This is a genomic window from Mesomycoplasma molare, from assembly GCF_024918955.1.
GTDB classification, from domain to species: domain Bacteria; phylum Bacillota_I; class Bacilli_A; order Mycoplasmatales; family Metamycoplasmataceae; genus Mesomycoplasma_A; species Mesomycoplasma_A molare.
The window spans coordinates 1-230686 of sequence record NZ_CP103423.1; the positions used below are offsets into that span (position 1 = coordinate 1).

A 230686-nucleotide genomic window follows, 5' to 3' on the forward strand; every position below is an offset into this window, starting at 1 on the left:
ATTATTTAATAACTATGAATCTAAAAGTTGAAAATAATGTTAGTAATTTAAAGAAAGAAACTAAAAAAATATTAAAAAATATTGAAAAAAAAGTTCAAGATTTTATTATTTTTTCCACTTTTTTTTCACAGTTAAAAATTAATAAAATATCTAATACAGAAATTGTATTTTTAGTAGAAAATTCTTATATTAAACAAGAAATTAATGATAAATTTATAGAAATATTAGAAAATTCTGTTTTAAATACTTTTAAACAAAAACTCAAAATTGAGTTAATAACATTAGAAGAAAGCCTAGAAAACGACAACGAACAAGAAAATAAAAAAGTTGTTAATAAAATTGTCAAAAAAAATGATGGCATAATAAACTTTAGCGACAATCTAATTAAAAATTTAACATTTGATAAATTTGTTTCAGGAAAATTTAATCAAGATTTAATAAAGATTTCTTCTTCTTTGATTAATAATAAAACATCCGAATTTAATCCTATTTTTATTCACTCTAATTCCGGGATGGGAAAAACTTTATTTTTAAATGCATTAGGAAACGAATTAAAAAAAATTAGCTTAACTTCTTATTTTTTAAATCCCGACAATTTCACTAACGAAATATCTTTAATTTTAAAAAATAAAGACATCGAAGAAATTAATAAATTTTCAAATATATTAGAGAATGTAGATGTTCTTTTAATAGATGACGTTCAAATGTTAGGAAATAGAACAAAAACTTTGGAATTCTTATTTAACATAATAAATAATTTAACAAACAAAAATAAGCAAATAATAATTTGCGCTGATAAAAGACCCGAATTTTTAGGGGGATTTGAAGAACGTTTTATAACTAGATTTCAAAGTGGTTTAGTATTAGAAATAAAAAGACCTAATAATGAAGATTTGTTAAAAATTATTAAATTTAAATTAGAAGACAAAGGTTTCGACCTTTCAAAATGAGAAAAAAGTGCTTTAAATTTTTTAACTAGAAACTTTTATAAATCAATCAGAGAATTAGAGGGAGCTTTAAATACAATAAAGTTTTCTGTAAGCAACTCTTCAAAGGAAATTGTTTTTAACGAAAATTTAATGAAAAACATTTTTCAAAATACTGCTTATCAAGAAAAAGAAATAACTTCTGATAGAATAATTGAAACTGTTTGTTCTTACTACAAAATTAAAATTAATGAAGTTATAAGTAAATCAAGAAAAAAAGAAATTGTAGTAGCTCGTTCTATGTGTATTTATTTAATGAGAACCTTAATGTCTTTAAGTTATGAAAAAATAGGAATTATTTTGGGAGGTAAGGATCATTCATCAATTTTATTATCTTATAAGAAAATGTTAAATGATTTAGAAAAAGCTCCTGAAATTAAAAATGCTATTTTAAACATAACAACTAAAGTTACAAAAGTTATTTAAATTATTAACCTATTTTTACCCTATTTTTAGGTAAAAAAATAATTTACTCAATAAATTAACAAAACTAATATAAATAATTAGAAAGAAGTAAAAATGAATTTTAAAATAAATAAAAATAAAATAGAAAAAGCAATTGAAAGAGTATCTGTAGCTATTAATCCTATAAATATAGTTTCTTTTTTAAGATATATGAAATTAGATTTTAGACCTGAAGGTTTATATTTAATAGGAAGTGATGGAGAAATCTCTATCTCTCATTTTATAGAAAAGAATGAATTTGAATTTTATGAAGGAATTACTGATTTTTTACTAAGTCACTCTTTATTTAAAAATGTATTAAAAAAAATTAATGGATTAATAGAAATTACTTTGGAAGGAAATTTACTTTCTATCAAAAATAATGAAGACGTTTATAATATAAACACGATTGAATCTGATGATTTTCCGCTTATAAATTTTTCTTTTGATACAAAAAGTATAAAAATAGACTCTACTTCTTTTAGAAGAATTGTAAAAGACACCAGTTTTGCTGCGTTAACAGAAGGAACAGAAATAATTTTAGAATGTATGAATTTACAAGCTGAAAAAGGTCACTTAAAATTTGCTGCTACAGACCGTTATAGAATTGCAACAGAAACAATCCCTATATCAAATGATATAGAATTTAATATTTCGATAGTTGCAAAGAATTTAAAAAATTTCATTCCAATTGATTACAATGGGCAAATAGAAATTTTTATCGATGATAACAAAATAGAAACTCAAGTAGAAAATACAAAAATTCAATGCAAAGTTATTGATTACCCTTATAAAGATATTTCAAGTGCGTTTCCTAAATTAGAAGATTTAGTTTATAAAATAGAAATAGAAAAAAAAGAACTATCAGATTTAATTTCGAAGGCAACAATACTATCTAACGATTCTTTTTTTAAATTAAATATAAAAGTTAATAAAAATAAAATTAAGTTATACAGTTCTAAAGAAGAAACAGGAAATATTTCTGTAAGTTCAAATAACGTTAAATATGATAGTGCAATAGAAGAATTGGGTTTTTCTATAAATCATAAATATTTAAAAGAGGCTATATCTGTCTTTGATGGGACTTTAATAATTTTTTTAGATAAAGAAGTTAGAAAAGTTTACATAGTTTCTACTTCAAATAGAAACAACAAACAACTAATAGGAACAACGTAGAAAGGAAAAAATGCTTGTAAAAATAAAAGGTGACTTTATTAAAGTTAGTCAATTATTAAAAAAAATGAAGATAGTTGATTCTGGGGGTCAAACGAAAGAATTTTTAGCAACTAATCAAGTCATTATTAATGACAAAAAATGCGAAAGCAGAGGAACAAAGGTTTTTATTAATGATGTAGTTTGAATTAATGATGAGTTATATAAAATAGTTTCTGAAGATACAGGAGAGGAAAAATAAAATAAAATGAAAATATATGACGCTGTAGTTATAGGTGGAGGCCACGCAGGGATTGAAGCAACATATGCATTAGCTAAGCAAAATTTCAAAGTTTTATTAGTTACTTTAGATAAAAACAAATTAGCTTCTATGCCTTGCAATCCTTCGATCGGAGGTCCTGCAAAAGGGATAATTACCAGGGAAATAGATGCGCTTGGTGGAGTGCAAGGAATTTTTGCTGATAAAGCAATGATTCAGATCAAAATGTTAAATGAGTCAAAAGGTCCTGCTGTTAGAGCTATTAGAGCGCAAATAGATAAAGATAAATATTCTGAATTAATTTTAGAAGATATTTTGTTAAATAAAAATATAACAATTTTAGAAGATATAGTAACAGAATTAATAGTGGATAATGATCAAGTTAATGGGGTTATTACCGAAAAAGGAGAAAAAATATTTTCAGGTGCAGTTGTTTTAACAACAGGTACCTATATGGATTCTAGAATTTTAAGAGGAGAAGAAATTCAACAAAGCGGACCTGATGGTCAAAAAACAAGTAATAAATTATCTTTATTTTTAAAGTCAAAAGGCTTTGATTTATTAAGACTTAAAACAGGAACTCCTCCTCGTATATGAACAAATTCAATAGACTTTTCTAAAGTTGAAGAAGAAATCTTAGAAAATAAAAGATTAAATTTTAGTTTTAAAAGTCAAGAAATATTAGAAAAGCAAATTAGTTGTTATCTAACATATACAACCCCCAAAACTCATGAAATTATTTTAAATAATTTAAATAGATCTAGTATGTATTCAGGAGCAATAAACGGTATCGGGCCTAGATATTGTCCATCAGTAGAAGATAAAATAGTTCGATTTAGAGACAAAGAAAGACATCAAATCTTTTTTGAACCAGAAACCAAAAAAGGTGATTTAATGTATATAAATGGACTTTCTACTTCAATGCCTATTGAAGTGCAAAAAGAGATGATAAAATCAATACCCGGTCTTGAAAATGCTGAAGTAGCCAAATGAGCCTATGCCATTGAATATGATGCTATAAATCCTTTACAATTAAAAAAATCACTAGAAAGTAAAATTTTAAAAGGCTTATTTTTGGGTGGACAAATAAACGGAACAAGTGGCTATGAAGAAGCTGCTGCTCAAGGATTAATAGCAGGAATTAATGCGGCTCAGTTTTTAAAAAAAGAAGAACCGATTGAAATTTTAAGAAGTGACGGTTATATAGGTGTACTTATTGATGATTTAGTAACTAAAGGTACAAAAGAACCTTATAGAATGCTTACTTCAAGAGCAGAGTATAGATTGTTATTAAGAAATGATAATGCCGATTTTAGAATGATGAATTACGCATTAAAATCAAACATGATTACAAAAGAAGAATTTAAGTTTATTGAAGAAAAATATTTAAAAATAAATAACAAAATCGAAGAACTAAAAAATACTTTTATATCTGCTAAAAGCGATTTAGCTATTAAATATAATGCAACTAATGGGCAATCAATGTTGCAATTAATTTCTAGACCAGAAGTTAATTATGAAGAGATATTACCGGATTTTGAATATGCATATGAACTGGTTGTTCTAGCTCGTTTAGAAGGTTATATTCAAAAACAAATTAATGATGCTAAAAAAATGATAAGACTAGAAAAGTTAAAACTACCAGAAGATATTGACTATTCTAAAGTTGAAAATTTAGCAAACGAAGCAAGAGATAAATTAACTAAAATAAGACCAACAACAATTGGTCAAGCCTCTAGAATAAGTGGTATAAATCCTGCGGATATTCAAATGCTTATGTTTTATTTAAATTTAAGAAAAAAATAAAATGAAAATTACAATAATAGCTGTAGGAAAATTACAAACTAAATTTCAAGATATTTTTAATGAATATAAAAAGAAAATTGAGTTTTTTAGTAAATTAGAAGTAATAGAAGTAAAAGAATTAAATGAAGAAAATATAACACTAAAAAAACAAAAAGAAACAGAAAAAATACTAGAACTAATCCCTAAAAATAGTGATATTTATTTATGTTCACTAAAAGGAAAAAGTTATGATTCTACTGAATTTTCTAAAACTTTAGAGAGAAGTAATATTACATTTATAATCGGTGGATCTAATGGTTTAATCGAAGAATTAATACTTTCTAAAAAAATAAAATTTTCTAATTTAACTTTTCCGCATCAACTTTTCAGAATAATGTTAATAGAACAAATATATAGAGGTTTCTCTATTTTAAATAATATTAAATACCATAAATAAAGGAGAAAAATGTCAAATAAAAAAATAAAAAATGACTTTTATGAATATGTTAATGAAGATTGATTAAAAAAAGCCACTATTCCTTCAGATAGATCTTCTATCAGTTCTTTTGGTGAATTAGATCTAAGTTTAGAAAAACTTTTAAAATCTTTAATCGAAAAATGAACACAAGATAGATCTTCTATTCCTAACGATCCATATATGAAAGAATATGTAAAATATTATTCAATGATTTTAGATACCAAAAAAAGAGATGAATTAGGTTGAGAGCCTTTAAGGTCTTTTTTGAACAAAATAGAAAATTTAACAAGCTTTAAAGATATGTTTGTATATGATAAAGAATTATGATTGAATTATTCTTACTTACCTTTAGAAATAAGTATTTACGAAGATTTTGTTGATAATAAAAAAAGAATATTTTGATTAGGTGATAATCCAACTATTTTGCCAAATAAAGATATTTATTCTAACGAAGAAGAAAAAAATAAACTTTTAAAGGCATGAAGTTCTATGGTTTATGATTTACTTATTGATTATGGTAAAAATGATTTAGAAGCCAAAGAAATGATAAAAAAAGCAATAAAATTTGACAACCTTTACAAAGATTATGTTTTATCTTCTGTAGAACAAGCTGATTATATAGCTTTATATAACCCAACACAAAAAGAAGAATTTGAAAAAATAACAAATCAAATATCTGTTTCAAAATTATTAAAAACTTTTGTAAATACAGAAATTGATTTTATATCAATTACAAACAAAAAAGTTTATAATGAATTTGACAAAATTTATTCAAAAGAAAATTTTGAAGATTTTAAAGCTTTATTTTTTATTAAAAATTTATTAGCTAACACCAGTTATTTAAGCGAAAAAATAAGAATAAAAAGTACAGAATATTCTAGAGTTGTTTACTCAGTTGATGAATATAGAAGTTTAGAAAATTTTGCCTTTGATAAAACAAATAGTTATTTTGGAATGCCTTTAGGTATGTATTATGCAAAAGAATATTTTGGCGAAAAATCAAAAGCAAATATAGAAAATATGGTCCAAAAAATGATTGGAGTTTATAAAAATAGACTTTTAAACAACGAATGATTAAGTAAAACAACCATAGAAAAAGCGCTTTTAAAACTTTCTACAATTAAAGTAATGATAGGATATCCTGAAATTATTAGACCTTACTATAAAGAGTTTAGTGTAAAAACTTATGAAGAAGGCGGCGATATCTTTAGCAACTCTAAAAATTTTGATAATTTAATTAAGGAATATTCTTTATCTTTATATGGTAAAACAGAAGATGAAAGATACTGAGGAATGTCTCCTGCTACTGTTAATGCATACTATAATCCTTTAAAAAATCAAATTGTTTTTCCGGCAGCAATATTATCAGATCCGTTTTATAAATTCGGAAGAGTATCTTCTGCAAATTATGGATCTATAGGAGCAGTTATTGCTCATGAAATCTCTCATGGATTTGATAATCATGGTGCTCAGTTTGACGAAAATGGAAAATTAAATAATTGATGAACTGAAGAAGATAAAAAAGAATTTGAAAAAAGAACAAAAGCGGTTATTGATTTGTATGATAAAAGAGAAACCCCTTTTGGTCAAGTTAATGGAGAATTAACAGTTTCAGAAAACATAGCAGATTTAGGTGGTTTTGATTGTGCATTAGAAGCAGCAAAATTAGAAGAAGATTTTGACAAAGAAGAATTTTTTAAAAGTTGAGCAAGAAGTTGAAGATCTATTTATAAAGAAGGAACTGCAAAAAGGTTATTAGAATCAGACGTACATGCTCCTGCTAAAATAAGAGCGAATGTTATTTTAGCTAATAGTGATTTATTTGCGCAAACCTATTCAATTGAAAAAGAAGATGGTATGTATGTTGCTCCTGAAAAAAGAGTAAAAATTTGATAAATAAAATAGGAAAGCTTTTTTATAAAGCTTTTTTATTTTTAAAAATCTAAATCAAAAAAAGAAGTGGTTTTTTCTAATAAAAAAACCACTAAACACAACACTTCTCGATGTGGCTGCTACATTTCTGTCCTGACCAAGTTACAAGGTTATTGTTTTAATGGCGTATAAATTATATAATAATTTAATATATATTTTTTAAATATAGTTATAATTATTATATTTTATATCCAAAAAAGGAGAGTTATGAATTTTTTTAGTTGAAGAAGAAATGTTGCTACATTCGAGGAATCTAAATCCCTTTTTTATGTGATTTGTTTTCTTTTGATTTCTATAACATTTTTTTTATGAATATATAAATCTAAAATAAAAGAATATTTCAATCAAAACAAAAAATTTTTATTTCATACCTTTGATAAAGATACTTTATTTTCTGTTATTGGGTATATAGTTTTGTTTTTTAATGTTATTAGAATAATAATTTTGTTGCTTACAGATTATCCTTGAAAATGAGAATTATTTCCCATTCATTTATGTAGATTTTTCACTTTTTATATAGCTTTTGTGCTTATTTTTAAAAAAGCAAAATTAATTGAGTATATTGCTATATTAGCTATTTTGGGCGGATTGGCAGGAATCCTTTTTGCTAATCTTGGAGAAGTAAAAGAATTTATTGATCAAGATAGAATTTATAACTCTTTTAAAGAAGGAACAATAGAATGAGAAAGAGCCGGTCTAAATTTAGGATATGATAGTTATTTATATTGGGATTTTATTTTAGCACATACATTTGTTATAGTTATGCCTGTATTTTTAAGTTTGGCATACAGCGAAACTATAAAGATTAATATTAGGAGTCAAGTTCAAGGATATATTTATTTAGTAATTATAGGGATTTTTACTTTTTTATTAGCTTGAATATTAAATAGCATAGGAGAAAAAAGTGATAATCCAAAAATAAAAATTATTTTAGATGCTAATTGATTATATTTAGGTAAAACAGGTATTAATACACTAGGATCTTTATCACAATGACCTTTTGCAATTATTTCTTTTTCAATAATTGTACCTATTCTATGAAGCTTAAGCTATTTTGTATATTTATTATTATCTTGTATCGAATTTGAAATAAGTGAAAAATTATTGATTAAAAAAATAAGATTTTTAAATTTAAAAAAACAATTTAAAAATTCTCAAGAAAATTATATTTTTAAAAAGAAAAAACGGGACTAATTATAGTCTCGTTTTTAATAAACTTTATTTTTGCAATCACCACTTGTTAAAAATTCATTTAAGTTATCAAAAGATTGTTCAACCATGTTTGCGACAGCTTCATCAGTGTATGAACCAATATGCGGTGTTGCTACAAATCTTGGATAAAAACTCATTAATTTTTGAATGGTATTATTTGGTAAATCTAATTCGTGCTTTTTAAAAAATATTTCAGTTTCATTATTAAAAACATCAGTAGCAATAGCGCTTAATTTATTTGATTCTAAAGCTCACAATAAAGCTTCTTCGTCTTGAATTTGACCACGCGCAGTGTTGATTAATATTGCATTATCCTTCATTTTAGAAATAAATTCTTTATTAATCATTTTATCATTTTGACCTTTTATATAAGGTATATGGAATGATATTAAATCAGATTTTTGTAATAATTCATCTAATGAAGTATATTCTAATACTTCTTTTGCTTTTTCATTAGGAAATGGATCAAAACCATAAACTTTTGCTCCTATAGAACGGAAAAAATGAGCTGTTCAATAACCTATTTTCCCTGTTCCAATAATCCCGACTGTAGAATTTTTAAATTCTTTAGCAAAACCAAAAGGATCAACGGTAAAGTCTTTATTATTTCCTTTGTGGGCAAAGTGTAAAGACTTTCTATTTAACATTACTCCTAATGAGAATGCCAATTCTGCAATAGCGGTTGGAGAATAAGAAGGAACTCTTGCGGATTTAATACCAAGTTCTTTCATTTTGTTTAAATCCATGTGATCTGTTCCAACAATTCTAGCTAAGATGTATTTGATTCCGAAAGAATGAATTTTTTCTACAACTGTTGCATTAACTTTATCACTAGCTCTAGTTATTATCGCATCAAAACCCTTAACTGAATCTACCGTTTGTTCATTTAAAGAATCTGAACGTAATTCTAATTCATAATTATATTTATTAAATTTATGAAAAATAGGTTCTTCTACTTTTCTAACACCGAAGCAAATAACTTTAATTTTTTTCATTTTAGAAAATTACACCTAATAAAATAATTCATAACGGCATTAAAACTATAGCCGCTAATGTTGATAATGCAGAACATTGCGCTGAATAAACTTCATTCATTTTGTATCTACTTGAGTAAGCAATAACAACAGTTGAAGGAGGAACGGCTGCGAATACAACCATTGATGATGCAACTTCTTTTGTTATAACTCCTGTTTTTGCTAAAGGTAACATCATTAATAAAACTATTATTGGAATTAAAACTAATTTCATTACAACAAAAATTCATACTCATTTATCTGTTACAGCTTTTTTAAGTGGCACAGTAGCTAATGTCATACCTATAGTAATTCATATTAAAGGTGAAGCTAAAGATCTTAAAACTGCAAATATTCTTTCTATTGCAGGGAATGTTTTTGAAAGTTCGAATCAACCATATGTTTTCTTTTGTACTTCAACTTGTAAACCCGGAATAAGTTGTGATAGTCAGAAAATTAAACCTAAAAATGTCGCTATAACAATAGGGTTTAATAAAGCTGTTCTTAAAGATTTTGAAAAATTAGCTTTATTAAATTTTAATCCAGACATTAACATAAAACATAAAGAATATAAGAAAATTCTATATGGTATATTTCAAATGTTAGCTGCTAAAACACCAGTAGAACCGTATACTGCTTCAATGATTGGTAATCCAAAGAAAGTAGTAGAACCAAAAATTAACATCATTCAAATAACTAATGCTTTTGATTCGCTAACTGATTCTCCTCCTAAAGTTTTAGCTATTTTTGTATTTGATAGTTTTCTATCAAATTTCACAAATTTCACTCATAGAAGCGAAATAGCGCAAAGCACTATATAAAAAGCAAAAGCAGAAGCTAATATAACTGCTTGCTCAATAAGCGCTTTTATTGTTATGGTTTTCATAAAACCAGAAAACGCTAAAGCTGGTAAAGAAATTACTAAAACAACTTGGTTAATAACTCCTTTTCCTTCTTGCTTTAGAATTTTAAATTTTGCCAATAAAAAACCAATTAAAATTACCCCAACAGAAGCAATGATTGCTCCTCATAATTTTTGGTTAGATATTGTATTTAAAAATTGTTCCATTTTAAAAAAAATCTCCTATTTTGAGTTATAAACTCATTAATATTTTACCATTTTGACTCAATAAATAAGATATAATATTTATATGAAAGAGAAAACAAAAAATGTTGATATAGAATTATTAGAATATATCAAAGAAAAAAAGAAAAAAATTTTTAAAGAATCAAAAATTTCTTCAGTTTTAGATAATCTGATTAAATGAACAACCATTATTTTAAATTTAGCAATAATTGCTATTGCTTTAGCGGTTATAGTTATAGAAAGCAATAGATATAATTCTATACCTGTAGAAACTAGAAAGCCTTTTTTAGAAGAATTAGGTCTTACTATAGTGTTAGCGTCATTTATAGTTTTAACATTTATTTTAACTTTATTTTTATCTGTTTATAAAGAGGTTATGAAATTCAAAGATTATAAAATAGCAATGAGAAAAATAACTTATATTTCTTATAAATCGAGAGAAAGTCAAAGTTATACAAAAGAACAATTTGATAAAGAGTTTAATCAAATTCAAAATGAATATTTATCTAAAAAGCGAGTTTCTAAAATGGAATTAATTAAAAAATTTATTTTAGGAGGAGCAAAATAATGAATTTAAAATTATTTAATTCTACAAAAGAATTTATTAATTATATTTCAAAGAAAACCGCTCTAAAAGCAGGAATATATAAAACTCTTTTTTGATTAACTAGTTTATTTTCTTTATTATTCGGATTTTTTTCAGCACTAATGGGTGTTGCTAAATTAGCATCTTCAAGATTAGTTGAATTTAGAGGATTTGCTACTTTATTTGTGTCTGAAATAGATGGTAAACAAGTAGATCAATGACCAATTTTTACATTATGAATTGGGATAGCTATGGCAATTTTAAATGGACTTATTGCTTTATTTGTAGTTAGAAAAAAATGATTAAGAAATCAAAAAGTAAATAACTTAATTAGTTTAGAAAAAATATTATATGAAACAAATCAAGGAAAATATAAAGATAATGAAAATGATGATTTATTATTCTTTGAAGTGGTTTCAAAAATATTAGGAATGGAATATTCTTTAGAAACTAAAGAAGAGGAAGTGGTTGTCTAATGAATCAATTTGAATTAGAAATAAATAAAGCTAAACAAAAAATAGCAGAATTAAACAAAAAATACATAAAATCTAAATGAACATTTTTAATAGTAAGTATTGCTTTACTATTAATGAGTGCTTTTAATGGTTTATTATCAGCTTATGCGATTGCTAAAAACCCTAATTTAACAGCGGTTTGATTATTTGTAAGCATTTCCTTTATAACAGCGATTATGGCTTTTTTAACTGCTTCTTCTACATTATTTGCATTTTCTAAAAGAAGAGCTAATACTAAAAGCAAATTAGAATATTTAGAAAAAATAGAAAAAGAATTACAAACTAATACACTATCAATTTCAAGAGATGAATTAGTTGTCGAATTGGCGCAAATTGATCTAGATGAATAAAAATAAGAATTATTACAATTATTAAAATAATAAAATCGAGCTTTAAAATTAAGAGTAAAAATTTACCTTAATTAGCTCGATTTTTTATTAAATTAAAATATAAAAAAATACCTTTATTATGGTATTTATAAATTAAGAAATTTTATAATTTAGCAAGAATGTTCATGATTCTAACTACTTCGTCTCAGTCACCGTTTTCTTTTAGTAGTTCATCAAGAGGTTTTGTATACTTATCGATATTGTTTGCATATTCTTGTAATGTTATTTTTCTATTTTCATTTTTCATTTTAAAACTCCTTCGCAACATCTATTAAAATATTTTGTATTATTCAATTCTTGATGTTTTTCTTTACCTTTTCTTGTCTTTCTTTAACAGTGCAGTTTTTATCATTTTCTTGTATTAAATTATAGCACCATTTATAAATATTATTCTTTTCATTTTCTAACTCTAATTCTTTATCATTAAGTGCTTCGATAAAATCGCTATATTCTCTATTTGATAATCTAGAAACGAAACAAAACATTTCTCTTTCTTGTAATTGTTGATAACTGTTTTTCTCTTTTAAATTAGAAGATCATTTGAAATAAAATCCAAAGTCTTTTAACAAATTAATTAAAAAGAAAAAACAAAATCTTTTATTACCGTTTTTTAATTTATGGGAACTTATTATTTGTATAAAAATATTAGAAAATAAATCAAAAATATCATTTATTTCGCTGTAATATAAAACACGCATAATGATTTCATTAAATCTATCATTTTCATCTACATATTGATAATCATTGGAACTTTCATTAACAAAATTGTCTTTTACTAATTTAAAAGTTTTTTCTAAAGATCCATCGATAATTTGCATAATTGCTCTTAAATCTTCAACATTTAATAAATTTACTATAAGAGGTTGAATATCTATTTCTTGCTCATATTCGGTCTTATAATTTAAGTAATATTTACCATTTCTTTCTACAACTTTTGAACTTTTATATTTATTTATAAATTCTTTAAAATTTTGATACTCTTTTGCTGTTATAACTATTTTTTTATTTATCACTTTACTTCACCTTCAATTATTATAATTATACTTTTTTTGATAGTGTTGTTAACTTAATAAATTGATTAAGCTTATTTATGAATAGAATTATTTTCCCTTATAATCTAATATATAAACTATTTATGTAAGGAGTATAATGACATTATTAGAAAAATATAAAAAAGATATTGAAGAAATATCTTCAAAAGAATTAAATCAAGATCAAAAAGACTTAGCATTTAAAATTTTAGAAAAGTTTCAAGACAACGAATTAGAGTATGTATTTCAGTTTATTGCACAAAGAATTAAAACTGGTTTTAGATTCGATGTTGCACCTGAAAACGATTCTCAAACCATTGCACTACTAAAAAAAGATGCACAAAGAAGCTTTGTTTTAGATGAAAACAAAAGCAAGGAAAATACACTTATCATAGGAGAAAACTATGATGCATTAAAGAATCTTCTTCTCATAGAGAGAGAGAGAGAGCAGGGCAAGAGTATAACTACGATTTAATCTACATTGACCCTCCTTACAACACCGAAGCAACCAAAAACGACGGTAATAGCGTTGCAAACGATAAAGAAAACATCAATTCCAATAAATTTATCTACCGTGATAAATATTCACGAAACGGTTGATTGAATTTCATGAACGAAAGACTAAGATTAGCCAAAAAACTTCTAAAAGATGATGGAGTAATTTTTGTTTCAATCGACGATTCAGAACAAGCATATCTTAAGGTATTAATGGACGAAATATTTGGTGAAGAGAATTTTGTGGCGAGTATGCCTAGAAAAACAACTTCACATATTAGACTAAATTCAGCAAGTGAATTACAAAAATTACACGACTATATATTGGTTTATTTTAATTTAAAAGCATCTTCTTCTTTTAAAAAAGTAAATAAAGGGAAAATTACTTTTAATAATAAAGATGAAAATGGAGAATTTTTATTAAAACCTTTCCAAAATAGCGGAGCAAATGGGCTTAGAGAGCGAAGACCTAATTTGTTTTATCCTATATATATAAATAAAAATAATTCTGAATTTTCAATTGATGAAAAAAACAAAAATAATGATGATTGAATAGAAGTTTTTCCTAAAAAAGTTAAAAATAACGATGGGTGTTGACTTTGAAAAAAAGAAACTTTTGAATCTAAAAAAGATAAGATTGTTTATAAAAACGGAACATTTTTTAGAAAAATATATAAAGAGGAATTAACAACATTATTTAAATTGGATCATTATAAAACGTGATTAGATACTTTTGAAAATAGATATGGTTCAAAATTAATAGCTGATTTAGGATTCTCTGGTATGTTTGACTATCCCAAACCAGTTGAAGTTATAAAATTTTGTATTAATTTAAAAGATAACGATGATGCAAGAATTCTAGATTTTTTCTCTGGTTCAGGAACAACTGCTCAAGCTGTTTTAGATTTAAATCGCGAAGACTATGGAAATAGAACCTTTACGCTTGTTACAAATAACGAAAACAACATCGGAATTGATGTAAATTATGAAAGATTATACAGAATAAACCATGGTTTTGGAACTAATAATGAAAGTTTTGAATGAAGCAAGAAAAACGAACCATATAAAGCTAATTTAAATGTTTATAGTATGGATTATATTGATATTTCACCTTTTAGCAATGTCGATACTAAAGAGATCATCAAAGAACTTATCAAAGTTCTAAATGACTTTGGTGTTAATAATCTTAATCAAGAAAATGATTTTGATATCAAAGAATTATTAAATTCACTTTTATCTTTAAAACCACAAGTTAAAGAGCAAAGTGAATAATCGTTTTTGTCTTATAATCTAATATATAAACTATTTATGTAAGGAGCATAATGACATTATTAGAAAAATATAAAAAAGATATCGAAGAAATATCTTCAAAAGAATTAAATCAAGATCAAAAAGATTTAGCATTTAAAATCTTAGAAAAGTTTCAAGACAACGAATTAGAGTATGTATTTCAGTTTATTGCACAAAGAATTAAAACTGGTTTTAGATTCGATGTTGCACCTGAAAACGATTCTCAGACCATTGCATTACTAAAAAAAGATGCACAAAGAAGCTTTGTTTTAGACAAAAACAAAAGCAAGGAAAATACACTCATCATAGGAGAAAACTATGATGCATTAAAGAATCTTCTTCTCATAGAGAGAGAGAGAGAGCAGGGCAAGAGTATAACTACGATTTAATCTACATTGACCCTCCTTACAACACTGAAGCAACCAAAAACGACGGTAATAGCGTTGCAAACGATAAAGAAAACATCAATTCCAATAAATTTATCTACCGTGATAAATATTCACGAAACGGTTGATTAAATTTCATGAATGAAAGATTAAGATTAGCTAAAAAACTTCTAAAAGATGATGGAGTAATTTTTGTTTCAATCGACGATTCAGAACAAGCATATCTTAAAGTATTAATGGATGAAATATTTGGTGAAGAGAATTTTGTGGCTAATTTAAATTGAGTTAAAAAACACGGACCCGGTGGAAACACCTCATTTAACTATTCTATTGTTAAAAATACAGAATACATTCTAGTTTATTCAAAAAATATAGAGAAAAAAGTATTTAATTATAATAAACATAACGACAAAGACCTTAAAAAATTAGGTTACACAAATAAAGATGAATATTTTAACGAAAGAGGATATTATAAATTAACAGATCTGCATCACCCTTCATCTACGGGTAGTTTTCAATATATTGAATCTTTGGATTATTTAATAGAAGCTCCAGACAAAACCAAATTTAAAATATATCAAAACATTATAAAACCTAAATCGGCCCGTTATACATGAGGATACGATACTTATCTAGAAGGTAAAAAACTTGGATTCATTGAGGTTTTAAAAAACAATGAAGGATTTTGAGTTGCTAAAAGAAAACAATATGAAAAAGTTAAATTCGATCCTAAAATAAAAAATATTGTAAAAATAGATGCAGGCCAACCTTTCGAAAATATTATTGACAATTTTTATTCTTCAGAAGGGGGATCAGAAATAAAAAACATTTTTAGTGATAAAAATAAATTTGATTTTCCCAAACCATCTAATTTAATAAAATATATAACAAATTTAGCTTCTCAAAACAAAAATATACGTATCCTTGACTTTTTCGCCGGCTCCGGAACAACGGGGCATGCTGTTTTAGAACTTAATAAAGAAGATGGTGGAAATAGAACCTTTACCCTTGTTACAAATAACGAAAACAACATCGGAATTGATGTAAATTATGAAAGATTATATAGAATAAACCATGGTTTTGGAACTAATAATGAAAGTTTTGAATGAAGCAAGAAAAACGAACCATATAAAGCTAATTTAAATGTTTATAGTATGGATTACATCGACATTTCACCCTTTAGCAACGTTGATACTAAAGAAATAATTAAAGAACTTATCAAAGTTCTAAATGACTTTGGTGTTAATAACCTTAATCAAGAAAATGATTTTGATATCAAAGAATTATTAAATTCACTTTTATCTTTAAAACCACAAGTTAAAGAGCAAAGGGAATAATCGTTTTTGTCTTATAATCTAATATATAAACTATTTATGTAAGGAGTATAATGACATTATTAGAAAAATATAAAAAAGATATCGAAGAAATATCTTCAAAAGAATTAAATCAAGATCAAAAAGATTTAGCATTTAAAATCTTAGAAAAGTTTCAAGACAATGAATTAGAGTATGTATTTCAGTTTATTGCACAAAGAATTAAAACTGGTTTTAGGTTCGACGTTGCGCCTGAAAATGATTCACAAACCATTGCACTATTAAAAAAAGATGCACAAAGAAGCTTTGTTTTAGATGAAAACAAAAGCAAAGAAAATACACTTATCATAGGAGAAAACTATGATGCACTAAAGAATCTTCTTCTCATAGAGAGAGAGAGAGAGAGCAGGGCAAGAGTATAATTACGATTTAATCTATATTGACCCTCCTTACAACACCGAAGCAACCAAAAACGACGGCAATAGCGTTGCAAACGATAAAGAAAACATCAATTCCAATAAATTTATCTACCGTGATAAATATTCGCGAAACGGTTGACTAAATTTCATGAATGAAAGACTAAGATTAGCCAAAAAACTTCTAAAAGATGACGGAGTAATTTTTGTTTCAATCGATGATTCAGAACAAGCATATCTTAAAGTATTAATGGATGAAATATTTGGTGAAGAGAATTTTGTTAATAATTTTATGTGAATGCACGGTTTAGGAAAAAAAGATAAATTTTCAAGAACATTACAAGAATATGTATTGTGTTATTGTAAAAATAAGACTTTTTTAAAAAGTTGGAGATACGACAAAATAATAGAATATGATAATTTATCTAATCCAGATAATGATTCTAGAGGAGAATGATTTTCGGGAAGCATTTCATTTAGCGAGGAGAGAAGTAATAAAAATCATCCTAATTACTTTACCATTTATTCACCATCGGGAATTAGTTGAACTAGACAATGACAATGCAATGAAGAAGAGATGAAAGAACTATTGCAAAATAATCTTATTTATTTTGGAACTCCTCCTGAATATAATAATGTTCCTAGATATAAAAAATTTAATGGAGAAACCACCGAAATTATTCCAACTAATTTTTTTGATAATCACGGAACAACTAAAAGCGCTAAAACTGAACTTTACAAAATAATTAAAAAACCTAGTGATATTAAAAAAGAACATACGCCAAAACCAACATTATTAATTAAAGATATTGTAAAACTTATAAGTGATGAAAAACCAAGAATTTTAGACTTTTTTGCAGGCACTGGAACAACAGGTCATGCTGTTTTAGAACTTAACAAAGAAGACGGCGGAAATAGAATCTTTACCCTTGTTACCAATAATGAAAACAACATCGGAATCGATGTAAATTATGAAAGGTTATACAGAATAAACCATGGTTTTGGAACTAAAAATGAAAGTTTTGACTGAAGCAAGAAAAACGAACCATATAAAACTAATTTAAATGTTTATAGTATGGATTACATTGACATTTCACCTTTTAGTAACGTCGATACTAAAGAAATCATCAAAGAACTTATCAAAGTTCTAAATGACTTTGGTGTTAATAACCTTGATCAAGAAAATGATTTTGATATCAAAGAACTATTAAATTCACTTTTATCTTTAAAACCACAAGTTAAAGAGCAAAGTGAATAATCGTTTTTGTCTTATAATCTAATATATAAACTATTTATGTAAGGAGTATAATGACATTATTAGAAAAATACAAAAAAGATATTGAAGAAATATCTTCAAAAGAATTAAATCAAGATCAAAAAGACTTAGCATTTAAAATCTTAGAAAAGTTTCAAGACAACGAACTAGAATATGTATTTCAGTTCATTGCACAAAGAATTAAAACTGGTTTTAGATTCGATGTTGCACCTGAAAACGATTCTCAAACCATTGCACTATTAAAAAAAGATGCACAAAGAAGCTTTGTTTTAGATGAAAACAAAAGCAAAGAAAACACACTCATCATAGGAGAAAACTATGATGCACTAAAGAATCTTCTTCTCATAGAGAGAGAGAGAGAGAGCAGGGCAAGAGTATAATTACGATCTAATCTATATTGACCCTCCTTACAACACCGAAGCAACAAAAAACGATGGTAATAGTGTTGCAAATGATAAAGAAAACATCAATTCCAATAAATTTATCTACCGTGATAAATATTCACGAAACGGTTGACTAAATTTCATGAACGAAAGACTAAGATTAGCCAAAAAACTTCTAAAAGATGATGGAGTAATTTTTGTTTCAATCGATGATTCAGAACAGGCATATCTTAAAGTATTAATGGACGAAATATTTGGTGAAGAGAATTTTGTTGCAAATTCAATATGATTCTCTATAAGTAGTGTATTAAAACAGTCCAAACTAATAAGAAAAGAGCACGAGTATATTTGCGTTTATGCAAAAAATATAAGTCTACTAGAATTTAATAAACAAGAAAATACAGCAGTTTTTTTAAATCCAGATAATGATCCAAATGGAGAGTGACTAAGTAGCAATGCAGCTTCTCCAAATCAAAAATCAAACAAAAATAAATTTCAAATTAAACTTCCTAATGGAAATTATTGTGAAAGAAATTGAAAGTTTACATTTGATGATTATATAAATAATAAAATACCGCTATATTTTAAAGGCAATAATGTTCCTAGGTTAAAAATTTATAAAAAAGATTATGAATTATTTAGTAAAGTACAATCAAGCATTTTTAAAGATAAAGGTTCAATCACAAGTGCTAAAAAAGAAATAATATCTATAATAGAAAAAGACATTTTTAGCACCCCAAAACCACTTCCATTATTAAAAAGTATAATTTCTTTTTTAACTAAAAACGCTAGAATCCTTGATTTCTTTGCCGGCTCCGGAACAACAGGGCATGCCGTTTTAGAACTTAATAAAGAAGATGGCGGAAACAGAACCTTTACTCTTGTTACTAATAATGAAAACAACATCGGAATCGATGTAAATTACGAAAGATTATACAGAATCAATTACGGTGTTGGAACTAATAATGAAAGTTTTGACTGAAGCAAGAAAAACGAACCATATAAATCCAATTTAAATGTTTATAGTATGGATTATATTGATATTTCACCTTTTAGTAACGTTGATACTAAAGAAATAATTAAAGAACTTATCAAAGTTCTAAATGACTTTGGTGTTAATAACCTTGATCAAGAAAATGATTTTGATATCAAAGAATTATTAAATTTACTTTTATCTTTAAAACCACAAGTTAAAGAATAAAAAAGAAAGGAAAAAATGGAATTAATTAGATCTCAAAGAGAGGCGATAGAAAGACTTCTAGATAAAGCTAGAAAAAGTATTGATTCTGAACAAAAAGATACTGTTTATTTTAAAGCTCCGACAGGATCGGGTAAAACTTTTATGATGATTAATTTTATTGATGAACTAATTGAATGATCTAAAAGTAATATTGAGCATAAACTTATTTTTGTTGTTACAACTCTTTCTAGTGCTGAACTTCCTAAGCAATTAGAAGAAAACTTCAATGAATATAAACATTATATTCAAAATAAAAATTTAAAAGTAGAAAGAATTGAATCCCCTTCTAATGCAAAAACCAGCTCAAAAATAGAGAAAAATTATGAATTTTTTGCAGAACCTAATAAAGTATTTATTATAGGTGGTGCTTCTTTTAGAAAAAATACTATTTTAAGAGAACAAGGCTCTATCGAAGCTCTTTTAGGAGAAATAAAATTAAATAATTATAAGTTAGTATATATAAGAGACGAAGCGCATATTGGAGCAGATACTAAGAAAAGTAAAAAAGAAGAAGTTACTTTTGAAGAAAATATGCAAAACAATGCTCATTTTATAATAAAAATGACAGCTACTCCTTCTTCTAATCATGATCTTATAGAATTAACAGAAAAAGATTTAAAAACTGATGATGTAAAGCTATTAAAATTGCATAAAAAATATAATGAAGGACTAGAAAAAGAAAGTTTTCTTTTAGATAATGAAAAAATTCTAAAAGAAGCATGTTTAAAATTTAAAGAAATTAAAAAGGCCTATAATGATCATATCAGCGAACCAGATTTAGTTGGTATTAATGCTGCTATGTTAATTCAAGTTGATAACAATAGCGCAAGTAATCCTGAAAAACAAAAGGAATTTGAAGAAAATTTAGAACTTATAATTAAAACTTTAGATGAACATAATTTGAAATGAGTTAAATATTTTGATCAAAATGATAAAAGCAGTAATCAAAGATTAAAAGAAAATTATAGTTTAAGAGATATTTCTAAAAATAATTCAGCAATTGATGTAATAATTTTTAAAATTGGTCCAGCTACAGGATGAAATATTCCTAGAGCTTGTATGTTAGTTCAATTAAGGAATGTTTCTTCTAATAATTTAAGTATTCAAACAATAGGAATAATCAAAAGAAATCCCGTCCCTAAAGCTTCGTTAAAAGAAAATAGTATTGCTAGAAATTATTATATTTATAGCAATCTAGATAGAGAAGAAAATAAGCAAAAAGTATTAGTATTAAAAGATCATTTTAAAGAAGAAAAATTTGCAATTGGTAAGTTAGAAAACCTTAATTCTAAAACAATTTTTAATAGTGAAAAATATGAAAATAAAGCTTTAGATTTAATTAATTCTTTTGATGCTGAAAACTTTTTAACAAATTGTAAAATGCTACAGGAAGAATTTAAAGAAAAAGGATTTATTGTAGCGGAAAAGAAAAGATATGGTTCTAATGAAATAATTTCTTGAAAAATCTTAAATAAAATTGAAATGGAAATTTTTAATCACAGAGAACTATTAAAAAATAAAAAATATTTAACTTCTAAAATTAACGATAAATTAAAAGTATTTTATGATGCTTCTTTAAAAGATAAAATTAATACAACGGTGTTTTGATACTTATTTATTAAAGATAAATTATCATTTTTAGTTAATGAATATAATTCCGAAATTGAAAAACAAATAGATAAAAATGAAATTAATTTTATTTTAAAAGAAGAAAAAATACTCCCTGAAAACTATTTTGACAGTGAAAGTGATAAACCAGTAATAGTATCTGAAAAATATGCATATAAAGAAATTAATAGTGAAGATACTAATTTAAATCCAGAATCAAGCGCTGAAAAAGATTTTGTTAAAACTTTAAACAACATTATTATTTATAATTCAGAAACCAAAGCAAATTTAAAAGTTTGAACAAAAAATCCAACACATTCAGGAATTAATTTTGAATACTTTAATAATGAATTTGAAATCGCTAATAGTTATCCAGACTTTTTAATTAAATATAAAGATCATTATTTATATTTCGAAGTAAAAAAATATAAAAATGATATTGATAAAGAAAAAACATTAAGTTTATTTAAAACATATAAAGAATATATAAATAAAAATAAAGAATCCAAAATCAAATTAAGCTTAATAATTGCTCTAGTTAATAGAGAAAATGAGATATACTTTGCAGGCGCAAGTACAATTGATTCTTTAAACGCTAAACTAGAAAATAGAAATATTGAATCAGAAGAAGTACATGAACAAATAAGATCACAAGATGTAAATCTTAACTTAATTAGTATACTAAATAGCTAATTAACAAATATTAAATAATGTTAAAAAGTCACTATCAAATTAAACCAAAATAAAAAATATTTTCCTTTGCATTTATTATATTTGTCTACACTAATTTTTCTATTTTTACTAATAAAAATGAATTATTAAATACAACTTTTTAAGTGCAAACAACAATCAAAAAAGGAGTTTTTTAATTCCGTTCTAATGATTTACAAAAAGATAAAATACATTTATGAAGAAGTGTAATTCAATTTTGATAAAGAATTTTTAACAAAGGAAAAGGATAAATCAATTAAATTTTATTTATTAAAAAATTCAAGTATAACACAAAACTAAAGTGATATACTTGAATTTTTTATGGTTTAATTAATTTACCTTCTTTATCTTTCATTAGTCCTGCAACGGCAAAAACAAAATCTATCAAAGCTCAAATACCAAAACCTCCTAAGGTAAGTAATTTAGCAATACCAATACCTATTCTTCCGACGTAAAATCTATCTACTCCTAAACCGCCGAAGAAAAACGAAAGTAAAATAAGAACTACATAATTTTTTTCTGATTTCATTAAATCTCCTATTTATAAATTTTTTGAAATTTTTTGTAACTATCAATAAAATTTTAAATCGCTTCTAAAAAAAAAAAAAAAAGTGAAAAAGGGCAAAATAGCCCATTTTTTTATATAAAATTAAATTTTTCAAATTTGTAAATAGGTTAATTAATGTGTTATTATTCAACATTTTTTTATCTTTAATATTGTAAATTTATGTTAAAAAAGTAAACACTAAATAAAATGATGCGTTTTATTCATCCATATCTTCATCATCGAGATTTTTTTCTAGTTCATTATTTTCTTCTTCTTGGTTATTTTTGAATTCTTTTAAAGGATCTTTTTTGTCATCTGCAAATAAAAAGGTAGAAATAATTATAGGATTTCTTCTTTTTTCTTTGTAAAAATAAGGAATTAACCTATCTTTAATTAATTGTTTAAGTTCAGGTATTGTTCAGTCTGCTTTGTTTTTAATAGTAAATAAAACTGCTCCATGTACTAGTCTTTTTAATTCTTCAACAAATTCAGTTGAGGTTTTTACATAAAAACTACCTCTAGAAACTATTCTAGGTCTACCTACAATTATATTTTTAACTCTATCTATAGCAATAGAAACATAAACAAAACCATTTTCACCTAAAGCTAGTCTTTCTTTCATTAAATTAATATTAACTTTAGAAACAACATCTCCGTCAATAAATATAGGTCCTGGATTAATAAATTCTTTTGTTTTAACTAGTTTTTTGTTAATAAGATGTAAAACTTCACCTATTTTTGGAACTATTACATTATTCGGATTTACTCCATTTTCTATTGCTGTTTGACCATGAATTACAGACATTCTAAATTCTCCATGATAAGGAACAAAATAAGTTGGTTTAGTTATTCTAAATATTTTTTCATGCTCTTCTTTATAAGCATGACCTGAAGTATGTAAATAACCATCAACTCCATTCTCTTTAATTATGGCACCAGTTTTATAAAGTTTATTAACTAGAAGTTCGATTTTAATTCTATTTCCTGGAATAGGAGAAGAAGAAAATATAATCATATCTCCTTTTTTTAATGTTACTTGCGGATGTTTTCCCTGACTCATTCTAGTAAGAGCTGCCATTTGTTCACCCTGTGAACCGGTTGTTAAAATAACTAGTTCATTGTCTTGATATTGAGAAATATTCTTTTTGTCAATAAAAACATCATTAGGAACATTTATATAACCCATTTTTCTTCCAATTTGCACTCCGCTAACCATTGATCTACCAAATGTGACAACTTTTTTTCCTAATTTAGCTGCTAGTTCAATAATTACTTTTACCCTTGTTAAGTTAGAAGCAAAAGCAGTTATAATTATTTTTTTCTTAGCATCTAACATGTGTGATTCAATATCTTTTAAAATATCTTTTTCACTAGGTGAGTGAAAAGGACGCATAGCGTTTGTAGAATCAGATAATAAAACTGATAAATCTTCTTTTCCAATTTGTTCTAATTTACTAAAATCAGTTAAATTTCCAATGGGGGTATAATCAAATCTAAAATCTCCAGTACACATTATAGAACCGTTAGGCGAAGAAACTCTAATTCCAAATGCATCAGGTATAGAGTGTTGAGCAGTTCAAAAATCTACTTTTAATGTATTAAACTCATGAATAGCATCTCTTTCGATTTCAACATAATTTATTTTTTTTCTAATTCCTCTATCTTCAAATTTAGCTTTTAAATATTGAATAGCAATTCTGGGAGCATATATTGTAGGTATATTTACTTCTTGTAATAAATAAGTAACACCTCCAATATGATCTTCATGTCCGTGGGTAATAAATAATCCCTTAATCTTACTTTCATTTTCTTTTAAATATGAATAATCAGGAATAATTCCTTTAATTCCTGTTGTGAAAGTATCAGCAAATTTAATTCCAGCATCTATTACCACTATGTCGTTTTCGTGTTCAATAACTAAAGTAGATTTTCCGATTTCTTGCATTCCGCCCAATGCAAATAATTTTGTTGGTTTCATTAATTCTCCTAAATTAAAAATATGAATTTATTTGTTGTATAAAATATTATTTTAATTTTACAAAAAAAATATTTTTTTACAAAGAATATTTGCTCTATTTTTGAAAAAATATAATATAACAAAACAATATAGAATTGAATAAAATGTTCTTTGAAAAAATTATGTTTCTAATTCAAAATGTTATAATTTAAATTAATTATGGAAATAGGGGATTTAGTAACTGGCAAAGTTAAAAAAATAGTAAAAAATTATTTTTGAGTTGATTTGCCAAAGGGTTATCAAGGAGTTGTTTTTATAAAAGAGGTTAGCGACTATTATATAAAAGATTTAACTGAAATGTTTGTAATAGGAGATGAAATAAAGTTAAAAATTTTAGATATTAATCATGAAAATAAGAAAGTTTCTTTATCTTTTAAAGCAATAAGACCAAAATATTTGAAAATACCTTTTACTTATAAGCTTTGCGAAACTAAAAGTGGATTTAAAAATTTATTTTTACACACAAAAAGAGAGGTTGAAAAATGAAAAAAATAACATTAAATTTAAAAAATGCAGTCAAAGAAGAAGAAATTTTAAAATTTCAAGAACAAGTAACAAAAATAAACAATTCTATGGAAGATTTTTCTGCTATAGGATCGGACTTTTTAGGTTGAAAAGATTTACCTGAAAATAGTAATTGAAAAGAAATAAATCAAATTAAAAAATCAGCTAGTGAATTACATTCTAAAAAAATAGAAGTTTTAGTTGTTATTGGTATAGGTGGTTCTTATTTAGGAGCAAAAGCTGCTCTTGATGTGATTCAAGGTTTACGTCCTGGTAAAGAAAGAAAAATGGAAGTAATATTTGCGGGTACTTCAATAAGTTCTAATGATTTATATCAATTATTAAAATATGTAGAAAACAAGAGATTCGCTATAAATGTTATTTCTAAATCAGGAACAACTACTGAACCAGCAATAGCTTTTAGATTCTTTAAATCACTATTAGAAAGTAAAGTAGGAGTTGAAGAAGCGCAAAAATTAATTTTTGCTACAACTGATGCAAATAAAGGGACTTTATTTGAATTAGCAAAAATAAAAAATTACCAAAAATTTGTTATTTTAGATAATATAGGTGGAAGATTTAGTGTTTTATCACCAGTAGGTCTTTTCCCTCTAGCTTGTGCGGGAATTGATATTGATGAGATTTTAAAAGGAGCAGCAGAAGCTAATGAAATTTATAAACAAGATTCTTTAGCAACTAATGATGCTTATAGATATGCAGTTTCTAGATTTATATTAGGACAACAATATAAATCCGAAATGTTAGTTTCTTATGAACCAAATTTTGCTTTTTTCAACGAATGATGAAAACAATTGTTCGGAGAAAGTGAAGGTAAAAATGAAAAAGGATTATTACCTACATCAGCTATCTTTTCAACAGATTTACACTCATTAGGTCAATATATTCAAGAAGGTTCAAAAGTTCTATTTGAAACAGTTATTACCTTAAAAAATCCAACACACGATTTATTAATAACTGAAGATGAAGAGAATTTAGATAAGTTAAATTATTTAATGGACAAAACTGTTCATTTTGTAAATAATGCAGCTTTTGAAGCTACAATGGATGCTCATGTTAATGTTGGTAAAGTGCCTAACATACATTTATTATTAGAAGATTCGCTAGAAAAATCATTTGGTTGATTGGTAATGTTTTTTGAAAGAGCTTGTGCAATATCTGCATATCTATTAGGAGTAAATCCATTTAACCAACCAGGTGTAGAAGTATACAAATCTAATATGTTTAAAATATTAGGTAAAAAATAGGGATTATGTATACTTAAATTAATAATAAAAAATTAAGGAGTGAAAAAATGAAAAAAATTTTTCTTTCTGAACCATTTTATGCTATAAACAGTTTAGCTAATGTAGTTACACATTCTCAACCTATGGAAAATAAGGCTAATTTTAATACAAATGTAAATAATAATCAAATACTTTCTAAAATTTCAGAAAACGAAGTTGTAAATCAAATAGCTTCTGACTTATTAAACACTAAAAAGAGTGCAACAAAAATAACTTCAGAAATTGATTTTGAACAATTTAAATCTCTATATTCACAAATTTTAGATGTAGCAGAAATTCAAAACACAAAATTAAGTGAAGAACAAAAAAAATCTATATTAGATAAAATTTCTTTAAAAGAATTTAAAAAATTCAAACAAGAAATAAAAAAAACGCTTGTAAGTTTTAGAAAACAAGAAAAAAACAAAGCACTTTCTGAAGAATTTAAGAGTAGTTTAAAAGAATTAGTAACAGATAAAGAAAAAAATTATAAAGTTAATATTATTGAAGGAGAAGAAAATTCTAAACAAGCATTATTTACTTTAGAAAAATTAGATAAATTATTAAAAGAAAGTAAAGAAGTAAAAGATGTATTGGTTAAAGAATTAAAAGATACTGAAATTCTATTGTCACTTTTATTAAGAAATTCCTTAGTTTTGAGTGTAAATTCTATTATATATTCAATAATGTCACTTACTAATCCAGGTTTTGGTTTTTTATTATTCACAAATACATTTGTATCTGTTGGTTACTGAATTTGATATAAAAATGTTTCTGATAAGAGAGATAAATTACTAAATAGAATTAAAAACTATGATAAAATTTTTGGCCATAATTCTAGTTCAGGTTTATATAATGCTTTTGAAGCGTTTAAAAATATAATATCAGCAGGCCATTCTGTAAGAGCTTGAGCGCAAACGCCCGCTATAAGTAAAATAACTAATATAATTTCTGTTGCTACATCTGCAGTGCTAGAGTCAATTAATATTTATTTTACACAGAAAGAGTTAGAAGAATCAAATGCAAGAATAGATAAAATTAATTTATTTGAAAAAGAATTACAAAATTTGGTATCTAACTGAGAAAAAGAATATAAAGACATTCAAAATTTTAATTGAGTAGTTATTAACGAAACTAAACAAACAGATTATTATTATAACGGTGGAACTGGTGGTAAAAATTTAGTTTTTAAAAATCTAAAAACAAATGAAATAAAAACCATAAGTGAAATGTTAAGTTTAGATGAAATAACTTTATATAATATGGGGTTGATGAAGGTTTATAATTCTAAGTTAGAAGAATGATATATTAAAAAATTACCAAACAAAACTAAGAAAGACAATTTAGGTTAATATGATTTATCTTAGTATTGTATTACTTTTAATTCCTTTTGTTACTGAAATGTTAATAACGCATTTATTTTTAATAGCTCTTGAAAACAAAAGATTCATTTTGTTTTTGCCATCTATTAATAAAAAAATAAAAATTTTAAGTAAACAAAAAAAACCTGTATATGTAAACGGAATGTTTAGAGAAGGTTTAAAAATATGAGACAAAAAAATTTCTAAATTACAATTTATTCCATATGTTTTAATAATAATTTTTATCTCATGTGTTCCGCTTGGTTTATTTCTTGGTAAAGAGGTTTTTATAAAAGAAGATTTACTTTCTAATGTTATTGTATTATTTATCTTTTCAATAAATTTATACCTTATTTTTTATATTTCTTATTTCATTGTAGTACCTAAATTGCAATTTAAAAAAGTATACAAATTATTAGATAATTGACACTTTTCAAAAGAAAAATTGTTTTTTGATAGAGAATATAATTACAGTGACGAAGAAATTTATGGTGATTTAAAAGCAAGAGTTCAACAAGGTTTTGTCCCTACTTCTTTTAAAAAACTCAGTAAATCTTTTGCAAAAGAAAAAGATATTTCTTGATTTTATACCCTAATTTGAGGAGTTCATTTACCAGAATTAAAAAAAACAATACAATCTCCAAAATACGAATATCTATACCAAGAATTTACTAATTTATTAAACAAACCACAATAACAATTTAAATATACCAATCACATTTTTGTATATTGTATATTGTTTTATTACTTATTACACAACGTTTAAAAATAGAAAATAATTTAAAAAACTAAACTATTATGGAAGGTAATTTAATTTATAAAAATAAAAGGACATTTTAGATGAAAGATTATGAAAAAGTTATATATATGTTAGCAGGTTTATTAATTTTACAAACCCTATTTTATTTTTTATTTTTAGAATGCGGAAAAGGAGAAAAAATACGATATTGATTATTTGTCTATAGAAAAATAAAAAAGATTAATAAGCAAAAAAATCCTGTATATGTAAACGAAATGTTTAAGAAAGGTTTAAAAATTTGAGAAACAGAAGTTTCAAAATTTCAATTTCTTTCTTATATTGTATCTATTATTTTTATAATTTATGTAACCATTACTATTGTTATAAACTGAAACTATTTATTGATAGATAAACACAAAAATAGGTGGTTGTTAATATTACTTTTATGTTAAGTTTTTTATTAATTCATTTACTATTTTTATTATTTCTATATTACCAAAAAAACTATTTAAAAAAGCTCACAAATTATTAGAAAATTGACACTTTTCAAAAGAAAAATTGTTTTTTGATAAAGAATATATAAAAAACAATGAAAAAGTAACTGGAGATTTTTGTAATGTTGGCAGATGAAATACTTATACTTCTTATTCTGAAATGAGAAAAAAATTTAACAGCAAAGATATTTCTTGATATTATGTACTAATTTGAGGACTACATTTTCCTGAAGTTGAAAAAATAATATATTCACCCAATCATAAAGATGTATACCAAGAATTTGTTAATTTATTACATGAACTTTAAATATGAATATTTATACGAAAAATTTACTAATTTATGAAAAATGAAAGGAGATTTTAGATGTCAGATTATGCAAAAGTGTTATATATATTAGCAGCTTTTTCTATATTAGAATCAACGCTTTGAATTTCATATATTTTTTCAAGTAAAGGTGAAATAATAAGATATTTATTTATTACTAACAAAAAAATACAAAAGATTAATAAGCAAAAAAATCCTGTATATGTAAACGAAATCTTTAAAAAAGGATTAGAAACTTGAAAAAAAGAAGTTTTTAAATCAACATTTATTTCTTATATTATCATATTCTTTTTTTTAATTTCTATAATAGTTAATATGTCGGTAAACTTAAAATATTTATTTATAGAAAAAAATTCTAAGTCAAATTTAATATTTCCTTTTACTTTTCATTCTTTATTTTCTTTAGTTATTTTCTTTACATTAATATCTCCAAAACTGATATTGAAAAAAATATATAAATCAGTAGAAAATTGACATTTTTCAAAAGAACAATTGTTTTTTGATAGAGAATATACATACACCAACGAAAAAGTAACAGGTTATTTTAAAATAGCAGACGATCGATACTATAATGAAGCTTCCTATTCTGAAATGAGAAAAAAATTTAACAGCAAAGATATTTCTTGATATTATGTACTAATTTGAGGACTACATTTTTCTGAAGTTGAAAAAATAATATATTCACCCAATCATAAAGATGTATACCAAGAATTTGTTAATTTATTACATGAACAAAATAACCAATAGTTTAAATATACAATGTGGCAAAATTTATATTGCTATGTTGTATATTTTTTATAAAAAATAAATAAAATACATTTTTAAAAGATATAAAAATTTTATATAATTAAAAATAAATAAACATATATATTTTACAAACAATTAATTAAAGAAGGGTAATATGGCAAAAATAGGTATTTTTGGTCTTGGAGGACTGGATGAAAATGGAAAAAATTCATATGTAATTGAAGTTAATGATTCTATTTTTTTAGTAAATGCAGGTGTAAAAGTTCCAATTAGCTCAACTAATGGTATTGATACTTTAATACCGGATTTTTCTTATTTAGAAAACAACAAAGAAAAAATAAAAGGAATTTTTATTACTGATGGTAAAAATGAATCTTTTTCAGCATTACCTTGATTATTAATGAAAATTAAAGGACTAAAAATTTATTGTTCTCCTTTTACCAAATTTTTAGTAGCTGATAGGATTTCTAAATATAAAATAGGACATAATGATTTTGAAATTATTTCTATAGCAAAAGAGGAACTGGATTTTAAAGATGCAAAAGTAAAAAGTATTCCTTTAGCAGGTTCTATGCCGGGTGTATATGGTTATAATTTTGAAACTGAAGATGGTGCTATTTTAATTATGTTAAATTTTATAGTAGGATCTTTAAATATTTATGGAACAACTAATCTAGAACAAATAAAAGCTAATATCAAATCTCCTAAAGGAATACATACACTATTGATAGATTCTGGTAGAGCAAACTATAAAGGAAAAGCTATTGATAAAATAGATATTACACCATCAATTGAAAATGTTTTTTATAAAACTGATCAGAATTCAAGAATTATTGTTGGTTCTTTTGATGAAGAAATGGCTCTTTTACAAGAGGTATTAGATTTAGCTAAAAAATATCAAAGACCAGTAGCAGTATACGGAAGAACATATGGTCAACTTGTAGATTTAATAAAGAAAATTAAATACGAAGGAAAATATTTAGAATTACCAGAATTTATTGACTATAAAGAAGCTAATAAACATAAAAATGCTGTAGTTTTAATTACTTCAACAAGCGAAAGACTATATCAAAGATTTTTAAGAATTACAGAAAATAACGATGTTTTCTTTAAATTATTACCAACAGATACAGTGATAATGGTAGCACCACCTCTTAATGGACTAGAAGTTCTTTATGCTATGACTTTAGACGAAATTGCAAGAATAACACCTAAAGTAGTTGATATAACAGAAAATGAGTATTATAGAATAAGACCGGCAAGAGAGGACATATTTTTAGCAGCTAAAATATTACAACCTAAATTTTTTATTCCTTTACAAGGATTATATAGATATTTAGTAGTTTCTTCTGAAATAGCTCACTTAGCAGGGGTGGATAAAAATAACACCATAGTTTTACAAAACGGAAAAATAGCATTATTTTCTGATGGAGATTTAGTATCGCAAAAAGGTACAATAAAGCAAGTTGGTGAAGTTATTATAGATGGTTTTGGTATAGGGGATATTTCATCAGAAGTTATTAGAGAAAGAGAAAATTTAGCTAGAGATGGAGTTATAACAATAACGAACTTAGTGGACTATAAAACTAAAAAGTTAATTGGTGATTTGCAAATTAATTCATCAGGAATAATTTCTAAAGAAAATAAAAGTAAAATAACAGAAATTATAACATCAGCTGTATATCAAACATTTTTAGAAACTGAAAAGATTGTTTTAAAAGAAGCACAAGAAAAAATCAAGAAAATAATTAAGAAAAAAATATTTAAAATTTATGATAAAGAGCCAGTTTTAGTGGTGATATTTTATGAAATATAAAAAGGGCAAAATAGAATTTTTAATACAATCTAAAATTTTTTGAGCATTAATATTATTAACAAATATGTTACTTTTAGTATTTAGCTTTTTAAATATTAAAGGCTTAACAACAATCTATTCTTATACTATAGGTTTTTTATTTGGTAGTTTATCTTATTCGTATTTTTTATTTATTTTAATTTTATGTTTAACAAAAATTATTTCACCTAAAATATTAGAAACAAAAAAGATAAAAGTAGATTTATATTTAATATCTTTATTCTTTATATTTATAAATATGTTTGTTATTTTTATAATTGAAGATGTTATAAAAATGAAAGGACAAAATATTTTAGATATAGGATTTAAAAACTTTAAAAATTTAAAAAATATTTATTGAATTGAACTAATTAACAAAACTAATGATCCCTTATTATTAGACCTTTCACACTTAGGTTTTTTAAATATATTTATTTATATAACATTAAAATCATTTACTAGTTCTTTAGGTTCTTTTATGATTCCATTATTGTTATTTTTAATTTATCTAATTTGAAAAATCCTATTTTTTGAAAAAAATCAGTTAATTAGACCTAAAAATAAAATAAAAAAAGAAAAAATATTAGAATTTAAAAAAAATAAAATAAAGGAGAATAAAAAGGAACTTGTCCAAAATATAGTTACTAATTTTGACTTAGAAGATAAAGGTAATATAGTTACTAAAGATTTAAAAAAACCAGTTGACTTAGAAATAAAAACATTTATTGAAGAAGAAAATACTGAAAATAAAAGTATAGAAGAAACATTACCTTTTGACAATCCTTTTGATTAAAATGGAACTTAAAAAATTAACTTGAGAAGAAGCACAAAAAGAAATTAATGATGGAGTTGTTTATTTAGAGTTTACAACAACTTGATGTGGCGATTGTAAAATGATGAGTCCAATTGTAAAACAAGTAGAAAATCATTTTAAAGATGAACCTAGATTAAAAATGATTAATGTTAATGCGGAAGAAGCGCAACTATTTAGAAAAGAAGGAACAAAATTCGAAGTATTAAGAGTTCCTACACACATTGTTTTAAAAGATGGAGAAATTTTAAATAAAGGCTTTGAATATTTTCCAAAAGATATCATTATTGAGTGAATAGAATCAGCGCTAAAAAAATAATTTTATACCTCAAAATCAAACATTACTTTTTAATAGTGTTTGATTTTTTTTATTAATTTTAGATAGTAATTATGAACGAAAATAGCATAAACTCTTAAAAAAGTTTTATAATTTTAATTATGAAATTTTTTGAAAAATTAAAAAAACGTTTATTTGGTTCTAAAGAAGAAAATTTAGAAAAGAAAAAAGAAAAATTAGAAAAAAAGATAGAAAAAGAAATAGAAAAGAAAATAGTTGAAGAAGATAAGGTTTATAAGTATGTAGAAGGGTTAAAAAAATCCAATGTTTCACTTAGCGAAAAAATATTAAATTTACAGAATTCCAGAAAAAAAATTGATGATGATTTATTTGATGAATTAGAAGAAATTTTAATAATGTCAGATATTTCTTACTCTTTAGTAGAAGTTATAATTTATGAAATTAAAAAGGAAGTAAAAAAGGAAAATATTGATGATCCAAAATTAATTGGTGAAATTATTGCTGATAAAATTTATACTATTTATGCTAATAATTCAATTATTAATACTCAATTAAATTACAAAGATGGAAGATTAAATGTATTTTTAATGGTTGGTGTAAACGGTTCTGGAAAAACTACTTCTATCTCTAAAATTGCTAAAAAATATGTTGACCTAGGTAAAAAAGTATTAATTGCAGCAGGAGATACATTTAGAGCTGCTGCTGTAGAACAGTTAGAAATATGATCAAAAAGAGCGGGAGCTGATATTATTTCGCCTAATGTAAATGAAACAGATCCATCTTCTATAGTTTATCGCTCTTTAGAAAAAGCTATTAATGATAAATATGATCTTTTAATTATAGATACTGCAGGTAGGTTACAAAATAAAGTTAATTTAATGAACGAATTAGCTAAAATGAATAATATTATTAAAAAGAAAATAGAAGATGCCCCTCATGAGTCTCTTTTGGTAATAGATGCAACAACAGGTCAAAATGGAGTTTCACAAGCTGAGCATTTTAAAGAAGTAACGTCTATTAGTGGAATTGTATTAACTAAAATGGATGGAACTAGTAAGGGAGGAATTGTTTTATCTATAAAAGATAAACTCAATTTAGACGTCAAATTATTAGGATTAGGTGAAAAAATGGAAGATTTACAAGAATTTGACTTAGATGCTTTCATTTACGCTTTAACAAAAGATTTATCGGAGAGTAAACATTAAAATGGATAATTTGGAAAATAGAGAATTGTTAATAAATTTGTTTGAAAAATATTCATCATTTTTAACTCAAAATCAAAGACAAATTTTTCAACTTTATTTTTTTGAAGATTTATCATATGCAGAAATTTCTCAAATTACAGCAACAACTAGAAGTGCTATTTTTGACGCTTTAAAAAAAACAAAAATAAAATTAATGAAATTTTATGATGAATTAGAAAGGAAATAAAATGGCGGTAAAACCTAATAAAAAAATAGTTGCTTACATGGAAAATAAAATCAAATCATTAAAAAGAATTTCTAAAATTTATTTTTGACTAAATAATGTTTTTTCCTTTATTATTATAGCAATAAATATATATTCTATCATATTAGCTATATTATATTTAGATTATGCAACAGTAGAATTAATAAAAGATAATTCTGAAATAGGAAAACATATTACTTCTAGAGAACAATGACCAGAAGTTTTAAAAATTTTATCTTATACAGCTTTTTTTGTTATATTTTTAATAACAAATTTCTTTTTAAGTTTATTTTTAGCAATTTTTAGATCTACATTTCATTATAATAATTACAAACAAGTTAGAAGAGAATTGTACTTCTTATATATAAAATATTTTTCAACGGAAAGAAAAGAATATTCTTTAGAAGAATTTAAACAAGATCTAATAAAAGTTGAACCTATTTTGATAAATAAATATAAGAAAAATTGAAAAAAAGAAATAAAAAGTACATTATTAAAAAAGGTGAGCTAATGAATAAAACAAAAGAAAAAACCATTTTTCCTAAACATTTTAAGTATATTTATAATTACACTTTAACTAAAGTATTTATGTTAAGAATATTATTTATAAGTTTAACATTTGCGACATTTTTATTAGTTTTTGTAAGTGCGCTTTTAACTTCTTATTTTTTAGCAGGTATAAAAGAAAAATATAGATTAGTTTTACCGGAAGAATATACAAATGAAACTTTTAGAACAAATTATGTAATCATAATCGCTTGACTGTCTGCAACAGGTTCTTTTATTACTTCAATCATTGCTTTTTTTTCCATGAATAATAAATATAAAAAAAATCGCAAAGTTTTAACTACATTGCGTTTAGAAAAAGCGCTTTTTGAATCTAATTTAGGAATTTACAAAAAACAAAAAACAAAAGAGACAGTTTTATTATATAGAACAATGTCTATTGTAGGTTGAGATTATCTGACTAAAAATCCTTATTTAGAAGAATTTCAAAAACCAAAAAACAATTATTCTTTAAAAAATATTGAAAATTTATCCGAAGAAGAATTATTATTAAAAGTTAATAAAGTAAGAAGGAAATATACAAGAAAATTCTTTATTTCTTATTTAGTTTTTCTTATTTTAAATATTATAGCTATAATTTTATCCTCATTAATGATAGTATTTAACTTATATTCTTTAAGATTTAATCAATTCCCTGATATTCAAGGCACAGAAAAGTCTATATTGTTTTTAATCGATATTTCTTTAGGATCTGCTTTTATAACTTTATTAACTTCTATTTCTTCTTTCTTTTCTTTTTCAGAAAGAAAATACAAAGTTGATAATGATATACAAGAATTAGAAGCTAAATTAGAAGAATTTAAGACTGTACCAATAGAAGACTTAAATAGTTGAGTAGAAAACATTTCAAATTATGGAGAAATATTTTAATTTTTTAATATAATTTAAATATGTGATTTCCTATAGTTCAAATAATAATATTTTTCTTATGAAATATAGCTTCTAGTTTGATCTTGTATTGAAGAATAAGAAAACCATATAAAACCTTTAGAAAAACTCATGTTTGAGGAAAGATTGAAAAATTTAATTTACTTACATATAATACATATGCTTTCGCATCTTTGGGCGGACTAGTTAATGTAATTTATCAACTATTTGATAAAGAATTTGAATATTCTACAGCATTATTATTATCTATTTTAGCAACTTTAATGTACGTTTTATCAGTATCTTTTTATACATTAGAAATTTTCGTTTATTTTAAAGTTAAACAAAATCCTTTATGGTTATATAAAGAAAAATAATTCTTTTAAAATTTAAAAAACCGAGCAAATGCACGGTTTTTTGTTTATTTTCTTTTTAAAATAAATTTTTTAACTAAAAGCAAAACTATAATAGGTATAACTAGCAAAACAAGGATTGTTAATACAAATAGTTTTAAATATCCTTTATTCATTTTTATTTTTATAGCATCTATTTCTGTGTCTTTAACTATTTGATAACCAAAGTAATCTTGAATATCATTAAGTCTTTTTTTACGGGAAATAGTTAATAAAGTTCAAATAACTAAGTTTCCTAATAGTGAAAGACCTAAAATAATAGATAAAAATTCAGGATTAGGCGTCATTAATTGTATTCATTTTTCAAAATTTAAAAGTCCATTTAGATAAACTTTATCACTAAAATATCAAACAGCTAAGGCGAATAAACCTATATAGAAAAAAGTAAATATTAAAAATCAATTATGATGTATTTGTTGCTTTGTTAATCTTTTATAAAGGTTAGCGATGCTTGTTGGTAATGCTTGAGGATTAATAGTTAATTCATTTCTATACAATTTTTCTGATTTTTTCATAGAAGAAAAATCTAAAAATTTTATAATGAATTTAAAAATAGAATAAGAAGCAATTAAAATAGGTATTATTAATCAACTTCATTCAAAATCAGTTTTAACAAAACCAATTGTTTTTAAAGTATTTGTATAAATTAAAGCAATTAAGGAAGCAGAAACTAAAAATATAAATAGATAAAATATTAAAAATATTTTTAGTATTTTAGATTCGCGAGCAAAAATTTTGTAAACTCCGGTTGGTATAATTTGTTCAGGATCTTTATAAACTTTTGCACTATTTATATCTTGTAAATTAATTTGCTCTTTTTTTATATTTGCAAAATTTACCGTATCTGTATTATTTAAAGGTTTTCATTTCATAGTTTATCCTATTTCTTTCTTTCTATATCTGTTTTAAGTATAGCTAAGAAAGCTTCTTGAGGCACTTCTACAGACCCTATTGCCTTCATTCTTTTCTTACCTTCTTTTTGTTTTTTTAGAAGTTTTTGTCTACGTGTAGGATCACCTCCATACAATTTTGCGGTAACATCTTTTCTGTAAGCCTTTATTGTTTCTCTAGCTATTACTTTAGAACCAATAACAGCCTGTACAGGAACTTCAAAAGATTGTCTGGGTATAACTTCTTTTAATTTTTCTGTTAATTCTCTACCTTTTGAGTAGGCAAAATCTTTGTGAACTATCATTGATAAAGCATCCACCTTATCTCCGTTTAATAAAATATCTAATTTTACAAGGTTAGATTCTTTATAGCCAATTATGTCATATTCAAATGAAGCATATCCTTTAGAAATAGATTTGAGTCTATCAAAAAAATCAAATATAATCTCTACTAATGGAAGTTCATAAACAACTTTTCTTCTTGTTGAATCGATGAATTCTATATCAATAAATGTACCTCTTTTATTTTGACATAATTCCATAATAGAACCAACATAGTCTTCAGGTACTATTACAAAAGCTTTTATATAAGGCTCTTCAATTCTTTTTATAAATGTGGGATCTGGTAAATTAGAAGGATTAGAAATAATTTCTAAACTTTCATCAGTTTTGTATACATGAAATTCAACAGAAGGAGCAGTGGCAATTAAATCAATATTAAATTCTCTTTCTAATCTTTCTTGAAGAATTTCCATATGTAGCATTCCTAAGAATCCTATTCTATATCCAAAACCTAAAGCTTTAGATGATTCAGGTTCAAATGTTATTGAAGAATCTGATAAAGAAATTTTTTCTAAGGATTCTTTAAGTAAATCATAATCTTTACTATCAATTGGATAAAATCCTGTATAAACTACAGGTTTTAGTTTTTTGTAACCAGGTAAAGCTTCTTTTGCAGGGTTATTTGTTAATGTAATTGTATCCCCAACAGAAATATCCTTAGCATCTCTAATTGAAGCCGAAATTCAACCTACTTCTCCAGATACTAACTCATCTTTTTTTAATTCATTTGGAGTTCTAACCCCTAATTCCACAACATGAAATCTTTTATTAGAAGACATTAGTGTGAAAGTATCTCCAACTTTAATCTTACCTTCTACTACTCTTATAAGTAGTACAACTCCTTTATAAGAATCAAAATATGAATCAAAAATTAAAGCTCTTAAAGGTTTATTATCATCAGCATTTTTGGGTGCAGGAATTCTAGAAACAATAGCTTCTAAAACATTTTCAATATTTAATCCGGTTTTAGCAGAAATTAACACACTATCATCGGCAGGAATACCAATTATATTTTCAATTTCTCGTTTTACTTTTTCAGGGTCTGCAGAAGGAAGATCTATTTTATTAATTATAGGAATTATTTCTAGATTATTATCGATAGCTAGATAAACATTAGCTAAAGTTTGTGCTTCAATTCCTTGAGTTGCATCTACTAGAAGCAAAGCCCCCTCTGTTGCTGCTAAAGATCTAGATACTTCATATGTAAAATCTACGTGCCCGGGAGTATCGATTAGGTGAAAAATATAATCTTTATATTTTAATTGAACAGCATTAAGTTTTATGGTAATTCCTCTTTCTTGTTCTAATTCCATAGAATCTAAGTGTTGAGTTTTTAGTTCTCTTTTAGAAACTGCTCCTGTAAATTCTAAAATTCTATCAGCTAAAGTGGATTTACCGTGATCAATATGAGCTATAATACAAAAATTTCTAATATTTTCTTTTTTCATATTATTAAATTTTACATTATTTCTTTTAAAAAAAAGAATAAAAAAAGAACTTTAAAGTTCTTTAAATTATTGAGAATCGGAACTTGGTTTAGTTGCTTCGTCTTTATCGTTTTTAATACTATTTGTAATCTCTACAGAAGGGTTTTTTGAATTAGTTTTAACGTAGTATTGGTAAATGAAAAAAATACCTCCGGCAGTTAAAGCAGCACTAGAAAAACCCAAGAATAATCCTAATAATCATCTATTAGTTCTTCCTGCAGAAGTTTTAGCTTTTCTTCAAGAATTATCTTTTTTTACTTTTTGTTTTGCTTTTTTTGGTTCTACTTCTAATTTTTGTTCTTCTGCAACTTTATTTTCTGTCATAATACTCCTAATATACTTAATTTGCATAAATTATACCATTTATAATTATTTTTTCTTTATAAAATTAGCAATTATTATATAATTTAAAAAACAATAAATTAATTATCGAAGACGAAGACACGTTCAAAGTTTGACAGAAATAAGAGAATTAACGGTTGGTGAAAGTTAATCTGGATGCTTTAGAATATCACTTCTGAGACCTATCAAGGCGGTTAATTCACGAAAAGAATTTAAAACGAAGAATCTGATCTAAGGTGGTACGTTAGTCCTTGGATACAGATTTTTATTTTTCTTTTAAAATAGGAGTAATATATGGAAAAACAATATAAAGATACTTTAAATATGCCTAAAACAGATTTTGAAATGAAGGCAAATTTAGTAGAAAAAGAAGAAAAATACAGAGATTATTGATTAAAAAACGAAATTTATCAAAAATTAATAAATAAAAACAAAGGGAAAAAGCAATATGTTCTACATGATGGTCCACCATATGCAAATGGTAATATTCATTTAGGACATGCACTAAATAAAGTTATTAAAGATATAATAGTTAGATTTAAAAATATGAGTGGTTTTTATTCACCTATGGTAAATGGTTGAGATACACATGGCTTACCTATTGAATTAAAAATGTTACAAAACTTAAATAAAAATCACAAAGATTTTTCAATTTTAGAATTAAGAAAAGAATCGTATAAATATGCTTTATCTCAAATTGAAAATCAAAAAGAACAATTAAAAAAATTACAATTAGTTAGTGATTTTAAAGAAATATATAAAACTTTAACACCATATTTTGAAGCTAAACAAATAGAACTATTAAAAAAAATGGCTTTAAATGGACTTTTAAGAAAGGGACTAAAACCGGTCTATTGATCTCCTTCAAGTCAAACAGCTTTGGCAGAAGCTGAAGTAGAATATGCAGAACATAGATCTCCTTCGATTTATGTAACTTTTAAAGTTTCTAAAGGTAATTCGTTTTTACAAAGCGGAGATAATCTTGTAATATGAACAACTACTCCATGAACATTAATTGCTAACTCTGGAGTTGCTGTTGGAGAAAAAATAGAATATTCTAGAGTTAAAGTTAATAACCAAATATATGTGGTAGCTAAAGAACTTTTAGAATCACTTACAACTTTATTCCAATGAGAAAATGTAGAAATTTTAGAAGTTAAAACAGGTGAACATTTAATAAATTCAGAATACATAAGACCAATAAAAAAAGATAAAATAGGAAAAGTTGTTTTAGGACACCACGTAGAAATAGGGACAGGTACAGGACTTGTACATATGGCTCCATTATTTGGGGAAGATGACTTTTTAATTGGTAAAAAAGAAAAATTAGACTTTATAATGCATGTAAACGATGATGGAACTTTAAACAAAGAAGCAGATAAATTCGAGGGATTATTTTATGAGGATTCTAATAAAGAAATAGGGTTATTTTTAGATTCACAAAAAGAACTTTTAAAACTTCAATTTATAAAACACTCATATCCACACGACTGAAGGACAAAAAAACCTATTATTTTTAGAGGTACCCCACAATGATTTGTTTCTATTGATAAAATTAAAAAAGATATTTTAAAAGCCATCGAAGGTGTTAAATTTCATCATGATTGAGCTAAAAAACGTTTAATTAAAATGATAGAAAATAGAGAAGAGTGAACCATCTCTAGACAAAGAGCTTGGGGTGTGCCAATAACTATTTTTTATGATGAAAATAATGAACCTGTCATTAAAGAAGAATTATTTAATCATGTTATTAATTTGATTGAAAAATTTGGTAGTGACATTTGATTTGAAAAAGAAACAGATGAATTATTGCCTGAAAAATATAGAAATAAAGGTTGAACAAGAGAAAAAGACATAATGGACGTTTGATTTGATTCAGGTTCTACTTCAATTGGTGTTGAAATAGAGGGTGTGGAAAAACCTTTTGATCTTTATTTTGAAGGATCAGATCAATATAGAGGGTGATTTAATTCTTCATTAATTAACTCTGTTGCATATAGAGGAGTAGCTCCTTATAAAGAATTGTTATCACATGGATTTATAGTTGATGAAAAAGGTCAAAAAATGTCGAAATCTTTAGGAAATGGTGTAGAACCAATTGAACTAATAGAGAAACATGGAGCGGATGTTTTAAGACTTTGAATAGCTAATAGTGAATATTCAGACGATATTTCCTACTCTAAAAAAATATTTGATCAAAATATAGAAATATATAGAAAAATTAGAAATACATTAAGATTTCTGTTAGGTAATATTTCTGATTTTAATTCTTCACAAAAAATAGCCCTAACAGGTGTACACGCTTTTATGGCAGAAGAAATTAAAAAATTAAATAACAATATAATAAAAAACTATAATAATCACAAATTTATTTCAGTTGTTAAAGAAATTAATAATTTTATTATTGAATTCTCAAGCTTTTATTTATCAATCACAAAGGATTCTTTATATGCTGATAGTAAGACTTCTCTAGAAAGATTAATGATTCAAACAAATCTTTATAATTTGGCAAATTTATTGTTAATTGCTCTAGCGCCTATTATTCCAACAACTACAGAAGAAGCCTATTCTTTCATAAACAAAGAAAACAAACAAATTTCCGTTCATTTAGAAGACTTTTTAAAAGAAGAAGAATATAATGAATCATTAATTAATGAATGAAAAGAATTTTTTGAATTAAAAGATCAAGTTTATAAATTAATTGAAGATGAAATTAAATCTGGAAAAATAAAAAGACAAAATGAAGCAAAACTTTATTTAAAAACAGAAAGTAATTTCATAAAAAGCTTAAATTTAGTAAAACTATTGATGGTAGGATCTGTAGAATTTTCTGACGTTACAAAAGTCGAAGTTTTTGATTCTATTAAATGTCAAAGATGCTGAAATCATTTTGAAAACAAAGATATAAAAGGAGAGCTTTGTTTAAGATGTGATGAGGTATTAAAAAATGAATGAAGTTAAAAAACATTTTTTTCAGTGACTAAATCATTTAAAAAACTTTCCGAAAAAGAAATTATTGTTAAATAGTATTATTTCTTTTTCTTTAATTTTAACTTTTGTTTTAATAGATCAATTAACAAAAAATTTAATTTTTGATCATAAAGAATTTACTGTATTTTCCAATTGAAAAGAAAGAAATGTTATATTAGATTTTAAAATTATAGGTTTTCGCCCCCTATTACATATTGGAGTTACTTCGGGTATAAATAAATATATTGGTTTTTTCTTTATTCATCTATTTAGTTTAATAATTGTTCTTGTATTACCTTATTTTATGATTTTTTCTAAAAGAAAATTAACTATAATTATCTTAGCCTTTTTATGGTCTGGAACATTCGGGAATATGTTAGATCGTTTTCTTTACGAAAACGGAGTAAAAGATGTTTTTTATATACCTTGATATGATAATGGAACATTTAATTTTGCTGATGTTTTAATAGTTCTAGGATCTATAGGAGGGGCTTTAATCATCTTATATACAAGCTTTATAGAAAGTTATATTTTAAAAAAGAAAAATAACAAAGAACACAAAGAATAGGATTATTTTTTCATAATCTTATTTTTTATTTTTTTGATTATTTTTTATTAAAAAAAACATTTTAGAATATAATTTTTTTATGGATCATAATAGCGCCAAAAAGAAATCTTATTTAAAGCACATAATTGAAAGTTATATTGAAAATGGAGAACCTATTGGTTCTGAAGCGTTAAAGGAAAAATATAATTTACAAGTCTCTTCTTCTACTATTAGAAGCATAATGGCAGAGCTAGAAAAAGACGGTTTTTTAGAAAAATCGCACGTTTCTAGTGGAAGAATTCCTACTTTAAAAGCATATGAGTATTATGCAAGTTATTTAGTAGATACAACCGACAATGATCTAGAAGCAAAAATGAATGACATTTTCGCTAAAAGAAGAATTTCTATTGATAAAACAATAGAAGAAGCAGCTAAATTAATTTCAGAAGTTGCTGGAATTACGGTAGTTACATCAGATTTAAGAAGTGCAGAAAAATTAAGATCAATTCAATTCACTATAATAGATAATTATTCTGGTGTAATTGTATTAGTTACTTCTTTAGGTAGAGTAGAAAATAAAATAGTTTCTTTTTCTAATGAGGTAGAAAAAGAAGATATTAAAGTAGCGATAAGAATTTTTAAAGAAAGATTAATTAATGTTGCGTTAAACGAAATCCAAAAAATAGTAGAAATTTTAGTTCCGATTTTAGCAAAAGAAATAAAAAATTTAGATAATGTTTTAAAAACATTTATGCAAAATATTTTTAATTTTAAAACCAACTATGAATCAAAAATATATAATAAAAATAATTTGATTTTATCTAGAGAAATATCAAGAGAAAAACTTAGTCAAATTTTAGATTTAATTGAAAAAAAATCTATTTGAGAAACTATTGAAAATAAATTAGATGAAGATAAAAATATAAAAATAAAAATAGAGTCGGATGAAGCTGTTTTTATTTCTAAAAAAGTTGAAAATCAAAATATTAGCAAAGAAATAAGTGTAGTTGGAGCAACAACTAGACTAGATTATTCAAAAGTTTTAAGTGCTTTAGATCTATTGGAAAAATTTCTTAAACAAGAAAAATAGTAAAGGAGATTTTAAATGGAAGAAAAAAATAATAATAACAACAGCAATAATAGTACTGAAAATCAAAATAAAGAAACTAATAAACCTAAAAATAATAATTTTAAAAATAAAAAAAATAAAAGAAATATTAATAAAAAAAACAATAAAAAAGAGGAAAACGTTTCTCTTTCAGAAAAACAAAAAATTAAAATTACATTATTAGAGCTAGAAATAGCAAAACTAAAAATGGAAATTGAAAAAAATAATGAAGAATTAAGAACCAAAGCTTTAGAATTACAAAATAAAGCTAAAGAAGAAATTCAAAAGCATAAAGATGAAACTTCTTCAAAATTTGAATTGGAATTAACAAATATAAAAAAATATGGAATCCAAAAGTTTTTTGAATCTTTCTTAATACCTTTAAAAAATTTAGAATTAGCTATTCAAGCGGGAGAAAAACAAGATAATTCAGCCGTGCAAAACTATGTAAAAGGTTTTAGTATGTTATTAAAACAAATGGAATTAATATTTTCCGATTTTGGAATCCAAAAAATAGAACCTTTTGTTGGAGAAAACTATAATCCAGAACTTCATGAAGTATTTGAAACAGAAGAAAATAGTCAATTAAAAGACAAAATAGTTTCTATTAAAAGTAATGGTTATAAATTATATGATAGAGTTGTAAAACCAGCTTCGGTTATAGTGGGAAAATAGCATGCAAAATAAAATTATAGAAGCATTAGAAGAAGTACTGAAAGAATTAAAAGTTTCTAAAAATGTAGTATTAACTAAATCGAAAGATTTTGGTGACTATTCTACAAATTTAGCTATGACTCTTAAAAAAGAATTAAACTTAACTCCTATGGAAATAGCTGAATTAATAGTTAATAAAATAGATAAAGAAAAATATTTTATATCTAATATAGTTATAGCTAAACCTGGATTTATTAATTTTTTCGTTAAAAATACTTTTTTTGTTGATGAAACAAATAAGATTTTAAATCTTGAAAATAAATATGGACAACTTGAACAAAATCAAAAAATAAACTTAGAATTTGTTTCAGTAAATCCTACAGGTTTTTTACATTTAGGACACGCCAGAGGAGCAGCTTTAGGAGCTACATTAGCTAATATTCTTTCTTTTGCTGGTAATAAAGTAATAAAAGAATATTATGTAAATGATGCAGGTAATCAAATTGATATATTGGCAGAATCAGTTTTTGCAAGATATCAGCAACATTTTGGTAAAAAATATCCAATGCCGGAAAATTCTTACGTAGGAGCAGATGTTAAGTGAGCTGCCCATGTAATAATTAAATTATTTAAAGATAAATTTGTAAACTCTGATTTAAATGATAAAAAAGTAAAAGATTTTTTCAAAAAAGCTTCAGTATCTATTATGTTAGGACAAATAAAAAGAGATTTGTCTTTATTTGGAATAACTTTTGACAAATTCTTTAGTGAAAAAACGTTATACAAAAATAAAAAAATCGATAATGCTTTATTAAAGTTAAAAAATACTTATAACAAAGATGGTGCTCTTTGATTAAAAACTAGTGATTATGGTGATGATAAGGATAGGGTTTTAATAAAAAAAGATGGTAGCTATACTTATTTTTTACCAGATATTGCTTATCATAATGAAAAAATGTTAGCAGATAATGGTGTGGACAAATTAATAAATGTTTGGGGTGCAGACCACATTGGGTATATTAAAAGAATGGAAATCGCAATAGATCAGTTAGGTTTTGATTCGAAAAAACAATTTAAGGTTTTAACTTGTCAGATAGTTCGTCTAATGAAAGATGGAACTGAGTTAAAAATGTCAAAAAGAAAAGGTGTAACTTTTACAGCTAGAGAATTAATCGAATTAGTCGGAAAAGATGCAGCCAGATTTTTCATGATAGATAGAAGTGAAAATTCAGGATTAGACTTCGATGTAAAATTAGCGTTAGAATCAAGCCAAAAAAATCCAGTATTTATGATTCAATATGCTTATGCTAGAGCGAATCAATTGCTAGCAAAAACCCATTTTAAAACATTTAGTGCTAAAAGTTTTATTAATGAAAATGAAACAAAATTAGTAAATACACTAAAAGATTTTCCTGAATTAATAAAAAAAATAAGTGTAAATTATAAAATTCATTTATTGCCCGAATACTTAATAAGATTAGCAAAAGACTTTAATTCTTTTTATTCTAACTCTAAAATAATAGGAGAAGAAAGAGAAGAAAGTTTAATCGCTTTAGTGAAAGCAACTAAAATAGTATTAAAAAATGGATTAGATTTAATTGGGGTTTCTGCTCCAGAAAGGATGTAAAATGAAAACAATGATTGTATTAGCAAAAGAAATACTCGAAAAAGAAAGAGAAATGGAGTTTGAAAAAATATTTTCTCACATTCAAGAGAAACTTCAAGAAAAATGAAATGTTTCTCTAAATGCAAATGAAGAAAATGCTATAGAAAATCTATTAGTTAAAAAAAGAGGAGAACTTTATAGACTTTTAACAGTAGATAGCAACTTCAAAAGACTTAACGACGGAAGATGAACATTAAAAAAATACTAAAAATTAAATGTGGATTTGATATTGATTAATTAATTTGAATGGAAAATCAAGTATAGCACTGTAAAATAAGAACAAAGAGTGATATACTTGATTTTTTAAATAAAATTTTTCTATAAAATAATATAGGTTACTGTTTAGGTACTATAGGATATTTTGTATAAATTATCTTTTTTCTAACATAAAATGTTAGAAATTTGAGAATAAAAACACAAATTTCACTAAATTCTAATAAAAAACAGATTTTATTCGGCTTTTTGTTTGGAATATATATATATATATAATATACATAAAATTATTAAATTTTTAAAAAAAAGAAAGAAAGTAGAAAAATCAAATGTTAGAATACAAAATTGAAAATACTAGAAGTTTACTAGAACAAAAAGAAATCGAAGTTTATACATCTTTTGGTTGAATTTTAAAGGATAGAGTTCAAAGAGGAGAAGATTTAGTTAGTTTATCATTTCAAAGAGATACAAATATAAAAAAATATCAAGAAATAAAACAAATAGAAGCTAAATATAGAAGTATAAAATTAGAAGATGAAAAAGAATTACCTGTTCTTAATTTAATTAAGTTCCCTCTTATTTTAGCTATTCTTTTATTTCCTATTTTAATTTTTGTTTATATTTTTACTCTAATAAATTACAAGAATAAGAAAAAACAAATTCAAAAGCAAAACGAAGAGATAAGAAAAGAAAATAATAAAAAAATAGACTTACAATTAGCATATATTACGGAAGCTAAAGATCTTACTTTTGAAGCTTTTACCGAATAATTTTATAAGTATTAAATTTAATTCAGATACTTTTTAATAATAAATATATATGGAAAATAAAAAGAAATTAAAAAATATTAGTTTATATTGTTTTAACTTTTTTATTAACATGTTTGGTATTTTGTAATTTATTTGTCTATTTAATAGAAAAAGAAAGTTATTGATATCTTCTTTTTCTATTTTTTAATAAATAATAAAAAAGCAAACACACTCACATTATATAAGAAACTACTTTGTATTTAATTATGCTGTGTGTTTGTTTTTTTTGTTATAATTTAACTATTATATTGGTGTTGTTATTCTCAAATTTCTAACATTTTATGTTAGCAAAAAGATAATTTACACAAAATATCCTATAGCGGCCTATAGGTTTTATTATTTATTTTTTTTAATAAATTCTTCTAAATTATACTCGTGTTCATATCTTTTAGCAGCTTCTTTGTCTTTACGAATTATAACTTCGCTAAGATTTATATTGTTTATACTAGCTAAAGCAACAGTGTAATGAATAATGTCTGCTAATTCTTCTTCTAATGAAACATTTTGCTTATTCTGTTTTCAGCCTTCTTTAATAGCAATAGCTTCAGCTACTTCTCCTACTTCTTCTGTTAATTTAGTTAGCATTCTTACATTATTTGCTTTATTTTTATAAATTTCATATAAATATTCTTGCAATTGTTTTATTGTTAATTCTTTTTTCATCTTTTCCTTTATTAAAAATAAAAAACAGGCGAACCTGTTTAAAACATTATTTTTTAAGATTTTTAGCGAAAGCAGCCATTCTATTAAATCTTTCAATTCTTCCGGTTGCTCTTGCCATAGATTTATCACCTGTGTAAAATGAATGGCATCCTGAACAAACATCAACAGAAAATTTTGAAACAGTAGAACCAAATGTAAATTCTGTTGAACAAGTTGAACAAACAGATTTAACAGTTTGGTATTCTGGATGAATATCTTTTTTCATTTTTTCCTTTCACATGGATTAATTATAATTCCATATTTTTATCTATTTTAATTAAATAATAATTAATTAGTAATATAATATTATCATATTTTGTTTTTTTAAAATCAAAATTAAATAAAAAAGAGGAGAAATGCACGATTATAAAAGTAACTTTACTAATGCTTTAGATTATGGCTATCAAAAAACAAAACTAATTTGATGAAAAATATTTTTAATGGGTATGTTAGCTTCAATTTATGTTGCAATAGCTTATGTAGCATATATTTATATTTTATCTTGATATGGTAATGATGAACTATTAAGAACAGGAGAATTTCATTTAACAGGTAGTGCTCTTTTTGTTGCGTCTTTAATTTTCCCTGTGGGGTTAATGATGATAACTATTCTAGGAGGTTCATTATTTACCTCTGATACTTTAGCAATGCTTGCTGTATTTGATAAAAAAGCTCGTTTATATAAAGTTTTTAGAAATCTAGGAATAGTTTTTTTAGGAAACTTAGTAGGAGCATTAATAGCTGCTGCGGTTTTAAGAGGAGCTAGTGCTTTTAAGGGAGAACAATTAAGAGTTATTGAATATTTAATAACTAAAAAAGTTTCTAGTTATTGATATGAAATTTTATTTTCTTCAATGTTTTCTAATTTAATTGTAGCGGGAACTGTTTGATCAACACTAGCAACAAGAGGCGCTATTGGGAAAATTTTTATAATTTTCTTTTTCATTTGATTATTTACTGTAACAGGATTCCATCATGTTATAGCTAATTTAATAATTTTTGCCTTTGGTTGATTATTTGCAGATGTAGAATATATTCAATATTTTAAAACACATGAAGAAATAATTTCTTGATCACAACAAGCAATTGATGGAGGAATTATAACTTCAGATTATTTAGAATCAAGAATTATAGATTTTACTAAAGCATCTAAACCTACATTTGAAAGTATGTCATTCGGATATAAAGATTCTTTATATAATATTATTAACATCAATTCATCACATAAATTACCTGCTTACTCATTTGATTGAACATTGAAAGCATTTTTTGTTAATGCATTACCTGCTTTAGTGGGTAATTGATTTTCTGGCGCTATAGTTCTGCCTGTATCTTATTGAGCTGTTGTTAAATTTAAAGTAGATAAATACGGAACTATTGATTCTGAAATAATAATGGAAAATGAAATAAAAGAAGTAATTCAAAATACACATGTAGATGATATACATGAAGCAGAAAAAATAGCATATATAAACCTAAAACAAAAACAAAGAGAAGAAATTAAAAAAGAACTTAAAAAAGAATTATGATTCGATAAAATAATTAGTAAAATTAAAAATAAAAATAAAAAATAAGTTATTGAACTATAAAATCCCACTTCAAGTTGTTTAAATACAACAAACAAAATGAAGTGGGATTTATTATTCTAAAAAAAATAAAATGGTAAAATTTAAATATGAAAAAAATCAACGCAAAAACCATATCTTTTGTTGCTGTATTTATGTCTATTTCTACAATAATGCTCTTATTGGGAATTAGATTTTTTCCTTTAGCTATATTACCTAATCTAAGATTTTCCATTATAGGTTTACCAATAAAAATAACCGGTTTTATATTTGGACCCATAATAGGTTTTTTAACAGGATTTTTGTCTGATTTAATTTCATTCCAATTTGTTCCAAGTACATATTCAATTTATTACACAATAGCTTTATCAATAACAGGATTTATTCCGGGCGTTATATCGTGAATTTTTTTCAATTTTATTAAAGTTCAATTAAATGATAACTATATTCAAAAGAAAATAAAAATTAAATTAGAAGAGTATAGTTTACAACTAGAAAAATTTATTTTATCTTTAGAATCTCTTTCGGCTACAGACAATAAAAGAAAAAAAATTGATAAAAAAATTAAATTTATATCATGAAAAATTAATAGATTAAATAAAGAAACAAGAGAAAAAACCTTATTAACTTCTATGTTGATTTTTTGTTGAATAGTTATTATACTTGTAGCTACTATAGTTTGTACAATAGTGTTTTTATCTCCTGATGAAACTTTTAAAAATTCTAAATTTATTAAAAATAAAATTTCTTTTTTAATTTTAATGCTTTCAGGAAATGGAACAATGCTTATTTTTATTACAGTAGCAAGATTTTTAAAATTCTTTAAAGAAAAAGAGCGTTTTGTAACGATGGTTCCAATTATAGCTTTTTCAGCAATTTTAGAACCTGTAGCTAGTGTAATTTTATCTTTAGGTGATGTTCAATCTGCAACATTCCCCACTTTTGAAGTAGCCCTAATTTCACACTTTTTAATCTCTCCAATTAAGATATGAATTAATTTATTTGTTATATATTTAACTAGTTTGGTTATATTACCAATAGTTAAAAATAAAAATAAAAATCACTACTAGGAAAATATATGGAAAAAAATAAAATACTTTCTTTGTTGGACGTTAATTTTAAAAATAAATTAAAAAACATTTCTTTAGACATTAATAGAGGAGAAGATGTTTTGATTTTTTCTTCTGATCCTGAATTACATTTTACTTTCGTTGATTTACTAATTTTTAAAAATAAAAAATATTCTGGGGTTATTAAAATAGGTAAAAGTTTTTTAAAGAAAAAAAATTCTGATTTTTGGATACCTGAAAAGGTGTTAAATATTTTTTCTAATAAAAATAAAAAATATTATTTTGAAAAACCTCTTTTTGAAGTAATGAAAAGGTCTTTGGAAACAAATGAATTCAATTATAAATTAATGAATGATTTTAGAAAAGATTGAAAAGAAGTGAGTGAAGAATATCATTTTTATATAAAAGAAGAAGAGGAAAAGTTTTCAACTAAGTTATATGAACATCAAATATTAATATTTCAAAATTTTTTTAATAGCATTAACTATGAAAAATTATATTCAGAATTTAATAAGAATAAAATTCAAATTGAACTAATAGATGATTATATTGATAAAAGAATAAAAATGTTAAACTTAAGTTTAAATAACATAACATTTTATGAAATAGAAAAATATAAAGTTTATTTAAAATACCAGGAAAAATTCAGAAAACAAGAAGGACAACTGCAAAATTTAAAAAAAGAATTAGAAATAGCTGAAAATGAAGTTAAGAATTTTGAAAATACTTCTGAGTTTAACTTACACCTAGAAACTATTAAAAAAGAATATAAAAACCTCTCTCAACAATTAAATGAAAAAGAAAAATTATTTAAATATGGTTTTTGAAAAGACGGCTTTTATACTTTAGTTTGTAAATCTTTAAAACTAAAAATAAAAGAAGTAAAAAAAGAATTAAAAATCGCTTTTAAATCTAAAAATAAAGACAACGTTTTAAAAGCTAAAATACTCTTATGAATAAGAAAAAAAACTTATTCTTTATTTAAAAAAAATAAAAAAGATTTTAAATATCTTACATTCAGCTATATAAAAGGTTTTTATCAAACAATAAAAGATTTTGAAACAGAATTTTTCAATGATGTTTTTTTTGACTTCAAAAGAAATAAAAAAATACAATGAAATAATCAATTATTAAAAATTGAACAATTCCACGAGAAAAAATTTACTTTGAATAAGTTAAGAATTCTAAATGAAAAAAGAAAAAAGGAAATTCAAGAAGAAATATTAATATTAAAAGCTGAATTAGCAGAAAAACAAAAAACTAAAATAGAAGGATCAAAGTCATTAGATGAGGTAGATAAGCATAAAAAAATAGATATTTATTGAGAAAAACAAGCAAACTATATATGAGAAAAAGATAAGAACATAAAATCATTAACAGAAATTATTGATTTAAAAACTCAGAATAATAATAAATTAGAAGAAATAATAATACAAAATATTATTAAAGTAACTCGACTTGATAAATTTATTTTTAAGCTATTAAAAAAGAAATATGCTAAAAAATTTAAAATCACCAAAGAAAAACAAAATAAAATTAAAAGTTTGATGCTCTTAGCCAGACATGCTTATGCTATTTATCATCCACTTTCTTTTGTGTATACTAAAAATTTTGAAGACAATAAAATAATACAAAATGTGATCATTAAAAATGAATTATTTAATTTTTTAAAAAATATTAAAATAGATGTCAATAAACTTTGAATTCCATTTTCTGATTTAAAAGAAAGTGATAAAATAAAAATAGATATTGGAAAATTAAAGTTATATTCTCCTGAAATTGTTTTGGTTAATTTAAATAAAACCATATTTGGAAGCGAATATATTGATGAATTAGTTAGAAACAAAGATAAAAATACCAGTTTATTAATTTTTTCAAATAATCATTTAGAAAGTCAAGAGATAAACAATTTTATTTTTATAGAAAAAGGTAAAATTATTGAATCTACTTTTGGTAATAAAAATAGAGAATTTGAAAGTTTATATGCTCAAAACTTTATGGAATCTAAAAGTTTTAATTTGAGTCTTTTAGATAAAATTTCGCCATTTGAATATGAAGAAATATATTTTTCTAGAAAAAATACAAAAATAAACCATTCTGATGTTTATATTTATGATTCTGATTTAAAACTGTCTGAAGTAATAAATTCTAGAAAAAATAATCAAAAAACACAAAAAGAATACAACTATAACATAGATCTAGAAGACACCGTTATTATTGATTTAACTGATGAATTTAATATAAAATAGATATTTTTATATAAAATTAATAAAAGATAAGGAAAAAATGGATAAGAATTTTAATCATAAAGAGATAGAAAAAAATAGAAATAAAAAGTGAATAAAAAAAGGTTTTTTTTCTTCACACGATAATAATAAAAAGCCATTCACCATTATTTTGCCACCGCCAAATGTTACAGGTAAATTACATTTAGGACATGCATGAGATGGTTATATTCAGGACACTGTTATTAGATATAAAAAACTAAAAGGATATGATGTTTTATTTTTACCAGCAGTAGATCATGCTGGAATTGCTACTCAAACTAAAGTAGAAGAACTTTTAAGAAAACAAAATCAAACTAGACACACTTTAGGTAGAGAAAAATTCTTAAAAGAAGTTTGAAAATGAAAAGATGAATATTATTCTATTATCAAAAAGCAATGAGATAAATTAGGATTAGCTTTAGACTATACTAATGAACGATTTACCTTAGACAAAAAAGCAAATGAAGCTGTATTGAAAATATTTGTCGATTTTTACAATAGAGGACTAATTTATAAAGGATACAAAGCAATAAATTGAGATCCTAAACAACAAACAGCTTTATCTAATATTGAAATAATTAATAAACCCACACAACAAAAAATGTATTATTTAAAATACTATTTTGAAAACCAAAAAGATTTTTTAATAGTTGCAACCACTAGAATCGAAACAATAGCATCAGATGTTGCTTTAGCAGTACACCCTAATGATAAAAGATATCAAAATATTATAGGAAAGCATGTAATCCACCCTTTTACTAAAGAGAAATTACCTATAATAACCGATTCTTATATTGATAAAAAATTTGGTTCTGGAGTTATGAAAGTTTCCGCACATGCCATGGCGGATATAGACATTATTCAAAAAAATAATTTAGAAATTAAAGAATCAATAAATTTAAACGGGACTATGAATGAATTGGCTTTAGAATTTAAAGGTTTAAACCGTTTTGAAGCTAGAGAAAAAATAGCGGAAAAACTTTTAAAAGAAGATTTAATTTTTAAAATAGAAGACATAGTTTCTAATGTAGGATATTCAGAAAGAAGTAACGAAGTTGTTGAAATAATTATGTCTAAACAATGATTTGTTAAAATGGATGATTTATCGAAATTATTATTAGATCATTTAAAAACAAAAGATGCAGTAAAATTTTATCCTAGTCGTTTTAACAAAGTTATAAAAAGATGAATAGAAAATGTATATGATTGAACTATATCAAGGCAACTTTGATGAGGACATAGAATTCCTGCTTGATATAAAGATGGAGAAATGAAGGTTCAAATCGATTCTCCCGGTGCTGGTTGAACACAAGATGAAGATGTTTTAGATACATGGTTCTCTTCAGGTCTGGCTCCTTTTGTTTTTTTAGGATGACCACAATCAGAAGAAAAAATTCAAAAATATTTCCCAACTTCTTTATTAGTAACTGGATGAGATATTATTTTCTTTTGAGTAGCTAGAATGTATTTTTTCAGTTTAGACATAATGAAAGACAAGCCTTTTGATCAGGTATTACTTCATGGTTTAATAAGAGATGAAAAAGGGCAAAAAATGTCTAAATCATTAGGTAATGGTATAGACCCAATGGATGTAATTGAAACTCATGGTACAGATATTTTAAGAGAAGCTTTAATTTTTAATTCTACGCCAGGGCAAGATATTAAATTTTCTAATGATAAGTTAGATTCTGCTTGAATTTTAAATAATAAATTATGAAATATAATTAAATATATTTACGAATTAGAAAATGTTCAAAAAACAAAAATAAGTGATAAAGATAAGTGAATATCTAATAAGCTATATGTATTGAACAAAAACATAGATAAATTTATGAAAAAATATGATTTTACTTTAATATATAAATCTATTCATAAATTTATTTTTGAAGATTTATCTTCATGATACATAGAATTATCAAAAACAGAACCTAATAAAACTTTTGCTTTAGAGCTTATTAAAAAACTTTTAGTTATACTACATCCATTTATCCCGTTCTTAACAGATTATTTATTTGAAAAATTATTTAACAGTGAACTATTAGAAAATGATAATATAAAAATAAAAAAATATAAAGATATTGATTATATTGATAATGTTATTGAAGTAGTAAAAAACATAAGACAATACAGAGAAAAATATAATATTTCTAAAAAAGAAATAATTGGTTATTACATATCTAATTCTAATTTTGATGAAAAATCAATTTCTATGATAAATAATATGTGTAATGCAAAAGTTGAAGAAAACAATGTTTCATTATTAAAAACAGATAATTTTGAAATATATATTAATTTATCAATAGAGCATCAAAACAAAGAAAAAGAAAGAATTAGAAACGAAATTAAAACAATTGAATTTGAAATTCAAAGAGCAGAAAATATGCTAAAAAACCAAAATTTTATTTCTAAAGCGCCAAAAGAAAAAGTTGAAAATGAAGAAAAAAAATTAAAATTATATAAAGAGAAATTAAAATTATATAAAGAGAAATTAAACTAAAGGAGTTATGATGATAAAATACGTAGTAAATCACAACGAAGGTTGAGCTGTCAAAAACGCAAACGCTGAAAGAGCAACAAAAATTTTTAAAACACAAAAAGAAGCTATTGATTATGCTAAAAAATTAAAAGAAACAACTTCAGTTATGATTCAAGGGAAAGATGGAAAATTCAGAAAAGGATAATTACCTTTTCTTTTTTATTAAAAATGAAAGAAAAAAACAAATACAAAATATTAAGTGGTATAGAAGCTTCTAAACACTATTCTGAATTACTAAAAAATCTCTTTATTAGTTTAAATGAACCTACTATTTTTAAAATTATTCAAGTGGGAGACCTTGCAGCTTCTAATAAGTATATTAATAATAAAATTAAAAAAGCAAAAGAATTAGGTATAGAAGCTATATTAGTTAAATTAGATGCTTCTATATCTCAAGAAGATTTAAAAACAATAGTCCAAAATGAAGCTCTTTCTTGTGATGGAATTATAGTGCAATTACCCTTACCAGAGCACATAAATAGTCAAGAAATTTTAAATATAGTTCCTATTGAAAAAGATATTGACGGCCTTTCAGAACTTAACCAATTTAATTTCTACAATTTTAAAGAAGAAAGTGCTTTTTCTCCTGCAACTGCTAGAGGAATTATTATGCTTTTGGATTATTATAATATTCCAATTGCTAATAAAAAAACTTTTGTTATAGGTGAATCAAATTTAGTAGGCAAACCTACAAAATTTTTATTAAATAAAAAAGGCGGAATTGTAAAAAGTTTTAATAAAAACACAGGAATCTTTGGTTCAAACGAAGCGGATGTTTTAGTAGTGGCAGCGGGAGAGGCTAATTTAGTTAAAACTAAAGATGTAAAAGAAAATGCAACAATAATAGATGTCGGAATCAATTCGTTAACCAATAATAAAATAACAGGTGATGTAGATTTTGAAAGTGTTAAACATAAAGTATCAGCTATTTCTCCGGTACCTGGAGGAGTTGGCCCGATGACTGTTATAGCTTTATTTTATAATTTATACGATGCAAAAATTAGAACAAAAAAAACGATCAGTTAGATCGTTTCCTAAAATGCAAATTGAAGTGCACCAGTAGTTTTTATTATAAAAACATTGTACTACAATTTATAATATTTTATACCCCTACTTACTATTAAGGGGGTGAAGGGGGGATATCCCCTTCTTTTAATTCCGCTTGTAAAGCGGTTTTTATTAATGAAGTTAATAAAAATTATGGGGCGAAATTTTTCGACCCTTTCATTATTTTCTTGTAATAATCTCGTAATTTTTAATAGTTTTAATTAATATTTGTTTAATTTTTCTATTTCTTCTTCATATACGTCAAAAGCGCATTTTCCTTCTAGTATGTCTCTATTCATAAAATTTATTCTTTTTCAAGATTTAATATTTCTTCTCTAGAAACTTTATTAAAGTCAGTTCCTTTCTTATAAACCCTTCTTACAATTCCGTTAAAATTTTCATTGGTTCCTCTTTGAAAAGAAGCGTATTTATCGGCTTTATAAATTTTAATTCCTAATTTTTTCGCTAATATTCCAACCGCATTAAATTCAATTCCATTATCAAAAGTAATACTTTCAACAGGTAATTCTAGTGTATTTATTCTTTCATAAAGCACTTTATTAATGTAAAAGGATTTTTACTTGATACTTTCACAATTATTCCTAATCTGCTTTTCTCTCAACTAAAGTTAAAAGACTAGAATGCCCTGCGGATTTTTACCTATAACTAAATCACCCTCTCAATGCCCAAATGTTTCTCTTAAATCAATATGTTTTGGTCTAGCTCAAATAGGAAAAACATAATTTGATTGTACAAGTCTTTCAATAACATTATTTTTTCTTTTTCCGCCTTTTGTATAGTGCTTTCTTAATCTATCTTTATTAGTTAATACTCATTTTCCTGTATTAATCCAATTAAAAACAGTCCTTAGTGAAGGGATTTTAATGTTTTTGACTCCTTCTTTTATTAAGTTGTAAGTCATTTTTATTCCGCATGTTGCTTTGTTAAAATTGTCTTTAATAAGTTTACTAAATTCTTTATAATCATCCATTTGAGAAAAGAAAAACAATCTTTTATGTTTATGTCTTATTTTAGCTTTTTCATTTGCTATCAAATGATCGTAAAATCCGTAAAAATTTGAATTTCTTTTCAATTCTCTTGACACTGTTGAATGATTGATATTAAGAAAATTAGCAATTTGTCTAATTGAATATTTTTTATAAAACAATTTCTCTATTAAAAATCTTTTTCAGCATTTAAATGGGAATAATGCTTTGTTGTATTATAATTCATATGGTCCTTTCAATAAAAAGTATGTTGTCTTAAATTTTTATAGAGTAGTTTTTTTATTTAAAAAATCAAGTGCAACCACTTTTTAATTTTACATTATAGTGGTGCACTTGATTTTGCATTCAGGGAAACGATCAGTTAGATCGTTTTTATTATTTTATATTTTCAATTTCTAATGCCATATCGTCTAATATATTTCTCTTGAAAACAAGTTTTTCCAAGTAGAAATTTGCAAAAACAATACCAATACAGAAGGAAAGAAGTAGTGAATACATAAAGAAAGATACTCAATTATAAATTTCTTTACCATCAGAATAAAATAATCCTCATGAAGTAGAGAAATTACTATTAGATAAGTCTTCGATAATTAAATATAAATAAACTACTTCACTGACGATGATTCCTAAAATTGATATTATTGCGGCTCCATAAAATAAAATGCTATTAATTTTCTTTGTTTCTTTAAAATCTTTTCTTTTTAGGGCATATGCTCCAATTACATAAGCATAAACTACAAAAAAGAATAAGGTAGGAAAATTTGTCACTCCATCAATTACTGAATCACTATTGTAATAAATCGCTGGAACTAAAATTAATATAGCTCAAAATGCAAAGAATATAAAGGTGTAGATTAATTCTGTTTTAAACTTACCAAATTTATTAACTAAAGCTTTAGAACCAAAGTAAATTTTTAAATCAACGGAATTTCCAATCTCTTGTATAAACCCAACACTTAAACCATTTATTATTCCTAATGTTGATATTAAAATGAAAAACACAACTATTGGAACGATATAACTAGAAGTAGATTTAGGTAAAGAATCCTGTAATAAATTTCATACTAATCCTGCTTGGTGTAAAATAGATGATACAGCTATTAAAGTGTATAGAATAACAATTGAAGCCATACCTACTAATATTACTAAAGGTAAATTCTTAGAAGGATTTTTCATCTTGTTTCTTATAGAGCCAGAAACCAGAAAAGCATCATATGAAAATAATACCGCAGGTAATGCAATAATAATACCTTTAAACCCAAATGGAGATTTTTCTAAGTATTCAAAAGCATTTCTTCCACCATTATTGTGAGTTCCGATTGCAAAAATACCGGCTACAACTGCAACAATTAATGGTAAAAATTTTACTATTGTTACAAAAGTTTGTAAATAACCACTAACTTTTAGAGAAATGTGATTTAAAACAAAAAAGAGAATAGATACTATTAAACCAACAACAACTATTACTCAAAACGGAATGTCTGTTAATTTAAAATTAGCAACTTGGCTTAAAAAGAAGAAAAATATTTCTGAACCAAATATCCCTAATACACTAACTAAAATTCCATAATAAAAGAATGAATAAAGTAAAGAAACTGAATATCCGGCTTTAATTCCGTTTACTTTATAAGCTCAACTAGATAAACCAGCTAATCTAGTTTTATTAAAACTACCAATTTCTGCAAAACTTAAAGCAGCACCAATAGAAATAAGTCCTCCTATTATTCATGCTAATAATCACGCAATTCCGTTGTTGTTAGTAGCCTTTGCAATTGAACTATTTTTAAAGAAAATTCCAATTCCAACAACAGAACCAACTAAAATCATTAAAGAAACAAAAAAACCTATTTTTTTAATTTTTCTCTCCGACATAGTCCTCCTTTTTAGTTATATAAAATAAAAACTCTTACTTTTATTGATAAAAAAAGTAAGAGTTCAAGAGTTTATATATGCAAAAATATTTACTTTTCCTCTACTTAAGTTAAATTATGAAAAATCATTGTTAAAAAAACAATTCTGTTTCTTCTAAACATTGAAAAAATATTTTTATTATTTTTCATAATTTCTCCTAACTTAAGTTTTATATAACTGCCAATATTATATAATATTTTTATAAATAAGTTATAAAACTATTTTGGCTAATCTATTTTTTTGTATTTTTCTATTAATTTATTTAGTTTGATTGATCAATGATTAAGCCCGCTTTTAGTCTTAATAATTTGATATTTATCTTTTAAAATATCAGATATTTCATTTAAATTTAATAAAGGATCTTTTGTTCTAATTTCAAAAAAAGTTATTTGATCTTCATTCAATTTATCTAACAAATTATTTGCTTTTAAAAAACTAAAATTTGCGATATCTCTTTGTGCGGCTTCTACTAATCTTTGTTGATTGTGTATATCTAAATTAGCTAAACGATTTGCATTGTTTTCAATATCTCTAATATTTTTTTGATCAAAAAAAAGAGTAAAACTTTTAAGAGCACCTATAGCATTAAGAAAATTTAAAATATTTTCCCCCTTTTTTTCATAAAGAAAATATTTATCGTTTCTTTTAATTTGAGAAAAAGAAAAATGAACATTTAATTTTTCTAAAAGAAGTTCACCTACTTCTTTTTCAAAAAAACTTATTTGCAAATTATATGAAGTTGAATTAATGTCTGAAATAGTTCCGCCACCCACAAAAGAACCAGCAAAAAAATGAATAGGATCTTCTATTTGAAAACTTAAATCAATACTGTTTTTGAGAATTACTATTCAATTTTTATTTTTAGGAGAACGATAATATTTAATATTAAATTTACTAAGTTTTTCTTTTATGTTTAAAGAAATGTCTTCTTTATTAATTTTTATTATTAATTCTTCTTTTTTTTCATTAATTTTACAATTACAAAAAACTAAGCCCTTTATAAAGTTTAAAAACTGCTTTTCTTTTCTTTTTTTATTTAATATTTCTAATTTTACATCATGACTAAATGACATTTATTCTCCTTTATTTTTAAAAAAAAGCATAAAAAAAGCAGCAACTCCCTATTTTCCCATCTCTGGTATCTTCGGCGTAAAAGGTCTTAACTACTGAGTTCGGAATGGTATCAGGTGATCCCCTTTGCTATGGTCGCTTGTATATATATTACCATAAAATTTAAAAATGTAAAATATTTTTTTTTAAAAAAATAGTTATATAATTAAGAAATATTAAATTAATAAAAATAATATTTATAGAAAGGGTATAAATGCAATTTTTAAAAAGAAAAAATTTAGTAGTATTTTTAATATTTTTACTTGTTGGTTTACTTGTTTGAATACTTTGGTCAAATATAGGTAATCAAGTAAAAATTATTAGTTTAAGTGATTTTGAAAAAAAATTAGCAGAATACTATATTAATGAATCTGATAATAAATTTATTTCCAAGTTTACGATTAGTGAAACTGAATGAGTTTTAAGATTTCAAGAAATTGATAAAAATGCAAGAGGAGGATTTTTTGTTCAAAATTATTTAGTTAATATTTCTCCTACTATAGCAAATAAAATTAATGGGGGGATAGCACTATTTCCTGAAAGTCAATTAACCTATTTTGAAGTTATAAAAAAGGCGATGATTACTGATGATTCTGAAATTTTAAATTTTATTAAAAATAACAGAATAGAAACAGGATATGAAAGTGCTGGTATACCACAACCAAGTTTATTTTCAAGAATATTTGGGTTTATTCCTTTATTAGTTTCTGTTGGATTTCCATTATTATTGCTTTATTTCCTTTATAGAAGTACAAGAGGATCAGGAAATGGTGGAGGAATATTTGGCGGTCCTAATTTAAATAGTCAAGCAACTAAAATTACTTCAGATAAAAAATTCAGTGATATAGCTGGTAATAGAGAAGTTAAAGAAGAAGTAATGGAATTAGTTGATTATTTAAAAGATCCTAAACGTTATGAAGCGGCAGGAGCTAGAATACCTAAAGGAATCCTTTTAGGAGGTCCTCCAGGAACAGGAAAAACTTTAATTGCTAAAGCTACTGCTGGTGAAGCTAATGTTCCTTTCTTCTTTATTTCAGCTTCTAATTTTGTTGAATTATATGTTGGTATGGGGGCCAAAAGAGTAAGAGAGCTTTTTAAAGAAGCTAGAAAAGAAGCTCCGGCTATCATATTTATTGATGAATTAGATGCTGTAGGTCGTTCTAGAGGATCTGGTATTGGTGGTGGAAACGACGAAAGAGAACAAACATTAAATCAACTATTAGTAGAAATGGATGGAATAGTTGACAACAGTGGTATCTTAGTTATTGCAGCAACAAATAGAACTGATGTATTAGATCCTGCACTTCAAAGACCAGGTCGTTTTGATAGAACTATTACAGTAGGTTATCCTGATGTTAGAGAAAGAGAAGAAATTCTTAGACTACACGCTAGAGGGAAAAGAGTACAAAGTTCAATTGATTTTAAAAATATAGCAAAAAGAACTCCTGGTTTTTCAGGAGCTCAATTAGAAAATGTTATTAATGAAGCTTCTATTCTTTCTGTTAGAGAAAAAACTGAAGTCATTACTTCAGTACAAATTGATGAAGCTATTGATAGAGTTATGAGCGGTCCAGCTAAAAAGCATAGAACTATAACAGAAGAAGAAAGAATTATGGTTGCATACCATGAAGCGGGACATGCTGTAGTTGGTATAAAAATACCTGGTGGAAATAAAGTTCAAAAAATTACAATTATTCCTAGAGGTAATGCAGGCGGATATAATTTAATGCTACCTGAACAAGAAAAATATAATGCAACTAAATCAGAATTATTAGCAACTATCGCCTCATTTATGGGAGGGAGAGTTGCTGAAGAATTAATTTATGGAGAAAAAGAAATTTCTACAGGTGCTGCAAACGATATAGAAAAAGCAACCAAAATTGCTAGAAGAATGGTTACAGAATTCGGTATGTCAAGTTTAGGACCTATTCAATATGAAGAAAATACAGGCTCTCCTTTCTTAGGAAGAGATTATGCAAAAAATATGTCATTCTCTCACAAAGTTGGACATGAAATAGATCTAGAAGTAAGAAAAATTATTTCTGAAGCTTATGAGCAAGCTAAAAATGTAATTTCTAACAATAAAGAATTATTAGAATTAATAAAAGAATCATTATTGGAAAACGAAACAATAGTTGCGGAAGAAATTGAATATATTGCTAAACATATGAAATTACCAGTTAGAAAAGAAAATGAAGAAATTGTTAATTCTAAAGAAATTGATATTAATAAATTAATAGAAGAAGAAGTTGCAGAAACTAAAGACAGTTTAGAAAAATAATCATACATAAAAACACTATGAAGTTTATATTCGTGGTGTTTTTTATTTTATTAAATTTCTTTTATCACGGCACTAGTTTAAGCAAATACTTGTTTTTTTTGATAAAGTTAAAAAAAGAAAAAAGGAAAAAACCATGAAAAATAAATGATTATATAAAATAGCACTACCCACAGTAGCATCAACAGTGATAGCACCAATGATAGTATCTTGTTCTGTAGAAAAACAAAAAGTAGAGACAGCAGAAGAAAAAGAAAAAAGGTTAGAACATCAAATGTCTATGGAAATAGCACCTAATTTAACTAAGTTTTTAGATGATTATTATGATGAAGAAAAATATTATAGAGAAGGAAGAGATACAAGTGAAATGAAAGAAATTAGAAGTGTTAAACAATTTAAAGAACTAACTTCTAATATAAACCACTTAAATGATTTTGAAAAATCATATTTAGATTTATATGAAGACATCCAAAATTTCTTTGATAATTCTATTCATAGGTATACACCTGAAAATTTAAGTTTTGAATATTTTGAAAATGTTAATGATGATGAAGATGATAAGCAATATTATCCTTTCTTAAAGTTAGAAGAACACACTTTAAAACAAGAGCAAATGTTTTACCATAAAATATTCCAAATAATGAAGCAATATGGTATTGGTTATTCAGGTGATTTTTATTCAAATGGAAAGCAAAATAAAAATGCAACTAGGGAAACTTCAGAAGGAATAAGAATATTAGAAGATGGTTTAAGTCCAATTATTAATGAAAAAATTGAAGAATTTAGCAAAAAACATAAAGATTTCCAATTTCAAAACCCTAAATTAACTTTTAGAGAAGTAAAAGGAGATATTGTAATAGAAGTAGCATTAGAAGTAGAGTATCAAAATCAAAAATTACCAGAACAAATAGTTCTTCCTTTAACTTTTGATATTAATATTAAAACTTATGTTAATTATGCTGTTAAATTAGAAAAAGATATAATAGAAGACCAAAAAAAATATAAAGAAAATCCTAATCTAACAATGAAGAAAGTTAAAACCTTTGCTGAAATGGACAATATTTTAAAAAGTAAAGATAATGACTATAACAGAAGCAAATTAAAATGGATTAAAGAAGAGTATGATGATACAATAAAAGATAAAGAAGCAGAAATGTAATTATGCTTTTTTGTGATATAATTTGTTTATAAATAGAAAAGAAAATAACTACCACTAGGTAGTTTTTTTAATAACAATTAATAACTTTTTGATCTAATTAAGTGTTAATCTTAAAACGCTAAATATTATTTAGTTTAATTAAAAAAACAGAATAAATTTAATTAAAAATAAGTTTATTCTGTTCCTAAAATGAAAATTGAAGTGCACCAGTAGTTTTTATTATAAAAACATTGTACTACAATTTACAATATTTTATACCCCTATTTACTATTAAGGGGTGAAGGGGATATCCCCTTCTTTTAATTCCGCTTGTAAAGCGGTTTTTATTAATGAAGTTAATAAAAATTATGGGGCAAAATTTTTCGACCCTTTCATTATTTTCTTGTAATAATCTTGTAATTTTTAATAGTTTTAATTAATATTTATTTAATCTTTCTATTTCTTCTTCATATATGTCAAAAGCGCATTTTCCTTCTAGTATGTCTCTATTCATAAAATTTATTCTTTTTCAAGATTTAATATTTCTTCTCGAGAGACTTTATTAAAATCAGTCCCTTTTTATAAACTCTTCTTATAAGTCCGTTAAAATTTTCATTAGTTCCTCTTTGAAAAGAAGCGTATTTATCGGTTTTATAAATTTTAATTCCTAATTTTTTGCTAATATTCCAACCGCATTAAATTCAATTCCATTATCAAAAGTAATACTTTCAACGGGTAATTCTAGTGTATTTATTCTTTCATAAAGAACTTTATTAATGTAAAAGGGTTTTTACTTGAAACTTTTACAATTATTCCCAACCTACTTTTTCTTTCCACTAAAGTTAAAAGACTAGAATGCCCTGCGGATTTTTTACCTATAACTAAATCACCCTCTCAATGCCCAAATGTTTCTCTTAAATCAATATGTTTTGGTCTAGCTCAAATAGGAAATACATAATTTGACTGCACAAGTCTTTCAATAACGTTATTTTTTCTTTTTCCGCCTTTTGTATAGTGCTTTCTTAATCTATCTTTATTAGTTAATACTCATTTTCCTGTATTAATCCAATTAAAAACAGTCCTTAGCGAAGGGATTTTAATGTTTTTGACTCCTTCTTTTATTAGGTTGTAAGTCATTTTTATTCCACATGTTGCTTTGTTAAAATTGTCTTTAATAAGTTTGCTAAATTCTTTATAATCATCCATTTGAGAAAAGAAAAACAATCTTTTATGTTTATGTCTTATTTTAGCTTTTTCATTTGCTATTAAATGATCATAAAATCCGTAAAAATTTGAATTTCTTTTAATTCTCTTGACACTGTTGAGTGATTGACATTAAGAAAATTAGCAATTTGTCTAATTGAATATTTTTATAAAACAATTTCTCTATTAAAAATCTTTTTCAGCATTTAAATGCGAATAATGCTTTGTTGTATTATAATTCATATGATCCTTTCAATAAAAAGTATGTTGTCTTAAATTTTTATAGAGTGTTTTTTTATTTAAAAAATCAAGTGCAACCACTTTTTAATTTTACATTATAGTGGTGCACTTGATTTTGCATTCAGGGAACAGAATAAATTTAATTAAAAATAAGTTTATTCTGTTTTTTTATTAAAAATACATCATCCTTAAGTTTAAAAGAAGAAGTTCTATTTTTGGAAAATAAAAAGGTTTTAATAGATAATAACTTTTGTTTACTTAAATTTATGTCTAAAAATTTTTGATTAATAAGATTATAAATTACATTTAATATAAATTTTTCATTTTTGTGTTTCAAATAGTTTATATTAAAATCTTTTTTTTCTCATTTGTATAAAAAATTACTCGTTTTTTTGTTTTTAAAAATAAAAAATAGATTCTTAAACCTATAAAAATAAAAAATAAATGCTTTTTGAATTTTGTTATTTTTATATTTTAATCTTACCTTATTTCTTTCATAAATAGAAAGGTTATTGGTATAGTCAATAGCAAAATTAACACCGTTTTTAAAATTTAGTTTTTCAATCTGCTTTTTTCACAATTTGAAAATAAAAGGACGAAACACTTTCATGTTATATAAAGTGGTCTCTTTTTTTATTCCTCAGTAATTAACTATTTTGTTTTGTTGTTTTTGTAATATAACATTTTCAAAAAAATCATCTTTATTATGTGCAATATACAAAAAATCACAATGATTTTCTGTATATATTTTTTTAAAAAAATTGTATCTTATTTCTCTGGCGTATGACTGAAAATTATTTATTTTGTCTTCGTATTTTTGAATTGATAAATTAAAGAAAGGAATATTGTTTTTTTTACAAAATTCTGAGACGATATTCTCATCTTTTCAGCTATCTTCTCTTTTATTGTAATTAACGTGTGCAACTATAATATTATGTTTTCTATATTTATTTAACATAAACATAGAATCAGGACCACCACTAACTGCTAATAGTAGTTTTAGCTTTTTTATTTTTTGCATTAAATCTTTCTATAACAATTCTTATATCGTTGGAAATAAAGTCAATACATGCTAAAGCTGCCTCTTGAACAACTTTATCTATAATTTTCTTTTGTTCAGGTTGAAAGGGCGTTAAAACATAGTCTCTAACTTGCTCTTTTATTTTTGGTCTATCAATTCCAATTTTCATTCTTTTGATTTTATCACTACCTAATTGTTCTATAATGCTTTTAATACCATTATGCCCAGCTGCTGAACCGTGATTTCTGATAGCTGCTTGCCCTATTTTAAAATCCATGTCATCATATACTATTAAAATATCATCGATAGCAATTTTGTAAAAATTAACAATTTCTTTTACAAAAAATCCCGAATTATTCATAAAGGTATAAGGTTTTGCTAAAATATAATCTTCATTTTTAGTATGAAGACCATTAAATTTATTTTTATCAAATTTTAAATTTAATTCTTCAGCTATTTTGTCTAAAACTCAAAAACCGACATTATGCTTTGTTTTTTTATATTCATCTCCAGGATTTCCTAAACCAACAATTAATTTCATAAGTTAAATTATAAAACATTTTATTTTTTTGCTAAAAATTTGATGTTTGTCTTCCTTTCTTTGTCTAAATTATTTGTTGCATATTCCAAAGCTTCTTTTTCGCCGATTATTTTTATTTCATCTTTGGCTCTCGTAACACCTGTATAAAATAGTTTTTTAGTTAAAAGATAACTATTTTGTTTAAATAGTACAAATAGGGCAATAGGCACTTCTGAACCTTGAAACTTGTGCACAGATACAGAATAAGAAAGAGTTATTTGTTCTAAAAATTGTTCTCTATTGTATTTAATAAGCTTATTATTGAAATTAACAACTACAAAATCCAATTTTTTATTAAATTCTCTAAAAGTTTCTATGTAACCAATTTCACCATTAGAAATATCTTCATTATAGTCATTTTTTAGTTGCATTACCTTATCATTCTCGAAAAAAACTTTTTCTCCACTTTTCGTTTCAATTATAAAGTGCTTATTTTTTTCTCTATCAAAAAGTTTATTTTGTATAAAATTATTAATTTTATTTATCCCAACTTCTCCTTCGTAAATAGGAGCCATTATTATCCAATCATTAATAGTATATTCTTTTAATAAGATATTTAATTCAGAATCTAAAATTTGAAAAAAATCTTGTATTGAAGTTTCTATTAAAAAAACATTTTGATTTTTTATTGAAGGTACAATACCTTTGTTAATTGACTGTGAAAAAGTAATAATTTCTTGCTTATCTTTTTGCCTATAATTATTTTTTAAAATGTTAATTTTAAACATTGGTATTTCTAGAAAATCAGCTAGTAAATTTCCGTACTCAATAGAAGGTAGTTGATCTTTATCACCTATTATTATAATTTTTTTTACATAGGCCAGGTCAATATTTTTAAGTAAGTTAAAAAATAAATGTTGAGATACCATTGAAAATTCATCGATAATTAAAACGTTTATTTTTTTAGGCTCTGATTCTAAAAAAATAAATTCTTCACCTTTTTTAGAAACATCAAGAAAGGAATGAATTGTTTTTGCATCTAAACCGCTTTTTTCTTTAATTAAATAAGCAGCTCTACCAGTAGGTGTTAAAATCACCATTTTATCTTTGTCATATATTTTTGCTAAAGATAAATATATTTCCTTTAAAATTTCTGTTTTACCTGTACCTGGTCCACCGGTAATAATGACAAGGTTATTTAAAAAAACAGATTCTATTGCTTCCTTTTGTATATTATCAAATTTATCTTGAACTTTGGGTATTTGAAAACTATTATTTTCTTTTTTATTATAAATTGACTCAAAAGTTTCTAAAATAAACTTTTCCTCATCTAAAAAAATAGAAATTGTATAGTGATTTTCCGAGATTAAAACTATTTTGTTTTTATTTATTAGTTTTTTAATTATTTCGAAAAAATGTTGAGGTTCAATATTTTCTTCTTTATTTACTAAAGATCAAATAGCTTTAAATTCATTTTTTTCTAATACTGTATTACTATTTTTTAAAAGATATAATTTAATTTTATATAAAATCAAATATTCCAATCTATTTTTATCATCATCAAAACCTAGCTTTTTAGCCATTAAGTCTACATCATAAAAATTAAAATCATTATCAGATTCTAAAAGTATGAAAGGATCTTCTTTTAATATTTTTCAAAAAGAAGGCATTTTATAATTTTCCTTTATTTTAAAATATAAGTTCATTAAATTATTGCTAATAAAAAATTCATATATTTCATCTTCTAAACTAAAAGAATTTAATTTATTAAATATAATTTTAGCTTTAGATTCGGGAATATTATTATTAGATTCTAAAATTAATTCAGGATTTGACTTTAGAATCTTTATTGTATTATCTCCTCAAATTTCATAAATCTTAGTAGCTATTTTCTTTCCTATACCCGGAAATGTTTTTGAAGAAAAAAAATTAATTATTGTATTTTTTTCTTCTTTTATTATTTGTTCAAATTTGTTTATTTCATAGCTATCTTGATATTTACTATTAGTTAATTTAGTAGCAGAAATTTTATATTTCTTTTTTAATTCCAAAGGTATATAAGAAATAAGATTCATTATTTTATTATCAGCATTTTTAGCTTTATAAACAAAATAAGTTTTATTTGTATTACTAAAAATTAAAAAGCTAATTTCTACTATGAATTCTTGCATAAAAAGAATTATAAACTATAAAATTATATTATAATTATTTTTATGCTTAATATTAAATATCTATTAAATAATAAAGAAGAAATAATAAAAAAATTAGAAACAAGAAATTTTGATATTTCTGTTTTAAATACAATATTTGACTTAGGAGAAAAACGTAGCAAAATAATGACTGAATTACAACAACTAGAAAGTCAAAGAAATGAAAAATCAGCATTAATTGGGAAATTAGTTAGAGAAAAAAAAGATGTTTCAAAGATTAAAGAAGAAATGTCAGAATTGAAAAACATTATAGAAAAGCTTTCTAATACAAATCAAGAAATAAATGTAAAAATAGAAGAATTATTATCTGCTGTTCCTAATTTACCTTTAGATAGTACTCCTATAGGAAAAGATGAAAATGACAATGTTATTGTTGAAGTAAAAAGTGAAATTGGAAGAGGTCTTGTAAAAGCTTTAAAACCGCATTATGAAATAGGTTTAGATTTAGATATATTAGATTTTTCTAGAGCTGTAAAAATGTCAGGATCTAGATTTGCTATTTTTAAAAACGAAGGGGCAAAACTAGTTAGAGCTTTAATTTCCTTTATGTTAGATACACACACAGAAAATGGTTATAATGAATTAATTACACCAACCTTAGTTTCTAGTAAAATGATGTATGGAACAGGTCAATTGCCAAAATTTACAGAAGATATTTATAAATTAGAAAATAACGATTTATGATTAATCCCTACTGCTGAAGTAACTTTAACCAATTATAATAATGATGAAATTTTAGATTTAAAAGAAGCTAAAAAATATGTAGGTTATACCAAATGTTATAGATCAGAATCTGGAAGCGGAGGAAGAGATACTAAAGGTTTAATTCGTTCTCATGAATTTCACAAGGTAGAACTAGTTAAAATAACAAACTCAGAACAAGCTTTAGAAGAATTTTCAAAAACTATAAATGATGCTGCAAGCATTTTAGAAAAATTAGAAATACCTTATCAAAAAGTGTTGCTTTCTACAGGTGATATAGGATTTGGTTCTAGACAAACATATGATTTAGAATTATGATTGCCTTCAGAGCAAAGATTTAGGGAAGTATCTTCCATTTCTTATTTCGGTGATTTCCAAGCAAGAAGAGCGCAAATAAGGTATAGAAATGAAAATAATAAAGTAGAATACGCTCATACAATAAATGGTTCAGGAATAGCTATTGATAGAGTTTTTGCGGCTATAATAGAACAATATCAAAACGAAGATGGTTCAATAGATGTTCCTAAAGTTTTAATCCCTTATATGAATGGTTTAACAAAAATAAGTAAAAAATAAAATCAAGCTTTTGTAATTATAAGCTTGATTTTTTTATGACTTAAAAAACTCTTTTATTAAATCAACTTTATTTGTTTTTTCTCAAGGAAGATCTAAGTCATTTCTTCCGAAGTGCCCAAAGGTTGCAGTTTGTAAATAAATTGGTTGTTTTAAATTTAAATCATTGATTATTCCACTTGGTGATAAATCAAAAAATTTATCAATAGCTTTTAGAATTTCTTCATCTTTAAATTTAGAGGTATTGAAAGTATTTATGTGAATAGAAATAGGTTTTACAACACCGATGGCATAAGATAATTGAATTTCTACTTTTTTAGCTACTTTCGCAGCTACAAGATTTTTAGCAACTCATCTAGCTGCATAAGCGCCGCTTCTATCTACTTTTGTATAGTCCTTACCACTAAAGGCTCCACCACCGTGACGAGCAGCTCCTCCATACGTATCAACTATTATTTTTCTTCCAGTTAATCCTGCATCTCCAATAGGGCCTCCAATGGTGAATTTTCCAGTAGGATTTATAAGTATTTTAAAGTCTTCATTTAAATTATATTTTTTAGCAATATAGAGCATAATTTCCTTTTTTATAAAGGATTTAAACAGGTTTTCGTCGTAATTTTCATCATGTTGTATTGACATTAAAATTGTGTCAATCTTTACATTATTTTCATCACTATAATCAATAGTTACTTGGCTTTTCATATCGGCTTTAGCTCATTTAAATTTATGACTAGATCTTAACTCTTCCGCTCTCTTTACAAGAGCGTGAGCTAAAGTTATAGCTAAAGGCATTAACTCTGGAGTTTCATCGGTTGCGTAACCGAACATTATTCCTTGATCCCCCGCTCCTATTTGACCATCTGTTCTATCAACACCTTGATTAATATCTGGACTTTGTTTATTAACGTTAGATACTATTGTAAAATCACTTTCATTGTAACCGATTCTTTTTAAAATGCTTCAAGCAACTTTAACAACATCTACATAAGTTTTAGTTGTTATTTCACCACCTATGATAATTAATCTATTAGATGCCATTACCTCACAGGCAACTCTAGCCTCTGGATCTTTTTTTAAAATGGAGTCTAAAACACCATCACTAATTTGGTCACAAATTTTATCAGGGTGACCCTTTCCAACACTTTCACTAGTAAATAATTTTTTATACATTTTTCTCCTTTTTTGAAAAATAAAAATCTCTTTTAAAGAGATCATAAAAAAATAAAGGACTTTAATTTTTACATGCTAGACATTTTTAGTATCCCTAGGTATTCCACCTTGCATTAAGCAGGTTGGCACACTTCTTAGCTTCCTTAGCTCCATGACTCTTTATGTATTATTTTTCATTAAAATCTTAACTTAATTTTGAAAAAAAATAAAAAAAATATTTTTTTTTGGCAAAAAGTGAAAAAAATGGTAAAATTTTAATGAAAAATGCACTTTTTGGCAAAAAATAGTAGATTTAATTTGAAAATCTTGAATAAAAAATATTATTTTTAAAAATTAGTTATATTTTTCAAAATTTCCTTTGTTTTTCTGTATTTTTTATAGGAAAACAAAGAAAAAAACAAAAATAAAAGTAATTATGATATTCGCATAAATTTATTAGTTAAATTAATAAATTATTCACTGATTTCTTGGTAAGGAAATCAGTTTTTTATTATCGTTTTTTTATGTTAATTAAAAAAAAGAAAATAAAAAAGTTAGTAAAAAACTAACTCGTTTATAAAATTCTATTTTAGAATTGCATTAATTTTACCTTCGAATTTAGAGACTGATTCAATTTTAATTTTTACTCATTGTCCTACTTTAAAGACATTATCTTTGTTTTTTAAAAATATTTCATTTTCATCCATTTCATAATCTATTCCTGGTAAAGTAGAAACATGCACTAATGCACTAGAACCATTTTTCATTTCTACAAAAAAACCAAATTTTTTTATAGAAACTATTTGAGCATCGAATTCTTCATTTATTTTATCTTCGTAAAATTCTGCAATTTTAATTCCTAAAACTTCTCTTTCTAGAGATATAGCACTTTGCTCACTTAAAGAATTTTTTAAAGATATTTCTTCAAGTTCATTTTTAAAATAATCAATATTTTCTTTTTTATTTTCAAAAATAAATTCTCTTAAAAGACGGTGAACTATTAAATCAGGGTATCTTCTTATAGGGCTAGTGAAGTGTGTATAAAATTTAGATGCTAAACCAAAATGTCCTATATTTTTATCAGAGTAAATAGCTTTTTGCATCGTTCTTAATAAATTAATTTTAATAAAATTATCAAAGTTAATATCTTTTATTTTTTCCATAACATTTGCAAAAATTATAGGACTATCTGTATAAGGGATTTTGACATCAATATTTAATGATTTTAAAATATGGTTAAAACTATCAATTTTTTCAGCTTCTGGAACGGGATGAATTCTATATATAAATGGCAATCCCTTTTTAGACATAAATTCGGCAATGTTTTCATTAGCTCTAACCATAAAATCTTCGATCATATTTTCACTAGTATTTCTATCTCTAATTACAATATCAATTGTTTTTCCATTTTCATCTAAAATTACTTTTGATTCCTCAAACTCAAAATCAATAAAACCTTGTCCTTTTTTATATTTTCTTATAATTTCAGCAAGTTCTTTAGCATTATTTAAAAGGGTATTTATATTTTCATCAAAATCTATTTTTCCTTCATAAAAATCATTAACTTGATTATAGGTAAGTCTTTTATAAGAATTAATAATAGAAGGATAAAATTTAACCCAAGTATTTTCGCCTTTAGAATTAATTTGACACTCCATCGTAATTGTAAAACGATCAACTTTCGGATTTAAAGAACATATACCTGTTGAAAGCTCAAAAGGAAGCATAGGAATAACTCTATCAGCTAAGTAAACGGATGTTCCTCTTTTTCTTGCTTCTAAGTCAACATCATCATTTTCTTTTACGTAGTAACTTACATCAGCGATATGAACTGATAAAATGAATTCACCATTTTCAGTTTTTTTAATACTAATTGCATCATCAAAATCTTTAGTATCTTCACCATCGATTGTTACAATAACTTCATTTCGTAGATCTACTCTATTTTCTATATTTTCATTTTTTATATCTTGAGGGATTTGTTTAGCTTTTTCTAAAACTTCTTTAGAAAAAATGTGATTTACTTCGCTTTTTTCTATAGCTAATTCTATATCTTTAAAAGGTGAATTAAGATCACCGAATCTATCTACTAAATCAATGATGATGTAATTATTTTTAATTTCTATAATTTTAACTTTAACAACTTCGTGTGGAAAAAAACTGTATTTTTTAAATCACCTAAAACGCGATTGAATTTTAGAATCAAATGGTGTAAAATCAAAAAAACCGTTGTTGACTTTAATATATCCAAAATATTGTTTATCAGATCTTTCTAATATTTTATTAATAGCACAAAATAATCCTTCTTTATTTTCTTCTTGAAAACAAGTTGCTTCAACGATGTCACCATCTAAAGAGTTTAAAGTGTAAAATTTAGGCACAAAATAAGATTCTTCATTCTCTGTTTTTATAAAACCAAAACCTCTATTATTTAAAGAAAATTCTCCTTTTATTTTAATAGCTTCTTTTTTGTAAAAGTAAAAATCATTCTTACAAAAAAGAAGATTTTTCTTTAGCATTTCATTTAAAAAAATAGAAAACTCTTTATTGAATTTTCTATCTATGTTTAGTTTTTTAACTAAGGATAAATAATTAATCTCATTTTTTTGTGCTAAGGTTTGTATTTCTTTAATATTAAAATTTTTCATGCTTAAAATAATCTAAATAGTAGTGCAAATAATAACAAAAAAGATCCCAGTCCAAACATTGTTCATTTTAAAATTTTCTTAAAACCTCTTTCTTTTGAGACTTTAAATAAATCTAAATCAGAAGAACCAACTAAAGCACCAGAAAAACCATTAGAATCAGGGGACATTAATAAAGAAACAATCATTATTCCTAATGAAATAATAATTAAAATAGTCATTATTACTACTTTCATGTATCTCCTTTTATTATAAAATATAATTAATTATAACATTTAGAAATAAAATAAGAATGAAAAGGATTAAAATGAAAATAGTATTAGCGGGAACTCCTGAATTTAGTGTACCTATTTTTGAAGAAATAATTAATAATTTAAATGTTGTTGCAATTATTTCGCAACCAGATAAACCAGCTAATAGGGGTTATAAAGTAATACCAACACCTGTAAAAGAATTAGCGCAAAAATATAATATTAAACTATTTCAACCAAATAAAATATCAGAAATAAAAGAAGAATTAGAAAAGTTAGAATACGACATTTTAGTTACAGCCGCATTTGGTCAGTGAATTCCGGATTCAGTTTTAAAAATAGCAAAAATAGCTTCTGTAAATATACATGGATCAATTTTACCTAAATACAGAGGAGCTGCTCCTATACAACATTCTTTATTAAATGGAGACAAAGAAACGGGCATAACTTTAATTTATATGGTAAAAGAAATGGATGCTGGAGATATGCTAGCTAAAGCATATTTAAAAATCGAAGAAGAAGACACTTCAAAGGAATTGTTTGAAAAATTATCAAATTTAGCTAAGGAAAATATAGTTGATTGATTAAAAAAATTATACAATAATCAACTATCTATAACTCAACAACAACATTCAGAAGCCACTTTAGCACCAAAAATCGAAAAAAGCTTTTCTCAGGTGTTTTTAACCGATGATTACTTAGAAGTATATAAAAAAATAAAAGCTCTTAATGAAAATCCGGGAGCATTTATTCTTACTAAAGAAAATAAGAGATTAAAATTATTTAGAGCATCTTTGAATTTTGTTAAAAGTTCCATAAAATTGAATTTTAAAAATGGTGATTTATATATATATGAATACCAATATGAAGGTAAAAAGAAAATAAATGTTAAAAGTCAATAAAAAAAGAATATAAAAAAACTAGAGAAAATAACTCTAGTTTTTATTTTCTGTTGAGCATTTACATACACCACAAGAACATTCTCTACTACATGAGCATTCTTTGCAAAAGCATTCAGTATTCATATTTTCTCCTTATTAAAAATAAATAATAACTTTTTTTATTTTAAAAGAAAAAATAAAAAAAGTGTCTTAAATCTAAAAAAATCCAAAATTATAGTAATTTTATTCCTTTTTTAGCTAAAGATTCTTTATATTTTTCTGGTCAAAAACTAGATTGAACTTCTCCAATATGTTTTTTTTCTAATAAAAGCATACTTACTCTACTTTGCCCTATACCGCCACCAATTGTGTAAGGTAATAATTCATTAATTATTTTATAGTGATATGGTGAAATTTTTTCTATTTCTTTTGAGCTTTTATTTGCTTGTTCGCAGATTGCCTTTTTATCAACTCTTATCCCCATGGAAGAAATTTCTAAAGCTTTATCTATTTCCGGAGCATATATAATTAAATCTCCATTTAAATTTCAATCATCATAATCAAAAGCTCTAGAAGAATGTTTAATTCCTGAATTTAATTTATAACCAATTTGATAAATAAAAACAGAACCATATTTTTTCGCTATTAAATTTTCTCTTTCTTCAATAGAAAAGTTAGGGTATAAATTTTCTAAGTCTTGACTAGAAATAAAGAAAACTTTAGGAGATAACTCGTTTTTTAGTATAGGAAATTCTTTTTGTATTTCTTCTTTAGTAGCTAAAAGAGCTTTATATATATTTACAACAGTTTCTTTTAGAAAGTCCAAATTTCTTTGTTTTTTTAAAATAATTTTTTCTCAATCTCATTGATCGACGTAAAAAGAATGAGTTTCGTCTAGATCCTCTTCTTTTCTAATAGCGTTCATGTCTGTATAAATTCCTTCATCAGGAAGATATTCATATTCTTTTAAAGCTTCTCTTTTTCATTTAGCTAAAGAATGAACAATTTCTAGGTTAATTTCTGAATCTTTAGGTTTGAATGTAACTGGATTTTCCCCATTTAAACCATCGTTTAAACCAGAGTCACTACGAACAAAAAGAGGAGCAGTTGCTCTAGTTAAATTTAGTCTTTTTTGTAATTCTCTTTGAAATATTTTTTTTAGATTTTGAATAGCTAATTGTGTTTCTTTTACAGATAATTTTGATTTATACATATTAATCCTCTTTTATAAATTTTTCTATAATTTCAAAATATTTTTCTAAATTTTCAAAATAAATCATGTGTCCACATTTTGAAAAAATTTCAATTTCAATATTTTTGACATTATCTTGAAAATATTGAACACATTTTTCTTTATCTATAACGGCATCTTTTTCACCTAAAATAAGTAAACTAGGGATCGTTATTGATTTTAAACCTTCTTCAATTTTATTCATTAACTCAATATTTGGTAAACTATTCCCTAATTTTAAAATAGTGGGGTTATTATATAAAAAATAGTCGAAATTTTCTCTTTCTTTTTCCACTCATTTTTCATTATTTAATAATAAACTAGAATCATAATAAAGGGCACTTAAAAAAACCTTAAATTCTTCAAAATTTTTAGGAAAATAAGTATTAAAGAAATCGTCTTTTTTTATTAACGAAGATTTATTCATTGGAGCGACAAAAATCATTTTTTTAAATAGTGAAGGTTCTTGTTTGTATGCAAGAGAAATAATGCCTCCACCCATCGAATGACCTATTAATATAACATTTTCTAAATTATTATTTTTTATAAAATTAATCAATAATTTAGAAAAAGATTCAACACTAACTTCATCACTATTTTTTGGTTCCAACAAATCATTTCCCGGAAAGGAAATGGCATAATAATCGCAATAAGTTCATTTATCCATAAAAACATTATGCCTTGTGTGATTAGAATTAAATCCATGAACAAAAATTATATTATATTTAGAGTTATTATTATTTTTATAAGAAAAAGGATAATCATATTTTATTCTCATAATTTTACCTACTTGTTTTTTAACATAATAAATTTTATAATAAATAAAATATGTTAGTTAAAAATTAATTTAAAAATAATTACTTTATTCCCTTTATAAAAACTAAAAATAATTTGTATTTTGATATTTATTTATTTAATTTTTAAAAAATTAAATTATAATTTTTATATAAAAATAATAAGGAGAGAAATGAGTTTAGTAAATGCAAAATTAATGATGAAAGATGCATATAAGAAAAAATATGCAATCCCTCACATTAATATAAATAATTTAGAATGAGCAAAAACAGTTTTATTAGCAGCGCAAGAGATGAAATCACCTTTAATTTTAGCTACTTCAGAAGGTGCTGTAAAATACATGGGTGGTTATAAAACAGTTTATGGAATGGTTTCAGGTCTTATGGAAGATTTAAAAATAACTATTCCAGTTGCATTACATTTAGATCACGGTTCATTTGATGCTTGTGTAAAAGCTATTAAATCAGGTTATACATCTGTTATGTATGATGGTTCACACGAAACATTTAAAGTAAACTACAACAATACAAAAAAATTAACTAAACTAGCATTAGTTAATGGTGTATCGGTGGAAGCTGAAGTAGGAACTATCGGTGGAGAAGAAGATGGAATTGTAGGTAATGGAGATATAGCAAATCCAGATGAAGCTAAAAAAATGTCTTCATTAGGTATTGATATGTTAGCAGCAGGAATAGGTAATATTCATGGTCCATACCCAGAAAGTTGAAAATCATTAAATTTTGAAGCTTTACAACAAATATCAGCGAAAGCTAAAATAGGATTAGTATTACACGGTGGATCAGGTATACCTAAAGAACAAATCCAAAAAGCAATATCGTTAGGTATTTCTAAAATCAATGTTAATACAGAATTACAACAATCAAATGCTAAAGCTATATGAGCTTATGTAGAATCTGGAGAAGCTAAAAAAGGTAAAAACTTTGATCCTAGAAAATTATACGCTCCAGGAACAGCGGCAATGAGAGAAACAGTTATAGAAAAAATTAAAGAATTTGGTTCAGAAAATAGAGCATAGTCTCTATTTTTTTATGCGAACTTTTTTAGGAAAAATCCTTTTAATTTTTCAACTTTTTTTCTCGTTATTACTGATATCTTGTAGAGAAAATAATAATTTTCAAAAAAATACACAAATGGTATCGTCAGTTTACGACGGAGATACCTTTACATCAAAAGGTATAAGATATAGACTATTTGGTATAGATGCCCCAGAAATTAAAGACAAAAATGGAAATTTTACAAAAAATAATAAACATTTATTTGCTTTGAAAGCTAGAAATTTCTTAAAAGAAAATATTTTAAAAAAAGAAATAGAAATTATAGAAATTTCTAAAGATAAATACAATAGAAAAGTAGCCAAAATATCTTATAAAAATAAGGACTTTTCTAAGGAATTATTAAGAAATGGTTTAGCTATTATAAGGTATATATCTTTGGATGTTAAATCACCTTTTTATACAAAAGATAAAGAATATTATGAAGAATTATTAAATGAAGTTTATCATGCTAAAAAATGAAAAAAAGGTTTTTGAAAAATATATAATTCAGATTCAGAAGTTGAAAAAAATCTCTATTAGAACTTTTTTATTTTTATTGCAAGAAATTTAGTGCATTTAAAATGACTATAATGAAGATATTTCTATAAAATGCTTGTCTTTTTTTTTTTTTTTGTAAAATGATTTTGGATTTAATAATCTAAAAAGGCAATATGCATGAAATAAGAAAAGATAATTCTGAAGAAAAGGAAATTCTTAGAATTGAATTTAAAAGTGAAATTATGTTTATATTGGGATTCATTTTTTTCTTTTTTTTGGCAATTTTTTCAATTATTGGTATAAATAGTGATGACGGTACTTTCAAAACCATTAGTATAATTTCTTTTATAATTTCTATATTATTAGTAATATCATACATTTTTCTACATATAAAATTTGGTAAAAAGCAAAATGTAATTATTACAAGCAAAAAAATAAAAGGCACAATATATAAATTCATTAATGGAAAATCTACCGGAATTTTATACAACTTTTCAATGAGAATTGACCAAATAGATGAAATTTATTCTACCGGATCTAATTTACATATAGTTTTTGTTTCTGGTTCAAACAATTCTAGAGAAAAAGAAATTATTTTAACAAAATTAAAAAATATTCAAGAAGTTCAAGAACGATTAGAAGAGTTAATGAGTGAATCCAAAAATAGTACAGATTTACAATTTGAAATAGAAGCGAAAAAATTAGATTTAGAAAAAGAAAAAATAGAAGCATTAAAAAATTTAAAAAATTAGATAAATTATAAAAATAAAGTGACAATAAATATAATAATTATTTATAATTTAAATTCCTTAACTCTCTTAAAATATTTAGGGAGTTTTTTTAATATATTACAAATGTACACAAAATTATTTGATTTTTATGTTTTAGAGATAAATTAAATAATTTTAAATTAAGAAAAAGTATTTTTACTTAATCTTTATATATATTATTTTGCTTATTTATTATATTTAATTATTTTTTTAAATTTATATTTAAAATAAAAAATGTTAAAATTTAAAATTACAATGGATAAAACAAAAATATTTTTAAAAAATAATGTAAGAATAATAATTTCTGATTTAACTAATACATCTCAAGAAGCTATAAAATTACAAAAAACAAATCCTTTTCCTTCTTTTGTTTTAGCTAAAGCAATTTCAGTTTTAGGACCTTTAGCTTCCATTTTAAGCCTAAAAGAAGGGAAAGTTTCTTCTTTTATAAAAAGTAATAATGGAACTATTAAAAGTTTAATTGTTGAATCTAATTCAAAAGGAGAAATAAGAGCCCTAATAGACAACCATCTTTTAGAAACAGAAAAAGATGAGGCAGATTTTGAAACCATACCTTTATTTTTAGCGCTTGGAAATGAAGGTCTTATGAGAATAGTAAGAACCATAAATGGTCAACAATTTGGCGGAGAAGTAAAGTTGGTAAAATCTGATATAGTAACAGATTTAGCATATTATTTTAATGTTTCAGAACAAATTTATACAGCAATAATTTCTAGTGTTAAATTTAAGGATAAGTATAACTTAGAAAGAGTTTACTCTGCAGTTTTTCAACTTTTACCAGGACATAATTCTAATGATATTGAGTGAATAGAAAACTTTATTAAAGATTATAAATTAGAAGAATATTCTTTAAATGATTATATAAAACTATTAAATGCAGAGTTTAGAGGGGAACAAGAATATAAGTGAAGTTGTGACTTTAAAAAAGCAAAAGCTTTAGAATCGTTAAAAATGTTAGATAAAAAAGAAATAGAAAAAATATTAGAAGAAGATAAAAAAATAGAAGTAGAATGTCACTTTTGTAAAGAACTGTTTGTTTTCAAAAAAGAGGATTTTTAATATGAATAAAATAATATCTTTAAAAAATATTAAAAAAATATATGGTAATAAAGTAGTATTGGATAATTTCAATTTAGATATTTATAAAGGTGAAAGAATTGCTTTTTTAGGTGGTAATGGTTCTGGAAAAAGTACAACTGTAGAATTGATAGCTAAAATTAAGCAACCTACTTCTGGAGAAGTTTGATGATCTGATGATGTTAAAATTGGCATTCAGTTTCAATAATCTAAATATCCACTAGGAATAACAACAAAAATGTTAATCGATTTTTACTTAGATAGTTATGGTAGAGAAAATGTAGATGATAAATATATTGAAAAAATGATCAATATGTTTAGATTAAAAGAATTAGAAAATAAACAAATTTATGAATTATCCGGCGGACAGCAACAAAGAATAAATATTTTATTATCATTAATTCATAAGCCAAATTTTTTAATATTAGATGAATTATCTACGGGTTTAGATATACAAATAAGAAGAGAAATTAGACAATATGTTTTAGATTATTTAGATGAAAATCCTGAATGTTCACTAATTTTGATTACACATAATGTTTCTGAAGCTCTAAAAATGTGTAATAAAATCATAATATTAAATAAAGGTGAGATTTTTATTAACGATAAAATAGATAATTTAATTCAAAAACATGGAGATTTAAATAATTTTATAGATGATTTTTTCAAGAAAATTTATTTTGAAAAGCAAAGTGAAACTACAATAAAAGAGAAAAAATGATCATTTTTTAAAAGGAAGGATAAAAAAAATGAAAGCAGTTTTTAAGTTAATAAATGCTTATTATTGAAAAGGTTTTTTTGGTCCTTTTTTTACTTTATTTTGGCCTTTTCTAATTTTTTTTCTTTTAGGTAATGTAACATATTCTAATGCATTAACATCTTTAGAAAAAAATAATTTATCCAGCGAAATAATAGAAAAAAACATTTTAAATCTAGCTAAATCTATAATTGTAGGAGTTTTAATATCTACAATTATTTCAAATGGTTTGATTGGTTTTTCTACAATTATTGTTGATTTTAAAAAATCTACTTTAATAAAAAGAATAGGATCTGCAAATATTCAAAAAAGTCATTTTATGCTAGCTTCGTTATTTTATCAATTTGTTTGAACACTTTTTGTAATAATTTGAGTTCCTTTGGTAGGTACATTAGTTTTAGGGTTTAATAAATATTTAAATTTTTCAATCGGTTTTAATTTGGGGCTTATTTACATATTGCCTTGAATAATGCTTCTCTTTTTAGTTTCTGTTTCTATGGGATTGTTAATTATTTCGTTAGTTAATAGTACAATTGGTGCTTCTACTATAGCTAATTTAGTATTTTTTCCTATTTCTTTTCTATCGGGAGGATTTGGAAATGGAAAACCTAATTTAAACTACGCTCCATTAATTCATTTTTTTACTTATATAATTCCGACTAAGTACGTATCTGATCCACTATTTGTGGTTTTTGAAGAAGAAAAATATTCTTCTCTCTATTCAATAATGGGGTGACAAAGTTATGGTTTCCCTATACTGAGCATAGTTTTATCTTTGATTTTTATATTTATATCTATTAAAAAATTTAAATGGGGAGAATAGTGAAAAATAAAACATTTGCTTCAATTGAATCTTTTACTGGAGGAGCATTTTCTTATAAAATTGTCTCTCAGCCAGGGGCATCTAAATATTTTAAAGGTAGTATTGTAACTTATTGAAATGAAATAAAAGAAAAAATAGGTGTTAACACTTCTAATGGAGTGATAAGTGCAGAAACAGCATTAGAAATGGCGAAAAGAGGAAGAGAATTTTTTGATGTTGATTATTGTTTTGCTTTTACAGGTAATGCAGGACCTATTCCTATGGAAAAAAATGATATAGGTGAAACATATATTGCAATTAACGAAGAAGTGTTTCGATTAGAACTAAAAGGAAATAGAGAAGAAATAATTTCCCAGGCGGTTGAATTCGCGTATAAAAAATTTAAAGCTTTAAATGAATAAACAAAATTTCCCTTTTTTGTTTATTTTTATTATTAAAAAATAAAATTTTTTTATTTTATATATGGAGGAATCAAAATGGAAAATAATAAAATTTTAAAAGAAGCTTTAAATGAAATAGAGAAGAAATTTGGTAAAGAATCCATAATGTTATTAGGAGAGAAACCGTCTGTTGATACAGAAACATTTTCTTCAGGATCAATCGCTATTGATCATGCGTTAGGAATCAATGGTTTTCCTAAAGGAAGAATAATAGAAATATTTGGCCCTGAATCTTCAGGAAAAACAACAATAACATTGCATGCTATTGCAGAAATTCAAAAAAGAGGTGGAATAGCTGCTTTTATAGATGCTGAGCACTCAATTGATCCTACATATGCTAAAAATTTAGGCATTGATATTAATAATTTAATTTTATCGCAACCAGATTCTGGTGAGCAAGCTCTTGAAATAGTTGATACTTTGGTTAAAACAGGAGCAATAGATTTAATTGTTGTAGATTCTGTAGCTGCTTTAGTTCCTGAAGCGGAATTAAATGGAGAAATGAAGGATCAAACAATTGGAGCACAAGCTAGGTTGATGTCTAAAGCATTAAGAAAAATTACAGCATCACTTAATAAAAATGGAACGACTGTTATTTTTATTAATCAAATCAGGGAAAAAGTGGGTGTTATATTTGGTAACCCCGAAACCACTCCAGGAGGAAGAGCTTTAAAATTTTATTCTTCTATTAGAATGGAAGTAAGAAAATCAACCCAACTAACAACGGGAAATGATGTTACAGGAAATTTAGTTAAAATAAAGGTTGTTAAAAATAAATTATCAATTCCTTTTAAAACTGCTCATGTGGAAATAATATTTTCACAAGGTATTTCTAGATATGCAGAAATTGCACAGTTAGCAGAAGATTTTGGGATTTTAATTAAAAAAGGTGCATGATATTCTTATGAAGGAGAAAATATAGCTCAAGGAAAAACGAATTTAAGACTTTATTTAGAAAATTCTCAGTCTTTTTTTGAAGAAATTAAAGAAAAAGTTTTACTAAAATTAGAAGAAAATTAAAATAAATATTAAAATATAATCATAATGGAAAAAGAGCTACGTGTTTTATTTATTGGAGATGTTTTTGGTGTAAGTGGAATTCAAGCAATTGAAAAACACTTGGATTATTTAAAAGAAAAATATAAAGTTGATTTAGTAATAGCTCAAGCTGAAAATGTTTCAGGAAGAAAAGGAATGAATGTAGTTGATTATACTAAATTGAAAGACATAGGAATTGACATTTTCACCTTAGGTAATCATGTATGAGCAAACCAAGAAATACATAATATTATAGATAATAATGATATAGTACGTCCTTATAATGTAGAAAAAGGGGTTTATCCAGGATCAGGAAGTAATGTTTTTAATGTTAAAAACTTTAAAATAAGAATAACTTCTTTATTAGGTAAAACATTTAATAAACTTAATAATCCTTGAAAACAAGAAGAAGCAAATTCTTTTTTTGACTCAATAGATGAAATTTTGGAAGTTGATAATAATAGTTCTGATTTTCATATTATTGATTTCCACGCGGAAACAACTTCAGAAAAAAATGTTTTTGGATTATATGTTGATGGTAAGGTTGATGCTATTTTAGGAACGCATACCCATGTACAAACTAATGATGATAAAATCCTACCAGAAGGAACTTTATATATTACCGACGTTGGTATGACAGGCCCTAAGGATTCTGCTATAGGGGCAAATTTTTTAGAAGTATATGAAAAAATGAGATATAACCAGAAATCTAGATTTAAAGCTTCTGATAATAAAGCTCAATTCAATGCGGTATTTTTAATATTAAGTAAAGATAGAACAAAAAGGAAAATAGAAAAAGTTTTCTTATTAGATTAAAATTTTAATTTGCATTTTTAAAAATGCATTTTTTTATTTTGATAATTAAAAATATAGTATATAATGTATTAGCAAAAAGCATTGAAACTTCAATTTTTAATAAGTAGAAATAAAAAATAAAAATTATTTTCACTTTAGTAAAAAACATGTTATAATACTTTTTGCGTTGTTATTTGCGAATAATAACAACACTTGAATTTTAGATCTTTCAAAACTAAGTGCAAAAACCATAATTACACACAAATCAATTTCAAGAGTTTGATCCTGGCTCAGGATGAACGCTGGCTGTGTGCCTAATACATGCATGTTGAACGAAGCAGTGCTTGCACTGACTTAGTAGCGAATGGGTGAGTAACACGTACCTAACCTACCTTTAAGATTGGGATAACTATTGGAAACAGTAGCTAATACCAAATACGGTTTATTATCGCATGATGATAAATTAAAAGAAGCCTTAAAGCTTCACTTAGAAATGGGGGTGCGGAACATTAGCTAGTTGGTAGGGTAAAGGCCTACCAAGGCGATGATGTTTAGCCGGGCCGAGAGGCTGTACGGCCACACTGGGACTGAGATACGGCCCAGACTCCTACGGGAGGCAGCAGTAGGGAATTTTCCACAATGAGCGAAAGCTTGATGGAGCGACACAGCGTGCAGGATGAAGGCCTTCGGGTTGTAAACTGCTGTTGCAAGGGAAGAAAAATTTAAGGAGGAAATGCCTTAAAACTGACGGTACCTTGTTAGAAAGCGATGGCAAACTATGTGCCAGCAGCCGCGGTAATACATAGGTCGCGAGCGTTATCCGGAATTATTGGGCGTAAAGAGTTCGTAGGTTGTTTGTTAAGTCTGAAGTTAAATACTGGAGCTCAACTCCAGCCCGCTTTGGATACTGGCAAACTGGAATTACAAAGAGGTTAGCGGAATTCCTAGTGAAGCGGTGGAATGCGTAGATATTAGGAAGAACACCAATAGGCGAAGGCAGCTAACTGGTTGTATATTGACACTGAGGAACGAAAGCGTGGGGAGCAAACAGGATTAGATACCCTGGTAGTCCACGCCGTAAACGTTGATCATTAGTTGGTAGAGAATTTACCGATGCAGCTAACGCATTAAATGATCCGCCTGAGTAGTATGCTCGCAAGAGTGAAACTTAAAGGAATTGACGGGGACCCGCACAAGCGGAGGAGCATGTGGTTTAATTTGAAGATACGCGTAGAACCTTACCCACTCTTGACATCCCTTGCAATGCTATAGAGATATAGCGGAGGTTAACAAGGTGACAGATGGTGCATGGTTGTCGTCAGCTCGTGTCGTGAGATGTTTGGTTAAGTCCAGCAACGAGCGCAACCCTTGTCTTTAGTAACTAGATTAAGTTGAGGACTCTAGAGAGACTGCCTGGGTAACCAGGAGGAAGGTGGGGACGACGTCAAATCATCATGCCTCTTACGAGTGGGGCAACACACGTGCTACAATGGTTGGTACAAAGAGAAGCAATATGGTGACATGGAGCAAACCTCAAAAAACCAATCTCAGTTCGGATTGAAGTCTGCAACTCGACTTCATGAAGTCGGATTCGCTAGTAATCGCAGATCAGCTACGCTGCGGTGAATACGTTCTCGGGTCTTGTACACACCGCCCGTCACACCATGGGAGTTGGTAATGCCCGAAGCCGGTTAGTTAACTTCGGAGACGACTGTCTAAGGCAGGACCGATGACTGGGGTGAAGTCGTAACAAGGTATCCCTACGAGAACGTGGGGATGGATCACCTCCTTTCTACGGAGTACATAGACATCTTTTTATAATTTGGCATTTTATAATTTTTAATAATTCATATTATGGGCTTAGCCAAAGAGTTTTGCACTTAGTTTTGAAAGATTTAACTTTCAAAATAGTTCTTTGAAAACTGAATAGCAAATATTTTTTTTAAATATTTCAACAACGACATTACAATACAAAAACCGAGTCTAACTGTAAAAAGTTAGAATTAAATTAGATACCTTAGAAATACAAATCAAAAACAATAGGCTTAATAAATAAGTTATATTAGCTTTTAAATAAGTAAGAGTATATGGTGGATGCCTTGGGTCTGGAAGTCGATGAAGGACGTGAATACCTGCGATAAGCCTCGTGGAGCTGGATTGAGCTATGATACGGGGATTTCCGAATGGGGGAACCTAGCTGAATAAACTTCAGTTGCTTTATAATGAATACATAGTTATAAAGGCGAGACACGTTGTGAATTGAAACATCTTAGTAGCAACAGGAAAAGAAAATAAATAATGATTTCGTTAGTAGTGGCGAGCGAAAGCGAAAGAGCCCAAACCATCATTTTGATGGGGTTGTAGGACATTCTATATAGAGTTACAAAAATTTATTATAGTTGAAAAAGTTGGGAAGCTTTGACATAGAGGGTGATATCCCCGTAAACGAAATAATAAATTCTCTTGAATGTATCCTGAGTAGGGCGGGGCACGTGAAACCCTGTCTGAATCTGCCGGGACCACCCGGTAAGGCTAAATACTAACCAGACACCGATAGTGAAACAGTACCGTGAGGGAAAGGTGAAAAGAACCCCGAGAGGGGAGTGAAATAGATTCTGAAACCGTATACTTACAATTAGTCAGAGCTCGTTAATGAGTGATGGCGTACATCTTGCAGTATGGGCCGGCGAGTTATGTTAACATGCGAGGTTAAGTGGAAAAAAACGGAGCCGTAGGGAAACCGAGTCTGAATAGGGCGATTATAGTATGTTGATATATACCCGAAACCAGGTGATCTATCCATGAGCAGACTGAAGCTTAGGTAAAACTAAGTGGAGGGTCGAACCGTAGTACGCTAAAAAGTGCCCGGATGACTTGTGGATAGGGGTGAAATTCCAATCGAACCTGGAGATAGCTGGTTCTCCTCGAAATAGCTTTAGGGCTAGCGTGTAGTGTTAAACATTGGGGGTAGAGCACTGAATATGGAATGGCGGCGCCTAGCTGTACTGACTATAATCAAACTCCGAATACCAGTGTGTATTACTATGCAGTCGGAACATGGGTGATAACGTCCGTGGTCGCGAGGGAAACAACCCAGATCGTCAGCTAAGGTCCCAAAATTATGTTAAGTGAGAAAGGTTGTGAGGTTTCATAAACAACTAGGATGTTGGCTTAGAAGCAGCCATCATTTAAAGAGTGCGTAATTGCTCACTAGTCAAGAGATCTTGCGCCAATAATGTAACGGGACTAAACATAATACCGAAGCTACGGGTACGAAAGTACGTTAGAGGAGCGTTCTAAGTGGCGGTGAAGCTAAATCGTAAGAATTAGTGGAGTACTTAGAAGTGAGAATGCCGGCATGAGTAACGATTCGGAGTGAGAATCTCCGACGCCTATTGGGAAAGGTTTCCTGGGCAAGGTTCGTCCACCCAGGGTTAGTCAGGACCTAAGATGAGGCTGAAAAGCATAGTCGATGGATAATAGGTTAATATTCCTATACTTCCTATAAAAGTGATGGAGTGACGGAGAAGGATAGTATTACCACTTATTGGATTGTGGGGTAAGCATTAAGAAGGATGATTTGGCAAATCCGGTCATCATAACTTTGAGATGTTATGCATAGTGAAAGAGAGATCAAGTAACGAATTATATGATTTCATGCTTCCAAGAAAAGCTTCTAGCGTTAATTTTATAGGAACCTGTACCGAGAACGGACACACGTTCCCAAGATGAGTATTCTAAGGCGAGCGAGAAAACCAATGTTAAGGAACTCTGCAAAATTATCCCGTAAGTTCGCAAGAAGGGATGCCTACATTAAGTAGGCCACAGTAAAATGGGGGGGGTGACTGTTTATCAAAAACACAGCTCTCTGCTAAGTCGCAAGACGATGTATAGGGGGTGACGCCTGCCCAGTGCCCGAAGGTTAAGTGGAGCTGTAAGCTTTATGCGAAGCAGTGAAATGAAGCCCGGGTGAACGGCGGCCGTAACTATAACGGTCCTAAGGTAGCGAAATTCCTTGTCAACTAATTATTGACCTGCACGAAAGGCGTAACAATCTCCCCACTGTCTCAACATTGGACTCGGTGAAATTATGGTCCCAGTGAAAACGCTGGGTACCCGCATCAAGACGAAAAGACCCCGTGGAGCTTTACTATAGCTTCGTATTGAAAATTGGTCTAACATGTGTAGGATAGGTGGGAGACTTTGAAGTAAGGACGCTAGTTCTTATGGAGTCAACCTTGAAATACCACCCTTGTTATATTGATTTTCTCACCTGCTCCCATTATCTGGGAGGGGGACAGTGCGTGGTGGGTAGTTTGACTGGGGCGGTCGCCTCCTAAAAGGTAACGGAGGCGTTCAAAGTTACACTCAGTATGGTCAGAAACCATATGAAGAGCGCAAAGGTAAAAGTGTGATTGACTGCGAGACCTACAAGTCGAGCAGGTGCGAAAGCAGGACTTAGTGATCCGGCGGTACATTGTGGAATGGCCGTCGCTCAACGGATAAAAGCTACCCCGGGGATAACAGGCTTATCTTCCCCAAGAGATCACATCGACGGGAAGGTTTGGCACCTCGATGTCGGCTCATCGCATCCTGGAGCTGGAGTCGGTTCCAAGGGTTTGGCTGTTCGCCAATTAAAGCGGTACGCGAGCTGGGTTCAGAACGTCGTGAGACAGTTCGGTCCCTATCTGATGTGGGCGTTGGAATATTGATGAGAGCTGCTCTTAGTACGAGAGGACCGGAGCGGACGTATCACTGGTGCTCCAGTTGTTTCGCCAGAAGCATAGCTGGGTAGCTAAATACGGAAAGGATAACCGCTGAAGGCATCTAAGCGGGAAGCCTCCTCAGAGATTAATGTTCCCTTGAAATTCCTTATAGACGATGAGGTTGATAGGTTGGGTGTGTAAGTGTAGTAATACATTGAGCTAACCAATACTAATAAATTGATTGATTTAATAGCTAAATTCTTAGGTATTTAATTTAATTGAGTAATAAATTGCTATTCAGTTTTGAAAGAACTATTCTCCTTTATTTTTATAATATAATTACTATTAAATAAATATATAAAACAAAAGAGTATATAAAATTTTATTCAAAACTTTTAAATTATTTGAAAAATATGAAGAGAAAATTAAGATTATTTTTTATAAATAAAAAGAAATGTTTACATTAATATTATTAGCTGTTTTAAAAAGTATAATATTAGGAATTTCATTTCTATTTCTGTTTAAAGTTTTTGATAACATTATCAATAATGAAAAATTATACTCAATATTTATTTTTTCTTTATTATCGCTTTTAATGACGTTATTTAATGTTTATTTAAATTATCTTTATAAAATAAAGTATAAAAACAAATTATTATCTATAATCCATAAAATAAACAATGAAGTAATTACTAAAATATCCAATTCTACACCAAAAAAACTTGAACAAAAAACTTCTGATAATCTTTTATACTATTCTTATGAATTACCTAATCAATTTTTGAATTATTTTTATGAGCCAATTTTTTTATTGATAGAAGATGTTTCTAAAATTATAATTTTATTATTTATATTATTTTATTTTCATTGGATAATAGGGATTGTTTGCCTTTTACTAGCTATAATACTGATTTTATATTTTAATTTTAGTTTATTTAAAATGACCAAATATAATTATAAAAATATAGATCTAGAGGAAGAAAATAGATACAATATAGAACACTATCTAAAAATTTACGAAGATTTTTTCTTTTTAAATAAAAGAGAAAAGTGATTTCGTTGTAGTTTTAGTAAAATTAAAACAAATCAACTAAAAATGTATAAAAATGACAAGAAATTTTATTTATTAGATTTTTTAAATCAAATAATTTTAAGCATTTCTTTAATAATACCTATTATTTTAATTGCAACTTTTAGTTATTATCAAATTTTTAATTTTACCAGTTCTATATTTTTAATTTCTATTATCACCATCTCTTTTTGATTAAAAACTGTTGTTGATATTTACAGAACAATTCCTGCTTTTAAAATAGCTAAAGATGTTAAAATGGAAATGAAAAGTTTTATTAATATAAATAAATTTAATTCTGAACAAGAAAAAAATATTAATTTTCAATCTTTAGAAATAAGAAAATCACTTCTAGCAAATTTTCAAGAATTAAATTTAAAACTTAATCTTGGCGAAAAATTATTAATAACAGGAAAATCAGGAATAGGTAAAAGTATGTTATTAAAATTGATAACAAAAAGCGAAGAATTAGATTATAAAGGCGAGATTTTTTGAAATGATATAAATATAAAACTAATACAACCTGAAGAAATAGTTAAAAATATTACTTTTTTAGATTCTAATAATATTGTTTTACAAGATAGTATAATAAATAATATAACTTTATATGAAAAAGATTACAATATTGAAGAAGTTAAAAACATTTTAAAAATATTAGATTTAGATATAGATTTAAATTTAAATGCAAAGAATTTAAGTGAAGGACAAAAACAAAAAATTCTTTTAGCAAGAGTCATTTTTTCAAAGAAGCAAAAAATTATAATTTTAGATGAGACATTTAATAATATAGATAAAGAAACAGCTAAAAAAGTAAGGGAAATAATAATGAAAAAATCATTAATTTATATAGAAGTATCTCATAATTTAGATTTAGAAAAACATAATTTTGATAAGGTCATAGAATTAAAAGATGAGAAAGATCATTTTAAAAGATAAAAATAGTTATTTTATTTTTGCATATTTATTATTCTTAATAATAGTAAATTTATTTTCATTATTTTTTCAAATAGAAGCTATAAAGATATTATTCAATTTTTCTGAAAGAAATAGTGCAAATTTCTTTGTATATCAGTTGTTATCATTAAGTTTAGAACTCTTATGACAATCATTCAAATCTTTCGCTAATATTTTTATAAAAAAACAAATTTATGTAATAACTGTTTATAAAAAAAGTCAAATATTTAATTCGTTAAAAAATTATAAACCTTCAAAAATAAAAGAAAGTAGTGTTACTGAATATATATTTGATTTAGAAATTAATTTAAATCAATATATAACAAATTATGTTGAAATTTTCTACAATATATTTTGAAACATATCATTATTTTTTTGTTTATTAATTTTTATAATAGTAGAATCGATAATTTTATCACCATGAATTTTATTATTTTTACTCTTTATATTTTTTTCTCTATTTTCATCAATATTTTTTCCTTATTATGCAGCAAAGAAAACCAAAAAAATGAATAAAAAATATTTAGAAATTAAGAAAAATAAAATGGCTCATTTTAGTGATTTAGTTAGCAATTTTAAATTTTTTTATTGATTTAATAAAATGAATAATTTTTCAAATTCATCAAATTTAACTTTATTAGAAATTCATAGAAAAAACACCCATTTATATAGAAAAAAATCTAAATTTCTCTTTATGGAAAATTTTATTAATGCCTTTATAGAACAAATAAATTTTATTTCTTTTTCTCTTATTACTATTTTCAATCCGATTAGTAAAATAATAGTTTCTATATCTGAAAGCATTTTTTCTTCTATTAAAAATTTAACAAAAGAAAGTCTAGAAGATTATAAAGAATTCAAGATAAATAAAAATTTGGAAGAAAGAATAGAAAAATTTAAAATTTTGGATAACAAAAACGAATTTAAAAAATACGAAATTAAAGAAATGGAAATTAAAAACTTAAATTTAAAATTTAATAATAATTATGTTTTCAATAATTTTAATTATAAATTCTTGCAAAATAAAAAATATTTAATTAAAGGAAAATCAGGAATAGGAAAAACTAGTTTAATAAACATTTTATTAAATAATTTAAATAAAAATTATTATAATGCCGAAATTTATTTTAATTCTAAGCAAGCTAAAGAAGAGGATTTCTTTAATCTTTATGATAATTTGATTTATATAAATAATCAAGAATTAGAATATAACATTAGTGCTGAGAGTGTATTAACTTTATTTGATAAAATAGCCTCTCAAAAAAACAAATACGTAAAGGATAACGCACTTATTGATTTTGATTTAAATCAATCTTTTGATAAATTATCAACAGGTCAAAAACAAAGAGTAAAAATAGCTAGATGATTTTATTTTGAAGAAAAAAATATTTTAATTTTAGATGAAGCTCTTTCTGCGATTGATAAAGATACTAGAATAAAAATAATTAATAATATATCGAAAAAGAAAAATGCTATTATTATATCGATTTCGCATTATCACAGCGAAGAAGAGGAAAAAGAATTTGATTTTATATTAGAATTTTAAGTTACTAATAATTAGTTTATTTATTCTTTTTTTCAAAAAATAATGTATAATTCTAAATGTAATTTTAGACTTTGAAGCATAAGGTTGCGATACTCCGAGATTAGTTGTTATTCGTTGTACGGTTTTTATGTGGAGTCTTAGTTCAATAAAATAAGAACAGAAAGGAACAACATTTAATGAATGATAAATTAAAAATAAAATTAAAAGCGTTTGATCATAAAATAGTTGATAGTGCTTCATTGAAATTAGTTAATTTATTAAAAGAATTAAAAGTAAAATTTAGTGGACCTGTGCCATTACCTACAAAAAGAGAAGTATTTACTATTTTAAGATCTGTGCACGTAAATAAAACTTCACGTGAGCAATTTGAAAGTAGAACACATCAAAGGTTAATAATAATATCAAATGTTTCTAAAGAAGCATTAGATAAAATAAAAAGATTAGAATTACCAATTGGTGCTCAAATATTATTAGATACAAAATAAAAGGAGAAATATGAAAGGAATCTTAGGAAAAAAAATTGGAATGACTCAACTATATACAGATTCGGGTAATTTATTACCAGTTACTGTTATAGAGGTTAAACCAAATGTTGTAACACAAATTTTCACAAAAGAAAAAGATGGTTATAATTCAGTTCAATTAGGATTAGAAGATAAAAAAAATTCTAGACAAAACAAACCTGAACAAGGGCATTTTAAAAAATCAAATACAACACCTAAGCGCTTCGTAAAAGAAATTAGAAATATGCTTGGTTTTGAATTAGGTCAAAATGTTGATTCTTCAATTTTTAAAGTTGGAGAACTTGTTGACGTAGTAGGAACTTCAAAAGGAAAAGGTTTTGCTGGTACTATTAAAAGACATAATCAAGCTATTGGGCCAAAATCACATGGTGGAGGGGGAGGTTCTCAACCACTAAGACAAACTGGTTCATTAGGAGATATTTCAGGAAACAAAGTTGTTAAGGGTATGACAATGCCTGGGCAAATGGGGAATGTTAGAAGAACAGTTCAAAATTTAGAGATATTAAAAATCGATCTAGAAAATAACATTTTAATAGTTAAAGGGTCTGTTCCAGGTCCTAAAAATTCATTTGTAATCGTAAAAGAAGCAGTTAAACAATTACCTTCTAAAACAGCTGTAGAATTAGTTAATTTACAAGAAACATTAGAAAAAAATCATTTATTCGAATTAGCTAAAAAACATAATGTTGAATTACACATGGAAATGTCTGTAGAAGAAATGAAAAAATTATTAGATGATGCTCAAAATAAAACAGAAGGAGAAAAATAATGGAAAACACTGTTAAAAAAACTCCAGTTTCAAAAAGAACATCTGTAAAAACAAGTAGTACAAAAGTGGTAGTTAAAACATCAAAATCTACAAAAACACCTGAATTAGCTAAAACTGTAAATTTACCTAAGTCAGTATTTGGTATTGAAACAATAAATTCACAGGCAATATTTGATGTAATATTATCAGAAAGAGCTTCTAGAAGACAAGGTACTCACAAAGTTAAAAGTAGAGCAGAAGTAAGCGGAACAGGAAAAAAACCTTGAAGACAAAAAGGTACAGGTAGAGCTAGAGCTGGTTCAATGAGATCACCAATTTGAGTAGGTGGAGGAAGAGCTTTTGGTCCTACAAATGAAAGAAATTACAATTTAAAAGTTAATAAAAAAGTAAGAAGTTTAGCATTTTTTGGAGCATTATCACAATTAGCTAAAAATAATCAAGTTATTGTTAAAAGTTTTAAATTAAATGATTATTCTACAAAAAGCATTGTTAAAGAATTAACAGAATTAAAAGTTGAAAAATTAAGAAATATATTAATAATATCAAACGACGAAAAAGTATTTAAATCATCAAATAATTTACAAAATGTTGTTGTGACAAAAGTAACATCAATTCTTGTAGAACAATTAATTCAAGCAGATGTTTTAATTATCGGAAAAGAAGATATCAAATATTTAGAAGGGTTGGTTAAATAATGAATATAAATGAAATAATTAAATATCCAATTCTAACTGAAAAAAGTTATTCAAAAATGAATGAAGGCGTTTATGTTTTTGCTGTTGATAGAAGAACAAATAGAAGCGAAGTTAAAAAAGCTGTTGAATTTATTTTTGATGTAAAAGTAGAAAAAGTTAATATTTTCAATGTTCCTAAAAAAGCAACTAAATTAGGAAGATTCAAAGGTTTTACTAATTCATATAAAAAAGCAATTGTTAAATTAGTAGAAGGTCAAACAATAGCAATATTAAACGAAGATGTAGATACAATTAGTGCATCTGAAGAAAATAATTTAAAAGTTGAAGAAACTAAAAAAGAAGTAAAAACTTCAAAATCTGCAGAAGAAGTAGCAAAAAAAGTTTCAGAAAAATTAGCTAAAAAATAATTTAGCATCATTAAGGACTTTAAAGATAACAATATTTTAAAGTATATTTATAAGGAGTAATAATGGCAATTAAGCATTATAAACCTACTTCAAATGGACGTCGTGGTATGACTAGCCTTGACTATAAACAAAATTTATCAGGTCATGAACCTGAAAAAAGTTTATTAGTAACTTTACCTAAAAAATCAGGTAGAAATAATCAAGGTAAGATAACTACTCGTCATAAAGGTGGGAGAAATAAAAGAAAATACCGTATTATAGATTTTAAAAGAAATAAAGATAATATTTATGGAACAATTAAAACAATTGAATATGATCCAAATAGATCAGCAAATATTTCTTTAGTTGTTTATTCAGATGGGGAAAAACGTTACATACTTTCTCCTAAAGGTATCAAAATAGGTCAAAAAATTATTTCTGGTGAAAAAGTTGATATTTTAGAAGGAAATAGTTTACCTTTATACAACATACCTGAAGGTACTGTGGTACATAATATAGAAATGCAACCTGGTGGAGGAGGAATAATAGCTCGTTCTGCTGGTGCATCTGCTCAAATTCAAGGTAAAGATGAAGATGGGAAATATGTTGTTTTAAAATTAAAATCAGGTGAATATAGAAGAATTTTATCAAGATGTAGAGCAACAATAGGTGTAGTTGGAAATGAAGAACACTCACTAGTTAACATAGGTAAAGCTGGTAGAAATAGACATTTAGGTATTAGACCTACAGTTCGTGGTTCTGTTATGAACCCTATTGATCACCCACATGGTGGAGGGGAAGGAAAACAACCTATTGGTAGAAAATCTCCATTAACCCCATGAGGTAAAAAAGCTCTTGGAGTTAAAACTAGAAATAATAAAAAATCTTCAACTAAATTAATTATAAGAAGAAGAAAGGAAAGTAAATAATAATGGCTAGATCACTTAAAAAAGGTCCATTTGCTGATTTATCTTTACTAAAAAAAGTTGAATTAATGAATGAACAAAAAAATAAAAAACCAATAAAAACATGATCTAGAAGATCTACAATCTTTCCTCAATTTGTTGGTTTAACATTCCAAGTTCACAATGGAAAAATTTTTAATGATGTTTTTATTACAGATGATATGGTAGGACATAAGTTAGGAGAATTTTCTCCAACTAGAACTTATACAGGACATGGTGCAGATAAAGGGAAGAAAAAATAATGCAAAAAGCAATAGCGCAAGTTAAAATGCAAAGAGTATCAGCTCAAAAAGCACGTTTAGTAGCTGATTTATTCCGTGGTAAAAAAACAAACGAAGCACTTTCTATCCTACATAATACAAATAAAAAATCATCAAAACTTTTTATAAAACTTTTAAATTCAGCAATAGCAAATGCTGTAAATAACTTTGGTATGAATGGTGAAAATTTATATGTTAGCGAAGTTCAAGTTAATGAAGGTCCTACATATAAAAGATTCCAACCAAGATCTAAAGGTACTGCATATTCAATTTTAAAAAGAACATCACACTTATCAATAACAGTTATAGAAAAATAGTAGTAGGAGAATAAAATGGGACAAAAAGTTAATCCAAATGGATTTAGATATGGAATTACAAAAAAACACAATGTTAATTGATTTGCTGATAAATCTCACTTCTCTACTTATTTATTAGAAGATGTTAAAATAAGAGAATATGTAGAAAAATTTGTTAGAGAATATCAAATTGGAAAAGTAGAAATAAGAAGAGATCAAAATAACAAAGTTTCTTTAATAATACATACTGCAAAACCAGGAGTTGTATTAGGTCAAGGCGGAGAAAACGTCAAAAAATTTACAACTGATATTCAAAAATTTGTTAAAAATAAAAAACTTAATCTAAATATAGAAGTTATAGAATTAGATAAACCTGAAATAAATGCTCGTTTAGTAGCAGAACAAATAGCTATTAAATTAGAAAACAGAGGTTCATTTAGAGTTGCGCAAAAATTTGCAATTAAAGTAGCTTTAAAATCTGGAGCAAAAGGAATTAAAACACAAGTATCAGGTAGACTTAATGGTGTTGAAATGGCGCGTGCTGAAGGTTATTCTGAAGGTGAAATGAAATTACACACTTTAAGACAAAATGTTGACTATGCTCAAGCAACAGCTCATACCACATACGGAGCTTTAGGTGTTAAAGTTTGAATTTCTTTAGGAGAGGTTAAAGAGGGTGATAAATAATGTTACAACCTAAGAGAACCAAATATAGAAGAAATTTTAGAATTTCTCACGATAAAAGAGAAGCTCACAAAGGAAATAAAGTTTCATTTGGAGAATTCGGTCTTCAAGCAACAACTTCAGCTTGAGTTACAGCTAGACAAATAGAATCAGCAAGGATTGCTATAACTAGAAGAATGGGTCGTGAAGGAGATGTTCATATTAGAATTTTCCCTCATTTATCATTAACTTCTAAACCTATAGGAGTTCGTATGGGTTCAGGTAAAGGTTCACCAGAAAAATGAGTAGCAGTTGTTAAGGTTAATACTATGATGTTTGAAGTTTCTGGTGTAAAAGAAGAAATAGCTAAAGATGCTTTAAGACTAGGTGGTCATAAATTACCTGTTAAATGAAAAATAGTTAAAGCAAATGAAGAAGGAGATAAATAATGGAATTCAAAGAATTAAAAAATAAATCTCTTTCAGAACTAGAAAAATTAGTAACTGAATATAAAGCAGAATTATTTTCATTAAGATTTAAAAATGCGACATCACGTTTAGATAAAACACATCAAATTAAAGAAATTAGAAAAAATATTGCAAGAGTTTTAACAGCTATTAAACAACAAGAAAATGCAACTAAAGGTGGAAAATAAAAATGGAAAGAAAAAACACTAAAAAAACATTAATTGGTAAAGTAGTTTCGGATAAAAATCAAAAAACTATAATAGTAGCAGTTGATACTTATGTAAAACACCCTTTATATGGTAAGAGATTTAAAGTAACTAAAAGATTTGCAACACACGACGAAAAAGAAGAAGCTTCTTTAGGTGATATTGTAAAAATTAGTGAAACAAGACCTTTTTCTAAAACCAAAACTTTTAGATTAGTTGAAATTCGTGAAAAAGCAAAAGAAGGAGCTAAATAATGGTTCAAGAGCTTTCGAGATTAGTTGTAGCTGATAATTCAGGTGCAAAAGAAGTAGGTTTAATCAGAAACTTAGGTGGTTCTGTTAAAAAATCTTCAAATATAGGTGATGTTATAGTATGTTCAGTTAAAAAAGCTCTTCCAAATGGAATAGTAAAAGAAGGACAAGTTGTTAAAGCGGTTATTGTTCGTTCAACATATGGAATCAAAAGAAAAAATGGTTCACATATTAAATTCGATGATAATGCAGTAGTTATCATTAAAGAAGATGGTTCCCCAAGAGGAACTCGTGTTTTTGGGCCTATAGCTAGAGAAATAAGAGATAAGGGATATTCTAAAATAGTATCACTTGCTCCTGAAGTTTTATAAGAAAGGAATAATTATTAAATATGAAAATTAGAAAAAATGATGAAGTAATAGTTATTTCAGGTTCAAATAAAGGTAAAATAGGACAAGTATTAGAAGTTTATCCAAAAACACAAAAAGTAATAGTAAAAGATGTTAATAAAAAGACAAAACATAATAAACCTTCTCAAACAAAAAACGAAGGATCAATAGAAGTTAAAGAATTCCCAATACATGTTTCTAAAGTAGCTTTATTAGTTAAAAAAGCAACAAAAGATAAACCAGCACAATATTCAAAAATTGGTTATAAATTAATAAACGGAAAAAAAGTGCGTGTTGTCAAAAAAACAGGAAAAACAATATAGAAAGGTAATTTTAAATTCAATATGACATTAAAAGAAAAATATGAAAAAGAAATAAAAAAGAATTTACAAGAAAAATTCAACTATAAGTCAGTGATGCAATTACCAAAAATTGAAAAAATTGTTTTAAATATGACAGCTGGTAAAGAAGTTACTAATTCTAAAGCTATAGAAGAAGTTATGAATGAAATGACATTAATTTCAGGACAAAAACCATATCAAACAGTTGCAAAAAAATCATTAGCTTCATGAAAATTACGTGAAGGTATGCCTATGGGTGCTAAAGTAACATTAAGAAGAGAAAAAATGTGAGACTTTTTAAGTAAACTTATAAATGTTGCTATACCTAGAATTAGAGATTTTAGAGGAGTTAATCCTAAAGCTTTTGATGGAAGAGGAAATTATTCTTTAGGGATAAAAGAAGAAATTATTTTCCCAGAAATTAGTTTTGATAAAATTAGAAAAATTAAGGGATTAGATGTAATTATTGTTACAACTGCAAATACAGACAAAGAAGCAAGGTTTTTATTAGAACAATTAGGAATGCCTTTTGGTAAGGCAGATAAATAGGAGAAAAATGGCAAAGACATCATTAAAAGTAAAAGCAAAAAAACATAAAAAATTTAAAGTTAGAGAATATACTAGATGTGAATTATGTGGTCGTCCACACGCTGTTTTAAGAAAATTTAAAATTTGTCGTATTTGTTTTAGAAAATTAGCACATGAAGGAAAAATTCCTGGTATTAAGAAAGCGAGTTGATAATTATGGCTATAATTACTGATCCAATTGCAGATATGATTGTAAGAATCAAAAATGCATTTATGAGAAAACATAAAATAGTTGAAATCCCACATTCTAATAAAAAACATAAAATTTTAGAAATCATCAAAAGAGAAGGGTACATTCAAAACTTTGAAGTTTCAGGTGAAGGTGTTAATAAGAAACTTGTTGTAGAGTTAAAATATAAAGGAACAACAAGTGCAATTACTGGAATTAAAAGAATATCAAAACCAGGTTTAAAAGTTTATTCTTCAGTTAATGATTTACCTAAAGTATTATCAGGTTACGGTACAGTTATTATTTCTACATCAAAAGGTCTTTTAACAGATAAAGAAGCTAGAAAGGAAAATGTTGGTGGCGAAATCGTTGCTTACATTTGATAATAATGTCTAGAGTTGGTAAAAGAGTATTATTAATACCTTCAGGAACAGAAGTATTGGTAAAACAAAATATAGTAACTGTAAAAGGTAAATTAGGAGAATTAACTAGAACATTTTCTCCTTTAATAGTTATAAAAGTAGAAAATAATCAAGTTACAACAGAAAGAATAAACGAAGAAAAACACACCAAACAATTGCATGGTACAACAAATTCACTACTTTCAGGAATGATACAAGGTGTTAGTGTAGGATTTAGAAAAGAAATCGAAATTAAAGGTGTTGGATATAAAGCTACTTTAAAAGGAAATCAAATAGAGATATTAGCTGGTTATTCACATCCTGTTTTAGTAGATATTCCTTCTACACTTAAAGTAGAAGTTCCTAAACCTGTTTCTATTATCATTTCAGGAAATGATAAACAGCAAGTTGGTCAATTAGCAGCAGTTATAAGAGAAGTTAGAAAACCTAATCCATATTCAGGAAAAGGTATTATGTATAAAAATGAAGTTATTAGACGTAAAGAAGGGAAAAAAGCTTCTAAATAATATTAGAGGTTAGGTATTATAAATGGCTAAAATGTCAAGAAATAAAGCTAGAATTCAAAAACATTATAGAATCAAATCTAAATTAACTTTAGGTACAGCTAATAAACCTCGTTTATCTGTTTTTAAATCACTAACTAATTTTTATGCACAATTAATTGATGACACAAAAGGAGTCACATTAGCTTCTGTTTCTACTTTAAAACATAAAGAATATAGCGGAAATATTAAACTTGCTGAAAGTTTAGGAACTTTAATGGGAAAGAAAATTAAAGAATTAAAAATAGAATCTATTGTTTTTGATCGTTCAGGTTATATTTATCACGGAAGAGTAAAGGCTTTTGCAGAAGCTGTAAGAAAAGAAGGGGTTAAATTTTAATAATGGAAAATACAGAAAACAAAAAAGAAGAAATTAAAAAAGCAGCCCCTACTAAAAAAATAGTGGCTACAAAAGAAAAAGTAGCAGAAATTAAAGAAAACAATAAAGAAAATAATAATCGTCGTAAATTTTCTAAACCAAAAAGAGATTTCAATAAACCTGTAGTAAATGAATTTGAAGAAAAAGTTATTGATATAGCTAGAGTTACTACTGTAGTTAAAGGTGGAAGAAGATTTTCTTTCTCAGCATATGCTGTAGTAGGAAATAAAAAAGGGAAAGTTGGATTTGGACACGGTAAAGCAAATGAAGTGCAAGATGCTATTAAAAAAGCTATAAAAGATGCACAAAATAATTTAATAACAGTTCCAATAGTTGATGAAGCAGCAACTGTTCCGCACGAAATTACTCAAAAATTTTTAGCATCAAAAGTAATGCTAAAACCAGCACCTAAAGGAAAAGGGATAATAGCTTCAGGAACAGTTCGTTCAGTTGTAGAATTAGCAGGATATTCAAATATTTATACAAAAACTTATGGATCAAGAACAAAAGCAAATATAGTTAGAGCTACAATTATTGCTTTACAAAAACTTAGAACAGTTGAAAAAATTGCTGATCTAAGAGATATAAAAGTTGAAGATCTATTAAGTAATAAATAATAACCCAGGAGGAAAGTATGTCATTAAAATTAAATACATTAAAAAGCACTGAGGGTTCAAGAAAAGAAAAACATCGTAAAGGTCGTGGTCATGCAGCTGGTAAAGGAAAACAAGCCGGTAAAGGACAATCAGGACAAAAGAAACGTGGAACTGTAAGACCTGGATTTGAAGGTGGTCAAAATCCATTATTCAGACGTTTACCAAAAATTGGATTTAATAATGTAAATAAAATTGAATATCAAGTTATTTCTTTAGGGAAGTTAGATTCTACATTTAAAGATGGTGAAAAAGTTACAATTGAAAAATTGTATGATAATAGACTAGTTAGAAGAAGAACAATGCCTATTAAATTATTATCTTCAGGACAATTAACTAAAAAGTTGTTTATTGAAGTTAACGCTTCTTCAAAATCTGCTCAAGAAGCAGTTGAAAAATTAGGTGGAAAAATAGAATTGGTTTAAAATATGTTTAATAAATTTAAAAAAGCATTTATAAGAATTGGATTACTTTTTTCTAGAGCTTATTTAAATTTAAAACATAAAATTCAAAAATTTTCCAGAGAAAACATTTTAACTAAAAAAATATTATTTACTTTATGAATTTTGACAATTTTTATAATAGCTACTACAATAACATTACCTGGTGTTAGTGTTAATAGAAGTCAATCAATTGATCCAAATTCATTTTTAGGAATAATAAATATAGTTGGTGGAGGAGGGTTAACAAGTTTTTCTATTGTCGCATTAGGGATCGGTCCTTTTATTACCGCATCCTTAATTATGATGGTAGCACAAACTAAATTATTTCCTCCTATTCATAGATTAAGTCAATCAGGACCGCTAGGTAGGCGTAAAATAAATATAATAACAAGACTTTTAACAGTTGTTATTTCTATTATTCAATCTATAGTTTTAATAAGAACTATATTTGATAATAATGAAAGTATTGGAAGTTTTGTTTATTTAAATAATAATTCAGGTTATTTTAAATATTTTATTTTACCTTGTATACTCATTAGCGGTTCTTTGTTTTCTTTATTTTTAGGAGAACAAATAACCGATAAAGGTGTAGGAAATGGAACATCTTTATTAATTTTTGCAGGTATTGCTAATCAATTACCAAGTAAATTTAGATCTTCTTATGAATACTTTTTAGGTGGATCTGATGCAAATTCCTTCATCAGTAATACTATTTTCTTTGGAATATATATAATTGGATTTTTAATTTTAGTTTATATTATTGCTTATGTTTATTTAGCAGAAAGAAAAATTCCAATTCAACAAACAGGGGCGGGAATGTCTAAAAATATAAAAGATATTTCTGTTTTACCTATTAAAGTAAATCCAGCGGGGGTTATGCCTATAATATTTGCTCTTATAGTTTTATCTTTACCTACATTATTTGTGGGTTTACTAGACCCTTATACTTCTTCTACTAGATATTATGTCGAAAGAAGTTTAAGATTAACAGATCCCATTGGATTTACTTTATTTATAATAATAACTTTCATTTTTTCTATAGGTATGGGTTTACAACAATCTAGAATTGATAAAATTTCTGAAGATTTTGCTAAAAATTCTACTTTTATTCCAGGAGTAAGACCAGGAGAACAAACAGAAGATTATTTAATTTCCATAGTACTTAGATTGTCTATATTTTCCGCTTTTTATCTAGTTTTAATAGGTTCATTGGAACCTGTATTACAAATGATAGGTATGCCTAGAACTATTACATATGGCGGAACTTCCATGATAATTTTAATTACAACGGCTCTAGAAACAATTAGTCAAATTAAAGCAAGAAAACAGTCAGAAAAAATAGCGCAAAAGAGAAAAAAAATAAACAAACTGTTAGAAAGAAAAAATGGAAATACAATAGCTAATAATGAGGATTTATTATGATAAAAAATATCATTTTTTTAGGTGCTCCTGGTGTAGGTAAAGGAACAATAGCATCTTTGTTGTCACAAAAAACAGATTTAATTCATTTATCTACAGGAGAAATTTTTAGAGCAGCTATTAGAAATAAAACCAAATTAGGTTTAGAATTAAAAAACATAGTTGAAAGCGGAAATTATGTACCTGATGAAATCACTAATGCGATTGTAGAGGAAAAAATTAAAGAATTAAACTCTAAAAACATTAATTTTATTTTAGATGGATATCCTAGAACGATAAATCAAGCTAATTTTTTAGACAATTTAGAATCGGCTAATATTTCTAAAGTTATTTTATTAACAGCGCCTAATGAAATAATAATTCAGAGACTTTCAAAAAGACGTTATTGTCCTACTTGTTCTGCAACTTATCACTTAGATTTTAAACCTTCTAAAAAAATAAATTTATGTGAAAATGATGATACTTTATTATTACAAAGAAAAGATGATGAAGAAGAATCAATCGTTAGAAGATTAGAAGTTTATAATTCAGAAACAAAAGTATTAGTAGATTTTTACAAAGAAAAGAAAATTTTAATAGAGATAGAAGCGACACAATCTCCAGAAGAAATAGTTAATTATTTACTGAAACAAAAGTAATTATGAAAAAAAACTTAATAAAAAAAGATTGAGAAATTGAATTAATAAAAAAATCAGCTTCTATATTAGCGGAAGTTAAGCAAATTATTTATGATTCAACGCAAGAAGGTGTTACTCTCTTAGAATTAGATAAATTAGCATATAATGAAATTATAAAAAGAGAAGCAAAACCTGCTTTTTTAGGATACTTAGGATTTCCAAATACAATATGTATTTCCCTAAATCATGAATTAATACACGGAATACCGGATAATAGAATTTTAAAAGATGGCGATCTTATATCAATTGATATGGGTGTAAATTATAAAGGTTATTTTTCAGATTCAGCTTTTTCTAAATCAATAGGAAATTTTAATGAAGAAAACGAAAAATTAATTAAAACTGCAGAAGACGCTTTTCAAGCAGGATTGAAAGCTATTAAACCGGGAGCAAGATTAAACGATATTTCTAAAGCTATTGAAGAATCTATTAGAAAAAATAAATTCTATACTACAAAAGAATTTTGTGGTCATGGTATAGGTAAAAGATTACATGAAGATCCAGATGTTTATAATTGAGATAGTGGCAATAAAGGTATTTTATTAAGAGATAATATGGTTTTATGTATAGAACCGATGATTTTACAAGATAATGATCAAGTTAAAATATTAAATGATGGATGAACGGTTGTACCTAAATTTAATTCAAAAAAAACTTCTCATTTTGAACAAACTGTTATGATAAAAAATGGTAAAGGAATCGTTTTATCTGGAAATTTAAAGAAATAATTATTAAAAAAATAACAATTTAGTATAATTTAAATATTGTTTTTAATAAGACCTGGCATTAGTTTTATCTAATCTGAGTAAGACCAGGTATTTCTTTAAAAGAGTCAATTATTTTAAAGAAATAAAATTAAAAACTAAAGAATTGATAACTAAATACCAACAAAAAGATAAAGAGGTATTTTAAAAAAATGGCAAAAGATGCAATAAAAATGATCGGTAAGGTAACACAAGCACACAACGCATTGGAGTATGAAGTTTTATTAGAAAACAATTTAACTATTCAAGCTCATATTTCTGGAAAAATGAAATTACATCATATTAAAATTATTCCAGGAGATACTGTTGATGTAGAAATTAGTCCTTATGATTTAACTAGAGGACGAATAGTTTATCGTCACAAATAAAGGAGACTTATGAAAGTTAGAGCATCAGTTAAAAAGATGTGTAAAGATTGCAAAATTATTAAAAGAAATGGTATTAATAGAATTATCTGTATTTTACCAAAACATAAACAAAGACAAGGATAGGGAGAATGGCTAGAATTTTAAACGTTGAAATTCCAAATAATAAAAGAGTTGTTATCTCTTTAACTTATATTTTTGGAATTGGGAAATCAAGAGCCCAAGAAATTTTAAGCAAAGCTCAAATTGATGAAAATATTCGTGTTAAAGATTTAAGCGAAGAACAATTATCAAAAATAAGAGATATTGCTTCACAATATACTACTGAAGGTGATTTACGTCGTGAGGTAGCTATTAACATAAAAAGATTAATGGAAATCAAATGTTATAGAGGAATTAGACATAGAAAAGGATTACCAGTTCGTGGGCAAGTAACACAGAAAAATGCTCGTACAAGAAAAGGGCCAAGAAAAACAGTTGCTGGAAAGAAAGGTAAATAAGATATGGCTAGAAAAATTAAAAGAAAAAATATTACTAGCGGAATCGCTCATATTCACTCAACTCATCAAAATACAATTGTAACTTTTTCAGATGAAAAAGGGAATGTAATTGCTTGATCATCATCAGGAGCAATTGGGTATAAAGGAACTAAGAAAAAAACCCCTTATGCAGCCGGTTTAGCAGCTGCAGCTGCTTCAGAAGCCGCTAAAGAGCATGGTATTAAAGAAGTAAAAGTAGAAATTAAAGGTTTAGGTCCTGGAAAAGATGCTGCTAGAAAACAAATAGAAGTTTCAGGTATTACAGTAACAGAAATTAAAGATGTTACACCTATTCCACATAATGGTACAAGACCTCCAAGAAAAGTAATAAAAAGAGAAACAAAAAGATAGGGAGGTTTTTTAGTTTATGCAAAAAATAGCAAAAGTAAACTACAAAGAAGAAAAAGAAAATAAACATTCTGATTATTTTACTTCTTTTGTTTTAGAACCACTAGAAAGAGGTTTTGCTAATACTTTAGGAACTGCATTAAGAAGAACTATTTTATCTTCTGTTTCTTCTGTTGCTCCATTTGCTGTTAAGATCGAAAATGTAGATCATGAATTTATGGCATTGGAAAATGTTGAAGAAGATGTGGTTATTATTTTAAATAATTTAAAGAAAATAAAATTTATTTATAACCCAGAAGTATTTGTTGATAATGAACCTATAAAAGTAAGTTTTGATAGTGAAAAATTTGAAGGAACTCATATAACAGCGAATGACATTAAATACCCTGCGGGGGTTGTGATTGTCAATCCTGATCAACATATTGCTACTATTTCCAAAAAAAATGCATTAAAATTTGAAATGTTTTTAACTTCAGGTAGAGGGTTTGTTTCATTTGAAGATAATAAAAAAATAATCGCAGAAAAAGGAACTGAATTAGAAAGTTCATTAAAATCAGGAATAATATTAGCTGTTGATTCAGATTTTTCACCTGTTTTAAATGTTAATTTTAAGGTAGATGAATTAAATTCCGCATCTAACATTATTCAAGAAAGATTAGAATTTAATGTTAAGACAGATGGAACTGTAGAAGCTAAAGACGCAATAGCAGAAGCGGCTAAAATTTTAATTGCACATTTAAAAATAGTTTCTAATACTGAAAATCTTGAAATTAATGAAAAAGATTATTTTGAAGAGGAAAAAATTAAAGAAGAAACTCCGAAAGATAAATCTATTGACATTAACGATTTAAACTTAACTGTTAGATCATTAAATGCGTTAAGAAGAGCTGGATTTAAAACGGTATCTGATTTAGAAAAAATCGATGAAGAAGAATTAAGTAATGTTAAAAACTTAGGTAAAAAATCAGTTCAAGAAATAATCCAAAAGTTACAAGAACGTGGAATTTCACTTAAGAAAGGAGAATAAAAATGGCTAATCCAACACAATTATTTAGACGTAATTCTACATGAAGAAAACATGTTTTACGTTCTTTATCTACAGACGTTATAGTACACGGAAGAATTACTACAACTGAAGCAAGAGCAAAAGAATTAAGAAAACATGTTGATAAATTAATCACAAGAGCTAAAACTAATACTTTAGCTTCACGTCGTTTAGCAGCGTCTTTTTTAAGAGATGTAAAAACAAAAGATGGTAAAAGCGCATTATCATATTTATTTGATGTTGTGGGTCCAAAATATAAAGATCGTAATGGTGGATACACAAGAATAATAAAATTACCTGCTAGATTAGGTGATAATTCAAAAATGGCTATTATTGAATTAGTATAATTTTAAAGCAATCTAAAAAAGATTGTTTTTTTATTATTTTTAAAAGAAACAAACAAAAAATTTGTTTTTTATTTAAAAAGTAATATAATTTAAAAGCATATTTAATATACCTGTTACATTATTAAAGTTAAGATATAAATTTAAGGAAGGTAAAATGAGACAAACTACTATAGTTAAGCATCTAGAAACAAATAAAAAATGATATGTTATAGATGCTGAAGGACAAGTGTTGGGGCGTTTAGCAGTATTAGCTGCATCTTATTTAAGAGGAAAAAATAAACCAACTTTTACACCAAATGTTGATATGGGTGATAATATCATTGTTATAAATGCTGAAAAAGTTTTATTAACAGCGAATAAAGAAGAAAACAAAATCTATTATTCTCACTCTGGATATCCTGGAGGATTAAAATCAATAAAAGCTAAAGATTTAAGAGCTAAAAAACCAGTTGCTTTAGTAGAAAAAGCAATTAGAGGAATGTTACCTCATACAAAATTAGGAAATAGACAAAGAGTAAATTTATTTGTTTATGCAGGTCCTGAGCACAAACATGAAGCACAAAAACCAATGAAATTAGAGGTTAAATAATGTCAAAATTACAAAATCAAAAAATTATCACTGGAACACATTACCGTGGTTTAGGGAGAAGAAAATCTTCAACAGCTAGAGTTATTATTAAACCAGGACAAGGAAAATTTATTATTAATAAAAGAGAAGCAAAAGATTATTTAATGTCAGATTTATTAATCAAAGATGCTCTACAACCTTTAGGTATTACAGAAACTACAGGAACATGAGATATTTTTGTTAACGCTTCTGGAGGTGGACTTTCAGGACAAGCCGGAGCAATTAGATTAGGAATAGCAAGAGCTTTATTAAATGCTTCAAAAGATTATAGACCAAACTTAAAAGAAACAGGAATGTTAACTAGAGATGCTAGAGCTAAAGAACGTAAAAAATACGGACTTAGAAAAGCTCGTAGAGCAAGACAGTTTTCAAAACGTTAATAGACTTTTATGATATAATACTAATACAAGTTTTCTTGTATTATAATGGGAGCGTAGCTCAGCCGGTTAGAGCACACGACTGATAATCGTGAGGTCGATGGTTCGATTCCATTCGTTCCCACCATTTCATTAATAATGACCTCATTAAAAAGATGCTATAAGCATCTTTTCCCTGAATGCAAAATCAAGTGCACCACTATAATGTAAAATTAAAAAGTGGTTGCACTTGATTTTTTAAATAAAAAAACTACTTCATAAAAATTTAAGACAACATACTTTTTATTGAAAGGATCATATGAATTATAATACAACAAAGCATTATTCGCATTTAAATGCTGAAAAAGATTTTTAATAGAGAAATTGTTTTATAAAAATATTCAATTAGACAAATTGCTAATTTTCTTAATGTCAATCACTCAACAGTGTCAAGAGAATTAAAAAGAAATTCAAATTTTTACGGATTTTATGATCATTTAATAGCAAATGAAAAAGCCAAAATAAGACATAAACATAAAAGATTGTTTTTCTTTTCTCAAATGGATGATTATAAAGAATTTAGCAAACTTATTAAAGATAATTTTAACAAAGCAACATGCGGAATAAAAATGACTTACAACTTAATAAAAGAAGGTATTAAAAATATTAAAATCCCTTCGCTAAGGACTGTTTTTAATTGGATTAATACAGGAAAATGAGTATTAACTAATAAAGATAGATTAAGAAAGCACTATACAAAAGGCGGAAAAAGAAAAAATAACGTTATTGAAAGACTTGTGCAGTCAAATTATGTATTTCCTATTTGAGCTAGACCAAAACATATTGATTTAAGAGAAACATTTGGGCATTGAGAGGGTGATTTAGTTATAGGTAAAAAATCCGCAGGGCATTCTAGTCTTTTAACTTTAGTGGAAAGAAAAAGTAGGTTGGGAATAATTGTGAAAGTATCAAGTAAAAATCCTTTTTACATTAATAAAGTGCTTTATGAAAGAATAAATACACTAGAATTACCTGTTGAAAGTATTACTTTTGATAATGGAATTGAATTTAATGCGGTTGGAATATTAGCAAAAAATTAGGAATTAAAATTTATAAAGCCGATAAATACGCTTCTTTTCAAAGAGGAACTAATGAAAATTTTAACGGACTTATAAGAAGAGTTTATAAAAAGGGACTGATTTTAATAAAGTCTCTCGAGAGGAAATATTAAATCTTGAAAAAGAATAAATTTTATGAATAGAGACATACTAGAAGGAAAATGCGCTTTTGACATATATGAAGAAGAAATAGAAAGATTAAATAAATATTAATTAAAACTATTAAAAATTACAAGATTATTACAAGAAAATAATGAAAGGGTCGAAAAATTTTGCCCCATAATTTTTATTAACTTCATTAATAAAAAACCGCTTTACAAGCGGAATTAAAAGAAGGGGGATATCCCCCTTCACCCCCTTAATAGTAAATAGGGGGTATAAAATATTGTAAATTGTAGTACAATGTTTTTATAATAAAAACTACTGGTGCACTTCAATTTGCATTTTAGGAAAAGATGCTATAAGCATCTTTTTATTTGTTTTTTTAAAAAAAATATATATAATATTATAGCAATAGATAAAAGTTGCAGAAAGTAGATTCACTTCTCACCTTATGGTTATTCCATGGGTATGCTACAATTATTATAATTTTTTATATAAAATGTTTTAATTTGTAATTTTGAGAAAGTGGATTAAACCACTTTATTTTTTATTTTAAAGGAGTAGTTATTAGTAAATTAAATAACAACATTGGGAATAAAAGAAAACCACAACAAGAACATTTGGTTAATGAAAATATTCCTTTTTCAAAAATATTTGTAATCGGTTCTAATAATGAACAATTAGGTGTATTATCTAAAATAGAAGCAATAGAAAGAGCTAAAGAAGAAAAAATGGATTTAGTTATTATTTCTATAGATAATTCTGGTGAAAAACCAAAGCCAATTGGAAGAATAATGGACTATGGTAAATTCAAATATGAAAGAAAGAAAAAACAAAAGGAAGTAAAAGAAAAACAAACTTTTGTAAATAATCGAGAAATAAGATTAACACCAGGTATTAATATTAAAGATATAGAAACTAAAGCGAGAAAAGCTAGAGAATTTTTATTAGATGGTGATAGAATAAAAATTTCCTTGAAATTTAGAGGTCGTGAAGCTACAAGACCTGAATTAGGAAAAGTAGTTATTAATAAATTCTATGAGTATATAGAAGATATTGCTAAAATAACAAAAGATAGTCAACAAAATGATAGATTTTTAGATATGTATGTTGAAAGAGATAAGAAAAAATTACCTCATTTAACAAGTTCTAAAAAAGAAAAAGAATTAAAAAAAGAAATGAAAGGTGGACTAGAAAATGCCAAAGATGAAAACTAAATCTGCTTTAAAAAAGAGATTAAAAGTTACAGGTAGTGGAAAGGTTAAAAGAGGTCAAGCATATAGATCTCACTTAGCTCAAAATAAAACAACAAAACAAAAAAGACATGCAAGAAAAGCAACATTGGTTTCTGCATCAGATTTAAAAAGAATTAAAGGTTTATTTTAATAGAAAGAGGTATCTATAATGAGAGTTAAAGGTGGAACAGTTACAAGAAAAAGAAGAAAAAAATGATTAAAACTTGCTAAAGGATACTGAGGTCATAAATCAATCGGTTATAAAGTTGCTAAACAAGCTGTTGTTAAATCTTGAACATATGCTTTTAGAGACAGAAAACAAGTAAAAAGAGATTTTAGAAAATTATGAATAGCAAGAATTAATGCAGCATCTAGACCTTTAGGGATTACATATTCACAATTAATTAACGGATTAAAAAAGGCGAATATTGAAGTAAATAGAAAAATGCTTTCTGAACTAGCTATTCATCACAATAAAGTTTTTGAAGCAATTATTAAACAAGCTAAATCAGCATTAAAATAAGGAGGAAAAAATGGCAAGAAGAGATGCTATTACTGGAAAAGGTCCTATGACAGGAAATAAAAGATCTCATGCATTAAATGCTACTAAGAGAACTTTTAGATTAAATTTACAAAAAATTAAATTAATGAACGAAAAAGGACAAATTATAACTGTAAAAGTAAGCGCTAAAACAGCAAGAACTTTACGTAAACAAGGTCAATCAAATTAATAAAAAAACACAACAAATTTGTTGTGTTTTTATTTTTCTTCTTTATTATCTTCGATTTTTTCTCTTGTTTTATTAAATTCTCCCTTTATATGACAAGATCTACATCTTGCTTCATACTCTTCGGTGTCACCTAATAATTTAATACTTTTATTATTTATTTTTCTAAAACTTGTTGTAGCAGCATTTTTACATTTAACACAAACAGCATGCAATTTAGTAACGTTTTCAGCCATAGATAATAAAGAGGGAACAATTCCAAATGGTCTTCTAAGATAATCTGTATCTAAACCACTTACTATAACCCTTACACCATCATCAGCTAATTCGCAAATCAAGTTTAACACTTCTTTATTAAAAAAATGAACTTCATCTATAGCAATAGCTTTATAATTCTTTTTAGAAAACAATTCTTTTATTTCTTCGGCATTATTAGCGTTATGAGTAGATATTTTAGCACCAGATCTAGAAATTATTTCATCATCTGAAAATCTATTGTCAAAAGCCGGTTTAATCACAAGTGTTTTAATATTTGCGTATTCTAAAATTCTTATTCTTTTTAATAATTCTTCGCTTTTTCCAGAAAACATAGGACCTGTAATTACTTCAATCATTCCATCAGAAAATTTTTTATACATTTTTCTCCTTAAATCAATACTTTAAAATAAAGTAATAATATTATAAACATATTTGAAAAATAAAATATTATTTTTGAGTGATAAATCATTTTAAATCTATTTTTTTAAAATTTGGTAAAATTTTTATATTAATATCTATTAATATAAAAGAAAGAGGAAAAATGTCAAAAGAAAAAATAAGTAAAAAAATTGCAAGATTAAATTCTAAAGAGAAAAATAAAGAAAGTCAAAATAAAACTCCAGAACAAATAAAAAAACAAAAAATTATTAAATGAAGTTTATTGGGAGTATTTTCTTCAATTTTAACAGCTATGGCTATTGGTATACCACTAGGTGTATCAAATATTTCTCCTCGAATAGCAGAAACTAGAAAACCAGATACGCAAGTTGCTAGTATAATTTCCCCAAATAATGTTTTAAATATAACGGTGTCAGACTTAGAAAAAATAAGCAAAACAGAATCTGTTGCAAATAAAGAAGAATTTGATCAAGCAAAAATTTCGTTAGTAAAATTTTTATATGAAGAAGAGTACAAAGCTTCTAAAATTTTTAAGAATGCTTGAGATAAATCGTTTGTTAATGGTAAAACAAGTGCAAATAGTAGATTTAATTCTTCCTTAAAAAGTTATGATGAAGTTAAAGAAACTCAAAGAAAATTTTTAGAAGATGAGAGAAGAAGATATCAAAGAAGCTATGGTTTTCAAAATTGGGAAACTGAGTTTAATAAATATTTATCAACAGATCCTAAATTCGGAGGGTCAGCAGATTTTGAAAAAGCAATTGAATATTTAACTTATAAAGATATCGAATCTAAAGCATTTGCGAGATTTACTCCTCAATTTTCAACACAATTCTTATATAAAGATGTAAAAAATAGAATTCTTTCTGAAGATATTAAAGATGAAAATAATAATGTAATTTTTAAAAAGGGAGACAGATTATTTAAGGACTTAATAATTTTAGATGATTCAGATGATAAAGGTGATAAAGAAGTAAATGCTTTTATTCCGAATATAGAAAAAACTTCTGATGTACAGAAAACTGAAGAAGAAAAATTAAAAATTAAAGATGAATATAGAGTTTCTGCCTTTTTAACTAATTCATATGTAAAAGATTTTATTAATGCTAATGAAGTTGTAAAAAGATTTTATTTTGATAATGATGCGCTTTTAAAAGATAAATTCGCATTTTATTCTATTTCGCAATTAACCATTAATGCAACGCAGAACGATAAAAACGCTAATGAATCTTGAAAAATAGCTAAAAATGATTTAAAAGAATTATTGAAATATAAAGTTACCGCGATTGATTCATCTACACAAAATGCATCTGAAGTCAAAACTACATTAGAAATTATCGAAAATTTCAAAGGGAATTCAACTAAAGATTTAAAAAATCGCGAAAATGACAGGATTTTATTAAACACAATAAATAGTTCTACTAATAAAGAAAATTCACAAAATTTAGGTCAATTACCTTTAAGAAATTTAAATCAAATTTTTGATACAGAAGATGTTTCATATGCAATTTCTTTTTTAGATAATTTATTTAGTGCAAAAGAAACTAACCAAATTCTTTCAACAACTTTATTCAATAAATTAAAAGAAAAATTATTTACAAACTCTAATGCTTCTTTACTTCCTGATGCTTCCACTTTAAATAATAAAAAATTAATAGAAATAAATGAAATTAATAGAAAAATTGATGATTTTATTGATAAATTAGATGAAGGAGAACTAAAAAAAGCAGGAGATGCATTTAAAGAGACTTTTGGTGAAAGTGATAATCAAAGTTATAGAATTTCTACAATTTATAAATTATCAAAAAATAATTTTATAATTTATTCTAAAAAAGGGCTAAATATCATTGCTAAAGAAGAAATAAAAACATTTGATAAATTAAAAGAATTAATTAAAGCTGAATTGCAATTAAATGCAAATGGTCAAAATGATTCTAGCATTAAAAGTAATATTAAACTAAATGAATTATTTAAAGAATTGCAGGCAGATAGTATTGTTTTAAAACAAGCTATAAATCAAAAAACATTTACTGATTTATTATTAAAAGAGCATAAAGCTAATAAAAGCGAAGAAGAAAAAACAAAGTATATAGATTCTTTAAAAAGAAATATAGAAAATCAATTTATCACATATAACAATATCCAAATATTAGCTATAAATTCAAAGATAGAATCTTATTTAAATGATATTAAAAAATATAATTTAAATTCTGATTACAATTATGAAAATACTAAACATGATTGATTTATAAAAAACAAAGAAGAACAAAATGATGTTCAAACAATTTATTTAGCATTACAAAAACATTTTGGACTAATAAAATAAAGGAGAAAAATGGCTAAAAAGAAAAAAATAAGTAGCTTACTAATTGGAACACCTGCTATTTTGCTAACAAGTTATGCAATCACTTCATGTTCTTCGATTAATGTTGAAAACTCAGAAAAAATTAAGCAAGATGAACTATTAAAATCGGAAAAAACTAAAAAATTTTTAGAAACCAAATTTTTAGAAAGTATTTTAACTTCTAAATTGTTTACAGCGTATACAGATTTAGGAAAAGCATTTGAAGATGAAAGTGGTTTTTACTATAAAGAAACTAAAAAAGCTTTCGATTTTTATCAAAAACAAGAACTAAAAAAAGACAAATCTTTCACTGTTAAAATGGTAAACGATTTAAATTCTAAAAATTTACTTTCCTCAAAGGAATTAGAAGAATTACAAAAAGAAATAGGACCTAATAAACTTTTTACTGACAAAGGTTTTAAAATATTATTTAGTTTAAATTATTCAGAAATTAAAAATGATATTTTAAAAATGATATTAGTTAAAAACTTTTTATTAAATTCTTCAGAACAAGATATTATTAATTCAGAAATATACAAAAATTATTCTTCTGAAAAAAACACAAATTATGCACAAAGAAACGCATTTCAAAATACAAATCCTAAAACCAAAGATTTTTTCTTAAAAACTTTACTTTTAGAAAAACAAGTAGCACAGGTTTGAAAATTTGAATCTAGCGATGCAAATGACATTAATTCATATAACTTGTTGGAATTAAAGGATGAAAATTCCTTTAACTCGCTAATAGATGAACGTTTTAAAAACGCTAAAACTACAAATAAAATAGAAAGCTTTGAACTTTTAAATGCGAACGATGATATTAATTTAGAAAATTTACTGTCTTATGAAGGTATTTTATATAATCAAGGGAGCAACGCAAAAGGTAGCTTTAATTATGATATTTACCAGTTAAAGAGAGAATATTCCATAAAAAGTGGTTTTGTTGATGAAAATACAAGAATAATTTATTCTAAAAATGATTTAAAATCTGCAGATAATTGAAAAGGTAAAAAAGAGTTATCAATTAAATTAAAAGATTCATTTGATAAAAATAAAAATAAATTTCAATTAACAGCAGATGATTTAGAATTTGAAAATCAAGCTTCACATAGCGAAGTAACTTATTCAGTAGCTTCCATATTACCTTTTGAATCTGAAAGTTTGCAAAAAAGAGCATATGTTATTGCTAAAATGGTATTAACATCAGAAAAAGATTCTAAATCACCATCTTCAAGATTTTATATTGTTGAGATTAATTGAGATGGAAATGAAAATACATATTCTCCTAAAATAGCATCAGAAGGTAGAGAAATTCAAAATTTCCCTTCATTTGTAAAAGTTATAAATAATGATTTTACAAAAATTTCAGCAACATATTTAACTAAAATTGTTCCTATATATGATGAGATAGTGGATACAACTAAAGATAATGTTGTTTCATATAAAAGATACTTTTCTTTAAATAATACCCCTTGAAACAGCGATAGTCAAAAGGAAATTTTAGCATTTTCTCTTTATTTAGCGGATAAAAAAAGTCTATATAATGAAGTAGAAAAATTTTATAATCAAGCAGGTTATAAAATAGAATATAAAGATGATTTATTAATAACAGAAAAAAAGTAGGTTAAAAAATGGAAGATTTATTTTTAAAAATAATTAATAGAACAATACCTGCAAATATCATTTATGAAGATGAGAAAGTAATAGCCTTTTTAGATATAAAACCAGTAACTAAAGGACACTTTTTAGTCGTTCCTAAAAATTATTCGAAAAATTTAAAAACAATAAATGAAGATGATCTTCAATATTTATTTTCTAAAGCTAGAGAATTAGCTTTAGAAGAAATTAAAAAATTAAATGTTAATGGTTTTAAATTACTAGTTAATAATGAAAAAGAATCCGGTCAAGAAGTATTTCATACACATGTTCACATCATACCTAGCGAAAAATAAATTTAATTATTTATTTTAAAAAAGATTAATAAAGTTAATTAGTTACAAACTTTGTTAAAATTAGATTAGAGAGGAGAAAATGTGAATTTAAATTATTTTCAAATTACTTTTATTAGTTTTTGGATTTTAGTGATACTTACTTTTATTATCGCGGAATTAATAACTAACGGAATATGATTTGGTTTAACTTCTATCGCTTCCGTTCCTTCTTTATTAATTTCAATATTAAGTCCTTATTATTTTTGAATGTTTTTTATAGAAATAATAGTATTTATTGTTGTTTGAGTTATCTTATACTATTCTAGTTACAACTTTTTTAAAAAACAATTATCAAAATTTAAAATAGCAAATGGTAATTTATTAGATTATTTAATAAATAAATCAGGTATTTTATTAGAGGATAGTTTTGAGTCAGGAAAAGGTGGTAAACAGTATGGTAAAATTGATATTGAAGGCAAATTTTATAGAACAGTATCTGTAAGTGGAGAAGGTGTTATACCTAAAGGAACATGAGTAAAAATTTCAAAAACTGAAGGTAATTTATTATTTGTAGAGAGAAATGAGGAAAAGTAAATGCAAATATTTTTAATTATATTAGCTGTATTAATATTATTTATCTTAATACTATCATCGATATTTTCTATAAAAGTAATTCAACAATCAGAATTTGCTGTTGTAACTAGATTGGGAAAATATAAAAAAACATTAAACAATGGTTTAAATTTCATTGTCCCATTTATTGACAAAATTGTTAAAAGAGAAAATTACAAAGAAAAAGTTTTGGATTTTCCAGAACAAGATGTAATAACAAAAGACAATGCGGGAATTAAAGTAGATACAGTTATTTATTTACAAATTATTGAACCTGAAAAATTTGTTTATGGTGCAGAAAATGCAATGAGAGCAATTGAAAATTTATCTGCAACTACTTTAAGAAATTTATTAGGTGAATTAGAATTAGATGAAACATTAACTTCTAGAGACACAATTAATTCAAAATTAACCTTAATTTTAGATGAAGCATCAAATTCTTGAGGTTTAAAAGTTCATAGAGTGGAAATTAAAAACATAACTCCTCCAAAAGATATCCAAGACGCCATGGAAAAACAAATGAGAGCTGAAAGGGAAAAAAGAGCTAATATTTTAGAAGCAGAAGGACAAAAACAAGCTTCTATTTTAAGAGCAGAAGGGGAACAAGCCGCTCAAATTTTAAAAGCTAAAGCTGAAAAAGAGACTCAAATTTTACTAGCTGAAGCCAAAAAAGAAAAAGAAATTTTAGAAGCAGAAGGACAAAAACAAGCTTTAATACTTTTAAGTGAAAGTAAAATAAATAAAGAAATATTAACCTTTAAATCAATTGAACAATTAGGTAAAATGGCAGATGGAAAAGCAACTAAAATAATTTTACCCCCTAATTTAAATGAAGTAGCTAGAACTATGAGTGTTGCATCTGAAGTTTTTAAAGAAAATAAATAAAAATTTAATTTCAATTAAAATTATTTATAAAAACCAAGTATTTATTTTGAATACTTGGTTTTTATGTTTATTTAATGTTTTTACATCACTGATTTAATTGTGTCTTTTACAATGTTAACTGAGTTTTGGAATTTAGATTTTTCTTTTTCATTAAGCTCCAATTCAATAACTTCTTTTATTCCTTTAGCTCCTAAAACGGCAGGCACACCTATTACAACATCTGATACATTATATTTATTTTCTAGATATACTCCTAAAGGTAAAATAATATTTGCATCTTCTTGAATAGTTCTAACTATTTGTGCTAAACATGCTCCAATTCCGTAAAATGTAGCTCTTTTTCTTTCGATTATTTTATAAGCTTTTCTATATACTGGTTCTTCTAATTCTTTTTCATAATTTTCAGCATTTACTTTTGCTTTTTCTTCGAATTTAGAAAAAGGTAACCCTGCTATTTTGAATGTTGAATAGTTTACTAATGATGAATCCCCGTGTTCTCCAATTACATAAGCTTCTATGTTATTTGTAGAAACACCTGTTTTTTTAGATAATAATTGTTTTAATCTAGAAGTATCTAAAATTGTTCCTGAACCGATAACTTTTTTGTGGTCAAAACCTGTTTCTTTTAAATATACATAAGTTAAAACATCCACTGGATTAGAAGCGATAATTGTAATTCCTTTAAATCCGCTTGCCTTTATTTTTTGAGCAATATCTTTCATTATTAAAGAATTTTCTTTTACCATTTCTAATCTTGTTTCACCTGGCAATTGTGGTCTACCAGCTGTTACTACAACAATATCTGCATCTTTTGCATCTTCATAATTTGCAGCAAATACTTCGTATTTTTTAACAGAAGGTACTATTGCATCTTCTAAATCTAAAACATTTCCGTCTCTTGGACCTTCAAATTTATCAATAATTCCGTATTTAGCAGCTAAACCTTGATTAATTGCAGAATATAAAAATGATGTACCAACAGCCCCTGCCCCTACTAAAATAATTTTTGTAGCTTTCATTTTCTCTCCTATTTTTTATTTATATAATATTTATTAATTTAATTATAATGCTTTATTAAATAATTAATAAAAATATTTTTTTTAAGTAAAATTTTAATATTATGGACTTAAAAAAATACGATGATCTTTTTATAACCACTACAGATACTTTAGTTGGGATAGGAATTCCAGTAAAATGCAATAAAATTGAATTGTTATATGAAATAAAAAAAAGAAATTTAGAAAAAAAAATAATAATTTTAGTTTCTTCAATTAATCAAGCAAGACAATTTGAAGAATGAAATCAGCAAGCAGAAGAATTGGCGAAAAAATATTGACCAGGTAATACTACATTAATAGTTAATGAACAAGGTTTTAGAATGCCTAATCAAAAAGGTTTATTGAATTTATTAGAAAAAGAAGGTCCTTGTTGAGTAACAAGTGCAAATATTTCTGGAGAAAAATCTTTAGATTTAGAAGAAGCGAAAAAAAAATTTTTTATGATAAAAAAAGTTTATAATTTTGGTGTCGGCTCTAATATACCATCAAAAATTATAAGAGTAGAAACTTTGGAGGAGTTAAGATAAAATTATGAAAAAAATTAAAATTGCTTTCGCAAGCGATCATGCAGGATATGAATTAAAAAAACAAATATTTGATTATGTAAGAGAAAAGGGTTATGAAGTAGAAGATTTAGGACCTTTTAATTCTACAGAGTCAGTTTCATATGCCACTTTCGGAAAGAAATTAGGTAAACATCTTCAAGATAAAAAAGCGGATATAGGAATAGCTTTTTGTGGAACAGGTTTAGGTATTTCTTATGCTTTAAATAGATTTAAAGGAGTAAGGGCAGCTAGAATTACTAACGTAAATGATGCGTATTTAGCAAAATTACACAATAATGCCAACGTAATTGCTATGAGCGGAAGATTCACAACTTTTGAAGAAGCTAAAAAAATGGTTGATGAATATTTTGAAACTGAATATGAGGGTGGAAGACATCAAAGTAGGATTGATGAATTAGATGAAATATAATTTAAAAATATTTTTTATTTAAAATAATTTTTCTTTTGAAATAACTTTTTAATTTTAATACAAAGTAAGATAAAGATTATTATCTTTATTTTTTTATTTTTAAAATTAAAAAAAGTTATAAAATTTAAATATTATAATTTAAGTAGGTGGTTAATGAATTACAGAAGAATTTTATTAAAACTTTCAGGTGAAAGTTTAGCGAATAAAGAAGAAAGATTATCGATTGATAATAAGATGGTAAAAAAAATAGCTAAACAATTAAAAGAAGTAATTGCAATGGGTATTGAAGTAGCTATAGTTGTTGGTGGGGGAAATTTTTGAAGAGGTGCATCCGCAGAAAAAAACGGAATTTCTAGAAATAGAGCAGATTATATTGGCATGTTAGCAACGGTTATGAATGGACTAGCTCTTCAATCAGGTTTTGAGCAAGAAGGTTTATCTGCTAGAGTTTTATCTTCTTTAAACTTTGATAAAAGAGTTTCAGAATATTATATTAATGAAAAAACAGAAAAATATTTAAATCAAAAAGAAATTATAATTTTTGTTGGTGGAACAGGTAGACCTTTTTTTACTACCGACACCGCTTCAACACTATTTGCTTCAGAGATTCATGCAGACGTTATTTTAGTTGGTAAAAATAATGTAGAAGGTGTTTATGATTCAGATCCTAATATCAATCCAAACGCTAGATGGTACGAAAAAATAACATATGATGAAATTTTAGAAAAAAACTTAAAAGTAATGGATTCAACTTCATTTTCTATGGCTAAAGATAACAATATTGAATTAATAGTTTTTAACATCAACGAAGAAAATTCAATCATTAGAGCAATTAAGGGAGAAATAAAACATACAAAGGTGACTAAATAATGGAATTAGATTTATATTTACTAGACTTAGAAGAAAAATCAACAAAAGTTATTAATAACTTTGAAAAGCAATTATCTAAAATTTCAACCGGAAGAGCAAATCCGCAATTAGTTTCATATATAAAAGTTAATTATTACGACTCTTTAACACCTATTGAACAATTAGCTTCTATTTCTGTTCCGCAAGCTCAACAAATTTTAATTAAACCTTTTGATATTTCTATTGTAAAAGAAATGTATTCTGCAATTTTAGAACAAAATCTATCAGTTCAAACAACTAATGAAGGGCACCAAATTAGATTAACTTTTCCACCTTTAACAACAGAAAGAAGAAAAGAAATGGTAAAAAATCTTTCAAAATTAATTGAAGATGCTAAAGTTGGAATTAGATTAGTTAGACAAGATATAAATAAAGAAGTTAAAAAAGATGAAGAGTTAACAGAAGATGAAGTTAAAAAATTTTTAGAAAATATTCAAAATCAAATAGATAAAAAAATAGATATTATAAATAAAATAGCAAATGAAAAAGAAAAAGATTTAATGACAATTTAATAATATGAATAAGCATAAAATAAATAAAGTTTTTAAAAATGATTTTTTTAAAAGAACAATAGTTATTTTAATTATATTTTTAATTTTGTTTCCTAGTTTTTTTATCACAAAATATTTAGGAAAGTTTGGAAGAATATCTGGTTTGCTTTTTTTTATGTTACTAAGCTCCTTTGCTACATTTGAAGTATTAAAAAATTTTTATTTAAATATTTACATAAATATTTTTTTAATTGTAATTTCAAATTTAATTTATTTTCTTTCTTTTGAAAATTTTGAATACTTGATTAATAAAGGAATAGATAATTCTTTAGCTGAACTAGTCAATCAATTTAAATTAAATTACCAAATATTGGCTTTTTCTATTATTCTAGCCATTTTATTATTCGTTATAAGTTTATTCTATAATAAAAATAAGAAAATTATCGATTGAGTTTTTATATTTATTAGCTTATTATTTATTCCGATGTTTGGTAAATTTTCATTCATCTTTAATGTTTTTAATGTTTGATCAATTTTTATAATCGGATTTATAGCTGCGATATCTGATATTTTTGGCTTATTGGGTGGAAAGTTTTTTGGAAATAAAATTTTTAAGAAAAAACTTGCTCCAAATATTTCTCCTAAAAAGACATGGGAGGGAGCAATCATATCAACAATATTTTCTACATTATTTACATTTGTGTGTTTTTATTTTACAGATATTTTTAATGATATGCCTAATAAATTATATTTTTGTTTAATATCTTCTTTAATTCTGCCTATTGCTTCTATTTTTGGAGACTTATTATTTTCGAGTTTAAAGAGATATTTAAAAATTAAAGATTTTTCAAATATTTTATCTTCACATGGAGGAATAATGGATCGTTTTGATTCAACATTTCTTGTAGTATTTACATTAATTCCCATATTAATTTTATTTACTTTTTAATTAAAAAAGGAGAAAGTATGAATAAAAAAAATAAAGAAAGATACCTTTTTGCTTTAGATTTAGATGGTACTGTTTTATCTAATTCAGCAAAAGGAGAAATGCACCCAGATACAGAAGAAGCAATTAAACAAGCTGTCGCAGAGGGGCATATCATTTGTATAATAACAGGTAGACCTTGAAGAAGTACAAAACCCATATATGAAAAACTGGGATTAAATACAGTCGTAGGTAATTATAACGGAGCTCATATTCACAATCCTAAGGACGAATTTTTTATTCCACAGATCCACTATCTAAATTTAAATGAAATGCTTTACATTTTAGGTGATAAAGTTGTTAAAAAAGAAATTTCTAATATAGCGATAGAGGGTCCAGGATGAGTCCAATTGAAGAAAAGAGATGAAGCGCTAGAAAGAGTGTTTGGTTTTAGCGATTCTTTAAAATTCACTGTGGGTTTAAAATTGGATAAAATACCTTTAAAACCAACAGGGATTGTTTTTGACGTTAAAGAAACAACAGATGTTTATGCTCTAAAAACTTATTTAGAAAGAAGATATGGAGATTTAGGAGAATTTTCTTCTTGATCTAAAGGTGAGGGGTTAACGCCGGTATTTGATATAACTTCAGTTGGTGTTAATAAAGCAAAAGCGGTTTCTCTTTTAATGAGATATTACGGAATAGATATAGATAATACTATTAGTATTGGTGATGGATATAATGATGTTTCTATGTTTCATGTTACTAATATAGCAGTTGCTATGGGAAATAGTGAACCGAGAATAAAAAGAATTGCAACTGTAGTTTTAAAGAAAACTAATAAAGAAGGCGGAGTAGGGCACTATATTAAAAAATTCTTAAAAGATCCAAACAAAGAAAAAGAAAAAAGCAAAAGAATTAGACACTCTAGAAATAATCGTGAAGCAGAGATTACATAATGGTAAAATATAAAAACATAGGTTGTGATGAAACTGGAGTTGGTGATTATTTATCACCTTTAATTGCTTGCGCTGTTATCATACCAGAAGAAAACAAAAGTACTTTATATAACTTAGGAATTAGAGATTCTAAAAAAATAACATCAGATAAAAAAATAATGGAATTAGCAAACAAACTTAAAGAAAATACGATTTTTTCTTTAAGTTTTTTGTCTCAAGAACAATATAATAAACTAAACAACTTTTTAAACGGAAATGAATTAAAAATGCTATTGCATTTGCATAATATTAATAAATTAGAAAAACAATACAAAGTGGATAATACTATAATTGATCAATTTTCTACAGAAAAATCTATATTGTTATATATTGATAAATTAAATTCATCTTCACTTCAGGTAGAAAAAATAAAATCAAATTTAATTTTAGAAACTAAAGCAGAAGATAAATTCTTAGAAGTCGCTTGTGCATCAATTTTAGCAAGAGACTTTTTAATTTCTAAAATGGATGAACAAAATAAAAAATGAAATTTTAATTTTTTATTAGGTGCAGGAAAAAACGTAAACAATTGTGCACTAGAATTTGTAAAAAAGCATGGAATAGATAATTTAAACAAAGTGGCAAAACTCCATTTTAAGAATACTAATGATATAAAAAGTGAAATTTAATTTAAAAAAATATCAAAAAAATATTTTTTTGATAAAAAATATCTTTTTAATCTATAATATTTCTCATATTAATATGAAAGGAAAAAAATGCTATTAAAAAATAAGTTTAGCGAAAAACAATTTGTACTTTTTGGTTTAAATTATATAGTTGGTTTTGGTTTTATAGCAACTATTTCGGGTGTTATAGCCAAAGGTCTATGAGGTATGTTAATATTTGTATTAACTGCCTTTATATCAATGGCCGTGATGCTAGCTTTTGCTAGAGGGAGTCAATTTTTTTCTAACGAAGTTGGTGGTACTTATGTTTATGCCAGAAAGACATTTAAAAAACATAAATGATTTTTATTTTTACAGGGTTGAAACCAATTTGCTCAGGTTCCTTTATTTTCTGCAACTACTCCTTTATTTTTTTCCACTTTACTATCTGAATTTGATAAAGGAAATCAATTAATATATCAAATTGCTTCAGTTTCGATTTTTATGATTTTCATCATAATAAGTGCATTAGGATTAAAACTATCAAAATGATTTGTATTTTTCGCAGCAATTATAAAATGAATAACAATAGCTTTAGGTTTAGCGATTGTAACTTACTATTCCTTTATGAATTTTAATTTTTCTAATTCTTTCGTGAACAATGAAAAAGTAACTTTAGGAATAATTATTTCTTCTGTATTAACATTTATATATGCTTTTGCAGGGGGAGAGGGTTTAGCTGGTTTATCATCAGATGTGGAAACCAAAAGATTTAAAAAAATATTAATGTTAATATTTATTATTGTATTAAGTTTCTATTTAGTATTTTACTTAATATATTTAGGTTTAGAACCTAATACATTTAAAACTTCAAACAGTTCGGTACAATTTGGAGCCATTTATAAAGGAACATTTGGTTTAGTTGGGTTAATTTTATTTACTATTGGTCTGTTTTTCAACAGAGCTAGTTCTTCCATTAGCTCAATGATTTATTATGCAAGAACTGTAGTTCCTTTAGCTGAAGATGGTTTTATACCAAGTAAATTTGCTAAAAAATCAAAAAATGGTGAATATACAAACGCAATTATATTTTCAACTATTTTTGCTTTAATATCTATGATTATTTTTACCATCTTACCTTCAATATTACAAGTCAGAGATCAATTCGTTTCAATTTTAAATGCGGGAAATATAGTTTTTCTAATGCAATATTTATTTACGTTGATAACTATTGTTACTCTTTCACATAAAGAAAAGAAATTTAAATTGCCTTTATGAGAGGAAATAGTTTATATATTAGCTATTTTGTTAATAGGGTTTGTAATTTTGAGTTCTTTTATTCCTCCTATAATAGGAGAACAATATACAAAATCAACAGCCATTTTATTACCTAGTTACGTTGGAGTAATGCTTATCGGATATATAATCTGATGAATATGATATTTAATTAATAAAAAACCTGGTAAAAAACAATTATATATATAAAATTAATAGTCGCTAGAACAGCGACTTTTTTATTTAAATTTTTAGTTAATATGACAGTAAAATAAAAAAAATATAAGCTTTGTTTAATGAAATCAAATCTAAATAAATAAGATTTTATTACATCTATTATCAAATTTTATTATCTAAAAAATTAATAATAAAATTTATATGTTAGATGCTTTTTTCATATATAATGATTTTATTATGTTAGATCAAACTTTTAAAAAATTTTGTCAAGAAATAGATTTTCAAATTCCTAATGAACTACTTGGAGCGCAAGTTATTGAAGTATCTCAAAAAAATAGTTTTTTTGTGGTATCTTTATTATTGCAAGAATTAATTCCTATAGATATTTTTAAAAAATTTTATTATAAAATAAGAAATGCAAATATCAAATTTGATTTAAAAATATCTTATTTTGACACCTCTAAAAAACAACATTTTGTAAAAGATTATTTTGAGTATGCATACTTATTAGCTTCATCAAATTTTTGACCATTAGAAAACAGAAAAATTGAATTTTCACAAGAAGGAATATATAAAATATTTATATATACAGAACTAGAAAAAGATGATTCTTATAATAATATAATAAAAAATTATATGCAAAATTGAGGTTTTATTAACTTTGAGATTGAATATATTTTAGATAAAGAATGAGAAAAAGAAACTAATAAAAAAAGGGAAGAGTTAATACAACTAGAAAAGAAAAGAGAAAAAACTATAAAAGAAGAAACTATTAAAAGCATTTCTTCTCAAAAAAAAGATTTTACTTTTTATGAAAAATCTAAAAGCTATATTGAAATGAATATAAAAGACGCTTTAGAAACAGAAGAATACAACGTTTCAGTTAGTGGAGAAATTTTTAAAAAAGATATTCAAAAAACAAAAACAGATTTATGAATAGTTACTTTGACTATAACAGATTATCAAGAAGCAATAAAAGTAAAAATATTTGCTAAAACACTAGAAGAAAAAGAAATTCAAGAAGGATTTGTACCAAAAAAATATATTACGGTTTATGGAAATTGTGTAAAAGATGACTATACTAGATCTAAAATAATTAGGGCTAAAAAAGTTGAACTTATAGAAGTTAATAAAATACAAAGACAAGATTTGGAAACAAATAAAAGAGTAGAACTTTATGCCAGAACAAACATGAGTGCAATGGATGGAATCTCTTCAGCTAAAGAATATATAGAAGAAATAGCCAGATTAAAACACACTTCTTTAGGTATAGCCGATTTAGATTCGGCGCAGGCTTTTCCAGATTTATTTCATGAAGCAAAAAAACATGGAATAAAAGCCATTTATGGTACTACTTTCAAGGCAATAGAATATAATAATAATGCCATTTTAAATCCTATAAAAAATATAGAATTAAAAAATGCAAGATATATTGTGTTCGACTTAGAAACTACCGGATTTTCTCCCATTTATAATGAAATAATTGAGTTTGGTTGTGTAGTGATAGAAAATGGAAAAGTTATAAATAGTCATCAGTTTTTTATTAAGCCTACCAAACCTTTACCAAGAAAAATAATAGAACTTACTAAAATTACAGAAAAAGATGTGGAAAATGCAATTTCTCAAGAAGAAGGAATTAAAAAAATATATGATATTTTAAAAAATTCAATAGCTGTTGCACATAATTCGAATTTTGATATCGGCTTTGTAAATGAAAAAATAAATTTTTTTGGTTTACCTAAATTAAATATCATGACTATTGATACTCTAGTTGTTTCTTGAATTTTATCTCCAGAAGCTAAAAGATTTAGAATGGAAAACATTGCAACTAGAGCAGGTATAAATTATGACCCGACAATAGCGCATAGAGCAGATTATGATGCGGATGTTTTAGCTAAAGTTTGATTGAATTATTTATTAGAATTAGAAAATAAAAATATTAAAACTACTTTTGATTTACGCGATTATGAAGACGATAAATTGCATAGTAAAAAATTTAGTAATGAAGTAGTTATTTATGCTAAAAATCAGGAAGGTTTAAAAGAGTTATTTAAAATAATTTCTAAATCATCAACGGAAACTTTTTATAATGCTCCAAAAATATTTTTTGATAAATTTCAAAAAAGTGAAAATTTATTAATTGCAAGCGGAACGCTAAATTCGATATTAATACAAAAAGCTTTTTATTCAACTAATGAAATTATCGAACAGGAAATAGAAAAATACGATGTAGTTTTTATTCCGCCTATTAGAGATTTTATTCACTGAATTCGTAGAGAAAAAATATTAGAAGAAGATATTAAAAAAGGATTAATAAATTTAGTTAATTTAGCAAAGAAAAAAAATATTCCAGTTGTTGCTGTTTCTGATTGTAGATATATTGAAGAAAATCAAAAAACATTACATGAAATATATATTAATGCTAAAGGATTAGGTGGAGTAAGACATTATCTTTTTGATTATGAAGATAAAAACCCAAAATATCCTTTACAAAACTTTTTAACTACAGAAGAAATGTATAAGGAATTTTCTTTTTTAGGCGATTTTAATTTAATAAAAGAAGTTGTGGTTACAAATAGTAATAAAATAGCTTCAGAATTTGAATATATTGAGGTTATAAAAGACAAGTTATACGCTCCTATTTTTGATAATTCTAGAGAAAATTTGGAAAAACTTGTTTATAAAACTGCAAAAGAAAAATACGGAGAAGTTTTACCTAAAATTGTTAAAGAGAGAATAGAAAAAGAATTAAATCCTATATTAAAACATGGATTTGATGTTATTTATTGAATAAGTCATAAATTGGTTGCTAAATCTTTAAATGATGGTTATTTAGTTGGCTCTCGTGGATCGGTTGGTTCTTCTTTAGTTGCAACAATGGCTGGTATTACCGAAGTAAATCCTCTAAAACCTCATTATATTTGTAAGCAATGTAAATATTCTGAGTTTTTTGAAGATGAAGAATACTTGTCTGGCTTTGATTTAGAAGATAAAGAATGTGAAAACTGTAAAATCCCCCTAGATAAAGATGGGCATAATATTCCTTTTGAAACTTTTTTAGGTTTTGATGCAGATAAAGTTCCTGATATTGATTTAAACTTTTCAGGAGATTATCAAAATATTATACATAAAGAAGTTAGAGATGTTTTTGGCGAGGAACATACATTTAGAGCTGGCACCATTTCTACTAATAAAGAAAAAACTGTTTTTGGATATCTTAGAGATCAAATCGAAAGAGGATTAGGAAACTATTCATCGAATTTTATGGAATTTTTAGCTCATAAAGCTGAAGGTGTTAAAAGAACAACGGGTCAACACCCGGGGGGGATAATAATTATTCCAAAGGAATTTGAAATAGAAGATTTTACACCTATAAATTTTCCAGCTAATAATGATTCTTCTTCTTGAAAAACTACTCATTTTGATTTTCATTCTATTCATGACAATGTATTAAAACTTGATTTATTAGGACACGATGATCCTACAGCAATTAAAATGCTTGAAACTTTAACAAATATTAAGGCTCAAGATATTCCTAAATCTGATCCTAAAATAATTTCTTTATTTTCATCAACAGAGGCCTTGGGTATAACTCCAGAAGATATTTCTGGAGAAACAACAGGTGCTATGGGTATTCCAGAATTTGGAACAAATTTTGTTAGACAAATGCTTAAAACAGCTACTGTTAAAAGTTTTGCTGATTTAGTAGTTATCTCTGGTTTATCTCATGGTGAAGCTGTATGAAAAGGAAATGCAGAAGACTTAATAGTTAATAATAATTTAAACTTCAAAGATGTGGTTTCTTGTAGGGATAATATAATGGGATTTTTAATACAAAAAGGAATCGAACCATTAAAGTCTTTTAAAATCATGGAACAAGTTAGAAAGGGTAAATCAATAACAAAAGAAGAAGAAACCTTATTAACTTCACATAATGTACCTGATTGATATATTGATTCTTTGAAAAAAATACGTTATTTATTTCCGAAAGCTCATGCGACAGCGTATGTTATTATGGCTTGAAGAATTGCTTATTTTAAACTTTATCATCCATTAGCTTATTATGCAACATATTTCACAACAAGAGCTGATTTTAGTGATATAGAAACATTAGTGGCTGGAAAAGATAGCATAACGGAAAAGATCAGAGAATTAAAAGCTAGAGAATTTGCTAAAAATAAAGAATCACAGTTAAGCGCAAAAGAAAAATCTTTAATCCCTATTTTATCAATAGCTGAAGAAATGTATGCGCGTGGTTTTAGTATTTCCAATATTGATATCATGAAATCAAAGGCGACTCAATGGATATTAGATCACTCTAACAAAACTTTAATTCCACCTTTTATAACAATAGACGGATTAGGAGAGGCTGTAGCAACATCTATAGAAACAGCAAGAGCAGAAGGGAACTTTTCTTCTATTGAAGATTTAAAAAATAGAACCTCTTTAAATAAAACCATATTGAAAAAAATTAAAGATTTAGGAATTTTAAATCATTTAAACGAAACAGATCAAAAAACATTATTTTAAAAAGAAAAACTAGCATAAAAGCTAGTTTTTTTAAATTAAAATTATAGTAAATTAAAGCCAAAATTAGTTCATTCAATAATTATTTTTTGATTTTCTTCTTTTTTATTATTTATGTAAAAATTTCGGAAAAATTCTTTATCTACAAAGAAAATATTTCCAAAGTAAATGTTTTTTATACTTTTATAATTAAGTCTAATAATTAAATTATTTACTACTTCAAAATCGATAAAGTCTTTTTTAGACATTTTTTTTACTTGACTTTCTTGAATGTTAATGCTTAAACCTTTTATTTTCATTAATTTATTAAAAATATAAAAGTTTTTATCACCATTGAAAGAAAATCTGATGTTTTTATATTGAAAATTATTTTTTGTAATCAATTCTTCTAATGTAGGAGAAAATTTTATAGCATAGTTGCTGGATTTTCTGGTGAAAATATTAGTTATGGAAGGAACTAATCAATAACCATTTTCGGTTTTATTAACTTTAACTTTGTCTATATCTTTTTGTTTCATAATTATTTATAATTTTTTAAAAAATAGTAAATACCATCTTCATCATTACTTTTAGTTTGATGCGTTGCGCTAACTTTTATTTTTTCTTTTGATTGACCCATAGCTACTGAATATTTAACGACTTGAAACATTGAAATATCATTTTCTTCATCTCCAAAAACTATAGATTTATCTAAGTTTATATTAAAAATTTCTGCAAGTTTTTTTAAACCTTCACCTTTAGAAGAATTTAGTGGCATAATATCTATTACATTTTTTTGAGAACGTAATACATATATCTTATCAATTTCTAATAAGTTTTTTTCAATATTTTCTATGTCTTTTAGGTTTGAATCACTTTTAATTATTAAAAATTTTATAATATCATGATCTTGAATTTTAAAATCATTTAATTTATTATGTGCATATTCATTAAAATTTACTTCAAACCGGTTTTCTTTTTTTCTTTTTTGAATACTGTCAGTTAATCAAGAAAATCATTTAGGGAAACTATTAGAAAAATGGTAAAAACCAAACATTTGTTTAGTTGTATATACCAAAAAAGTGATTTTATTTTTTATAAGTAAATCAAAAACTTGTTGACTAGCTTCTTTGTTTATTGGATTTTGAAATAAAATTTTTTCATTTTTAAAATCATAAATTAAAGAACCGTTGCAACTTATTAAAGGAAAATCAGCTTTTATTAAGTTATGCTCTTCTTTAGCAAAATAGTATGGTCTACCTGTTGCTATAGAAATTTTTTTTCCTTGTTGTTGCATATCTTTAATTATGTCTAAGCTACTAGAAAGAATTTCTTTATTATTGTTTAAAAGAGTGCCGTCTAAGTCAAAAAAAATATTTTCAAATATTAAATTATTTTTTTTGTCCATAATAAGCGTTTGGTCCGTGCTTTCTAAAATGGTGTTTATCTTGTAATGTTTTATTAGCTTGTTTTTTGTGAGGGTCTATAATTAAAGTGTTTATGGCCATTTTAGCAACTTCTTCTAATGTTAGAGCTAAATTTACAGCATCTTTAGGATTTTTAGTTGATCAAACAAATGGCCCATGCTCTTTTACTAAAGTTGCACTTGTAGATTCAAAACTAATATTATTTTTTTGGTAGTGTTCTATTATTACTAATCCTGTGTTGTGTTCGTACTCCCCGTTAATTTCTTGGTCAGTTAATTCTCTTGTACAAGGAACTGAACCATAAAAATTATCAGCATGTGTAGTTCCAAAACACGGAATTTCTTTTCCTGCCTGGGCAAAACCGACAGCAAAAGGAGAGTGTGTATGAACTATACCATTTATATTATCATTAGCTTTATATAAAAGAGTATGTGTAGGCGTATCACTAGAAGGGTTTAATTCAGAATCAATTACATTATTGTCCATATCAACTATAACCATATCATCAACCGTCATACTTTCATAACTAACTCCAGAAGGTTTTATAACCATATATTTTCTATCTTTTGTTATTCCTGAAACATTTCCTCAAGTATGTATAGCTAATTTATACTTATAAAGAAGCATATTGGCTTCATATACTTCTCTTTTTAATGCAATAATTTCTTCTTTATTCACCTTTAGCTCTCTTTCATTGTTGTAAGTAAAATTCTTTAGCTTCTTTTAATAGTTTAATATTATTTTCTATATTTTCATTAGGGTCATTTTTTGATCACATTTCAATTAAAAAAGGAACATTTAATTTATTTTTTTTGACTTCTCTTAATGATTTAACAAAATTTACGCTTCCTTTTCCTCATTCCACTTCTTTAAATTTATTTTTAGTTGTATCTTTAAAATGAAAGGCAACAATTTTTTCTCTTCCTAAATAAATTTCATTTGCAATATCTTTTGTAAATTGATTTAGATTTCCTAAGTCAGGGTAAATATAAAAATTAGGATAATTTATATTTTTTAAAAAAGACAAGCATTTTGATATAGTTCCAGCAAATGGTGTATCCATAGTTTCAAAAGCTAAACTAATACTATATTTTTGCGCTAGTTCTGCACATTTATTCATGCCTTTAATAAAATATTCTTTTGTTTTTGAATTTGATTTTTCGTAGTAAACATCATATGCGGCGATTTGAATTATTCTTATTCCTAATTTTTTAGCAAGAATTAAAGCTTTTTCCATTATTTCTAAAGCTTTTGCTCTAGTTTCTGGATTTTTAGAGCCAAAAGGAAATTTTCTATGTGCACTTAAACACATTGAATTAAAATAAAAATCTTTTTTTATAAGAAGCATTCTTAGAGAATTTATAGTTTCATCACTTCAATCTAATCTTGCAAGTCTTTCATCAGATTCATCAACGCTAAATTCAATAAAATCGTATCCGGCTTTTTTTGCTATGTCTATTTTTTCTTCTCAAGAAAACTTATTATTTATAGCTTTTTCATAAATACCTAAAAATCTAGTCTTATTTTCAATATTTTTTAAATTCATCTTTAAATTCCTTTGCAGCTAGTTCAGGATCTGCTGCGTCTCTTATTGATCTTCCGGCAATAAATATAAAAATAGGAATATCTTTAAATAATTTTATATCTTCTACTTCTACACCTCCAGTTACAGTTACTTTAAATCCCATATTAGCGAGTTTTTTAACTATCTCTATGTCTTTTTGCCCTCATTTTACACCTGCTGCTTGCGCATCTCTGGCTCTATGTCAAACAACTTGTGGAACCCCTGATTTTTTTCAAGATTCTACTTGTTCTCAACTAAAATTTGTTGTCATTTCTACTTGTAATTCTTTGCTTGGAGAATATTCTTTTGAAAAGTTTACTAAATCTTGCATTGTTGCGTTTTCTGCAGCACATATTGCTGTAGTAAAATCAGCCCCATTGTCATAAAACATTTTTGCAAATACTTTTCCTGCATCAGCAATTTTTCCATCCGCAACAATTATTTTATCCGGAAAGGCATCTTTAAGGGCTTTTATAGCCTTTTTTCCTTCCGATGCAAGTAAAATAGTACCCACTTCTATTACATCTATGTATTTTGCTGCTTTTTTAGCTGAAGTAATTGCATCTTCTATAGTTAAATTATCTAAAGCTATTTGTAATAATGGTAGTGCCATTTTTTCCTTTCTATATTAAATATTTTTGAAAATCTATTTTTGAAATAATATCAAATACTTCTTGATTGGTTTTTGCATTCATAATTGCATTTAAATTACTTTCTTCTTCAAATACTGCTACAATTTGTGGTAAAGCTTCAGAAGTGTGTACTTCTGCGCTTGTAGCAGCTAAAGCTATTAAAATTCTTACAGGTCTTTCATCTGAATCAAAATATACTGGTTCATTTAAAGTTATTAAAGAAAAACAATTTTCGTTAACCCCGGCATCACTTTGAGCATGCGGCATAGCTAAATTATCCGCAATTATATAGTAAGGCCCGTGCTTTTGAGTACTTTCTATGACTGCATGAAAGTATTTTTCTTCTACTAATTTTTTATCAATTAAAGGCTTTATTGAAAGATAAACTGCTTCTTTTCAATCCTTAGCATTTAAATTTAAGTTTATAGTATTATGTTTTTTTAAAATTTCTAATAAATTTATTTTTTGCATTATTATATTCCTAGAGCACTTTTTAAAGCTTCTTTAATTTCATTTTCATCCATTAAATTTGTAACACCAACAATTTTAGCTTTTTGATCATGATTAAACTGATCTGAAAGATGTTTAGAAGAAATAATAATATCGACAGAATTAGTTAATCCTACAGATTGTCCCATAGATAAAGCTTCTACATTCGCACTAATTCCTAATTCTTTTGTTATTTTTTGTACTTTTAATTTAATTATCATGCTTGTTCCCATCCCGTTTCCACAAGCGGCAACAATTTTAAGTGTTTGATTTTCCATTTTGTATACTCCCTTTATTTTTAAAAAAAGTTAGCATTTGCTAACTTTTAAAATTAGCTTTAGTTTATTAATTTAGGTTTAATGTTGAAAATTTTTTGTAAAAATGTTTGTTTTGTTTGAGAACCATTATCAACAATTAATCCAAGCGCTAGTAATCCGAAAATTGAAGTAATTACTAGTATTCAAGCTAATATATAGTTATATGAAGAAATTCACATTAATGCACCGAAGAATAAGTTTCAGTCAGCCATTCCTATGAAACCAGTAGCTACAGGTGATACTAGTGCAGAATTATCGAATCCTGCTGAAACTGCTTTTGTAGCAAACGAAATTATTATAACTTCTAAGAAACCGATAATACCAGGTAAAAGCATTGCGGCTTTTCAACCACCACTTGCATTTGCATACACTCCAAGTGAACCTGAGTTGAAAAATAAAGTTATAAATAATGGGACAGTTATATATACAAAGTTATTTCCAGGTATTCTAGAAATTGCGATTATTAACCCAACAGCAATAAATTGCCCTATAACTCCTGAGATAAATCCGAATGTTACAGAGTTAATAGAAAATCCATAAACTGCAGCAACGTCTACTGCAACAACTGCTCCAGGGATAAGTTTTTCACTAATTCCGTGGAATGATTGTTGCAATTCTGTTATAAACATTCTTACCCCTGTTATTATAGCTAATAATGCAGCAACTATTTTTAAAGAACCACCAAAGATATTAAGTACAAAATTAGCCCCACCAAATGTGGTGTTTCAAACAGCGTATTGTGTTGTGAATTTGATTAAATCTTTTTCTATTACTTTAGAAGAATCAACAAATAGAAGAATTATAAATAATATTGCAAATAGAACTAAAATAATAACTGTTTGTGTAAAAATATTGTCTTCAAATATTTTCAAATAATTAGGTAATTTTTTATTTTCAGCTGAATCTTCTTTATTTCCGAAAAATCTACCTAATTTATATGTAGCAGCTATTGCAAGCATTTGTTGATGTCCTATTGCAAATCCTGCATTTTGTGTTACTTGATTTGTTCCTTTTATTGTAGCTGTAGAAGCAGTTGCTCAATATACACCTAAAAATACTCCTGAAATTGCAATAAGACCAATTTGTTCACCAGCTGAGATAGTACCATCAAATACTCTCATGTCTCTAAATAAAATTGCATAGAATATTGTTGCTACCACAGCGGCTTGTTGTAACATAACATGACCTGTTATCATTAAACTATTTGTATTGGTTATTTTTTTAGCTGCAACCATTAAAATGTTTACAAAAAAACCTAATAGAAATGCATAAGAAATTATTGAAGTATAATCACTACTAAATCCTATAGTTTCTTTAGCTACAGAAAAGAATGAAGTTCCGCTAGCGAGAGAAAAATAAGGATCTAAAGGTACAACACTTCCTCCCAATTTACTAATTCCATTAAATACAGGTCTTGCTAGACCAACCAATGTACCTGAACCTATTGTTAATAATAGAAATCCGATCATTGTTTTTAACAGTCCTATTATAGATTGTCTTAATCCTCTTCCTAAAATTAAATATCCAATAAAAGTTAGTAAACCTAATAAGATTGCAGGTTGTTTTAGAAAGTTATCTAAGTAAACTTTGTTTAATAAGAAAAGAAATGCATTTAAAAACGCTTTTCCGCTTCAAGGTTCGATACCTGAATTAGGATTTGCTGTTTTAACCATAAGAGTAGTTAAAATAACTATTAAATTAATTAAAACAAAAATTGCTCATCCAACAATTAAACTAAGTTTTTTCTTTTTATTTAATTGTTCAATCATTTTTCCTCTTTTTTATTTTACATTCAACTCTTTTTTAAGTTCTAACACACGAGGGTTAACTTTTGAAATATCGTATTTTCTTTTTTCATCAAAAGTCAATATTTCTCTTGGGTTATTTACAAGAATGTCTTGAATGGCTTCTTCGCTTACACCAACTTGTTTTAATAAAGGAATAAATCTATCAAATAGATAACCTAAACCGAATGTTTGTTTCCCTTTTTCAATACCATAATGTCTTTGATAAAGAATTCTCCCTGCATCTAAAGCCATAGTAATGTGTTTTTGATAACCTTTGTCTACTAAATATTTAATATTTTCAGCTAAAGTTGCATCTGTATAATATTTAACTCTATCTGGTCCATCAAAGCAAAGTGTTACACCTAGTTCTTTAATTATTTTTTCATAATAGTATTTATCTGGGTTTTTATTTAAATGTGATAATTGAATTTTTCTTGGATTTGCACCAAAATCAATTAAGTGTTGTGCCGCTTCATACGCCATAGTTCCTAATTGTGTATGAACTAAAATAGGTGCTCCTGTTTCAATACTTGATCTTGCAGCCACTTCTAATGATTTCAATTCTAATCTATCAATTGCTGCGTATCCTGTTCCAGCTTTAATAATTCCAGCTTTTGATTTTGATCTTTTAACCACAGGTCCACTGTAGTTCATTTCATCCATACCAATTTCAATTTCGGCTTTTACCATTTCTACAATATCATCTATAGGTGCAAGAGATAATCATGAAGCACCTTTATCATAAAATGCTGCTTTGTGAAAACCGGTTGACATAATAATATTAGCTTTCCCTTTTAATTTTTCAGCGATTTCTAACATTTTATATACATCTCTACCAACATTAGGCGGATCCATTGTTACCATAGTTTTCCCACCTTTAGCAATAAATTCGTCCATTTCTTTCAACGCTGCATCTACAGACATCATAACAAAGTCAGGATGTTCATGAGCTTCAGGTCCATAATTTTTAATAAGGTGATCGTGACAATCAACAACTCCTAGTTCTTTAGGATCTATATCTCCTAAAACTGTTCTAGCAAATTTTTTCATATTTCCTCCAATTTTTATACATAAATCATTTTACTATAAAAATTCAATAAAAGCCAAAATTATTATAAAAAATTCAATAATTATTTTTAAAATAGGAAAAAACACTATGTTTTTACTATTTTTTTTCTTTTTTATATAAAAAATGAACTTTTTTGAAATATTAATTGGAGGAAAAAATGGAAATTTATATAACAGGAAAAATTGTTTCAAAAAACAAAAACTATATTATCTTAGACAATAATGGTGTAGGTCATTTATTATATGTTGTAAACACAGATAATTTTATTAAAGGAGAAAATAGAAAAATATATATTTATCATTGAGAAAATGATTTTCAAAGAACAACGTATGGCTTTGAAAATTTTAGAGAAAGAATTTTATTTGAAGATTTAACAACAATTTCAGGAATAGGACCCAAAACTGCATTAGTATTTCTAACAGAAGGATGAGAAAAAGGAATAAACTATATCGCAGAAGGAGACTGAGAAGAAATATCTAAATATCCTTATATTTCGCAAAAAATTGCTAGGCAAATAGTTTTTGAATTTCAAAATAAGTATAAAAAAATATTATTAAATTTAAAAACAAAAGATGAAAAAAATGAGAATTCGCCTTTTAAAGGTGAAATAGGTGAGTATTCCACATTTGAATCTACAGTAAAATTAGATAAAAAAGTAGCTAATGAATTAGAAGATACACTAAAAATTTTAGGCTTTAAAAAGAAACAAATAGACTATGCAATTTCAAGTTTAGAACCTAACGATAATTTAGAATTTTTAGTTGAAGAAGCTATAAAATTAATTTCAAATGCAAGAGAATTTAGAAATCAGGCCTAAAAATTTTGAAGAATTTATAGGTCAAATAGAAGTTATTAAAACATTAAAAGTACTTATTAATTCAGCGCTAAAAAGAAAAAAACCGTTAGATCATATCTTATTTCATGGACCTCCAGGACTAGGTAAGACTACATTAACTAAAATTGTTGCTCAAGAAGTTAATTCACAAATAAAGTTTATTCAAGGGGCTTTATTAGAGAAAAAATCAGACATTTTAGCAGTATTTGGTTCAATTCAAAAAAATGATATTGTTTTTATTGATGAAATTCACTCCATAAATAAAAATGTTGAAGAATTATTATACAGTGCTATGGAAGAATATGTAGTTGATATTCAAATAGGGGTAGATGGAGAAAATAAAATAATGAGAATGAAATTGCCAGAATTTACTTTGATAGGTGCTACTACAATGTTTAATAAAATTAGCCAACCTTTAAAAGATAGATTTGGTTTTATAGCAAAATTAAAATTTTATTCCATACCTGAAATGGTAAAAATTGCTTCAAATTCTATTAATAAATTAAATATTTTTATAGACACAAGCAATTTAGAATACATTGCAAAGTTTTCTAATTATACTCCGAGAATTTTGAATAATATTTTAAAAAGAATAAGGGATTTTTTTCTTTTCGAAAAAACTACTAAAATAGATAAAAATTTAATTGATAGTACACTTAAAAATATCGGAATATATTACAACGGTTTATCAACTTTACATTTAGAATATCTTAATTTATTAGCAAATATTTTTAAACAAAAATCAGCCTCTCTGGATGTATTATCGGGGATATTAAAGGAAAGTAAAGAAAATATATTAAAGAATATAGAGCCTAATTTATTAGAATTAAATCTAGTTGAAAAAACTAGCAAAGGAAGAAAAATAACAGAAAAAGGGGTGAACTATCTAAAAAAATACAATTAAATTTACAATGAAAACAAAAAATTGTTTTATAATATTTTAATAAATTATGAAGAGTTTTTTTAAGAAAATATTTAGTCCCAAAAATTGAAAAAGGTGATTTATTGCTTTTTTCACTTTTTCTTCTGTAATTAGCATAATTACACTGGGTTCAAATTTTTATGTTTCAAAAAACATTAATAAATCAATTGAATACGGAGGCGGAGCTGAAGTATTGGTTCAAGTTACTACTGATGAAAATGAAGTAAGTAGTGAAATAATTAAAAGAGCGGATCAATCAATTTTTAATAGATTAACAGGGGGATCTGGTTTAAATGGAACGCAAGTTTCTATAGAAGGCGATGCTAGAATTAGAATTTCTAAAAGTGGAATATCGACTAATGAAGAAATTCAAGCTTTTACAAATGAAGTAATATCAAAGCAACACGTAATAATAACTGATATTAATAATAAACCTTTATTTTTTAATGAAAAATTTGTTTCAGATTTAACATTAGATTTTAATGATTTAGATAGTTGAAAAGAAAATGATTATATTGCGCCTTTTGCACCAGGAGGAGCGAAGGATGAAATAGATTCTAATAATAGAAATTTAGTTTCTATAAAATTAAAAAATAAAGAAGCGCAATTAGAATGAACTAAAGCGACAGAATATATATCTAAAAAACCAGCAGGACAAAATTTAATATTAGTTTGATTAAATTTAAAGGATTTAATAAATTTTGCTAAATCTAACTATGATATTGAATGAACTCATTCTAATTATAATCCGTATAATTTTGTTTATGTAAATGAAGATCCTAATCCAAAGACAGTAATGGATCAAAATAATCAAGCAACTATAATTCAACCTGTTTTAAAAGAATCTCAGTTTAATGCTAAAAATTATTTAATTTCTTCTGCTCAAGTGAACGAACCTTTATCTGGAGAATCTTTTGTTATTCAGGGGAATTTTACTTCAAGCGCAGCTAAGCAATTAGCGTTAAATATAAATTATGGTACTGATAATTATTCTTTAAAACTTCTTTCTTCATCTTTTGTACCTAAAGATTTAGGAGAAAATGCTTTTAATAGCGCAATAATTGCAGGTTTAGTTTCGGTTTTTATTATTTCCATTTTTATGATAGTTAATTATGGCTTACTAGGAGTAATATCTACTATTTCATTAAGTTTATATATATTTTTAACTTTATTATTGTTTACGACGGTTCGAGGGGAATATTCTCCATCAACTATTGCTGCATTAATAATAGGGATAGGAATGTCTGTAGACGCTAACATTATTTCTTTTGAATTAATAAAAAAAGAAGTATATTTAGGTGCGAACGTTTTAAAAGCGAATAGTAAATCAAATAAATTTTCTTTTTCTACGATTTTAGACTCTAATGTTACAACGCTTCTTGTTGCTGTTATTTTATTTTTCTTTGGTACTAAAGACATCAAAGGATTTGCTATTACATTAATTTTTTCTGTTATTTTTACTTTATTTGTTATGTTATTTTTTACAAAATGAATAACAACATTACTCATTAAAACTGGAGTTTTTGAAAATAATAAATTATTATTAGGAGTAAGGAAAAAATATATTAGTTTATATTCTAGAGGATATACTCCTAAAATAGAAAGACCTAATTATTTATTATATAATAAATTTATTCACTACATACCAATTGTTATTTTTGTTATTGGAATTATTGTATTTACAACTTTTAGCATAATAAATAAAGATATTTCTAAAGGAATGGATTTATCTTTAGAATTTAGTGGTGGAACAAATATTTTAATAGAAACTAATAATAATGATTTTGATTTATTGAATCTAGAAAAATCTAAAAATATACAATTATTTTTAGAAAATAAAGGAATAATTAATAATAGTGGTCAAATTACCATACAAAAAATTGATCAAGAAAAAGATATTTATAATTTAGTAGTTAGAACAAATCAAAATATAACTGAATTATTGTCAACTATAAATACAGAATTATCTAATAATTTTTCAAATATAAATATTATTACTTATAGTATATCTTCAGAAGAAGCTGAAAGTTTAGTTTCAAATGCTATTGTTTCTGTGTTAATTGCGCTTTTAATTGTTATACTTTATATAATTTTTAGAATGAAGTGAACATTCGCTATTTCTGCTATCATCTCTTTATTACACAATGTAATTATTGTATTCTTGATTTTTGTTATTTTTAGATTAGAAATATCTCCAATTTTTATAGCAGCAATTTTATCTATAATTGGTTATTCGGTAAATGATACAATTGTGGTATTCGATAGAATTAAAGAAATATATAAAGAATTAGCTCATAAGGAAGTAAACGACTATGAGAGATTAAAATATATTGTAAATAAAACTATAAAAGAAACAATAAAGAGATCAATTTATACATCTTTAACAACAATATTAACTATTTTAATTTTAATAATATTTAGAGATTCTACCGATTTATACTTTAATATAGCATTAGCTGTCGGTGTTTTATTCGGAACTTATTCTTCATTATTTATAGCAACTAATATTTGGTTATTAATAGAGACAAAGAGAAATAAATTTAAAGCTCAAAGAATTAAAAAGAATTATTGAAATACAGAAAAAATAAAAGAGCAAACTTTCGCTGGTATAAATGATTTCGAAGTATAGAAAGGTAAAATGTTTAGAAAACCTAAGGGAACAAAAGATATTTACGGAAAAAATGCTTTCTTATTTAAAAAAGTGGAAAGTGCTTTTTTTAATGTTTTTAATTCTTGAAATTATAAATATATAGAAACTCCAATTTTTGAAAGTTCAAATTTATTTAAAAGAACATCAGGTAATAGTTCTGATATTGTTAATAAAGAAATGTATTTGTTTAAAGACAAGTCTGAAAGAGAAATGGCGTTACGTCCAGAGGGCACAGCTCCGGTTGTAAGATCAATAATAGAAAATAAATTTTATTTAGAAAATGAAAAATATGCTTATTTTGGACCAATGTTTAGGTATGAAAGACCTCAAAAAGGAAGATTTAGACAATTTTATCAAGCTGGTATTGAACATATTAATAAATCTAGCTATTTAAATGATTTTGAAGTACTAACATTAGCAATAACTTTTCTGGAAAAGTTAAAAATAAAAGATTATGTTTTAGAAATAAATTATTTAGGAACAAAATCTAATAGAGAAAAATATTCAAATGAATTAAAAAAATATTTATTAAATTATAAAAAGTTATTAGAACCAGATTCAATAAATAGATTGGAATCAAATCCATTGAGAATTTTAGATGATAAAAAAGAACAAGAAAAAGACTTTATAAAGAAATCTCCTAAAATAATAGATTTTATAGACAAAGAACAATTAGCAAATTTTAATAATTTAGTAAAAATGTTGGAAATGAACCAGATTCAATATAAAATTAATCCTTATTTAGTAAGAGGATTAGATTATTACGATGAATTGGTTTTTGAATTTGTATCAAACTCTGAATCACTCGGTTCTAAAAGTACCATAATAGCCGGAGGAAGATATAACAATTTATTTACTGAATTGTCAGGTCCTAATTTATCAGCAATTGGTTTAGGTATTGGTGTAGAAAGAATAGCTGAAATATTGGAATTCAACAATTCATTTAAATTTGAAGAAAAAATTGATATTTACGTCGCGAGTTTTAATGAAGATGAATTATTAGTTAATAACTCTTTAATGTATCAACTAAGAAGACATAATATTAAAGTAGAAGGTAACAAAGAAATTTCTAAAATTTCTAAAATATTTAGCAAAGCTAATGCGCTTAATGCTAAATTTATTTTATTCAAAGAGAAAAATCAAGATAAAAACTCATTAACTTTAAAAAATACAAATACAAACCAAAATAAGGAAATATCCATCATAAATTTTCAAGATTTTATAAAGGAAATACATAATGAAATTAGTAAATAATAATCAGTTAACCAAAAATAACATTGGAGAGAAAGTTTCTCTTTTTGGTTGAGTTCATAACATTAGAAAGTTTAAAGAATTTGCCTTTGTGGATCTAAGAGATCGCTGAGGGATTACACAGTTTATTTATAAAACAAACGATTTAAAAATTCAATTAACTAAAGAAAGCGTAGTTAATGTTATAGGTATAGTTCGGGAAAGAAAAGAATATAACAAAGACCTAAAGACTGGTGAAATTGAGGTTATAGCAGAAGAAATCAAGTTATTATCTAAATCCAAAGAATTACCTTTTGAAATTAATGATAATATTAGTGTGTCCGAAGAGCTAAGGCTAAAATATCGTTATTTAGATTTAAGAAGAAATATTTTAAAAAATAATATAATTTTAAAACATAAAATATTTAAGCACTTAAGAGATTTCTTAGATAATGAAGAATTCATTGATATAGAAACGCCTATATTAGCTAAATCAACCCCAGAAGGAGCGAGAGACTTTTTAGTACCAACAAGAAATTATAAACATTTTTTTGCTCTCCCACAGTCTCCACAATTATTTAAACAAATATTAATGGCGGCAGGTTTTGAAAAATACTTTCAATTTGCTAAAGTTTTTAGAGATGAAGATTTAAGAAAAGATAGACAATATGAATTTTTTCAATTAGATATGGAAATGTCTTTTGTGGATGAAATAGATGTTCAAAATTTAGTTGAAAAAATGATGCAATATTTATTTAAAAAATTAGGAATAGATATAAAAATACCTTTTGAAAGAATGCAATATGACTATGCAATTGATAATTATGGAAGTGATAAACCTGATTTAAGGTACGAAAATAAATTAATTAATGCAAATGTTTTAAATAATCCCAATGAATTTTTATTTAAAAATAGTACAACTAAAAGCATATTTTTAGACGATATAGAAATTTCAAAGAAAGAATTTAAATTTTTAGATGAAATAGTTCAAAAAAATAAAGGGAATAGGTTGCTATATTTAAACATTAAAGATGGGGAAATTATCAATTCATCTTTTAAAATAAGTGATTTTTCTCAAATAAAAAATTTTATTATAGACAATGAATTTTTAAATGGAACTTTATTTTTAGTTAATGATGAATATATGAATGTTTGTCAGTCATTAGGAGCATTAAGAGTAGAATTGAATTCATTATTCAAATTAGTTAATGAAAAAATATATAAATTTGCATGAATAGTTGACTGACCGATGTTTGAGTTTGACGAAGAAAATCAAAGATTTGTTGCAGCTCACCACCCTTTTACAATGTTTAAAGAAGAATCTTTAGAAACATTCGAAAAAGATCCTAAAAACGCTAGAGCTAAGGCATATGATTTAGTATTAAATGGTTTTGAAATTGCTGGCGGTTCTATAAGAATACATGATGCAGAACTTCAAAGAAAAATGTTTAAAACTATTTCAATGTCATTAGAAAAAGCGCAAGAACAATTTGGTTTCTTTCTAAATTCTTTAGAATATGGAATTCCACCTCATGGAGGAATCGCTTTAGGTTTAGATCGTTTAATAATGATACTAACTAACTCCGATTCTATAAGAGATGTTATACCATTCCCTGTAAATTCCAAAGGTATTAACTTAATGTTAGAATCCCCTTCTGAAGTTTCAAAAGAGCAATTAGATGAATATTATTTAGATATACAGAAAAAAACACATTAATTAGTTTTATAACTATATATACGCCTATATAAAGGCGTTTTTTTATTTACAAATAAATTATCAAATACATTTTAATATAAATAATACAACATGAAAATTAAAAATTATTCATATTTATTATTAAAAATCAAAAATTTTAATATTTTTTTAAAAAAAATGAATAAATAGTTGTATAATAAAAATGGTCGAAAGACCAATTATTAAGTTTTAAACATTAAAATATATTGTTTTTTAAGTAATTAGTTAATTTTAATTTATTATATTTTTATTTCGTTATTATATTATTATAGTCGCTTATTTCAATATTTTATTTTTATATACAAGCATTTTTTTAATAATTTGTCTCCCCTTTCTTATTTTATAATTATTTAAATTATTGATTTCATGTGAGACTACAATTATCAATTGTTTATCTCCTTTTTATGTTCATTGTTTATAATTTTATGAATAACTAATAAAAACAGAAAGCAGTCTTATAGACTGTTTTTTCATTTCTTTTTTTAGTGTTATAATTTTATAAATTAAGATTGAAATATTACATAAGAGAAATAAGGAGAAAAATGTCAAAAATTACAAGCATTCATGCACGTGAGGTTTTAGATTCTAGAGGAAATCCTACTGTTCAAGTAGAGGTTAAAACAGAATTTGGTGGGTTTGGTTCCGCTATAGTTCCTTCTGGTGCTTCAACAGGAACAAGAGAAGCGTTAGAATTAAGAGATCAAGATAATTCATTTGCAGGAAATTGATTTGGTGGAAAAGGAGTTATGCAAGCTGTTAAGAATGTTAATGAAAAAATAGCTCCTGTTATTTTGGGAATGGAAGTAACAGATCAAAGAAAAATAGACTTAGCAATGATTAAATTAGATGGTACACCATTTAAGAAAAACCTAGGAGCGAATGCAATATTAGGAGTTTCATTAGCAGTTGTAAGAGCAGCCGCAGATGAACTAGACTTGCCGTTATATAAATATATTGGTGGTACAAATGCAAGAAAATTACCAGTTCCTATGTTAAATGTTATTAATGGAGGTGAACACGCTTCAAATACAATAGACTTTCAAGAATTTATGGTTATGCCTTTAGGTGCAAAATCAATGAGAGAAGCTTTACAAATTGCAAATAAAGTATTTCATAATTTAGCTAAACTACTTAAAAAAGCAGGTCATGGTACACAAGTGGGTGATGAAGGTGGATTTGCACCAAACTTAAAATCACATGAAGAAGCTTTAGATTTTTTAGTTGAAGCAATTAAAGTGGCGGGATTTGTTCCAGCTACAAAAGGAGAAAAAGCTGTTGCTATAGCGCTTGATGCTGCTTCATCAGAGTTATATGATGAAAAAACTAAAAAATACACATTTGGTAAACTAAAAGAAGCTATTGAAAGTAAAAAAGAAGGATTTGCTAACTTACAAGATAAAGTAGAATTTACAACAGATGAATTAGTAGAATATTATGGAAAATTATTTGCTAAATACCCTATAATTTCTGTTGAAGATGGATTTGCAGAATCTGATTGAAAAGGATTTAAAAAATTCAATCAAAAATTTGGTTCTACACACCAAATTATGGGAGATGATTTAACTGTAACAAATGCAGCTATTTTATCTGAAGCAATTGCACAATCATCCATTAATTCTATTTTAATCAAATTAAACCAAATAGGTTCTGTTTCTGAAACATTAGACACAATAGAATTAGCTCATAAAGCAGGATTTACAGCAGTTGTTTCTCACCGTTCAGGAGAATCAGAAGATACAACAATCGCTGATTTAGCAGTAGCTGTTAATGCAGGGCAAATAAAAACTGGTTCATTATCTAGAACAGATAGAGTTGCTAAATACAACAGATTATTAGCTATAGAGGAAGAATTGGCTGAAGTAGCTGAATATGATGGAGAAAAAACTTTCCACAACTTAAAAAGAAACGTAAAATAATTTTAAATCGTTTTTTCTAAAAAAGTCTTGTAATGAGGCTTTTTTTCGTTTTTAAATTTCTATTTTATGATAAAATTTAAAAGCAATATTTAGATTGCCTTAGTGGGAGATTTATTCGTTAGTACCACCAAGAGAAGAAAGGATGCTCGCAAAATGGCAAAAGAAGTAGTACGTGTTGCTAAATTGCAATTTAATGCAGGACAAGCAAAACCAGGGCCGGCTCTAGCTGGATTAGGTATTGTTATGCCTGAATTTACAAAACAATTTAACGACCAAACAAGAGATAGAGGTAGTGAACCAGTTCCTGTCGCTATTACAATTTATAAAGATAAATCATTTGATTTCAAACTTTTTACATCACCAGCTTCATATAAAATTAAACAAGCTGCAAAAATAGAATCCGGTTCATCTAATTCCAAAACAAAAATAGTTGCAACTATTACATTAGATCAGTTAAAAGAAATTGCTGAATATAAACTAGTTGATTTAAATACAGATTCATTAGATAAAGCTATGCATACAATCGCAGGAACAGCAAAAAACATGGGTGTTTTAGTTGAGGGTTGAGATGATGTTGTAGCTGCTAAAAAAGAAGCATTAAAACAAGCAAAAGCAAACGCTAAAGCTGCTGCATCTGCCGCAAAATTAGAAGAAGATGCTAAAGCTGCTGCTGAAAATAAAGCATTCGTTGAAGCTGAAGTTATAACAGAAAAAGTAGAAAGTGAAGATAAATAACTATGAGAAAAATTGGTAAAAAACTTCAAAATGTGAAAAAACTTGTTGAAAAAGATAAAGTATATTCACTTGAAGAAGCAATGGAATTAGTAAAGAAAACTTCATACGCAAAATTTGATGCTTCAGTAGATTTAGCAATTAGATTAAATTTAGACACTAGAAAAGCTGATCAACAATTAAGAGGAGCTGTAGTTTTACCGAATGGAACAGGAAAAAGTATAAGAGTTTTAGTTGCTACAGATAATCCAGAAATGCAAAAAAGCTCTAAAGAAGCAGGAGCTGATTTAGTATACACAACCGGAGAATTAGAAGAAGCTTTAAAAAATGACTTATTTGATTTTGATGTAATGGTAGTAGATCCAAAAATGATGCCTGTTTTAGGGAAATATGGAAAAAAACTAGGGCCAAAAGGTTTAATGCCTAACCCAAAAACTGGTACAGTTACTCCTACACCATCCAAAGCAGTAGAAGAATTGAAAAAAGGGAAAGCAAACTATAGAGCTGATAAAAGCGGAATTATTCACTCTTTAATTGGTAAAACATCAATGAGTGTTCAAGCTTTAACTGAAAATGCTCAAACACTTATATCATTAATTAAAAAATTAAAACCAAGTGTTGTAAAAGGAGCTTATATTTTAAACTTAACAGTTTCAGCTTCTATGGGACCTTCTATTAAAATTAAATTTGATTAATTTATTATTTAACAAGTCTTTAAAAAGACTTGTTTTTTTATTGAATAAGGAAAATTATTTTCCAAAATAAGTTAATTTATTTAAAAAATTTTTTTATTTTTTAGATTTCAAGATTTACATAAATATAATTTTTATATAAATAAAAAAAGGAGGGAAAATGAATATTTTTTCAAAAGATTACATTTTTATTAATGAAACTTTTAAAGCAAAAGACGATGTTTTTAAATTCATTGCCAAAAAAGCATTTGAATTAAAAGTTACATTAAGTGAAAAAGATGTTTATGATGCGCTTCTCGAAAGAGAATCACAAGTATCAACTGGTATGGAAAAAGAGTTCGCTATACCACATGCTCAATCAGAAGCTATAAATAAACCCATTTTATTATTTATTAAATCTTCTGAAGGTTTAGAATGAGAAACTTTTGATAATTCTAAAGTTAAATATATGATTTCTATTTTAGTTCCTAAAAATAGCAAAGAAAATATCCATTTAGAAACATTATCTAAAGTTTCAACAATGTTATCGGATGCAGATTTAATTGAAAAACTAAAAAAATTAGAAGATAAGGAAGAAATTTACAATTTATTTAATAATTTTTTAGAGAATAAAGAAGCAAAACAAGTAAATAAAACAGGTAAAAAAGTTGTAGGTATAACTTCTTGTGCAGTCGGTATAGCTCATACATATTTATCTGCAGAAAACTTAGAAAAAAAACTTATCGCTATGGGTTATGAACCTAAAATAGAAACTAGAGGTTCTGTAGGTCCTAAAAATACTTTAAGTTCAAAAGATATAGAAGAAGCGGAATTTGTTATTATTGCAAGCGATGTAAAAATTGATTTAGCTAAATTTAATAATAAAAAACTATATAGTACTTCTACAAAAGAAGCAATTCACAATACAGAAGAAGTTATTAAAAAAGCAGAAAATGCTCCTATTTTTAAACAATCTTCTAATTCATTTAAAAAAGAAGAAACTAAAGATAAAAAAGGGGTTCTAAAACATATTGTTACTGGGATTTCTTACATGATACCATTTGTTATTTTTGGTGGTATTTTAATCGCTCTTTCTTTAGGGATAGGAAAAAGTGTTTATGGAAGTGATTCAGCTGCGCCAAAAGGTGACTTTTTATGGTGATTACTTGAAATTGGTGTAGTGTCATTTACTGTAATGATTGGTATTTTAGGAGCTTACATAGCTTACTCTATAGCTGGTAGAGCAGCAATAATGCCTGCTTTTGTAGTATCAATGGTAGCTAATAATAAAGGATTATTTTATAACATTGGTAATATAGAAGTACAAACACCTATGGGATTCATAGGAGCTGTATTATTTGGAATTTTAGTTGGATATACAGTTAAATGAATAGCAAGTTTTAAAATTCAAAAATCTGTTAGTGCAGTTATTCCGATGTTCATAATACCTATAGGAGTTACACTATTTTATTCATTATTAGTTGTTTTTGTGGTTGGAGCACCAATTGGATGAGTAATGGATAAATTTATAAATAGTTTAAAATCTCTATTTGAAAATAAAAATGGTTCATTAAATATTGGTATTGCATTATTAATTGGTGCATTACTTGGAGGAATGGCTGGATTTGATATGGGTGGACCAATTAATAAAGTAGCCTTCCTAACTTCTACTGCTTTAGTGTCCGAACAAATTTTCGAACCAATGGGAATGGTAGGAGCAGCAATTCCTGTAGCTCCATTAGGAATGGGACTCACAACATTAATATTTAGAAAAAAATTCACTAATGAAGAAAAAACATTAGGTGCATCAGCACTTTTCATGGGATTCATAGGAATTAGTGAAGGAGCAATTCCTTTTGCAGTAGCTGACCCGAAAAGAGTTATAACAGCTAACGTTGTAGGATCTGCTGTAGCAGGGGCTTTAGCTGGATTATTATCAGTAACAAACGCAGCAGCACACGGTGGACCAATTGTTGCTATTTTAGGAGCAGTAGGTTCAAAAGTTCATGGAACTGGTTTAGGTATTTTATACTTTTTCTTAGCTGTAATAGCCGGAACAATTACTACAACATTAATATATGGTTTCTGAAAAGGAAAAAATGTTTTAGAAGAAGTAAATATTCCATTTGTAAAATCTTTTAGAAATAAAATTAATTTAAGAAAAGGAGCAAAAAATGGAAAATAGAAACGAAAAAATCAACAAAATAATTTTTTATGTTCTATTAGCATTTGTTGTAAGCTTTTTAATTATTGGAATTACTTTAGTAGCAATAGGAGTCGGCGATTATCAAACATTTGTAAAACAAACAATTGATCAGGCAAAAACTAAAGTTAATATTGTTGTATTTTTATATGGATTATTCTTTTTAGTTTTAACCTTTTTATTAGCAGTAGTAGAAGGACTATTAGCTAATTCTTTATTTAATAAAAAACTAAAATAATATACATATGAATAAAAATATCATTTTTTTAAAACCTTATTTTAAAAAAGTTATATGAGCTAATACAAATTTAAAAAAGCTTTATAATTTAAATGAAGATATTGGTGAAGCGTGATTAATATCCGCTATTGAAAATTGTGAATCAACAATAGTTGAAAGTGGTGAAAAATTTAGTGATTTTATAAAGAAAAACCCTGAATTTTTTAACTTAACTAAAGAAAGTGTTAAAAATTTTATATATCCAAATTTAACTAAATTTTTAGATGCAAAATTACCTTTAAGTATTCAAGTTCATCCTAATGATGAATATGCTAAAAAATTTAACTCGTTAGGAAAAAATGAATGCTGATTTGTATTAAAAAACAAAGGTAAACCTTTTATTCTAGGTTCTACTACAAAAGAAATAGAGGTTTTTAAATCAGTTATCAACACTAAAGAAACAGAAGAATATCTAAATAAAATTCAATTACAAGAGGGCGACTTTGTTTTTATAGAAGCTGGTTTAATTCATGGAATTCCCGAAAATACAATGGTATATGAATTACAACAATCTAGTGATATAACTTATCGTTTATATGATTATGACAGAAAAGATGCTTTAGGTAATAAAAGAGAAATTCATGTTAAAGAGTCTTTAGATACTATGAAATTGGACATAAAACCTGAAATTCAAAAACGGTTAAATGATAAAGGTTTTTACAACACAAAACAATTTAATTTAACTAAAATAGAATTAAATGGTAACTATCAAAAAATAAATACTTCAATGGCAAAACACTGTCTAGAAGTAGTTGTTTTTGAAGGTGAAGGACTTATTGATAAAAAACACTCTATAAAAAAAGGAGATGTATTTATCGTAAGTAAAAATACAAAAGAAATAGAAATAAGTGGAAACATTAAGCTTTTTTTAAACTATTTATAATATCAAAAATATCCTCTCTATTAATTTAGGGGATATTTTTTACAATTAAAATAATAAATAATTAAAAAATCAAAATATTATTATAAAATAAAATAATATGAATTATGATGCAAGTAGTTTAAAGGTTTTAAAAGGATTAGAAGGAGTTAGAAAACGTCCTGGAATGTATATAGGATCAACTGATGTAAATGGATTACATCATTTGGTTTGAGAAATAGTTGATAACGCTGTCGACGAAAGTTTAGCAGGATTTGCAACTAAGATCGAAGTAACGCTAAATATTGATGGCTCTATAACTGTTGAAGATGATGGTAGAGGTATTCCAATTGATAAACATGAAAGTGGCTTAACAGGTGTTGAATTAGTTTTTAGTGAATTACATGCCGGAGGAAAATTTTCAGAAGGAGCTTATAAAACTTCTGGAGGATTGCATGGTGTAGGATCATCTGTTGTTAATGCTTTATCTAAATGGTTAAAAGTTTCAGTTTTTAAAAACGGAAATGAATATTTTACTGAATTTGAAAATGGTGGTCAAATAAAAACCAACACTAAAATTATTTCTAAGAGCAATAAAAGAGGAACAAAAGTTCATTTTATGCCCGATTATGAAATTTTTAAAAAATCCAAATTTTCTTTTGAAACTATTAGTGAAAGACTAAGAGAATCTTCTTTTTTACTAAAAGGAATAGTTATCAAAATTACTGATAAAAACACTGACAAAAGTGAAGAATTTAAGCATGAAAATGGTATAAAAGCCTTTGTTGAGTTTATAAATGATTCTAAAGTTGTTATTAACAAAAATATTGCTACTTTTAGTGATAACAAAAACAAAATAGAAGTAGAATTCGGTTTTCAATATACAGAAAGTTTTTCCGAATCAATTATTTCATTTGTTAATAATGTAAAAACAAAAGATGGTGGAACACACGAAAGCGCAGCTAAAAGCGCATTTACAAAAGTTTTCAATGAGTTTGCACAAGAAAAAAACATTTTAAAAGGAAAAACAACAGCTTTTGATGGAATGGATATAAGAGAAGGATTAACTTTAATATTATCTTTAAAAGTTCCTGAATCAATATTAGAATTTGTTGGGCAAACAAAAGATAAGTTAGGGACACCTGAAGCAAAAAATGTTGTTGAGGAAGTTGTCTCAAGAGAGCTTAAGTTTTGAATAAACGAAAACAAAGAAGAAAGTTTAAAAATACTAGAAAAAATTAAAAAGTCTTTTGATGCAAGAAATGCCGCTAGGTTAGCAAGAGCTGAAGTGAGAAAAACAAAAGATGCCTTAAGCGAGAAAAAAATTCTTTCAGGTAAATTAACTCCTGCTCAAAGCAAAAAAGTTGAAGAAAAAGAATTGTTTTTAGTCGAAGGAGACTCAGCGGGTGGTAGTGCCAAATTAGGTAGAGATAGAAAAACACAAGCAATTTTACCTTTAAGAGGAAAAGTTATAAATGCTGAAAAATCTAAATTATTAGAAATACTTAAAAACGAAGAAATAGCTACACTAATAAACACTATTGGAGCAGGTGTTGGTAACGATTTTAATATAAAAAATGCACAATATGGAAAAATTATCATAATGACCGATGCCGATACAGATGGTGCGCATATTCAAATCTTACTACTAACTTTCTTATTTAGATATATGAAGCCTTTAATTGAATATGGAAGAGTTTATATAGCTCAACCTCCTTTATATAAAATAAGTCAAAAAAATAAAAATAAAATTGAATATGCTTGAACTGATGAAGAATTAAGGGATATTGTAAAAAACAAAAGCAGTTTTGACATCCAAAGATATAAAGGATTAGGGGAAATGAACGCTGATCAATTATGAGAAACTACTATGGATCCAGAAACTAGAACATTAATTAAAGTTTCAATAGAGGATATAGCTATTGTTGAAAGAAGAGTCTCAATTTTAATGGGTGACAAAGTTGAATTAAGAAAAGAATGAATAAATAAAAATGTAGATTTTTCATTAGAAGATGATTTTCAAATCAATAAATCAAATAACATAGGAGAAAATAGCGATTATGAAAAATAAAGAAATATTTCTTGCTAAATCTTTAGATGCTATTTTGTCTGATAGATTTGGAAGATATTCTAAATACATAATTCAACAAAGAGCACTACCTGATGCTAGAGATGGTTTAAAACCTGTACAAAGAAGAATTCTATATTCAATGTGAGAATTAGGTTTAAAAAGTGACAAATCTTTTAAAAAATCAGCTAGAGTTGTTGGGGATGTTATTGGTAAGTACCACCCTCACGGAGATTCATCGATATATGAAGCGATGGTTCGTTTAGGTCAAGAATGAAAAATGAACGTTCCTTTAGTAGAAATGCACGGAAATAAAGGATCAATAGATGATGATCCCGCAGCTGCGATGCGTTATACAGAAATAAGACTTGAAACTATTACAAATTTAATGCTTGAATCGATTGATAAAAATACAGTTAATTTTGCACCTAATTTTGATGACACCGAAGAAGAACCGATAGTTCTACCTGCATTAATCCCAAATTTATTAATTAATGGTGCTAAAGGTATTGCTTCAGGTTTTGCTACCGAAATACCACCACATAATCTTGCAGAAATTTTAGACGCTACAATTGCTAAAATAAAAAATCCTTTTATAGAACTAAGAAAATTGTTTGAAATAGTTAAAGGTCCGGATTTTCCTACCGGAGGAAAAATCTACGGAAATAAAGGAATATTAGAAGCTTTTGAAAAAGGTCAAGGAAGAATAACTTTAGTTTCTAAATATAGAATAAATGAAGAAAAAAATAAGAAAAGTATAGAAATTTACGAAATTCCTTTTGGTGTTATTAAATCCAAATTAGTAAAAGATATTGATGAAATAAGGATAGAAAAAAAAGTAAGTGGAATTAAAGAAGTTAGAGATCAATCGGATAGAAATGGTATTTCCATTATGATTGAATTAGAAAATGATGCTAAAACGGATTTAATTTTAAATTATTTACTTTTGAAAACAGAAATGAAAATCTATTATTCTTATAATTCAATAGCAATTAAAGATAATGCACCAAAATTAATGTCTTTAAACGAGATGTTAGATGCATATTTATCACACGTAAAAGAATTTAAAATAAAAGAAATAAAATTTGATTTAGAAAAAGATAAAAGAAAATTAGAAATAACATTAGCTTTAATCAAAGTTGGCGATATTACAGACCAAGTCATAAAAATCATAAGAGACTCTGATAATTCCAAAAAAGGCGTTATTGAAGCGCTTATGAAAAATTTTTCTTTTAGTGAAATACAAGCAACTGCAATAGCAGAAATGAGACTATATAGACTTTCAAGAATAGATCAACAACTTTATATCGATGAAAAAAACATTTTAGAAAAAAGAATTGAAAGAAACAATGATTTAATTAATAATGAAAATTCATTTAATAAATATTTAATTGATATTTTTACAGATATAAAGAAAAAATACGGAAAAGCAAGAAAAACAGAAATTTTTGAAGAAGAATTTAAAGTAGAAATAAATCAAGAAGAATTAATAGCAAATGAAGTATTTTATATCGGAATATCAAAAGATGGTTATTTAAAAAAAATAACTTTAAAAACTTTTGATTCTAATGAAATTAATAATTACTTTTTAAAAGAAAAAGATCCTTTACTATTTTTAGATAAAGTAGAATCTAAAAATAAATTATTACTTTTTACTAACTTAGGAAATTATATTTACTTACCTTCGCATAAAATAGAGGAATCTAAATGAAAAGATGTTGGTGTACATATAAATAGTTTTGTTTCTTTAAAAAATAACGAGAAAATAGTAAGTGTGATTTTAGTTAAAGATTTTAATGAGAAAAAATATGTAACTTTAATAACATCACAAGGAATAGGGAAGAGAGTTTTATTAAAAGATTTTGAGGTATCTCGATTTAATAAAACAATTACAGCATTAAAAATCAAAAATGATCAAGACTATTTAGTAAACGCAAAACTTAGTGATAATTATAAAGACATTGTCATTATAACTAATGAAGGAAAAGCTGTTAGATTTGGAGAAATCGATATTCCAACATACAACACAAATTCTGCAGGTGTAAAACTTATTTCACTATCAAAAGAAACGTTTGTTGTTTCCTTTGCTTTAATAGAAGATAAACAAGATTTACTATTATTTTCTAATAAAGCTCAATTTAAAAAAATAAGAACAGAAGATATCTTATTTTCTAATAAAACAACACAAGGAAAAACAATTTTTAGTCAAAATAAGCAATCAAAAATCATTATCTCAGATGCTTTAGTGTTAACTAAAAATGATAAAATTTTAATCTTTGATCAAGATAAAAATCATGAATTCTTTGATTTAAATTCAGTAAATTATTCTAAAATAGATGAAGGGTTTTCTAATAGTAAAAATAAAAATTCCTTTTATGTAGCTAAAATAAATGCACAAACACTAGAACAAGATATTTTAGAAGAAAATAATGTAAATTCAGTTTTAAAAACAGAAAAAAATAAAGTAAAATCTCCATCTTTAAAAAACGAAAACAAAAAAGTTTTAACTGAAGAAGAGAGAATTAAGAAAGCAGAAGAAAAACTTAAAAAATTAGATGAGTTAAATATAGACGAATTAATGAAAAAATTTAATGAAAAAAATAAATAAATATTATTAAAAAGGAAAAAGATGAAAAAATATTGAAAATTATTATCATTACCAGTTTTATTTTTATCAAGTCCATTATATGTTTCTTGTGTAAAAAATGAAACAGTGAAAAATAATGGTGAAGAAACAAAAAATACAGAAAAAACAGAAACAGAAGCAAATAATAAAAACCCCGACACAAACACTACTAGTTCAAGCAAAAAAGAAAATTTAAACAATACCGCTTCCGAAAAAGAAAAACCAAACACTTCAAGTGAAAAAGAAGAAGTAAATAATGATACAACAGAAAATAAACAATATGAAGTTTTAGCAAAGGCAACCAAATTTCAATTAACTATAGATAGTTCATTAAATAGAATTAACTTCACTATAATACTAAATAAAGAACTAGAAAACTATTCAAATTATAATAAATTTAAATTACTTGTTAATGATAAAGAGTATGAAATATCAGAAATTAACCAAGATCATGGTACTAACCAATATTCAGGTTACATTGAAGTAGAAACAAAAGGAAATTATAAAGTAATTGGTATAAAAAACAGCAAAAATCAAATCATTTATAGTAACAATGAGAATAATCCAGAAGGAATTTCTGTTACAGTCTAAAGATTAGAACTTATACTATAAAATTTAAAATATAATGTACTAAAAAAACGTAAAAAAGTTAATTTTTTATGTTCCCTGAATGCAAAATCAAGTGCACCACTATAATGTAAAATTAAAAAGTGGTTGCACTTGATTTTTTAAATAAAAAACAGCCCCATAAAAATTTAAGACAACATACTTTTTATTGAAAGGATCATATGAATTATAATACAACAAAGCATTATTCGCATTTAAATGCTGAAAAAGATTTTTAATAGAGAAATTGTTTTATAAAAATATTCAATTAGACAAATTGCTAATTTTCTTAATATCAATCATTCAACAGTGTCAAGAGAATTAAAAAGAAATTCAAATTTTTACGGATTTTATGATCATTTAATAGCAAATGAAAAAGCTAAAATAAGACATAAACATAAAAGATTGTTTTTCTTTTCTCAAATGGATGATTATAAAGAATTTAGCAAACTTATTAAAGATAATTTTAACAAAGCAACATGCGGAATAAAAATGACTTACAACCTAATAAAAGAAGGTGTTAAAAACATTAAAATCCCTTCACTAAGGACTGTTTTTAATTGGATTAACACAGGAAAATGAGTATTAACTAATAAAGATAGATTAAGAAAGCACTATACAAAAGGCGGAAAAAGAAAAAATAACGTTATTGAAAGACTTGTGCAGTCAAAGTATGTATTTCCTATTTGAGCTAGACCTAAACACATTGATTTAAGAGAAACATTTGGGCATTGAGAGGGTGATTTAGTTATAGGTAAAAAATCCGCAGGCCATTCTAGTCTTTTAACTTTAGTTGAGAGAAAAAGCAGATTAGGAATAATTGTAAAAGTTTCAAGTAAAAACCCTTTTACATTAATAAAGTGCTTTATGAAAGAATAAATACACTAGAATTACCTGTTGAAAGTATTACTTTTGATAATGGAATTGAATTTAATGCGGTTGGAATATTAGCGAAAAAATTAGGAATTAAAATTTATAAAGCCGATAAATACGCTTCTTTTCAAAGAGGAACCAATGAAAATTTTAACGGAATTATAAGAAGGGTTTATAAAAAGGGACTGATTTTAATAAAGTCTATCGAGAAGAAATATTAAATCTTGAAAAAGAATAAATTTTATGAATAGAGACATACTAGAAGGAAAATGCGCTTTTGACATATATGAAGAAGAAATAGAAAGATTAAATAAATATTAATTAAAACTATTAAAAATTACAAGATTATTACAAGAAAATAATGAAAGGGTCGAAAAATTTCGCCCCATAATTTTTATTAACTTCATTAATAAAAAACCGCTTTACAAGCGGAATTAAAAGAAGGGGGATATCCCCTTCCCCCTTAATAGTAAATAAGGGGTATAAAATATTGTAAATTGTAGTACAATGTTTTTATAATAAAAACTACTGGTGCACTTCAATTTGCATTTTAGGAATGCAAGTTAATTCTTGCATTTTTATCATATTATGAAGAAAAAAATAATAATTCATATTGATATAGATTCCTTTTTTGTTTCAGCAGAGAGAAAAAATAATTCCTTTTATAAAGATAAACCTACAGCTATAAGCTATAATAAAAATAATTCAATTGCAGTTTCTCTTTCTTATGAAGCTAAAGAAAGGGGAGTAAAAGTGCCTTGAAAATTAGGTGAAATTAGAAAAATAATTCCAGATATTATTGTTGTAGAACCTAATTACAATTTATATTTAAATGAATCAATAAATTTTTTTAATTTTTTAAAAACAAAATATACCAAAAAAATAGAGATTGTATCAATAGATGAGTGTTATTTAGACATAACAGATATAGTTAATAAAAATACTGATTTGAACATTTTTTTAAAAAAAATGCAGCAAGAAGTATTTAACTTTACAAAATTACCTGTATCGATAGGATTATCATACAATAAATTTCTAGCTAAAATGAGTACTAATTTAGCTAAACCCTTTGGAACTAAAATAACTAATTATAACGAAATAAAAACAAATATATTACCATTAGAAATAGAAAAGTGTTATGGAATAGGAAAGCATTCACTGCCTAAAATAAAGGAATATAAAATCTTTACTATAAAAGATTTTCTAGTTAAATTATTAACGGATAAGATGTTTTTGAATTGAATGGGAAAAAGAGGGATTGACTATATAAATAATTTAACAAAAGAAGGAGATAATGTTGTTAATTTCGTAGAAGAAGATCAAAAAATAATATCACAGCAAATAACTTTTGATGAGGACAAAAAATTAAAAGAAAGAGAAACGATTTTATTACATATAAAATATATTATTAAAAATTTAACTTTAAGTATGCAAAACAAAATGTTAGAAGCGCAAGCTTTATTTTTAGTTTTAAATATAAAATCCGATCAAAAAAAGAAAAAAAGAATTAAATTTTCTCATCCGACAAATGATTTTGATTATGCCTTTGGAGTAGCTATAAAAGCATTTGATGAAGTTTGAAACGAAGATGAAATAAGGTTTTTAACTTGTGGATTTACTAATTTAATAAAAGAAAGCTCACAAAAATCTTTGTTAGATAACACTAAAGAAAATAAAAACAATAAAGTTAATGAAATTATGAAAAAAGTAAATCTAATATTAAAAGAAAAAAAAGTAATTTCTTTAGAAGAACATAATAAAAATATAATAAAAAATAAATCTATTAAAGTAAGGACGTTTGGTATTAATAATAAAATTAAATAGTTTTTTTATTATAATTAATATTATTATTTATGTAAATTAGGAGTAAAAATGAAAAAAGTGAGAACTAGATATGCACCAAGTCCGACAGGTTATTTACATATAGGAGGGGCTAGAACTGCATTATTTTCTTATTTGTTTGCAAAACATCAAAATGGAGATTTTATTGTAAGGATAGAAGATACTGATGTGGCTAGAAATGTGGAAAATGGCGAAGAATCTCAATTAAAAAATTTAGCTTGATTAGGGATAATTCCTGATGAATCACCTATTAATCCAAACTCAAAATATGGTAAATATAGACAAAGCGAAAAATTAGAGAGATATAATGAATTAATTAATTATCTAATTGATAAAGAATTAGCATATAAGGCTTATGATACTAGTGAAGAACTAGAATTGCAAAGAAAAGAACAAGAGTCAAAAGGTATTTTTAGTTTTAGATATGATAAGAATTGATTAAAAATTTCTGAAGAAGAAAAAAATAAAAGAGATGCTAGTGGTGAATATTCTGTAAGAATATCATTGAAAAAAAATAAAGAATATTCTTGAGAAGATATAGTTATAGGAAAAATTTCTGTTAATTCTGATGATATTGGTGATTGAGTAATAAGAAAATCAGATGGTTTCCCTACTTATAATTTTGCAGTTGTAGTGGATGATCATGATATGGAAATAACACACGTTTTAAGAGGTGAAGAACATATTACAAATACACCTAAACAACTGGCTGTTTATGATGCTTTTAATTGAGAAACTCCTGAATTTGGACATCTAACAATAATCACAAATATGGAAGGTAAAAAATTATCTAAAAGAGATAATTCTGTAAAGCAATTTATTGAAGATTATAAAAATGAAGGTTATATTCCAGAAGCAATATTTAATTTTTTAACTTTATTAGGTTGAACAAGTGAAGATGCTAAAGAATTAATGGAACCAGAAGAAATTATTAAAAAATTTGACTATAAAAGATTATCTAAGTCTCCATCGAAATTTGATATAAAAAAAATGGAATGATTTTCTAAGCAATACTTAAAGCAAACCCCTAATGATTTTATAAAGGAAAAATTAAGTATAGAAGTAAATAACGAGTGAAATGATTTATTCGTTGAAACATATAAGCAAAGTGCAACTACTTTTAAAGACTTAAAAAAAGCTTTAGAATTTTATAAAAATCCAAAAGAGATAACTAAAGAATTTATATCAAATCACCCTTTAAATGTTCTTTTAATAAAAGAATTTTACACAAATTTAGAAAATAATATTTTTTCTATTGAAGGAATACAAAACTCTATTGATCAAACAAAAATTAGTACTAATTTAACCGGGAAAAACTTGTTTATGCCTATAAGGCTAGCTACAACTTTAGAAGAACATGGACCAGAATTAGCTAAGTCTATATATTTATTTGGCGAAAAAATAGTAAAAGAAAGACTTAAAAAATGACTATAAGATTTCTAACTAAAATGATAAAAGATAGTGATGAAAAAGTAGTAGACTTTACTTCGCAACTAAAGTTAGATTACTGAGAAGATTATGAAGCGTATATTTTTAGTGATCCTAACTCTAATACAGAAATTAGAATAGAAATATCAGAAAAAAAGATAAATATTTTTCAAAGTTATGCAACTGTTAATTTGGAGTTAAATAAAGATTTACCTTCAACATTAAGTACAGAATATGGAAATTTAAATTTTATATATAGAATGCTAGAATTTAAAAAAGAAGAAAATTATATTTATTTTAATTACGACTTATTTTTTGCAGATAAAAAGTTTATTTCCAATCATACTGTGGAATTATTTATAAATAAATAGTTATTATTAGAGGGCTTTATGTTTAAGAAAAGAATTTTTAAAAATCTATTATGTTTTTCGAATTTAGTTACTATTGGTTCATTATTTATTTCTTGCGGAAATAAAAGAGTTGAGACACAAAAGGAAGATATAAAAGAAAACAGCGACATTAACAAAGACAAAACAGAAGAAAAAGAAGTTAAAAGCACATTAACTAATATAGAAAATTTTTCTTTAATTAGAATAGGGCACTGAAATGTTTTAAATCAGACAGGGAAATCTGAATGAAAAAACGAAGCAATAGCTAAGATTGTTCAAAGTCAAAATATGTCATTAGTTGGTTTAACTGAAATAACAATAGATGATGAAACAAAAGAAAAAGCTGTTAGTGAAATCATTAAAAAATTAAAAGAATATGAACCGAATGCTGATTGAAGCTATATTTTAAGTCCTAAACTTTTTGGAAAAGGTAGAGAAAGTCAACAAGAATATATAGGAATAATTTATAAAAATAAATTACTTGAACCAATACCCTTTGCTGGTTATAATCAAAATAAAAATATTTATATGGGAATACCTTATGAAAATCCAGAATTTATTTCCGAATTTAGTGGAAAAAAAATTGTATATGCTAGACCTCCTTTTGGAGCAAAATTTAGAGTAAAAAACGATAAGAAAAATGATTTTACGGTAATTTTCTCTCATTTTGATTCACCTTCCAATTCCGCTTCTAAAGGAGAAGGAAAAGCATCAGGTTTTTCAGGCCAAGGAGAGTTTGAAGTTAGTGAAGCTTTACAATTAGTGGAAGTATTGAAATGATTTGATGAAAAAGATGAAACTAATGATGATATTTTTTTCATGGGTGATACAAATATTAAAACAAAAAACGGAGCTAAGGCCTTTGCTCCTTCATTAAAAAAAGGATATAAAACTTTAATAGATTGAGACTTAAAAACTAGTTTAGGCAAAAGAAAAAAATGATCCGAACCATATGATAAAATGATTTATAAAGGGGATATAGAAACTAGTAAAGCAGATAGATTCGACATTTTTAAAGTTTTTGAAAACGGAATCTTAAACGAAAAAGAGTGAAAAAATAAATTAGAGCAAGATGGAAAAAACCCAAAAAATGATACTTTATTGGACTGGGTAAATAAAATAAGCGATCATACAATGACGTATGTAGATTTAAATGTTTTTAACGAAGATGTTGATGAATAAATTTAAAAAAACATTTTTTAGTTTATAATTAATTTAATAGTAATAAATAAATGGTTGCTGTTCTTGCAACCTTTTCTATATTTTTAAGGAGAGTAAATGAATATTTTAGAAAAATTAAAAGAAAATTTTAGCGATATTTTAGAGGCTTATTTTGAAAAGGAAGGATCATTGCTTTTTTTAAGAATAAAAACAAATCATACTGATTTATTAAATATTGAAAAAATTTCAAAGCAAATATCTGATTTTTTAGATGTTTATGATCATTCTGAAAAAGAATATTATTTAGACGTTTTTTCAAAAGGAGAAGATTTGAAAATTGAAATAGATAAACTTGATTCATTTATAAGTAAGAAACTTCAAATTTGAAAAGATGAAAATAGTTTTATTATAGGTAAACTATTAGAAAATAATGAAGAACATTTATTACTAGAAGTAAATTTAAAAGGCAGAATCAAAAAAGAAACAATCTTAAAAAAGGATATTTATAAAATAAATTTATATATAAAAATTTAGGAGACAAAAAATGGCAAGAAAAAAAGAAATTTCAAATCAAAATATTGAAAAAAAATATTTTTTTAGTTATTTAAATGATGTAGCTAATTCTAGAAAAATTAATAAAGAAGACATAGTTAATATATTAGAAGAATCTTTTAAAAATACAATAACTAAAAATTTAGATCCTGAAGCAGAAATTGAATTAATAATGGATTATGATAAAGAAATTATTCGTTTAGTAAACAAAAATGCATTAGTTTTATCTGATGAAGAATATGAAAAGACAATTAATGAAAACGAAGGGATGAAAACCTGCGCAATTTCTTTAACAGAAGCAAAACAATTATCTTCATCTATAACAGAAGATGGAGATTCTATTTTAATCGACATTGAATTTGAGAAACTTCCTAAAAGTATTTTTCTCCCTGTAAAACAACAATTTGTTCAAAAAATAACAGAAATGGTTAGAGAAAGAACTCTTTCTAAATATTCAAAATTAAAAGGTACAATAGTAAAAGCTAAATTAATTTCTATAACCAAATCAGGATATATTTATGAAATTGAAGAAGATCAAGTTCACGCTTTTATGCCTAAACAACTATCTGCAAATTCTAAAAGAAGAAACGAATTAGGTGTTTTAGAAGAAGTTTATATAGAAGATATAGCAGAAGAAGCAAAAGACACACAAATAATTTTGTCTACAATTTCTAACAACATATTAAATGAATTTTTAAAAAGAGAAATACCTGAAATTGAAAGTGGCGAAATTGAAATAGTAAGAATTGCTAGACATGCAGGTGAAAGATCAAAAGTAGCTATAAAATCAAATTCCGAAACTTTAATTAATGGTTTAGGAGCTTTAATAGGAAAATCTGGAAATAGAATAGAGTTTATTTCTAAAGAACTAGATGGTGAAAAAATTGATGTTATTGAATTTAGTGAAGATCCTGTTAAATTTATAGTAAATGCACTTTCACCAGCAAAAACAGTTTCAGTTTTAACCTTTAGATCTAAAAAATCTAGCAAAATTGTTGTAGTAGTTCCTGATTCACACCATTCATTAGCTATTGGTAAAAAAGGAATAAATGTTTCTTTAGCATCAGAATTAACTAGATCAAGAATTGATATTTACCCTTATAGTAAAGCAATTAACGATGAAATGAATATAGTTTGAAATGGTAACATTGCAGACCAACAAGAATTAGAACTAATAGAATTAGAAGCGAAAAATAAATTGAATTCATCAGAAATTAATTCTTCAAATACACATAAAACAAGAAAAGAAAAAAGAAAAATTAATCCTAATTACTTATTAGATGAATTTGATAGAGACATACAAAAATATAATGAAGATTTTGGTTTAATTGAAGAGAATTACTCAATTGAAAAAACAAACAAAATTAATAATGTAACTAACAAAGATAGAATGTTAAATACATTAGATGCTAACTCAATTTTCGAAGAAACATTATCGGATTTTGAAAATAAAATATCAGATCCAAAAACCGAAATTGATAACTCTTACACAAAAGAGGAATTAACTCAAATACAAGAAGAAATTAAAAATTATAAAATTGATAATGATTTAGCAGCTTTCGCAGGACTTAAAGATTTTGATTTTGATGTAAACGATGCAGATTGAGACGATGAGGAAAATGAAAAATAATAAATCTTATTCTAGAAAATGTATTTTTACAGGTGAAATATTAGAAATAGATAAATTATTAAGGTTCACAAAAAATAAAAGTAATATTGTAATTTTTGATAAAGATAAAAATTTACAAGGTAGAGGTTCTTACTTAAAAAATGATTTTGAAATAGTAACAAAAGCACTTGATAAAAAGAGTTTTAATCGCTCATTTAAAATGAATATCTCAAAAGAAAATTATGAAGAATTAAGAAAGGAAGTTATATTATTTTATGGCAAAAATTAAACAAAGAAAATCTAATGTGGAAGAAATTAAATCACAATTAGTTAGTGTAAAGACAGAATTAAAAGATGGTGTTTTCATTTTTACAGGCCCAATGACAATTTCAGAATTTACAACCAAAATTAAAAAATCTGCTAATGAAGTTGTTTCTTACTTTTTTAAAAAAGGTAAAATGTATACCTTAAATAACACTTTAAACGAAGAAGAAATTGCAGAATTATGTATTGAATACGGTTTTGACTTTCAAAGGGAAGTAGAAATAAATGCTTCTAATTTTATGGATCAAATTGAAATAAACGATAATGAAGAAGAAATGGAATCTAGAGTACCTATTATTACTATAATGGGTCATGTTGACCACGGGAAAACAACTTTATTAGACACAATTAGAAAATCTAATGTTGCACATGGTGAAGCTGGTGGTATTACACAACACACAGGAGCTTATCAAGTTGAATACCAAAATAAAAAAATTACATTTTTAGACACTCCTGGTCATGAAGCTTTTACAGAAATGAGAGCAAGAGGAACGAAAGTTACTGACATTGTTATTTTAGTAGTTGCAGCTGATGATGGTGTAATGCCACAAACTGTTGAAGCCATTAATCATGCTTTAAGTGCTAAAGTTCCAATTATTGTTTTTGTAAATAAAATGGATAAACCTAATATAGATGTAGAAAGAATTAAATCAGAGCTTTCAACACATAATATTTTACCTGAAGAATGAGGCGGAAATAATATGTTTGTCTACGGTTCAGGTAAAACCGGCCAAGGATTAAACCAATTATTTGAAGCTATTAATTTACAGGCTGAAATTTTAGATTTAAAAGCTAATAAAAATAGATACCCAATAGGAACAGTTATAGAATCTAGATTAGATAAAGGTAAAGGAACGGTTGCAACTTTAATAGTACAACACGGAACACTTTATCCAAGAGATTTTATTGTAGCTGGTTCTAAATATGGAAAAATTAGGACACTAGAAAACTCATTAGGTGAACCAATTGAAAAAGCAACTCCAGGAACACCTGTTATAATAACTGGTCTTAATTATGTTCCTTTAGCAGGAGATAAATTCTTCGGTTTCACAGATGAAAAATTTGCTAAAAATTTAGCGCAAGAAAAAGCTTTTACAGATAAACAAACCGCTTTAAAAGAGAAAAACTTAATTACTTTAGAAGAAGGAAAAAAAATTATAAATATAATTATAAAAAGTGATGTTCAAGGAACAGCTGAAGCTATTAAATCTTCTCTTGAAAAATTAAAAAATGAAGAAGGAATGGTAAAGGTTATTCATTCATCAGTTGGAGATGTAACAAAGGCAGATATTTTACTAGCCGAAGCTTCAAATGCCATAATATATGTTTTTAATTCAAATGTACCTAGTTCTATTAAACAATTTGCTAATCAACAAAAAATAGATATTAAAGAGTATTCTGTTATTTATAAAATAACCGAAGAAGTTGAAGCTATGTTAAAAGGTTTTAAAGAACCTAAATATGAAGAAAAGAATATTGGTGAAGCATTAATATTAAAAGTGTTTTCTTATTCAAAAGTAGGGCAAATTGCAGGATGTACCATGGTTAATGGTAAATTTAAAACAAATTGTAAAGTAAAAGTATTTAGAAAAAATAAATTAATTCATGAGGGAAAATTAGATTCACTAAGAAAAGGATTAAATGACACAAAAGAAGTGGCTATGGGTATGGAATTTGGTTGTCACATCTATAAATTTAATGATATACAAGTAGATGATATTATTAAAGCATATGAAGATGTATTAATAGAAGAGTAAAATATGAATAAAATTACTTTAAGAAAGAAAGAATCTCATTATTTTCTTTTAGTTTCAAAGATAATAGGTGAGGAAATAACAAATTCTAATGTATATGGAGCCACAGTTAATGATGTTAAATTATCTAATGATGGATCTCATTTAAAAATATTTTTAAGTTTTATCAAAAATTCACAAAAAGGATTAGAAGCTATAAATAACGCAAAAGGTTATATACGAAGTCAAATTGCTAAAACGGTAAATTCTAGGAAAGTGCCAGAACTTCATTTCTTTCTAGATGAAGTATTTAATAGTGCTCAAAAAATAGAAGAAATATTAAAAGAAATAAAAAAACAAAAAAATCAGAACGATTAAAATTAAATATTTGATAATAGCTAAAAGTTTTTAATTTTCTTAAATAAAAATCAAGCAAAACTATAATGAATCTAAAAATTAGTTTTGCTTGATTTTTTATCTAGGATTTTATTTTCAAATTTCAAAATATTTAAAGACTACTTCGATAAAATAAACCATTTTAAATAATGCTATAATTTATTATATATAATAAAAAAGAAGGTGCTTATTATGGAAGATACTAATAAAAATAAAAGATTAAAAGAAGTAAAATTTTTTTCCGCTTCTTATTTTTCTTTAGTTCTTTTGTTTATGGTGTTTTTCATTACATTATCATCAATTTTTAAAATATGGGAACAAGACAATTTTTTACAAATTTTATCATTAAGTGTAATAATTATAACACTACCATTTATTCTTTTTTCAACAGCATTAATACTATTTAGAAGCGTTGATACACCAAAAGGAAAAAACCAATTGAATATATATTATTTTATTTTAATAAAGAAAAGATAGAAAATACGAAAGTTCTAACTAAAAAAGAACATTTAATTTTAAAGGTTGCATTTTTTGTAGTGTACTTTATTTTATTATCATCTTTTATATCATTGACGACTTTAGTTTTTGTTAGCGCTATTAACCGTATAAATAGTGAACAAATTAAATTTGTTCAGTTTATATTATTTGACTGTCTTTTTATAACTTCTCATTCTTCAATTTTGTTAAAAAAAATTTACCAGGTATATATAGGTAGAAGCGATGAACGCAAAAAAACAGATTTTTTATATTTTTATAATTATTAAAATGAAGAAAAACATACTTTTTAAAATTATTAATATATTATTAAAACTAGACTTTCTAATTGTTATTCAAGGAAATTCTAGTTTTTTATCGACATAATTACTGGTATTTCGTAAAATGACACACATATATTTACATTTGAAATTGTAAATAAATATTATTAAAATCACTTTTTTAAACTAATAAAAAACTTAATACATATGTTAAATTTCAAAAGAAATTGAAAGTAAATAAAGCCTAAAAAATTTACATTTTATAATGCCACAAACAATATTGTTACGTTCTGAAATGTAAATTAAAATGTACGACTAGTTTTTATTTTAAAGCGCTGTACTAGAATTTATAAAATATACCGTCCTATTAGTTAGTTTAACAACAATAAATCAAATCTCTTTTTTTCTTTATTCTGTCTGTAATGAAATTTGTACATATAAATTAAAATGATTTAATTTATTGTCTTTGAAATTTAAAAATATAAAAAATTCATATTTATTTGTAAAATTTTTATAAATATTCAAAATTTATAAGATTAATTTAAATAAATTTGCATTTTTACTTAAAAGGTGTTATAATCATAACACGCAAAAATAAAGGAGTAATTATTATGGAAAATAGCGATAAAAATATAGAATTTAAAAAAATAAAAATTTTATCTATAAGTTATTTTTCTATAAATTTTATATTATTAATATCTTTTATTGTTTTTGGATCTTTTTTCAAAATATGAAAACATGAGAACTTCTTAATAGCCATATCACTTTTTTCAATATCTGTTAATTTTTTTCAATCTATTATTCTTTTAGCATTAAAATATTCTAGAGATAATGGTGTCCCTAAAGGAAAAAAAGCGATTGAATACATATTATTTTATTTTAATAAAGAAAAGATAGAAAATATTAAAGTTTTAACGAATAGAGGAAAATTTTTACTAAAGAGCGCAATTATTACTTTAGTATTTATTATGATATCTATTATTACAATGATTATGATTTTTGTGTTACTAGGTATCAGTGGTAGCGATAAAGAAGAAAATTATTTTATTGTGTTTTTATTAATTATTTTCTTATACTTTTTAGTTTTAGTATTTCTTATATTAAAGAAAATTTGTCATGTATATATAGGGAAAAGCGAAAAAAAGAAAAAGACAGATTTTATTTTCTTTTTTTTGCTTTAAAAATAAAGAAAAAATACACTTTATAAAATTTTTAATACATTATCAAAATTAGACTTTACGATTATTATTCAAGAGAGTTCTAGTTTTTATATTAATGGAGTTGATGATATTTTACCGAACGATATAGATATTATTTTTTTAATAAAAAGGAAAAGAACATTTTAAAAAACTTAATTATTATTTTAAATAAGAAATTATTTTTTCGATTTTTTTGTAAAAAATAAATTTGAAAATAAACAACAAAATTATTGTCTTACATTTTTCTTTTCAAAAATATAAGATGAGGAAATTGGCTTTAAATTAGAAATATTTAAAAATTTATTAATAGCATATTTAAAAATTATTTTAGTATATATAAAACTTGATTTTTATAAACTCATAATGAATCTAATAAATCTTAAAATCGTTGCATAATTTTCGAATAGATAGAAAACTCATTTTAGCATTTTATTTACTTATATATTTAATAATATTAACAAAGTAATTTTTATTTTTTTAGCACTCTAATATAAAATGTGCTAAAATTTTTTATATTATGGCAAAAAGAGATTATTATGAAGTATTAGGTGTTGATAAAAATGCTACTGAAAAAGATATTAAAATAGCTTATAGAAAATTAGCTATGAAATATCATCCAGATAAAAACAAAGAGTCAGATGCTGAAGAAAAATTCAAAGAAGTTAATGAAGCATATGAAATTTTATCAGATTCTCAAAAAAGACAACAATATGATGAATATGGCCATGATGCCTTTGATCCTAATAGAACTGCTGGTTTTGGTGATTTTGGTTTTGGTGGCTTTAGTGATTTTTTTGGAGATATTTTTGGAGGATCTAAAAGATCAAGAAGTAGTAATTATCCCGAAGATGGTAATGACTATAAAATGGAATATACTATCTCCTTTATTGATTCTATTTTAGGTACAGAAATAAAAAGAAAATTTGAAAAATATTCTACTTGCTCACATTGTCAAGGTACAGGAGCAGAGTCATTTAATGACATATCAACTTGTTCAACATGTAATGGATCAGGTACAATGACACAAGTAATAAGAACCCCTTTTGGTTCAATACAAAACAGTAAAACATGTTCAACATGTAAAGGAAAAGGGAAACAAGTTACTAAATTATGTCATTTATGTCAAGGTAAAGGTTTAATGAAAGAAGCTAAAGAATTAACAGTTTCTATTCCTGCAGGAATTAAAGATGGTCAATCTATTGTCTTAAACGGATATGGTGGACCAGGTAAAAATGGAGGAATGAATGGTGATCTTTACATTGAAATAAATGTTAGAGAACATAAACATTACATAAGAACCGGTGATGATATTCATTTAACAGTTCCTGTTTCTATAACAGATATTATTGCTGAAAATGAAATTGATATTCCTACACCTTATGGAATTGAAAAATTAAAAATGAATAATTCTTATAAATCAGGTGACATCTTAACCATAAAAAACAAAGGTGCAAAAAACCCTAAAAATCCTAATATCAAAGGCAATATGAAAGTGCATATTCAATTAAATGTTCCAAAATTATCTAAAAACGAACAAAAAGAACTAATAAAAATTTTAAACAGTACAAATGATGAAATTAAAAGAAAATGATTAAAGGATTTTGAATAAAAATAAATTAAGTATTTATATAAGATAACATTTTAAGCTCAAAATACTTAGTTTATTTTTTTTATTTTAACTTTGATTAAAAAAAATTAAAAATTATTTAAATTTTTACACTTTTTTTAATAAGTTATCTAATTAAAAAAATAATAAATAGTATAATTTTAATATTAATTATTTAATTTAAAGGAGTATTATGGAATTCAAATTCATCAAACCGGGAAAAGTTATGTTTTCCAAAAACGATTTAATTCGTTTTTTAGATATAGATGGAAAATTAATTGATCCTAAAAATGAACCAAAATTAACAAAAGAACAACTTATTAAAGCTTATAAATTTATGGTTTTATCTAGAAGACAAGATGAATACATGACACAATTACAAAGACAAGGTAGAATGCTAACTTTTGCCCCAAATTTTGGTGAAGAAGCATTACAAGTAGCAGCAGCTATGTCTTTAGAAAAGGATGATTGATTTGTCCCAGCATTTAGATCTAATGCCACAATGTTATATATGGGTATGTCAGTTAAAAACCAAATGTTATATTGAAATGGTAATGAAAGAGGTAGCGTATCACCAAATGGTGTAAATCTTTTACCTATTAATATCCCTATAGCAACACAATGTTCTCATGCAGCAGGAATTGCATATGCTGCAAAATTAATGAAAAAACCTATTATTTCTATGTCATTTATAGGAAACGGTGGAACAGCTGAAGGAGAATTTTATGAAGCTATAAATACATCCGCTATTTGAAAATGACCTTCAGTTTTTTGTGTTAATAATAACCAATGATCAATTTCTACACCTGAACATTTAGAAACAGGATCTGAAACAATAGCTGCTAAAGCTGCAGCTGCAGGAATTCCTGGGGTTAGAGTTGATGGAAATGATTTATTAGCTTCATATGCGGTAATTAAAGAAGCTGTTGATTATGCAAGAGCTGGAAATGGACCAGTTGTTGTGGAATTTGTGACTTGAAGACAAGGACCTCATACAACTAGTGATAATCCAAGAATTTATAGAACAGTTGAACAAGAAAAAGAAAATGAAAAATGAGAACCTATGCATCGTATAGAAAATTATTTAGAGTTTAAAGGTTTTCTAACTAAAGAAGAAAAAGAAAAAATTTGAGAAGAAGCTTTAAATCAAGTGAAAGATGCATATCAAGAGTCATTAAAAGAACTTGAAGTAGATATAAATGAAGTTTTTGATTACACTTATGAAAAATTAACACCTGAGTTAGAAGAACAAAAAGCAGAAGCACTATTGTATTACGCAAAGGAGAATAAATAATGAGCAAAAAAATTGAATTAAATAATATAGGTGCCGTTACTCATGCTATTGATTTAATGATGGAAAAGGATGATAGAGTAGTTCTTTGAGGTCAAGATGCCGGGTTCGAAGGTGGTGTGTTTAGAGCAACTGAAGGATTACAAAAAAAATATGGTGTTGAAAGAGTTTGAGATACACCAATTGCCGAAGCTTCAATGATGGGGATAGGAGTAGGGGCTGCTCTATTTGGTTTAAAACCAATAGTGGAAATGCAATTTCAAGGATTTTCATACCCTGCTTTTCAGCAATTAATGACTCACGCTGCTAGATATAGAAATAGATCAAGAGGAAGATTTACAGTTCCTTTAGTTTTAAGAATGCCAATGGCAGGAGGTGTTAGGGCTTTAGAACATCACTCTGAAGCTATCGAAGCTATGTTTGCTCACGTTCCTGGATTAAAAGTTGTTATGCCTTCTACTCCTTATGATACAAAAGGATTAATGATTGCTGCGATTAATGATCCAGATCCTGTTGTGTTTTTAGAACCTAAAAAAATATATCGTTCATTTAAACAAGAAATACCTGCAGAAGCTTATGAAGTTCCAATTGGAAAAGCCAATGTATTATTAGAAGGAAATGATTTAACTTTAGTAACATATGGAGCACAAGTTCATGACTCAATCGAAGCTATAAAGAAAATTATGAGTACTAATCCTGAAATAAGTGTTGAATTAATTGATTTAAGAACTATAAAACCTATCGATACAGAAACTATAATTAATTCTGTTAAAAAAACAGGAAGACTTTTAGTTGTTCATGAAGCAGTAAAATCATTTTCTGTTTCAGCTGAAATTATAACTAGAGTAAATGAAAAAGCGTTTGAATATTTAAAAGCTCCTTTAACAAGATTAACAGGTTATGATATTACAGTCCCTTTAGCTAGAGGTGAAAAATATCACGCTATTGACAGTGACAAAATAGTTAAAAAAATTAAAGAAGTTGTAGAATTTAAATTCTAAAAGAAAGGAAAATATGAATAAAATTATTTCTACTCCATTAGCTAGAGCATTGGCTTCAAAAATGGGTATTGATATAACTCAAGTAAAAGGATCAGGTCCTTTTGGAAGAATCTTAAAAGAAGATGTAGCAAACTTCAAAGAATCACCAGTTTTAGAAAATAAGGTTGTTGAACAAAAAACTAGCCAAACTACAACTAGTTCATTAGACGGTAAAAGAGAAAAAGTTACTCCAATTAGAAAAGCGATCGCAAAAGCGATGATTAATTCTAGAGATTCTGTAGCATACTTTAGTTTAGTAAATGAAATTGACATGACTAAATTATGAGATTTAAGAAAATTAATAGTTGAAGATGTACAAAAATCTACAGGTGTTAAATTAACATTTTTACCTTATATAGCAAAAGCAATTTTAATCGCTTTAAAAGAATTTCCAATATTAGCAGCTAAATATGATGAAGCAACATCAGAAATTGTTTATCCAACTACTTTAAATTTAGGAATTGCAGTCGATACAGAAGCTGGTTTAATGGTTCCTGTAGTAAAAAATTCTCAAGAATTAACTATTTTAGAACTATCTAAAGAAATATCTAGATTAGCATTAGCTGCTAGAGATAGAAAAATTAAACCAAATGAAATGTCAGGCGGATCATTTACTATTACTAACTATGGATCTGTAGGAGCATTGTTTGGAACTCCTGTTATAAATTATCCAGAATTAGCTATTGCAGGTGTAGGTTCCATAGTGGATCGTCCAGTAGTTAAAAATGGAGCTATAGTTCCAGGAAAAGTTATGAATTTAACTGTTTCAGCTGACCATAGATGAATTGATGGAGCAACTGTAGGTAGATTTGCGACAAGAGTAAAAGAATTATTAGAAAAACCAGAAATTTTAGGAGTTTTATAAGATGCATAAGTTCAAATTCGCAGATATAGGTGAAGGGCTACATGAGGGAGTTGTAGCAGAAATTTATAAAAAAGAAGGAGATATGGTCAATGAAGGAGATTCTTTATTTTCTGTAGAAACAGATAAAGTTACTTCTGATATTCCTTCTCCTGCTACAGGAAAAATTGTTAAAGTTTTAATGTCTGTAGGAGACACTATTCACGTAGGTCAAGAAATTTATCACATAGATGATGGAAGTAGTGATCAAGAAGAAGTCAAAGAAGAGAAAAAAGATGAACAACCTGCAGAAGGTGGAGCTTCTGTAGTTGGTGAAGTAAAAGTTTCAAATCAATTATTTGACTTATCTTCTTTAAAAAGACCTGCTGTATCAAATTCAGAACCAAAAGAAGAAAAATCTTCTTCTATCAATAACACCTCTAATTCTAATAAAGAAAAAGGTAAAGAATTTACAGGAAAAATTGAAGAAGAATTTGATGTAATAGTTATTGGATCGGGTCCTGGAGGTTATTTAGCAGCAGAAGAAGCTGGTGCCGCTGGTTTAAAAACTTTAATTATTGAAAAAGAATTTTGAGGTGGGGTTTGTTTAAATGTAGGATGTATTCCAACTAAAGCCTTATTAAAAACTACAGAAATTTTACATTATGTAAAACACGCTTCAGAATATGGTTTAATCGGAAATTTTGATGCTAAAATCGATTGAACAAAAATGCACAATAAAAAAACAGAAGTTGTACAACAATTAACTTCAGGTGTTCAAGCTTTAATGAGAATGAATAAAGTAAAAATGATTTTCGGAGAAGCAAAATTTGTTGGAGCACATGAGCTACAAGTTGAAGGCAAAGTTTATAAAGGGAAAAATATCATTATTGCAACGGGTTCTAGTGATAGAAAAATTCCTTTACCAGGTTTTGATAAAGGGTATGAAGAAGGAAAATTAATAACTTCAAAAGAAGCAATTAATTTAGATAAAAAACCAAAATCATTAACAATTATTGGTGGTGGTGTTATCGGGGTTGAATTTGCTCAAGTGTTTGCTTCTGCAGGTACAAAAGTTACAATAATTCAAAATTTACCAACTATATTAGGAATGTTAGATAAAGATATTATCAAACAAGTATCAAATGACTTAAAAGAATTGAATGTTGAAGTAATCACAAATGCTAATACTACAAAATATGAAAAAGGTAAAATTTTCTATGAAGTTAATGGAAAAGAAGAATCTATTAAATCTGATTTAGTATTAGTCTCTGTTGGTAGAGTTCCTGAATCTCTAGGATTAGAAGAAGTAGGAATAAAACTTGGAAGCAGAAAAGAATTAGTTGTTGATGAATTCTGTCAAACAAACATCGAAGGTGTATATGGAATTGGAGATGTTGTAGGACAAGCTATGCTTGCGCATGTTGCATACCGTCATGCGGTTGTTGCAGTTTCAAATATTTTAAATAAAAAGGTTAAATACTCATCTAGAACTGTACCAGCATGTATTTATACACACCCTGAAATCGCTGTAGTTGGTTTAACTGAAGAACAAGCTAAAGCTGAGGGAAAAGATTTTGTTGTCGCAAAACATCAATTTACTTTTGTTGGTAAGGCCTTAGCCGCACATGAATCAAAAGGTTTTGCTAAATTTATAATCGATAAAGAATTTGGAGAAATTATAGGTTGTCATATAATAGGAGCGGCAGCTACTGATTTAATTTCAGAAATAGTTCTAGCTATGGATTTAGAATCAACTATTTATGATATAGCTTCAACTATTCACCCTCACCCTACATTTAGTGAAATTCTTTGAGAAGCAGCGAGAAACGCAGTTCACCAATTAAATAAATTAAAAAAATAAATGTTATTAAAAGCAACTGTTTGTTAAAGGGTTGCTTTTTTTATTTAAAAATAAAGAAAAATCTCAACTTTTGTAAGTTAAGATTTTCGTTTTATAAATTTTTAATTGTTAATTATTTATCTTGAATTGACTTAATTCCAGGAAGTTCTTTACCTTCTAAAAATTCAATAGAAGCACCACCACCTGTAGAAACATGACTAAATGCTTGTTCAAAACCTAATGATTCAACAGCGGCAACAGAATCACCACCACCTATTACAGAATAAGCATCTGATAATTTGTAAATTGCTTTAGCAACTTCTTCTGTTCCATATTTAAAATTAGAAAATTCTGTTACACCCATTGGTCCGTTTCAAAGCACAGTTTTAGCATTCTCTAATTCTTTTTTAAATAATTCTATAGAATATTTATCTATATCTAATCCCATAGTTCCGTCAAGAATTTGTAAAGGATTATTTTTATTTACTATTCTTTCTTGATCTTCAAAAGATTTACCTGTAGCATGATCAACTGGCAATACAATTTTATCTTTATATTTTTCTAAATATTCTTTAGCTAAATCGATTTTATCTTCTTCAACTAAAGAATTACCAATATTAAAGCCTAAAGCTTTATTAAATGTATAAGCCATACCTCCGCCGATAATAACTTTATCAGCTTTTTCTAATAGTGAAGATACCACGCCGATTTTGTCTGAAATTTTAGCCCCACCAATAATAGCAACAAATGGTCTTTCTGGTTTATCTAAAACTTTAGAAAGAGCGCTAACTTCTTTTTCTAATAAATAACCCATAGCTGATTCTTTTATATTTGAAGCAATACCAACGTTTGAAGCATGCGCTCTATGAGCAGTTCCAAAAGCATCGTTAATGAAAACATCACCTAATGAAGCTCAATATTTCCCTAATTCTGGGTTATTTTTTGATTCAGCTTTATCATTTAAATCTTCAAATCTAGTATTTTCAAATAATAGTATTTGACCATTTTTCATTTTGTCAATAGCTTTTTCTAATTTTTTACCTCTAGTTTCATTAATAAATATAACTTCTTGATTTAGTTGCTTAGATAATTCAATTGCTACAATTTCTAAAGATTTTTTTTCTTTATCCGCTTCTTCTTTGATTCTACCTAAATGAGAAAAAACAATAGCTTTTCCTCCTTCATTAATAACTTTTTTGATTGTCGGTAAAGAAGAAATAATTCTTTTTAATGAAGTAATTTTTCCATTTTTAATTGGAACATTAAAATCCACTCTAATTAATACTTTTTTACCATTTAATTGTAGATCATCTATTGTTTTTTTCATTTTTCTCCTATTTTGTTAATTATTTTATTAATTATAATTATAAAACTTTTTATATTAATTATTTAGTTTTTTAAGCCATTTTTTCTTAAAACAAAAACAAATTAATAGAGGAAGAAAAAATAATAATTTTTATTTTTTTAAAAAAATGTATAATATAAACGTTATATTTTAAAATTACAAGGAGTAAAATGAAAGCATTTATTATTAAACGTATCAATAAAATTATTGTTTTTAAGATGTTTAAAAACGATGTTTTTTCATTTGATTTCTTAACAAAATAGTTTTTAACTTTTTTAATAAAAAACTCTTATAAGAATCGGATGAAACTGGTTTTTATAAGAGTTTTTTTAAAAAAGTTAAGGAAAGGAAAAAATGAAAAAAAAGAGATTATTATTTGGTCTTGGCGGAATTTCGGTTAGTTGTTTGAGTGTTGCAACTTTAATTTCTTGTTCTCAAATTCAACCACATTATGATAGACAAGAATTAAGTTTCATTTCTAATATAGCTAATTCAGGTCAAAAAAAATTCGATCATGATTTTACAACAAAATTATCTTCTATAACTATAGAGAATAGTTATATAACAACTGCAAACCTTTTTGCTACAGTTACAGAAGGAGAACCGGAGTTTGAGGCTATATCAAATCCTAATTCTAGTCAAAAATACGAAGAAAAAGAATATAGAATTGTAAAACCTTCATATTCTTGAACTAGTTTAATCTTGGCTGGAACAGTTTTTGTAACAGATGAAAATGGAACAATTAGCGAATTTGACAATGACAATCATGAAATAGGATATTTAGCAGAAGGTGAAAAACCATCAGATTCTATTGTTATTTTATCCTCTAATGATCCTAGATCAATAAATAGTGAAAATTTTAAAAAGAAACTAGAAACTGCTACAAAAATTCAAATCGCTATTAAAAAAGACATTCCGTGAGTAAAGTATAACGGTGAAAAAAGTGAATATAACGTTGAATTAAAAGATTTTGTTTATGGATGAAATAGAAAATTACTTTTTGATACAGAATACAGACATCAAAAAGGTGGATCTAGTCAAATAGATGAAGAATTAATTAGATTATATTCATTGAGTTCTGGAAGTAACTTCGACCCTTCAAACCACGTTTCTAATGATTATTTATTTAAAGTTTTTGGTATTGATAAAAAAAATTTCCCTTCAGAAGATAAATTTATTCAAAAAGTAGAAGGAAAAGAAGAAAGTGCTTTAACCTTTAATAAATTAGATAGTCAAAAAGCTAATTTTAATGAATTATTTCAAAAAATATTAGTTGATTCTACATATTTTTCACCTGTACCTCATAAATTTATAGATAAGAAAAATAGTGAATCAAAAACCACAGTCGAAGGTAAAGAATATGGTCAATTTCAAGAAACAGATGATGCATTAAAATATGCTTATTACTGATATGGTAAAGATTATGACAATGATGCATTATATGCTTCTCCTTATTTACCTTTAAATCTTTCAGTAGATAGAACTGTTTATATAAGAAATAATTATTATGCAGAAACAGGGTGAAAAGCAAAAGAAGAAACTGCAGTTAAAAAGATAACAAGAAGATATAATCTTTATCCTGATGCAGTGCAATTTAATAATGCTCAATTTAATAATTATCTAGAAGGAACACTTTCTGTTTTACCATATAGTAACTTATCTGACTCTAACAAAGCAATCATTTATAATGATATTTCTCAAATTCATTTTAGAACCTCTCCTGATAAAGGAAAATTAAAAGGATCTTTAATAAGAGATTTAGTTCCAGGAGCGAGAGATTTATTAAAACCAGGAACAGACTTTAATAATGGTTTTGCAGAAAAAAAATATTATTTTAATGATAATTATGCAAAATTAGCTTTTGGTAGTTCGATAGAAGAACTTGCAAAAGGTAAGGCACAATTAGGAAAAACTTTATTTAGTCTTAAATCTTTAGCTTTTAGAACAATAATAGATTCAGTTTGAAATACTTACTCTTATATAAGAGAAAATTCTAAAACAGCAATTCCTTGAATTTCTATTTTATCACCAGATAATAAGTTAGGTGGAAGCGAATTAAATAATAAAACAGCAAGAGAAGAATATGAAAATATTAATACTCTTTTTGCTTTAAATTCAAATGGAGAAAAATTTTATTCTAAAACAATAGAGGAAGAAAGAAAACAATTTTTAAATAATCTAAGTTCTAAAGCTACCCAATATCAAGCGCCTAATATAGAAGTTTTAAAAGCGGAATTAAAGAAAATCTTAGATGATTTTTATAAAGAAAATAATTTAGATGCAAGTAAGGATAAAGTAGAGTTTTCTCTATCTAATAGATATAGAAATGAAGCAGCGCAAAAGATTTCTTCATTAGACGAAGTTGTAAAACTCTTAAATTCATTAGACCCAAGATTAAAAGTAAATTCTCAATCAAAATTTGAAAATCAAGATATTTGAAATGTATTGATTTTAGGATTAGGTAATTCTCAAATCGGTGGATGATCTAATGACTATGATGGATCCGGAACAATTTTTGATGGTTTACCTCAAATGGATGGGAATCCTATTTATTTAGCTATTGCTCACTTCGCTTCTTTAAATGAAAATGATGTTTTAGTTAAAAGTTTTCCTGAATTTAAAAAATATGCAGATAAATTTAAAGAGGCATTTGAAGAACAAAGATTAAAAAATGAAAATGATTCTTATGGTTGAGTAGAATTTGCTGAATGAATTAATGCAACAAACTCTAGTGATGCTCATTATCAAGATATTCAATACGAGTATGAATATGAAAAAAATTCAGACGGAACACCTTTAAATGTTGATGAAGAAGGTAATGCGGTACCAAAACTTGATGAAAATAATCAAAAAATATATGTTTTCACAGGTGAAGGAACTGAAAAAAAACCTGTTTGAAGTCAAAAATATAAATGAGTTTTAAATGAAACAACTAAAAAATATGAAAAACAAACTGTAGAAAGAAAAGCGATAGGTGGAAACAAAATTTCTCTTTATATTTCTACACCTATCTTTACTGACGAAAAAAGTACATTAAAATTTAAAGATGAAACATTAGTTCAAACATTTGAAGAAAATGGACAAAAAGTTCAAAAGGTATTTAGTCATTCAAGAAATAAATGAGTTAATGCTACAAAACCGTATGAATTTAACGAATATTCTGCCATCTTTAATTTAAATTACCAATCAAGTATTACAAATGATCAAATAATAGAATTAGCTAAAGAATTGAGAGTGCTTTCTGGTTTTGTTCCAGAAATTGATTTATCTACAAATTCTAATGTACCTTCTATAAGTATTTGAAATAAAAAAATAGAAATCCCACTAACTCAAGAAAATTTTATAAATTATGGAAATATTTCTATTAAGAAAGGAGAAAAATAGTGTTTAAATATTTTTTAAAAAGACTAGGATTAGCCTTAATCACCTTTTTAATTATTATTTTTATAGTTTATGTTTTACAAGTTTCTTTTGGGAAAAATCCTTTTAGTGAACAAGGATTGAAAGATGCTGCTAATAAATTAAGTGGTGGAGATCCTTCAAAAAAAATAGATCCTTTAGTATTTTATGGATTTGATAAAAATGCAGTAATTAGATTTTGACTTTGACTAACTAATTTTGTTTCAGGGGATGTAGGTATAATTTATAGTGACACAACAGAATATAGTCATCAAATACCAAAATTATTTTTTGAACCATTAAAATGAACTGTTGCAGTTTCATTGCCAGCATTTATTTTAAGTGTAATTTTAGGAGTATCATTAGGTGTTATAGCTGCATATAATAGAGGAAAATGAATTGACAGTGCAATAACTTTCTTTGTTACACTCTTTGTAGCATTACCTGCATTTGTTATTGCTCCTATAATAGTTTTAATAACTTCTCAAGCAGGACTACCATTTGAATTTAAAGATCCTAGAGATGTACCTGTTGATATTACAGTCGCTTCGTTAATTACACCTATATTAGTATTTACACTTTCTTCGTTGGCTGGATATACTATTTTCGTTAGAAATCAAGTTGTAACAGTTTTAACTTCTAACCAAGTATTAATTGCTAAGTCTAAAGGGCTTTCAAAGTGAAATATATTTAAAAAACATGTTTTAAGAAATGCTTCTGTTATTTTAGTAGGAACTATTATGTTTTCATATATAGGTCTTTTATCAGGAAGTATTATTCTAGAAAAATTCTTTAGAATCCCAGGTTCTTCATCAATAATAGTTAGTTACACTGAAAATGGAGAAATAAATGTTATCATGTTTTCTTTAGTATTTTTCACTTCATTATCTATGATAACATTAATATTTGTTGATATGTCTTATGCATGAATGGACCCGAGAATTAAAATTGCCAATTCTGAAAATTCTAAAAACTATTTCGTATTATTTAAAAAATATTTACAAAGAAATAAAACATTAAAAACAATTAATTTAGCTTCAAATAATAAAGGAGGAGAATAATGGAAAATAAAAATATTAGTTTAGCTTTTGGAAAAAAATATAAATTTTCACAAGCTGATAAAGAATTACTAAAATTTTCTAATATTAATAAAAATATTGTTTCAACTTCCTCAGTTACAGGAAAGCCTGCTAAATTATTTGTTGATGTTTTAAAAAGATTTTTAGCAAATAAATATGCAGTTTCAGCTTTAATTATTTTCATATTATTGTTAGTAACTGCTTTTATAGCATGAGCTTTTTCTCCTTTTTCTACAACTAAACCTATTTCAGAAGTTTCATCTACTTTAGTTACAGAATTAAGACCTAGTTTTCAAGGTGATGTAACTTTTACATTGTCCACAGAACTTTTACAAGAAATAAATAAAATTAATTCGAGTTTAATAAAGGGAACTCCTAAAAATATAGGACCAGAAACTTGAGTAGTTACATTAAATCCCTACGAAGTTATAGATGCTATAGATAAAAAAGATGTTTCAGTATATGCATTTATGGGAACTGATTCATATGGGAGAGATATTTGATTAAGAACTTGAGTAGGAACTATTAACGCAATAGCAATAGCATTTGCAATAGCATTAATAGAAACTATAATCGGTGTTATTATTGGAGCTTTTTTAGGATTTAATGTTGGTAAAAGGATAGATACTCTGGGATTAAGATTAATCGAAATATTTAATGCTATACCATGAGTAGTATTATTTATTATATTAGTAGGTATTTTTGGTACCAGTTCATTATCTTTAATATTAATATTATCATTAACAGGTTGAACTGGAGCAGCTTCTACTACAAGGTCTTATACAATCACAGTTAAAGATGAAGAATACGTGTATGCTTCTCAAGCAATCGGAGCTTCAAAAATGAGATTAATTTTTTCTCATATTCTACCTGCAATTTCTGGAAAATTAGCAAATAGTTTTGTTTTAAGAATAACAGCAGGAATCCAAGCTATAGCAGGAATTGCATTTTTAGGATTCATAAAAGAAGGAGTTGAATCAGCTCCAAATTTAGGGTTATTAATTACTAGCTCAGCAAGTTTAATTAACCAAAATCCATGAGCATTAGCATTTCCATCATTGATTTTATTAGTAATTTCACTTTCATTAAGATTTGTTGCATTAGGATTCCATGATGCTTTAGATCCAAAAGTAGTTAAAAAAGGAGCGGCATAGTTATGGAAAAAGAACAAAATAAAAACGATATTCTTTTACTTGTAAAAAATTTAAGAGTATCTTTTAAAGAAAAAAAACAAAAATTTATCAATATAGTACGTGGAGTAGATTTAAAAATTAAAAGAGGGGAAATTGTTGGACTTGTTGGTGAGTCAGGTTCGGGAAAAACAGTTACTTCAAAAGCTTTACTAGGAATCAATGAATTAGCTTTTACTAAAAGCGATAAAATGGAAATAGCGGGAATTGATATTTCTAAATTTAAAAAAGATAAAGAATGATTACAAATAAGAGGTAAAAAAATAGGTTACATTCCTCAAGATCCATTAACAGCATTAAATCCCACAAGAACTATCGGTAAACAACTGCTAGATGTTTTAGAAAAAGATGAAAGATTTAAAAACAAACAAGAAAAAATCGATTATTTAATTTCTTTATTAGAGTCTTTCGGAATAGCTAATGCAAAAGAAAGATTTAATGCTTATCCTCACACTTTAAGTGGTGGTCAAAAACAAAGAGTTGTAATAGCTATGGTAGTTGCTGCACAACCTGAATTAATTATCGCAGATGAGCCGACAACTGCGCTAGATCCTACCGTACAAGCTTCAGTTTTAGCTTTATTTAACGAAATTAGAGAAAAGTATAAAATCTCTTTAATATTTATTTCTCATAACATTTCAGTTATTGCTAAGTTTTGTGATTATATTTATGTTTTATATGCTGGGAAAGTTGTAGAAAGAGGAACTAGAAAAGATATTTTTACTGATCCAAGACACCCTTATACTTGAGCTTTAATTAGTGCAATTCCAGAAAATAAAAATCAAAAATTATATAACATAAAAGGAACACCACCAGATATGGCAAACTTACCAGCAGGAGATCCTTTTGCGCCTAGAAATGATTATGCTTTAGAAATTGACTTCGAAAAAGAACCACCTTTAATTGAAATTTCTCCTACACACGCAGCTGCAACATGATTATTACATCCTGAAGCACCTAAATTTGAATTAAGCGAACAGTTAAAAACAAGACTTAAATTATTTAGAGAGGTTTTTGAAAAAAATGAAAACAAATAAAGAAAAAACAATATTGGATGTTAAAAATCTTAAAAAATATTTTTACACTAAAAAAGGAATATTAAAAGCTGTTGATAATGTAAATTTCAAATTATTCGAGGGTGAAGTTTTAGGGTTAATCGGTGAGTCAGGTTCTGGTAAAACTACCGTGGGTAGATCTATTATTAGGTTATATGATAGATATAATGGACAAGTTACTTTAGAAAATAAAATTATTTCAGGTAAAAGAATTGGAAGAACTAAAGATAAGTTTATGAGAAAAAACATGCAGATGATTTTCCAAGATCCGCATGCTTCTTTAAATGGCCAAAAAAATGTATATTCTATCTTAAAAGAACCTTTAAAAGTTAATGGAATTATTAAAGAAAAATTAGTTGATATATTTACGGACTGAGAAAAAATTACTGAAAACTTTAAATATACTTTTTTAAGAAAGTACTTAGAGCAAAAATTAGATAATAAAAATAGTATCATAAATGAAGCTAATGAGTATTTTAAAGAATGAGAATACCATTTTGACGATTTTGATGATTTTGATAAAATGTCTGAATCAAACAGTGATGAAGATATTTTCAATGCATATTTTGCTTATTTAGCAAAAAGACAATTTCATGAATCTAAAGCAATAAATCAAATGTATAGAGGAGTTGCTAATCTTTATAATTTTTATTTTGAAAAACAAAAAGAATATAGAGATGGTAACTTAAGTTTTGATGAAAAAGAACTAAGAGAATCTAATTTAGCATTAAAAGAAATAGAAAGATACACTAAAAATTCTAGAAAAAATGTTTCAATTTTAGATAACATAAAGACAAAAGAAAAAGAACTAAGAGAATTTGCTCAAAAACAAAAAGAAGAGTTTATTAATTCTAAAAATTACATTAACAATTATATTTATGAGTTTAAAAGTGAATATCTTTTAAATAAAAATAGTGCAATTGCTGCAGAAAATTTTAAAGATTATTCTTTTTTCTATAAAAGAGCTATTGTAAATAAAATTACAAAAGATTTTTTAGAAAATAAAAAATCATTATTTGATTTTAGTTCAAATATTTTATATTGATTATCAGTAAAAGAAATAGATGAGTTTGTCAATTTATTTAATGACTTTAACATTAAAATTATTGAAAAATATGAAAACAAATTTTTAAAAATTAAAAATGATAATAATGAAGTGTGAAACTCTAAAAAAGAACTAGAATCTGAGTTTTTATCTGAATACGCTTCTTTAGATTTAGATAAATATTTTGATCTAGCAAATAGTAAAAAAATAGAATTTAACAATTATATCGAATCTCAAAAAACAGAAATTTTAAAATTAAAATCTCAAGTTTCTAAAGAAAAAGAAATTGATAAAGTTGATTTAATCAAATTTTCATTAATAAAAGCTATCCACAAAAAAAATCTGCATATTTTTGATCATGAATTAGCTAATTTTAAAAAAGAATTTGATATTTGAGAAGCAAATATTTTAGAAAAAATAGAAAGCAAAAAAATAGAAGTATCTAAAATTAGTGAAAAACAAAAAGTGTTAGACGCTAAATTCAAAGAAATTCATAATAAATTTTTAGCATGATTAACTAATAAACTTCAACAAAATGGTTTAAGTAAAAAGGAAATAAAACATCAATTAGATGGTTATAATCAAAAAATAAACGAAAAACTTGCGTTGTTTAAGTCTTTTAACTTAGAACTAAAAGTATTGGATAAAATTTATTATAGAGTTTTATATTTACTAGGTTTACATAAAGATCAAAATATATTTTTAACTAAACAAGTAGTTAAAAAAGTAATGTATGATGAAGCTATTTATAGCGCTTTAGAAGAGGTAGGTCTTTTAAGACAATTTGCTTATCGTTATCCTCACGAATTTTCAGGAGGACAAAGACAAAGAATAGTTATAGCTAGAGCTTTAATTAGTCAACCTAAAGTTATAATCGCTGATGAACCTATAGCATCTTTAGATATTTCTATCCAAGCGCAAATAGTTAATTTATTGAAAAATTTAGTTGAGAAAAAAGGAATTGGATTAATATTTATTGCGCACGATCTTTCAATGGTTGAATATATAGCTGATAACATTATAATTATGCATCTAGGAAAAATAGTAGAAAGAGGTAAAACAGAAGAAATTTATTCTAATCCAAAACACCCTTATACTATTAATCTATTTAAATCTATTCCTAAGATGTCAAACGCTCATGAACCTTTTGAAGCTTCTAATTTCGAATTAAATTACTTAAAAGAACAAAATTTTCTTAATCCAATTGAAGAAAAATTGGTTAACAATTCAAAAACTCATAAAGTTTATGGAACTAAAAATCAATTAGAAAAATGATTAAATAATAATGAAAAATAATTTTAGTTATTTTTGAAAAAATAAAATAATTAGAAAAATCAAAAAGCTTGATTTTATTTATTTAGCTATATGAACTATATTATTTACGATTTTATTTTTTCTTATGATTTTCTCTTTTAATAAAATTTCTTGGTATGATGCACTTTTTAACTTAGCTTTTTTGATATTAGCAATTACTATATTATCTTTAGTTATAAAATTTGGATTATTTGATATTTATTCAAGAAGCATAAAAAATTGAAATATTAAAAAAGAAAACAAGATATTAAAAGAAAATAGAATGCAACAAAAAGAATTAATTTCACCAGGAAAACAAACTGAAATAAGAAAAGAACAAACATATTTAAACATAATTATAGGTTTACTTGCTTTTATTATTTTATTTATAATAAGTGCACCATTTGTCTTTTCGTAATAGTTATAAAAAAAAGAAAAACAAAACAGAAATATTCTGTTTTGTCCCTGAATGCAAAATCAAGTGCACCACTATAATGTAAAATTAAAAAGTGGTTGCACTTGATTTTTTAAATAAAAAAACTACTCTATAAAAATTTAAGACAACATACTTTTTATTGAAAGGACCATATGAATTATAATACAACAAAGCATTATTCGCATTTAAATGCTGAAAAAGATTTTTAATAGAGAAATTGTTTTATAAAAATATTCAATTAGACAAATTGCTAATTTTCTTAATGTCAATCACTCAACAGTGTCAAGAGAATTAAAAAGAAATTCAAATTTTTACGGATTTTATGATCATTTAATAGCAAATGAAAAAGCCAAAATAAGACATAAACATAAAAGATTGTTTTTCTTTTCTCAAATGGATGATTATAAAGAATTTAGCAAACTTATTAAAGATAATTTTAACAAAGCAACATGCGGAATAAAAATGACTTACAACTTAATAAAAGAAGGTATTAAAAATATTAAAATCCCTTCGCTAAGGACTGTTTTTAATTGGATTAATACAGGAAAATGAGTATTAACTAATAAAGATAGATTAAGAAAGCACTATACAAAAGGCGGAAAAGAAAAAATAACGTTATTGAAAGACTTGTGCAGTCAAATTATGTATTTCCTATTTGAGCTAGACCAAAACATATTGATTTAAGAGAAACATTTGGGCATTGAGAGGGTGATTTAGTTATAGGTAAAAAATCCGCAGGGCATTCTAGTCTTTTAACTTTAGTGGAAAGAAAAAGTAGGTTGGGAATAATTGTAAAAGTTTCAAGTAAAAACCCTTTTTACATTAATAAAGTTCTTTATGAAAGAATAAATACACTAGAATTACCCGTTGAAAGTATTACTTTTGATAATGGAATTGAATTTAATGCGGTTGGAATATTAGCAAAAAATTAGGAATTAAAATTTATAAAACCGATAAATACGCTTCTTTTCAAAGAGGAACTAATGAAAATTTTAACGGACTTATAAGAAGAGTTTATAAAAAGGGACTGATTTTAATAAAGTCTCTCGAGAAGAAATATTAAATCTTGAAAAAGAATAAATTTTATGAATAGAGACATACTAGAAGGAAAATGCGCTTTTGACATATATGAAGAAGAAATAGAAAGATTAAATAAATATTAATTAAAACTATTAAAAATTACAAGATTATTACAAGAAAATAATGAAAGGGTCGAAAAATTTTGCCCCATAATTTTTATTAACTTCATTAATAAAAACCGCTTTACAAGCGGAATTAAAAGAAGGGGATATCCCCTTCACCCCTTAATAGTAAATAGGGGTATAAAATATTGTAAATTGTAGTACAATGTTTTTATAATAAAAACTACTGGTGCACTTCAATTTGCATTTTAGGACAAAACAGAAATATTCTGTTTTGTTTTATTATTTACTTTTATTTATGTAATTAATCAGCTCTTCTCTAGACATGTTTTCAAAATCAAAAATTTGTTTTTCCTTAGCGATGTTTTTTAAAGATTCCATATCTAAATCTTTGTATTCATCATCTATCTTTTGATTAAATACAGGTTTTAAAGTATTATTTTTTTCTTGAGCAAATTTCATAGTTTTCTTAAAAATGATGATGTCAAATATCAAAACTGATAAACTAAAAAATATAGCTATCTTTTGCCAAAAAAAAGAAGTCAAATTAATAGTTACTAATAATAGCGAAATTATTCAAAATATTAGAAATATTTTAAAAGAATTATCTTCCTTTTTAAGATTAAAAAGATTTCATATGTTTATAGCGGTAATAGAAATTTTTGTTATTGTAATAGTTGCTAAAATAATGTATATAATAATATAAAACACTTTAGTTAAAATTGTTGCAGTGTTTTCAATGCTTTTTAAATCATCATTACCATAATAAGAAAATGAAAAAAACAAAATTACTAAAATAATACCGAATATTAAACCAATAAAAAAAGGCAATATTGTTAATCAAAAATTTATTTTTGAGTATTTATAAACTTTTTTAATCTTATCTTGCATTATTATCCTTTTAAAATAATAGGTTAGTTTTTATATATTTAATTATTTATATTTTATTAATTATAATAAAAATTTATTAATTATCTTTATAAAATTTTATTATATAATTATTTTTATGAAAAAATTAGGAATTTTATTAGATTCTTTTGGTGGAATCTCACAAAAAATAATCGAAGAAAATGGTTTTAATATGGTTCCGCTACAGTTTAATATAGACGGAAAAGATTACATTGATAACGGAAAAGAGTTAACTAATTTAGAAATATCAGAACTAGTTAAAAACTCTTCTAGTGCAAGAACTTCCTTACCTGCACTAGGAACAATAGAACAAGTTTTAGAAAAAATGTCTAAAGAATATGAAAATGTAATTGTCTTTTTAACATCTTCAATTTTATCTTCAACTTATCAAACTGTATATGTAGAATCAAGAAAATATGGTGATAAATTTCATATAATTGATAATCATTTTTTCACAGATCAAGCTTTAGAACTAGGTAAATTTTTAGTAAAACAATCTAATGAAGGTATTAATATTTCAAAATTAGTAGAAGTTTCTAAAGAAGTAGCGAAAAAAAGTTTAAATTATTTAATTGTTAAAGATTTAACAAGCTTAATTAAAGGTGGTAGACTTAAGGGTATTAAGAAAATGATTCTAAATGGTTTAAAATTAATTCCTCTTTTAAAAGTTGATGAAGAAGGAATAAATTTTGGAGGAGTTAAAAGAACATTAAGAGGATCATATGAAAAAGTTTTTGAAAAATTACTTGATTTTATTGGAGGAAGAGAATTTTTAGAAAACTATGAATTTAAATTTATGTATGCTAATGATCCAGAAATGAAGGAAGAAATTGAAAAATTATTTAATAAAGAAAATTTATTATTAGAAAATATAACAATCGCTTCTGCTACAGTAATGATTCATACCGGTATAGGTTGTTCTTCTTTAGGTATTTGACCTAAACTTTCAAAATTAAAAATATAAAAATCAGATGTTGCTATAAAAGTAACACCTGATTCCTAAAATGCAAATTGAAGTGCACCAGTAGTTTTTATTATAAAAACATTGTACTACAATTTACAATATTTTATACCCCTTATTTACTATTAAAGGGGGAAGGGGATATCCCCCTTCTTTTAATTCCGCTTGTAAAGCGGTTTTTATTAATGAAGTTAATAAAAATTATGGGGCGAAATTTTTCGACCCTTTCATTATTTTCTTGTAATAATCTTGTAATTTTTAATAGTTTTAATTAATATTTGTTTAATTTTTCTATTTCTTCTTCATATATGTCAAAAGCGCATTTTCCTTCTAGTATGTCTCTATTCATAAAATTTATTCTTTTTCAAGATTTAATATTTCTTCTCTAGAAATTTTATTAAAGTCAGTTCCTTTCTTATAAACCCTTCTTATAATTCCGTTAAAATTTTCATTGGTTCCTCTTTGAAAAGAAGCGTATTTATCGGCTTTATAAATTTTAATTCCTAATTTTTTCGCTAATATTCCAACCGCATTAAATTCAATTCCATTATCAAAAGTAATACTTTCAACAGGTAATTCTAGTGTATTTATTCTTTCATAAAGCACTTTATTAATGTAAAAGGATTTTTACTTGATACTTTCACAATTATTCCTAATCTGCTTTTTCTCTCAACTAAAGTTAAAAGACTAGAATGGCCTGCGGATTTTTTACCTATAACTAAATCACCCTCTCAATGCCCAAATGTTTCTCTTAAATCAATGTGTTTAGGTCTAGCTCAAATAGGAAATACATACTTTGACTGCACAAGTCTTTCAATAACGTTATTTTTCTTTTTCCGCCTTTTGTATAGTGCTTTCTTAATCTATCTTTATTAGTTAATACTCATTTTCCTGTGTTAATCCAATTAAAAACAGTCCTTAGTGAAGGGATTTTAATGTTTTTAACACCTTCTTTTATTAGGTTGTAAGTCATTTTTATTCCGCATGTTGCTTTGTTAAAATTATCTTTAATAAGTTTGCTAAATTCTTTATAATCATCCATTTGAGAAAAGAAAAACAATCTTTTATGTTTATGTCTTATTTTAGCTTTTTCATTTGCTATTAAATGATCATAAAATCCGTAAAAATTTGAATTTCTTTTTAATTCTCTTGACACTGTTGAATGATTGATATTAAGAAAATTAGCAATTTGTCTAATTGAATATTTTTATAAAACAATTTCTCTATTAAAAATCTTTTTCAGCATTTAAATGCGAATAATGCTTTGTTGTATTATAATTCATATGATCCTTTCAATAAAAAGTATGTTGTCTTAAATTTTTATAGAGCTGTTTTTTTATTTAAAAAATCAAGTGCAACCACTTTTTAATTTTACATTATAGTGGTGCACTTGATTTTGCATTCAGGGATCAGATGTTGCTATAAAAGTAACACCTGATTTTTTTATTTAAATATTATATTTGTTTTTATTTTATTTTCTTTTTTCTTTGCTTGGTAAAGTTTTATAAATCATAAAGTAGGAATTACAAAAAATGTAGAAATAATAATTAAAAAAATTCTTAATATTATTCAATAACCGGTTAATTTATATGTTATTAAAACAATAAATAAACAAATCATAAACGGAAAATTGAATATTAAAAAATTTATTTTTATTACTTTTAAATATATAAAAGTAGTGATTAATATTGAACTTAAAAAAAGATATGATAAACAAATTAAAATAAAGTATTCAAATTTTATTATTTCTTTTTTATAAATTTCAGGAGATAAAAATATATAGACTAATATAGCGGGAATTATAACCAATAAAATTGTGAAAAATCAATTTGGTAATTTAGTTATTCTCATTATTTTTTGTAGTGCATTTTATGAATCATTTTCGCAATAAAATTATCCATTTTTTCGGTGTTAGATTCTTTTTTACCATATTCTCTATAAGTTATAGTTTGATTTTGTACTTCTTCATCACCAATTATTATTTGGTATTTAGATTTTTGTATTTGAGCTTCTCTAATTTTTTTATTAATTCTTTCATTTCTATCATCAAGTTCTACATTGAAGTTTAAAAATAGTAATTTTTCTTTTATTTTTTGCGCATATGCTAAGTGTTTACTATTTTCGATAGGTATAATTAAAAATTGTTTTGGGCTAACTCAAAAAGGTAAATTCCCTTTTGTTTGTTCTAATAAAATAGAAATAAATCTTTCATAGGTTCCGATTAAACCTCTATGAATTAACACGGGAGTTTCTTTTTCGTTATTTTTGTTTATAAAGCTAATTTCAAATTTTTCAGGGAGTAAAAAGTCTAATTGCAGTGTGGACATAGTTATTTCATGATTTAAAACTGTTTTAACTTGAAAATCTATTTTTGGTCCATAAAAAGCAGCTTCTCCAATTTTTTCTTCGTATTCGATTCCAAGTTCTCTTAAAACAGCTTCTAAGTCTTTTTCTGCTTTATCTCACATTTCATCATTATCGTAAAATTTATCTTTATTTTCAGGATCTCTTTTGGAAAACGAAACATAATCTAATTGAATATCAAACATACTTAATGTTTCTAAAATCATTTTATAAAGATGTTTAAATTCCTCTACAATTTGATTTTTTCTAACAAAAACATGACCTTCAGTTAAATCCATTCCTCTAACTCTTTCTAAACCAGTTAGAGCGCCAGATTTTTCATATCTATAAAGTCTAGATTGTTCAGAATAACGGATTGGTAATTCTTTATAACTTCTTTTTTGTTTATCAAATAAAATTATATGGTGAGGACAAGTCATAGGACGCGCAATTAGTCTTTCATTTTCAATTTCAATAGGTTTAAACATATCATCTTTATAATGTTCTAAATGTCCTGAAATTTTATATAGTTCTTCTGCCCCAAAATGTGGAGTTAAAACTTCTTTAAAACCATACTTTTTGTCAAAATATAAAACTCTATCTCTTATAGCGTTCCTTATTTTCATCCCATCTTCTAATCATATAGGTAAACCTTGTCCTGAAAGATGTGAAAAAGTAAAAATATTTAATTCTTTTCCTATTTTTCTATGATCTCTTTCCTTTCTTTCTTTTAGAATTTGTAAAAATTCTTCTAAATCTTCTTTTGTTTCTCAAGCGGTTCCGTATATTCTAGTTAATTGTTCATTATCACTATTACCTCTTCAATAAGCTCCAGCAATAGATAACAATTTAAAGTGTTTAATTTTAGAAGTAGAATTTTCATGACCACCTGAACAAAGATCTTCAAAAAGAATTTTGTGATTAGAAGGATTTATTAAGGAATAGAAAGTTGCTTCTTCTCCTTTTTGAATAATTTCTTTATATAATTCTTCTTTAAAGGGTTTATCGCTAAAATCATAATTTTCCCCAGAAGTTTTTTGCATTATATATCCACCAGAAGCTAAAGACTTCATTTTTCTTTCAATTTTAACTAATTCTTCATCACTTAAAGGCTTTTTAAATTTAAAGTCATAATAAAAACCTTCTTGTGTGGCAGGCCCAAATCCTAATTGCACATCTGGGAATAATTCAATTACAGCAGCAGCTAATAGATGGCTTGTTGTGTGGTTTAGTTCTTTATTAAATTTCATTTTATAGACCCATTCTTTCTTTTAAGTATTTAACAGTTTGAGAGGCAACTGATTTTGCCTTGTTTTTACCTAAATTTGCTCATTTATCAATATTGTTTTTTTCTAAGTTAAATTTTTCTTGTAAATTAATTAAAAATTCTTTTACTGTTAAAGCAACTTCTTCTTTAAATTCTTTATAATTATTATTTTTAAATTTTTCTTCAGCTTCTTTTAAATCAATATCTTTTAAAGAAGCGTATATAGTTAATAAATTAAGTATTCCTGGTTTATTTTCTGAAATATATACTTTATTTTCAGAATCAGTAACAGATTTCATAATTTTTTTATATGCTACTTCAGGATCATCTAATAAAAATATTGAATCATTAATATTAGTATTTGATTTAGACATTTTTTTAGTAGGATCTTGTAATCCCATAATTTTTGCTCCTACTTTAGGTAAAAAAGCTTCAGGAATATTAAATTTTGTTTTGTATTTATTATTTAGTCTTTCGGCTATATTTCTAGTTAATTCTAAATGTTGTATTTGATCAATTCCGACAGGAACTACTTCAGGATTATATAGCAATATATCTGCAGCCATTAATGTTGGATAAATTAATAAACCTGTTGGTATATGGACTGTTCCATTATCAGATTTAACCTTAATACTTTTATCTTTAAATTGCGTCATTCTAGATAATTCACCCATTGTAGTATTTACTAAAATTAATCAATTCATCACAGAGTGTTCTTCAACATCTGATTGAAAAAAAATTGTATTTTTTTCAGGATCAATTCCACAAGCCAAATACAGAGCAAAAACTTCTTTTCTATTTTTTTGCAATTCAGTCTTTGAAATTGGAAGAGTAATTGTGTGTAAATCAGCTATAAAGATAAACATTTCATATTCATTTTGTAATTTTAAAGTATTTTTAATAGCTCCTATGTAATTACCTAATGTAATTTTTCCTGTAGCTTGTATCCCGGTAACTAGCCTTTTTTTCATAATTTAAAATTATATAATAAATACAATAATATATCAATATTCTTTTGTTTAAAATAAAATGAAATATTTTTAAAACCAAAAGAAAATATTTCTATTTTAAATTTATATAAGTATAAGTACTATTAATCATAAGATTTTAACCAAAATTTTATATAATTTAGTTATGAAAATAGATTTAACTCACTTGATATATATATATATATATATAATTAGCAACAATTCCATTAATAAAAACAAAACTATAAAGGATTTCTTTATTAAAAGAAATATTTTTTCATGTCTAAATTTGAAAAAACTATAAATATTTTAGAAACTTTTTCTGGAATTGGTGCACAACATAAAGCTATCAAAAAAATAAATAAAAAAGAAAAAATTTTTAAGATTGTGGCCACCGCTGATTGAGATGCAAGAGCTAATATTTCTTACTCAGCAATACACAATGATTTAGAAAATAAGCGCGAAAAAATATTAGAAAAAAATTCGCTTATAAAAAGTAAAGATATTGATGAATTTTTATCTAAGTATACATTTTCATTAAATTCTAAAGTTCCTTCAAAAATAATAAATAAAGATTTGGAGTTTAAAAAATATTTAGCAGCTTCAGTTTTACTTTCTAATAATCAAGTTGATATCAATAAATTAGACCCAAAAATACTTGCGGAAGAAAAAATAGATTTAATAACTTACTCTTTCCCGTGTCAAGGTTTGTCAGTAGCCAACATGGGGCGAGCAAAAGGTATAAACAATAAGGAATCAACTTCTTCTTTAATTTGGCAAATATATAGAATTTTGAGTAACGCACAAAGAAAACCTAAATATTTAATTATGGAAAATGTAAAAAACTTATTATCGAAAAAATTTAAACCAGAATATAAAAAATGATTATTAGTATTACAAAAATTAGGTTATAAAACTTTTACTACAACTATAAACGGAATTGATACAGGGTCTATCCAAAAAAGAGAAAGAGTTTTTGCCTTGAGTGTAAAGAAAGAAATTTATACACCATTTTATAACGATGAAACATTCAGAAAGTATATAGATGATATTAGTAAAAAGAAAAAGCTAACTAATAAAAAAATGAAAAAATATTTTGAAAATGTATTTAATTTTGATCTTAATAATAAAGAAAATATCGAAGCATTAATAAACGATACGCCCTCGAGACAAAAAATGATAAAAAATCAAAAAATAATTAATCAATCTACTAATTTTATTATTAATACAGTTACAACAAAGCAAGATAGAATTCCCTGCGTAGGAATAATAGAGCATCCTAATAGCGTAAAAAATAAATTGAACTATCGATTCATAACACCAAGAGAGGCATACAAGTTAATGGGCTTTAGTGATAAAGACTTTGATAATATTTTACCTTTATATCAAAAAGGAATTTTAACTAAAGAATCCCTTTATAGACAAGCGGGTAATTCGATTTTAGTAGATGCAATAGAAAATATTTTTCAAGCAGTTTATGACATAGAAAAGATTGGAGAAAAGAATGAATAAATCATTAGATAAATGACAAGAAAACTTAAAAGCTATAGGTTGTATTGAATGAACTATAGGTACAGACGTTTATTCGTATTTAAAGAAAAGTATTTTTAGATGGTTTGATAGAATTGATTATGAAGATCACATAGTATATAAAGATTATGAAAAAGATAATGAAAATAAAAAGAAAATTTATTTTATAACTAAACCTGATATAGTTTTCTATGATTCGTCCAAATTGTATCAAAGTTATTCAACTATAAGACAATTACTAGATGTTTTAAATTCGCTTTCAATTCTTGAAAAAAATCAGGATAAAATTTCAATTACTAAAGAATTATTTAGTCAGGAATATAAAGAGTACGATATTGAATACATATTACCAAGATTTATTATAAAAAATTTAGAAACCTCTTTAAATAAATTTATAATTGAAAAATTAAAAAATATTTCATTTAATAACGATTGAAAAAATGAAGATTTAAATTTCACAAAATTTTGATGAAATGTTTTAATTGAATTGGATAAAACCGAAGTTTTAGATGGGAAACTTAAAGGATTTTTCCCTTTTATAGCAAAAGCTAAGAAAAACTTTTATTTTAATAATTTTGTAAAAGAAATAATTATAAATAACATTAATCAATATGATGAATTAAAAAAAGAAGTAGCAATAGTATTTGAAAACTTTTTTACAAAAGTTAAAGAAATAACAGGTTTGTATAATACACAGTGAAAAAAATATATAATATTTCCAAAAGATTTTAATAACTTAGACATTGATAACTATGATAGAGAAAATCTTTTGGATAAAAAAATAAAAGAACATGATAGTAATAACTTTTTCGTAATAAAATCCAACATATTAGATATTTTTACATCAAGAGATTTAAAATATGATTTACCTCTGTTTCAAAGAACATATTCATGAGATTCCAACATTATTATAGGTTTATTTGAAACTATATTTAGTGATTATAAAAATTCCTTTTCTTATCAAAATTATACTTTATTAAATAACATTATTTTAGGTCAATATAAAACTCAACAAATTATAATTGACGGACAACAAAGAATTACATCAATAATATTAATTTTAATTTCTCTTTTTCGTTTAGCGAATCATAAAGAAGATAAAATGTCTATTAACATTTTAAAATATCCTTTAAAAAAAGTAGAAAGTATGATTAAAAATTTCACAAATTCGGATAAAAATTATTTAGTTCTCAAATATATTTTTAATGGAAATGAAACAAGTATTACGAATTTTTCTGAAGACATCGAGAAATCTTTTCATATTGTTAAACAAACCAGATTTATAAAGAACTCCGATGAAATTTATAATCTTGTAACTAAAAAATTTTTAGAAGATAACGAATCATTATACGGTTTTGTTACTTATTTATTAGAAAATGTTTTTTTAATAATTACTTATATACCTAATTTAGATAATAAAAAAGTGACAAAAATATTTCAAAATATTAACCAATACAGTAAAAAATTAGGAGTTTTGGATTTAATAAGAAATAAACTTTATGAAAAATATTCTCATATGAATAGGGTATATTATATTATTGAAAGATTCAATGAAACAATTAATTTATTTTTTAGAAAAAAAATGAAAGCAGATAAAGATGAAGATTTAAAACTTTTTTTAAATTTTCTTGAAAATATTTTAATTAAAAATAAGAAAATCAATGAAATTGACTACATTGATAATAATTATCATGACTCTATTTCTAATTCATTTGAAAAATTTAATTTGCTTTTTAATATTTATGATGAAAACAAAAATGAAAATATTTTATTAAACTTTTGAAAAGATATATTAGAGTTTGAATATGCAAAAACAGGTTATATAAATAATTGTATAGAAATATTAAAAAATACTAAATATATTCAAGATGATATTAAAACAGTCACTGAAGAGTTTAAAAATAAAATTGACGATTATAAAATTGTAAACTTTCAAATATTTCATATTGCTCACGGAGGAAGTAAAACGGTTTTCATACAGTTAATTCTTATTTTAATGGAATCATTAAATTTATTTAGACAACCAGACAATAAAATATCTGAAAAACAAATGATTTTGTTTAGTAAATATTTAGCATATATTGAAAGATTTTCTGCTTTATGGAAAATTAAATTTTTAGGTCAATCATTAACTCAACCAATTAGAAATATCATCAAGAAGAACTTTATTAACTCTGGTAAATTACTTGAACCAAAAGAATTAGGTAAAAAATTAGAAGAGATGATAAAAGAGATTCAGGCGATGACTGAAGGGGAAAAAGTAACAGAGTTATATGAAAATTTAACAACTAGCTTTATTAACATTAAAAACAATGAAGATTCCAATTATGAAGAACAAAATATTTTATACAAAATCATATTGGGAAAAGTATTTTATTCATTAAAAATCAAAGATAAAAAAAATCCTATGTTTTTTGGAGGATATAGTTCTGAAGAACAAAAATCATTAATACTAGACTATTTACCATACAGCTACGAACATTCACTCCCAAGAAATATGAAAAAAGAAGATAAAGAAAAATTAACTGATATTAATGTAAATGAAGAAGAAATTCAAAGTGTTATAAAACAAATAGGAAATGGATGTCTTCTTCTTAAAAAAGATAATAGTAAAGTAGGAAATAAAACAAGAAAAAATTATACTAATATAGGTGTTGAAAATGACACAACAAAAGAAATAAAAGATTTAACATTTAGATATATTGATTTTGAAAATACTAAGAATAAAATTGTTTTTAGTAATGAATATATTTCCATACCAAAAATAATTCCGTTTGAGTTCAAAAGTTATGAAGAATTTCTAAATTTTAGAAAACATATATCCGCAAGATCTGAAAGCATCATAAAAGCCTATGTTTCTATACTTTTTTATGATTTTTTAGAAGACTAATGAAATATATAACAGTAAATAAAAGTTCTAAATATTTTTAGAATTTTTTTATTTTTTGCAATAGTATAGATAATAAGGGGACTGGGTTTGTATTTATTTAAAAATAGTAATATAATTTTATATATAATAATAACTTTAATATCAACAAAATAAAGGATTTTTATGAAAAAAACAAAAAATAAAATTATCTCAATTATTGGATTAAGCTCTATATTTTTTAGTTCTATTTCTTGCTCAAATATTGTAGCTATTAATACAAAAGATTCAGATTCAAAAGAATCACAAAAAGATAATAGCGCAGCGACAACCGAAAATAACCCTAACACATCTTTAAATAATGTTGTTGATACAAAGGAAAACAAAGTTGAAAAAAACGAAAATACTTCTTCTCCAAACAATATAGAATTAGAATTAAAAAGTAATAATGCACTACTAGTTGCACAAGATAATTTTAATTTTATAAAAAATAGAGTAACTTACTTTGAAGAAATAAAATTAAATGTTCCATACTTTTTCTTTTTCCAAAAAAGACAAGGTGCAGAAGATTTAGCAAATCCTGATGAATCTACTAAGCTTGATGATATAAAAATGTATATAGAAAAATTGGGGACAATTACAAAAGATAATTTTAATAGTAATGATTATACAGAATTAGTCAGCTTATTTGATAACGTGGATAACCAGGTTACTAAATATGATGATGCAAACGAAAAAGCTACTGTTCTATTTCAATCCACTCCTAATGATGAAGAAATAAGTCAAGAATTAGTGAAACAAATAGAATCACTCCAAACAAGACAATATTTTATGGAAAAATATAATACAAAAGAAAATGTTGTAAATATTTCAAAAGCATATAATGCATATTGAAATATAATTTCTAAAAATTATTACAAATATCCTTACTTATCCATTGGTTCTTCAGCGACAGTTAATTTTAAAGAAAAAAATAATAATTTATTTACTTTTTCAGCTTCTTCCAATAAACTATCTGATGAAGCAAAAAAAGCAATGGCAAATTATGTTGATGAAGCAATTTCTTTACTTAGTGAAAATATGAGTGTTTATGAAAAAGTATTTGTCCTTACAAGGTTTGTTGATGATAAACTAAATTATTTTTTCCAATCAGAAGGATTAAATGATGCTTATATAAACTTTAGAGGTGTATGTAAAGAATATGTAGAACAAGCTGCGATATTATATTCTATAGCAGGATTGGATTTTAGAGTTTTAACAGGTGAACAACATATTTGATTTACATTTAAAAATGAAGAAAATAAATGATTTATAGTGGATCCAACTCACTTAGATCCAAGTCAAGTAGATTTTGATTATCCACCAGTTTTTCAAGGAAGTGCAAAACTTATATCAAGATTTAACAAAATGTTCAAATATGAAAGACATTTAAAATGAGACGACAAAATAAACGGATTAGATACAAGTTTATTAGATGAAGTTAATAATAACATAACCAAAGAAGAAAGTGAATCAATTTTTAACAATTTTATTGATGCTAACACAGAGTCAGATTATCATTTTTACAAAGGGAAAGTTTATCTTGTAAAAGAAGGTAAATTAGTTTGATTCGATACAAAAAACAAGCAAAAAAATGTAATGGCCATTAGCGAATCAAATTTTGAAAATAATAATCTTCAAAATTTAATAATTAGTTATAAAAACTTTGTTTATGTAATAAAAAATGAAAATAACAGCCAAAAACTTTATTCATATAATATTCAAAATAATACATTTACATTTCTAAAAACACTAGATTCTAAAGTAACTAATTTAGAGTATTTATACAAAAATGGAAACATTGAAGTAAGAGCTGATAATAATTTCACATTTGAAATAAAATTACCTGAAGAATCTATTGACAACATGAACTCCTATCAATTAAAACTGAAATTGAAATCTTATTTTGTAAAATTTGGTTTATTTTTTACATCAGAAGATTCAAATTACAACCATATTAAAGAAAAAATGCATTCCTTAGAATTAGAAAGTGATTTAAATACAGAATCAAATAAAGATATATTAAAAGAAATTTCGCAATTAATTGATAACAAAGCTAGTGCATAATGATAAGTATTTAATTTATAAAAATTAACAAAGTAACTATAAGATTTGTTTATAGTTATTTTTTTATATTAAAATTTGGGTATTTACTTTTTTAGTTGTTTAAAGACATCCTACAAAGGAATAAAAGAAAAAATGCTATAATTTATAATTATTTATTATATATATAATTTATTGAGGTAAAAATGGTTGAAGAGTTAAGAGATCAAATCTTAGAAAAAATTTCATTAATTCCTGGTGTTTATGGTTTTTGCAACATTAATGCTAGCGATGATGCAAAGCCTATTTCTTTGAAGAAAGAAAATTGAGGAAATTCTATTGTAATAGTGAGAGGAATTAATGGTTTAAAAATTAATTTATCAATAATTTTACTTTTTTCAGTAAATGTTAAAACAATAGTTCAAGAAATAAAATCTTTACTTGAATATTTTCTATCCAAAAATAAACTGAAACTAGAAACACTGAATGTTCTTATAAAGGGGATCAAATTATAATGAAAATTTTAAATGGTGATTTATATGCTAAGATGCTAATTTCAGGTTCTAATAACTTGAATAATTTTAAAGAAAAAATCAATGCTTTAAATGTATTTCCTGTTCCAGATGGTGATACAGGGAGCAATATGGCTACAACTATTTCATCTGGAGTTAAGAATATTTTTGATTTAAAAACAACTAGAATTGATGAAATATCACAAAAAATTTCTAGAAACATGCTATTAGGAGCTAGGGGAAATTCTGGTGTTATTGTGTCTCAAATTTTTAGAGGTTTTGCAGAATATTTTGCTAATAAAAATGAAATAAATAGTTTTGAATTAGTAGAAGGTTTTCGTAGCGCTACATCAAGAGCGTATTCATCGGTTTTAAAACCTGTTGAAGGTACTATTCTAACCGTTATTAGAGAAGTTACAGAAAAATTAGAAAAAACTATAACACCTTCTTCTAAAGTAAGTGAAATTTTTAAAATTGCAATGGAACAAGCGAAGATAAGTTGTAATAATACTAGAAATTTACTACCAGTTTTAAAAGAAGTGGGTGTAAATGATTCTGGTGGGGAAGGTTTCTATTTAATTTTAGAAGGAATGTATAAATACACTATTGGTGAGGCTGTTGAATTAAGTGATGAACAAGTGAATATATCAGATTTTGTTAGCGATACCGAAGTGTATGAAGGTGAATTTGGATATTGTACAGAATTTATAATTGAGTTAAAAGATGTTAAAGCCTTTTCTAAAGATAAATTAGTTAATGAAGTAAGTAAAATTGCTAATTCTTTAGTTGTTGTTCAAGATGAGGATTGAGTTAAAATCCATGGTCATGTTTTAAAACCTGGAACTTTATTAAATGCTGCTCAAAAATATGGTGAATTTATAAAAATTAAGTCAGAAAATATGACATTACAAGCAAACGAATCCAAGAATATAGCTAATGAATCAAAAACTAATGATAAAAAACTTAAATCAGGAATTGTTTCTTGTAATACAGGTCAAGGAATTATTAATGTTATGAAAGAGAGTGGAGCACACTTTATAGTAGAAGGTGGTCAAACTAACAACCCTTCAACAAATGATATAATTCAGGCAATTAATTCAGTTAACGCTGAAACAGTTTTTATTTTACCAAATAATTCAAATATCATTTTAAGTGCTCAACAAGCAGTTCAAACAATAACAGATAAAAAAGTTATTATTATTCCAACAAAAACACAAATTCAAGGTATTAGTGCTATTTATAATTTTAATGAGGAATCTGATTGAGAAGATAATAAAGACTTAATGGAAGATGCGATAAAAAGTGTAAGTACTGGAGAAGTTACAATAGCAAGTAGAAATACAACAATGAATAATGTAAAAATAAAAGAAGGAGACTTCTTATGTATAGCAAATAATAAAATTATTAAAACTGCTAAAAATTATAATGATGCAGCAAAAATTGTAATAGAACACTTAATAAAAAGTAGTACAGAAATAGTTACCATTTATTACGGTGGAGAAATAGGCGAAACAGATGCTGAAGAAGTAGCTAATTATATAGAATCTAGATATGATGTAGAAGTTGAAGTAAAAAGTGGACAGCAAAAAATTTACCACTACTTAATAGGGGTTGAATAATGAAAACAATAGCTTTTGATTTAATGGGATCTGACGGCAAAATAAGTGAAAGTATCGCTGCTATAAATGAATTTTTAACTAAAAATCAGGACTATAAAATTTTCTTAGTTGGAGATAAACTGGAAATTGAAAAATATTTAAACCCTCAATTTATTAATGAAAATAAAGTTGAAATATTAAATGAAACTAGAGTTGCAAAAGCAAATGAAAACAATATTAGAGAAATTTCTAAACAAACCACTTCTATGTCTATAGCATTAGATTTAGTATCTGACAACAAGGCTTCTGCAATTTTATCTGCTGGTGATTCTGGGACTTATCTAGGATTAGCAACACTTAAGATTAAAAGATTAAATAATGTATCTAGAGCAGCTTTTATGCCCATGATTCCTACTTTAAAAGAAAATAAATTTTTTCTTTTACTGGATGCAGGGGCTAATTTAGTAGTAAAACCCGAGTATTTTGATCAATGAGCAATAATTTCTTCAACATTTTATAAAAATCTTTTTAACATTGATAATCCTACAGTTGGTTTAGTAAATATTGGTACAGAAGAATATAAAGGTTTTGACTATCATACAGAAGCTAATTTATTACTTAAAGAAAATAAAAATATAAATTATAAAGGTTTTATTGAAACAAGAGATCTTTTAAAGGGAGAAATTGACATAGTTTTAGCTGATGGTTATGCAGGTAATATAACACTTAAAACTATGGAAGGAACAGTTTTAAACTTTTCTAAATTATTAAAAGAAAAATTAACTAAAAAAATTATTAGAAAAATTTTATCCCTTTTATTAAAACCGGCTTTTAAAGAAGTTAAAGAAAGATTAGATTATAGGAATATAGGAGCAGCTTGAGTTATAGGACTAAACGGTATTGTAATAAAATCACATGGATCTTCTGATAAAAAAGCCTATTTAGGAGCCCTAAATCAAATTAAACTCGCAATAGAAAGCGATATTTTAAATAAGACTAAAAAGGCCTTAGAATAGCATGAAAAAAATTTATACTTTTCTAGAATCTATAGACATTACTCCTAATGATATTTCAATTTACAAACAAGCTTTCACGCATAAAACATTTACAAACGAAAATAAAAGAGAAGCCAATTATGAAATGTTAGAATTTTTAGGAGATTCACTTATAAATTTTAAAAGTTCACTCTATATATATAAAAAGTTTAAAAACTTAAATGAAGGTGAAGCTTCGATAAAAAGGTCACAAATTATTGATACTAATTCTTTATCATCCCTTTCCTTTAAATTAGGTTTAAATAAAATATTAAGAATTTCAAAGGGCGCTTTAGAAATTCTTAATAATAAAAAAATAAATGCAGATTTATATGAATCTTTAGTTGCAGCTATCTTTTTAGATCAAACAGAAAATAAATTAGAAGATTTTCTAAAAAAAACACTTTACCAAAAAATTGATGAAAGTATTGATGAACTCAAAAAAGACCCTAAATCTCAATTTCAAGAAATTGTACAATCTCTTTATGGAAGTAGAGAAAGATGAGGGGAATATAAAGTTCAAAAAATTGATGATGATTTTTATGCTGAATTACATTTTGAAGGTAAAATTTATGGTAAAGGAAAAGGTAAAAGTAAAAAAATAGCAGAAACAGAAGCGGCAAAGCAAGCTTTAAGCATTTTTAAAAAGAGGTAAATTATGAAATTAATAAAAGTCGAAGCTCAAGGTTTTAAATCTTTCGCAGATAGAGTAGTTTTAAATTTTGATGGTGGAGTAGTTGGTATAGTTGGTCCAAATGGTTCAGGTAAATCTAACATAAACGATGCCATTAAATGAGTTTTAGGTGAACAATCATTTAAAGCACTACGTGGTGACAGTATGGAAGATGTAATTTTTGCAGGTTCTAAAACAGTAAAAGAATTAGATCAAGCGGAAGTTATTTTAACATTTGATAACTCAGATAGAGCTGTTAGTGTTCCGCATGATATTTTTACTATATCTCGTGTTTTAAAAAGAGGTAAAGGTGGTAATGAATATTATATTAATGGAGAACATGCTAGAGCAAAAGACATAAAAGAAATAGCAATGGAATCTGGTATTTCTAAATCTTCTTTAGCAATAATTTCTCAAGGAACCATTAGTGATATTGCAGAGGCTTCTCCAGAACATAGAAGAGCAATAATTGAGGAAGCAGCAGGAACTTCCAAATATAAAGATAGAAAAGCTGAAGCAAAAAGAAAATTAGATTCTACAGAAGAAGCATTAGATAAAGTTAGAACAATAATCGATGAATTAGAAAAAAGATTAATCCCTCTAAGAAAACAAGCAGAAAAAGCTAAAATATTTATTGAAAAATCAGAAGAGTTAAAATCAATTGAAGTTGGTCTACTTGTTGAAGATTTACAATTTTTTTCTGAAAAAAATTCTTTTTTAAGTAAAGAAATAAGTGAAAATAGTGAAAAAATTAATGACTTAGAATCTAAGTTATCACTTTTTACAACTACGATAAATGAAAATAATAATCAAAAACTTAATTTAGAGCAAGAAGCAGATCAATTACAATTAGAATTATCTAAAATAGAATCTGAAATTCATCAATTAGAATTAAGACAATCTAAAATCGAGCAAAGAAGACAAGATATTTTAAATGGAACTATTCAAGCAACAACAGAAGAAAAAATAGATTCATTAAAGCAGGAATTATCTGAAACAAGAACCAAAATTGACCATTACTCTAAATTTGAAGAAACTACAGAACAAACCATTAAAGATAATACAATTAGTTTAAATAATTTAGAGCGTGAAATTTTTAGAATTATTTCAGAAAAAAATGATAAAAATAACAATATAAATAGCGCAAGGACAAAATTAGCAGTTTTAGAAGAACATAAACAAAAAAGAACAAATTTATACAAAGGTACTAGAACCATTATTGAATCAAAAGATGCTTTTGGAAAAGGGTTTAAAGGAACTGTTTTTGATTTAATTAAAACTGAAACTGAGTTCGCAAGTGCTATTGAATCAGTGCTAAAAAGCGCTTTACAACACATAGTTGTAGATACTCCAGAAACAGCGGTTAAAGCTGTTAATTTCTTAAAAGAAAATAGAGGAGGTCAAGCAACATTTATTCCTCTTTCTTCAATTCAACCAAAAGAAATGAGAAATGAACACAAAGTAGCTCTACAAGGTCAAAAAGGTTTTATAGCAATAGCTTCTGAATTAGTAAAAGTAGATAAAGAATTTGAAAAGTTAAGAGATTTTTTACTCGGAAATATTGTAGTAGCACAAACTATAGATGGTGCTAATAAATTATCTAAATTACTTCAACTTAGATATATGATAGTTACATTAGATGGAGACATTATAAGAGTTGGTGGAGTTATTTCTGGTGGTCAAAAAAATGATAATGACGATAGTTTAATGAAATTAGAAGAAAATATTGCAAGTATTAAAAATTTAATACCTTCATTAATTGAAACTAAACAAAAGTTAGAACAACAAGAAGTAGAATTATCTAATAAAAAACAAGATCTAATTTCTTCTTTAACAGAATGAAGAAATGAATTAGCCAATACTAAAGAAAAAAGAATAAAATTAGTGGATAAATATGATCAATTAAGAATACAATTAGATAGTTTTTCAAAAGAAGCACTAGAATTTTCTAAAACAAGTGATATAGCAGTTGAGTTAATGAAATTTACAACTCAAAAAAATGAATTAGCTGCTAATTTAAGAATTAAAAGAACAAGAATTACTTCTTTAGGGAACGAACTTCTTCCTTATTTAAACCAAAAATCAGAAATAGAACAACAGTTATACACTATAAACAAAGAAAATAGTGGATATGAAACAGAAAAAAATAAAATCGAAATGATTTTAAGAGAAAGCCAAAAACGTTTGACAGAATACTATCAATTGACTTTAGAATCAGCTCGTGAAAATTATAAACTAGAATTAGAAATAAATAATGCAAGAGAACTAGTTCAATCATTAAAAAATGAGCTTAAACTTTTAGGTAATGTTAATCCAGATTCAATACAAGAATGTGAAGAAGTAGAAGAAAGATATAATAACTTAAAAGAAAATGAAGAAGAGTTAAGTCAAGCTAAAGATACTATTTTAGAAGCTATTAACGAGATGGATAAAATTATCGTTAACAAAATTCAAGAAACAGTAAAAATAGTTAACGATGAATTCAGATATGTATTTCAATCAATGTTTGGTGGTGGTGATGCCAGAATAGAATACAGTGATCCACATAACATTTTAGAAACCGGAATTGAAATTATTGCCCAACCACCAGGTAAGTCAGTTAAAAATCTAAAATTATTTTCTGGTGGTGAAAAAGCGATCATCGCCATATCACTATTATTCGCTATTATAAAAGCAAAACCTATTCCTTTATGTATCTTAGATGAAGTAGAAGCTGCACTAGATGAAGCAAACGTTATTCGTTATGCAGAATTCTTACAATCATTAAAAGATAAAACTCAATTTATCGTTATAACACATCGTCATGGAACAATGACAAAAGTAGATCATCTTTTTGGTGCAACTATGCAAAAAAGAGGAGTAACTTCTTTCTTTAGCGTTGAACTATCTAAAGCTAAAGAATTAATAAAAGAAGTGGAAGAACAAAATTAAATTAATATTAAAACAACCAAATTCACCTAGAAATAAGGATTTTTGGTTGTTTTTTTTAATTCAATAACAAAATATCAATAGCTAATTTAAATTTTGTAAATTTCTTTGGAAATCCGTACTTTCTAAGCACCATTTCTAACAGTTTTTGGTATCCTAATGTTATTTTTTGTTTCTTAAATCATATTGCCAGTAATGTTTCTGTTGTAACATCTATGATAATGGTTTATCATTTTTTAAATATGGTTCAAGTTGTACATCAATCATAACAATTCACTTAATTTTAAATTTTTCTCCCTCTTTTAGTTGTATGTATGTTAAATAAACCTAATTGATTAAATCTTTTAATTAAAGTTTGGTAAGAAATTTTTCTCTTATAAAAAAATCATATTCAAAATAAAAATATGTTTTGATTAAAAGTGGTTTATTTGTTAGATATTTATTTAAAATAAGATCAGATACTTCTAAATAATTTTTAAAGACTAAATCGATTTCTAAATAAGTAACTTTGCTATTTCTTTGATGATATTTATTTTATGTGATATAACATTTTTTTTACTTTTTATAATTTTTTTATATTTTTTTACAATTGATAAACTAAAGTTTTTAATTAAACTAATATTAGATAAAGATTTTATCAATATATTTTAAAGATTTTTGTCTTTTTATTTCAAATTTTATTGAATTTTTATGTTTAAATAAGTTATGTGTTATTTTCGTAAATAACTTATACCATTTTTATTAAAAAATAGGCTCATTTTATATAAGATTAATATATAGTTTCAAATATATGTTATTAAACAATTTTTGCTATTTACTTGTTTTTTTTTTTTTTTGTAAAATGATTTTATAAATCAAAAAAATTGAATTTTATATCTTTTTTTCTTGATTTACTAATTCAAAAGGAGAAAAATGAAAAAAAGAAATTTACTATTAACAGGGATGATTAGTATAACATTGCCTTTATTATCAGTAAGTTGTATAGATAATGTGCAAATAAATCAAAACGATGATAATGACCAAGTAAAACAATATAGACAAGAAGGAGAAACTCTTTACATAGAAACAGAAATAATTAACAAAGATGTTATTCAAAAAATATTAGAAGATGAATCAATTAATCGGGAAGCAGTAACAAAAATATACTCAAGAAAAGCTAAATTAGTATCCTTTCAAACTACTATTGATAATATTTCAGAAGATAGCAAAGATATATTAAAGTTTAATTTTAAAAATTTAAAAGAAATTGATTTAATAAATGTAGAAAGAATTGATCATTATGCATTTACAAGAATAGATTCGTTAATATCTGTAAACCTACCAAACGTAACTGAAATAGGGGATGAAGCTTTTGCTAGAACATCTTCGCTTGAAACTTTTAGTGCTCCAAAATTAAAAAAACTTGGAAGAGAAGTTTTCTATAAGGCTAAGTTAGTTAAGGATATTAAGGACCCTTTAATTATAGGAAAAGTTTTAGTAAAAATAAGTCCTGATTTAGATAAATTTTCTAACACTGAAGTAGAATACGTTGCTGATTATGTCTTTGGTCATGACTCTTTTGGCGGAAGCAGTAGCAATACACGGCTAAAATCTATCAATTTACCAAACGTAACTGAAATAGAGAGAAATGCCTTTCAAGGTGCTCATGGACTCGAAATAGTTAATCTACCAAACGTAACCAAAATAGGGGAAACTGCTTTTTATGGAGCACTTTTGCTTAAAACTTTTAGTGCTCCAAAATTAAAAAATGTATTTTTTAATTCTTTTATGGAAACTCCATTGTTAAATGAAAAATTAAATCAAAATGAAAACTTAATTATAGGAAAAGTTTTGGTTGCAGTAAGCCCAAATACAAGAGAATTATTTAATACAGAAGTTGAATATGTTGCTAATTTTGCCAATAGAAGTAATAAAGTGCTAACATCCGTAAACCTACCAAACGTAACTGAAATAGGGGAATATGCTTTTTATGAAGCATCTTCGCTTGAAACTTTTAGTGCTCCAAAATTAAAAATTATAGGAAAAGATGCATTTAAAGGTACTAAAGTCAATCTAAATTCATCAAAAAATAATTAATAATTTGGGAAAATGACAAAAATTTTAATTTTAATAATAAATTTTTATAAAAATTTTTGTTTAAATAAAAAGTAAAAAATGATAGAAATTTACATCGGACCTAATGGTTTTGGAAAGACGAAAAATTTAGAAAAAAAACGAAATGAACTGATTGAAAATGGTGGTGTTGAAAAAATTGATATATTATTTTTAGAATCTGAAATTTTATTAAGTGATGAAGTTAAGGATACAAAAGACGAAACACTGGCAATGGAATATATTTTGTATGAACTTTTGGAAAGTAATAATATTATTAAAAATTTAAAAAATGAATTACAGACAGAAATTAATAATGTTATTAACCAAAATGCAGAACATTTTAATTCAATGATAAAAGAAGTTTTAGAAACTAATAAACAAGAATCAAATCAAAACTTTATTACTGTAAATCAAAAAGGTATAAAATATAAAAATCTTGTTTCTATAGAAAATAAAGATTTTTGAACGAAAACTGGATCTGGACAAAGAATGCAATTACTTTTACATCTAGTAAAAAATAGTAGTAAAAAATATATATTCTTGGATGAACCAGAGAAATATAGTCATCCTTCAATGTTGAATAAAACGGCAAAAATAATAAAACAATTAGACGAAGACGGAAAACAAGTTTTTATATCAACGCATAGTCCTAAACTTTTACAAATGTTAGATATCGAATTATCAAAAATTCATATCTTTAATGATATAACATATGAACCTAAAAATATAAAATTAGATTCAATTATTTCTGATCTTTCTTCAAAACTATCAGTACCTATTAATAACTATGATAAAAAATATGCAAAATATTATGAAATAAAAACTTGTGAAAGTATGATTAAAAAAATTCATTACAAAGATTTTTTAGAATGTTTATTTGCAGAAAAAATTTATATGTGTGAAGGAATTAATGATAAACTATTTTTAGAAAAATACTTGCAAGATAATAATAAATTTTATGAAGAATATTCTATTATAAGTACATATGGTAAATTTTCAATGCCTTTATTTTATCTATATTTAAAAGCCTAAAAATCGATGTGTTTTGTATCTTTGATAAAGATAATGAAGATAAAAATGAACATAAAAAAACTAATGAATTTATTCGAGAACATTCCAAAGGATATTATGAATTTAGTCCAAATCTAGAAGAACAACTAGGATATAAAAATAAAAAAAGTGATAATTTAGAATTCTATAATCATATTTCAAATATTGATTTCTCAGAAGATGAATACAAAATAATATTTAAGAGCAAATTAGAAGACGATAAATAAAATACTCCGAATGCAAAATCAAGTGTAACACTATAACGTAAAACTAAAAAGTGATGCGCTTGATTTTTTATTTATAGGATTTAACCCTAAATTATGGAATTAAATATTAAAAAATAACCTTAAAAATATAGGTTATTCTACATTTTTAAATTGTGAATGACTTTCCTGTGGTATTATGAAAAATAATTAAAATAAAAAACACTGTATAGAAAGTGAATTTTTAAGTACTGATTAGTTACTTATTTTTTAAGACTATTTAATAAGATATAAATGCAAATTGCAGTAGGATGTTTTTCTCAAAATTTTTATGACTATTTTTTGATTTAAATTAAATATAGCTATCTAATAAAACTCATAATTTTTATATTATTTATTCTACTAAATAATAATTATTAGTAAGTTTAAAATGATTTTTATCTAATATAATTTAATAATATAAATGTAAAAATATTAAGAAATTATAACAAATTAAATGTATATTTTGCTTACCTAGGAGGATATAATGATTAATAAGAAAAATATTCTTGATAATTGAATAATGATTGAAAGACTTAGCGAAGGTAATTGAAATGAAAAAGATTATAAAAAAATTCAAATTCAAGGAAATGACTATTATGAATCTTTTAGTAAAAATTTTAAAAATAAAAATGAATGCTTGATCCTTATTTTTAAAATTTTTAATTCAAAAGAACTAATATATAATTTTTTAAGTAAAGAAAATAATTATGAAATAAATAATGATGAATTGGAATTAATAGGAACTAACAAATTTAGCTTTGCTATATGTTTCAATGATAAACTAGAATTAATAAAAGAATTTACATTCTATACATGGAGTGCATATCTCAAAGAGAATGATGTAAAGTTAAAATTTCCTTCTGAATTCGAAAAAAAAGAAAAAGAACTTTCGGAAAATATAGAAAATATATTTACAAATGAAAGAAATGAAGACCAAAAAGCATTTTTCAATAAAGCATTTAAAGAATTTATAGAAAGTTATGAAATTGATATGAATTTTTCTAGATATAAGACAGTTTATGCTGACGCTGTTGATCCTTTATTACATTCGTTTTTTATTAAAGATTTAGAAAAAGCTAAAAATATATCAACAGAAAATCTTGATAAATACTTATCTTTACCTGATAAAGAAAGTGGTAAAAAAATAAAAAGAATAAATTTAGATAATAAACACGAAGAAGGAATTGAAAAAATAAGTGAAATATTAGAACCGAAAAAATATCCATACTCAAGGTTTCCAAGCAATTCAAAATATTCACTTTCACTAATGCAACAAGTCGCTCTAAACATCATAATTAACGAGAATTATGATAATATACAAATGAAAAGTGTAAATGGACCACCAGGAACAGGAAAAACCACTTTATTAAAAGACGTCTTTGCTGAATTAATTTGTAGGCAAGCTTATCAAATTGTGAAATTAAATTTAAAAAATATAAAATATTATTCTAAACCAATGAATAAAGAAACCACGAATAAAATTGGGAAACTCCCTATAGAAATATCAGATAAAGGAATTTTTGTGGTTAGTTCAAATAATACAGCTGTTCAGAATATTGTTAATGAGTTACCTTTATTAGATAAAATAGATGATAATCTAAAGGAAAAATTAAAAGCTGTAAATTATTTTAGAAAAACCGCTAATAGTAAAAAAAATGAAGAAAATAATGCAATAGATAGTGAAAATAATAAATCAAAAAATGATGTGGAATATGAAAAATGAGGCCTTTTCTCATTAGAAGGTGGTAAAAAAACAAACCTAAATAATATTATTGAAAAGATTGAAGATGTTATAGAGGAACTAAATGAGTATTCCAAAAATCGAAACAACAATGCATATGAAGAATATTTAGAACTATATAATAAGATAGAAGAGCAAAAAAATAATATACAAGAAACACTAAATAAATTGAAGTTTTTACAAGATGAGTCTAAAAAAATAATTAATGTTTTAAATGAACAAAAAAATCTTGATGATAATAATATTAATTTTTCTTTAAATTTATTACTAGAAGAAGGTAATAAATATAAATCAGAAATTAAAAACTACGATTATTCTCTTAAATTAAAAGAAGATGAAGTTTATATAAAAAAACTAAAAATGCCTTCATGAATTAGTCAACTATTTAAAACTAAAAAATATAAAAAACATTTTTTAGAACTAGAAAATTTAATTGATGAAAAAAAATCATTGATCGATTTAAGAAATAAAGTAAAGAATAAAATAAAATTAATTGAAAAACTTAAAGAAAATAAAGAATATATTGATAAAATCGATAAATATTTAGTTTCTAAAAATATTAAAGTATTAGATTTTAATGTTGAAAATTCAGAATTTCAATTATCCAACCCTTGATTTAATCAAGAATATAGAGAAATGCAATCAAATTTATTCATTTTATCTTTAAAAGTTAGAAAACATTTTCTTAGTTATAATATGGAGAATTTAAGAGAGGCTAAAAAAATTTTAGATGATAAGTGAAAAAATAAAGTTGATATAGAATCTGATGCACTTCACCAAGCGTGATATTGAATCAATATGGTTGTTCCAGTGATTAGTTCAACTTTTGCAAGTATATCTAGGATGTTTGGAGATTTTAAAGAAAATTCAATAGGTTATTTATTTGTTGATGAAGCTGGACAAGCAGTTCCACAAGCTGCTGTAGGCGCTATTTTTAGAAGTAAAAATATCACTGTTGTTGGAGATCCATCACAAATTGAACCAGTTTCAGTGTTAGATAAAAATACCCTAAAATGAATAACAAAAAAATATAATTTACCTGAAGAAATTAATACTTCGGTTCAGGAAATTTTTGATAGTCATAGTAAATTTGGATTTTACAAAAAAATAGTGAATGAATTGGTATTCCTCTTTGGGTACATCGAAGATGTTTAAATCCTATGTTTCAAATTTCTAATGAAATTTCTTATGATGGAAATATGGTTCAAGGCAATAAAGAAGATAAAGAAAAAGGCGATAATGGAATTTGAATAAATGTTAAAGGAATTGCAACAAATAAACATTATGTTCAAGAACAATACGAAATTTTAAATAAATATTTAGATAAAATAAAAAAACGGAATATTGATTTAAAAGATGTGTTTATTATTTCTCCGTTTAAGTCAATTGTTAATAAACTTAAAAGAAATTTAGAAGAAAAAATAATAGAAAAAAATATAGGTACAGTTCATGCTTTTCAGGGAAAAGAAGCTAAAATTGTTTTTTTAGTTCTTGGTTGTGATAAATATAGTTTGAGTTCTGCTAGATGAGCAGTTGGCAACGACAATCCTAATATTATGAACGTAGCAGCAACACGTGCAAAAGAAGAATTTTACATTATAGGGGATAAGGAAATATATGAATCACTTAATAGTGATGTAATTAAAGTTTGCTTAAAGCATTTAAAAAGCGTTGATTTCTAACTTTGAAGTAAGTCAATGTAGAAAATTTAGCTTAATTTAATCAATCTAAAATAATATTTGGTGAAGAATAAAAAACAAACATACTCATAAATCAAGTTGATGATTTATATTTAATTTATATAGTATGTTTGTTTTTATAATTTAGTTAATTTTTATTCTGAAATTCTAACAGATTATCTTACTTATAAAGATAAATTACACAAATTATTTTAAAATTATCAATTGTATTTAAAAATTAGTTGCTATTTGTAATGGTTTTTAATTTTTATTTTAGAATTCTTTTTTTATTTCGTTAATTTTGTTTTCAATAATTTTTTTAATATTTTCCGGATTTGAAAGTCAGAATAAAGGGAATATCTGATTATTATCAAGTTTTATAAAAAGACAATTTTTAAAGATTTTATTTGGTGATTTAATTTCTATTTCTTTTATTTCTAAAATATTTATTTCATTATTATTTTTAGAATTAATATTTCAATTTTTATGTATAAGTTTTAGATAATAATTACTGTAACTTATTAATAATTTATCATTAATAAGTCCAAATTCTGTGTTTGTGTTTTTTAAGATTATGAAAAAAATAGAAATTATATTTCATACAGTACTTGGTAACGATCAGATAATAAGAAATCAATAAAGAAATTGAAATATAAATCTTGTATCTTTATCTTCGTAATGTTCTAAAATATATAAAATATTAGAGTTAGTTAGGTACAAATTTACAGAAGAAAATATTAACATTATTAATCAAGCTAAACCTGCGATCAAGTTAATAGTAATTGGTTTTACTAAATTTGGGCGTTCTATTATCATATTTTTATTATTCCTTTTTTTGCACTATATTTTAATTAGTGTTCTAATTTAAGTATATTAATAGCAATAAGGAAGTAAAAACAAAATTATTATAGATAAAATTTTAATAATTTTAATTTTATTCTAACTTCCTAGAATATATTTTAAAAAAAAAAAAAAAAAACAAAGAAAATCACCGCAAAACTGCGGTGATAATATTTTTATTATTTTTTATTAGCAAAGTATTCTCTAACAATTGGCGCTACTTGTTCACCATATAATTTAATTGCTTTTAATAAATCTTCGTGCGGTACTGAACCTGTTGGTAAGTGTAACATAAATCTATCTAAATCTAATTCTTCCATTAATTTAATAATTTTTCTAGCAACAGTTTTTGGATCACCAACAATCATTGCTCCTTCTTCAGAAGTCATATGTTCATACGCTTTTTCACTTAGTTCTGTTCAACTTTGTCTTGTTCTTGCAATATTATCTACTAATTGTTTAGTAGGGAAGAAAAATTCTTTTTTAGCTTTTTCATCTGTTTCACTTATATAACCTCATGAATGCGCTCCTACTTTTAATTTTTCTTCAGAGTGACCTGCTTCTTTACCTATTTTTTTATAAGCTTCAACTAAACGTTTAAAAGCAAAAGGATTTCCACCTATGATTGCATATACAATAGGAAGTCCTTTAATCGCAATATTAACGGTAGAATTTAAATTACCTCCAGTTGCTACTCATATTGGTAAATCAATTGCTCTAGGATAAACACCTTTAGCATCAATTGATTGAGTTAATTTTCCTTTTCATGTTACTATTTCATTTTCTTTTATGTGTAACAACATGTCTAGTTTTTCTGTAAATAGCTCGTCATAGTCTTTCAAATCGTATCCAAATAATGGGAATGATTCGATAAATGATCCTCTTCCGACCATTATTTCAGCTCTTCCTTTTGATAATGCATCAACGTGAGCAAAATTTTGATATATTCTTACTGGGTCAGCAGAAGAAAGGACTGTTACAGCACTAGTTAATTTAATATTTTTTGTATTTACAGCTCCAGCAGCTAAAATCATTTCTGGGCTAGAAATAGCAAAGTCTTCTCTATGGTGTTCTCCAACAGCATAAAGATCTAAACCAACTTTATCAGCCAATTCAATCTCTTCTATCATGTTTCTAATTCTTAAATCATGAGAAATAACTTTTCCTGTTTTTTCAAGAATAGTAGTTTCTCCGAATGTAGAAATTCCTAATTCAACTTTTTTCATTTTAATATCCCTTTTTAATTATTTTTATGTTTCTATTATATTACTTTTAATATATATTTTTTGAAAAAGTTAATTTTTTATTAAAATTTAGTATTTTTTTTATAGTTTTTGATATTTTCATTTTTTTCTTATAATAAATCTTTTTTTGTTATTTGAATATATTCCCCGATTTTTAGATCATCAGGCAATAATAAATTATTAAAAGAAATTCTTTTCAGAAATAATACTTTTAGATTAAATTTTGCAAACATTCTTTTTACTTGATGAAATTTTCCCTCTCTTATTGTAAGATGAGAGGAATTTTTATTTAGTATTTCTAATTCAGAAGGTAATACCTTTTCATATTCATTAATTCAAAAGCCTTCTTTAAATTTTTCAATTAAATTTGTTGGTATTTCATTATCTAGTTCTACATAATAAGTTTTACTAACGTGTTTTTTAGGGCTTAATAAATTATGGGTTATTTCCCCATCATTGGTAATGATTAAAAGACCCTCGGTATCTTTATCTAGTCTACCGATAGTGTGTAAATTTTTATATTTTAAAATCTCTTTATCTAGCAATTCAAAAACAATTTTATGTAAATTATCTTTATTAGCACAAACATAATTTTGAGGTTTATTTAAAAGAATATAGATAAATTTTTCTTTTATTTTTACAATTTGATCATTTATCATTATTTCTATATTTTCAATATTTTCTATTAAAACGCTTTTTGTAATTATTTTTCCATTAACTTTAACTTTTTTATTGTTTATTAACTTTTTAATTTCTGATCTACTATAGTCGGAATTTTCAGATAATATTTTCTCAATTCTTTGTTTCATATTACTTTTTACTTTAAATTTTCCATATCAATTATTGCATCGAATTTTTTATAGTGTATTTCATCTAAATTATGATTTATTAATATTAAAGTAATATTTTTATCTTCTATTAAATTATTTAATATTGTTTCAACATTTTTTCTATCTAAATTAGAAAAAACCTCATCAAAAATTAAAAAAGTTTTTTCAAGATAAAAAGTTCTAGCTAATGAAAGTCTTTGTTTTTGTCCTTCAGATAATTTTAAAGCATTTTCATTAGATAATAATTTATTTTTTATCTCTTCTAAAAGGTTTGCCTTTTGTAATGAAGCCTCTAATTTGTTATTTTCCGGCTCTTGTCATAAAACTATATTGTTCATAATCGAATCATCGAAAATGATGTTATCACTATTTAAATATGTAATATAGTTTTTAAAAGAGATATCACTTATGTTTTTTATATCTGTATCATTTATTAAAATAGAACCTTTAAAGTTTTCTTCAATGCCTAAAATCAGCTTTAGTAAAGTGCTTTTACCAGAACCAGATTCACCTTTTATTAAATATTTTTTTCCTTTTTCAAAGGAGAGGTTAACATTATTAAACACCTTTTCTTCTTTTAAATAAGAAAAGCTTAAATTTTTAATTTCTATTTTTTCGATTTCCTGATTTAACTTTAATTTAGAATTCTCTTTCTCTATATTAAATTCTATTTTTTTAATTATGTTTTTTGAAGTTTTAATTTTTTTAATTTGAGAAATATAGCTAGGTACTGAAGAAATAAGTCTAGGAAATAAATAATTAACAAAAGTTAAGGTAAATATAGTTATATGTTCTACATTTAAGAATAATAGAATAGCGATTATAAGAATAGATAAATATTGCAAAATTGCCAAAATTTTATCTGGTATAAATTCATTTAGATTTTGTGCATTATTTATTTTTAAACTAGCTTCAAAAAGTTTTTTATTTAATTCTAAAGAATTATCTGCTATTTTTTTGGTTTTATTGGCATAATACAAAATTTTAAAACCATCTAAATAATTATCAACTAGTTGAAGAAAATTTGTTCTTGCTTCAGAGAAATCTGTCTGTTTTTTAGTCTGCTTTTTATTAAAGAAAAAAGAAAGAATAATAGAAAATAAAATTATTACTATAATTATTGGAATTAGATAAAAACTAATAAAAGCAGCAGTTATTAAGCTCACTAATAAAGCAACAGTATTACCTATAATTTTAATAATAGATAAAATCACTTGATCAAAAACAATCATACTATCATTAAAAATAACATTAAAAATTTTTGAACCATCAAATTCATAATTGTTTTTAGCATTACTATCCTGAAATTTATTAAACACATTTTCAATCAAAGCGTTAATTAATTTCATACGGAAATAAACATCTAATTTTACTCTTCATCAAATTGTAAATTTTGTAAAAAAATCAGTAAATAAAATTGCGAATAAAATAACAATAATAGTTTTTAGATCTTTGGTTTTATCATCAATTGAAATGGAAGCTTTTAAAACAATAGATGAAATATATGCTATTAGCATACCGAAAACAAAGGAAGATAAAACATTGATTATTTCAGCTATTATATAAAGAATTGTATATTTTTTGGAAGATTTAATTGCTCATTTCATTTTTTATTTCCTCCATATCAATTATTTCATCATACATTTCGAAATTTTGAGCATGATGACTAATGTTTATAACAGTTAACTCTTTATTATTAAAAAGATATTTTTCTATAAAGTCTATGTTTTCTTTGTCGATGTTAGCAAGAGCCTCATCAAGAATTAAAAGATTTTTATTATTAAAAAAGTGTCTAGCAAAATTAATTCTTTGTTTTTGTCCTGTAGATAAACTATTAGAAATATTTAGTTTATAGTTGATTTCTAAGTTAGATAAATTTACCTTTTCTAATGCTTCTTTTACTCTTTTTTCCTCTTTTTCTTCTCAAAGAGTTATATTATTATAAATCGTATCAAAGAACACAAATTCTTTAGAATCTAAATAAGTAAAAAAATTGTTAATTTCCTGTTTTGAAATTTCTTTAATATTATGTTTGTTTAAAAGTATTTTTCCTTCAAATCCATCTAATTGTTTTGTAAGTATATTAATAAGTGTGCTTTTTCCAGATCCAGATCTTCCTTTAATTAAATATTTTCCGCCTTTTTTGAATTCAAAATTAAAGTTTTTAAAAATATATTCACCTTCTTTATATTTAAAACTTAGATTTTCTATTTTAAGAGTTTCAAATTTTTCTTTCGATATTTCAGATAGCATATTTTCCGGGTATGAGTAACTATTTTGAAATTCTAAAATTTTTTCTTTCAAGCTTTTATAATGGACAAAAAATCAAGCAGAAGTTCTGAAAGATAAACTGATTTTAAAACTTAAAGCAGGGATTATTATGATTGTAGCAGAAGGTTCGTTATGAAATAAGATAAAGTAACCAGTTATAAATAATAACAACATATCAGTAACAGTTATTATGTACCAAGATATAACTTCAATTGAAAATAAGATAGAAAACTTTTTCATTATTTTTTTTCTAAAAATGGTATTAATATTGTTTAGTTTATTTTTAAAAATATTTCTTATGTTTAGAAAATAAAATAGTTTATAAGTAGATAGAAAAGAGTTAATTTGAATATTTCCGGTTTCATATTCTTTAATTAATTCTTTTCATTTTTTAGATGTAAAACTAGACATTATTAAAGGAATAATTGTTGTAATTATAGAAAATAGTAAAATAAATAAACTTAATGTTAAACTGGAATTAATAGCCAAAACAATAGAAATTACAATAGTGGAAGAATAAAAGAAAAGATCAAAAAAACTAGCATATATTCTATCCATTATTAATGGAATTTGATCTTGAATTTGAGAAATAAATTTACCTTTTGATTTTTTTTCAAAGTTTAATACACTTTCATTCACTATCGATAATAAAATATCCTTCCTTAAGTGAAATTGAATTTTACTAAAAAGTTTATTTCTAAAAAAAAGTTTTATAAGTGCAACCACTATTGATAAAGTTAAAAGTAAAGCTTCAATAGTTATTCAAATATAAAATTCTTTTTTATTATTTTTTGTGATAAGCTCTAATATTATTCCGGGAATGTAAACAGAAAAAGTAATTTGAATAGCCATTAAAATTTCTAGAATAATAGCTAGAACTGAAAGTTTTTTTTCTTCTTTTAAATATTTAAACATTTACTCTCCTTTATAGTTTGTTAAAATTAATGATTTTATTACCATTTCATTTATCATTTTTTCTTTAATGAATGATTTTAAATATTTAATATTTCCGCCTGTATAAAATATGGGTAAGTTTTCTTCGTTATTTTCTTTTATTAAAGACTTTATACTGTAATAATGACCTTTTAATATACCTATAGAAATAGCATCTTTTGTATTTGTACCTAATTTTAAAGTTTTATCATAATTTAAACTAATTTTTTTTATTTTTGATGCAGAAGAGAATAAAGAAATTAGATTAGTTTCAATACCCGGCATAATAATAACCCCTTCCAAAATGTTATTTTGAATTTTTGATATTACTGTTGCTGTTCCTAAAGAAACAATAATTCCGCTTTTAAATTTTTCAGAAACAAAAAGAGCATTTAATAAAATATCGCTTCCTACCTTAGAAATATCAATACTAGAATTAAGTTTTAAAGAATAATTATTAATTATAAAATCGTTTTTAATGATAGTTGTTTTAATACCAATTTCATTTAGGCTTTCTATAATTAATTTATTTAGTTTGGGTTTTACAGAAGAAAGTAAAGCCTTTTTAAATTGAATATTTTCATTTAAAATTTCATTTATTATCTTTTCTTTATTTAAATTATGTGATTTAATCTTCTTAATTAGTAGTTTTTTATTTTTATTGTAGTATCCAATTTTTAATAAAGAGTTACCTAAATCTAAAAATAGCATTATTAATTTTTAAAATCCTTAAAAAGTTTTTCATATTCTCCTCATTCTAATTCTTGCGGTCTAATATTCTCTTTTAAATTATTAATTTTTAATACTTCTAAAATTTTATTTTTTGTAAAAGTTGTTTTTAAATTATTAAACAAAGTTTTTCTTTTCATAGAAAAACAAATTTTAATAAAGTTTAAAAATTCATTAACATAATTTTGATCTAAATTTTCTTTAAAATTTAAAGTTATAATAGCTGAATTAACCTTAGGTTTAGGTAAAAAACAAGATGGTGGTACAACAAATTCCTTTTTAATTTCTGCTAAAAATTGACATGAAACAGATAATTTACTATATTCAGGAGTATTTTTAAGAGCTTTAATTCTATCAGCAACCTCTTCTTGAACCATTATTGTCATTTTTGAAAAGAGACTTATATTTTTAAAAATTTTAAAAATTATATCACTAGTTATGTAATAGGGTAAATTAGCCACTAAGTGTTTTTTTTCTTTTCAATTTAAATCATTTTTTAAAAAATCAGAATTTATGAGTGTAAAATTTTCACCTTTAATTTTGCTATTTAAAATTGATATCATATCACTATCGATTTCATAAGCTATTAAAGATTTCGCTTCTTTAACTAATAATTCTGTTATAGCTCCTTGACCGGGTCCTATCTCTATAACATCTTTATCTTTAATTTCAGATACTTCAATAATCTTATTTATTATGTTTTTATCTATTAAAAAGTTTTGTCCTAAATGTTTTTTGGCTTTAATATTTTTATTAATCATTAAACTTTAAAAACCCTTTCCACATTTTTTATAATTTGTTCTTTCATTTTTTCTTTTGAAATACCTTTAATTAAAGAAATTGTCTCTAAAACATAAAGAACAAAATAGGAATGATTTGTTTTTGATCTAAATGGTTCAGGAGTAAGGTATGGAGCATCTGTTTCTGTAAATATTCTCTCTAAAGGAATCATTTCTATTACTTTCCGCGATTCAATATTTTTTTTAAATGTTATTACACCAGAAAAAGAAAAATATAAATTAGAAAGCTTTAGAAATTTCTTTGTTCACTCAACGTTTCCGCTGTAGGTGTGAAAAATAAAGTTTATATTTTGATATTCTTTTTTGTTTAAAATTTTGTATATGTCTTCAAAAGCTTCTCTAATGTGTAAGATAACAGGTAAATTAAACTTTTTAGCAATTTTAATTTGTGAAATCAATGCATTTATTTGAATTTCCCTTGGTGGGTTATTTTCGTAGTAATAATCTAATCCTACTTCTCCTATAGCAACAACGTCTTGATTTATCTCTTTTTCTAGAAGGGCAAAATTATCATTTTCTCTCACATTATTAGGATGAATTCCTAATACAGGGAAAAGGTTTTTGTATTTTTTATAAATATTAATTATTTCTTTATTTTCCTTTCATGAAGTAGAAACGAAAAACATTTTCTCTATTCCGTTTTGAAAATTTTCTTGAATTTCTTGATCGGGGTTGTCGTAGTATTCTAAAAAAGGATGCGTATGTAGATCTATTAATTTTTTTTCTTTTACATCATTAGTTTTTATAGAGTACATTAATGTTTCTTTATCATTATCTATTTTTTTTAAAAAAATAGGATGAAACTTTTGTATAACTTTATAAGAAGCGATATTTGATTTACTATGAGTTATTAAAATTTCATCTTGATCAAACTCATTTTTTAAAACTAATAGCGCTTTCTCTAAACACAATGTAGCTAGACCTTTATTTCTACATTTAGGATTTGTTCAATATCCTATATTTCCAAATGAATCAATTATATTATTATTTTTTTCTGAAATTCGAACATTAAAAAAAGCGGCAATCTCATCAAAATCTTTATCCAAATCTATTAAAAAATAAAATTTTCCCATAAGATTCATAGGATTATCAAATGTTCTTAAAGATTTTAAAAATTGTATAACTTTATCAAACTCACTTTTAGTATCTTTTATATTTGCGAAGTTAAAGTAATTTTCAAAATCTGTATTAATAAAGACTTGTTTTCATTTTTCGCTTAGTTCCACAAATTTAAAATTAGCCATTTTATTCCTGTCTATTTTGTTTTTTAAATAATTATTTTATAATATTTATTAATATTATTTAAATTTTACAACAAAGGAGAAAAAATGCCATTAAATGAAAGAAATGTTCTTTTTGGAATGGAAAATTCTTTAAATCTAGCAAGAAAAATTTCTAACAAAGTAAAGTTACCCTTAACAGAAATTAAAAAGGAAGTATTTGCAGATGGAGAAGTAATGTTAAGTTCAACTGAAACAGTTAGAAACTCAAACGTGTTTATAGTAGCTAGCACTCATACACCAGTAAATGAAAATATTATGGAGTTATTGATTTTTATAGATTCTTTAAAAAGAGCTAGCGCAAAAGAAATAACAGTAATCTTATCATATTATGGATATGCTAGACAAGATAGAAAAGCTAAAGGAAGACAACCTATAGCTGCTAAATTAATTGCTAATCTTTTAGAAGTAGCTGGTGCTACTAAAATTATTGCTGTTGACTTACATAATCCTTCTATTCAAGGTTTCTTTAACATACCACTAGATGATTTAAAAGGACAATATGTTTTAGCTAAAAATTTAAAACAAAAAAATGGAAAATTTACTGTTGTTTCACCAGACCATGGAGGAGCGGTTCGTGCTAGAGTTCTTTCAGAATTATTATCTAATTCTGTAAAAATAGCCATTATTGATAAAAGAAGAATAGGTACAAATCAAACAGAAGTATTAGGTTTAATAGGAGAGGTAGAAGGAGAAAACGCTATAATAGTAGATGATATAATTGATACAGGTGGCACTATTTTAAAAGCCGCACAAACTGTTAAAGAAAATGGTGCAAAAACAGTTACTATAGTAGCTACTCACGGAATTTTTTCAAAAGGATTTGAGATGTTTGAAAATAGTCCTTATGTTGACAAAGTTTTAATAACAGATTCTATAGAACAAGAATCACTTAAAAAATATTCAAAAATAGAGGTTGTTTCTCTTTGTGATTTCATTTCTGAAGTTATTATTGCAACAATTAATAAATCTTCAGTGTCTGATATTTATAAAGGTTTTAAAAATGAACTTTTATAAAGACAAAGTGAAATCTTTAATAAACGATGAAAAGAAATTTTCTGATTTAGCTATTTATGTTGATCTAATTGAAGAAAAAAATAAAGTTATGAATTTAACCGGTTTTACAGGCGATATTCTTTGAAAAGAAGGTATATATGAATCGCTAGTTTATATGAAAACTAGCTTTGAAAATAAAATTAATGAATCAAACAAAAATTTTTTAGATGTAGGTGCTGGCGCTGGTTTTCCTTCTGTTCCGTTTTTAATTTTACATCCCGAAATTAAATTAACTATTTATGAACCTATTAAAAAAAGAGTAGCATTCTTAAATATTGTTAAAGAAAAATTAAAATTAACAAATCTTGTTATATTACCAATAAGGGCGGAAGAGTCAAAAGATAAAGAGAAATTTGATTTTATTTGTGCAAGAGCTGTTATGGATTTTGGTAAGATATTTGAAATTACTCATCATGTCGCAAAAGTAGGAGCTTATATAAGTTTTATTAAAGGTCCTAAAGTTTTTCAAGAATTAGAAAATTCTAGAAAAATAGTTTCAATTTTTGATGAAGAAATAAATATAGAGCAAATTGATATTTTTGAAGATAAACAAAATTATTTAATCAACTACGTAAAAAGAAGTAAAACTCCACAAAATTTTCCAAGAAAATGAGACAAAATTTTAAAAGAAAATAATGAAAAATATTAAAAGAGAAGTGAATAATAAGATAAAAAATACACTTTATGGAATATTATATTTAAACATTGCTTTCGCTATTCTATTTATAATTATTATTTTCATATATTATTTATTTTTTCAAAATTTACTTATTAAAGAAAGAGTTATGTTATATGAATTAACTTATTTTCAACTAAAACATCTAATTGTAGGTATATTTTGAATTAGTCCTTTTTTATTAAAATTACTAATATTATTTATAGCAATAATTGTTTTAAAAATTAGACTTGCTTTTTTTATTTTAGAACTAAAAAATGTAGATATGGAAAATAAAGAAATTAATAATATTTTGTTTTTGTCTTTTATATCTATACTGGTGCCACTTTTATGGATCTTTATTTGGATAAAGATTCGAAAAGAAAATATTTTATGTAGCATTTAAAAAACAAAACATTAACTTGTTTTGTTTTTTCATTCATTCTTTCTGTTATCTAAAATATCGGAAACTTCTTTAATTTTTATAAAAAATTCCTTATCATCAAAGGGTTTAACATCTTGAGCGTTAATTCATAATATTATTAAATAAAGCACTAAAATACGATGTTGCAAAACATATTCATAATCATAATCATCATAAGCATTTAAAAAAGTGGTTTCTTGTTCATCACTTAAACGACAAGATTCTATAAAATAAGCTAAATCAAAATGTTTATCGCCTTTTGATGCATACTCTCAATCAATGATTCAAATTTTATTATTCTTATCAACTAAAATATTATTAGTTCATAAATCGTTGTGTAATGGAGTATCTTTTTTCATGTTTCTTAAAATTAAATTAATTTTTTTATAATATTCTTCTAATACGGGTATTTTTATAGATTTTTCTTTAAGAACTTCTCTATATTTTTTAATTCTAGCTGCATGATTTGAGTTAGGAAAATTCAATTTAGATTTATGTATTTTTTTCATGATATCAGCAATTTTGATTAAATTTTCATCATTAATTTCAAAACCTTTATTTTCTATTCATTCATAACTAATTGATTCTTTAGAATTATCTATTAATTCAGGAATAAAATCTAAACTCTTTAAAATCGAGTAATCTATTTTATGATTAAATTGATTATATTTTTTTTCTTGAAAGAAAAAATTATCTTTTTTATAAGAAACATTAGTATAGCCATTTTTTATAATTTTTTTCATTTCATAATTATAAAATAATTTATAATTTTAAAATGAAATTTGACGTTTTTCCTGAAGAAATTAGAAAAAAAATTAGAAACTGTAAATTTTTTTATATAGGAAAGCAAAATAAAACTTATTTATGTGAATTTGAAAAAGAGTTGGTTCAGGTAAGGATTAAAAATAATAATTTTGTAAATTATGAAAATGAATCTCAATTTGTTAGCTATCAAAAGGAATTTCTTTATTATGATAAAGGAAATTACATAAAAAAGTGATTTTCCGGAAAAGAAATAAGTAAAGTTTTCTTAACAAAAAAAATAAAACTTTCAATTTTAAAAAAACTAAATGAATTTTCAAAACTTAATTCCAAAAATATAGAAACTTTTAATTGAAATCAATTAGAAATAAAGGATAAAAAATTTAACAAAATTATCTATAAATATAAAAATATGCCTTTAGTACTTTCTCACGGAGATTTAAGACCAAAAAATGTATTATTAAGCAAAAATAAAGAAATAAAATTAATAGATTTTGAGTGAGTTAGAAAAAATTACCTTTTATTTGATTTAGCTCACTTATATTTGTATTTTAGAATTGAAAAAAAACTAATTACTAAATTTTTTTTAATTCAAAATAAAGAATTAAATGACTTCATTTATTTAGTTAAAAAATTTAATCTAGAATGAGAAAAAAAATATTATAAAGATTAAAAATGGTAAAATTTATATTATATTTAAGGAGGAAAAAATGAAAAAACCAGTTATTTTAACAGTTATAGATGGTTTAGGTTTAAGAGAAGAAGTTCAAGGTAATGCTTTTACTCAAGCTAAAACACCTGTTTTTGATGAATATTTTAAAAATTATCCATTTTCTATAATTCAAGCTTCAGAAAACTATGTAGGTTTACCAAAGGGACAAATGGGAAATAGTGAAGTAGGGCACTTAAATATAGGTGCCGGTTTTGTAGTATACACAGGTTTATCTTTAATTAATAAATCATTAGAAGAGGGAACATTTAGAAAAAATGATAAGTTTATAAAAGCCTTTGAAAATTCTAAAAAAACTGGAACTACTTTACAAATTATGGGTCTTTTATCACCTGGTGGTGTTCATTCACTAGAAAATCACTTATTCGAATTGTTAGAGGCCGCAAATGAATATGGTGTTGAAAGGGTTTCGGTTCATGTTTTTGGTGATGGTAGAGATGTTGCTCCGCAATCAATTTTAGCCTCCTTAGAAAAACTAGAAGGTATTTTATCTAAATATCCAAATTATAATGTTGCTTCTATTTCTGGTAGATTTTATTCAATGGATAGAGATAAAAATTTTGATAGAGTTGAAAAAGCTTATGAATCTATACTAGGTTTTTCAGAAAACAAATTTAACAATTCTATAGATTATGTTAAAGAACAATATAATCAAGGAATTTTTGATGAATTTTTAGTACCTGCAGTTAATGAAAACTTAGAAAGCGGTGATTTTTTAAGAAACAAACAATCAGTAATTTTCTTTAACTTTAGACCTGATAGAGCTAGACAATTATCTCATTTAATCTTAAAAACAGATTTATATGATTTTGTACCTAAAAAGAAAGTACATGTTCATGAATTTGTATCTATGATGAAATATGAAGGTATTAAAACTAAAATTGCTTTCGAAGAAACAGAAGTAACAGAACCTATTGGTAAAGTTATTGAAAAGGCAGGATTAAAACAATTAAGACTTGCTGAAACTCAAAAATATGCACACGTTACTTTCTTTATGGATGGAGGTAATGATGTTGAATACAAAAATAGCGAAAGAATTATGGTTCCTTCGCTAAAAGTGGAATCATATGCCGATGCGCCAGAAATGTCTGCGAAAGAAATTACTGATGAATTACTTAAAAGAGCTAAAGAATTTGATGTAGTAATTATGAATTTTGCAAATCCGGACATGGTAGGACATACAGGTAACTTAAAATCCGCAATTAAGGCTGTTGAAGTATTAGATGAACAACTTGGAAGAATAAAAAAATGAGTGGAAGAAAATGATGCAGTTCAGTTTATTACAGCCGATCATGGAAATGCGGAAATTACAGAAGATAAAGAAGGAAATCCTGCAACTAAACATACTTCTCAACCTGTAATGTTTATTACAACAGATAAAACTTTAAAATTAAAAAATGGTAAATTAGCAAATATAGCACCAACAATTTTAGATTATTTAAAAATAGAAAAACCAAAAAGCATGAATGAAGAATCTTTAATTGAAAAATAATTAATGTAAAAAATAGGTATTTTTCCTATTTTTTTATTTTTTTTAATCTTCTAAAAGAAAAAAGAAATTTTAATTGTGAAAACTAAAATTAAAAAAATTATTTTTTCTATTTTTTCTTTTGCTCCATTACTAACAATGGGTATGGCTAAAAACTACACCATAAAAAGCAATAATAATATATTAAATAAAGAAAAGTTATTTTACAATATAAACTTTGTTGAAAATTTTAATAATTATCAAGAAACTACTTATAAAAATATTGGGCTTTTTATAAATTATAGTGAGCAAAATAATGAAAAAAGTAATGAAAAGATCGAGTTATGAAAATCTATTATAAACACTTTAAGTCCTAATGCGATAATAAATATTTATTTTTTTAATGACTTAGATTCTTTTAGAAAAGAATTGTTAAAAGCTAAAAAACAAAAAAATAGCGTTCTTATTCATGCATACAAACAAATAGATAAAAATTTAGAAAAAAATAAAGAAAGCTTATTTGAACTGGAAAATTTCGCATTAGGAACAAGGACAATTAATTTTTTTCCTGCTTTGCAAGATAGGGAATATATTTTTGATGAAATATATAATTCAATTTTAGTTGGAAGTATTGGAGAAAGAGAAAAAAAGCAAAAAATAAATAGAAATATTATTAATCCAAACCTTTTATATTTAAATAAAAATAATAAATTCAAAAGAACTAGTCCAAATATTGTGGTTCAAATACCTTGGACAACAAACACTGAAACAGGTATTATAGAAGATAATATTTTGGCAACGGTTATATTAGCCGCTTCAACATCAAATATTTTAATAAGTACAAAAATAAAAGAAGAATTAAGTAAAAACAAAGAAGAAATTGTAATAAATTCTATTTTGAATAGCGCTAGAAAAAATAAAAATTATTTTGAAAATTCTTTTAACAACAATTTTATTTATATAGGAGCTGGTGTTTTTGATTATTCTTTAGCGAAAGATACTTTAGAAAAGGGGAATAATTTTATAATAAAAAGTAATAAGAACAAAAAGGAACACATTTTTAAAATCGATTTAAAAAAAGATGAAAAACTATTAACTCACTTATTTTGAAAAGAAAACTTATTTGAAATAAGTAGTAAAAAAATACTTAACTTAATTTTAAAAGCTTTAAAAATTCAATTTTTATCTTTAAATCCCTTTAATTTAATTTCTATTTATAATTTAACTGATGATTTAACAAAAGAACTTGTGATTTTAGAAGAGATTGCTGATTTTGATTTAGAAATAGAATACTTAGACGGTGATTGACAAATTATAGAAAAATCCAATAGTAAAATGTTAAATTTTGAAAAAATAGAGTTTATTGCTCCTTTTACTGGACAATATAGGATTATAATTAAAAATATAAAGGAAAAGGAAAGAAATTTATCATTAAGTTATATAAAAAAATAAAATTTCTTTTTTAATTCTATTTTTCTTTATTTTTTGAAAAAATATTGTAAAATTTCTTTATAAAATTAAAAACAATTTAAAAGTAATAATATAAAAGATAAAATAAAGAGGAAAATATGATAAAAAAATTCTATTGTTCAAAGGTTTTCAATGAAGAAACTCAAAACTTTGAATTTCATTTTAAAAGAGCTAAACAAGAGGATTATTTAAACTTTAGTAGTTTAGAGGACACTATTGAACATTTTAAATCTTTAAAATTAGATGCAACAATGTGATTAAGAGAAAATGGAATTTTCGTTTCTTCTATTAAAACTAGAATTGGAGATGAACAAGAGAACGGAGAAAAAGAAGTTCATGTAGAAATAGTTCATTTTGAGCCAAAAGTTAAAAAAGATGAAAAAGAAGAAGAATGAAATGTTTCAGATGATTGTCAAGAGTGTGAGAGATTAGATAAAGAAGCGGAAGAATGATCTAAAGAAGTAGTAAAACCGAAAGAAGTTTTAAATTTTGAAGATCACTCATCAAAAGAAAAAGATGTTGACGGAAATTGTTTGTGTGAACTATGTTTAATATCTTCATCTAACTATTCGAAAAAAGATCAATATATATCTAAAAATGAGTCTGATAGCAAAACTACAAATGTTGATTCAAGTGAAATAGTTTTTGAACCAGAAAATGAAGAACTAGAGTGTGAAGAATGTAAATTAGAAGAAGAGTTAGGCGAAGATTGTCATGAATGTGAAACATGTGACAATAATGAAATTAAAGATATTCAAGTGGATGAAGTAAATGATTATCAAACTGATAAGATATCTGCAACTAGTGATGAAAAAGTTATATTAAGTAGTCAAAAAGAAGAAGTATTATTTCAAAATGAAGTAATTGAATGTGCAGAATGCAACAAAATGTTAGAAATAGAAAATCAAAACTT

223 protein-coding genes, 1 tRNA gene, 3 rRNA genes, 1 other RNA gene and 1 pseudogene (1 of these 229 cut by a window edge) are annotated in these 230686 nt (G+C 25.4%); 175 read left to right on the forward strand and 54 right to left on the reverse strand.

Features of this window, described 5'->3' with window-relative positions; translation table 4 throughout:
- Positions 1 to 14 precede the first annotated feature (14 nt).
- From dnaA to NX772_RS00030, 6 genes are all read left to right on the forward strand, one after another.
- Entirely contained in the window at positions 15 to 1412 is a 1398-nt protein-coding gene (dnaA, locus tag NX772_RS00005; protein WP_051542224.1) for a chromosomal replication initiator protein DnaA, read from the forward strand.
- 93 nt (positions 1413 to 1505) lie between these two features.
- A complete protein-coding gene (gene dnaN, locus NX772_RS00010) occupies positions 1506 to 2606 on the forward strand; it encodes a DNA polymerase III subunit beta (protein WP_027123630.1) in 1101 nt (366 codons plus the stop codon).
- Between the two features lie 10 nt (positions 2607 to 2616).
- Positions 2617 to 2844, forward strand: a complete 228-nt coding sequence (locus NX772_RS00015) for an RNA-binding S4 domain-containing protein (RefSeq protein WP_027123631.1) — start codon at positions 2617 to 2619, stop codon at positions 2842 to 2844.
- 6 nt (positions 2845 to 2850) lie between these two features.
- Positions 2851 to 4668 carry a tRNA uridine-5-carboxymethylaminomethyl(34) synthesis enzyme MnmG gene (gene mnmG, locus NX772_RS00020; protein WP_027123632.1) on the forward strand — a complete coding sequence of 606 codons (1818 nt, stop codon included), beginning with the start codon at positions 2851 to 2853 and terminating at the stop codon, positions 4666 to 4668.
- A gap of 1 nt (position 4669) precedes the next feature.
- A complete protein-coding gene (locus tag NX772_RS00025) occupies positions 4670 to 5104 on the forward strand; it encodes a 23S rRNA (pseudouridine(1915)-N(3))-methyltransferase RlmH (RefSeq protein ID WP_027123633.1) in 435 nt (144 codons plus the stop codon).
- 9 nt (positions 5105 to 5113) lie between these two features.
- Positions 5114 to 7021, forward strand: a complete 1908-nt coding sequence (locus NX772_RS00030; RefSeq protein ID WP_027123634.1) for a M13 family metallopeptidase — start codon at positions 5114 to 5116, stop codon at positions 7019 to 7021.
- A gap of 72 nt (positions 7022 to 7093) precedes the next feature.
- Here NX772_RS00030 and ffs read toward each other — a convergent pair.
- An RNA gene (gene ffs / locus NX772_RS00035) (signal recognition particle sRNA small type) lies at positions 7094 to 7190 on the reverse strand.
- A 74-nt stretch (positions 7191 to 7264) separates the two neighbouring features.
- Between ffs and NX772_RS00040 the strand changes: the two genes are divergently transcribed.
- Positions 7265 to 8251: a TMEM164 family acyltransferase gene (locus tag NX772_RS00040; RefSeq protein ID WP_027123635.1), complete on the forward strand. Its 987-nt coding sequence runs from the start codon at positions 7265 to 7267 to the stop codon at positions 8249 to 8251.
- A 14-nt stretch (positions 8252 to 8265) separates the two neighbouring features.
- On the opposite strand, the gene NX772_RS00045 is transcribed toward NX772_RS00040, so the two are convergent.
- Both NX772_RS00045 and NX772_RS00050 read right to left on the reverse strand, forming a co-directional pair.
- Positions 8266 to 9255, reverse strand: a complete 990-nt coding sequence (locus NX772_RS00045; RefSeq protein WP_027123636.1) for an NAD(P)-dependent oxidoreductase — start codon at positions 9253 to 9255, stop codon at positions 8266 to 8268.
- 10 nt (positions 9256 to 9265) lie between these two features.
- Positions 9266 to 10351, reverse strand: a complete 1086-nt coding sequence (locus NX772_RS00050) for an AEC family transporter (protein ID WP_036450384.1) — start codon at positions 10349 to 10351, stop codon at positions 9266 to 9268.
- Between the two features lie 82 nt (positions 10352 to 10433).
- Here NX772_RS00050 and NX772_RS00055 point away from each other — a divergent pair, with 82 nt between their 5' ends.
- From NX772_RS00055 to NX772_RS00065, 3 genes are read left to right on the forward strand one after another with little or no spacing between them, the layout of a single operon-like run.
- Positions 10434 to 10937 carry a hypothetical protein gene (locus tag NX772_RS00055; protein WP_036450387.1) on the forward strand — a complete coding sequence of 168 codons (504 nt, stop codon included), beginning with the start codon at positions 10434 to 10436 and terminating at the stop codon, positions 10935 to 10937.
- Positions 10937 to 11431 (forward strand): DUF4231 domain-containing protein, encoded by a 495-nt coding sequence (locus NX772_RS00060; RefSeq protein WP_036450388.1) that lies wholly within the window; start codon positions 10937 to 10939, stop codon positions 11429 to 11431. The genes NX772_RS00055 and NX772_RS00060 overlap by 1 nt, the downstream gene beginning before the upstream one ends.
- Positions 11431 to 11820: a hypothetical protein gene (locus NX772_RS00065; protein WP_027123640.1), complete on the forward strand. Its 390-nt coding sequence runs from the start codon at positions 11431 to 11433 to the stop codon at positions 11818 to 11820. Before NX772_RS00060 ends, NX772_RS00065 begins: the two co-directional genes overlap by 1 nt.
- Positions 11821 to 11962: 142 nt before the next feature.
- Here NX772_RS00065 and NX772_RS00070 read toward each other — a convergent pair whose 3' ends face one another.
- Together NX772_RS00070 and NX772_RS00075 are read right to left on the reverse strand one after the other, a co-directional pair.
- The gene (locus tag NX772_RS00070) at positions 11963 to 12106 is read right to left on the reverse strand and encodes a hypothetical protein (protein ID WP_156925624.1); all 144 of its coding nucleotides are present in this window, start codon (positions 12104 to 12106) and stop codon (positions 11963 to 11965) included.
- 1 nt (position 12107) lies between these two features.
- Entirely contained in the window at positions 12108 to 12872 is a 765-nt protein-coding gene (locus NX772_RS00075; RefSeq protein WP_027123641.1) for a type II toxin-antitoxin system death-on-curing family toxin, read from the reverse strand.
- A 136-nt stretch (positions 12873 to 13008) separates the two neighbouring features.
- Between NX772_RS00075 and NX772_RS00080 the strand changes: the two genes are divergently transcribed.
- The 9 genes from NX772_RS00080 to NX772_RS00120 are packed head-to-tail and all read left to right on the forward strand — an operon-like array spanning position 13009 to position 21990.
- Positions 13009 to 13365 carry a type III restriction endonuclease subunit M gene (locus NX772_RS00080; protein WP_259429374.1) on the forward strand — a complete coding sequence of 119 codons (357 nt, stop codon included), beginning with the start codon at positions 13009 to 13011 and terminating at the stop codon, positions 13363 to 13365.
- A gap of 5 nt (positions 13366 to 13370) precedes the next feature.
- The gene (locus NX772_RS00085; protein ID WP_259429408.1) at positions 13371 to 14657 is read left to right on the forward strand and encodes a site-specific DNA-methyltransferase; all 1287 of its coding nucleotides are present in this window, start codon (positions 13371 to 13373) and stop codon (positions 14655 to 14657) included.
- Between the two features lie 50 nt (positions 14658 to 14707).
- Entirely contained in the window at positions 14708 to 15064 is a 357-nt protein-coding gene (locus NX772_RS00090; RefSeq protein WP_259429375.1) for a type III restriction endonuclease subunit M, read from the forward strand.
- On the forward strand, positions 15064 to 16398 hold the full coding sequence (locus NX772_RS00095) for a site-specific DNA-methyltransferase (RefSeq protein ID WP_416388938.1): 1335 nt from the start codon (positions 15064 to 15066) through the stop codon (positions 16396 to 16398). Before NX772_RS00090 ends, NX772_RS00095 begins: the two co-directional genes overlap by 1 nt.
- A gap of 50 nt (positions 16399 to 16448) precedes the next feature.
- Entirely contained in the window at positions 16449 to 16796 is a 348-nt protein-coding gene (locus tag NX772_RS00100; protein ID WP_259429376.1) for a type III restriction endonuclease subunit M, read from the forward strand.
- A 16-nt stretch (positions 16797 to 16812) separates the two neighbouring features.
- Positions 16813 to 18048: a site-specific DNA-methyltransferase gene (locus NX772_RS00105; protein ID WP_259429410.1), complete on the forward strand. Its 1236-nt coding sequence runs from the start codon at positions 16813 to 16815 to the stop codon at positions 18046 to 18048.
- A 50-nt stretch (positions 18049 to 18098) separates the two neighbouring features.
- Positions 18099 to 18446 carry a type III restriction endonuclease subunit M gene (locus tag NX772_RS00110; RefSeq protein WP_259429376.1) on the forward strand — a complete coding sequence of 116 codons (348 nt, stop codon included), beginning with the start codon at positions 18099 to 18101 and terminating at the stop codon, positions 18444 to 18446.
- 16 nt (positions 18447 to 18462) lie between these two features.
- Complete coding sequence (locus tag NX772_RS00115; protein ID WP_259429411.1) at positions 18463 to 19650, forward strand: site-specific DNA-methyltransferase; 1188 nt, start codon at positions 18463 to 18465, stop codon at positions 19648 to 19650.
- A gap of 15 nt (positions 19651 to 19665) precedes the next feature.
- A complete protein-coding gene (locus NX772_RS00120) occupies positions 19666 to 21990 on the forward strand; it encodes a DEAD/DEAH box helicase family protein (RefSeq protein ID WP_027123319.1) in 2325 nt (774 codons plus the stop codon).
- Positions 21991 to 22327: 337 nt separating this feature from the next.
- Here the strand turns inward: NX772_RS00120 and NX772_RS00125 are convergent, their stop codons facing one another.
- Both NX772_RS00125 and NX772_RS00130 read right to left on the reverse strand, forming a co-directional pair.
- On the reverse strand, positions 22328 to 22537 hold the full coding sequence (locus NX772_RS00125; protein ID WP_036450177.1) for a TM2 domain-containing protein: 210 nt from the start codon (positions 22535 to 22537) through the stop codon (positions 22328 to 22330).
- A 235-nt stretch (positions 22538 to 22772) separates the two neighbouring features.
- The gene (locus NX772_RS00130; protein ID WP_027123321.1) at positions 22773 to 24533 is read right to left on the reverse strand and encodes a ribonuclease J; all 1761 of its coding nucleotides are present in this window, start codon (positions 24531 to 24533) and stop codon (positions 22773 to 22775) included.
- A gap of 198 nt (positions 24534 to 24731) precedes the next feature.
- Here NX772_RS00130 and NX772_RS00135 point away from each other — a divergent pair, with 198 nt between their 5' ends.
- From NX772_RS00135 to NX772_RS00200, 14 genes are all read left to right on the forward strand, one after another.
- Positions 24732 to 25067: a S1 RNA-binding domain-containing protein gene (locus NX772_RS00135; RefSeq protein ID WP_027123322.1), complete on the forward strand. Its 336-nt coding sequence runs from the start codon at positions 24732 to 24734 to the stop codon at positions 25065 to 25067.
- Positions 25055 to 26341, forward strand: coding sequence for a glucose-6-phosphate isomerase (locus NX772_RS00140; RefSeq protein ID WP_027123323.1), 1287 nt, complete (start codon positions 25055 to 25057; stop codon positions 26339 to 26341). The genes NX772_RS00135 and NX772_RS00140 overlap by 13 nt, the downstream gene beginning before the upstream one ends.
- 47 nt (positions 26342 to 26388) lie before the next feature.
- Positions 26389 to 27711 carry a hypothetical protein gene (locus NX772_RS00145; protein ID WP_027123324.1) on the forward strand — a complete coding sequence of 441 codons (1323 nt, stop codon included), beginning with the start codon at positions 26389 to 26391 and terminating at the stop codon, positions 27709 to 27711.
- Between the two features lies 1 nt (position 27712).
- Positions 27713 to 28417 carry a hypothetical protein gene (locus NX772_RS00150; RefSeq protein WP_027123325.1) on the forward strand — a complete coding sequence of 235 codons (705 nt, stop codon included), beginning with the start codon at positions 27713 to 27715 and terminating at the stop codon, positions 28415 to 28417.
- Between the two features lie 600 nt (positions 28418 to 29017).
- Positions 29018 to 29260 carry a hypothetical protein gene (locus tag NX772_RS00155; protein WP_259429377.1) on the forward strand — a complete coding sequence of 81 codons (243 nt, stop codon included), beginning with the start codon at positions 29018 to 29020 and terminating at the stop codon, positions 29258 to 29260.
- Between the two features lie 57 nt (positions 29261 to 29317).
- A complete protein-coding gene (locus tag NX772_RS00160; protein ID WP_259429378.1) occupies positions 29318 to 30025 on the forward strand; it encodes a hypothetical protein in 708 nt (235 codons plus the stop codon).
- Between the two features lie 154 nt (positions 30026 to 30179).
- Positions 30180 to 31841, forward strand: coding sequence for a ribonuclease J (locus NX772_RS00165; RefSeq protein WP_027123328.1), 1662 nt, complete (start codon positions 30180 to 30182; stop codon positions 31839 to 31841).
- Positions 31831 to 32652 carry a hypothetical protein gene (locus tag NX772_RS00170; protein WP_027123329.1) on the forward strand — a complete coding sequence of 274 codons (822 nt, stop codon included), beginning with the start codon at positions 31831 to 31833 and terminating at the stop codon, positions 32650 to 32652. Before NX772_RS00165 ends, NX772_RS00170 begins: the two co-directional genes overlap by 11 nt.
- Before the next feature lies 1 nt (position 32653).
- A complete protein-coding gene (locus NX772_RS00175; RefSeq protein WP_259429379.1) occupies positions 32654 to 32989 on the forward strand; it encodes a thioredoxin family protein in 336 nt (111 codons plus the stop codon).
- Positions 32990 to 33108: 119 nt separating this feature from the next.
- Positions 33109 to 34173, forward strand: a complete 1065-nt coding sequence (gene ftsY, locus NX772_RS00180) for a signal recognition particle-docking protein FtsY (RefSeq protein ID WP_027123331.1) — start codon at positions 33109 to 33111, stop codon at positions 34171 to 34173.
- A 1-nt stretch (position 34174) separates the two neighbouring features.
- Complete coding sequence (locus NX772_RS00185) at positions 34175 to 34399, forward strand: sigma factor-like helix-turn-helix DNA-binding protein (protein ID WP_036450181.1); 225 nt, start codon at positions 34175 to 34177, stop codon at positions 34397 to 34399.
- Between the two features lies 1 nt (position 34400).
- Positions 34401 to 34928 (forward strand): hypothetical protein, encoded by a 528-nt coding sequence (locus NX772_RS00190; RefSeq protein ID WP_027123333.1) that lies wholly within the window; start codon positions 34401 to 34403, stop codon positions 34926 to 34928.
- Positions 34928 to 35854 carry a DUF4231 domain-containing protein gene (locus NX772_RS00195; RefSeq protein ID WP_027123334.1) on the forward strand — a complete coding sequence of 309 codons (927 nt, stop codon included), beginning with the start codon at positions 34928 to 34930 and terminating at the stop codon, positions 35852 to 35854. Before NX772_RS00190 ends, NX772_RS00195 begins: the two co-directional genes overlap by 1 nt.
- A gap of 20 nt (positions 35855 to 35874) precedes the next feature.
- Positions 35875 to 36228, forward strand: a complete 354-nt coding sequence (locus NX772_RS00200; RefSeq protein ID WP_027123335.1) for a hypothetical protein — start codon at positions 35875 to 35877, stop codon at positions 36226 to 36228.
- Between the two features lie 44 nt (positions 36229 to 36272).
- Here the strand turns inward: NX772_RS00200 and NX772_RS00205 are convergent, their stop codons facing one another.
- From NX772_RS00205 to NX772_RS00215, 3 genes are all read right to left on the reverse strand, one after another.
- Positions 36273 to 37136: an MSC_0882 family membrane protein gene (locus tag NX772_RS00205; RefSeq protein ID WP_027123336.1), complete on the reverse strand. Its 864-nt coding sequence runs from the start codon at positions 37134 to 37136 to the stop codon at positions 36273 to 36275.
- An 8-nt stretch (positions 37137 to 37144) separates the two neighbouring features.
- Positions 37145 to 38944, reverse strand: coding sequence for a translation elongation factor 4 (lepA, locus tag NX772_RS00210; protein WP_027123337.1), 1800 nt, complete (start codon positions 38942 to 38944; stop codon positions 37145 to 37147).
- A gap of 66 nt (positions 38945 to 39010) precedes the next feature.
- A complete protein-coding gene (locus NX772_RS00215) occupies positions 39011 to 39307 on the reverse strand; it encodes a hypothetical protein (protein ID WP_027123338.1) in 297 nt (98 codons plus the stop codon).
- A 312-nt stretch (positions 39308 to 39619) separates the two neighbouring features.
- Between NX772_RS00215 and ileS the strand changes: the two genes are divergently transcribed.
- The 7 genes from ileS to NX772_RS00250 all read left to right on the forward strand — a co-directional run bounded on the left by ileS (position 39620) and on the right by NX772_RS00250 (position 47253).
- Positions 39620 to 42286: an isoleucine--tRNA ligase gene (gene ileS / locus NX772_RS00220; RefSeq protein ID WP_027123339.1), complete on the forward strand. Its 2667-nt coding sequence runs from the start codon at positions 39620 to 39622 to the stop codon at positions 42284 to 42286.
- Positions 42273 to 42863 (forward strand): signal peptidase II, encoded by a 591-nt coding sequence (locus NX772_RS00225; protein ID WP_036450184.1) that lies wholly within the window; start codon positions 42273 to 42275, stop codon positions 42861 to 42863. The genes ileS and NX772_RS00225 overlap by 14 nt, the downstream gene beginning before the upstream one ends.
- A 79-nt stretch (positions 42864 to 42942) precedes the next feature.
- Positions 42943 to 43932: a heat-inducible transcriptional repressor HrcA gene (gene hrcA, locus NX772_RS00230; RefSeq protein WP_027123340.1), complete on the forward strand. Its 990-nt coding sequence runs from the start codon at positions 42943 to 42945 to the stop codon at positions 43930 to 43932.
- A 15-nt stretch (positions 43933 to 43947) separates the two neighbouring features.
- Positions 43948 to 44625: a nucleotide exchange factor GrpE gene (locus NX772_RS00235; protein ID WP_051542165.1), complete on the forward strand. Its 678-nt coding sequence runs from the start codon at positions 43948 to 43950 to the stop codon at positions 44623 to 44625.
- A gap of 1 nt (position 44626) precedes the next feature.
- Positions 44627 to 46231, forward strand: a complete 1605-nt coding sequence (gene argS, locus NX772_RS00240) for an arginine--tRNA ligase (RefSeq protein WP_027123341.1) — start codon at positions 44627 to 44629, stop codon at positions 46229 to 46231.
- A 1-nt stretch (position 46232) separates the two neighbouring features.
- A complete protein-coding gene (gene rpoE, locus NX772_RS00245) occupies positions 46233 to 46478 on the forward strand; it encodes a DNA-directed RNA polymerase subunit delta (RefSeq protein ID WP_036450186.1) in 246 nt (81 codons plus the stop codon).
- Between the two features lie 334 nt (positions 46479 to 46812).
- Positions 46813 to 47253: a hypothetical protein gene (locus tag NX772_RS00250; protein ID WP_027123343.1), complete on the forward strand. Its 441-nt coding sequence runs from the start codon at positions 46813 to 46815 to the stop codon at positions 47251 to 47253.
- Between the two features lie 375 nt (positions 47254 to 47628).
- On the opposite strand, the gene NX772_RS00255 is transcribed toward NX772_RS00250, so the two are convergent.
- Together NX772_RS00255 and rpmE are read right to left on the reverse strand one after the other, a co-directional pair.
- Positions 47629 to 47955 (reverse strand): MazG nucleotide pyrophosphohydrolase domain-containing protein, encoded by a 327-nt coding sequence (locus tag NX772_RS00255; RefSeq protein ID WP_027123344.1) that lies wholly within the window; start codon positions 47953 to 47955, stop codon positions 47629 to 47631.
- A gap of 46 nt (positions 47956 to 48001) precedes the next feature.
- Complete coding sequence (gene rpmE / locus NX772_RS00260; protein WP_027123345.1) at positions 48002 to 48220, reverse strand: 50S ribosomal protein L31; 219 nt, start codon at positions 48218 to 48220, stop codon at positions 48002 to 48004.
- Positions 48221 to 48350: 130 nt separating this feature from the next.
- Here rpmE and NX772_RS00265 point away from each other — a divergent pair, with 130 nt between their 5' ends.
- From NX772_RS00265 to NX772_RS00290, 6 genes are all read left to right on the forward strand, one after another.
- Complete coding sequence (locus NX772_RS00265) at positions 48351 to 49568, forward strand: formate/nitrite transporter family protein (protein ID WP_027123346.1); 1218 nt, start codon at positions 48351 to 48353, stop codon at positions 49566 to 49568.
- 101 nt (positions 49569 to 49669) lie between these two features.
- On the forward strand, positions 49670 to 50629 hold the full coding sequence (locus NX772_RS00270; RefSeq protein WP_027123347.1) for a hypothetical protein: 960 nt from the start codon (positions 49670 to 49672) through the stop codon (positions 50627 to 50629).
- A gap of 8 nt (positions 50630 to 50637) precedes the next feature.
- A complete protein-coding gene (locus NX772_RS00275) occupies positions 50638 to 52878 on the forward strand; it encodes a hypothetical protein (RefSeq protein ID WP_027123348.1) in 2241 nt (746 codons plus the stop codon).
- A 37-nt stretch (positions 52879 to 52915) separates the two neighbouring features.
- Positions 52916 to 55393, forward strand: coding sequence for a valine--tRNA ligase (locus NX772_RS00280; RefSeq protein ID WP_027123349.1), 2478 nt, complete (start codon positions 52916 to 52918; stop codon positions 55391 to 55393).
- A gap of 7 nt (positions 55394 to 55400) precedes the next feature.
- A complete protein-coding gene (locus tag NX772_RS00285; RefSeq protein WP_084477572.1) occupies positions 55401 to 55577 on the forward strand; it encodes a DUF2188 domain-containing protein in 177 nt (58 codons plus the stop codon).
- 23 nt (positions 55578 to 55600) lie between these two features.
- Positions 55601 to 56458, forward strand: coding sequence for a bifunctional 5,10-methylenetetrahydrofolate dehydrogenase/5,10-methenyltetrahydrofolate cyclohydrolase (locus NX772_RS00290; RefSeq protein ID WP_036450189.1), 858 nt, complete (start codon positions 55601 to 55603; stop codon positions 56456 to 56458).
- Positions 56459 to 56783: 325 nt separating this feature from the next.
- On the opposite strand, the gene NX772_RS00295 is transcribed toward NX772_RS00290, so the two are convergent.
- The 5 genes from NX772_RS00295 to rrf form a co-directional block, all read right to left on the reverse strand.
- Positions 56784 to 57035, reverse strand: coding sequence for an IS30 family transposase (locus tag NX772_RS00295; RefSeq protein WP_259429367.1), 252 nt, complete (start codon positions 57033 to 57035; stop codon positions 56784 to 56786).
- A gap of 72 nt (positions 57036 to 57107) precedes the next feature.
- Positions 57108 to 57584 (reverse strand): transposase family protein, encoded by a 477-nt coding sequence (locus NX772_RS00300; protein WP_465223512.1) that lies wholly within the window; start codon positions 57582 to 57584, stop codon positions 57108 to 57110.
- Between the two features lie 277 nt (positions 57585 to 57861).
- Entirely contained in the window at positions 57862 to 59358 is a 1497-nt protein-coding gene (locus NX772_RS00305; RefSeq protein ID WP_027123351.1) for an APC family permease, read from the reverse strand.
- 266 nt (positions 59359 to 59624) lie between these two features.
- Positions 59625 to 60470, reverse strand: a complete 846-nt coding sequence (gene whiA, locus NX772_RS00310; RefSeq protein WP_027123352.1) for a DNA-binding protein WhiA — start codon at positions 60468 to 60470, stop codon at positions 59625 to 59627.
- Positions 60471 to 60505: 35 nt separating this feature from the next.
- Positions 60506 to 60611, reverse strand: a 5S ribosomal RNA gene (rrf, locus tag NX772_RS00315).
- Between the two features lie 110 nt (positions 60612 to 60721).
- Here rrf and ftsH point away from each other — a divergent pair.
- Both ftsH and NX772_RS00325 read left to right on the forward strand, forming a co-directional pair.
- Complete coding sequence (ftsH, locus tag NX772_RS00320; protein ID WP_259429381.1) at positions 60722 to 62788, forward strand: ATP-dependent zinc metalloprotease FtsH; 2067 nt, start codon at positions 60722 to 60724, stop codon at positions 62786 to 62788.
- Positions 62789 to 62921: 133 nt separating this feature from the next.
- A complete protein-coding gene (locus tag NX772_RS00325; RefSeq protein ID WP_027123354.1) occupies positions 62922 to 63944 on the forward strand; it encodes a hypothetical protein in 1023 nt (340 codons plus the stop codon).
- A gap of 729 nt (positions 63945 to 64673) precedes the next feature.
- Here NX772_RS00325 and NX772_RS00330 read toward each other — a convergent pair.
- The 5 genes from NX772_RS00330 to NX772_RS00345 all read right to left on the reverse strand — a co-directional run bounded on the left by NX772_RS00330 (position 64674) and on the right by NX772_RS00345 (position 69078).
- Positions 64674 to 65129, reverse strand: a complete 456-nt coding sequence (locus NX772_RS00330; RefSeq protein WP_259429382.1) for a hypothetical protein — start codon at positions 65127 to 65129, stop codon at positions 64674 to 64676.
- Positions 65130 to 65188: 59 nt separating this feature from the next.
- Positions 65189 to 65284 carry a helix-turn-helix domain-containing protein gene (locus NX772_RS03970; protein ID WP_465223507.1) on the reverse strand — a complete coding sequence of 32 codons (96 nt, stop codon included), beginning with the start codon at positions 65282 to 65284 and terminating at the stop codon, positions 65189 to 65191.
- A 221-nt stretch (positions 65285 to 65505) separates the two neighbouring features.
- Positions 65506 to 66387 (reverse strand): tRNA lysidine(34) synthetase TilS, encoded by an 882-nt coding sequence (gene tilS, locus NX772_RS00335; protein WP_036450191.1) that lies wholly within the window; start codon positions 66385 to 66387, stop codon positions 65506 to 65508.
- The gene (gene pth, locus NX772_RS00340) at positions 66347 to 66928 is read right to left on the reverse strand and encodes an aminoacyl-tRNA hydrolase (RefSeq protein WP_027123356.1); all 582 of its coding nucleotides are present in this window, start codon (positions 66926 to 66928) and stop codon (positions 66347 to 66349) included. Before pth ends, tilS begins: the two co-directional genes overlap by 41 nt.
- Positions 66929 to 66948: 20 nt before the next feature.
- Positions 66949 to 69078 (reverse strand): AAA family ATPase, encoded by a 2130-nt coding sequence (locus NX772_RS00345; RefSeq protein ID WP_027123357.1) that lies wholly within the window; start codon positions 69076 to 69078, stop codon positions 66949 to 66951.
- A 42-nt stretch (positions 69079 to 69120) separates the two neighbouring features.
- Between NX772_RS00345 and serS the strand changes: the two genes are divergently transcribed.
- Positions 69121 to 70395, forward strand: a complete 1275-nt coding sequence (gene serS, locus NX772_RS00350; protein WP_027123358.1) for a serine--tRNA ligase — start codon at positions 69121 to 69123, stop codon at positions 70393 to 70395.
- Between the two features lie 33 nt (positions 70396 to 70428).
- Here serS and metK read toward each other — a convergent pair whose 3' ends face one another.
- From metK to secG, 3 genes are all read right to left on the reverse strand, one after another.
- Positions 70429 to 71562, reverse strand: a complete 1134-nt coding sequence (gene metK / locus NX772_RS00355; RefSeq protein WP_027123359.1) for a methionine adenosyltransferase — start codon at positions 71560 to 71562, stop codon at positions 70429 to 70431.
- Positions 71563 to 72125: 563 nt separating this feature from the next.
- Positions 72126 to 74189 carry a ribonuclease R gene (rnr, locus tag NX772_RS00360; protein ID WP_036450194.1) on the reverse strand — a complete coding sequence of 688 codons (2064 nt, stop codon included), beginning with the start codon at positions 74187 to 74189 and terminating at the stop codon, positions 72126 to 72128.
- Positions 74190 to 74191: 2 nt separating this feature from the next.
- The gene (gene secG / locus NX772_RS00365; protein ID WP_027123361.1) at positions 74192 to 74422 is read right to left on the reverse strand and encodes a preprotein translocase subunit SecG; all 231 of its coding nucleotides are present in this window, start codon (positions 74420 to 74422) and stop codon (positions 74192 to 74194) included.
- A 71-nt stretch (positions 74423 to 74493) separates the two neighbouring features.
- On the opposite strand from secG, the gene fmt reads away from it, so the two are divergent.
- Positions 74494 to 75339 (forward strand): methionyl-tRNA formyltransferase, encoded by an 846-nt coding sequence (fmt, locus tag NX772_RS00370; protein WP_027123362.1) that lies wholly within the window; start codon positions 74494 to 74496, stop codon positions 75337 to 75339.
- A gap of 211 nt (positions 75340 to 75550) precedes the next feature.
- Here fmt and asnA read toward each other — a convergent pair whose 3' ends face one another.
- Both asnA and NX772_RS00380 read right to left on the reverse strand, forming a co-directional pair.
- Entirely contained in the window at positions 75551 to 76531 is a 981-nt protein-coding gene (asnA, locus tag NX772_RS00375; RefSeq protein WP_027123363.1) for an aspartate--ammonia ligase, read from the reverse strand.
- Position 76532: 1 nt separating this feature from the next.
- Positions 76533 to 77327 (reverse strand): alpha/beta fold hydrolase, encoded by a 795-nt coding sequence (locus tag NX772_RS00380; protein ID WP_027123364.1) that lies wholly within the window; start codon positions 77325 to 77327, stop codon positions 76533 to 76535.
- Positions 77328 to 77516: 189 nt separating this feature from the next.
- Here NX772_RS00380 and fba point away from each other — a divergent pair, with 189 nt between their 5' ends.
- The 50 genes and pseudogenes from fba to rpmB all read left to right on the forward strand — a co-directional run bounded on the left by fba (position 77517) and on the right by rpmB (position 111975).
- Positions 77517 to 78380, forward strand: coding sequence for a class II fructose-1,6-bisphosphate aldolase (gene fba / locus NX772_RS00385; RefSeq protein ID WP_027123365.1), 864 nt, complete (start codon positions 77517 to 77519; stop codon positions 78378 to 78380).
- Between the two features lie 115 nt (positions 78381 to 78495).
- Positions 78496 to 78939 carry a thermonuclease family protein gene (locus tag NX772_RS00390; protein WP_169733381.1) on the forward strand — a complete coding sequence of 148 codons (444 nt, stop codon included), beginning with the start codon at positions 78496 to 78498 and terminating at the stop codon, positions 78937 to 78939.
- 131 nt (positions 78940 to 79070) lie between these two features.
- Positions 79071 to 79649: a hypothetical protein gene (locus NX772_RS00395; RefSeq protein ID WP_027123366.1), complete on the forward strand. Its 579-nt coding sequence runs from the start codon at positions 79071 to 79073 to the stop codon at positions 79647 to 79649.
- A 252-nt stretch (positions 79650 to 79901) separates the two neighbouring features.
- The gene (locus NX772_RS00400; RefSeq protein WP_027123367.1) at positions 79902 to 80747 is read left to right on the forward strand and encodes an Hsp33 family molecular chaperone HslO; all 846 of its coding nucleotides are present in this window, start codon (positions 79902 to 79904) and stop codon (positions 80745 to 80747) included.
- Between the two features lies 1 nt (position 80748).
- Positions 80749 to 81531 (forward strand): annotated as a pseudogene (locus NX772_RS00405) (ABC transporter ATP-binding protein).
- Positions 81515 to 82345, forward strand: a complete 831-nt coding sequence (locus NX772_RS00410) for an ABC transporter permease (protein WP_027123368.1) — start codon at positions 81515 to 81517, stop codon at positions 82343 to 82345. Before NX772_RS00405 ends, NX772_RS00410 begins: the two are co-directional and overlap by 17 nt.
- Positions 82345 to 82746, forward strand: a complete 402-nt coding sequence (locus tag NX772_RS00415; RefSeq protein ID WP_240532009.1) for a CinA family protein — start codon at positions 82345 to 82347, stop codon at positions 82744 to 82746. The genes NX772_RS00410 and NX772_RS00415 overlap by 1 nt, the downstream gene beginning before the upstream one ends.
- Positions 82747 to 82821: 75 nt before the next feature.
- Complete coding sequence (gene recA, locus NX772_RS00420; RefSeq protein WP_027123370.1) at positions 82822 to 83805, forward strand: recombinase RecA; 984 nt, start codon at positions 82822 to 82824, stop codon at positions 83803 to 83805.
- Positions 83806 to 83829: 24 nt separating this feature from the next.
- Positions 83830 to 84639, forward strand: a complete 810-nt coding sequence (locus tag NX772_RS00425; RefSeq protein WP_027123371.1) for a TIGR00282 family metallophosphoesterase — start codon at positions 83830 to 83832, stop codon at positions 84637 to 84639.
- Positions 84640 to 84885: 246 nt separating this feature from the next.
- Positions 84886 to 86410 (forward strand): 16S ribosomal RNA (locus NX772_RS00430).
- A 275-nt stretch (positions 86411 to 86685) separates the two neighbouring features.
- Positions 86686 to 89578, forward strand: a 23S ribosomal RNA gene (locus tag NX772_RS00435).
- Positions 89579 to 89778: 200 nt separating this feature from the next.
- Entirely contained in the window at positions 89779 to 91329 is a 1551-nt protein-coding gene (locus NX772_RS00440; RefSeq protein ID WP_259429383.1) for an ATP-binding cassette domain-containing protein, read from the forward strand.
- Entirely contained in the window at positions 91304 to 92893 is a 1590-nt protein-coding gene (locus tag NX772_RS00445; protein WP_027123490.1) for an ATP-binding cassette domain-containing protein, read from the forward strand. The genes NX772_RS00440 and NX772_RS00445 overlap by 26 nt, the downstream gene beginning before the upstream one ends.
- Before the next feature lie 176 nt (positions 92894 to 93069).
- Complete coding sequence (gene rpsJ, locus NX772_RS00450; protein ID WP_027123491.1) at positions 93070 to 93378, forward strand: 30S ribosomal protein S10; 309 nt, start codon at positions 93070 to 93072, stop codon at positions 93376 to 93378.
- Positions 93379 to 93388: 10 nt separating this feature from the next.
- Positions 93389 to 94186 (forward strand): 50S ribosomal protein L3, encoded by a 798-nt coding sequence (rplC, locus tag NX772_RS00455; protein ID WP_027123492.1) that lies wholly within the window; start codon positions 93389 to 93391, stop codon positions 94184 to 94186.
- The gene (gene rplD / locus NX772_RS00460; protein ID WP_051542193.1) at positions 94186 to 94881 is read left to right on the forward strand and encodes a 50S ribosomal protein L4; all 696 of its coding nucleotides are present in this window, start codon (positions 94186 to 94188) and stop codon (positions 94879 to 94881) included. Before rplC ends, rplD begins: the two co-directional genes overlap by 1 nt.
- Entirely contained in the window at positions 94881 to 95288 is a 408-nt protein-coding gene (gene rplW, locus NX772_RS00465) for a 50S ribosomal protein L23 (protein ID WP_036450264.1), read from the forward strand. The genes rplD and rplW overlap by 1 nt, the downstream gene beginning before the upstream one ends.
- Positions 95289 to 95350: 62 nt before the next feature.
- Positions 95351 to 96196 (forward strand): 50S ribosomal protein L2, encoded by an 846-nt coding sequence (gene rplB, locus NX772_RS00470; protein WP_027123493.1) that lies wholly within the window; start codon positions 95351 to 95353, stop codon positions 96194 to 96196.
- A gap of 2 nt (positions 96197 to 96198) precedes the next feature.
- Entirely contained in the window at positions 96199 to 96474 is a 276-nt protein-coding gene (gene rpsS, locus NX772_RS00475) for a 30S ribosomal protein S19 (RefSeq protein ID WP_027123494.1), read from the forward strand.
- Positions 96474 to 96809, forward strand: coding sequence for a 50S ribosomal protein L22 (rplV, locus tag NX772_RS00480; RefSeq protein WP_036450267.1), 336 nt, complete (start codon positions 96474 to 96476; stop codon positions 96807 to 96809). Before rpsS ends, rplV begins: the two co-directional genes overlap by 1 nt.
- Before the next feature lie 15 nt (positions 96810 to 96824).
- Entirely contained in the window at positions 96825 to 97475 is a 651-nt protein-coding gene (gene rpsC / locus NX772_RS00485; protein ID WP_027123496.1) for a 30S ribosomal protein S3, read from the forward strand.
- On the forward strand, positions 97475 to 97900 hold the full coding sequence (rplP, locus tag NX772_RS00490) for a 50S ribosomal protein L16 (protein ID WP_027123497.1): 426 nt from the start codon (positions 97475 to 97477) through the stop codon (positions 97898 to 97900). Before rpsC ends, rplP begins: the two co-directional genes overlap by 1 nt.
- Positions 97900 to 98106 carry a 50S ribosomal protein L29 gene (gene rpmC, locus NX772_RS00495; RefSeq protein ID WP_027123498.1) on the forward strand — a complete coding sequence of 69 codons (207 nt, stop codon included), beginning with the start codon at positions 97900 to 97902 and terminating at the stop codon, positions 98104 to 98106. The genes rplP and rpmC overlap by 1 nt, the downstream gene beginning before the upstream one ends.
- Before the next feature lie 2 nt (positions 98107 to 98108).
- On the forward strand, positions 98109 to 98378 hold the full coding sequence (rpsQ, locus tag NX772_RS00500) for a 30S ribosomal protein S17 (RefSeq protein ID WP_027123499.1): 270 nt from the start codon (positions 98109 to 98111) through the stop codon (positions 98376 to 98378).
- The gene (gene rplN, locus NX772_RS00505) at positions 98378 to 98746 is read left to right on the forward strand and encodes a 50S ribosomal protein L14 (protein WP_027123500.1); all 369 of its coding nucleotides are present in this window, start codon (positions 98378 to 98380) and stop codon (positions 98744 to 98746) included. Before rpsQ ends, rplN begins: the two co-directional genes overlap by 1 nt.
- A gap of 20 nt (positions 98747 to 98766) precedes the next feature.
- Positions 98767 to 99087: a 50S ribosomal protein L24 gene (gene rplX / locus NX772_RS00510; RefSeq protein ID WP_027123501.1), complete on the forward strand. Its 321-nt coding sequence runs from the start codon at positions 98767 to 98769 to the stop codon at positions 99085 to 99087.
- A 21-nt stretch (positions 99088 to 99108) separates the two neighbouring features.
- Positions 99109 to 99654 carry a 50S ribosomal protein L5 gene (gene rplE, locus NX772_RS00515; RefSeq protein ID WP_027123502.1) on the forward strand — a complete coding sequence of 182 codons (546 nt, stop codon included), beginning with the start codon at positions 99109 to 99111 and terminating at the stop codon, positions 99652 to 99654.
- Between the two features lie 7 nt (positions 99655 to 99661).
- A complete protein-coding gene (locus tag NX772_RS00520) occupies positions 99662 to 99847 on the forward strand; it encodes a type Z 30S ribosomal protein S14 (protein WP_027123503.1) in 186 nt (61 codons plus the stop codon).
- 2 nt (positions 99848 to 99849) lie between these two features.
- Positions 99850 to 100248 (forward strand): 30S ribosomal protein S8, encoded by a 399-nt coding sequence (gene rpsH, locus NX772_RS00525; protein WP_027123504.1) that lies wholly within the window; start codon positions 99850 to 99852, stop codon positions 100246 to 100248.
- Between the two features lie 2 nt (positions 100249 to 100250).
- Positions 100251 to 100790 carry a 50S ribosomal protein L6 gene (gene rplF, locus NX772_RS00530; RefSeq protein ID WP_027123505.1) on the forward strand — a complete coding sequence of 180 codons (540 nt, stop codon included), beginning with the start codon at positions 100251 to 100253 and terminating at the stop codon, positions 100788 to 100790.
- Positions 100791 to 100812: 22 nt separating this feature from the next.
- Entirely contained in the window at positions 100813 to 101166 is a 354-nt protein-coding gene (gene rplR, locus NX772_RS00535) for a 50S ribosomal protein L18 (RefSeq protein ID WP_027123506.1), read from the forward strand.
- A 2-nt stretch (positions 101167 to 101168) separates the two neighbouring features.
- Positions 101169 to 101822 (forward strand): 30S ribosomal protein S5, encoded by a 654-nt coding sequence (rpsE, locus tag NX772_RS00540; RefSeq protein ID WP_027123507.1) that lies wholly within the window; start codon positions 101169 to 101171, stop codon positions 101820 to 101822.
- A gap of 17 nt (positions 101823 to 101839) precedes the next feature.
- Positions 101840 to 102283 (forward strand): 50S ribosomal protein L15, encoded by a 444-nt coding sequence (rplO, locus tag NX772_RS00545; RefSeq protein ID WP_084477577.1) that lies wholly within the window; start codon positions 101840 to 101842, stop codon positions 102281 to 102283.
- A gap of 3 nt (positions 102284 to 102286) precedes the next feature.
- Positions 102287 to 103726 (forward strand): preprotein translocase subunit SecY, encoded by a 1440-nt coding sequence (gene secY, locus NX772_RS00550; protein WP_051542195.1) that lies wholly within the window; start codon positions 102287 to 102289, stop codon positions 103724 to 103726.
- On the forward strand, positions 103720 to 104358 hold the full coding sequence (locus tag NX772_RS00555; RefSeq protein WP_027123510.1) for an adenylate kinase family protein: 639 nt from the start codon (positions 103720 to 103722) through the stop codon (positions 104356 to 104358). The genes secY and NX772_RS00555 overlap by 7 nt, the downstream gene beginning before the upstream one ends.
- 2 nt (positions 104359 to 104360) lie before the next feature.
- A complete protein-coding gene (map, locus tag NX772_RS00560; protein WP_027123511.1) occupies positions 104361 to 105125 on the forward strand; it encodes a type I methionyl aminopeptidase in 765 nt (254 codons plus the stop codon).
- A 188-nt stretch (positions 105126 to 105313) separates the two neighbouring features.
- Positions 105314 to 105529, forward strand: coding sequence for a translation initiation factor IF-1 (gene infA, locus NX772_RS00565; RefSeq protein ID WP_027123512.1), 216 nt, complete (start codon positions 105314 to 105316; stop codon positions 105527 to 105529).
- A 9-nt stretch (positions 105530 to 105538) separates the two neighbouring features.
- A complete protein-coding gene (gene rpmJ, locus NX772_RS00570) occupies positions 105539 to 105652 on the forward strand; it encodes a 50S ribosomal protein L36 (protein ID WP_027123513.1) in 114 nt (37 codons plus the stop codon).
- A 5-nt stretch (positions 105653 to 105657) separates the two neighbouring features.
- Positions 105658 to 106026 (forward strand): 30S ribosomal protein S13, encoded by a 369-nt coding sequence (rpsM, locus tag NX772_RS00575; protein ID WP_027123514.1) that lies wholly within the window; start codon positions 105658 to 105660, stop codon positions 106024 to 106026.
- A 3-nt stretch (positions 106027 to 106029) separates the two neighbouring features.
- Positions 106030 to 106416, forward strand: a complete 387-nt coding sequence (gene rpsK, locus NX772_RS00580) for a 30S ribosomal protein S11 (protein ID WP_027123515.1) — start codon at positions 106030 to 106032, stop codon at positions 106414 to 106416.
- A gap of 16 nt (positions 106417 to 106432) precedes the next feature.
- Positions 106433 to 107440, forward strand: a complete 1008-nt coding sequence (locus tag NX772_RS00585) for a DNA-directed RNA polymerase subunit alpha (protein ID WP_027123516.1) — start codon at positions 106433 to 106435, stop codon at positions 107438 to 107440.
- 2 nt (positions 107441 to 107442) lie between these two features.
- A complete protein-coding gene (rplQ, locus tag NX772_RS00590; RefSeq protein ID WP_027123517.1) occupies positions 107443 to 107805 on the forward strand; it encodes a 50S ribosomal protein L17 in 363 nt (120 codons plus the stop codon).
- Between the two features lie 154 nt (positions 107806 to 107959).
- Entirely contained in the window at positions 107960 to 108394 is a 435-nt protein-coding gene (rplM, locus tag NX772_RS00595) for a 50S ribosomal protein L13 (protein WP_027123518.1), read from the forward strand.
- A complete protein-coding gene (rpsI, locus tag NX772_RS00600) occupies positions 108394 to 108813 on the forward strand; it encodes a 30S ribosomal protein S9 (RefSeq protein WP_036450272.1) in 420 nt (139 codons plus the stop codon). The genes rplM and rpsI overlap by 1 nt, the downstream gene beginning before the upstream one ends.
- Before the next feature lie 47 nt (positions 108814 to 108860).
- Positions 108861 to 108937: transfer RNA gene (locus NX772_RS00605), tRNA-Ile, on the forward strand.
- Between the two features lie 298 nt (positions 108938 to 109235).
- On the forward strand, positions 109236 to 109889 hold the full coding sequence (locus NX772_RS00610; RefSeq protein WP_465223503.1) for an IS30 family transposase: 654 nt from the start codon (positions 109236 to 109238) through the stop codon (positions 109887 to 109889).
- 740 nt (positions 109890 to 110629) lie between these two features.
- Positions 110630 to 111226, forward strand: coding sequence for a translation initiation factor IF-3 (infC, locus tag NX772_RS00615; RefSeq protein ID WP_027123183.1), 597 nt, complete (start codon positions 110630 to 110632; stop codon positions 111224 to 111226).
- A complete protein-coding gene (gene rpmI, locus NX772_RS00620) occupies positions 111207 to 111395 on the forward strand; it encodes a 50S ribosomal protein L35 (protein WP_027123182.1) in 189 nt (62 codons plus the stop codon). The genes infC and rpmI overlap by 20 nt, the downstream gene beginning before the upstream one ends.
- A gap of 18 nt (positions 111396 to 111413) precedes the next feature.
- On the forward strand, positions 111414 to 111767 hold the full coding sequence (gene rplT / locus NX772_RS00625) for a 50S ribosomal protein L20 (protein WP_027123181.1): 354 nt from the start codon (positions 111414 to 111416) through the stop codon (positions 111765 to 111767).
- Positions 111768 to 111777: 10 nt separating this feature from the next.
- Positions 111778 to 111975: a 50S ribosomal protein L28 gene (gene rpmB, locus NX772_RS00630; RefSeq protein WP_027123180.1), complete on the forward strand. Its 198-nt coding sequence runs from the start codon at positions 111778 to 111780 to the stop codon at positions 111973 to 111975.
- A 29-nt stretch (positions 111976 to 112004) separates the two neighbouring features.
- Here the strand turns inward: rpmB and NX772_RS00635 are convergent, their stop codons facing one another.
- A complete protein-coding gene (locus tag NX772_RS00635) occupies positions 112005 to 112610 on the reverse strand; it encodes a thymidine kinase (RefSeq protein ID WP_027123179.1) in 606 nt (201 codons plus the stop codon).
- 161 nt (positions 112611 to 112771) lie between these two features.
- Between NX772_RS00635 and NX772_RS00640 the strand changes: the two genes are divergently transcribed.
- The 5 genes from NX772_RS00640 to NX772_RS00660 all read left to right on the forward strand — a co-directional run bounded on the left by NX772_RS00640 (position 112772) and on the right by NX772_RS00660 (position 118401).
- Positions 112772 to 114955 (forward strand): HinT-interacting membrane complex protein P80, encoded by a 2184-nt coding sequence (locus NX772_RS00640; RefSeq protein WP_156925607.1) that lies wholly within the window; start codon positions 112772 to 112774, stop codon positions 114953 to 114955.
- A gap of 9 nt (positions 114956 to 114964) precedes the next feature.
- A complete protein-coding gene (locus NX772_RS00645; RefSeq protein ID WP_027123177.1) occupies positions 114965 to 116596 on the forward strand; it encodes a HinT-interacting membrane complex lipoprotein P60 in 1632 nt (543 codons plus the stop codon).
- Between the two features lie 8 nt (positions 116597 to 116604).
- A complete protein-coding gene (gene hinT, locus NX772_RS00650) occupies positions 116605 to 116925 on the forward strand; it encodes a histidine triad protein HinT (protein WP_027123176.1) in 321 nt (106 codons plus the stop codon).
- An 81-nt stretch (positions 116926 to 117006) separates the two neighbouring features.
- Positions 117007 to 117498, forward strand: coding sequence for an NfeD family protein (locus NX772_RS00655; protein WP_027123175.1), 492 nt, complete (start codon positions 117007 to 117009; stop codon positions 117496 to 117498).
- Positions 117499 to 118401: an SPFH domain-containing protein gene (locus NX772_RS00660; RefSeq protein ID WP_027123174.1), complete on the forward strand. Its 903-nt coding sequence runs from the start codon at positions 117499 to 117501 to the stop codon at positions 118399 to 118401.
- An 80-nt stretch (positions 118402 to 118481) separates the two neighbouring features.
- Here NX772_RS00660 and NX772_RS00665 read toward each other — a convergent pair whose 3' ends face one another.
- On the reverse strand, positions 118482 to 119420 hold the full coding sequence (locus tag NX772_RS00665; protein ID WP_027123173.1) for an L-lactate dehydrogenase: 939 nt from the start codon (positions 119418 to 119420) through the stop codon (positions 118482 to 118484).
- A 101-nt stretch (positions 119421 to 119521) separates the two neighbouring features.
- On the opposite strand from NX772_RS00665, the gene NX772_RS00670 reads away from it, so the two are divergent.
- The 9 genes from NX772_RS00670 to NX772_RS00710 all read left to right on the forward strand — a co-directional run bounded on the left by NX772_RS00670 (position 119522) and on the right by NX772_RS00710 (position 130344).
- Positions 119522 to 119986: a Sua5/YciO/YrdC/YwlC family protein gene (locus tag NX772_RS00670; protein WP_036449999.1), complete on the forward strand. Its 465-nt coding sequence runs from the start codon at positions 119522 to 119524 to the stop codon at positions 119984 to 119986.
- A gap of 4 nt (positions 119987 to 119990) precedes the next feature.
- Positions 119991 to 120434: a ribose 5-phosphate isomerase B gene (gene rpiB, locus NX772_RS00675; protein WP_027123171.1), complete on the forward strand. Its 444-nt coding sequence runs from the start codon at positions 119991 to 119993 to the stop codon at positions 120432 to 120434.
- Positions 120435 to 120584: 150 nt separating this feature from the next.
- Entirely contained in the window at positions 120585 to 121304 is a 720-nt protein-coding gene (gene pyrH / locus NX772_RS00680; RefSeq protein WP_084477561.1) for a UMP kinase, read from the forward strand.
- Positions 121304 to 121855 (forward strand): ribosome recycling factor, encoded by a 552-nt coding sequence (gene frr, locus NX772_RS00685; RefSeq protein WP_027123169.1) that lies wholly within the window; start codon positions 121304 to 121306, stop codon positions 121853 to 121855. Before pyrH ends, frr begins: the two co-directional genes overlap by 1 nt.
- Before the next feature lie 4 nt (positions 121856 to 121859).
- A complete protein-coding gene (locus NX772_RS00690) occupies positions 121860 to 122783 on the forward strand; it encodes a phosphatidate cytidylyltransferase (protein WP_051542125.1) in 924 nt (307 codons plus the stop codon).
- Between the two features lie 17 nt (positions 122784 to 122800).
- Entirely contained in the window at positions 122801 to 123718 is a 918-nt protein-coding gene (locus tag NX772_RS00695; RefSeq protein WP_027123168.1) for a Cof-type HAD-IIB family hydrolase, read from the forward strand.
- Positions 123718 to 124386: a ribonuclease HIII gene (locus NX772_RS00700; protein ID WP_036449996.1), complete on the forward strand. Its 669-nt coding sequence runs from the start codon at positions 123718 to 123720 to the stop codon at positions 124384 to 124386. Before NX772_RS00695 ends, NX772_RS00700 begins: the two co-directional genes overlap by 1 nt.
- An 87-nt stretch (positions 124387 to 124473) precedes the next feature.
- Positions 124474 to 125847: an APC family permease gene (locus NX772_RS00705; protein ID WP_051542123.1), complete on the forward strand. Its 1374-nt coding sequence runs from the start codon at positions 124474 to 124476 to the stop codon at positions 125845 to 125847.
- A 204-nt stretch (positions 125848 to 126051) separates the two neighbouring features.
- Complete coding sequence (locus tag NX772_RS00710; RefSeq protein ID WP_027123165.1) at positions 126052 to 130344, forward strand: PolC-type DNA polymerase III; 4293 nt, start codon at positions 126052 to 126054, stop codon at positions 130342 to 130344.
- Between the two features lie 41 nt (positions 130345 to 130385).
- On the opposite strand, the gene NX772_RS00715 is transcribed toward NX772_RS00710, so the two are convergent.
- The 9 genes from NX772_RS00715 to NX772_RS00755 are packed head-to-tail and all read right to left on the reverse strand — an operon-like array spanning position 130386 to position 137586.
- The gene (locus NX772_RS00715; protein ID WP_027123164.1) at positions 130386 to 130859 is read right to left on the reverse strand and encodes an MPN499 family protein; all 474 of its coding nucleotides are present in this window, start codon (positions 130857 to 130859) and stop codon (positions 130386 to 130388) included.
- Between the two features lie 2 nt (positions 130860 to 130861).
- Positions 130862 to 131728 (reverse strand): Cof-type HAD-IIB family hydrolase, encoded by an 867-nt coding sequence (locus NX772_RS00720; RefSeq protein ID WP_027123163.1) that lies wholly within the window; start codon positions 131726 to 131728, stop codon positions 130862 to 130864.
- On the reverse strand, positions 131712 to 132374 hold the full coding sequence (locus tag NX772_RS00725; protein ID WP_084477564.1) for an L-ribulose-5-phosphate 4-epimerase: 663 nt from the start codon (positions 132372 to 132374) through the stop codon (positions 131712 to 131714). Before NX772_RS00725 ends, NX772_RS00720 begins: the two co-directional genes overlap by 17 nt.
- A gap of 43 nt (positions 132375 to 132417) precedes the next feature.
- Positions 132418 to 133293, reverse strand: coding sequence for an L-ribulose-5-phosphate 3-epimerase (locus NX772_RS00730; RefSeq protein WP_027123161.1), 876 nt, complete (start codon positions 133291 to 133293; stop codon positions 132418 to 132420).
- Positions 133268 to 133924 carry a 3-keto-L-gulonate-6-phosphate decarboxylase UlaD gene (locus NX772_RS00735; RefSeq protein WP_027123160.1) on the reverse strand — a complete coding sequence of 219 codons (657 nt, stop codon included), beginning with the start codon at positions 133922 to 133924 and terminating at the stop codon, positions 133268 to 133270. Before NX772_RS00735 ends, NX772_RS00730 begins: the two co-directional genes overlap by 26 nt.
- Positions 133925 to 133934: 10 nt before the next feature.
- Entirely contained in the window at positions 133935 to 134414 is a 480-nt protein-coding gene (locus tag NX772_RS00740) for a PTS sugar transporter subunit IIA (RefSeq protein ID WP_211246858.1), read from the reverse strand.
- 2 nt (positions 134415 to 134416) lie between these two features.
- Positions 134417 to 134710, reverse strand: a complete 294-nt coding sequence (locus NX772_RS00745; RefSeq protein WP_027123158.1) for a PTS sugar transporter subunit IIB — start codon at positions 134708 to 134710, stop codon at positions 134417 to 134419.
- A 59-nt stretch (positions 134711 to 134769) separates the two neighbouring features.
- Positions 134770 to 136518, reverse strand: a complete 1749-nt coding sequence (locus NX772_RS00750) for a PTS ascorbate transporter subunit IIC (RefSeq protein WP_027123157.1) — start codon at positions 136516 to 136518, stop codon at positions 134770 to 134772.
- 12 nt (positions 136519 to 136530) lie between these two features.
- Complete coding sequence (locus tag NX772_RS00755; protein ID WP_027123156.1) at positions 136531 to 137586, reverse strand: phospho-furanose lactonase; 1056 nt, start codon at positions 137584 to 137586, stop codon at positions 136531 to 136533.
- A 176-nt stretch (positions 137587 to 137762) separates the two neighbouring features.
- Here NX772_RS00755 and ruvA point away from each other — a divergent pair, with 176 nt between their 5' ends.
- From ruvA to lpdA, 32 genes are all read left to right on the forward strand, one after another.
- Positions 137763 to 138422: a Holliday junction branch migration protein RuvA gene (gene ruvA / locus NX772_RS00760; protein ID WP_027123155.1), complete on the forward strand. Its 660-nt coding sequence runs from the start codon at positions 137763 to 137765 to the stop codon at positions 138420 to 138422.
- A complete protein-coding gene (ruvB, locus tag NX772_RS00765) occupies positions 138394 to 139344 on the forward strand; it encodes a Holliday junction branch migration DNA helicase RuvB (protein WP_027123154.1) in 951 nt (316 codons plus the stop codon). The genes ruvA and ruvB overlap by 29 nt, the downstream gene beginning before the upstream one ends.
- A 46-nt stretch (positions 139345 to 139390) precedes the next feature.
- Positions 139391 to 141991, forward strand: coding sequence for a protein translocase subunit SecDF (gene secDF / locus NX772_RS00770; RefSeq protein WP_027123153.1), 2601 nt, complete (start codon positions 139391 to 139393; stop codon positions 141989 to 141991).
- 9 nt (positions 141992 to 142000) lie between these two features.
- Positions 142001 to 143266, forward strand: a complete 1266-nt coding sequence (hisS, locus tag NX772_RS00775) for a histidine--tRNA ligase (RefSeq protein ID WP_027123152.1) — start codon at positions 142001 to 142003, stop codon at positions 143264 to 143266.
- Positions 143250 to 144959, forward strand: coding sequence for an aspartate--tRNA ligase (gene aspS / locus NX772_RS00780; RefSeq protein WP_036449992.1), 1710 nt, complete (start codon positions 143250 to 143252; stop codon positions 144957 to 144959). The genes hisS and aspS overlap by 17 nt, the downstream gene beginning before the upstream one ends.
- A gap of 560 nt (positions 144960 to 145519) precedes the next feature.
- Positions 145520 to 146893, forward strand: coding sequence for a phosphopyruvate hydratase (gene eno / locus NX772_RS00785; protein ID WP_027123150.1), 1374 nt, complete (start codon positions 145520 to 145522; stop codon positions 146891 to 146893).
- A 153-nt stretch (positions 146894 to 147046) separates the two neighbouring features.
- Positions 147047 to 147628 carry a 50S ribosomal protein L11 gene (gene rplK / locus NX772_RS00790; protein ID WP_027123149.1) on the forward strand — a complete coding sequence of 194 codons (582 nt, stop codon included), beginning with the start codon at positions 147047 to 147049 and terminating at the stop codon, positions 147626 to 147628.
- 2 nt (positions 147629 to 147630) lie between these two features.
- On the forward strand, positions 147631 to 148320 hold the full coding sequence (gene rplA, locus NX772_RS00795; RefSeq protein ID WP_027123148.1) for a 50S ribosomal protein L1: 690 nt from the start codon (positions 147631 to 147633) through the stop codon (positions 148318 to 148320).
- Between the two features lie 157 nt (positions 148321 to 148477).
- Positions 148478 to 150481, forward strand: coding sequence for a PTS fructose transporter subunit IIABC (locus NX772_RS00800; RefSeq protein WP_051542119.1), 2004 nt, complete (start codon positions 148478 to 148480; stop codon positions 150479 to 150481).
- The gene (locus NX772_RS00805) at positions 150471 to 150737 is read left to right on the forward strand and encodes a hypothetical protein (protein ID WP_027123147.1); all 267 of its coding nucleotides are present in this window, start codon (positions 150471 to 150473) and stop codon (positions 150735 to 150737) included. The genes NX772_RS00800 and NX772_RS00805 overlap by 11 nt, the downstream gene beginning before the upstream one ends.
- 7 nt (positions 150738 to 150744) lie before the next feature.
- Positions 150745 to 151659 carry a type I phosphomannose isomerase catalytic subunit gene (locus tag NX772_RS00810; RefSeq protein WP_027123146.1) on the forward strand — a complete coding sequence of 305 codons (915 nt, stop codon included), beginning with the start codon at positions 150745 to 150747 and terminating at the stop codon, positions 151657 to 151659.
- A 97-nt stretch (positions 151660 to 151756) separates the two neighbouring features.
- Positions 151757 to 153706: a DNA topoisomerase IV subunit B gene (gene parE, locus NX772_RS00815; protein WP_027123145.1), complete on the forward strand. Its 1950-nt coding sequence runs from the start codon at positions 151757 to 151759 to the stop codon at positions 153704 to 153706.
- Positions 153696 to 156311 (forward strand): DNA topoisomerase IV subunit A, encoded by a 2616-nt coding sequence (gene parC, locus NX772_RS00820; RefSeq protein WP_036449988.1) that lies wholly within the window; start codon positions 153696 to 153698, stop codon positions 156309 to 156311. Before parE ends, parC begins: the two co-directional genes overlap by 11 nt.
- A 21-nt stretch (positions 156312 to 156332) precedes the next feature.
- Positions 156333 to 156920 carry a hypothetical protein gene (locus NX772_RS00825; RefSeq protein WP_027123143.1) on the forward strand — a complete coding sequence of 196 codons (588 nt, stop codon included), beginning with the start codon at positions 156333 to 156335 and terminating at the stop codon, positions 156918 to 156920.
- A gap of 324 nt (positions 156921 to 157244) precedes the next feature.
- Positions 157245 to 157814, forward strand: coding sequence for an IS30 family transposase (locus tag NX772_RS00830; protein ID WP_465223504.1), 570 nt, complete (start codon positions 157245 to 157247; stop codon positions 157812 to 157814).
- A complete protein-coding gene (locus NX772_RS00835; protein WP_259429346.1) occupies positions 157796 to 158029 on the forward strand; it encodes a hypothetical protein in 234 nt (77 codons plus the stop codon). Before NX772_RS00830 ends, NX772_RS00835 begins: the two co-directional genes overlap by 19 nt.
- A gap of 367 nt (positions 158030 to 158396) precedes the next feature.
- Positions 158397 to 159632: a Y-family DNA polymerase gene (locus NX772_RS00840; protein ID WP_027123426.1), complete on the forward strand. Its 1236-nt coding sequence runs from the start codon at positions 158397 to 158399 to the stop codon at positions 159630 to 159632.
- A 48-nt stretch (positions 159633 to 159680) separates the two neighbouring features.
- A complete protein-coding gene (gene gltX / locus NX772_RS00845) occupies positions 159681 to 161084 on the forward strand; it encodes a glutamate--tRNA ligase (protein WP_259429384.1) in 1404 nt (467 codons plus the stop codon).
- Positions 161075 to 161449, forward strand: a complete 375-nt coding sequence (locus NX772_RS00850) for a hypothetical protein (RefSeq protein WP_027123428.1) — start codon at positions 161075 to 161077, stop codon at positions 161447 to 161449. Before gltX ends, NX772_RS00850 begins: the two co-directional genes overlap by 10 nt.
- An 18-nt stretch (positions 161450 to 161467) precedes the next feature.
- Positions 161468 to 162649: an endonuclease/exonuclease/phosphatase family protein gene (locus tag NX772_RS00855; RefSeq protein WP_027123429.1), complete on the forward strand. Its 1182-nt coding sequence runs from the start codon at positions 161468 to 161470 to the stop codon at positions 162647 to 162649.
- A gap of 96 nt (positions 162650 to 162745) precedes the next feature.
- Complete coding sequence (locus tag NX772_RS00860; protein ID WP_051542180.1) at positions 162746 to 163162, forward strand: ribosome assembly cofactor RimP; 417 nt, start codon at positions 162746 to 162748, stop codon at positions 163160 to 163162.
- A gap of 10 nt (positions 163163 to 163172) precedes the next feature.
- Positions 163173 to 164810 (forward strand): transcription termination factor NusA, encoded by a 1638-nt coding sequence (nusA, locus tag NX772_RS00865; protein WP_027123430.1) that lies wholly within the window; start codon positions 163173 to 163175, stop codon positions 164808 to 164810.
- Complete coding sequence (locus NX772_RS00870) at positions 164800 to 165078, forward strand: YlxR family protein (RefSeq protein ID WP_027123431.1); 279 nt, start codon at positions 164800 to 164802, stop codon at positions 165076 to 165078. Before nusA ends, NX772_RS00870 begins: the two co-directional genes overlap by 11 nt.
- On the forward strand, positions 165065 to 166870 hold the full coding sequence (gene infB, locus NX772_RS00875; protein ID WP_027123432.1) for a translation initiation factor IF-2: 1806 nt from the start codon (positions 165065 to 165067) through the stop codon (positions 166868 to 166870). The genes NX772_RS00870 and infB overlap by 14 nt, the downstream gene beginning before the upstream one ends.
- A gap of 3 nt (positions 166871 to 166873) precedes the next feature.
- Positions 166874 to 167224 carry a 30S ribosome-binding factor RbfA gene (rbfA, locus tag NX772_RS00880; RefSeq protein WP_027123433.1) on the forward strand — a complete coding sequence of 117 codons (351 nt, stop codon included), beginning with the start codon at positions 166874 to 166876 and terminating at the stop codon, positions 167222 to 167224.
- 210 nt (positions 167225 to 167434) lie between these two features.
- The gene (locus NX772_RS00885; protein WP_027123434.1) at positions 167435 to 167719 is read left to right on the forward strand and encodes a hypothetical protein; all 285 of its coding nucleotides are present in this window, start codon (positions 167435 to 167437) and stop codon (positions 167717 to 167719) included.
- A gap of 889 nt (positions 167720 to 168608) precedes the next feature.
- Positions 168609 to 169178 (forward strand): hypothetical protein, encoded by a 570-nt coding sequence (locus NX772_RS00890; RefSeq protein ID WP_027123435.1) that lies wholly within the window; start codon positions 168609 to 168611, stop codon positions 169176 to 169178.
- A gap of 535 nt (positions 169179 to 169713) precedes the next feature.
- Positions 169714 to 170805 carry a molecular chaperone DnaJ gene (gene dnaJ, locus NX772_RS00895; protein WP_027123436.1) on the forward strand — a complete coding sequence of 364 codons (1092 nt, stop codon included), beginning with the start codon at positions 169714 to 169716 and terminating at the stop codon, positions 170803 to 170805.
- Between the two features lie 190 nt (positions 170806 to 170995).
- Positions 170996 to 172096 (forward strand): pyruvate dehydrogenase (acetyl-transferring) E1 component subunit alpha, encoded by a 1101-nt coding sequence (pdhA, locus tag NX772_RS00900; protein WP_036450238.1) that lies wholly within the window; start codon positions 170996 to 170998, stop codon positions 172094 to 172096.
- Positions 172096 to 173094, forward strand: coding sequence for an alpha-ketoacid dehydrogenase subunit beta (locus tag NX772_RS00905; RefSeq protein WP_027123438.1), 999 nt, complete (start codon positions 172096 to 172098; stop codon positions 173092 to 173094). The genes pdhA and NX772_RS00905 overlap by 1 nt, the downstream gene beginning before the upstream one ends.
- 13 nt (positions 173095 to 173107) lie before the next feature.
- Positions 173108 to 173998 carry a 2-oxo acid dehydrogenase subunit E2 gene (locus NX772_RS00910; RefSeq protein ID WP_027123439.1) on the forward strand — a complete coding sequence of 297 codons (891 nt, stop codon included), beginning with the start codon at positions 173108 to 173110 and terminating at the stop codon, positions 173996 to 173998.
- Between the two features lies 1 nt (position 173999).
- Positions 174000 to 175838, forward strand: coding sequence for a dihydrolipoyl dehydrogenase (gene lpdA, locus NX772_RS00915; protein ID WP_027123440.1), 1839 nt, complete (start codon positions 174000 to 174002; stop codon positions 175836 to 175838).
- Between the two features lie 112 nt (positions 175839 to 175950).
- Here lpdA and NX772_RS00920 read toward each other — a convergent pair whose 3' ends face one another.
- Positions 175951 to 177144, reverse strand: coding sequence for a phosphoglycerate kinase (locus NX772_RS00920; protein WP_027123441.1), 1194 nt, complete (start codon positions 177142 to 177144; stop codon positions 175951 to 175953).
- 372 nt (positions 177145 to 177516) lie between these two features.
- Between NX772_RS00920 and NX772_RS00925 the strand changes: the two genes are divergently transcribed.
- The 8 genes from NX772_RS00925 to NX772_RS00960 all read left to right on the forward strand — a co-directional run bounded on the left by NX772_RS00925 (position 177517) and on the right by NX772_RS00960 (position 187591).
- Positions 177517 to 180546, forward strand: a complete 3030-nt coding sequence (locus tag NX772_RS00925; protein ID WP_027123442.1) for an OppA family ABC transporter substrate-binding lipoprotein — start codon at positions 177517 to 177519, stop codon at positions 180544 to 180546.
- The gene (locus tag NX772_RS00930) at positions 180546 to 181622 is read left to right on the forward strand and encodes an ABC transporter permease (RefSeq protein ID WP_240532011.1); all 1077 of its coding nucleotides are present in this window, start codon (positions 180546 to 180548) and stop codon (positions 181620 to 181622) included. Before NX772_RS00925 ends, NX772_RS00930 begins: the two co-directional genes overlap by 1 nt.
- Positions 181622 to 182794: an ABC transporter permease gene (locus NX772_RS00935; protein WP_051542182.1), complete on the forward strand. Its 1173-nt coding sequence runs from the start codon at positions 181622 to 181624 to the stop codon at positions 182792 to 182794. The genes NX772_RS00930 and NX772_RS00935 overlap by 1 nt, the downstream gene beginning before the upstream one ends.
- Before the next feature lie 2 nt (positions 182795 to 182796).
- Positions 182797 to 183867, forward strand: coding sequence for an ABC transporter ATP-binding protein (locus NX772_RS00940; protein ID WP_027123445.1), 1071 nt, complete (start codon positions 182797 to 182799; stop codon positions 183865 to 183867).
- Entirely contained in the window at positions 183854 to 186226 is a 2373-nt protein-coding gene (locus NX772_RS00945) for an ATP-binding cassette domain-containing protein (RefSeq protein WP_027123446.1), read from the forward strand. Before NX772_RS00940 ends, NX772_RS00945 begins: the two co-directional genes overlap by 14 nt.
- Positions 186216 to 186641: a DUF3899 domain-containing protein gene (locus NX772_RS00950; protein WP_027123447.1), complete on the forward strand. Its 426-nt coding sequence runs from the start codon at positions 186216 to 186218 to the stop codon at positions 186639 to 186641. Before NX772_RS00945 ends, NX772_RS00950 begins: the two co-directional genes overlap by 11 nt.
- Positions 186642 to 186938: 297 nt before the next feature.
- Positions 186939 to 187343, forward strand: coding sequence for a hypothetical protein (locus NX772_RS00955; protein WP_465223505.1), 405 nt, complete (start codon positions 186939 to 186941; stop codon positions 187341 to 187343).
- Complete coding sequence (locus tag NX772_RS00960; RefSeq protein ID WP_259429385.1) at positions 187289 to 187591, forward strand: IS30 family transposase; 303 nt, start codon at positions 187289 to 187291, stop codon at positions 187589 to 187591. Before NX772_RS00955 ends, NX772_RS00960 begins: the two co-directional genes overlap by 55 nt.
- A gap of 492 nt (positions 187592 to 188083) precedes the next feature.
- On the opposite strand, the gene NX772_RS00965 is transcribed toward NX772_RS00960, so the two are convergent.
- Positions 188084 to 188692: a hypothetical protein gene (locus NX772_RS00965; RefSeq protein WP_027123579.1), complete on the reverse strand. Its 609-nt coding sequence runs from the start codon at positions 188690 to 188692 to the stop codon at positions 188084 to 188086.
- A gap of 115 nt (positions 188693 to 188807) precedes the next feature.
- Here NX772_RS00965 and NX772_RS00970 point away from each other — a divergent pair, with 115 nt between their 5' ends.
- Positions 188808 to 189674: a DegV family protein gene (locus tag NX772_RS00970; protein WP_027123580.1), complete on the forward strand. Its 867-nt coding sequence runs from the start codon at positions 188808 to 188810 to the stop codon at positions 189672 to 189674.
- Between the two features lie 351 nt (positions 189675 to 190025).
- On the opposite strand, the gene NX772_RS00975 is transcribed toward NX772_RS00970, so the two are convergent.
- The 5 genes from NX772_RS00975 to trpS form a co-directional block, all read right to left on the reverse strand.
- Positions 190026 to 190277, reverse strand: coding sequence for an IS30 family transposase (locus NX772_RS00975; protein WP_259429386.1), 252 nt, complete (start codon positions 190275 to 190277; stop codon positions 190026 to 190028).
- On the reverse strand, positions 190259 to 190477 hold the full coding sequence (locus NX772_RS00980; protein ID WP_259429387.1) for a hypothetical protein: 219 nt from the start codon (positions 190475 to 190477) through the stop codon (positions 190259 to 190261). The genes NX772_RS00975 and NX772_RS00980 overlap by 19 nt, the downstream gene beginning before the upstream one ends.
- Positions 190423 to 190827 carry a hypothetical protein gene (locus NX772_RS00985; protein ID WP_465223506.1) on the reverse strand — a complete coding sequence of 135 codons (405 nt, stop codon included), beginning with the start codon at positions 190825 to 190827 and terminating at the stop codon, positions 190423 to 190425. The genes NX772_RS00980 and NX772_RS00985 overlap by 55 nt, the downstream gene beginning before the upstream one ends.
- Before the next feature lie 694 nt (positions 190828 to 191521).
- A complete protein-coding gene (gene thrS, locus NX772_RS00990; RefSeq protein ID WP_027123262.1) occupies positions 191522 to 193264 on the reverse strand; it encodes a threonine--tRNA ligase in 1743 nt (580 codons plus the stop codon).
- Between the two features lies 1 nt (position 193265).
- Complete coding sequence (trpS, locus tag NX772_RS00995; RefSeq protein ID WP_027123261.1) at positions 193266 to 194252, reverse strand: tryptophan--tRNA ligase; 987 nt, start codon at positions 194250 to 194252, stop codon at positions 193266 to 193268.
- Positions 194253 to 194528: 276 nt separating this feature from the next.
- On the opposite strand from trpS, the gene NX772_RS01000 reads away from it, so the two are divergent.
- The 13 genes from NX772_RS01000 (at position 194529) to NX772_RS01060 (ending at position 214284) form a co-directional block, all read left to right on the forward strand.
- On the forward strand, positions 194529 to 195761 hold the full coding sequence (locus tag NX772_RS01000) for a DNA cytosine methyltransferase (protein WP_027123260.1): 1233 nt from the start codon (positions 194529 to 194531) through the stop codon (positions 195759 to 195761).
- Complete coding sequence (locus NX772_RS01005; RefSeq protein ID WP_027123259.1) at positions 195754 to 198669, forward strand: DUF262 domain-containing protein; 2916 nt, start codon at positions 195754 to 195756, stop codon at positions 198667 to 198669. Before NX772_RS01000 ends, NX772_RS01005 begins: the two co-directional genes overlap by 8 nt.
- Positions 198670 to 198831: 162 nt before the next feature.
- Positions 198832 to 200751: a hypothetical protein gene (locus NX772_RS01010; protein WP_027123258.1), complete on the forward strand. Its 1920-nt coding sequence runs from the start codon at positions 198832 to 198834 to the stop codon at positions 200749 to 200751.
- 182 nt (positions 200752 to 200933) lie between these two features.
- Positions 200934 to 201242: a hypothetical protein gene (locus NX772_RS01015; RefSeq protein WP_027123257.1), complete on the forward strand. Its 309-nt coding sequence runs from the start codon at positions 200934 to 200936 to the stop codon at positions 201240 to 201242.
- Complete coding sequence (locus NX772_RS01020; protein ID WP_084477569.1) at positions 201242 to 202858, forward strand: DAK2 domain-containing protein; 1617 nt, start codon at positions 201242 to 201244, stop codon at positions 202856 to 202858. The genes NX772_RS01015 and NX772_RS01020 overlap by 1 nt, the downstream gene beginning before the upstream one ends.
- Positions 202858 to 203853, forward strand: a complete 996-nt coding sequence (gene plsX, locus NX772_RS01025; RefSeq protein WP_027123255.1) for a phosphate acyltransferase PlsX — start codon at positions 202858 to 202860, stop codon at positions 203851 to 203853. Before NX772_RS01020 ends, plsX begins: the two co-directional genes overlap by 1 nt.
- Position 203854: 1 nt before the next feature.
- Positions 203855 to 204526: a ribonuclease III gene (gene rnc, locus NX772_RS01030; RefSeq protein WP_027123254.1), complete on the forward strand. Its 672-nt coding sequence runs from the start codon at positions 203855 to 203857 to the stop codon at positions 204524 to 204526.
- A 3-nt stretch (positions 204527 to 204529) separates the two neighbouring features.
- Complete coding sequence (locus NX772_RS01035) at positions 204530 to 207475, forward strand: AAA family ATPase (protein ID WP_027123253.1); 2946 nt, start codon at positions 204530 to 204532, stop codon at positions 207473 to 207475.
- A gap of 909 nt (positions 207476 to 208384) precedes the next feature.
- A complete protein-coding gene (locus tag NX772_RS01040; RefSeq protein WP_027123252.1) occupies positions 208385 to 209548 on the forward strand; it encodes a leucine-rich repeat protein in 1164 nt (387 codons plus the stop codon).
- 78 nt (positions 209549 to 209626) lie between these two features.
- Positions 209627 to 210598 (forward strand): AAA family ATPase, encoded by a 972-nt coding sequence (locus tag NX772_RS01045; RefSeq protein WP_027123251.1) that lies wholly within the window; start codon positions 209627 to 209629, stop codon positions 210596 to 210598.
- An 8-nt stretch (positions 210599 to 210606) separates the two neighbouring features.
- Positions 210607 to 210843 (forward strand): hypothetical protein, encoded by a 237-nt coding sequence (locus NX772_RS01050; protein WP_027123250.1) that lies wholly within the window; start codon positions 210607 to 210609, stop codon positions 210841 to 210843.
- A gap of 502 nt (positions 210844 to 211345) precedes the next feature.
- Positions 211346 to 213757, forward strand: a complete 2412-nt coding sequence (locus tag NX772_RS01055) for an AAA domain-containing protein (protein ID WP_051542142.1) — start codon at positions 211346 to 211348, stop codon at positions 213755 to 213757.
- A gap of 5 nt (positions 213758 to 213762) precedes the next feature.
- Positions 213763 to 214284, forward strand: coding sequence for an AAA domain-containing protein (locus tag NX772_RS01060; RefSeq protein WP_051542141.1), 522 nt, complete (start codon positions 213763 to 213765; stop codon positions 214282 to 214284).
- Between the two features lie 270 nt (positions 214285 to 214554).
- Here NX772_RS01060 and NX772_RS01065 read toward each other — a convergent pair whose 3' ends face one another.
- From NX772_RS01065 to NX772_RS01100, 8 genes are all read right to left on the reverse strand, one after another.
- Complete coding sequence (locus NX772_RS01065) at positions 214555 to 215097, reverse strand: hypothetical protein (protein ID WP_027123249.1); 543 nt, start codon at positions 215095 to 215097, stop codon at positions 214555 to 214557.
- Between the two features lie 203 nt (positions 215098 to 215300).
- Entirely contained in the window at positions 215301 to 216347 is a 1047-nt protein-coding gene (locus NX772_RS01070; protein ID WP_027123248.1) for an LLM class flavin-dependent oxidoreductase, read from the reverse strand.
- Positions 216348 to 216475: 128 nt separating this feature from the next.
- A complete protein-coding gene (locus tag NX772_RS01075; protein ID WP_027123247.1) occupies positions 216476 to 217174 on the reverse strand; it encodes a pseudouridine synthase in 699 nt (232 codons plus the stop codon).
- An 8-nt stretch (positions 217175 to 217182) separates the two neighbouring features.
- A complete protein-coding gene (locus tag NX772_RS01080) occupies positions 217183 to 218802 on the reverse strand; it encodes an ABC transporter ATP-binding protein (protein ID WP_027123246.1) in 1620 nt (539 codons plus the stop codon).
- Complete coding sequence (locus NX772_RS01085) at positions 218786 to 220381, reverse strand: ATP-binding cassette domain-containing protein (protein WP_027123245.1); 1596 nt, start codon at positions 220379 to 220381, stop codon at positions 218786 to 218788. The genes NX772_RS01080 and NX772_RS01085 overlap by 17 nt, the downstream gene beginning before the upstream one ends.
- Positions 220382 to 221110 (reverse strand): type III pantothenate kinase, encoded by a 729-nt coding sequence (locus tag NX772_RS01090; protein ID WP_027123244.1) that lies wholly within the window; start codon positions 221108 to 221110, stop codon positions 220382 to 220384.
- A gap of 2 nt (positions 221111 to 221112) precedes the next feature.
- The gene (gene rsmA, locus NX772_RS01095) at positions 221113 to 221889 is read right to left on the reverse strand and encodes a 16S rRNA (adenine(1518)-N(6)/adenine(1519)-N(6))-dimethyltransferase RsmA (protein WP_036450091.1); all 777 of its coding nucleotides are present in this window, start codon (positions 221887 to 221889) and stop codon (positions 221113 to 221115) included.
- A complete protein-coding gene (locus NX772_RS01100) occupies positions 221889 to 223172 on the reverse strand; it encodes a TatD family hydrolase (RefSeq protein ID WP_051542140.1) in 1284 nt (427 codons plus the stop codon). Before NX772_RS01100 ends, rsmA begins: the two co-directional genes overlap by 1 nt.
- Before the next feature lie 90 nt (positions 223173 to 223262).
- Between NX772_RS01100 and NX772_RS01105 the strand changes: the two genes are divergently transcribed.
- Genes NX772_RS01105 through NX772_RS01115 form a run of 3 tightly spaced genes read left to right on the forward strand, consistent with a single transcriptional unit; the run spans position 223263 to position 225325 of the window.
- Positions 223263 to 224225 carry a ribose-phosphate pyrophosphokinase gene (locus NX772_RS01105; RefSeq protein WP_027123241.1) on the forward strand — a complete coding sequence of 321 codons (963 nt, stop codon included), beginning with the start codon at positions 223263 to 223265 and terminating at the stop codon, positions 224223 to 224225.
- On the forward strand, positions 224212 to 224913 hold the full coding sequence (gene rsmG, locus NX772_RS01110) for a 16S rRNA (guanine(527)-N(7))-methyltransferase RsmG (protein ID WP_036450089.1): 702 nt from the start codon (positions 224212 to 224214) through the stop codon (positions 224911 to 224913). Before NX772_RS01105 ends, rsmG begins: the two co-directional genes overlap by 14 nt.
- Positions 224900 to 225325 carry a hypothetical protein gene (locus NX772_RS01115; RefSeq protein WP_027123239.1) on the forward strand — a complete coding sequence of 142 codons (426 nt, stop codon included), beginning with the start codon at positions 224900 to 224902 and terminating at the stop codon, positions 225323 to 225325. Before rsmG ends, NX772_RS01115 begins: the two co-directional genes overlap by 14 nt.
- Before the next feature lie 11 nt (positions 225326 to 225336).
- On the opposite strand, the gene NX772_RS01120 is transcribed toward NX772_RS01115, so the two are convergent.
- Complete coding sequence (locus NX772_RS01120; RefSeq protein WP_036450086.1) at positions 225337 to 226086, reverse strand: phosphotransferase; 750 nt, start codon at positions 226084 to 226086, stop codon at positions 225337 to 225339.
- 32 nt (positions 226087 to 226118) lie between these two features.
- Here NX772_RS01120 and NX772_RS01125 point away from each other — a divergent pair, with 32 nt between their 5' ends.
- From NX772_RS01125 to NX772_RS01140, 4 genes are all read left to right on the forward strand, one after another.
- Complete coding sequence (locus NX772_RS01125; protein ID WP_036450084.1) at positions 226119 to 226778, forward strand: phosphotransferase; 660 nt, start codon at positions 226119 to 226121, stop codon at positions 226776 to 226778.
- A 37-nt stretch (positions 226779 to 226815) separates the two neighbouring features.
- Positions 226816 to 228327: a 2,3-bisphosphoglycerate-independent phosphoglycerate mutase gene (gpmI, locus tag NX772_RS01130; protein WP_027123237.1), complete on the forward strand. Its 1512-nt coding sequence runs from the start codon at positions 226816 to 226818 to the stop codon at positions 228325 to 228327.
- 75 nt (positions 228328 to 228402) lie between these two features.
- Positions 228403 to 229755 (forward strand): hypothetical protein, encoded by a 1353-nt coding sequence (locus tag NX772_RS01135; protein ID WP_027123236.1) that lies wholly within the window; start codon positions 228403 to 228405, stop codon positions 229753 to 229755.
- Between the two features lie 116 nt (positions 229756 to 229871).
- Positions 229872 to 230686, forward strand: the 5' portion of a protein-coding gene (locus NX772_RS01140; protein ID WP_259429388.1) for a hypothetical protein. The gene runs 814 nt beyond the window's last position; 815 of the gene's 1629 nt are visible here — the first part of the coding sequence; it begins with the start codon at positions 229872 to 229874; its stop codon lies off the right edge, out of view.